Here is a 230,686-nt window from a genome sequence, read left to right as displayed (position 1 = left end):
CACCTTTGGCGACTGAAAACTTTACTCAACCTAAACTGTTGGAGCATAGCGCCGAACTCATTGAGCAATGTATAAAACTTACCCCAGCAGATATCAGCTCTTTGATGGGCGTGAGTGACAAAATAGCAGGATTAAATGCCGCTAGATTTGGCCAATGGGCACGACCTTTTACCCCAGAGAATGCCCGCCAAGCTGTATTGGCATTTAATGGTGATGTATACACTGGTTTAGATGCTAGTACATTTAGTGAGAACGACTTTGACTTCGCTCAACAGCACTTGCGTATTTTGTCAGGTTTATATGGCGTCCTAAAGCCACTAGATCTGATGCAAGCTTACCGACTGGAGATGGGAATTAAATTAGGCAATGAACGTGGCACCAATTTATATCAATTTTGGGGGGAACTCATCACTGATGAAATTAACCAAGCGCTTGCCAATCAAGGCGATGATTTACTCGTAAATTTAGCATCGACAGAGTATTTTAAATCAATTAAGAAAAAGCAACTTAACGCGACCTTAATCACTCCAGCGTTTAAAGATTGGAAAAATGGGCAATATAAAATGATCAGTTTTTTTGCCAAGAAAGCCAGAGGTTTAATGGCGCGCTATATTATTCAAAACCAAGTTTCTACCGTTGAAGAACTCAAAGCATTTAATGTTGCAGGGTACGGATACAATGAGTCGTTAAGCCAAGGAAATGATTTAACGTTTACTCGTAAAGAAACGGTCTAATATTAAGTAAGACACCTAGTCATTATCAGTCATTTTTTAGGTCATTATATGGAGATAACATGCTAACGTTACTGGCAAAGCTGTTACAGGCATTAAATTCAGAAAATTCGACCAGGCAAATTGCTGCTGCCATAGCATTTGCCTTTATCTTCGGCTTGTCGCCGCTGCTATCGATACAGGCGGTCTTGATACTTTTTTTGGTGCTGTTTATTCGTGTCCACATTGCGACGTTTATTCTTGCTGGCGGAGTGTTTTCTGGTTTGAGTTATCTGCTCTCGGGGACGATTGTTGCGCTAGGTGAGCACTTATTAACCTCACCAAGCTTGTCCTTATTGTTTACTTCGTTATATCAATTTGATGTATTTAAGCTCGCTCAATTGCATCACACCTATAACATAGGCAGTTTAGTACTTGGCCTTGTGGGCTTTATACCGTTGTATTTTGCGGCTAAGGTCTTTGTACACAAGTATCGTCAATACATTCAGGCTTACTTTGAAAAATTGAGTATTGTAAAAGCCCTAAAGGCAACCAAGCTATTTCGACTTTATCTCCAACTTACGCCACAAGGTAGTTAATCATGCACCATTATATCCGTTGGCAAGGTTTTGCTTTTTTCACTGCGATCGTTTTTGTCATAGCACTTGTCTTTTATATCTTTGCCGAGCCTCTTGCAAAAATAGCGATAGAAAATGGCGTAAGTGAGTACACAGGGGCTGAAGTTAACGTAGGGCAGGTTGAATTGGCTTTTTCGCCTATGACACTCACCGTGATGCAAATGCAAATGACTGATCCGAAAAAGCCTAGTCATAATATAGCGAGCTTTGACCAAGCAACCGCACGTATATCATTATGGCCTTATCTCTTTGGCAAAACGATTATTGATGATCTGAGCATTGAAGCATTGAAGTTGAGCTCAGCTAGAAAAAGTATCGGCGAAGTTTATGTTGCGCCTAATGCTCAAACTGAAAATGGCGACCCACTAGATGAAAGCTGGCTTGAATCATTGGAGCAAAGCCTGCCAGATCCAAGAGCAGTATTGGAAAATTCAAATCTAAAAACAGTCAAACGGGCACAGGCATTTGAACAAAGTTATCAGGAAGAAAAACTTAAAATTGAACAGCTTAAGCAGCAGCTACCTGAAGCTGAAAAATTGAAAGAGTTTGAACAGCGGGTAAAGGCACTAACAAAGACTAAAGTGAAGAGTCTAGAAGATTTAGAGCGTATTAAATCTGAATTTGACACGTTAAAAAAAGAATTCAAAGTAGAACAGGCTAAAGTTTCTTCTGCTAAAAAAGAGTTACTTGCCAGCAAAGATAACTTAGCTCAGCAATTGGTCGATTTAAAAAATGCTCCTCAAGAAGATTGGCAAGATATCGAGAAAAAGTATCAGCTTGATAAATTAGACGCTCAAGATTTTGCACATATTATTTTCGGAGAGAAAGCGAGAGAGTATTATCAAGTCGCAGAATTGGCGTTCAAATATATAAAACCACTGCTAAGTAAAGACAATGAGAACCCAACGGATGCTCAAAGCCTAGATGGTAGCAAAGGTCGATTTGTTCACTTTGATGAAGACAATCCTATGCCTGAGTTCTTACTTAAAAAAGGAAAGATCTCTATTGTACTGCCACGAGGTGAGTACGTTGTTGAACTATCAGATATTACTCATCAGCACTGGCTACTGAATAAAAAATCACGTGTTCAACTTATCGCCAAAGAACAGTCCACATCAGGTGATATCGCACTAGACAGCCATTTTGCTTTATCTAAAGGACAGGAACTCACCGCTGACGGTAAATGGAATTTTTCTAAGTTCACTCTTCAAGATATTGTGTTAAAAGAGAGTGAACGACTCAATTTGTCGTTGAACAGTAGTTTATTGGCTGGAAGTGGTCAGCTGGCCATCAACAATGGAGAGTTGAATTTAGATAGCCTAGTAACACTCAATGAAAATGATTTTGTCGGCTCTGCAAATTCAAAACTCGGGAACGTGGTTGTTGAAACATTGAAGAATGCTAAAAATCTCGATATTAGCATTGATGCCATCGGTGATATTTTATCGCCTAATTGGTCAATATCATCCCCCTTAGATGATATGTTCACGCAAGCATTTAAGCAGCAAATTGGCGCGAAATTGTCAGGCTATAAAACAGAGCTTCAGTCAGGATTGAATGATAAACTGAAAAATGCACTGGATTTAGGTCACAGCCAAGAGACTGAGTTACTTGATATTGAAGCGCTATTAACTGGCTCTGAAAATACCTTAGACAGCTTAGAAAATAATGACGTGCTTAAGAAAAAGCAAAAAGAATTAGAAGATAAAGCCAAAGATAAGCTCAAGGAAAAATTAGGCAAACTTTTTGGTTAAAACAAGTACAGGCAAATCAACGCCCTAATGATGATGAAAATTGGGCGTTGATGTAAAATTGTACGTGATCTTTCGAAATAACTTCTGTATAATCCCGCGCTCCTTACGTTACAAATGTCTTGTTCTTTCCCAGAACTTGGCAACAGGCTCGATACTCGAAGGGGTAATTGCGTAGTCTTTTAAGCCGATAGTTTGTTGTAAACTATCAAATTAAGTAACAATTTTTATTGGGTTTTTTAAATGAAAACTTTTGTAGCAAAAGCTGAAAGCGTAGAACGCGATTGGTTTGTAGTGGACGCTGAGAACAAAACTCTTGGTCGTATCGCTACTGAGATTGCAAGTCGTTTACGCGGTAAGCATAAGCCAGAATACACTCCTCACTGTGACACAGGCGATTACATCGTTGTTGTTAACGCTGAGAAAGTTAAAGTAACAGGTAACAAAGCGAAGGGTAAAATCTATTACTCTCACACTGAGTTCCCTGGTGGTTTGAAGCAAATTAGCTTCGAAAAGCTTATCGACAAAGCGCCTGAGCGTGTTTTGGAATTCGCGGTAAAAGGTATGCTTCCTAAAGGTCCTTTAGGTCGTCAAATGTTCCGCAAATTAAAAGTGTATGCTGGCCCTGAGCACATGCATGCTGCACAACAACCACAACTTTTGGAGCTGTAAGCAATGGCTGATAATCAATATTACGGTACTGGTCGTCGCAAGAGCTCAACTGCTCGTGTGTTCATGAAAGCTGGTAACGGTACAATCACAATTAACAAGCGTGACATTTCTGTATACTTTGGTCGTGAAACGGCACGTATGGTTGTTCGTCAACCATTAGAATTAGTTGAAATGTTAGAAAAGTTTGACTTCAACATCACTGTTTCTGGCGGTGGTATGTCTGGTCAAGCTGGTGCTATTCGTCACGGCATTACTCGTGCATTGATGAACTTCGACGAAACATTACGCGGTGATTTACGTAAAGCGGGTTATGTTACTCGTGATGCGCGTAAAGTTGAGCGTAAGAAAGTTGGTTTACATAAAGCACGTAAACGTCCTCAATTCTCAAAACGTTAATATTTCGTTTTCAGAATTTCAAAAGCCGGCTTTATCGCCGGTTTTTTTATGCCTTAAATTCGACGCTGAATAAGGATTGAGCAATGTATTTTGCTTTAGATCACATTTTGTAACTAATTTGAACATTCTGCCCAAACAGTGCTTAATTACCTTGTAAAAAAAGGGGCTTTTCTTTATGATCACAAAGATTTTTTTGTCGCTAGATGGCTCATAATAATAAAAATTTATACTCTTAAATGAGAAATAATAATTCTGTGTTGTATGAGCAAAACATAATTGGAGAAATTGAATGAGCAATGCGCCCGTGGATAACGGCCGTCGACGCTTTTTAACAGCAGCAACTTCTGTTGTTGGTGGTGTCGGTGTAGTCGGTGTGGCTGTGCCTTTCATTGGTTCGTGGAACCCTAGTGCCAGAGCGAAAGCTGCTGGTGCTCCGGTTGAAGTCAATGTTAGCAAATTACAGCCTGGTCAATTAATTCGTGCAGAATGGCGTGGTAAACCTGTATACGTTGTTCGTCGCACAGAGAAAGCTCTTGCGGAATTAAGTAATGTTGAAGATCAGTTACGTGATCCTAATTCTGAAGAGCCTCAACAGCCAGAATATGCAACTAACCAACACCGTTCGATCAAACCAGAAATTTTGGTTGCCTTGGGTGTTTGTACACATTTAGGTTGTGCACCTACTTATCATAAAGGTGACTTTGCTGAAAAAGTTGAAGGTTTATCAGATGGCTTCTTCTGTCCATGTCACGGTTCAAAATTTGACATGGCTGGCCGCGTATTTGCAGGCGTTCCAGCACCAACAAATTTAATGGTGCCAGAGCATTCTTTCCCAAGTGATGACACCTTACTCATCGGTGTTGGCCAAGGAGAAGCATAATGTTTGAAAATTTTATGGCTTGGATAGACAAGCGCCTACCAGTTACCGACGCATGGAATAAGCATCTAGCTCAATACCCAGCGCCCAAAAACTTTAACTTCTGGTACTTCTTTGGTTCGTTAGCCATGTTGGTTCTTGTTAACCAAATCCTAACGGGTATTTGGTTGACCATGAACTACGAACCATCAGGCGACGGCGCATTTGCTTCGGTTGAATACATCATGCGCGATGTAGATTACGGTTGGTTATTGCGTTATATGCATTCAACAGGGGCGTCAGCGTTCTTCATTGTTGTTTATTTGCATATGTTCCGTGGCATGATGTACGGCTCATACCAAAAACCACGTGAGTTATTGTGGATCTTCGGTATGTTAATTTTCTTAGTACTGATGGCTGAAGCTTTCATGGGTTACTTATTACCATGGGGGAACATGAGTTACTGGGGGGCACAGGTAATCATATCCTTATTCGGAGCAATTCCGGTGGTTGGTGAAGAGCTTACCATTTGGATAAAAGGTGATTACGTTATCTCTGGCGCTACGTTAAACCGTTTCTTCGCGTTACACGTTGTTGCCTTACCTTTAGTTCTTGTTGTACTCGTATTCTTACACATCTTAGCGCTACATGAAGTTGGCTCTAACAACCCTGAAGGTACAGACATTAAAAAACCTAAAGGCAGTGTCAAAGAAGAAGACAAATCTAAGTTTACTTTCCATAAGCATTACACTGACAAATACGATATTGTTGATGCCGTGCCTTTCCACCCATACTATTCTGTAAAAGATATCATGGGCGTAGCCGGTTTCTTAATCCTGTTCTGTTGGGTGATGTTCTTCTATCCTGAAGGTGGTGGTTATTTCATTGAGGCGCCAAACTTTGAACCTGCCAATGGTTTGAAAACACCAGAGCACATTGTGCCGGTATGGTACTTCGGTCCTTTCTACACCATTTTGCGTGTTATCCCTGATAAGTTAATTGGTATGCTAGGTATGTTTGCTGCCATCGGTATGTTATTCGCTCTGCCATGGTTCGACCGTGGGACGGTTAAAGCGATCCGTTACCGTAGTAAACTTCACTTATTGAACCTTACACAATTTGCTATCTGTTTCATTATCTTAGGTGTTTTGGGTACATTACCTGCATCTGATATGGCTAACTTGATTGGTCGAGTAGCGAGTTTAGGTTACTTTGGCTTCTTCATAGCACTTTGGTTCTACTCGAAGAATGAAAAGACTAAACCAGTTCCAGAAAGGGTGACTAAATAATGAAAAAGTTTATTTTAGTATTAGCCATGCTTGTGCCAGCCTTTGTTTTTGCAGCAGGTCCGGCGGTAGATTTAGATTCGGCCAATAATGATTTATCAGACAAAGAGTCACTTAAACGTGGTTTTAAGTCTTACATTAACTATTGCCTAGGTTGTCACCAACTGCAATACCAACGTTATAACCGCACATTTGCTGATTTAGGTATTAGTGATGAAGAAGGTATGGCTGAATGGATGTATACCGGTGAAAAAGCGGGTGATCACATCACTAACACCATGCCAGCTAAAGAAGCGGCTAAATGGTTTGGTGCGGCTCCACCTGATTTAACATTAGAAACACGTTTTAAGAGCCCTGACTGGGTATACACTTACTTACGTTCTTTCTATGTTGATGAAGCACGTCCATTCAAAGTGAACAATAAAGTCTTTAAAGATGTTGGTATGCCGCATGTTTTACAAAACTTGCAAGGCGTTAGAACGATTGATGAAAACGGTGTGTTGTCTCCAGCTACTGGCGGTAGCATGACGGAGCAAGAATATGACGAATTCGCTCGTGATCTGACTAACTTTTTAGAATACGTATCGGAGCCTAATAAACTTGAGCGTAAGGCTTTAGGCTACTGGGTGATAGGGTTCTTAGTAGTTTTCTTCTTTCTTTCATATTTATTGAAGAAAGAATACTGGAGAGATGTGCACTAAATTCTAGGCATCTAAAAAGGCAACTATGATGGTTGCCTTTTTATTACACATCGGCAGCTGGTCTGACCTGTTTTTCATTTCAACGTAAATAGGTTATCATAGCCGCCATTGTCAACTTTCTGTTGATTCTTATCTTTCCCATTTATGGAGGCACTATGGCCGTAGCTGCAAACAAACGTTCTGTAATGACGTTATATTCACACGCAGATGATATGTACAGTCACCAAACCCGCATCGTTTTAGCTGAAAAAGGTGTTGGCGTAGATATTCACTTAGTGGACTTAGCAAACTTACCAGAAGATCTTATTGATCTTAATCCATACGGTACGGTGCCAACGCTTATCGATCGTGAATTAGCGCTATACGAAGCAAAAATTATCATTGAGTATTTAGATGAGCGTTTTCCTCATCCACCATTGATGCCCGTTTATCCGGTATCTCGTGGTCGTAGTCGCTTGATGATGCACCGCATTGAACAAGACTGGTACAGCCTTGCACAAACAATTCTTACTGGCGATGCTACTTCAGCTGAAAAAGCACGCCAAGAACTCAAAGAAAGCTTATTAAGTGTAGCGCCAGTACTAAACGAGGCGCCGTATTTTATGAGCGAAGAGTTCAGCTTAGTAGATTGTTATTTAGCACCACTATTATGGCGTTTGCCAGTATTTGGTATCGAGCTAGATGGTCAAGGCTCTAAAGAGCTGAAAACTTACATGCTTCAAGTATTTGAACGTGAATCATTCCAAGCTTCATTAACTGAAGCGGAAAGAGAATTACGTTTTGGCTACCCAGCGTAAATGACTTCATCAATTAAAATGACGTCTAACAAGCCCTATATTATTGGGGCTTTTTACGATTGGATATCCGACAACGAGCTTACTCCTTATATTGTTGTGGATGTAAACGTTTACGGTGTTGAAGTCCCGATGTCATACGTTAATGATGGGCAAATCGTTTTAAATATAGCCGCGTCTGCTGTCGGTAGCATAGTGATGGGTGAAACTGCAATCGAGTTTAGTGCCCGTTTTGGCGGTAAACTTGAGCATCTCGTTGCTCCTTATGGAGCTATTGTTGCTATCTATGCAAAAGAAAATGGTGCAGGCACATCTTTGCCGGTTGAATATCCGCCTGAAGATGAGCAAGCGCCGCAAAGTGATAAGAAATCACCATTAGGTGTTGTGAAAGGTGAAAGCAAGCAAAACCCTGCAAGTGAAAGTGGTGATACGCAATCGGATAAGCCGACAAAAGGTCGCCCTAGCTTAAAAGTGATTAAATAACGTTAAGTTATGGAACCAATAGGTGAACAAACCTTTTGCTAAAAAGACAAGCCTAATTCAGATACTGGATTAGGTTTTTTATTTCAAGGAAGAGTGTTTTCTACGATAAAAACTTAAGTTGAGCTATTGGTAATATTCGGCTGGTTTTATAGTAGGCCATTTCATAGAACAAAGAGTAAATACATGTCATCTGGTATTGTTATGGAAATCGATGACCTTTCCCGTTTAGAAGTCATCCAGTTGTTACAAGATCATTTAGAGGACATGAGAAAGACCTCTCCACCTGAAAGTATTCATGCACTTGATTTATCTGGCCTACAAAGTTCTGATATTACATTTTGGTCATGCTGGCTTGATAACCAATTGGTTGGTTGCATTGCCTTAAAGGAGCTTGATCAATACCATGGCGAAATTAAGTCGATGCGGACAACAAGTCATGCGCGAAATCAAGGTGTTGGCACGCAAATGCTGACTTATTTGTTGCGGACTGCGAAAGCTCGGGGTTATCAACAAGTCAGTTTAGAAAAGGGCAGCATGACCTTTTTTGAGCCTGCCCGTAATCTGTACCTTAAACAGGGGTTTGAACTAACAGGACCATTTGCTGACTATGAGATTGATCCTAATAGCCTGTTTATGACCCAGATGATCTAAACTGAGCTACACCGCACTTGAGCTAAAATGGCCATGAAAGCCAAGTGGTAAATGATAGGGTAACCATGCCCTGACAAGTGGTCCATTACTTAAGTGTTCAACATTAAAAATATTGAGGCACGTACGCTTGGTTGGAATATGTAGGGCGGTGCCAATTAGGTAACCCGTACCCTCAACCTGACTAGGGCAGATGTTAACGTGCTCCTCAACCAAAAAATCCGCACCAAAATGATAGCTCTCTTCTGCACCGGTATTGGTATTTAATGCACAAACAGTATCACTCCATATGCTGTCTTTTTTGCTTGCAATGTAATACAAACAGTTATTTCTTTTACCAACCAAGTGATCACAAATTTTCGGAAATTCACTATTTTCATTGACTGTTGACGTGTGTGCAGAACCATTGACGTATAAGGTGAATAGCGCCGTTTTCGCGTCCATATTGGGGGTGTGGGTTAGATCCCCTTGCATGATACTCGATAGCTTATGCAATACGTCAACGTTGGGGTACAGGCTGGCATCAAAATGAATGGTTCCGTTTGGCTCTTCCCATGCGTTGCCATAATGAAAAGCGAAACCCGCAGCTAGCTCATATTCTCGTTTTACTGAAAAGTCGGACTTGGCAACTACTAATACTCGCATTGGTATATTTTCATTAAATGTAGTTCGTGAAAAATAGCCTGAGGCAGATTTATCACTCGATTTTTTTATCGTTAACGATGGCAAGATCAATAACACATGTTTTTCAGTAACTAAGAAATCATGCAGCATACCGCCGCGGTAACGGCTATTAACCAACTTTACGTTTTTTACTTGACCGGTTGGGGACAAATGATACAAGACAATATGACCCGTAGGAGTTAGCCCAAAATTCCAAATATCGCCATTGGCTTCCACTTTCGGATGCGCTGAAAAAGGCAGCCCTTTTAGGCTCTGGCCGTATTCCTGCGTTGAGCCTAAGGTAATATGTTCCTTAAATTCCAGTGAATCAGCGTCAACGCGTGTCGCACTACCACCTTCCCAAAGGGCCCACAAGTCATCTCCCACAGGAATAACGTTGGTATTTGCAGTATTGATCATATTGGCATTAGAGACTGGCAGAGAATTGACTATCTTGGTATCAGGCCCTGAATACAAAAATTGATTGGCTTTGTCTTCCTGCATAAATTTAGGGGTCGTAATAAACTTGCCTTGATGACTAATTTTTCCTTCAGCAATTGTGAATTGTTGAAGCATGCCATCACCTTCAAACAAGTGTTGATACCTTTTAGCTCCACGTTCATGCTTGCCTGGCCCATTTCGAACAAATGTACCGGCAATGTCTTTAGGCATCGTTCCTTCGATGGCTAACTCTTGGCAGTCAAAGTCGTGTTCAACATTTGTAAAGCCAAGTAGATTTGGTTGTAGCTTTAGCGCTTTATTAAACTCGGACTTATAGTCCACTGAGTTTGGTAAAGCGTCAGACATAGATCGTATAGGTGTACCTGCGATGACTTTTAACGGTGAAGTCATCGTTAGAGCGGCTCCGCCCATGGCACCTAGCTTGCCCATTGATTTTAATAACTGACGTCGTTGCATTGATATACTCCTTGATATAACTGTTTTTAGTCTCTGACGTAAATAGTGGACAATCTTGCTAGTAAATAACTTGTGTCTTATTTGTGACTTTTTCATCTGAACGCGTGATGTTGAACTTAATATCTTGATAGCTCACAGGACCGAAATTAGGGATGGCATTATTAGAAAACCCATACCCTTCAACAGGAAACCCCAACAAGTTCGTTGCCATCTTTCCATCGTCATTTTCATCATGAAAAAACCTCAACGCATATTCGCCTTCATTTAAATTATTGAATGAAACGTTATTTACGCCATGTTTTGCGATCACTATGGCGGCGGATTCAGGCTTAGCGTTCTCGTAATTGTCTTCACCTTTAAATAACTGCACGTATAGCTTTCCTTGGTTACTGTTGACCCCTGAAATCTCAAAGTTGATTTCTGCGGCTGAGACGACAGCAGTGGTAAATTTTGCAAATACTGAAGTCACAAGAATGATGGCGAATACCTTAGTTAATCGTTCAATTAAGCGAACGGGAAAAGTGTCTCTTAAATCGTAGTGGGTATTTTTTACAGTAGGCATTGTATTTTCCTTATAAGGGCTAAAGTGTCATTTGATTGCAATTCCTGAGCTAAATAAAGGTCATCATAGGCGATGATATTTACAAACACTCAAGGACGTTGCGTTGGTCTGTAAAGACGATAGAATGTCGTTATTGAAATAAACAGTGGCTTTTCGTGAAGTGAAGAAAACATTTCGCGAATTGTGCAAAAAAGGACATATACCCATTGACGAATCGCGAAAATAACCCCGAAAATAAAGGGGTAGAGCCATTTTTCAGTAAAGATAAAACAATTAAGGACTTAGTGACTGCTTCAGCAGTTGGCATATTTATTGGTTTTTTATCACCGTTTGGTATGGATCAATTACCACGTGTGATATCGATTTCGTTTTGGGTATTCACTTGCCTTGTCGGTTATTTTATTTATTCGCCTATCATTCATTTTGGTAGTTACCTACTTAAGAACAAGCTTGGCAAATACTCTCTAACAACTCAGTGGCATGGTGTGGCAATCATGACAATCTTTGGCAGTATCTTGATGAGTTTTGCTGTGCCGATCATCAGTTGGTTGTTTTTTGGCATTTCCATCAACTATTACCAACAATTCTTTACGATTTTGCCACAAGCATTGGTCATTGGTGGTGTGATTTCATTCATAAGCATGGTGAGAGGACATATTGCTGAGCAACAGGCCCAGCTTAATGAGAAAAAAGAAATCATTGAGAAACAACAGCAAGTTTCCGATGCTGTATACGATAAGCAATTGCAAAAGTTCATGAATCAATTGCCTGTCGATAAAAGGGGAACGCTGCACTGCTTGGAAATGTCAGATCACTATTTAAAAGTCTATACCGATAAAGGCCACCACCTTGTTTTAATGCGCTTTAAAGACGCCTTAGCTGCACTTGCAGATTACCCCGGAATACAGACGCATCGCTCGTGGTGGGTAGCACTTGAGTCAGTTGAATCATATAACAAAGAGGGTAGGAAGGTTTTTTTGACCTTAAAAAATAACCTTGATGTGCCAGTGTCTCGTACCTTTTTAGATGCCGTAAAAGAAGCGAATATTCACTAACACGCCTAATTGAATGTACGTGATTAGCATAAAACTCTTGTCATAATTTTGCCCTATTTGATCGCTACATTGACATTATTTGGCCGACTGTTCGCCTAGATTTACTGCTGTAATGCTCTAAAAGTAAATTAGGTGCATTACGGTGATCAAGTCAAAGCGAAAAGAAAAAAACTCCAGCTACTACGCCTCATTCTATCAGTATAAAAGGCGTCCACCACTGCTCAAATACTGTCTTGTTACCGCGTTATTATTTTTATGTACCTTGATAGCGATAAAAGTAAAAGCGAATGAATCAACACCAAAGTCAAATACACATATTGCGACTCCCACACGAATAACTTTAGGTGAAGTTGGCAGTGGCCAATTGTTGCTGAAACCTACACAGCTCAGTACTCGCCAACTTGCGGGACTGAACAATTCATCACATGATTTTCAAGCGGCGACTATACTTCATTCTGATGTCTCGTTTGATATTAACGGGCTTATCGCAACTGTAACGTTCACACAGTCATTTGTTAATCCTTCCACAGAGCCATTAGATGGTGTATATGCCTTTCCATTGCCTGATAAATCAGCTGTTAACCACTTAAAAATTCAGATAGGCAGTCGCTTAATTGAAGGACAAATCATGGAGAAGGTAAAAGCGAAACAAGCGTTTGTTGTCGCACAAAAATCCGGTAAGCGGGCGAGTTTAGTGCAGCAGCAACGCCCGAATTTATTTACTAATCATATCGCTAACATTGGTGCACATGAACAAGTGACGGTAACGCTGACTTACCTCCAGCATGTTCAATACGATCAAGGGCGATTTTATTTACGATTTCCCATGAGCATTACGCCGCGGTACCAACCAAGACATCGGTCAAGCTCGCAGCTGTCACAGTTGTTGCTCGCGTCGACGCTATCTACATGGCAGCAACCACTTAACGGTAACATTGCCATCAGCGCATCACTTAAGGCTGGAATTCCAATTACCAAAATCGACAGCCGCTCTCACACATTAAGCTATGCGCCAACAACATCGGTTGAGCCTAATGGCCTGAATTCAGCACATTTGGCGACGAGTTATCAAATTACACTAGATAAGGGCACCATGCCCATGGACCGAGACTTTTATTTAAGCTGGTATGCATCGCCATCAACCACCCCTCAAGTCAGTTTATTTACTCAGGAACTGAATAACGAGCAATACGCGTTGGCCATGTTGATTCCACCTACAGTTCGAGAAGAGGGCGATCAGTCAACAGAGCATTTTGCTCGCGACGTAACTTTCGTTATTGATACATCAGGCTCTATGCAAGGGGCATCCATTAAGCAGGCAAAGCAGAGTTTATTATTTGCCTTGAATACCTTAACACCTCAGGACAGATTCAATATTATTTCCTTTGCTTCTCATTACCAAACATTATTTGAAAGCAATGTATTCGCTTCAGCTAAGAACTTAGACACGGCAGATAACTTCATTCAGCGACTTAGCGCCAATGGCGGTACCGAAATGTATCAGCCATTGGCTTTAGCTTTGGCAATGAATGCGAGTGCTGATCACGATCCTGATGTCATTCGGCAAATAATCTTCATTACTGATGGCGCGGTAGGTAATGAATTGGAATTGTTTCAACTCATTCAAAGTAGTCCGGTATTGCCTAGGCTTTTTACGGTTGGCATTGGCGCAGCGCCTAATGGCTATTTCATGCGAAAAGCTGCACAGTTTGGTAAAGGCAGCTACACCTATATCAGTGATTTAGCTGATATTAAGCCGATGATGTCTGAGCTGCTTAAGAAGATCAGCCGACCAGCGTTACGTAATATCGCCATTCAGTTTCAGCCATTGCATCTAGGCACAATTGAGCAATACCCTAAAAAGCTCCCAGATCTATACCATGGTGAGCCTTTGATGGTGGCCTTTAAAACGGCACTGACGCCTACCAGCATACAAGTGTTTGGCGAACAAGCAAACCGAGGTTGGCATCAAGAGTTGATGTTTAACAGACAACAAAAAAGTCAGGGCATAACTTCTATTTGGGCAAGAGAGAAAATTGAAGATTTAATGGACACTCTGGTATTAGGAAAGGCAGAAGATGTGATCAAGAAACAGGTACTAAACACCTCGCTTTTACATCAGGTAATGTCACCCTATTCAAGTTTTATCGCAATTGAAAAAAGTACAATGGAACTGCCACTTAGTGATGACTTGGCGTCCGAGCAAGCAATAAACAAGAAAGACAAACTATTTGCCAGCGCCAATCACCAACTAGCGATAGCAGTTATGCCACAAACAGCCTTGGGTTGGCAGCTGCATTTCATTATTGGATTTTTGATCATCGGTATTGGCGCTATTTTATATCATCATAAACCACGCTCATGTTAGCCAAAAAATACAGCGCTTTACTATTGATGGTATTGGGAATGGTGGTAGCGGTGCACGGTGCATGGCTACCGACTAAAGCTTGGTTGTCTGAGCAACTTATCGCCTATAGCTGGCATCATAGTTCGACGCACAAGGAGTCAATATCCCCTTGGCCGTGGGCAGATACTCAAGCCATAGCCCAAATGCATGTACCGCGTTTGAATAAAAAGCTCGTTCTACTATTAGGCGTAGATGGTACTAGCTTAGCTTTTTCAGCTGGAGTTATGCATCGATATTCAACTTTAAACCAGTCATCCCCCTTTATTGTCGCGGGCCATAATGACAGCCATTTCTCGTTTCTTGAGGATATTCAAATGAAAGACATTATTTCGATGACCGATAAACACGGTACCAACCAGCTTTATCAAGTGGAAGACATCCTCATTATTAATGATGATACGAACGATCTTGTGATCGATGAATCAGAAGCGAGCTTGGTCTTGATAACGTGTTACCCCTTTGATGCGCTTAATGTTGGTGGAAGCTTGCGTTATGTGATCAAGGCGAAATTACTTAATGATTAGTTTCATAATTGTGGTGGCAGGGGGGCTAGTGGCGATAGTGCTGACCCCACGCCTATTGCCCCCTTCCTGAGCAGCTACAAGAACCAACACCTGACAATAACCTTAAAAAAACATTGAAGGTGATATCTTTTATTTCAAATTGAGTAATAGGGGTCTTGATTGCGCAGGGTATGTCGACAACTTTCACGCTAATATTGTTGATGTGCAACAAAACGTTTTGTTACAGAGCACGCTCAGTGTTACCGCCAATGATACAGAACGCACCAAGTAATCACTGAGTGCGTTTAAGTTTTGATGAATAGAAATGGTTTGGCTAACAGCAATTACCGGTGGAGCAAAGATCGTTAGCGTGAACGACACTTTTGTTGCCATTGCCCAAATAGGTTTTGTCTGATAGATAAAATTGAGTAAATTTTTCTTCAAAATCCACCGATACGGATGCTGTAATTAAGTCGGTTTTCATTAATGCAGTTTGCCAAGCCTTAACTCTTGGAAATTTTGCTAAAAAATCATAACAGGTATGTTGTTCAATAATTGCTGCGCGATGCAATAGTGGTAGCCAAGCAATATCAACATTGCTGAGTGTTTCACCTTTCCAATAAGGGCCACGAGTTAACTGTTGCTCAGCTTTGGCAAAGGCTTTAGCTAATTTTTCCGTGCGAATAGCCAAGGTGTCTTGATCGGCGCTGGTCATGGCACTGCACTGGACAAGGTAGTGCTTTGCTGCTTGATAACTCCATGCGCGATCAATCGCTTTTTGCTCTGCTGATCGTTCGGGCTCAAGTTGTGATGAAACTTCATCAATATACTCTACAATCGCATCAGACTCGAATAAGACGGTATCATTTTCCGTGATTAGCAAAGGAACCTGTCCTGTAGGTGAAATGTCTAAAAACCATTGAGGTTTATCTTTTAAGCTGATGTACTCCACTTCGAAAGGGACTTGCTTAGCGGCTAATAACGCGGTGACGCGTTGAACGAATGGGCAAATGGTGAAACTTACAATTTTAATCATGTTATTTTCCTCTTAGGTCATTTACCTATAAGACGAAGCGGAATTTAAAAAGACGAAAATAATTTCAACATTTTTTGCAGTTGTTGTGTTTTTCCTCAAAATCACTGACATTACCAAACTTATCGAGAGATAAGTTACAGCAGCCTTCAAACAATTCTCGCAGCATTGTTCGTGCTTTTTGAACACGAGATTTAAGTGTGGAGTAACTGACACCTAGTTCTTCGGCATACTGTTTTTGACTCTTATTACCCAATTCAATTTCTGTCAGTAATCTTGCCATTTCATCAGGAAGCGCGTTAATAAATGGGATGAGGCATTGGCTTAAATCACGATGAACATCATCGTTTTTTTCGTTATACCATAGCGCTTCTGTTGCGATAGCGTTGACTTTACTTTGCTTACGATAAAAGTCGATGATGGTGCGGTTAGCGATTTGAAAAAGCCAGGACTTAATATTTTTTTGGTCCTTTATGGAAGATAAATTGCTGTAGGTTTTAAGTAAGATCTCTTGAAGTAAATCTTCGACCATTGCAGGATCAGACACTTTAGCATGTAAAAAACGTGCTAATGCATGGTGATATTGGCTCCAAATTTCATCAAGGCTTGTCATTTTGTGCTCTCGGCTTAAGTTATGTTTTTTATGCAAGTGGTTACTTTTTATTGTAGGTTTTATAGAGCACTTTAATGCTTAAAACCTTCAAATGCATTTTAACCTAAGCCCAATTATTACAGCTTTGATGAATTTTGTATTTAGTGTGCTTAAGGTAAAGCTTGGCCACGGGCACAGACATACAATTGATACCAGTGTTCACGCGTTAATTGGATACTATAAGCCTCGGTACAAGCCTTGATTCTTGTCAAATGAGTAGTACCAATTACCGGTTGAATATTGGCGGGATGACGCATTAACCAGGCTAATATGATGGCTTCACCACTGCATTGATATTGCTCAGCCAACTCAGTGACTAATTGCGCGGTTTTGCGATAGTGCTCTGGGTGACCGTCCAAATTGGCACCAGTAAATAATCCTTGGCATAAACTACCCCATGCTTGAATTTGTATATTATTGAGGCGGCAATGCTCTATTGTACCACTGGCAAAGTTAACTTGATTACCGTCAGGGTTTCCCACCAGTACGCCCTCGTCTAACCAAGCTAAGTTTTTTAAACTGATTTCAATTTGATTCGCGATCAGTGGCTGTTCTAAATGGTGCTGTAAAAAATGAATTTGGCTTTGCTGCATATTTGATACACCAAAGTGACTTACCTTACCGGATGCAGCCAGTTGGTTTATTGTTTCAGCGACAACTTCTGGCTCCATTAAGGGATCTGGGCGATGAAGCATTAGTACGTCTAGGCATTCAATGTTTAAACGCGATAATATGCCTTCTACCGATTGTGTGATCCATTCGTTTGAAAAATCATAACGACCTGGGCCCAAGTCGTCATCAAATCGAATGCCGCATTTTGATTGGATAATCAATTGCTCTTTTAGTTCAGGGCGCTGTTTTATTACTTCGCCAAACACCTGTTCAGCTTTACCTCGCGTATAAATATCGGCATGGTCAATATAATTGATGCCTGCCTCTATCACGGTGTCGATCACCTGATGTGCTTGATTGACATTGTCTGCGGTGACTATTGTGTCTTGCCAACCTCCACCAAGTCCCATACATCCGTAGGCAATTTTACTGGCTTGAGGAAATATCGTTTTTATAGCTTGCTTCATGTTTTCATCCACCTCTGATTGCATCATTTCCAGTGCAATAAAAGATATTACTTATACTGCTTGTGATTATAGGATGATAGTTTACTGACTCTGTTGTTATTACACTAAAACAAATAAATGAAATCATTGTTCTTTATATATAACAATGGGATGATTAAAACTTATAATGGTTAAGCTCTGTCAGGTTATGATCAAAGAACATAAGAAACTTGAACGGTTATTCTTATTTAGTGAAGTGGCGAATTGTTTAAGCTTTACTGAAGCGGCAGCTAATTTGGCGATGTCAAAAGGTTACCTTTCCGCTCAAATTAAACAGCTGGAGGCTGATCTTAAAACTCCTCTACTAGTAAGAACCACACGCACTGTACGTTTAACGAGAGCCGGGCATCAAGTGGTAAAAGACTTTAAACAAGTTCATACATCTATGTTAGCCATCGAGCGAAATCTTGCTAGTGAGCAGCAGGCGATTGAAGGATTGATCAGGCTTACGGCGCCTAAACAGTTTGCTGAAAGCCTCCTCGTAAATCTCTGTTTTGAATTTTCTCAACTCTATCCCGACATAAAATTTGAAATTGATAGTAGCTATACTCAATATGATTTAACTGAAAATGATTTTGACTTGGCATTTCGTGCAACGCGAACCCCGCCCGAAAATATGATTGCGAAGCGTTTATTTGAATATGGATATTTATGCTGTGCAGCGCCTAGCTATATAGAAAAATATGGTGAGCTAACATCAGTAGAGCAACTCAATGAACATCGTTGTTTGACTAGTGTTAATGAGCATTACTGGACTTTGAACGATGAAAATATCGAGGTTACGAGTACTATTGCTATTAATGATAATTTTGTCTTGAGGGATCAGGCTATTACTGGAGCTGGTATCGTTAGATTACCTGAATATTTTGTTAGAAAAGCAATACAAAACAAGCAATTGGTACCGCTATTTAACCTTCAAAAAGTTAAAGGCCAAGGGATTTACTTATTGCAGCCACAATTGATTTATCCACCGAAGAAAATTATTAAGTTTATCAAATTCATACAAAAAAATTTAAAATAATGCATCCAAATTGACAAATGATTGCATCTAGATAAGTACAACAGAAAATTAATAAGAGAACATCATGGCTCAACATATTATTCCAATCGTATTATTTATTTCAATTGCTACCGTTTTATTGGGGTTGATCGTAAACAGAACTAAAATGAAGTCTAAGCAGCAGCAAACTTTGCAAAGATTAATTGAATCAGGACAAGCTTTGTCACCTGAGCTCGTTATGTCAATCAGTAAACAAACGCAAAGTGAGCATGCAGACTTTTCTAGGGGCGTGCTACTTATAGGTTTCGCTTGTGCAGTGATTGTTTATGGCTTATATGGGTTAGATGACGAACCTGGGTTTTCATGGTTAGGCATTTTTCCTTTGGCAATTGGTATCGCGTTTTTAGTGATAAATAAAGTCAAACAAAGAGCAGCCCAAGTAGCATAGTCGTGTGCGGAAATTACTCATTTAGTTAACTAAGGAATATTTCTTGACCGTAGTAAATGATGAAGCTCAATTAATTGCAAAGGTACTGCTAACAAAAGACCAGCAGGCCTTTGCTACCTTAGTGATTCATCATCAGCAATCTCTACGGCAATATTGTCGACGACTCTGCACTCCTGATCTTGATCTGGCCGATGATATTGCTCAAGAAACATTGATCCAAGCCTATCGAAAACTGTCTTTGTTTAATGGCTCTGGAAAATTTATTAGCTGGCTATTTCGTATTGCATATTTTCAGTACCTTCAATATTTACGCTCGCATAAATCCTATGAGGAGTTTGACGAAAATAGTGCGGATGAACAAGAGCAAGTAAGTAATCATCAAAGTAGTGCTGCATTTGATGATTTAGAAAAAGCGATGAGCGTGTTGTCAGTTAATGAACGCAACTGTATTACTTTGCACTATAGCTTTGGTTATACACAAGCAGAAATCGCCGACTTGGTCGATATGCCACTAGGTACAATAAAGTCACAAATTAAAAGAGGAAAAGAAAAGTTAATAAGAGTGTTAAATGAATCCTCAAATTCTTCCTGTCAAAATATAAGTGGGGCTGCATAACATGAATGACATTGAACAACTATTATCGAAACCTTTACCGGAGATTGAACCAGAAGACTTTTCTGCACAAGTCATTAAAAAAATACAGCGCATTGAAAGATTTTCAACTTTGTTGGTATTAATGATGTACGCTGTTGTAACTGGGGTACTTTTGTTGATGGTTAACCTGTTACCGATATTTGAATTTACAATTGCCAGTAAACTTGAGTTGTTTAATAAAGTCGACTTTAGTTCATTCTTACCAACCGTTGAGCAGTCGTTATTGATATTGCAAAACCCTATGAGTGCATTAGTTACTTCAACAGTGGTTTTGATCATCACTCTGATTAAATTTGAAATATAGGGCCTATTAACATTAGTATGAGATAATTCTATTACCTTAACGAAGGGCGTCTTATTGGTTATTGATTTCTCCGCACATGGCAGGGCAACCATTTTCGTTGAAGACAACATTGTCATTATAGAGTCTATTGGACCATGGAATCTCGAATACTTTATGGCGCTACATATTAAGCTGGTAAATGCTATTAGACAAATTCAGCACGATAAATATGCAGTACTGCTAAAGCTAAATGGCGAGGCAATTGCCGGGCAAGACTGTTATAACGCCCATTTAAATTTTATCAAACAAGGTAATGCTAAAGCCGTTGCAATCAATTTATCGTCATGTTCAACACCGGTCATTAGCCGTGATTTACTGAGCAAAATTTATCATGAAGCAGGGCTGGAACATCAATTTTTCGCTGACGATCACACAGCAATACACTGGCTAAATTCCAAATTATGCTAAGAAATTTAGTCGGTTAATTTGCACGCTTAACTTTCTTCATCAAATATCTCCAACTTCTTTTCCTTTTTTAGTTAATTTTGAGCCCTGATGGCTCAGTTTTGCTACACTTAAGCTAGCTGGAGTATTAAAATAAATAGCGTAATTCACGCATGATTACGGAGAATAAATGGAATATGAATTCAGACACGACCCGATCACGGGAAGTGCAAAAGCGCAGTTTTCTTATGAGCAGGAAATGATTGGTCCATGGCTGGAAGTAGAAGTGGGCAACAATGCCGAAATGTTATCTGCATTGCTGTTGGCGGTATCTAATATAGAGCAAGGGCAAGATCAAGAAATTACTGTGACAGGTAAAGAATATTCCGTCACCTTATCGTCTCATGATGCGCATATCCAACCTAACATTAATATGAATGGCACTGGGGAAATGCCAAACGAGTTAAACGATGATGATCTTAATTTCGATTCTAACGTAATTAGTAGTTGTGGCTTAGATGATTTTCGTCAGATTTTACTTTCTTGGGCAAAATTTACAGCCTAGCTTCCGTCACTAGCATTGAAAGTATAATCGCTAGCCCGTAACATACTGAAAATATAACTTATCTTAATCTCTTGGAAATAATAATAATGACAGAGCCCGTCACAACCATTGAAGCAAAACCTGCTCGCAGGATGGTGCAATTACGCTATGTGTTAACCCCGATTGCCATCATCTTTACGGCAGTTATTATATTAATCATCATGGGCATATTAGCGCCAAAACCTGCCAAAAAACCAATTGTAGTTAAGGCTCCTTTGGTTGAAGTTATTACATTAAATCAACAAGATGTCGCATTTTCCATTGCTAGCCAAGGTTCTGTTATGCCTAGAACGGAAACTAATTTGATTTCTGAAGTGTCCGGGAATGTTGTTTCTGTTTCAAATAAATTCCAAGTGGGGGGCTTTTTTAGAAAGGGCGAAGAGTTGATGCAAATCGATGACATTACCTATCAAGTAGCCTTACTCAAAGCCGAGTCGCAATTAGAATCTGCGACTGCAGAACTTGAACAAGAACAAGCACGTGGAGCGCAAGCAAAAGAAGAATGGTTGCTAACAGGCAATAAGCTGGAAGAAGCGCCTAAATTAGCATTACGTACTCCTCAATTACATCAAGCCAGAGCAGCGATTAAAGCTGCAAAAGCTGACTTAAAAGAAGCAAAAACAAAACTTGAGCGCACTAAAATCCTAGCACCTTATGATGCCATGCTGAAAGCTAAACACGTAGATATTGGCCAATATGTAACTGTTGGCAGTTCTATTGCTGCAACATTCGCGGTCGATTATGCTGAAATTCGCTTACCAGTAAAACAGCGTGATGTTGCGTTCTTAAATTTACCTAAAATCAACCAATCGGAGGCCTCTGGCTCTTCTGTAGAGTTATTTTATGAAGTTGACGGAGTCAAGCATGGCTGGCAGTCAAAGCTTACGCGTTATGAGGGGGTGGTAGATATGACTAGCCGGGTTCATTACGTTGTTGCACAGTTAGATGATCCTTACGGCATAGTACAAGGCAGTAATAACAGTGAATTACGGATTGGCTCATTTGTTAATGCAGATATCACAGGCAAGCAAGTATCAGATGCTACAGCTATCCCACGCAGTGCTGTACATGGCGCTAATACCGTTTACTTGGTTGATTCGCAAAACAAACTGCATATTAAAGAAGTCAATGTTCTACGAGCTGAGGTGGCCTTTGTTTACACTTTGGATGTTATAGACAGCGATCTTCGACTGATAATGACAAATATCGAAACACCCGTGGAAGGCATGACCGTTCGAGTTAGTGGGGAAGAACAGCAAGCAGAGCAAGTCGCTGGTACGGACGCAGAAGCAGATAAATCTGGAGAAGAGCAAGGCGATAAATCATGAGTGAAACGCCCAAAACAGAAACAGGTATTATCGCTTGGTTTGCTCGAAATAGTGTAGCAGCCAATTTATTAATGGTATTTATTCTAATTGTTGGTTGGTTTTCTTACCAAGGTATGAACAAGAAAATGTTCCCTGAATTCAACCCCAACAGTATTGTTATAGCAGTACCGCATTTAGGTGCGGCGCCTGAAGAAGTGGAAGAAGGCGTTATCCTTAAAGTTGAAGAAGCGATCGAAAATATCGAAGGGATAAAGCGAGTCACATCCAATGCGAGTGAGGGGTTTGGCCGTGTCACGCTAGAGCTACAATCAGGCTATTCTTTATCTGAGAAGCTTGATGAAGTACAAATGCAAGTCGATGCAATTACCACCTTCCCTGAACAAACAGAAAAGCCAATCATCACCAAACAAGAATTCAAAGGTCAAGTGCTTTGGTTATCTGTTAGTGGCTCGATGGATCGCCGCTCACGCCAAGTAATGGCGCAGGACATACGTGATGAGATTATGGCACTACCTAGTGTTAATAGCGCCGAAGTGGTTGGTAGTCGCGACTATGAAATTAGTATCGAAGTTTCAGAAGAAAAATTACAGCAATACGGCATGACCTTTGATGAAATTGCTCGTGCTGTACGCAATTCGTCTATAGACATGCCAGGTGGTACGATTAAAACCACAGGCGGCGATATTTTACTTAGAACTCAAGGACAAGCCTATACAGGCAAAGAGTATGGAAAACTCGTCCTGCGCACGGCTGAAGATGGTACGCGTTTAGTTTTATCTGACATTGCAAATGTAATCGATGGTTTTGTTGAAGAAGAAGATTTTGCTCTTTTCGATGGTGAATTTACTTCCAGTATTATGGTGCAGTCTACAGGCGATCAAAACGATCTATTGATTGCCGAAGAAGTGCGTGCTTATGTTGATCGCAAAAGTGACACCCTACCACATGGAGCAAAACTCACTGTATGGGGAGATTCGTCGTACTACTTGTCTGAACGATTAGACATGATGATCACTAACTTGCTGATGGGTGCGATCCTTGTCTTTTTGGTGCTGACATTGTTCTTAAGAATAAAAGTAGCTTTTTGGGTTATGCTCGGTATCCCTATTAGCTTCTTAGGGGCGTTTATCTTGATGCCGCTCATGGGAGAATGGTCGGTTTCAATCAATTTATTGAGCTTATTTGCCTTTATAATGGTGTTAGGGATTGTGGTTGATGACGCCATTGTTATCGGTGAAAGTGCCTATACCGAAATACAACAAAAAGGCCACTCAACGGAGAACATCATCAATGGCACCATGAAAGTTGCCATGCCTGCGACATTCGGTGTATTAACTACGATTGCGGCCTTTGCTCCTTTGTTAATGATTGATGCTTCTTTTGCCGCCTTCTTCAGGGCGATTGGGTTAGTCGTAATGTTCTGTTTAATTTTCTCTTTGATTGAGTCTAAATGGATATTACCTGCACATTTGGCGCACATGAAGTATGTGCCACTGACGGATGAAAATTCCAACTTCTTAGAGCGATTTCAAATGCGCTTCAAAAAAGGCTTAGATAACTTTATTCAACACAAATATAAGCCGCTATTAAAGAAAGCACTAGTGGCAAGGTACAACACTATGGCAAGTTTTATCGGCGTGTTCTTATTGTCTGTAGGTTTAATTGTCGGTGCTTTTGTTAAGTTGGAAGTGTTCCCAACCATTCCTGGAGATTTTATTCAGGGCAATTTGATCATGGTCGATGGCTCTGCTGTCACTGAGCGAAATAAAGCTGCAGCGATTATCTCGAAAGCGGCGGAAGAAATTGCACAAGAGAATATTTATGAAGGTGTTAATTTCATCAAACATTCGATGGTTTTTACCAATGGCAATACACAAGCAACATTTTTACTTGAATTGGTTAAACCGGATCAACGCGAATTAAGTGCCTATGATATTGAAAAACTTTGGCGCGAGCGTATTGGTGAAATACCAGGTACACAAGAGCTACGCTTTTTTGCTGGTACTAATGCTGGCGGCGGCGCGGCGCTTGAATTTCAGTTAACAGGTAAAAATGATGTTGAATTGGAGCATGCAGCCCAATCCTTGCAGGATAAACTTGGTGAGTACGATGGTGTGTTTGATATCAGAAACTCATTCAGCCGTGGTAGCCAAGAAATTAAGCTCAGCATTCGACCAGAAGCTGAAACGCTAGGACTAACATTAACAAACTTAGCGAAGCAAGTGCGTCAGGCGTTTTATGGTGAAGAAGCACAGCGAATTCAGCGTGGCCGAGATGAACTAAAAGTGATGGTACGTTATCCGAAAGAAGATCGTTTATCGGTTACTGATTTAGAAGACATGTGGATACGTACACCTAACGGTGAGCAAGTGCCTTTTTATCAAGTCGCGGATATCACCATAGGTCAAGGGTTTTCGACCATTACTCGAATTAATCAGCGACGTTCTATTACGGTATCGGCTGACATTGATACCGAAAAAGTCGAATCACGTAAAGTGATCACAGAAATGAATGATGACATCATTCCTGATATTTTGGCTGACTACCCCTCAGTAAAATATGGCATGGAAGGTGCGAGTAAAGAACAAGCTGACTTTATGCGTCAATTAGGCATGGCTGGTCTTGGTGCTTTGTTCTTGATTTACGGTCTTATCGCTATTCCGACCAAGTCATACGTTCAACCGCTTGTGATCATGTCTGTAATTCCATTTGGTATTATCGGCGCGATTGTTGGCCATTGGATCATGGGTAAAACCATCAACATGATGTCTATTTATGGCTTTATCGCATTAACTGGTGTTGTTGTGAATGACAGTTTGATATTGGTTGATTTTATTAACCAAGCTAAAGGTACCGGGCGCCGGATGATGGATATTGTTATCGATGCAGGGACTCAACGTTTTAGAGCCATTTTGTTGACCTCTCTCACTACATTCTTTGGTATTTTTCCACTTTACTTTGAAGGCAGTTTACAAGCCCAATTTATCATTCCGATGGCGATATCCCTAGGTTTTGGTATTGTGTTTGCAACGGTTATTACTTTATTCTTAATACCATCACTGTACTTAATTAAAGAAGATATCCATCATTTATTCAGTCGTCGTAAAGCTCAAGCTGACGCTGCTCAACAACCGGGTTAGTTAGGGTTATGATGAAAAACTTAAACAACAAGATCCTGCCTAGTTATGCGTTATTACTGTCTTCAATTGTCAGTAGTAACGCTTATAGTGCAGATATTGGGTCAAAAAGTGTCAGTGACACATACAACCAAGCATATGTCATCAATACCCTAGTTGAGGGCATTGACGTACCTTGGGCGATGGAGCAATTGCCCAATGGTGATATTTTAGTTTCTGAGCGCGCAGGTCAGTTACGTTTGATTCGTGAAGGTAAATTATTGGAACCGGAAATTTCTGGTTTGCCAAAGATTCATGCTAATGGTCAGGGGGGACTTTTGGATCTGGCGTTACACCCTCAGTTTGAAGAAAACCAATGGTTGTACTTTACATTTGCTAGCTCACAAGGAAAAAGCGCTGGTAGTAATACGGCGTTAATGCGAGCCAAACTCAACCTAGATGAAATGAGCTTAGAGCAAGCTGAATTACTGTATAAAGGTCAAGACAATACGAGTAAAGGCAGGCACTACGGTAGTCGAATTGCTTTTGATGATCATGGTTTTGTTTATTTTTCTATTGGTGATCGCGGGGCAAGGGAGTCTAAGCCACAAAGTAAGATTCTCGATGGTGGGAAAATTTATCGCTTACATGATGACGGTCGTACTCCAAAAGATAATCCATGGCAACATTTGGCTAAAGACAACAATATTAAGTTAGCCACGTTTTCCTATGGTCATCGAAATCCACAAGGACTAGCCAAGCATCCTGTAACAGGTGATATCTGGTCTCATGAACACGGGCCCAAAGGCGGTGATGAGATTAATCTTGTCCGGGCAGGAAAAAATTATGGTTGGCCTGTGGTTAGCTATGGCGTGAATTATAGTGGCTCTAAATTTACAGAGCTAACTCAGAAGCAGGGCATGGAGCAGCCACTGCATTATTGGACGCCTTCTATTGCACCATCTGATATGGTGTTTGTCACCAGTGATAAATATCCAGAATGGCAAGGTAAGCTCATTGTAGGCTCGTTAAAGTTTCATTATGTTGCTTTGCTTGATATTGATGACAAACAAGTATTAGAACAGCACAAAGTGCTTGAAGACATTGGCCGTGTGCGAAGTTTAATGCAAGGCCGAGATGGCTACATTTATGTTGGTGTTGATGGTGGCGGGATCAAACGAATAGAACCACAATGATAGAGACACCCCCATTACAATAATGGCAAAATCAAAAAAGGCAGTTTTCATTTCATGTGAATACTGCCTTTTTTAGTGATGAATAGGGTAAAACTAAATCGTATTTACCAACATGATGGTGCCATTTACGCCGATGATTTCAACGTTTTCACCAACAGCTATTTCCGCACGTTCGGATTCTGGGGATAATCTTGCTTGCCAATTTATGCCTGAATAACGAATGCTGCCAGCGTTGTTACTAATAGTTTCACTTACTGCAACGTGTTTGCCGATCATATCGCTACTGGTATCAATAGCTGCTCCTTTGCCTTGGAGCTTCTTAAGTGGCTTCCATAACAGAGCGGCAAAAGCTATTGATGACAATCCAACAGAAAGTGCTTCATATTCCCATGACGAAAGTCCCACAAAGGTGACTAACAATCCAGTGAAAATACAACCTAAGGCAAAGAACAGTAACGGGCCACTTAACCCCATAATACTTAACTCAATCACTAAAGAGAGTCCGCCAATGGCGTATAAAAGTTTGTCATGGTTTTCTACAAAAAATTCCATATAACCCTCTATTTTTAGGTGTTTGGCGCTTTGTGCAATGTTGTTGATACAGCAATAGCTTGAGCTACGGTATCAGAGATATTGTTACCGGTCTTACCGTCTGTTAACACGACAGTACCTTCTGCGGCGATCGCTTTATGTGCATCGATGGATTGTTGTGCAAGGGTCAATGATATCGCTTGTTGACCTTCAGTTGTCGCCGCTTCTTTGCCGATCGTTCTAAGCGCCAATGCATCGGCTTCTGCAACTAAACGTATGGCTTCTGCTTTACCAATGGCTTCTAAAATTTGCTTTTCTTTTTCAGCTTCGGCTAATAATACTTGTTCTGCTTTATCCGCTTCAGCGGCCAGTACTTTCGCTTGCTTTTCACCTTCCGCGCGAGTGATAGCCGCTGTTTTTACCCCTTTAGCTGTAAGTTCGACCGAGCGTTTTTCTCGCTCAGCTGTCATTTGCTTTTCCATGTCTTCTTTAATCGATTGCGGAGGGTTTATGTCTTTGATCTCATACCGTGTAACTTGAACGCCCCAAGGTGCAGTCGCCTCAGTCATTGCTGAAAGTATAGTGGCGTTGATCATGTCGCGATTTTGAAAACAATCATCGAGCTCCATCGAGCCAATAGAGTTACGCATTGTGGTCATTGCTAGTTGCGTTACTGCGAGTTTGTAATCTGTCACATTATTCGTCGCCGCCGCTGCATCCGTGACTTTCATAAATAAAATACCATCAATTTCCAGTGTAATATTGTCTCGGGTAATTGCTGATTGCGAGCTAATTTCTAATGATTGTTCTTTTAAGTTTCGATCTGCAGCCACGCTTTGCACGTACGGGATGAGAAAATTAATGCCAGCGCGCAGTGTTTTAGTGTATTTCCCTAAGGTGTAGACAACAAAGCCACGATTTTGTGGCACAAAGATAATGCCTTTTTTTAACGTATATAACCCAACAATCGTAATCCATACCAATGGATTCGTAATAATAGGGAGCAATAATTCCATGTTAATTCCTTGTTTTACCTATTGAATAAATGTTCTGTGAGTAAACTTACTATCTGATTCTATTAAACATACTAACACTTACACCAGCAATTACAGCACTTAGATTGTTTTGTATAGTGCGTGCCAATGTGTTGTTCTTGTTGTGACTCTTCATTACACTGAGCAAAATGTCATGCCTACATAGCTGGGCAGTATAATTTACCTTGAGTTTGAGAGATCTATAATGCAAAAATGCGCAATATTAACCATGGACAACCTTGATGATTTTGAGGTCTATGATCACTTAATCGAGCAGCCATTAAACAAGTTAGGTTGGGAAATGGACACAGTTTCGTGGCGAGACAGCACTGCCAACTGGGACGACTATGATGTAGTTATTATTCGTTCTCCATGGGACTATCAAGATGAGCCTGAGGCTTTTATGCAGGTGCTGGAAAATATTGAAGCGTCGAGCGCTCAGTTAGAAAATAACTTGGCTACGGTTCGATGGAATATCGATAAAGAATATTTAAAGTCGCTAGAAAAACAAGGCGTTGATATTGTGCCAACCCTGTGGTGTAAAACTTTTGATGAAAATGAATTAGCTAATTTTTTCGCGCACTTTGCCATTGATCAAATAGTGTTAAAGCCTCGGATTAGCGCCAATGCTGATAATACGTTTTGGCTACGAAAAGAAAACTATCAAGACAACATAGCTGAATTAAAAACCGCGTTTTCTACACGGCCTTTTATGGTACAGCCATTTATGGAAAGTGTGCTTAATGAAGGGGAATTTTCATTGTTTTATTTTGACGGCCAATATTCACACGCGATATTGAAAACGCCAAAAGATAACGATTTTAGAGTGCAAGAAGAATTCGGTGCTCGTCACATATCAATTTCACCAGAAGCGGTACTAGAAGCTCAAGCATTGGCGACTTTACAGGCACTAAAAGCGACTAATGGCATGCCACTGTATGCTCGAGTAGACTTCGTTCGTTACGGAGATAAGTTTGCGCTGATGGAGGCAGAGCTTATTGAACCTTCGCTGTATTTTAATATGGATGAACAGTCTGCAGGACGTTTTGCAAAAGCATTTGCCAATAAAATGAAACTGCCTGCCTAGGTCATATTGAAAGAGTACCTTGAGCGTGCTCTTTTTTGTTCTGCATGGCATTCTAGGTCCCCTCAATATTCTCGCTCTTAGAGAAGCACTTTTCCCTAAACATAATTCATTACAAAGTCTCTAAGGTTGGTTTTAAGTGATCAAAGGTATTGAGTTATTTAAGTTTTTTGATAGTGTGAAGGTAAGCTAATCAATAAGAGGTATGCCATGAACACCCCCGCAACCATTATTTCTACGCTGACTTTAACACTGCTATTGACTGCATGTCAGTCGAGTTCACTGCTAGAAGTTCAAGATATCGTTACGCTCGAATATTACCCGGATTGTGATTTTAAAGTCTTAGGTATGGTTAATTCCGTGGACGGGAAAACTAATCACGAATTTCACTTCAATGAACGTAAGTTGTTTACCCGATCTGCATTAGGGTTACGTGCCGTTGGAAAAAAATCGGTGGCTTTTGATAAGCTCAAAGAGCAGGCGAGAGCGCTTGGTGCAGACGCTATAGCAGTTACTTCATTTAAACATATTTCAGGTGAAGTACAGATTGGCAAAGGCAAATCTGTTGAAACCGCTAAATATTACTACCGCGGTGAAGCGATTAAATTATGTGATGATTTTGATTACGCTAAATTAAATGAAGTGAATGATAAACCGGTTCGTTATAACTCTTCTGGACAATTGAACACGGGGGTTGAATTTAAAACAAAAATTAAAATTGATATGTCGACGGTGAGTGCCAAAAAGCCTTTTGTGCAGCATTTTTTGATTGATAATCAAGTGGTGACAGATGATGGTAATATTTTTGGTGTCGCCATTGGGGAGTCAACGGATGCCTTAATCGCTGAATTAGGCGACCCGTCGGCTATTATCAATATTGCAAAGGATGAGCAAGCCTATTTGTATGGACGTAAACATTTTTTCTATCTAAAAAATAATAAAATCAGCGCCTACAAATTCGCTGATTTTATCCTGCCTCCACATTTAAATAATGAAATCAGCATGCATGCGGTATTTGATGAGTTCTCCCCAACATTATCGAATACGGTCGAAATAGGCGATAACATCAGAATTGTTCGTGAAAAGCTCGGTCTAACACAGAACACCAAGGAATCTGATGGTTTTACCGTTAAACGGGGCAAGTATTATCAACATTATCAATTTGTTGAGCTAAAAGACTTGGCCAGTGATTTTACTAATTTGATACTGAAAAACATCAGCCTATCTGAGCAGCTATATACGTTTGATTGGCAAGCAATAGTCAAAAATGATAGAAAACCTGACGTGATTACAATTGGTTTAGGTATCTCTGGCATCTCATTAGGCTCAAATAAAACAGAGTTACGAGCTGCGCTTGGCCAACCTGAACTGGTCATTAATCGTTCGTCGCGAAAATCGTCTTGGGTATATGGTAATAACTTGGTGTTCGATTTTACGAGAGATACTGTCACTCGCTTTAAATTAATCAGCTCCGGCGATAAGTCCGCTCGAGTGCGTTGTTATGATTGTTTGTATTTGGGGCAATCACTGAGTCAGTTAGATAAATATATGTTGCAAAGAACGGCACAAGGACAATTTGCCTTTGATGCGAGCGGCGCTCAGTATTTACTGTTTTCTCACGATGACAGTAAAAATGGTGTGATTGACGAAATAGAAGTGGTTACTCAAGAGTAGGGGACAACCCCTTTAAAAAAAGCCCACCTTACAAGAAGGTGGGCAAGGGTGCTATACGATGTCTATCGAGTATCACAGTACTAATCAATCCTGAAAAACTCTCAGTCAAAGCAGATTTTTTTGTATAGCGAGATGAACCAAACCATGGGTATAACCTTCAAGCATCCTAAACTTGTTACGTCTTAGGCTGCTCACCAAAGCGTGCTTATCAAGGGCACATTGAGTCAGCACGCCAGGTGAGCGGCTTGAAACATGGTCTGCCTTTTACCTAGAAGAATCAATTATTCACTTAACTTTGGTGAGCACGATGACTATAACGCGTAAACCGGCCGCTAAATTAATTTCTGAATTCTCCTAAGTAGAAGATGTTAAAAAGAATAATTCACGTTAAACGCAAAGCTCCTGCCAGGCTCTGCCAAGTTTTCCAAAGCGCTGTCTTCATCATGACCTGCGGCATTTGAATAACGAACATATTCTTTATCAAGTAAATTAGTCACCGATAGGTTAAAGACCAATCCAGCGTCTAACTCATAATTAAATAACCAATCAACAGAGGCGTAACCGGCAATTTCTTTTTTGCCCTCATTAACCTTATCCATGCGATCGGCCCAGTTTACGATCAATTCAGTTGAGAATTTCTCACCTTCATAGTTTATCCCTGCGGTACCGGATAGTGGCGAAATACTGGTAATATAATCGTCAGTTTCATCGTCCTTACCATTTTGATATGCAGCGTTAGCAAAAATGGCTACGTTATTATCAAGATAGTACGTCATACCAAACTCAAGGCCTTTTATCGTGACGGCATCAAGGTTTTGGTATTGGAATTTGTCGTGCTGATATAAGAAATCTCCGTTTTCATCAACAACGTTATTGCTCTCAATTAGCACGGTCGATAAGAAATTTTCATACTTGCTGTAAAACGCTGCGGTGCTAAACGCCATATTGCCGATGTGACCACGTAAACCAATTTCGTAGCTGTCACTTTCTTCTGGCGATAAATCATCACTTGGGACAATCTCATAAATGTAGGTTGAACTCGCTTGATTATAATGTTCAATGTACGCTAAGTCGTACGCTGGAACCTTAAAGCCTTGTCCATATTGTGCAAATGCTGAAAGCTTGTCGTTGATTTTGTACAAACCAGCGATATTAAATGAGGTGTGGTTCTCATTAAATTTCTTAAAGGCTTCACCATTGGTTTTCAGAGCGCCATTAGGATCCATTTCGTATTTGTCGAATCGAACCCCCGGTGTGACTGTTAACTGACCATTCATCAAGCTAATTTCGTCATTGAAAAATAGCCCCGCGCGGAAGGTTTCGGTTTTAGGGAACTTATCAGTTTCTTGTGGATAGCCAGGCTTTGGCGTGCCTTCAACGGAATAAAGCTTGCTTTCATGTCGTTTAGAATCTGTCGACTCTATATCTAACCCGTAACCTAGAGTGTGCATGCTGTTAAGTTGCAAGCTAGCATTTGAAAGAAAACCAACGGTTTCTTGTTTATAGACTGAGTCTTTATACATATCGCGCATTTCAATCACACCAAACATAGGTGCGTTGATATCAAGAAGGGCATATTCGCCGTCTTTTTGCTCAGACACATTTGAATAAACGTTGATGTTTAAAATGTCATAAAACGCGGTTGATGTTTCACTGTGGTAGCGCAATTTAAACGCGTCACTCGTTTTTTCATTGCTCGAATTCTCGGTATCTATGTGATAGCCGTAGGGCTCTAACCCGCGAAAGTAAGCTAATAAACCATTAGCACTTTCGCCTTCAGCTTCTTGCTTGTAAAGGTCGGCAGTAAAGCTGATGAAGTCAGTATCTGAAATATTGTACTTGCCTTTGTACAGTATGCTGTGCGAGTCAATATCGAACGGACTTTCTGTATCAAAAAAGTTTTGTTGTTCTTCACCGTCGCGGTAAGAACCATTAAGTAAATGTTCTACTTGACCCGTAGTAAACGCTAATGTGCCGCCTATTGTGTATTGTCTGTTGACGTCGTTATAACCTGCTTTAAGTTTACCGGCAAAGGTATCACCTTCGTCTAGGTAGTCACTGGCATCTTTGGTGGTAAACACCACAATGCCGCCTAAAGCATCTGAACCATATAATGAAGAAGCCGCACCTTTAGCAATTTCAACTTGTTTAATGGTGTCTGTGTCAATAAAGCCGCGACCCACAATGTCATTAAGACCATCAGCGCCGTAGCCTTCGTTCATGCGCATGCCATCTTTAATCATCAACACACGATCGCCGCCCATGCCACGAACTATGATGTTTTGTGCGCCGCCCACTTTACCCGTAACTTGTACACTAGGATCATATTTAAACAATTGGCTCATGTCAGACACAACTTGTTTTTCAATGTCTTCCACGGTTATAACAGATATGCTTCCTGCCACATCTTTTAGTGCTTTTTCAGTACGAGTACCGCTAACAACAATAACTTCTAAATCCTGTGCAGTTCCTTCAATGGCTGCATCGTCTAACACATCTGCGTGAGCGATTGGGGTGAGTAATGCTGTTGCTACAGCACAAGCTAGCACCTTAGGTGTCGGCTTAAACATCATTTTATTTTCCTATTACGTTAATACCAATTTACATAAATAAGGATTCTGAATGGACTGTTTTGGCTGGCCAACTATCAAAATGCTCATTTATAAAAATTGATATAAGCGATCCCCATAGGCAATTGAGTTAATTTTGGTTTAGGGGGACCTTATCGACTCAAACAGCTACCTATGGGATCTCGCTGACTTCATTTTCTAATCGCTAATTAGAATACACGCTTTTTTAATAATGTAAACACAAATGAGAATAATTATCGTTTGTGTTCGTAGTAGGGTTGAGTTAAAGTGAGCGGGCTTGGAATAAAGAGGTATCTAAAAAGTGAATATTCAAATAATCGAATCAATGATGGCACAAGTATCAACATTGTTGATGACACCCGTAATTTTAACCATTGTCGCGTTACTTATTTATGCTTTGTTTGCATTAGGGCGTTTTATTTCTCAATGGCTAGTTAGACGCAAAAACTTGATGAGTTATGTAAAGCAAGTGAACAACAAAGAGGCACAATGGTTAAATGGTTACCCCATTCATAACTATTTTGTGCAAAATCCCAACGCCAGTGAAGATGAGTTAGAAGTGTTTGCATTGAAAAAGCTGGAAACATTGCGCGTAGTTACCCGAGTTGCACCGATGCTTGGACTGATTGCCACCATGATCCCAATGGGGCCCGCATTACAAGCACTAGCTGATGGCAATATTCAAGGCATCAGCGAAAACTTAATCATTGCTTTTGCTGCCGTGATTTGGGGCTTAGTTATTTCTTCAATTACCTTTTGGCCCGCGTCAGTGCGCAAGCGCTGGTGTGCCAATGAATTAATCAATATTCGTAAATTTAAGGGCGACTCATAATGCGTTTTTTAGATGAAGATGAAGAGCTAAACCCCATTGTCAGTGCTGTGAATTTAGTCGATGTGTTCTTAGTGATTATCGCAGCGCTATTAATTGCTCTTGCGCAAAACCCGCTAAACGTATTTAACGATGACGATGTCACTGTCGTTAAAAATGCCGGTAAACCGAACATGGAAGTCATTGTGAAAAAAGGCAAAGAAATTAAACAGTATAAGTCAACCGGTGATATTGGCTCTGGCGAGGGGATGCGCGCAGGTGTTGCTTACAAAATGGCAGACGGTAGCTTTGTCTATGTGCCTGAAAATGATGATGCGAAAGATACTGACACAAGTGCAATTAGCGCGGTAGCAGGAAACTAGAACGATGAAAATTTTATTAGATATGTTAGCCAAAGCTAGCTTAGTTATTGTCATTGGGCTTTGTATCATGACCATGCAAATGGCAAATGCTCAAGCTATTGGTGTGCAATCAAGTTCATCACCTAAAGTGATGATCATGATGTCTAACCACGCAGCTAAACCAAAAGGTGAACTACTTAAACTGTTGGCAAAAGATCAACCGTTTGAACTCATTAAGTTTGAAGCAACAGGGAAGAGCGACGAAGAAATTAAAAGTATTTGGGCGTCTGCAAACTTGATCATGATGGACGGCATAAATCCGGCGCTGTCTAAATTTATGTTTGGCAAGTATCAAACTTATCTTGCTGAATTTCCAACTGTGCCAGTGATTTCTTTAGGTGATCTTGAGAATGAGTCAATGAACCAAGGTCTAACGGATGAACAGCGAAATGCAATAGGTTTGTACTATAAAAATGCGGGGCGCATTAACTACTCAAACATGATGGATTATATTGCCAGCGACTTTTTAAAACTGTCTCAAGCGACGGTAGTTGAACCAGTTATTACACCGGACGTGGGTTTGTACCATTATGCCTATCAAGGGCAAGTCACCAGTGATGCGGATCAGTTTTTTAATTATTTGAACATCAAAGAAAATCAGCCGGTTATTGCTATTGGCATGCACCGCAGCGTGATTGATTATGAACAGCAACAAATTGTTGATGCCATGATTAAAGGCCTAGAAGCAAAAGGTGCAAAAGCACTTGGGTATTTTTACGAAGGGAATGATGAGTCCTTAAATTACACTGATTTATTGATGACTAGCTCTAATGAAAATGGCCAAACGGTCAGTAAAGCTAGAGTCGATTTAGTCATTAATTATCGTTCATTGCACTATGTTGAAAAGCGCCGTGGTGAATTTGAAAAGCTAGGCGTGCCAGTACTCCATGCACTTAATTACACAGAAGGAACGCAAACAGATTTTGAACAAGATCATGCCGGCATATCGCCGTCATTAACGCCTTTTTTCTTGGTAATGCCAGAAGATACCGGAAGCGCCGACCCAACTATTATTGCTGCTAATGGTGACGGTGAAAAACAAGTGATTCCCTATCAAATGGACGCGTTTGTTGATCGTGCCTATAACCACGCTAACTTGGCTCATATTGAAAATAGCGACAAAAAAGTCGCAACCTTTATTTGGAATTATCCTCCGGGTGAAAAAAATATCGGCGCGGCATTCTTAGACGTCCCGTCTTCTATTGAGCAAATCGCGATTGCCATGAAAGCGCAAGGTTATAAGGTAGATGTTAAAACTAATGAATTCTTAATCGAATCAGCAGGGCAGTTGTTGCGTCCTTATTATCGTGGCGAAGACGCTGAAGCCTTGATTGAAAAAGACTTAGCGGAATACATGCCGTTATCTACTTATCTTGCTTGGTTTAATCAGTTACCGGAAGAGGTGAGACAGCCGATCATTGAGAAGTGGGGTACGCCAGAAGAAAGCGGCATGCTGCGCACAATTGAACGAAGCGGAAAAACCGAATCAGCGTTTGTTATCCCGAGAATGAACCTAGGCAATATGATTGTCTTGCCACAAGGTGTACGAGGTGAAAATGCCAAAGAACACGCTAACTTGTACCACAGTACAAAAACAGCGATTAATCACGGTTATCTCGCGATTTATCTTTTTGCGAGAGAAACCTTTGGTGCCAATGCCTACATTCATTTAGGCACGCACGGTTCTCAAGAGTGGCTAACCGGTAAAGAGCGTGGCCTTTCTATGTATGATGCGCCAAACCTAGCGATTGGCAACTTGCCGGTATTTTATCCTTATATTATCGACAATGTGGGTGAAGCGATGCAGGCAAAACGTCGCGGGCGCGCCACTATGATCAGCCATTTAACCCCTGGTTTTGCAAAAGCCGGTTTATACACCGAGGTTGCTGAACTGAGTGAAAAAATTAACAACTACATGATGCTAGAGCAGGGGCAAACCAAAGCCAATACCCAAGCTGAAATTACCGCTATGGCAGAAAAGCTCCACATGCTACAAGATTTGTCGCTGGAAAAAGCTGACTTGAATGATAACTTTGATGAGCACATCGCCAAGCTTCAAGACCACTTAAATCAGCTGGCGCAAATGAGTCAGCCACTCGGTGTTCATACGTTTGGTGAACTGCCAGTGACGCCACATCTGTATACGACGATGCTGCAAATGTTAGGTGATGAATTCACCGTTCGAGCGCATACATATGAACAAGCTCATCAGATGACAGCGCCTGTAACTGAGCAATTAGATGAGCGTAATGTCCGCAAGTTAGAAACCTTAGAAGGTTATCAATTACTCAATGCCTATATGTTGGCAAAAGATGCAGGTGAAACACTAACTGGCCTGAGTGAGCAACTTCAACTTGATTTGGATCTAGCGAAAAACTACTGGGATAACTTTCAACAAATTGCTGAAATTAAAAACTTATTGCTAGCATTAAACGCAACCTATATTCCAGTGAGCTACGGTGGCGATCCTATTCGTAACCCCGATGCCGCGCCAACAGGCAGAAACCTGATTGGTTTTAACCCCGCCAAAGTGCCATCGAAAGAGGCTTACGACGCTGGCGTGACTTTAATGGAGCAAACAATTCAAGATTATCATAATAAACATGGGCGTTATCCTGAGAAGCTTGCGTTTTCGCTTTGGTCACTAGAAACCATGCGACACCAAGGTGCGTTAGAAGCACAGATCCTTCATGCCTTAGGACTCAAGCCCAAATGGAACAAGCAAGGGCAGGTCACAGGTACTGAAGTGATCCCTTATAGTGAACTGAAACGCCCTCGTATTGATGTAGTGGTTTCAGCCACAGGTCTTTATCGGGATGCATTTCCAAATGTTATGATTTGGCTAGCAAAAGCGATTGATGAAGTGGCGAAAATGAAAGAAGAAAATAACTTCGTTTATCGTCATGCCAACGCATTGAAACAAGATTTATTGGCGCAAGGTAAAACAGAAGAAGATGCGGACTATTTATCCTCTCTGCGCATATTTTCAAATGAAACAGGTAATTACGGCACTGGTTTAGCAGGCAGCAGCTTAGCATCTGGTACGTGGGATGATGACAGTAAATTAGCCAACTTATACCTTGATCGAATGGGCTACGCCTTTGGTAAAGATGAACAGCGTTGGAGTGAAAACGTTGGCGATGCTTTTGGTGATGGGCAAGGGCTTTATGACAAAGTACTTTCGGGTACTGATGGTGTTATATTTTCGCGCTCAACTAACCTTTATGCCCTGATGACCAATGATGACCCATTCCAATACTTTGGTGGTATTGGGCTAGCGGTGCGCAGCCTAGACGGAAAAACGCCGGAAATGTATGTCTCTAACTTGCGTAAAAAAGACAACATTAAAGCGCAAACTTTAGATCAGTTTGTTAACCAAGAAATGCGCAGTCGCTATTTCCATCCGCGTTGGATTAAAGCCATGCAAGACTCTGGTTATGCGGGCGCAACCGCTATTTTAGATCGTATGAATAACATGTGGGGTTGGGAAGTAATGACCCCAGAAGCGATACGTGACGACCAATGGCAAGAGTTTTTTGAAGTCTACGTGGAAGATAAATACCAAATGGACATGCGTGAATTTTTTGAGCAGCACAACGCCGAAAGCTTAGCACAAATTATTGAACGCATGCTAGAAGCCGTGCGCAAAGGATATTGGAAAACCGATGACGCAACAATAAAGAAAATGGTTGAAACTTACACCGAAATCGCCAGCGAATTTGACGTTGCTACCGACAATGAAAAGTTCAATGAATACATGGATGCAACAGCAGTTGGTTTTGGCTTAACAGCTTTATCACAAGCATTGGCAGAGGCTTTAGCACAAGTGCCGCCGCAAGCCGCACCAGCTCAACCGCAAATGGAAACCGTAAGTGGTCAAAAGCTTGAGGAACAAGCGAAAGCAGAGCCTATTGAAACCGACTACTCGGCGCTTTATTGGTTAGGATTGTTAGTACTGTTAGGCGGCTTAACTCAGTGGTTTGAGCGTAAGCCAGCTCATAGCATTAATAAAAGTAGCGAAGAAAAGGTCGCGTTAAAACAAGCGGCTTAACTAGGAGCAACGGAATAACTGCACATTAGTATAAGCTTATGTGCAGTAGCTTAAACTAAAACAGGCAGTTTTCTGAAAAGTTTAGCTGTTATCTAGCATTTATAAATGAGCGTTCAACGAACGCTTATGCGCAACAATCAATATCACTGAGGATTGGCCTTCCCCCACTTTAGTGGACACCTCCTCGTCACCTTCAGACATACATCAATATGACGGTCAGATTACATCGCAAAATCTAATCTGACCTATCAAGCAAATGCACACTAAACTAATCTGACTTTCTGTCTAAAGTTTTGTCTTCTTAAATTTATAAACAAAGCGATCGGTTTTGCCTCGTGTGCCCGGTGCGAACACATTGGTGCTTAAATTGTCTGCTGAATTTCTCAAATAGAAGGCTTCTTCAACTAAGGTAAATCCGGCTTCTTCCATTTGATATTTAACTATATCAGGGTCAATACGATGGGTGTCGTTTGGCGCGTTAAAACCAGAGCCGGCTAAGCCAACATGGTCGATAATGACAAACTGGCCGTCATCTTTCATCACGCGTTTGATGTTAGCCAGTGCCTTTTTGTGATCTATGGCTTGTTCGCGTACTTTGGTGACTTTGCCGTCACGTACGCTATGGGTAAAAAATAAATCATGGTAGTTAAGGGCGGTAAAGACAAGATCTATCGACTTATCTTTCATGTCCATGTCGATAATTTCAACTTTATCTAAGCGTTCAACATTTGATAAGCGATTGTTTTTGGTGCGCTCGGTGATCCCTTTTTCTGCAAAGCGCCAAATGACACTGTCGTTTTGTGCATAAACTTTACCGTTATCGCTTGTGGCAAGAGAAAACAGCTCGGTATACCAACCACTGCCAGCAAACAAATCAAGTACATGGTCGCCTTTGGCAATATTGGAAAAATGCAAAATGTCAGCAGGCTTTCTCGCGGCATCTCTTGAGGCATCCGCTGTTGGTCTGTGGGAGTGACTTAGTAGTTGTTTTAGCTCTGCCAGTTCAAGGCTCCTATATGCAAATGCAGCGTTAGAAACCGAGCCAATCATAAGTCCTATAAGGGTTAATTTTTTTAGCACGTGATATTCCTTTAAGTGGGTGAATTAGTTTAGCCAATAAGACCCAATCTATAGAAATATTATTCAAACCGTTTTAAAAAAGATAATACAAAATGTTTCATGTTAGATGTCGAGGCTCAACTTTTCTAGAAATCGGCATCAACCTCAAAAACTAATAATTGTTTAGTGATAGGGTGGTTGAGCTCTAGTCGCTGTGCATGGAGATGCAATCGCTCTCCTTTAACACCATACAAATCGTCACCAATAATCGGCATATTAAGCCCCAACTGATGTGCACAATGGACTCGCAATTGATGAGTGCGACCAGTCGTTGGATGTAAGAATACTTTTGTTTGATGCGTGGTTCGTTCAACCACCTGCCACTGAGTTTTTGCTGGTTTTCCTTCATCAAAACACACCATTTGCCGCGGTCTGTCGTAATAATCACCTATTAGTGGAAGATTGATTTCACCTTGATCTTCGGCCAATAACCCGTCAATTAATGCGACATAACGCTTTTTCACTGCTCGTGTGATGAACTGTTGTTGTAATGATTTTTGTGCACGTTTCGTTAAGCTCAGTACCATAAGTCCTGAGGTTGACATATCAAGGCGATGAATAATGTAATTTCCTGTGGCGTCTGGAAACTGCGCTTTAATACGGTGATAGACCGAATCTTTGATATTCTTACCGGGCACAGACAAAAATTCTGCAGGCTTATTTACGACGACGATGTCGTCGTCTTGATACACAATTTCAAGTGTTTTGTTTAAAGCGGGATTATTCAGTAACGGGTTTTCTTCCACCGATAAACCAAGCAGCATATGGGACAATATTGGCTGGCATTTACCCAGACATGCGGGGTAATAATTTTGGTGCTGTCTGATTTCTGATTTAGGCGCTGCGCCCCACCAAAATTCAGCCATCGCAATCGGTGTAAGGCCTTGTTCAAATGCAAAGTGGAGTAATTTGGGGGCTGCACAGTCACCTGCGCCTGCTGGCGGTGGGTGCGGCATGTCCTTAAAAAGTTGTTGTAAGTTTTTATACTCACCTTTCGCATTCAAAAAACGGTATTGTTCGAAGAGCCGCTGTTGCAAGTCGTTAGAGTGCTGCCTTCGGGTATTTTTCAGCTCAGCAATTTCATCGGTTAAATTCATGAGCTTATATTTAGCGGCGCTTATTTGTTCGTCACAATGTTGTTTGAGCGCTTTGAGTTCATTTTTTTCAAAAACACTTTCTTTGCCAAGCTCAGCAAGCAATCCTTCAAAAGCTTGTTCGCTAAGTTGTTTGTCTTTGACAGCCTGTGATGCCTCTTGACGACGAGATTTTCTCGATTTTCTGCCCACAATTATTTTGGCTCGTTGGAGTTCAATTAACTGCTCAGTGCTATTTTCTATATCTGCTAATTTAGCGGCATATTCAGCGATTTTAGGGTTGCTTTCAAGGGCATCTACTTGATCATTGATTTGATTGATCAGTGCTTGTTCGGTGAGAAAAAAGCTGTCTTTTGTGAGCATATCAAAAACAGGGGGGACAAAATGCGGCAGTAGGTTTCTATCTGAAATTTTACCTGAAAATGCTGATAGATAGCCTAGCTCATTGCTTTGGTTTATTACCACCAAAACACCAAACATCTTACCGTTGCCCTCTTTAGATGGCTCGCCGAAACTAAAATCATGCTGCCAAAAGGTTTGGGTTAACAAGTGTTCTTGCAACTCTTTTGCAGCAAGCTGGCTCAACTCATGTGGCTGATAACAAAACGGATAAGTGAACTTGGCTGGTAACTCAATGTCACCGATATCCGATTTAAACGGTGTAAAACATTGATCTTTAAGAGTACTAAGTGCAGACATAAAGTGGTTGTTCCAACGTTAGATGCGTGTTGGTCGATTGCATAAAATGATAGAGAATATTTTAACCTGTTGAACTCCAGATAGCACCAAGAGGATACTGCTACTTTTTTTGCCTCGCTGTCGGTTAGTTTTTTTGATATCAAACATGACGTTTATCAGTGCATTGACTATGCTTTTGAGAATGAAAGTAGTCGCTGAATTGGTGTAAAACGACCCTTAACTTCATAAATACACTTGACTTTAAAATCATTGAAAGAGAATCTATTGCCAATTACACATACAAGTTATCGGGTCGTGGATCAACTTGTAAGAACAGTATGGCCATAGTGCTATCTAATTTGGGTTAGTAATAAGTATGAAATTACGCTCCTTTGTACTTTGTAATGCCGCCGGTGACGAAGTTTGTATTTCTAATTTTGGCGCTAGGTTATTGCAATGGCACACCGATGTTGACGGCATAGAAAGAAATATTATTCTTGGCTATTCTAGCTTGAGTGATTATCAACAAGACCCTTTCTATCTTGGCGCTATGGTAGGTCCATTTGCTAACCGAATTGGCAGTGCCGAGTTTTTCATAGATGACCAGTTGATTACATTGGATGCCAATGAAGGGGTTAATCACCTACATGGCGGACGTAATGCCATTAGCGATATGTTTTGGGAAGTGACAGAGCAATCGGAGCAAATGCTGGTCCTCACTTGTCAGTTAGATGATGGTTTTAATGGTTACCCAGGTCCCATTGCTTTCAAAGTGGTTTATCGACTGAATGATGATAGTGCCTTAATCATTGATATCTACGCAGATAGTGAACAACCTACCGTTATCGGCCCAACGAGTCATCCTTATTTTAACTTAGCAGGAGTTGGCAATGATCATCAGCATCATATTTTACAAGTGTTTGCTGAAAGCTATACTGAAACCTGTAGTAAAGGTATTCCCACGGGAGAAATCATTCCGGTTGAAGCGACTTCGCTGGATTTTAGGCAGCCGAGAATACTTAGCAGTGAAGCAAGTAGGGATAATGTCGATCATAACTTTACTGTTGTTGGAAGCGCTACTGAACCCCAAGCGAAATTAATTAGTCCGGATAAAAAGCTGCAGCTGCATGTAATGAGTGATTACCCTGGGCTTCAGGTTTACACAGGGCATCATTTAGATGGCAAGTTTACTTCGAAAGAAGGTCTTTGCCTTGAACCGCAGTTTTATCCGAATAGCCCCAATATCGATACATTTCCTTTTTATTTAACCACGCCAGAAGAGCCTTTTAGTGCGCAGATAAAGTATCAGTTAGTAAAACCAAAACTGAACACGCCCCCCCTTAAGGCAGATAATATCGAAGAGGAATAGTTATAAGTTGGGCACGGAACAGTTAAAATCATTATCAAGTATTGATATGAATACAGTTCTTTCCTTTGGCTTTGGCCTGATATAACGCTTCGTCTGTATTGGTAAACCACTTTGATTCATTTTCACCTGAAGCGATCTCCGATATGCCAATGCTACAGGTGACTTGTTTATGATTAGGGGATCGCAACGTTGCTAATTTATCTTGAAAACGACTAGCTAAAGCAAGTGCGGCTTCAAGCTCTGTTTCTGGACATAAAATAGCAAACTCTTCTCCGCCCCAACGAGCACAAATATCGGTATTGCGACTCACTTCTTTTAGTACTTGAGCTACTTGCTTTAAAATATCATCACCTACTTTATGGCCATGTTCATCATTGAATTTTTTAAAGTCATCGATATCAATTAGAATCAAACAACAGGGTGAATTATAACGTTCTTTAAGTCGCATGTTGGCTTCTATGTGTTCGTTTAGATGCAGGCGGTTGTAGAGGTCAGTGAGATGATCTTTAATCGTTAATTCTGCCAGTTGTTCATTTTTATGTTCAAGTGCTGCTCGTAATCGTTCAAGTGCTGAGTTCTTGACTGACAAAATTTTACGTTGTTTTAGCGACTCATAATGCTTGATTATTATGATTAGCAAAATTAATAGTGCAACTCCAGTGACTTTCCAGACCAAGGTATAATCGGTTCTAGCAACCACCTCTGTTCTTTGTATTTGGTTAAAGACATGCCGATGATCCCGTGCACTTAGTTGAGCAATGGCCGAATTAATTTGAGGTAGAATATGCTTTATGTCGTGGCTAACACCAATTTTGAGTCTGTCTTGTAACTCAGAAATACCGGCGATTTTTATGTTGGTTAAGGTGAGTTTTTGGATCAATCTGTTTGATGAATAGAAGGAGCCGACAAAGAATTCTACATTATGTTCAGAAAGTTGTTTTAGTCCCATTTCTTCATTGAGCACAGGGATGATGGTCAGGTTTGGGTATTGACTCTCTAAAAAATCATGTAGTCGATACCCTTGAACTACCGCCACTCTATCATTGGTCAAACTGCTAAAACCAGCCAACAATAATTTGTTGGTGGCGGTGTTGGTGTATAGCACATTGGAAGCGTTGAAGTATTCTTGGCTAAAAGCCATTGTTTTCTCTCGTTGCTCCGACTGATTAAGCATGGGAATGACCTTACATTGCCCTTGCTTAAATGCAGTCATGGACTCTTGCCATGACTTGGTGGGAAACAGGGTGAAGTTTAGGCCGCTGTATTGACTAATTAAGGCTAAATAGTGGGATGAAATACCGACATGTTGTCCACTTTCTATTGACTCATAAGGCGCCCAAGAAGGATCAACACAATAAGTGAAGTTATTATCGGCCTGTACCGCCTTACAAAAAATTAACAACAAAGGCAGCCAGAAAAGTCGCTTTATCATAGTAATTATGTGTCCTTGGATTACTGATGTAGATACATTACGGCTTTTTTAGAAAGCACTTAAAGATATACAACTTCATTAACTATATAGATAAATATCGTAAAGTAAAATTCGCAAGATAATGGGAAAAGCAATTAATTCATTAACATGCTTAAGAAAGTAAATAGATCTTCAGGCAATTTCGTGTGACTATGAATTAATATGTCAATAGATTGCATTAGAGTGGAGTATCGTGAATACCATTACATGGGATGACTTTCAGCAAGTCGAAATGCGCATTGGGACAATTGTTGAGGTTAATGACTTTCCTAAGGCACGTAAGCCTGCTTACATATTACATGTCGACTTTGGTGAGCCATTAGGGGTTAAAAAATCTAGCGCCCAAATTACCGATTTATACACTAAAGAAGAATTAATTGGTAAAAAAGTAGTGGCTGTAACTAACTTTCCTGCCAAACAAATAGGCCCGATAATGTCTGAGTGCTTAGTCACGGGTTTTCATCGAGAAGACGGGGCCGTTGTACTTGCGGTTCCCGATAAAGAAATCAAGAATGGTGCACGATTAGCGTAGTTAGTACTCAGCCTTAGCGCCAAATTACCGATTCAAATATGTTCAATAAATTCCAACTAATTTCTCGCAAATTAATTTTCATACCATGGCAAAACTTTGTGATGAATGGTATCTGATAGTGTTCCATATTCGAGTATAGCGCCCCTCTTTAAAAACTGTGCATCCTATTTGCATATTGAGCAATAGCTCCAATCCTTGAATATCATGTGTTGCTGAATATTTCGACAAATGTGTCTGGATATGTACAACAATTGCAAATAATTTCTTCTACGTCATTTATCGTAAATTCATCGTAGTTCAGCGTAATTATTCATTTCATTTTCAAACCTTTTGCTAGCTTTAAGCGACTAATTGATATTAACCAAGTATTGATATCAGCCTTGATCTGGAGAGAATGATGAAATTGACTTCCACGGCACTCAAAAGTCCAGCCGCTGTTATGGTCAGTGTTGCCTTAATTTTACTACTAGGTGTGATAAGCCTGTTTAAGCTACCTGTTCAATTGTTTCCTGACATTGAACGTCCGCGTATTGCGATACAGACTTTTTGGCGAGCCGCCTCGCCGCAAGAAGTAGAGTCTGAAATCATTGAACCTCAAGAACAAGTACTTCGAGGTATCCCAGGGTTGCATTCAATGAATGCCTTTGCCAATAGGGGGGGGGCATTTATTAATTTGGAGTTTGGTGTTGAAACGGACATGCAACAAACGTTGATGGAAGTGATCAGCCGAATGACACGGGTGCAAAATCAGCCACGTGATGCTTTACCACCTCGTGTGATGCTGGGAGGGTTTGGTGGTAATACGCCGGCGCTAACGTGGTTTTTCTTACAAGCGCTACCGGGCAATAGTCAATCCATTGAACACTACATTGATTATGCGGATGATGTTATTAGACCGCGGCTAGAAGCTATTGAAGGGGTTTCAGGGGTCCAAACCTTTCTTGATCAAAATAAAGAAGAACTGCAAATTCGATTTGATCCGATAAAAGCGGCGGAATACGGTATTTCAATCCCAGAATTAATCGCTTTAGTATCAGCGAGTGATGACGTTTCTGGCGGTTTTGTTGATGTTGGGCGACGTCAATACACATTGCGCTTTAATGGTAAATACAAAGTTGATGAGTTAACCAATTTAATTCTTGAGTCACGCAACGGTAGTAATATTCGTTTAGGTGATATTGCCAAGGTTGAAGTTCGCCGCCAAGACAAACAACAAATGGCCGTGCAAAATGGCAACCCAGCTTTTTCAATGAGAGTTGATCGTGCCAACGGTGCCAACGTGCTTGATACCCTCAACCGCGTTAAACAAGAAGTTGAAGTCATCAATCAAGAAGTGTTAGCCAGTAAAGATTTAGTGATGGTGCAGTCATTTGATGCCTCCGTGTTTATTTACCGTGCGATAAATTTAGTCAGAAATAATTTATTTGCAGGAGTGGTATTATCTCTTTCAGTGTTGTGGCTATTTATCCGACGGATCAGAGCAACGCTGATTATTGCTACAGCTATTCCTATTAGCTTGTTTACTACCTTTATTGTCCTTCAAATGACCGGACGGTCGCTAAATGTGATCTCGTTAGCAGGTCTTGCTTTTGCCGTTGGTATGGTGCTTGATGCCGCGATTGTAGTCTTAGAAAATATTATCCGAATGCGTGATAAAGGCCACGATAAACACGAAAGTGCAGAACTTGGCGCCAAACAGGTGTGGGGGGCATTACTGGCATCTACCGCAACCACGGTGGCGATTTTCTTACCTGTATTCTTTTTGAAAGATATAGAAGGACAACTGTTTGGTGACCTCGCATTAACCATTGCTATTGCGGTCTCAGTCTCTTTGTTAGTGGCTGCCGTGCTATTACCTGTTTTAAGTAAGTATTTTTTAAGAGATCAAGGTAATACAGATCCAAATCAAGCGCTTTGGCAAAAAATGAGTAAAGCGGTTATGAGACTAACCGACACGTCAACAAGACGTATATCGGTTGCCACTTTATTATTGTTAGTTCCTATTGGCGTCACGTACCTAGCCATGCCAAAACTTGACTATTTACCACCGGTAAAACGTGATGCAGTTGACGCTAATTTAGCGTATCCACCGGGAGCCAATGTTGAAACAACAGAGCGAGAAGTCGTTGCGCCAATCGTTGAACGATTAAAGCCTTACATGGACGGTACGAAAGAACCAGCATTGAAGAACTATTATATTTTCAGTGGCCCGTTTGGGGGCAGTTTAGGGGTGCGGGCAAAAGATCAATCTAAAGTGGATGAACTGTTAGCTTTAGTACGTAATGAAATACTTGTTGATTTACCTGATACACGAGCATTTGCGGTACAAGGGAACTTGTTTGGCGGCTTTGGCGGCGGTAGACAGGTACAAATTCATTTGCAGTCAAAAGATACGCAAGCTTTACAAAACGTTGCCAAACAAGGTATGGAATGGGTTAAGGAAGCGATTCCTGAGGTCAGTGTTCGAGCAAACCCTGGTGTTGAAATGGCAGAGCCAGAATTAAGACTAACCCCTGATGACCGCAGTATATTAGAGCAAGGTTGGAACCGCCGTAACTTAGGCAGTGTTGTTCGTACCTTAGGCGATGGCTTATATGTAGGGGAATATTTTAATGGCACTAAGCGCTTAAATATGATTTTACGAGCTGATGGTTGGGACGATCCTGATAACCTAGGTGACGTCCCCATTGTTACTGGTAATGGCTCAATTACCCAGCTTTCTGAGTTAGTAGACATTAAACGCACCGTTGGGCCTACACGTTTAACACGCATTGACGGCAACCGTACCATCAGTTTAAATATCAATCCGCCAAAAGGTTGGTCATTAGAAGAAACCATCGAAACGCTTAAAGCTGAAGTGGAGCCGAAGTTGAAAGGTGTAATGCCTGATGACGGTAATATTTTATATGGTGGTAGTGCCGATCAACTAGAAAAAGCCATTGGCATAATGAGTGAAAACTTTGCATTCGCCTTAGTGATCTTATTCTTATTGATGGCTGCACTATTCAAATCAGTCAAAGACAGTGCCCTAGTGGTAATCACTATTCCTTTAGCGACTGTTGGCGGTATTCTTGCACTGCAATTGTTGAACGTGTTTGTCTTCCAACCACTAGATCTCCTGACCATGATTGGCTTTGTCATTTTGCTGGGTTTAGTGGTTAATAATGCGATTCTATTGGTTCATCAAACAAGGCTTGCCGAGCATGAAGGGCTGAGCAGAGCTAAATCTGTACATCAAGCGCTGACCCTAAGATTACGCCCCATCTTTATGAGTACAGCGACAAGCTTTTTCGGCATGTTACCGCTGTTATTAATGCCAGGTACAGGCAGTGTTATTTATCGTGGTCTTGCTGCGGTTATTGTCGGTGGCCTAGCGGTTAGTACTATTTTTACCATTGTCTTATTGCCGTGTTTATTAAGGCTTAATAGATATGACTTTGGTTTAGGAAAATTAAAAACAAGACAACTTATGCCAAGCCAATCCAGTTCAAATCCAAAACCATTGGTTAACTTGGTTTCGTCAAGTGCAACAGATAAATAATAGGAATGAACAATGAAAAACTTTACATCGGTTTCAGTGGCAAAATCATTAACCAAAATTTATTTAATTACAGGTCTGTTCATTGGAGTTGCAGCTTTTAGTGCAATGAGTCATGCAGCAGAAAATAAACCAGATAATGCCCAATTAGTCAGTATTGAATATGCTAAAAGTGAACAAGTGAACCCGACTATGTGGCTGCCTGGGAATGTTATTAGTCGAAAAAATTCACCACTGTCGGCAGAGCAAACTGGTCAGCTATTATGGGTAGAAGAGGTCGGTACCGAGGTTGAAAAAGGGCAGGTATTAGCCAAAATTGACAACAGACATTTGAAATTACAGTTTGCTCGTCAACAAGCACAGCTCAAACAACACCATGCTGATGTGGAATATTTAACGAAACAAAAAGCAAGAATGTCGAAACTAAATCAGATGAACAATACAGCATTGAGTGAGTTAGAGCGGATCACAAAAGACTTGGCCATTGCTGAAAGCGAAGTTGTGGCACTCGAAATGGAAATGAACTTGACGGAATTGGCGATTGAAAAAACACAAATAGTAGCCCCTTTTGCGGGAAGTATAAGCCAACGCTTTGTTAATGAAGGAGAGCTGATCACCGTGGGTCGTCCTCTAGTTAACTTAGTTGATACACATCATCTTGATATTAAAATTTCTGCGCCGCTGAGTATCGCGCCTTATTTAAAAGCAGACAGTAAGGTACTGGTTAAGTGGCAAGATAATTTGGTGGAGTTGCCAATTCGCACATGGAGCCAAGCCGGGGAACAATCTTCACGAACCTTTGATGTGCGACTGTCTGCCGATGGTCTAGCTTTGCTTTCCGGTTCTGCGGTAACAGTTTCTTTACCTAAACAAGAAACAAAAATTTCAACGATGGTGCCACGTGATGCGATAGTACTGCGCGAAAAGGAAACTTTTGTGCTAATTGTTGATGAAAACGATTTGGCACAGAAAGTAAACGTCCTTGTTGGGCAAGGGATAGGTAAATGGGTCGCTATATCTGGTCTGCTCGATGCAGGAGATGAGGTCATTATTCGTGGCGGTGAGCGCTTACAATCAGGTCAAAAAATCCGTCGAGATGAAAAATCGACAGCCGTCGCATTGCTTCAATAATTGGTAATACTAGCCTTCATTAAATAGAGATGTAGGCTCCATTTGTGGTAGCTCATTGTTGGGTTTAATTTTTTAAGAGTGTGCTGTTTTTGCCAGCACGCTCTTTTCACTTTCCTTGATTAACAACGTAACGTTGCTTGATAAATAGTATAAATGCTCACTCGCATTGCAGAATAAATATGTTAAAGTAAAGTTAACTGATCTTAAGTCTCGGTTTTCTGTATTCGATGATTTCGATTTTAAAAGTGTTAGTTATTTCACTTTCTTTGCTATGTAGTGTTGTTTCTGCGAAAGAAGCAGCCATTTCTATCGAGCATTTTAAGTCAATTGAAAATGATATAAACCGAGATCCATACCCTGTTTATTTGCAACTCATAGAGATTGAAAAGCACAAGCGTGCTTTACTTGATGAAGATGCTTTTTTATGGTTACTGTACCGCAAAGCACAAGCTGAAAATTTACTCTACTTATTTGATGATTTTGAACAAACTGTCGCTTACGCCTCCACCCTCATTACAGAATTTACCGATGTAGAGATTGTTAGTGCCTTAGCGGTGTATCAAGGTGTTGTGTCACAACGTAAAGGTTCATACAAAGAATCACTGGCGCATTTGGAACGTTCAATGAGGTTATCCAGACAAGCTTCATTAAACTATTTGTATGTATGGGGTAAGCAAGAAGCAGCATATACCAGCACATTACAAGAGCGTTATGAAGCTTCACTCGCTGATATGCAAGAAGCGTATGTGGAAGCGTACGCACTCAATGATCATTTCTTAATTGCTGTTATCAATGAAGTCTATGGCGCGATTTATGGGTATATGGATGACTATGAGAAGTCGATAGACTATTATCAGAAAGCGCTAGACACCTATGAACGGTTAGGTTATCAGCCCTATATTGCAGAAGCCATTTATGGCTTAGCGACAACGTATCGTTATTGGAAGAAATACGACTTAGCTATTCAAAAATTTACTCAGTACCGTGATAAAATTGCTTACACACCAAATCAAGATATCAGTTTTTTTGGTGAGTATGGGCTAGGCATGACCTACGCCGAACAAGGTGATTGTGAAAGCGCCATACCGGTGATTGATTATGCGCTTACTTTACATGGCCAAGAAGATTACAATGCCGAACTTTTAAAGCGAAAAGCGGAGTGCTTAATTAGTCAGGATAAACTAGTTGAGGCACAAGAGGCACTAGACAAAGCGACGGCAATCTTTGATACCATTCCAGAACTTGACGGCACCACTTGGCAGCTTGCGTTGGTTAAACTAGAGGGAATGTTACTGTATGCCCAAGGAGATAAAGAAGCGGGCTATGAACAACTTAAAAACTTCTATGAGCAATACACAGATTTGCTTATCAAGAACTCCAGTCAAAAAATTATCAAAATCCGTGAAACCATGGATCTGGAACGTTTAGATATCGAAATTACGGCATTAAAAGATCGTGAGAGATTTCAGTTGTTGCAGGTAAAGCAAAAAGAACAAGAAACGCGGCAGCAGTATTTTTTGATTTTGTTTGCGCTTTTTGTGATTGCGTTGATTTTGGTGATCGTATTTATCCAGTATCGAAACAACAAAAAAGTTTTTGCGCTATCTATTACTGACTCTCTTACCGGTGTCTTTAATCGCCGCTATATTTTTGATTATTTAGAGAAAATATTGAAAAATACCTCAGGTACTCGAGGCGAATTGTCCGTGCTTCTATTTGATATTGATGACTTTAAACAAGTTAATGATCAATACGGTCACCCGTTCGGTGATGATGTGCTTCGCCGTACGGTTGAGATCACACAAGCCACCTTGCGCACGGGGGATATTGTCGGCAGAATTGGTGGAGAAGAATTTTTCTGTATTTTACCTCGCACCGATAGTGAGTTGGCCTTACAGGTGGCTGAACGTTTAAAAGAAAATATTCAAAATGAGTTTTATTGTACGGATAAAAACGAGCAAGTAGCGATAACGGTTAGTATTGGCATCACCGCGCTAGGTGAAGCCGCTTCAGACAGAGCTTCACTATATATACAATCAGATAAAGCGCTTTATCAGGCAAAACAACAAGGAAAGAATCGTGTTGTTATTTATACCCCCAGCCCTTAAAACACTATGCTTTCAGCTGATAAATTAGCAAGTCAGGTTATTGTTCTACTGCAAGCCCACATCAAACACTTGGGCTTTTCACCTGTGATTCATTTTGAATTGGAAGGCTGTTGCCAGTTTCCACATCACCTCCCTGATTCGTCTATTAATTTTGATTCAATAAACGCTAAACTCAACCATCATCATATTGAAGCGACATTGGTACCAGAATACTGGCAACACCAATGGGAATATGTTTCCAACTTTGCCGGTCAAACACCTTTGAAGGAAGCACAAAATCTTGCCTTTGCCATAAATAAACTACCGGTATGGTTTGCTGAGCAAGGCGTATATGACACATTGATTAAACCCGTGGTTTGGTCTGGTGATGAGGGCAAATTGGCACTAGGAAGCAAAAACATTTTTACTCCTGAAAGTAGAGCGGTTCATATTCCCAATGCAGTTCAGATCAATGTGAGTGCATTAAACGCAGATGGTGAAAATATCATTAGCGATCAATATTTTGGTGAATATTTGCAACAGTGTTTTATCAATACAAGTTTAGCTTGTTGCTTACTTTATTTACCTGAGCCCGAAGCATACGAGCGCTTGGTGCTAAAGACTAAATATGGTTTGACCGACGAATTGTGCTCCCCGTCTGATATCTCTGGCGGACATCAAGGCAGCATTGCGCTGTACAAAAAGCAGGGCAAACATAATCAGCCTATGGGCGTAGAAGCCTTGATTTTAGACCAGTTTCAACAGACATTAGTAGAACAACAAAATTGGCAAAAAACGGCAAGAATTGAACATCGATTAGGGGCATCAAGTCGTCAGTATAATCCATTTTTCAATGTGATTTTTGCACTAGCTAATGTACTTGATGCACTAGAAATTTATCTTGAAGGTAAGTGTTATCAGCGACTTAACGTAGTTCAAGCCAATGAATCTCTGCCAAGTAAAATGAGTGACGATACATCAGGTTTTGATGCATTAAGTCTATTTGAACAAAGTAATTGGCTAAGTCATAGGGTTAACCGAAGCGCTGCGATAATGTGTGCAGTTGATGAGGAATATATTAACTGCGGTGATTTAGGCAACATATTAAAACATACAATAATTAATACGTTATTACCGAACAATAAACTGCACGAAAAATTGTTATGACTATCATTAAGAATCAAATGAATACTCCAGCACTAACAGGAAAGAGTGTTGAGGAAAAAAAAACCGAACTAAAGCTATATTTACTAAACTCATGGTCCAGTTATGAGTCTTTGTTTGGTTTGATTAATAATGACGACGCATTTTACCAGCGTCCAGAGCCGTTAAGACATCCGTTGATTTTCTATTATGGGCATACCGCCACGTTTTTTGTTAATAAGTTATTATTGGGTAAATATATTGACCAACGTATCAACGAGCGTCTGGAAGCCATCTGTGCTGTAGGTGTTGACGAGATGAGTTGGGATGATCTTGACGCTACTCATTATGACTGGCCTAGTGTTAGTGAAGTTCGCCATTATAGAAACCAAGTCATTCAGTTGGTTTGCAAATTGATTGACAACATGGATCTGACATTACCGATCAGCCAAGACTCACTCGCCTGGGTAATTTTAATGGGGATTGAGCATGAGCGGATTCATTTAGAAACCTCGTCGGTGATCATGCGAATGTTACCGCTTGAACACCTATCTTCCTCAGAGCATTGGCCGACTTGCCCAGACTCGGGAGAAGGACCAGTAAATAAATTGAATAATGTCTCTGGCCGTACTGTAACGTTAGGTAAAAGCAGTGATGATCGGACCTTTGGTTGGGACAATGAGTATGGCCATGCTCAAGTTGATGTCCCCGATTTTAAAGCCAGTCAATATTTAGTCTCTAATCAAGAGTATTTAGGCTTTATTGAGGCTGGTGGATATCAGTCACCACAATATTGGACAGAGGAAGGCCAGCAGTGGCTTTCATACCGACAGGCGTCTATGCCACGCTTTTGGTATAAAAAGAACAACCAATATTATCAACGCAATTTGCTTGAACTTGTTCCACTGCCCCTTAACTGGCCTGTTGAAGTGAATTACTTAGAAGCGAAGGCGTTTTGTAATTGGAAAAGCAGTGTCGAGCAAGGTATCGTCCGTTTACCTTCTGAGCCGGAATGGTATTTATTAAGAGAGACATACGCTGATGCTAAGGCTAGTCAAAGTTCAGTAAAGGCTAATGTTAATTTAGAATGCTATGCCTCTAGTTGTCCAGTGAACGTATTTGAGCAAGGGGATTTCTGCGACATTTCAGGCAATGTATGGCAATGGACAGAATCAGAAATCGACGCATTTAAAGGCTTCAATGTTCATCCGCTTTACGACGATTTTTCAACACCTACCTTTGATGGTAAGCACAATTTAATCAAAGGAGGCTCGTGGATCTCTACTGGTAATGAAGCGATCAACAGTGCACGTTATGCATTTAGGCGTCATTTTTTTCAGCATGCTGGTTTTAGGTATGTAACAAGTAAATCGAGTGAGATCCCTAGGCTCAAAGTCAATCCGTTTGAAACTGACGCTGATGTTTGCCAGCAGTTAGAGTCTCATTACGGTGACCCGGTCATATTGGCACAAAATTATCAAAAGCATTTGGCCAGCAAAGTACGTCATTACATTGAGTTTTATCACTGTAAAACTCAAAAAATGCTGGATTTAGGTTGCAGTGTCGGTCGAACGTCGTTTGAACTTGCATCAATATTTGACGCAATTGATGCGGTCGACTTTTCTGCGCGATTGATACAACATGGGGTCCAATTACAGCAGGATAAAGCGGTACGTTATCAACTCATCGCTGAAGGTGAACTGGTTGATTATAAGGAGGTTCAACTTAATCGTCTTGACTTGCAAACGGCACAACATGTTTTGTTTAGCCAAGGAGATGCAGCCAATCTAAAAGCGATACTTACAGGTTATGATTTGATCTTGGTGCAGCATTTGATTGAATCACATTATGACCCAACACTGTTCTTTAAAGAGGTACACCAAAAAATAAACGTAGGAGGCTTATTGTGCATTGTTACCGATTTTGGCTCTGATAGGCAAAAGCGTACTGAGACAAGGGCATTTAGCGGCGTGAAAATAAACGGGGAAAACGTCACTGGTTTTGATAGCTTAACTCAGCTGTTGGTACCTCATTTCGAGTTGTTAGCTGAAGACGAACTGACCCAAGAGCTTAAAGTTAACCGACGCAATCATATAGTGAGTCAAAAGCAATTGAGTGTTTGGCGAGTCAAGTGAGCGGGCTTAAACGTATAGAGCTTCCTGCTCACATAAATTATACACGTGAGCTCAAAACCCAGATCAAATATAATTTGAGTCACTCCTGTGCGCAGACGATGACATTGAAAGAGTTAATGGCCTTGTCACCTGAACGTGCTCAGACACTTTATCAAGAAGAGCTTGATTACACATCGCTTCAAGGTAGCGAGTCACTCAGAGCGAAAATAGCCAATTTTCATCAAGAGCAAAATCGTCATCAGCGAAAACTCATTCCATCACAGGTAACGACTTTTTCTGGTGCTCAAGAAGCGCTAGCAGCAATTTATCAAAGCCTCTTACAACCTGATGATGAAGTCATAGTTTGCACCCCATGTTATCCATCCTTGATGTCGATGCCATCAATTTATGGTGCTAGGGTAAAACCCATTTTGTTGTCCGATGCCAATCAATGGCGATTCGACATCGAACAGCTAAAAAAAATGGTGAATCAAAAAACGAAACTGATCGTTATTAATGCTCCTCATAACCCAACAGGCATGGTGCTCACACCTGCACAGCAACAACAGGTACTCGCGTTAGCCCAGCAAGTTAATTGCTATGTGCTTAGTGATGATGTCAGTCAAGCTATAACTCATGGTGAATCAGGACAGACCAATATCAACTCTACGCTTGCTCATGATTTCTTAGATTATGAAAAAAGTGTTGTAGTTTCTGTGATGTCTAAGTCTTTTGGATTAGGTGGTGTGCGAATCGGCTGGGCAGTAACACCGTGTAAATTGTTAATCAAATCTATGATCTCTATTAAAGCTCGAGGAAGTATATGTACAAGCCGAGTAGATGAAACTTTGGCTGAAATTGCTTTAGAACATGCTGATCAAATTATTCGACGTAATCAGAAGATCGTATCTGAGAACAAACATTTACTTAAACAGTTTATTGCACAATATCATGATGTTTTTTCATGGCACCCTCCGCAAGCAGGGTTGCTGGCATTGGTGAAAGTCAACCTTGGAACTCCCTTAGAGCCAGTATTAAAATACTTAGCAGAACAAACAGGCATATTGCTTTTACCGGTAAGTTTATTTGGCTTAAATGAATCATATGTTCGTGTTGGTTTAGGCCAGCGGAATCTGCGTCATGGGCTGAAAGCGCTGAATAAACTTATTAACAAGCAATGAATGTTACATAAGTTGTTACATATCTAATTAAACCTTTCTTCATTCTCTTTCGACAATAACCGTACAATAACAATGATTTAGCTAATGTATTGGAAGACATGAAAAAAATAATTATAAGCATAAGTTTGATTCTATCATCGTCAAATGTATATGCAGAAAGACAAACCCACCGACTTGCACATATTCCAAGTGAAATAGTGGTTGATGGCAGTATGGATGAGGCGGTGTGGCAAGAAGCTACCGTTTTAGAGCTTAAATATGAGAACAACCCAGGTGAAGGGGTTGCTGCACCGGTTAAGACGGAGCTTTACTTATATGAAAATGGTACAACGCTTAATGTCGCCTTTAAAGCCTATGATCCAAACCCTGAGAAAATTAGGGCGGCACTGCGCGACAGAGATTCACTTTGGCAAGACGATAATATCGGTATTATTTTAGATACTTTTAATGACGAACGCAGTGCTTATGAGTTTTTTGCCAACCCGTTTGGTGCGCAAGGTGATATGACCATGGACGACACTGATGGTTGGGATGAAGACGACTCTTGGGACGCTATTTGGGACAGCAGTGGTCAAATCACCGACTTTGGTTATGTTGTAGAGATGAGTATTCCCTTTAGCAGCATACGGTTTCCTGAGTCGGATGGCACAAAAACATGGAATGTAGCAGGCTGGCGTAATTATCCGCGTGATGTTCGTCACCAAATGGCAACTCATAAATCTAACAGAAACATTAAATGTAATATTTGCCAGTTTGATCAGCTGATCGGCTTTGAATCGGCACAAACAGGCAATAATTTTCAAATTACACCTACGCTAACGGTTTCACGCAATGATGAGAAACCAGAGGTACCTGGTGATTGGGAAGATGGCTCGGTAGAGACTGAGCCGGGTTTGGACGTGCGCTGGGGCATCACGCAAGATATTGTGTTAAATGCAACTATCAACCCGGATTTTTCTCAAGTTGAGGCTGATGCGGGGCAGTTAGACGTAAACAATACCTTTTCGTTGTTCTTCCCCGAAAAACGTCCATTTTTTCTCGATGGTGCATCTTATTTTGACACTAATAGTTTCAATCTTGTCCATACTCGAAATATTGCGGAGCCCGATTACGGCGTGAAGATCACCGGTAAAAATAGCGATCATACTTATGGGTTGATGATCGCTAATGACAGTAACACAACGCATTTAGTGCCTGGCAATATCGGCTCGGATATTGCCACCTTAGATCAAGAATCTGAGTTGGCCATTGCTAGCTATTCTATGGATGTTGGTGAGCGTAATAATATTGGTTTGTTGATGACTCATCGCAACGCCGATGACTACAACAATACCGTTGTTTCCGTCGATGGTAGTTACTGGTTCAATCAAACTGACAGCTTGAAATTTCAGGTGGCGCGTGCAGAAACGGATAATACCGATTATGTGCAAGAAGAATTTGAGCTTGCTCCCGAACAAAAAGGGAATGCTGCCAGCTTAAGGTTTTCGCGTAATACCCGTGATTATAATTTAAAAGCAAGTTATACCAATGTTGGTACGGACTTTCGAGCCGATTTAGGCTTCATGTCAAAAGTAGATTATGAGCGAGTGGTGCTTGGAGGCCGTAGAACCTATTACGGTGAAAATGATGCTACTTTCACTCGTTGGGGCTATTTTGGTGACTGGGACAAAACTTATGATCAAGACGGCAATTTATTAGAAGAAGAGTTTGAGATTCACGGCAACTTACAAGGAAAAATGCAGTTTTACACCAACTTTGGTGTAGTCAGTCGAGAGCGCTTCTACGATGATGAATACTTTGATGAATTACAGTTTATGATGTATGCCCGTTTTACACCAATTTCAGGTTTACAATTTCACAACTTTATTCGATTTGGCGATCAAATTGATTTTGCCAACACCCGTTTAGGTGATGCATTGGATATTGAGCCTGAAATGAATTGGGACGTTAATGAACATATTCGAATTGAATTATCACACCGCTTTAATGAGTTAGAGGTTGATGAAGGGCGAGTGTTTACAGCCAATTTAACGGATTTACGTCTTAAATATCAATTTGATATGCGCAGTATTTTAAAATTGGTGATTCAATACACAGATATTGACCGTAATGTTGGCTTGTATACTTATGACGATATTGAAGATAAACCTGAGTCGAATGAGAAGTTCTTTTCAACTCAGCTGATTTACTCTTATAAAATTAATCCACAAACACTATTTTTCATAGGTTATTCAGATGGTGGTTATCAAGATGATAGCCTAGACAACTTGGAGCGAGATCAACGAACGATATTCACTAAATTTAGCTACGCATGGCAAATGTAGTGTTAAGCGAACAAAGTTAAAAAAGGCAGCTTATTCACATAAGCTGCCTTTTTTAATGAACAAACAGCAATGAACAATAAGTTAGTTCATTGCCTTAAAGCGAATGGCCACGCCGCCGCTGGTTGCCATGGGCAATGTCAGGATATCTGTACTAGAGACTGATTTTTTTTCAATGATCATCTCATAAGGGTTATCAACCCAGTTGGCTTTATCTCCGTCACGGTATATTTGTGCTTGATATTTCTTGCCCGGTGCTAAGAAATCGAGCTTGACGGTTATAGTACGGGCTTTTTCATCGGTAAGTGCGCCCAAGTACCAATCTTGTCCATTGCGCTCTTGTCGAGCAAAAGCGACGTAGTCTCCAATTTCACCAGCAACAGCGATACTTTCTTGCCAGTCCGTTGGTACATCACGAATAAATTGGAATGCGCCCATCTTAGCTTCGTAATTACGTGGTAAATCCGCCGCCATTTGTATTGGGCTATAAAGTACGACGTACAGTGCAAGCTGTTTTGCTAACGTGGTTTGAGGTCGGTTTGTTGTATCCCCTAGACCGTTAAAGCCCATATCGAAAATGCCCGGTGTAAAGTCCATCGGCCCACCTAATAGCCTTGTAAACGGCAAAATTGTCGTATGCTCTGGCGGGTTAGGAGGATTTCCCCACGCATTGAACTCTTGTCCTCGTGCACCTTCTCTGGCAATCCAATTTGGGTAGGTTCGGCGCAATCCTGTCGCTTTCACAGGCTCATGGGTGTTAATACTGATCTTACGTTTTGCTGCTTCTGTGATGGAGTGTAAATACTCATTGACCATGAATTGGCCGTCGTGCCATTCATAACGGGCAATCCCATGTTCATCAACACGTTTAATATCGCCACCGTCAGCTACGTAACCGGTTTTAATTTGAGTGACGCCATGTTTAGCGTAAAGGTCGTACGCTGCGCTCATTTGATTGCGGTAATTGGTCACACTGCCAGAGGTTTCATGATGACCCACTAATCGCACGCCTTTACTTAAACCGTGTGCAGTCACTTTTGCTAAGTCAAAATCTTCGTAAGCTTGAGTAAAACTAAAAACATCACCATTGTGAAACCAGCTACCATCCCAGCCATGATTCCATCCTTCAACGAGCACACCACTAAAGCCGTATTTCGCGGCGAAGTCCATGTAACGTATGGTTTCACTGGTGGTTGCGCCGTGTTTATCACCGCTGCCCCAAGTGTTTTCATTGATGTGCATGCCCCACCAAATACCAACGTATTTGCCCGGTTCAACCCAAGAAACGTCACCAAGTTTGTTTGGCTCATTCAGGTTTAATATCAAATTTGAATTCAGTAAGCCCGTCGCGTTTTCGCTGATTTGAATGGTACGCCAAGGGGTTTTAAAACCAGCCTTTGTTTTTACTTTTATGCCATCAGACCAAGGCGTTAGATCGGCTTCAAATTCGCCATGCCTACCATGATTAAGGGTCATAGAGGCGTAGTCAGTTAACGCGGCTTCATGGATAGAGACATGGACACCTAAGTCGTTTTTGAAAGTAAATGGTGTATGAACGCGATCAATTTCATTAAAACTAGTCGTGTTGTAAACATATTCATAACGATTCCAGCCACGTGCTGGTATCCACCAAGCAGTTGCTTTTTCTCGTTGAGCGACATTAAATTCAGTGGCTTCATTAGTAATTTCAATCTTACCCGCTAAGCCTTTTTGGCTAGGCACTTCATACCGAAAGCCAATGCCGTCGTTGAAAAGACGAAAACGAATTTTATATTCATTCGCGCTGTCGCGATTGGCAGCAAAAGAGACCAACAATTCATTGTGTTGGTCCCGAACATGCTTGCGCTCACCCCAAGGCAATTGCCAGGTATTATCGACACTATTGCGTTTACTGCTCTTTATTTTAAAGGAGTTATCAAAGGCTGGGGCGTTCTTAAAAGCCATGCCGAGTAATGAATTAGAGATAACGTCGTTGCCATTAAATGATACTTGGTAGCTAGGGGTGTTCTCGTCATCGATGGTCAGGATGATTTTGCCATCTGGCGATTGTAGATGTAGTGATTGTGCGAAAACACTCAGTGGCATTAAACAACACATCGCGGTTATTTTTGTTATCGAAAAATTCATTATTCTTCTCTTGTTTTGGCTGTTGATAAAGCATATAACGAGTGCAGTTCAAATGGTTGAATTTGCATACGTATTCAAATCACTATTGTGTTACAAGCTTTACTTTTTAACGATCGGCTTTGGCTTAATGTTCAGGCTCAATAGATGGTATACTTGTCAAAAGCATGAGACTTTGTAATCTTTAAAGAATGCACACGACTGAAGGAATAGTAATGTTGTCAAAATGGAAGTGGCTGCTATGTTGTTTACTCTTTAGCTTTTCATTATCAGCCAAGCAAATACATGTAGCATTTTTAGGACCAAGCGGTACGGATAATCCATTTTGGAGCAGTATGATTGCGCCGCTATCTACCGTGGCGGAACAGCTTGATGTGCACATTACTTTTCATCATGCGGACTTTGCCGATCGCTTTGATTATTATCTACAAGCTCAAAAATTATTATCCTCAGCTAATAAGCCAGACTATCTCATCTCAGCGTTTCGAGGCGCAAATGCTAAACCATTACTAGATTTAATTGAACAGTTTCAAGTACCAACGATCACCATTTCATCAGGTGTACCCGCTTTTGAAAAGGCGTCAATTGGCGCACCGCAACAAAAATATAAATATTGGCTAGCGCAAGTGCTGGCGGATGATGAATCATCAGGCTTTATGCAGGCGCAACTATTGGTTGAGAAATTTAAGGGAAGTGTGTCACAAGAAGAACAAGGGCAAGCACTACAACGATATCGTATGGTGGCTCTCGGCGGCGGATTAGTACTAGAAACGTCTCATCAAAAAGACGCAGGATTGAGACGCGCCGTGCTTGAGTATGGTGAGCTTGACTTACTGCAACTTGTGCATGCGGACTATAACGTAGAAACAGCATCAAGGATGACGGAGTTATTGTTTAATCGTTATCAAAATATCGATTTGATCTGGACAGCCAACGACGATACAGCTATTGCTGCTTACGAGAAATGTGCTCAGTTATTACCGGCATCAGATTTCCCTCTTATAGCTGGTATCGATTGGACAAAAAGTGGGTTATTGGCGGTAGAAGAAGGTAAGTTGGCGTTTACGCTAGGTGGTAATCATATGCAGGCTGTTTGGGCATTAATTCTTCTGCACGACATTGCTCATGGCTATACCGATACTGGACTGGAAAACAACACCTATCGGATTCAATTTAGTGTTGCTGACGAACGCAATATTAAAGACGTTAAAGAGTACATTCTCAACAATGGTTGGCAACACGCTAATTTCTTACAATTTTCAAAAGTATACAATGCAAAGATCAAGCGCTATCAGTTTGATTTGAATGTGCTGATAGCTACTCGTTAGCAAAAGGTGTTTCAGTTTGTCGCATTTCACAATGCTATGTGATCCTAGTGATTAACCTATGCGTTGGCGTCGATGGTTGGACATGAAATCTAACTTTGGTCCGCTAGGAATGATACCTGTAGGGTTGATATTTTTGTGGCTTTGATAATAATGGGCTTTGACGTTGTCCATATTTACTGTTTCCGCTATCCCCGGTACTTGATACAAGTCACGCAAGTAGCCCCAAATATTTGGATAATCGACAAGGCGACGTATATTACATTTAAAATGCCCTACATAGACAGCGTCAAAGCGAACTAATGTGGTAAACAGGCGCCAATCGGCTTCGGTAATGGAATTTCCAGTGAGATATCGACGTGTCTCAAGACGTTGTTCTATCACGTTCAAAGCGTCAAATAATGCAATGACGGCTTCCTTATAAGCGTCTTGACTTGTGGCAAAACCTGCGCGATAAACACCATTATTTATTGCCGGATAAATAAAGTCATTAAGCTCATCAATTTCCACTAGTAGGTCAGGTGGAGAAAAGTCTATTGGAAGTGCTCCTAGGTGATCAAATGCCGAATTAAACATACGAATGATCTCTGATGATTCGTTACTGACGATAGTTTGTTTTTGCTTATCCCAAAGAATGGGTACTGTCACGCGGCCGGTGAAATTGGAAAGGGCAGCAGTATATAGTTCATGTACATACGTAGCGTTAAAGATAGGATCAGAAATAACGTCTTTGCCAGGGCTAAAGCTCCAACCTTGATCGCCCATAAATGCGTTAACCACCGAGATTGAAATTGAGTCCTCTAAGCCTTTCAATTTTCGATAAATTAGGGTGCGATGTGCCCAAGGGCAGGCGAGTGACACGTATAAATGATAACGATTTTTTTCGGCTTTGAACCCATCATCGCCTGATGGGCCGGCACTACCATCAGCAGTTACCCAGTGGCGAAAACTCGAGGCTTGACGTTTAAATTGGCCTCCGGATGATGAAGTATCGGACCATTGGTCTTGCCATTTACCTTCTACTAATAGGCCCATGTCAGTCTCCTTACTTTAGAAAAAATTTTCTCTTGTACTTCGATTGCTTGCTATAGTTCAATTAAAAAGTAACGTATTTCGAAGTACCTAGCATATCTCTTTATTCATTGAACATTAGCAGGCTGCTAATTTTGATGGGTTGATTGAGCTAGTAATTTCATCGTGACCGGCATAACGATATAAGAAATAATCGGAACAATCACGGCGACGATAATGAGTACATTAACTATTTTGCTTTCAGGTAAGTACGGTTGTAGTAATGCTGGAATAAAATACACTAATGGGACTAGTGCTGCATAATTGATCAGAGCGATCAGGTGTTTGTTGGTCGCTTTCATAGTCGGCTCCAAAGCGTAGCATCACGCATAAATTAGACTTTGCATGATGCATTTGGGTTTAAAGTTCAGTATTGTTTGCTTGTAAAAAGCTATTGTATACCCAGCGATAAGACGTATGCTGCCCCAATACGCTGCCAAGCTCCATACCTTTGTCACTGCGCCAATCGTCCATAACTTCAGCAAGTACAGAGGCCCAAGTGGCTACTTTCACGCCGGCTTGCGTCATGCGGTGGGTAGCTGCTTCAGCAACTGCCTTATTCAATGTGCCAGACGCATCCACAACCGCGTAAACATCGTATCCTTCCGCGACGGCTGAAATAGCTGGGAACATTAAGCAAACGTCAGTGACGATACCCGCCATGATGATTTTCTTACGGCCCGTTGCTTCAATAGCCTCTTTAAACGCTGGACTTTTCCATGCATTGATTTCTCCTGATCGCTCTATTACTTCATCACCTAAAATATCGGTTATTTCAGGCATGATAGGGCCATTGGGACCATCTGGCATGCTGGCAGTTGTTACTGTTGGCATACCAACTGTTTTTGCCATTGAGCATAGACCCTTGATGTTTTCTGTCATCAAGTGTGGGTCTTGGTCTCGACAACTAACCAGTAGCCTTGTTTGATGATCAATCATGGCCAAAACGGCATTGTCAGTGGTTAATGTTTCAGCAAATTTGTTCATATATTCTCTCCGTTAAATGTGATTTTATGCTTGTTGACTGATGACGACGATTTCAACATCTGTGGTGGCGCGTATTTCGGTTTTGTAACTACGGATTAAATCGCCATCTGCAGCACTAAATACCGCGTTCGGATCTGAAAACTCGGCATTTCCTTGACTAAGATATGTTAAAGTTTCCTGCTCAAACGTAGTGCTTTCACCCTGTGGTAGTCGGACAATATCGATTACTGTTCGGCTATCAAATGTTTCATCTTGACCTTTATTACCACCATAAATACGCGTTACGCCCTTATCTTTAAGTGTGTAATGTTTATAACTGGCTTGCTGTCCAGGTTCTTCTGGAGTTACCCAGAGCTGTAACATCCGGTTTTGAGTGTCATCCGGGTTAACTTCATTATGTGAAAAGCCTTCGCCGCCAGCGCGTTGAACTTGTGCCTCTCCAGCATTTAATTTTTGGCCATGCTCTAACGATCCCTCGTGCATTATTCGGCCTTTTATCATGATCGATATAACATCTATCTCTTTATGGGGATGCATATGTGTTTCACCTTTCGGGTTAAACTGAGCATCTGCCAAGTAAACAAAGTTGCCTATACCATCGAAAGTATTGACGGCTTTTCTGTTGCCAAATATACGACGGTCAGTAACTAGCCGGTGTTCGGTTAAGCCAGCAAAGCCGCCTAATGGTAGTGAATTCTTGCTAAGTATTTGCATCTTGCTCTCCGGTAATAACGAGTTGTTCTTGCTTATGTCGTCATACTAGAGGGGATCTACTGTTTGATAAATACGGGTTTATTGTTAACATAATTTCATTTTTGACAACAATGAGTGAGTGTCATGGCACATGATCTAAACGACATGATGGTGTTTTTAGCGGTTGTTGAAACGGGCAGCTTTACTCTTGCTGCTGATAGGTTGGGTATCCCTAAAGCCAACGTCAGTCGAAAAGTCTCCCGTTTAGAACAACAGCTTGATATTACATTACTTGAACGCTCGACTCGTTCGCAGCATATAACTGAAGCAGGAAAACGATATTTAGTCCATTGCAAGCGCGTGCATGAAGAGCTGGATTTAGCAACTGCGTCTGTATCAGAGCTCTTGCATACTTATAAAGGAAACTTGAAAGTGGGCGCATCTGTCGCTACAGGGCAGCAAATCTTAAAACCTGCTTTGGCTAGCTTCATGCACCAATACCCAGAATTGAGTATCCAACTTAATTTAATAAATCGACGAGTTGACTTCATTGAAGAAGGGTTTGATGTAGTTATTCGTGTAGGTGTACTCGATGATTCCTCGTTGGTTGCTAAAAAGTTAGGGACGGTAACACGTAAGTTATTTGCTAGCCCTGCTTACATTGCCCAATTTGCTCAACCAACCACGATTGAGCAGTTACATGAGCATCAACTATTGATCATGAATCCAATCAACAATGGGGTGAAATTAACACTATCTTCAACAGGAGGTGAACATTACAGCATACAATGCAGACCTCGATTGTTCGTGGATGATTTTTCAATACTTAAGCAGTCAATAATTGATGGCTTAGGCATAGCCGTTCTTCCTGAGTATATGGCGAAAGCAGAATTAGCGTCAGGAAAATTAGTCAGAGTGTTAGCTGATTGGGGCATGGAAGATGTTGATATTTATGCTTTGTATCCGAGAAGCCGCGCCAAATTACCAAAAGTAAAAGCATTCTTGGACTTTGTTTCTACTTTATACATCAGTGCATTGAAGGTAAGCCACTAACATTGCTTTTGAGTAGACTAACCAATTATTCACATACAGACGTAGTTGTACTTCATACGTTTCAAACATTTCGGACTATTTAGCTACCAAATAGCGGGGATTTAGCAAATTATTGAGGATCTTGTTGATCCTTATGTGAAAATAACATAAAACTGGTACGTTGAGTTTTAATAAGTATAAATTCTACACTCTGTTTTAAGTAAGCTTGTTAATGATATTAATTTACAGGAACCTCTGATGCACCTAAAAGGATTGCTCACCTTTATCATATTGCTTTATGTGCAACCTATAACAGTCGTTGCGGCAAATTTTATTGAAGGCCAGCACTACCTGACATTAAAGTCGCCAAAATCGAAACAGCCAGAAATTCGCGAGTTCTTTTCATTCTATTGCCCTCATTGTTACAACCAAGAGCCCTTTATGAAGGAGCTTCAGAATAAGTTGCCTAGTCGCGCTAAATTTGTCAAAAACCATGTCGAAGGTATGCCAAATAGAAATAGTGAAGTGGAAAAGTTACTGACAAAGGCATTAATAATTGGCGATAGAATGCGTGTAAAAGACAAGTTGGTTGACGCAATATTCAAGAAGATTCATGTGAACAAAGGTGACTTTAAGTCAGCAGATGATATTAAGCAGTTATTTATGAGCTTTGGTGTTAGTGAGATCATGTATGACAGTACTGCTAGTAGTTTCAGTGTTGATATCAAGTACAATGACATGAAACATAAAGCTAACACGTTAAGGGCCCAAGGACATTCGTCTGTGCCAACACTTATCATAAATGGTAAATACAAACCAATAACCACACAAATCACCAGTATGGGGCAATATAAAGAGCTTATTTATTTCTTATTGAAAAAGTAATTGGGTAATAAGACTAACCGATGTAAACACAGGTATTGCCTTTTTGCTGCTCACTGCATTACATTCTAATTATTCATCAGCACATGTCTGTTATTTGACGCAAAAGAACTTTAACAATGAATTACAGCATTTCAACTAATCCTTCTGATTTCGATTTCGAGACTATCTACAAGTATTTGTCCAATTCGTATTGGGCAAAAGATATTCCTCGTACCACGCTCAAAAAGGCGATTGAGCATTCCTTGTGCTTTGCTGTTTTAGCTGATGACAATAAGCAAGTTGGTTTTGCACGGCTAATTACCGACAAAGCAACATTCGCCTATCTGGCTGACGTTTTCATTATTGAAAAACACAGAGGAAAAGGGCTAAGTAAGCAGTTAATTAAAGCTATTATTGAACACCCGGAGCTACAGGGGCTTAGACGAATGGTACTTGCGACAAAAGATGCGCATGGGCTTTATCAGCAATTTGGCTTTAAAGCGATTGCACAGCCAGAAATATTTATGGAAGTTTGGGACCCAGAGGTTTATCAAAACAGCTAGCAAAGTCCTACAAATAAAAAAGCCTGAACATAACGTCAGGCTTTCTCTTTGACATTACCTAGTATTGAAACGTTATTTTATTTCAAACACATAGGCACTATTAGCAGGAATGTTGATCGGTTTTTCTAAACTAAATGTTTGCTTGGTCAAAATACTCTTTGCTAGCTTATTTTTTGCTAACATTTCAGTATAGTTTTCTTTTCTAAGTAATTGAGCTTTTTCAGATTTATTAATAACCACCATGACTTTTTGATCGTCATTATGTCTAAAGTAAACATAGATGCCATTTTCGGGCGCATAATGATTTAATTTACCGGTATGTATGGCGGATGCCGTTTTACGCCAGTTAAGTAGCTGGTGAATGAATTTTTGCGCATCAAGCTGCTGACGCGAGAGTCCTTTGCCTGTAAATGCATTGACCTTATCGCCTTTCCAACCGCCGGGAAAATCAGTACGGATAACGCCATGATCAGTAGTGCCGGGATTCTTCATCAATATCTCTGTCCCATAAAATACTTGTGGGATGCCACGAGTGGTCAATAGGTAAGTCATGGCGATCTTAAATTTAGCATAGTCTTCATCCAGTTGAGTGAAGATTCTGCTCATGTCGTGATTGTCGGCAAAAACAACTAAATTAGCTGGGTCTGGATAGAGAAAATCGTTGGCTAAGGCGCGGTAAAGCTCATTTAAACCAGAGTTCCAGTCTTCCTTGTTTTTTAGGCTTTTTACGATTGCGTCTTGCAATGGAAAGTCCATCAAGCTCGGTAAATAAGATTGATAGCCATCGTGGGTGTTCTTCCCTTTTTGCCAATATGAAACCAGTGCCGGGTTTGTCGTCCATTCTTCACCAACAATGTTAATGGTCGGATATTCATCAGTGACGCGTTTTGTCCACTCAGTTAAAAAGGTTTTATCAGGATAGGAATAAGTATCAACCCGTAGCCCTGAAAGGTTGGCATATTCAATCCACCAAATAGTGTTTTGGATCAGGTAATTCGCCATATAAGGGTTACGCTGATTCAAATCAGGCATAGTTTTAACAAACCAGCCATCACTGAATGTTTTTGCGTCTGAGGGGATGGCATGAGGATCATGCAAGGCTTCTCGTTTGTGATTAGTGCCTTGGTATTCATTTCCTTGATTATTGTACCAATTGTCCATTGGCAAATCGTTATGCCACCAATGGCCAGAGCCGCCATGATTTAAGACTACATCTTTAATTAAACCAATGTCTCTTTTTTGTGCTTCTTTCGATAATTTTCGATAGAGCTTATTGTTGCCAAAACGTGGATCGATGCTATAAAAATCAGTGGTGGAATAGCCATGATATGAGTATGACGGTTGGCTGTTTTCAATGACAGGATTTAACCAAAGTTGTGTGAAGCCCATATCACTAATGTAGTTTAATCGGTTGATGATGCCTTCAATATCTCCGCCGTGGCGCCCTCCAGGCTTATTACGCGCAACACCTTCAGACAAGCTTTTTACTTGATCGTTTGTCAGATCGCCATTGGCAAAACGATCCGGTGTAATTAAATAGATAACATCGCTAGGACCATAACTACGCACAGCGTTACTATGCTTGTTTCTGTTCAGCAACTTGTAGTCATAGCTAGTCATTACTTTATCGTCTTTTAGAAAGTCAATTTTAACGGTTTGTGACTTTGCTTGATCACGAACGACAAGATCTAAAAACAGGTAGTTGTTGCTTTGTACTTGATTAAAACGCTGCATAATCACATGAGGGTTATCAATGCGTGGTGTTAAGTCGGCTATATCTTTACCGTGCACAAGAATTTGCAATTTATTCTCGTGCATATCAACCCACCAAAATGCAGGTTCTAAATGTTCAATTTTATAAGAGGATGCAGCAATATTGGCGGAAAATATTGCGATTAAGAAAATTGAAAGTTGAACTAAATACGTCTTCATTATTAACCTCTAAACTTTACAAAAACAGCGGTAGTAAATGCCGGTATGCTAAATCCTTGCGATGTTGCTTTACTTTCTTTTGTTTGTGCATCAACACCTTGTTGTTGCACTGGGTGTAGCTGATAGCCATTTGCAAGCTCTGTCGCGAATGTCTGGCTGTTAGGTGATGTGTTAAATAATACCATGATTTCATTAAAGCGCTTATCTGGTGCTGTTTTGCCATTAACTATGCTCATCACAACTAAGCCTTCTTGTTGCGATTTTCCCGTGTTTAAAAAGCTGACTTGCTGTTTAATTTCAGCTCCTGATGCAAGCGTGAACAGCGGGCTAGTGCTACGAATTGTCATAAATTCGGCGAATACTTTTGACGAAAATTGAATATCTGCTGGTGCAACCTGATCACGTCCTTGGTTTTTATCTAGTAGCGCAGAAATAAGCGGCCAATTCGCATGATCTTTTTCCGCTGGCGGTAACCCTATGTTATAAAAGTTAGTTTGCTTGGCAAAGTCGACACGATTAAACCAATCGCTGTAATCGTAGCTGTCGCGCAAATAGGATTTCGATCTCAATAACTCTGAACCCATATGTAAAAACGGAATTCCTTGCGCCATCAACGCAAAACTCAAGCTTTGATTGTGCAGACGAACACGCTCCTCGGTGGTTAAGTCAGTGGCATTGCGGTACTGATTGTTATCCCACAAAGTTTGATTATCGTGCTTAGAGATATAGTTAATTGTGTCAGCTGGGTCTAATGCGTAACCTGTCGGCTGACTGCCATAGGGAATGTCTTTACCGGTGACTTGATGTCCATTTCTATCCTCAATAGGAAAATCAATTAAGTTACCTGCAAGACCAATCCTTAATTGATCCATCAGCAAGTAATAATCTGGCGCATTGCCTTCATTGTGCAGATTTAGTTCATTGGGCTTGGTTCTAAGGCCATTCCCTATACCTTGATTACGACGAATATCATCGCCTTGAACACTGATACCAGGGCCGCGAATCGCGTCGCGTAAGCGATCGGTAAAGGTACCAATTTCAGTGCCGGCGAGCTCTAATTGACTGGCTTGAACAAATTGCCGATTATTGGCGACTTCACCAAAATTCCATCCTTCACCGTAAAAATAGGTATCAGGATCTATGGCGCGTACAGCTTCACGCGCTTGTAACATCGTGTCTTTGGGTTGATGGCCCATTAAATCAAAGCGAAATCCGTCAATGGCGTAATCTCTCGCCCATATCACCAACGAATCGATCATCAGTTTGGCCATCATGTTGCGCTCTGTTGCGGTATTATCACAACAGGTTGATTGCTCGATATCACCACTGATGGGGTGCAATCGTTGGTAGTAATTGGGGACAATTTTATCCAGTACTGCGGTTCTTTCTAATCGTGCTTGATGGGTATGGTTATAAACAACATCCATAACAACGCGAAAGCCCATGTTGTGAATGCTTTGCACCATCTCTCTAAATTCCACAATGCGATTTTTACCTTCAGGGTTTTTAGCGTAACTTCCTTCTGGCACCGTATAATGAAAAGGATCATAACCCCAGTTGTATTTATCAAAGGTTTTTAATTCGGTCACAAGCGCTTGAGCGTCGCCTGTAGTTGCACTAAAGCTTTTTAATACATCGCTTAAAGTTAAATTATCGTCTAATTCGTTAATGCAAACGCTGACTTTAGGCGCCAGTCGACAAACCTCTTTGAGTTGTGTGTTTAAATCAATAGCCTTGCCCTTTTCTTCGTTGACGGTGCCAATATCAAAGGCAGGCAATAGGTGAATGTGGTTCAAGCCCGCATTTCTTAAGTGAGTGATGTGATTAATCGCATCAGAATCTTTTTCAGTAAAAGCGCCATATTTTCCGCGATTTTCTTCATTGCTTAAGCGTTGGTCGCTAGCGGAGAAATCACGAATATGCACTTCATATAGTATTGCATCTTCGGGTTTGGCTAACGCAGGACGTTGCTGCTCGTTCCAGTTTGACGGTTGTGTTGAGTCATGGTCTAGATCGACTATTTGGCTATACAGGCTATTAGTTGAGAGGCTTATTGAATAGGGATCAGTTGTGACTATGTGTTCTATTTTGTTGGTTACAGGGTGATACACGTCTAGTTGATACTGATAAAAAGCGCCATCTAAAGGCTCTGCTTTTTCTGACTCATTGTTTTTACTAAACGGCGCTACGCCATGCCAAATGCCCGTTGTAGAGTCTTCTACTAATTGCAGTTGTGCGGGCGTTAACGGCTGCTTTTCTTGGTTATATAAGTTAACCGATACGTCTTTTGCTGTAGGTGCCCATAAAGCAAAATGAACCCCATCGGCTTTAATGACAGCACCTAATTCCATTGCTTCATTGGCGTCATTGGTAGATGAAGTATAAATATCGTCAAGCACTTCGCCTGTCTGCACGTAGGCGAGGTGCTTACTGGCATTCTGTGTATTTTGTGATTCAATATACAATTCATGCTTTAACCATATTTTTGCTTTATCAATGGGAATATTGATCTCAAATGCTTGAAATGATTGCAAATGAGGGTACTTCTTTATTACCCAATTAGGCGTGTTAATTGCCTTTAATGCAGTTGATGCTTTTTGTCTATCAATAACGGAGGTCAGTTGATATTGATTATTGGACTCTACGTTAGCGAGTAATAGTATGTTTTGGCTGAGCCAATGTGCCGAAAAGTCTTTGCTGGTGGTGGTATCTAATGTTGAGGCAGCTTGTGATTTCGATTCACTAGTCGATGCTGTATTGGCCGTTTCATTGTTACTTGGTCCGCAAGCGCTAAGAAATAGCAGAGGCAATATAAAACTCAGTCGTTTCATTATTTTTCCAATTATTGTTGTTGGATCCGCTACCTCAGTTTATATATTTTGAGGGTGCGATGGGTTTCATTATTATTTGTGCCCATGCTAAATGTTTGATTTTAGCTTGCACATCACTTGCATACGTATTCACGCTCAATGGCCGAGAGTAATTCGAAATTGCACTCGCTTAGCGTAATTGAATATCGTTAGAATAAACTTAGTTTATAAATTTCAAACGGACCGGCCACCTAATGCTTAAAGTGTATATAAAAGTGATGTTGACATTATGTATTATATTGTTGACTAACTCATTGGCCTATGCGGGATATTTGTCTCACCTGGTAAAAGGCTCGGTTGTTACGGTACAAGGTGAATTGGCGGGCAAGCCAAGATCTTTTCAAATTCAAGCACATCATAACAACGCATTCGAAATTGTCTTTGATAATGTATTTCATCAACAACTGCCATCGTACGCCATTGCTCATAGCAAATCGCCATCGCTTAGCGTTAAAGACAGTGATCAAGCGCTAATTATTGATACTAACGCGCTACGTCTTATTATCGATAAGAAAACGCTGCGATTAAGTTATTATCAGGACGATAACTTATTGCTAAAAGAAGAGCAGGGTTTTTTCTCCAACAAAGGTTCTCACGGTTTTCGCTTTAAACTTGCTGACAATGAAAAAATCATGGGCGGTGGAGAGCGCGTTATAGGTATGGACCGCCGTGGTCATAAATTACCACTCTATAATAAAGCACATTATGGCTATACCACCGAATCAAAACAGATGTATTTTGGGCTTCCAGCGATCATGTCAGACAAAAAATATATGATTATTTTTGACAATAGCGCGCGTGGAGAAATGGATATTGGTGCGAGTGAGCATGATATTTTGTCGTTCCAGGCGATTGCCGGCCGCAGCAGTTATATTGTTGTCGCAGGGAAGAGCTATCCTGAGCTGATTAATAATTATGTTGATTTAACCGGTAAGCAACCGATGCCGCCAAGATGGGCATTAGGCAATTTTGCTTCCAGATTTGGTTATCATACTGAGCAAGAAGTCAGAAATACGGTTAAGGCTTTTCAACAAGAAGACATCCCCTTAGATGCCATCGTGCTTGATTTATATTGGTTTGGTAAAGATATTCAAGGACATATGGGGAATTTGGCATGGGATAAGCAGGCCTTTCCTACACCTCAAAAGATGATCAGCGATTTACAAAATGATGGGGTGAACACCATCGTTATTACCGAACCGTTTATATTGACCACGTCAAACAACTGGCAATCAGCACTTAAGGCGGATGCATTAGCCGTCAAGCCACAAAGTAGCAAGAACATATCAAACAATAAAAGGGAAATGAGTGAAGGCAGCGAGCCTTATACTTTTGATTTTTACTTTGGTCATACTGGCTTAGTAGATGTCTTTAATCAAAGAGGGCAGGCATGGTTTAAACAAGCTTATCAAACGCTTTATCAGCAAGGGGTTACGGGCTGGTGGGGCGATTTAGGTGAGCCCGAAGTTCATCCAGACGATATCATTCACCGTTTCGACAATGGCACTGAAGTAACGGGCGCTGCTGTTCACAACGCTTATGGACATCAGTGGGCAAAAATGGTTTATCAGAACCAACAAGAAATAGCCCCTAATAGCCGAGCAATGATCATGATGCGATCTGGCTTTGTTGGCTCACAGCGCTACGGCATGATCCCATGGACGGGGGATGTTAGCAGGTCTTGGGGGGGGTTAAAGCCTCAGGTAGAGTTGTCATTACAAATGGGGCTATTTGGTTTAGCTTATACGCATTCCGATTTAGGCGGTTTTGCTGGTGGTGAAAAGTTTGATGCTCAAATGTATACGCGTTGGTTGCAATATGGTGTATTTCAGCCTGTTTATCGTCCGCATGCTCAAGAAGCAATTGCACCTGAGCCAGTATTTCACGATCAGCAAACGAAAGATATTGTCAGAGAGTTCATCAAGTTGAGGTATCAATTGTTGCCGTATAATTACACCTTGGCGTATGAAAACAGTATTTCAGGTATGCCACTAATGCGCCCGTTGTTTTTCGAAGATGAATTGGATGTAGAGCTCATTGCGGAAAAAGAAACTTACTTATGGGGGGATGCGTTTTTGGTTACGCCAGTAACCGATCCTGATTCTACATCAATAGAAGTGAATGTGCCAAATGGCCAATGGTTTGACTTTTGGACTGATGAACGCATTACTGGCGGCCAGCAATTTGATTATCCAGTGAGTTTATCGACCATACCTGTTTTGGTCAGAGCGGGCAGTTTTATCCCGATGATCAAACCAATCAACACAACACAAGCTTACCGCGGTGATGAACTTTTTTTACATTATTACCATGATAGCAGCGTCCCACGTGCTTATGGTCAAATGTATGACGATGATGGTAAATCTTCAGACGCTATTGCCTCAGAGCGTTTCCAGCGACTAACTTTTGATGCGAGTTATATACCTGAGCGACAGTTATCCGCAAAAAATGATAGCAAGGCAGAGCTAACAATTTCGCTTAAAAAATCAGGCCTAGGTTATCAAGGTATGCCGACATCAAGACGTATGAATCTTGTAATTCATCATTGGGATCAAGCTGCAAATGCTGTCGACATCACCGGTCAATATATACCGATTGTAAACAGTCAACGTGCGCTGAAATTAGCCACTCAAGCAGCTTTTTGGGATCAAAGTAAAAACACATTAACGATTACCTTCGATTGGGGAAAAGCAGCACAACGTATCACGATCAAATAGAACGTACTCGCCCCCATTCGCTGAAAAATAGGCTGTATTGAAGAAAAAGTTAAGACAATACAGCCGCTATCCCCCCAACCTAAAAAAATATTCCAACGTACAATCACTTCGAATAAAATTCGGCAATAATGAGTCGACAGCCCCTATAAACTGAGTATTTACTCAAATTTTAAACGTCGTTTTTCGATTGAATTTTGAGTCAATGAAAAAACGGCATAATTTTGCATACGTATTCAAACTTGACTAAAAAAACCTGCCAAAGGTAGAAGATCCAATTATTATTATCGTTGCCTTACAATGTACAGGTTTGTTCGTAGTAAAGTGTAACCTAACGTTACCCTTTTGTAATTAAGGGGTTGAGCAAGATCACTGCAAAAAAACGCATTGAAACTCCCTTTCTATAATTAAACACAACTATAGTGAAAGGACTGTTTCATCAATGCTTATGTCATTTTTGCCTAGCGGTTGAATACGTATGCAGCATGTATTTTTAGCTGTTTTACCGTCTTATATTAAGTCATCCATCTAATATTGGGTGGTAAAAATAGTTACAAATAAAACAAATTATCGCTTCAGCGGGATTGCTGTTAACAACAAGAATTACAGGGATGAAACGGGGGAGAAACCTACATGTTAAAATTTAAGCCAAGCAAAGTGACACTTGCCATGCTTTCTACCGGTCTAATGGCCGTTAGTGCACCTATGTACGCTTATGCTGCTGAAGAACAAGCGGCAGAAAGCGAAATTGAAGTCATTGAAGTTAAAGGCTTCCGTGGCAGTATTGTTGAATCTATCAACACAAAACGATTTTCATCGGAAGTTGTAGAGTCAATTTCTGCTGAAGACATTGGTAAATTACCTGACTCATCTATTGCTGAATCAATTGCTCGTCTACCAGGCCTTGCTGCACAGCGCTTAGATGGTCGCGCAAGTCGCGTAAGTATTCGTGGTTTTGGTGAGAACGAAAGTGGTACAACATTCAATGGCCGTGAGCAAGTGTCAATCAGTGACAACCGCGGTGTTGAGTTTGACCTTTACCCATCAGAAATTATGGGCGGTGTTACGGTATACAAAACGCCAAGTGCTAGCTTAGAAGCTGAAGGTATTGCCGGTATCATCGACATGCAAACCATTAAACCGCTTAGCCAAGATGAGCGAGTGATACAGTTTAATGGACAATACGAACAAACAAGCTTCGATAAATTAAACCCTGATGGAAACGATGATGGTTTCCGCGGCACGTTTTCATACTTAGATAAATTTGCAGATGACACTGTCGGTGTAGCATTTGCTTATACAACTATGAGCTCTCCAAACCAAGAGAAGCGTTGGAACTCATGGGGTTACCCAACATTTACCTATGAAGATGGCTCAGAAGGGTCAATCTTAGGTGGCGCTAAGCCATTCGTTCGTTCTTCTACATTAGAACGTGATTCAGCGATGTTAGTCATTGAAGCGGCACCAAGCGACAATTTACACATGACATTTGATGCTTTGTACGTAGATTTCACAGATGAGAAAATCTTACGTGGTATCGAAGTACCATTTGCTTGGGGTCAAGGTTCTATCTCTGCAGATACGGCCATCATTGATCCTGAAACAGGTTTTGTTTCTTCAGCAATCACTGAAGGTCAGCGTGTTGTTGTTCGTAATGACTACGAAGAACGTGATGCTGAAATGACTGCGTTAGGTTTCAACTTAAAATACGATGTTGCAGAAACATGGTCATTAGAATTTGATGCAAGTTACTCGCAAGTTGACCGTAAAATTTGGTCAATGGAAAGCTACGCAGGTACTGGCCGCGGTAATGACCGTGGTGTAGCTGATAACATCGGTTATACCTTTGATGGTGGTAACACAGGCGCTACCTTCTCTCATGAACTTGACTATAGCGATTATAATCTAATTCAATTAGGCGGTCCTTTATCATGGGGCTGGTCTTCTGCACTTAACGACAAGTACGGCGTTACTGGCACAGAATACGAAAATCAATTACAAGACGGTTTCTTAAACACGCCTTCTATTGACGATGAACTTACGTCGCTTAAATTAGCGGCAACTAAAGAAATTGAAAGCGATTACGTTACCGAAATTAAATTTGGTGTTTCATACCGTGAACGTGAGAAGCAAAAAAAATCTGACGGTTTCTTCTTAACACTTTCTTCATTCAACTACCCGAACAACCCTGGCATGATGGCTGTACCTGAAGCTTATCGCCAAGGTTCTGTTGATTTAGGCTTTATCGGCATGGGCGATATGATTGCTTATGACTCAAAAGGTCTAGTTGACGATGGTTACTACGATTTATTATCGGAAGCGTTAACAAACACGAGCCATGCAACAAAATCTTGGAAGGTGAAGGAAGAAGTAACTTCCGCCTTTATCCAAGCAAACTTGGACATGGAACTAGGCGGCTTCCCTGTAACGGGTAATGTTGGTTTACGTTATGTACACACAGATCAATCGTCACAAGGTAATGCGTTTAACACGGTTGACGGCGTAGTTGTTACTTCACCGACAAACATTAGCCATGATTACTCGCACGTTTTACCAAGTTTGAACTTGTCACTGAAAGTTGATGATGACCAAACCGTACGTTTCGGCGCGGCGAAGACTATTTCACGTGCACGTTTAGATGAGATGAATGCATCGATTAGCGGTACTTACAATCAAATTCCTGATGACAACGGTAATAACTGGTCAGTTAGTGGCGGTAACCCAGAGCTAGAGCCAAAAGAAGCGTTGGGTCTTGATTTAACATACGAGAACTATTTCTCTGATGAAGGTTACTTCTCAACAGCTATCTTCTGGAAAGACCTAGACGAGTGGATTTTTGACGGTACTTATGAAGTTGATATGGCTGGTGTTGCTGACCCATTAACTGGTGAAATCCCAGCGAACCCAACAGCGACTGGCTCAGGTAAAGTCAATGGCGGTGGCGGCACACTTTGGGGCTATGAAATCTCAATTACTTTCCCATTCAAGATGATTGACGAAAGCCTTGACGGTTTCGGTATCATTGCAAGTCACACAGGTATTGAAGACGATATTGAAGATCAAAATGGTAATGAGTATGAGTTACCCGGTCTATCAGATACGATTCAAAACGTAACCGCTTACTACGAGAAAAACGGTTTCCAAGCGCGTGTTAGCATGCGTAAACGTAGTGATTTTAAAGGTGATGTTTACGGTTTAGGTTTTGATACTCAACAAGTTGATATTGAAGGTGAAACAATCGTTGATGCTCAAATCGGTTATGACTTTGGTGAAGGTGGTCATGAGAGCTTAGAAGGGTTATCGGTATTCTTCCAAGCGCAAAATATCACTGAAGAGCCGTTCACTTCATACCAAGGTGACAGCGATTTACAGGTACGTGATTACCAAGATTACGGTAGTACTTACTTGTTAGGTTTCAGCTACAAGCTTTAATCTAAAAACTAAAGTATGAAGCCCTTGTAAACTTATCAATTGGTAGGCTTGCAGGGGTTTTTTTATTTAAATTACCTAAACAATAAACCTTGTTTAACTGTATCTGTGTAATTAAGTTGGTTATAACGTTAATGATCTAATGGATTTATGGTATCTACGCTAATAAAGGGCATCGAATGAAACAAGATAAAATTCAAAACGTAGTGATTGCCGGTGGCGGAACGGGTGGCTGGATCACCGCGGCACTTATGGTCAAAGTATTGGGTAAAACCGTAAATATTACATTAGTTGAGTCAGATGATATTGGCATTATTGGAGTGGGTGAAGCCACCATTCCTCCGATCATTCCTTTTAATAATGCGTTAGGTATCAGTGAACGTGATTTTTTAAAAGCGACTAAAGGTACTTTAAAGCTCGGTATTGAATTTGAAAACTGGAAGCAACAAGGGGATAAATATATGCACGCCTTTGGTGGCATAGGAAAGAACTTTCCCTTTTGTGATTTCTATCATTTCTGGATTAGAGCGCAGCAAATGGGTGATAGCTCAGAGTTTGGTGAATACTCACTGAATTACCAAGCCGCGAAAAGCGATAAATTTGGCAAAATGAACCACATTGAAGGCACTAATTTGTCTGGTATTGAGTACGCTTATCACTTTGATGCTGGCTTATATGCAAAGTTCTTACGTGAGCATTGTGAAAAACAAGGTGTTAAACGTATTGAAGGCATTATTAATCAGGTACACCTTAATGATGAAAATGGTTATGTTTCCTCACTGAAGTTAGAAAATGGTACTCGTATTGACGGTGATTTATTTGTTGATTGTACCGGATTAAAAGCGCTACTGATTGAAGGTGCGTTAAGCACAGGTTTTGATGATTGGTCACATTGGTTGCCGTGCAATAAAGCGGTTGCCGTGCCGTGTGAGTCGACTGAAACCATACGCCCCTATACACAATCTATTGCTCATGAGTGTGGCTGGCAATGGCGTATTCCATTGCAGCATCGCATTGGTAATGGCCTCGTCTATTCAAGTAAGCACATGAGTGATGAACAAGCGATTGAAAAGCTGTTAAATAACATCGATGGCAAGCCGCTGGCCGATCCACGTGTGATCCCATTTAAAACTGGCCGCCGTCGCAAACAGTGGAATAAAAATGTTATTGCTATTGGGCTATCAAGTGGCTTTTTTGAGCCATTAGAGTCCACCAACATCCACTTAATTCAAAGTGCAGCGACCAGATTAATGAAGTTCTTTCCTCACAATGGCATTAAGGACGTGGAAGTTGAAGAGTTCAATCGCCAGTCACAAATCGAATCAGAGCGAATGCGAGATTTTATCATTTTGCATTATAAACAAAATCAGCGCGATGACACTGAATTTTGGCGAGCTTGTCAACGCATGGACGTGCCAGAGACATTGACAAAGAAAATGGAACTGTTTGAGCAGTCCGGAAAAATTTTCCGAGAGCAAGATGAGCTATTCACGGAAATTGCGTGGCAACAAGTGATGATTGGGCAAGGGCTAGTACCTAAAGATTATCATCCTCTTGTCGACTCATTGTCGAAAGAACAACTGTCAGAGTTGATGGAGAATTTAAAAACGCTGATTAATCGAAGTGTGGATAAGTTGCCGAGTCACAACGAATTTTTAAATAACATTTAAGCTCATGACAATAGCAAAGACGCGGTGCCTGCGCTCTTTGCTTTCCTACTCTTAGAACTCTTCTAATACTCTCGTGCTGAATACGTATGCAGCGCGTTGAGACTGCATTGATAACTGCGTAACGTCAATAATTCAGCAGCGCTCAATCAATAAAATAACAACAGAGCGTTTCAAAATACAATAAAGTAAGTGAGAATTTATGTTATCAATGCAGCAGCGTTTGGCTAAGCGTTTTTATATGCTATTAAGCTTGCCAGCTACCGCAATGGGTTTTGCGTTATCGGTTCAAATATCCGCGTTAAGCTGGATTTTAACCACTCAGTATGGATTGGATATTCATGAAGTGGGACTAGTTTGGGCAGCGGGGCCGATAGCCGGAATTTTAGGGCAATTGATCATCGGTATTGTCAGTGACAACGTCTGGTTTTGGAACGGGCGTCGCCGACCATTTATCCTAATTGGCGGTGTTCTGGCAGGCATGATGTTATTGGCGCTACCCAATATTGATATCGTATCGGCACAGTTAGGTATTACCGGGCTACTAGGTGTTGCCATTGCTGTAGCCTTGACCTTGGATTTATCAATAAATGTTAGCTTTAACCCAACACGCGCCATTATTGCCGATGTAACACCAGAAGGGGAGGAACGCACCAAAGGTTACACTTGGATGCAAACGGTTTCTGGTAGTTTTGGTGTTTTAGCTTATGCGATAGGCGCTGTGTGGGGTAACTATGCGTTAATTTACACGGGGGCCGTGTTGGTCTTTTTTCTTTCGATTATTCCACCTTTTTTTGTTACCGAGCCAAAAACTCTTACAATTAGTGAAAACCACAGCCACAAGAAAATCAATAGCAAAGAAATCCTACAGAACATTAGGCCGCTGTGGGGGTTTTTAATTTACGACATATACGCCATAGGCTTGCAAATTTCTGGGATGAAAACTGATCACTACTGGGCTGAAATTGTTGCTGGTGTGATCACGTTAATACTTGTGGTGCAAACCATGAGCGCAAAAGAGCAGCCGCATTTGGCAACCAACAAAACGGGCTTTGCTAAAGTACTGGCCGCCCATTCGTTTAGTTGGATTGGCGTACAAACCATGTTTGTTTTCATCTTTGCCTTTTTACAAGACAAAATGCCAGCGGTTAATGATGATGAGCTAGGAAAAATAATCGCCACCAGTTTTCTGGTGTTAAGCGCCGTTGCGGCGTTTTTCCCTGCACTAATCTTAGAGCCGTTAGCGAAGAAAGTCGGGCGCATAAAAGTACACACCTACTGTATTGCGTCGATGGCATTTGGTTATGGCTTGGTAGCGCTATATGGCGCGGATAAAACCAACTTGTTACTGTTGATGGCACTACTTGGTATTGGTTGGTCTGCGATCATAAGTTTACCGTTTGCGATCATGTCTGAAAAAGTTGAACAAAGCCGCATGGGCCTTTACATGGGCTTATTTAATTTGTCCGTAGTGTTGCCACAATTGCTGGTTAGTTTAGGTGTTGGTTTGTTCATCAATAAAGTCGCTGATAAAGGACTCGTGTTCCAAGTCAGCGCGATTTCACTGGCCATTTCTGCACTCGTTTGGACTCAAGTTAAAGAAAACCGCTCACCGAAGTGAACATAAATTGAGCACAAATGAACGCTATGGCGTTCATTTGTAACACCATATGTTTAGCTATTGTTTTATAGAAATATTTTTGTAGAATTCGCCGCTCACTTTTATCCATGTTGGGTAATTAGTGCGTTTTCGAATCTTAAAAGGATATTATTATGTTTAAAAAAAGTGCGATAGCAATGCTGGTTCTATCTCTTCCTTTAACTGCTTCTGCAAATTGGTCATTAGGCGGCGGTTACATCAACTTGTCTGATGACAGTGACGGGATTGATATCTCTCTTGGTGGTTTATATGGTTCTGCTGCATACAAGTACCAGTTGGACAATAAAAAATTCTCTATTGTTCCAGAGCTAAGATTAGGTACCGGTGTTTCCGATGATACGGTACACGGCGTTGATGTTGAGCTAGAGCGTTTTATTGCGCTTTCAGTAAAAGGTCAGTATCAAGTGGATGAGAATATCAATGTCTTTTTCATGCCAAGCTATGCCAATGCGAAACTTAAAGCTTCTTACAATGGCCACAGTGAATCAGATGATGATTGGGAATTCGGCGTTGGCGCGGGCTTAGGTTATGCGTTTAATGAAAAAGCAGAAGCTATTGTCTCTTATGAGCAATTTGATGATACAGACGTGTTTTCGGTTGGCTTTTCAGTAAGCTTCTAAATGTCTGGTAACTCATAGCATGAAGTTAAAAGGGAGCTATTGCTCCCTTTTTAGTACGGTAAATTAAGCCAGATTGGTTTAGTTAATTTGATATATCGCGACACTTAATGGGGCAAGTTTAAGTAAAACTGATCCTGCTTGATTCACCAGTGATGAGCTTTGACTTGCATAAAGTTCGTCTGTTTTGGCAATCGCTAGATTCAACTGCTGCTGATGAGCCTTCATGTCCGTGTTAAATGCCACTAACACTTGCTCCCCCGTCGATAGGGTACGAGTCACAGCAAAAATACCCGGCTGTGCAGACGAGAAAATCACGTCCTGCTCGCCATGGCGTAATTCAGGGTAAGTTAAATAAATACTAGCGAAATCAGAAAAAGCTTTATACAAGATATTGCTTTGATCAAAATTATCATCCGCTGTACTTTGCTGCGAGCCGACAAGCACGTCATCATTAAAACTTGCAACATGTGATGGCATCATGTCCTGTCTTGAGTCATGGTTGCCACCGTCGCCAACAAAGCCTTGCTCATCACCATAATATACAACGGGAATGCCACGCAAAAAGTACATCATGGCGTGGGCCAATGTGAATCTTTGTGTTATTTCTGATTCACTGAACTGCTGTTCACTGTTTCTCAACATCCAAGCAAAGCGTCCCATGTCATGATTGCCGACAAAGTTAAGGAGTTGATTGGCATTGCTGTCTTCATCGTTGTACTTATGATCGTTAGCAAATAATTGCGCTAGTTTGTCAGTCCCTTGGTTATCTACTAATACGTCTTTAACGGCGCCTTGAAAGCCAAAATCGAGTACAGATTGCATTTTTCCTGTTGTAGTAAATTTGCTGAGTACATCGCTATTACCGTCGTAAACTTCACCAAACATGAAAAACTCTGGTAAGCCTTGTGCAAGTGCATGAACATGAAGTGCTGGCGCAAATGACTGCCAAAATTCAATGTTGACGTGTTTTACCGTGTCGATTCTAAAACCATCAGGTTTAAATTCATCGATGATATTTTTGAAGATATCAATCATACCGGCTACTACGCGAGGGTCGTCCGTATTAATATCATCTAACCCAAAAAAGTCACCGTAGATTGAGTTTTCACCTTCGAAAGTCGAGTCGCCTTGGTTGTGGTAGTACTGCGTTTCGTTTAACCAAACGGGGGTTTTGACGCCTTCTGAACCTTTTGGTAACACTGTTGTATAGGTATCTCCATTGGCTTGTTGTGCAAGGGTTTTATAAGGACATAACTCGCCACCTTCTGACCAGCCTGCGCCGTCTTCACCATGACATTCGGCGTATTTGATCACATCCGCCGTGTGATTGGTGATGATGTCGAAATATACTTTAATGTTTTGCTCATGTGAGGCATCAATAAAGGATTTTAAGTCGGCATTGGTGCCTAAGTGTGGATCTATTTCGGTGAAGTCGAGTACCCAATAGCCATGATAGCCAGAAATATCTCCTTGTACTGCTTGATTGCGTAAAATCGGTGTTAGCCATATTGCAGTAATACCCATGTCTTTTAAATAAGGTAGCTTCTGTTCAAGCCCTCTAATATCACCACCGTGATAGGCTGCTGCATGGCTTTTGTTAAAGCCACCTTGTGATAATTTGATGGTTTTAGAGCCATTGTCATTTTCGGTATCGCCATTGTGAAAGCGATCTGGCAAGACAAAATAAAACACCTCATCTTGAACATCACGATTGAGGTAGTGAGGCAAGTCGGCCGCTGTTTTTTTAGTAACAGCAGGTGCTGTATTTACTGAAGGTGCTTGTACGGGGTCAGTTGGGTTCGCTGTATTTGATTCTGAGCCACATCCTGATAGAAAAAGAGTGACCCCGATGGCGGCTGAACTCAAAAGTTTTTTGTTAATTATTGTCATAATGCACTTATTGTAATTATTGTAATTATTGTAATTATTGTCTTGTTGTTTGGAAAGTTGCTGCCAGTAATGGCTAATGGCAGCAACACTGTTGTAAATTATGAAAGCTATTGGTTGTCACTGCCTTTAGGGCGGTATTGATTCATCACTTTGCCAAGCGAGACGACAGAATCAGCATGCGTAAATTCTTCTACCGATACTGGTAGCTTTTGACGCCAGTTAGGGTGTTCATCAATAGTGCCTGGAATATTCACTTGTTCTTTAATTTCTAAAGCATCTTCTATTGGAATGAGCTGAATTCTACTTGGCGCCATTGCTAGGTATTTTTGCACGGACAAAGACAGTTCTTGATTCATTGTTGCAGGTGATTGCTCTGGTGCATTCGCCATGTCAATAACGCCAACGTCATCAAGAGCAGCAATAAGATTTTGGCGATCACTGATCCGGGCTTGACGATCGTTTACACCCATTTCTTCATTTGGGTACAAGTTGAGTTGTTGGCGCCATTCAAGGTCTCTTCCTGTCCACCATCCGGCGAGAGTGGGTAAGTCATGCGTTGATACAGTAACCATTGACAGCTCTGGGTACATTTCTGGGCGCATAAATAAACCTGATTCCCACGTTTCAAAGTAAAGAACTTTGTATGAAAGCAAGCCTGCGTTTTGCATGATTTCGCCAAAACCGTCAGGTACCGTGCCTAAATCTTCACCAATTACAACGCATTGATTGCGGCGTGACTCTAACGCGATGATGCGTAAAATATCTTGCAGTGGGAAGGTGATAAACACACCTTGGTCGGCTTTCATACCAGGGGCAACCCAGTATTGGCGCATTAGCCCTAAAATGTGATCAATGCGCAGTGCTCCAGCATATTGCATATTTGACCTTAACGCCTTAACAAGTGGCATATAGCCTTGCTTTTGCAGAGCAACCGGATTGATTGGCGTTAGTCCCCAATCTTGTCCTAAGGTATTTAATAAATCAGGTGGTGCGCCAACAGCTGCTCCAGCAACATACACGTCTTTATCTGACCACACATCTACGCCAGATCCGTCACAACCAACCGCTAAATCTAAGTACAAGCCTACTGGCATACCACTCTCTTTAGTGGTATCACTGGCCGCTTTTAGTTGTCGGTGGGCCAGCCACTGAAGGTAAGCAAAATATTCGATGCGCTCAGCGTTGTCTTGTTGAAATGCTTTTACTTCATTACTTTTTGGGTCTTGATAGGCTTGCGGCCATGTCTTCCAGCCAAAAGCATTATAATCGACCTGCCTAAAGTGCTCGTACAAGGCATCAAAGGTGGCATGCTGTAGCAGGTCATCTCCGTGCGATGCTTTAAAAGCATCAAATTCTTTATGATTATCGTTATTCGACTGTTTAATGAAATGGCTAAACAAGATTTCTAATACTTGATATTTCAGCTCTGCAACACCAACGTAATCAACCAGCTCTGTTGATTTAACGGCAATAACTTTTTCCTTAAACGCTATACTGTTAACCCGTTTTTGTGCCACTTTACATTCATCAAAATTAGGTGCCGCAGTAACGTCAATATAGTGGGTGTTGAGAAAACAACGGCTCATTGGCGAGTAAGGACTGCAGTGCGCTGGGTTATTTTGATAAAGTGGGTGTAGTGGGTTTAACCCAATGGCACTGGCACCTTGCGTCGCTGTGTTTTTGATTAATTGTTTTAGGTCGCCATAATCGCCCATTCCCCAGTTTTTCTCACTGGTTAATGAATATAATTGCGCTGCATAGCCCCACATTTTGAAATCTGCAACTTCTTGTGGGCTGTAACAGGTTTTAGGGGCGAATATTAGCGGACAACTGTCCACAATATCACCTAAGGTCACCGTGATATTATGGTAACCGTCGACTAGCTTAGGCAGTTTTAAATTGAATTTATTAAATTGAGCATCATCAAACTTGGCATATTCAAGGTGATGTAAATCAGCGATTGTTTGATTGCCTGATAGTGATTCACCGTGCTCTGTTTCAATTGTCCATGAGATATAATCGGCGACATCAGATTTGACGCTCAGTGTTAAATAGTGATCGTGTTCTTCACTGTAAGCGATATGCGATGGTGGCAGCATTTTACGCCAAGATTGTTCTTTTAATTCAACAATACTCTGGGTTAGTGCGGCATCATCGTCGATATTGTAGCCCATTGCGGCCAACAGTGCCTGACGTGCATCGTCGCGTGCATAGACTTGATTGCCAAACGCATCGGTATAGCTAGCATGAAAGCCGACTAGCTCTGCTAGTTGTTCAATTAAACTCATGATTGGTTTTCTCTTTGATGTGAACAATAAGGTGAATGGTTGTAACTCAACAACATTAATGAATGCTCAGCGACTTGAATATCAATAAGTTGAGTCTCATGAATGTCCTGTGGTAAATCTTGATTGGCGGTGTTAATCAAAATGTGCCAATCACCATCTAGTGTTGGTAATGTAAACTGAACGCCATGTTGGTGAGCATTAAAAATAACAATAATGGCATCGCTACTAATCGTACTCTGATCGCGACTTTGTTCAGTATTCTCGTGTTCTGTTTCAGCTAATAGCATGGCAAAGCATTTTCCTTCGCCATTGTGCCAATCCTTCTCTGTCATGGGTTTTCCATCGCTGTTAAGCCAGGCGATATCATGTAATCCGGTCTTAGCTGACACGGTTAATCCGTGGGTATAATTTGTCCTGTTAAGTAACGGGTGATCTTTTCGCAATTGTATGAGCGATTTAACGAATGCCAAAAGAGAGCTATCTTTGTTTTGCCAGTCGATCCACGTAATAGGGTTATCTTGGCAATAGGCATTATTGTTGCCATGCTGACTATTTGATAACTCGTCGCCCGCAAGCAGCATTGGCGTGCCTTGTGCAATCATTAAGGTTGCAAGCAAATTTCTTTTTTGTTGAGCCCTTAACTGGTTAACGCTGTTGTTATCGGTTTCACCTTCGGTGCCAAAATTGGCGCTGTAGTTACTGCCATGACCATCGGCGTTGTCTTCACCGTTGGCGTGATTGTGTCGCTGCTCATAGGTGACTAGGTCATGCAGGGTGAAACCATCATGTGAGGTGATGAAGTTAACACTTGAACTTGGGCGGCGACTTTTTTGCTCGAAAAGATCAGACGATCCATGCAGTCGTTGAGCAAATTCAGGAGACATGCCATTGTCGCCTCGCCAAAATCGACGTATGGTATCTCTGAACCTATCATTCCATTCTAGCCATGACTTAGGGAAGCGCCCTAATTGATAGCCGCCTTCACCGATGTCCCAAGGTTCAGCGATAAGCTTGACTCTCGATAACACTGGATCTTGCCTAAGCACACTGAAAAAGTGACTTTTAGTTGAAAAATGGGGGGTTTGACGTCCAAGAATAGGTGCTAAATCGAAACGAAAGCCATCAACTCCCATTATTTCAACCCAATACCTTAAACTGTCGACTACCATTTGCAGCACACGCGGATGTTCAATATTCAAGGTGTTACCGCAGCCTGAATAATTATAATAAAAACGATGATCATCTTCGGTGAGTCGATAATAGCTGGCATTGTCTATGCCGCGGAAACTTAATGTTGGGCCAAGCTCATTGCCTTCTGCTGTATGGTTGAACACTACGTCTAAAATGACTTCGATGTTCGCTTGATGAAATCTCTCGACACAACGTTTAAATTCAGCTACATCACCGCTAGCATTGTAGTTTGCTTGTGGCGTGAAAAAATTAATGCTGTTATAGCCCCAATAGTTACTTAGCCCTTTTTGTTTAACAAACGATTCATCAAAGAAAGTGTGTACTGGGAGCAGTTCAACACAGGTAACGCCTAGCTCTGTGAGGTAACCAATGACACAGTCATCGGTTAACGCGGCAAATGTGCCTTGGATGTTTTCCTTGATGCTTGGATGAGTCTTGGTAAATCCTTTGACATGCATCTCGTAGACTGTAGTATCTCTGCGATGAATAAGCGGGTGAGTTGTGCACTTGTCTAAAGGCTGGCAAACAACGGCTTTTGGAAGGTACGGAGCATTGTCCCTTATATCAAGCGTAAGGTCTTTTTGTTGGCTGCTTTGGTCATAGCTTAAATGCGTATCGGAATGAATAAATTCACCCAAAAGCTTTTTAGCGTATGGGTCCAATAATAATTTGCTGGCATTAAAACGATGTCCTTGGTGGGGTGAGAAAGGTCCATGAACGCGATAACCATATAAGGTACCAACGGGCAACTTTTCTATGTGTCCGTGCCACACGTCGTCGGTAAATTCAGGTAAGGTGATGCGTTGAATTTCAATTTGACCTGATGCATCAAATATACACAGCTCTACTTTTTCTGCATTAGCTGAAAATAACGCAAAGTTTACGCCAGTATCTGTTGGTGTTGAGCCCAACGGAAATGAACGACCTGAAGTTGCTTGATAAGTAGTCTGCATTATAAAAGGCTCTATGACTCCAGAACAAAAATCACAGTACTTAGCGGTGGTACCGTAATGTTGATACTGTTTTCTTGGCCTTGATATGTGACGTTTTGCGTGTGTACGCCACCTAAATTACCTTGATTAGAGCCGCCGTAAACGTCAGCATCGGTGTTAATAATTTCTTTATAAAATCCTGCCTCTGGTGCTCCTACATTAAAGTGATGATGTACTTGCGGAGTGAAGTTACAAATCACAATCGCTGGTGGTTGTTCTTCATTACCATGACGAATAAATGCATAAATGGATTGCTGCGCGTTGTCATGATCTAGCCAGGTAAACCCTGTTGCCTCACAATCTTTTTGATGTAGAGCAGGGGTATTGCTATAAACGTGATTTAAATCTTTAACTAAGGTTTGTACACCTTGATGGTTTGCTTGTTCCAGCTGGTGCCAGTCAAGTGCAGCATCAAAATTCCACTCTTTGCTTTGGCCAAACTCACAGCCCATAAACAATAGTTTCTTACCCGGATGTGCCCACATGAATCCATAATAAGCACGAAGATTGGCAAATTTTTGCCACGTATCTCCTGGCATACGGTCTAGAATGGAGCCTTTTCCATGCACAACTTCATCGTGACTGAGTGGCAGTATGAAATTTTCATCAAATGCATAAACCAGCCCGAAACTGAGTTCATTGTGGTGGTATTGACGATGCACTGACTCACGCTTCATATAACTTAATGAGTCGTTCATCCAGCCCATGTTCCATTTGTAACCAAAACCTAAACCACCCATGTCTGTTGGCTTTGACACACCTGGCCATGAGGTTGACTCTTCAGCTACTGAGAATGTGCCGGGATATTCACGGTATAACTCTTCATTGAATCGTTGTAAAAAAGCGACCGCTTCTAAATTTTCTCGTCCGCCGTCTTTATTTGGGATCCATTCATCGGCTTTGCGGCTGTAATCCAAATAGAGCATGGACGCAACGGCATCAACACGAATACCGTCAACATGAAATTTCTCTAACCAATGCAATGCACTGGCTCGTAGAAAATTGGCAACTTCAACGCGCCCATAGTTGTAGATCAGGGTATTCCAGTCTGGATGAAAACCTTGTCTCGGATCTTCATGTTCAAAAAGGTGCGTACCATCGAAGGTTGATAAGCCGTGTGGATCGACCGGAAAATGTCCCGGTACCCAGTCAATGAGTACGCCAATATGCGCTTGGTGACATTGGTCAATGAAGTACCGAAAATCGTCTGCGTCACCAAAGCGAGCACTTGGTGCAAATAACCCAACTGGTTGATAACCCCATGAGCCATCGAAAGGAAATTCGCTGACTGGCATCAGCTGAATATGGCTAAAGCCCATTTTGGTTACGTATGGTACAAGCTGATTGGCGATATCACGGTAATTTAGAAATTGATCGTTATTGCCTCGGCGCCATGAGCCTAAATGTACTTCATAAATGCTGATCGCACGATCGCGAGCGTTACGGGCTTGGCGTTGACTAAGCCAAGCATTGTCATGCCAATGATAATCTTTTTGGTTGTTAACGATGGAGGCAGTGTTGGGACGGTACTGCGCTTGTGTGGCATATGGATCGGCTTTTAATGGCAATAAATTGTTGGCGGCATCACGAAGCTCAAACTTATACAAATTTCCTGCATCTAATGACGGAATGAAGAGGTTCCAATAACCACTGTTGTTGACGTTAGCCATAACATGCGTTCTGCCATCCCAGTGATTAAAATCGCCAACTACAGAGACTCTAGAAGCATTCGGCGCCCACACGGAAAATGCAACGCCCATTACGCCTTGATGGTTTATCACATGTGCACCAAGGACGTTGTATGGATGCAAGTGATTACCTTCACCTAGTAAGTGAACATCTAAGTCACTGAGTGTCGAATTGAAGGCATAGCAGTCCTCAATTATCAGGGTCTGTTCTTGTGTGCTGACCTTAAGTAAGTAGTCAAAACGCTTCTTACGACGTAGCTTTTTATAGAATATACCCGCGTCATTTGCCTTGGTTAATTTGGACAGTGATTTTTTGGTTTTTTTGTCAATGATCTCAACAGAACGGGCCAGCGGCTCAAACACCGTCATGGTGAGGTAATCTGAGTCATTATCTGGGTGCAAACCCAAAAGTTTCGCAGGATTAGTATGCCTACCAGCAAGTAACTCATTGATGTCGTGTTCTGTTAATCTCATGACTTGTCCTTAAATAGTTTAACCCCTGCGTAACTAGCAGAGGCTAAAGTCATTTATTATTTTTCCGCACAGGGGGCTAAATGCCAGATATTCTCAACGTAGTCTTGAATCGACCTATCTGAGTTGAATTTCCCCATACATGCCGTATTGAGGATAGCCATTCTTGCCCACCTCGATTGGTCACGATAAGCAATATCAAGCGCCTGATGGGCGTCACTGTATGATTGGAAATCGGCTAACACTAAATAAGGGTCACCGCCGTCGAGTAAGCTATGCTTAATCGCCGACAACTGATAAGGCTGACCTGGGGTAAAGAAGTCGCTGTCTAACCAATCGAGGATTTTTTTCAGTTCAGCATTGGTTTCATAGAAATGATATGGGTTGTAGCCTTGGGCTTTAATGGCTTTAACTTCTTCTACGGTGTTGCCAAAGATAAAGATGTTTTCATTACCGACTTCTTCGGCTATTTCAATGTTCGCACCATCCAAAGTCCCTATAGTAACAGCGCCATTTAAGGCAAGCTTCATGTTGCCTGTACCTGATGCTTCTTTACCGGCAGTTGAAATTTGCTCTGAAACGTCAGCGCCAGGAATAATTTTCTCAGCCAAGCTGATACGATAATTAGGTAAAAATACAACTTTCAACTTACCTTGAATACGCTGGTCACTGTTGATCTTTTCCGCCACTTTATTGATCGCGAAAATAATTTCTTTTGCTAAATGGTATCCAGGGGCAGCTTTGGCGCCAAAGATGAAGACGCGCGGCTGCATGACTAAATTCGGATTTTCAAGCAGACGTGAATATAACGCGAGGATATGCAAGAAGTTCAAATGCTGGCGTTTGTACTCGTGCAGTCGCTTGATTTGCACATCAAAAATAGCATCAGGGCTAACAACAACGCCTGTTAGCTGCTCTATTTCTTTGGCAAGCTCAACTTTGTTTTCACGCTTAATGGCCATGAATTCTTTTTGGAATTTAGGGGTGTCAGCTAGCGCTACTAATTGAGATAAGTTGTTTAAATCTTTTGCCCAATCTTCGTTTACGTGCTTATCAAGCAGTTTTGACAGTTTAGGGTTACAGGCTTTTAACCAACGGCGTGGGGTAATACCGTTGGTGACATTGGTGAGTTTTTCCGGCCAAAGGGCATCAAATTCAGGGAACAAATCTTGTTTGACTAATTTTGAGTGAATCTCGGCAACACCGTTCACTTTATGAGCGGAAACTACACACAAATGAGCCATGCGAACCATACGTTCATGGCCTTCTTCTATTAACGAAAGTTTACGGCGCATTTGAAAATCATGTGGCCACTTTTCATTAACCTCATTGTTCAAAAAGTCTTCATTAATGCGGTAGACGATTTCCAGGTGACGTGGTAGCACTTTCTCAAATAATCGAACTGACCACTTTTCTAAGGCTTCCGGTAACAAGGTGTGGTTGGTGTATGAGAATACTTTCTGGCAGATGGCCCACGATTCATCCCAAGCCATGTCATATTCATCAAGCAATATTCGCATCAGTTCAACAATAGCGATAGTTGGGTGCGTGTCATTGAGCTGAATTGCTGTACTGTCGGTAAATGCTGACCAGTCAATGCCTTGACTACGCTCATGACGAGCAATGATGTCCTTTAAAGAACACGCACAGAAAAAGTATTGTTGAATGAATCGTAACTCTTTACCGGCTTCATGCTCATCTTTTGGATAGAGTACTTTAGAAACAGTTTCCGCACGCACATTGTCTTTTAAAGCATGTATGTAATTTCCATCGCTAAAATGGTCCCAATCAAAAGCTTCTGTCGCTGTGCCTTCCCATAAGCGAAGGACGTTGACGGTCGCTGAGTTATAACCAACAATTGGAATATCCCAAGGCACACCTTTACAATGCGTTTTTGGCTCCCAAATTGATTTTACTGTGCCATCTGCCTGTGTTTCGTGCTTAACGTGACCATACAACGCAATGGTTTGGGCGGCGTCAGGGCGACAAACTTCCCAAGGATTACCAAATTCACGCCACATATCTGGCTCTTCTACTTGGCGGCAGTCTTTAAAGCTTTGCTTGAATAAACCATGTTGATAGTGAATACCGTAACCTGTGGCGGCGTAATCTAAGGTGGCAAGTGAGTCTAAGAAACAGGCTGCCAATCGACCTAAACCACCATTACCTAACGCCAAATCTGCGCCTTGTTCACATAAGTCACTTAACTCATGCCCTAAGTCTCGGACCGCGGCTTCAGCTGCTTCATATACCCCAAGGTTATGTAAGTTATTCGACAGCATGCGCCCCATAAGATACTCAAGCGATAAATAGTTAACACTGCGAGCGTTAGCCGATTGTTGTCGCGCTTTAGTTGCTTGCAGTTTTTCAACGACGATATCGTTGATGGCAAGACTGGTCGCTTTCCAATAGGCTTCCTTGTTTTGGTTATCTGTTACATCATCTAATGTAAAATTCAAATGATGCTTAATGCGCTTTGTTAACTCGGCTTTCGTAATTTTGGTCAATGCCATAATGGGCTCTTTTTAGTCAATGTAATTCAGGTTGGCTGTATACAGACGCGCAAATGGTAGAAACTTGCTTAATCGTTATTTGTATTCGCTAACCTACGATCGCTTTTATTTATTGTTTTAGAATTATGCGGCACTGACTAAATTGAGCAATAATCTACATACGTATGCATGCTCAATAGTTCGCTAATTTTCCATGCATACGTATGCAGTTCGTTGCTCATTATTTTGTGGCTACTTATGCTGACTTCACAAATAATTAGAAAGCTGCTTTACCTGTTTGATGTTTATAATTAGGTAAAAGTACAATGGAATATTCATGCAACAACAACCTTGGTGGCGGGGCGCTGTCATATATCAAATTTACCCTCGCAGCTTTATGGACGCTAACAACGATGGCATAGGTGATTTGCAAGGGATCATCAAGAAAATTCCTTACATCAAAAGCTTAGGCGTAGATGCCATATGGGTTTCTCCATTTTTTAAATCGCCGATGCAAGATTTCGGTTATGACATCAGTGATTATCGCGCCATAGATCCGATGTTTGGCACGATGGACGACTTTGATGAGCTAATGACTAAAGCTAAAAAGCAAGATGTAAAAGTAATAATCGACCAAGTGCTAAGTCATACGTCTGATCAACACGAGTGGTTCCTGCAAAGTCGAGAATCGCGTGATAACGACAAAGCGGATTGGTATGTTTGGGCTGATGCAAATGACGACGGTACACCACCAAATAATTGGTTATCAATTTTCGGCGGCGGTGCATGGCAATGGGAGCCAAGGCGTCAACAATATTATTTGCATAACTTTTTAACGTCGCAACCTGACTTAAATTTTCACAATGAAGAAGTGCGTGTTCATGTACTAGATAATGTCGAATATTGGCTTAAAAAAGGTGTCGATGGTTTCAGATTAGACGCTATTAATTTTTGTTTTCATGATAAACAGCTTCGAGACAATCCTGCTAAACCAGCCAATGAGCGTAAAGGTCGTGGCTTTAGTGAAGATAATCCATACGCGTATCAATATCATTATTTTAATAATACCCAACCTGAAAATGTTGCTTTCATGGAAGAAATTCGGGCATTGATGAATAAATACCCTGATGTAGTGACGTTAGGAGAGATATCTTCTGAAGATTCATTGTTAACCATGTCTCAATACACCAAAGGGGATAAGCGCCTGCATATGGCGTATAGTTTTGAATTACTGACGGCAGACTCAAGCCCCGCCTATATAAGACAAACTATTGAAGAATTAGAAGCGAACCTATCAGACGGATGGCCCTGTTGGGCGATTGGCAATCATGATGTGCCACGAGTGGCTACTCGTTGGGGGATCAAAGGCGAACAATTGCCTAATGCTACCCAAGCAAAAATGTTCAATGCGATGTTAGCTTCATTGCGGGGTAGTGTGTGTAGCTATCAAGGAGAAGAACTGGGCTTGGCTGAGGCTGAAATTGAATTTGATCAACTTCAAGATCCTTATGGTATTGCCTTTTGGCCTAAGTTTAAAGGGCGAGACGGTTGTAGAACGCCAATACCTTGGTCAACATCGAATGACAATGGAGGGTTTTCCGATGCTGATTCAACTTGGCTTCCTGTGAGCAAGCAGCATAAGGGACAGGCTGTTACGGCACAGGAGCAACATGCTCATTCAGTGTTAAGCAGCTATCAAACGTTTATGCATTGGCGAAAAGCAGTATCGGCACTTAAATACGGCAATATTGAGTTTATTGATAGCTCCAAGCAAGTATTGGCTTTTACCAGAACCTATCAAGGTGAATCTTTGCTTTGTTGCTTTAATTTTTCTGAACAGAGGCAAAGCTTGCATTTGGCTTGTAATATCAATATTAAACCTATGACAGGGCATGGTTTTGACCAACTGCCGATGAGCGATAACAACATTGTGTTGCCACCATTTGCCGCAGGATTTTATGCACTTAACATTAACGACTAGTGTTACTAATCGTTTCAGTTAAATGCTCGCCAGTAATAAATGCTTACTGTTTATTACTGGCATGATTTTATCTACAACTTCAGTTTCAATTTTCAGAATTTATATCACCGAAGACATCGTGTTAGTTGTTAATGCAATGTTAACTGTCGCTTGTTTTGTGTCAGTCGTCTTAAAAACTTTCCAAAAAGACTACAAATTTATCAATTATTTTCAAAATAATTTAACAATTCAAAATATCAACTTAATTACGAAAATTTTCGCACAACAAAAACAAGCCAATAGCTTATAGATACTAGGGTGTATAGCTTTGTTCATTTGTCAAGTTCATAAATAAACCATTGTTCTCTTTCGTAGAAGGAGCAGCTTTAAGCTTAGAAACACAGTTTGTATACAAAAATACAACTGTAACGTACTTGTAATAAGCGTTTAGCTGATTTATAAATAATTGACCTTAGTCAATTTTTCAATTGTTGAACTAAGTACAAAAAATAAAATAAATATTTATAAAAAATATAATTATAAATTTAGGGAAGGATAACATGTCTAATAAATTCCGTGCCGGCTCACTTGCTTTAGCAGTAAGTGCCGCCTTAGGTACTGCTCCAGTTTTTGCTGCTGAAAGTGATGCTTCAGTAGAAGAAGTAGAAAAAATCGTTGTTGTTGGTTCTCGTGCTGCTCCTCGTTCAATCGCTGACTCTGCTGTTCCAGTAGATATTGTTGGTGGTAATGAATTAGGTAAATCAGCATCTAGCGATATGCTTGACCAACTTGTTGGTGCAATTCCATCGTTTAACGTACGTGCTCAACCTATCTCTGATGCCGCTACACTAATTCGTCCCGTAAACCTTCGCGGTTTGTCTTCTGACTCTACATTAGTGTTAGTTAATGGTAAGCGCCGTCACAGAGCATCTGTTATTGCCTTCCAAGGTGGTGGTGTGAATGATGGTGCTCAAGGTCCTGATATTTCAGTTATCCCAAGCGTTGCTTTAAAGCAAGTAGAAGTACTACGTGACGGTGCTGCGGCGCAGTACGGCTCTGATGCAATCGCGGGTGTAATGAACTTTGTTTTAAAAGATGACGCTGATGGTGGTTCACTTTCTATTAAACAGGGTGAATTCTTTGAAGGTGACGGTTCGACAACGACTATTGATGGCAACATTGGTATGCCATTCACAGATGACGGCTCAATTAACTTAAGCTTCCAGTTAAAACAAGCTGATCCGACAAGCCGAAGCGTACAGCGTCCTGATGCACAAGCATTAATTGACGCTGGTAACACGGCAGTTACTGATCCTGCACAAATCTGGGGTAATCCAGAGATTGAAGATGACATCACATTGTTTGGTAACATCAAACTTGATTTAGGTGATGATAAAGAATTTTACACCTTCGGTAACTATTCAGAGCGCGATGTAACGGGTGGATTCTACTACCGTAATCCACATAACCGTGGCAATGTATTCTCAATTGATGGCGGTGAAACGTTACTAGTGGGTGATATTGCACAATCTGAAGGTGCAGCTCGTACATGTGCTGTGGTACCGGCAAATGTGCCAAACGTATTGGATACGCAAGCTTATCAAGACATGGTGGCAGATCCTAACTGTTTCTCAATGAACCAAATTATGCCAGGTGGTTATACGCCAGCATTTGGCGGTAACATCACAGATACCTCATTAACTATGGGTGTTAAAGGTGATATTAAGTCGGGCATTCTTGCTGAATGGTTCTTTGATTTAAGTGGCTCAGTCGGTCGTAACGAATCTGACTTTAACCTTAAAAATACCTTAAACCCGTCATTAGGTTTAGCGACTCCTACAGAGTTTGATACTGGTAAGTACATTCAACTTGAAAAGACCTTTAACTTCGATATCGTTCGAGCGTTTGATCTTGAAGGCTTAGATGAGCCTGTCAACGTTGCATTAGGTGCTGAATTCCGCGAAGAAAGTTTTGAAATTATCGCCGGTGAAGAAGCGTCTTGGAAAGCGGGTGATTTTGCTGACCAAGGTTTTAACATTGGGTCACATGGTTTTAAAGGCTTTGGTCCTGAAGCACAAGGTCGTAATGACCGCCGTAACTGGGCGCTTTATGCAGATGTTGAAGCGTACTTAACTGAAGACCTAATGGTTGGTACAGCGATACGTTTCGAAGATTTCACCACCTTTGGTGATACAACTAACTACAAGCTAACGTTCCAATACTCGTTATCAGATGAGTTCTCTTTACGTGGCTCAACAAGCACAGGTTTCCGTGCTCCTACAGTTGGTCAAGCAAATGTTGTCAACACGGCTACTTCAATTGTTAATGGCGATCTGATTCAAAGCTTCACGGCTCCACCAACTGATCCATTATCAGCGTTCTACGGCGGTGAAGAGCTACAGCCTGAAGAATCAAGAAGTTATGCTGGTGGTATCGTTTATCAAGAAGGTGATTTATTCATCACAGTTGATTACTACAACATTGAAGTAACGGATCGTATTGCTCAATCTAGCCAAATTACGGTGAGAGAAGAAGATCATGAAGCTCTTCGTGAAATTGGTGTTCAAAATCCAGAGTTAATTTCAAAAGTAACTTACTTTGCAAATGACTTCGATACAACGACACAAGGTCTTGATATTGTTGGTAACTACTCAATGGAATTGTTTGGTGGCGACACTGAATTAAGTCTTGCTTATAACTGGAATGAAACAACAGTTGATAAGTTTGACCCAACAACAACTGACGAAGGTAAAGTGCGTCGTTTAGAAGAAGGTATGCCAGATCATCGTGCTACATTTACCGTAGCTCAAAGCTGGGATGACATTAGCATGTTTATCCGTGCAAACTACTTTGGTGAGTACTACGCAACTCACGCAGATGATACATCTGATTGGGGTTCTGAAACGGCTGATGCTGCAGTAACATTTGATGCAGAAATGAGCTACTTCATGAATGACTCATTCACGTTCTCAGTAGGTGCAACTAACTTGTTCGACCAAGAAGCTGAAAAGCTTAAAGATGGTACGTACGGTGCGTTAGGTGCGAAATTCTACGAAAGTGGTCCATTTGACTACAATGGTGGATTCTACTATGCGAAGGTTCAATATAACTTTTAATAGTTAATTAAACCTTAGAATAAAGCCTAGCTTCGCTAGGCTTTTTTTTGTCAAAAAATAAGTGCTGAAAATGCCATAAACACTATTTAACAAAAGGTCAAATGACACAACCTATAGATACAGGTTATAGGATTATTTTAATTAGGAATGATAGTTTTGAATTCAAATAGATATACTTGATATCAATACCAGTTTTTGAGTACTTTTATGTCTTACTTTACAACGTTGTTAATCTCGGTTTTAGCCATTACAGCTTATGGCGCTCAGGCCAATAACACATATGATTTTTCAGGCAAAATTATTGATGAACAAGGAGCTGCACTTGATAATGTTCAAATCACATTAAATGATGCATCATTTGAAAGTAGTGATTCTGGCGCATTTCACTTTAACTTACCCGCTCAAAAAATGTTGCAGTTTACATTTAAAAAACAAGGTTATTACCCAAGTGTTCAATCGTTTAGTCGCTATGAACTAACGACTAACAAGTTTGAGAATGTATTTGATAACATTACTTTAGTTAAGAAGAAAACAGGACGTGTCATGCTGGCTTTTGGTGGTGATGTCATGATGGGACGTCGCTTCTATAAACCATATTTTGGTGATGAAGTGTTGATCAATTACGAGACTAATCTTACTGATAGTAAGTCAATTCTAGCGGCCGTTAAACCGTACATGAGCATTGCTGATTATGCCGCAGTGAATTTAGAAACACAGATAGCAGAACAGGCCCCAAAAGAGCGCGCTAAAAAATCAGTGACGTTTTATTCGCAGCCTGAGCTACTTGCTGCGCTGACTTGGGCTGGAGTTGATTACGTTTCACTAGGTAATAATCACACCTATGACTACTTGGAAGAAGGGCTAGTTTCAACACTCAAACACCTTGAGCAAAGTGAGTTGGATTATTCAGGCGCAGGGCTTGATGAACAAGACGCATTAAAGGCGCATCGCCAACGCATCAATGATCAAGCGTTTTCAATGTTAGGTTATGTCGGCTGGGAAGGTAGCACCACACCGACACAGTCAGCAACTGCTAAGCACGGTGGCGCAGCCTATGGTTCCATGGAAAATATCGTTGCATCAGTAAGTAAGGAAGTAGAAAAAAATCAAACGACTATTGTACAATATCATGGTAGTCAGGAATATTCTGATGGGCCAACCGGTGTGACTGAACAGCGCCTTAAAAGCTCGATTGACTCAGGAGCTGCGTTAGCCATTGCCCACCATCCCCATGTTGCGCAAGGGTTAGAGTTATATAACGGCAACTTGATTGCCTACTCCATGGGCAACTTTACCTTTGATCAAAATTTTAGTTCCACCCAACACAGCTTTATTCTTTATGTTTGGCTCGATGAAGGTGCGTTTACTCGTGCTGAAATAGTACCAATTTACTTAAAAGGTTATCAACCTACGCCTGCGACAGGTATGCACCGTTATTCAACAATGAAACGATTGAAGGAGCTGTCAGCATTGCGTTACACTAATATTACCCAATCTGGTGGGCATGGCGTGATCACTGCCGATAATCAAGCGAAAAAGTCAGATAAGCTAGCTCAACAAGTCTCATTCCCTGTAGGGACCACGGTTGCTAGCTTGCATCACTTACCTTGGCACAAATCGTTAGCTCAGGTGGGCCTTCCGAATGAACAAATTGCCTACCGTCTTGGTACCAACTTGATCAATGGCAGTGACTTTGAGAGCTTTGATAATTTTTCAAATGCAGAGCGAGGTTGGTTATTCGACCGAGAAAAAATAGCTGTCAATGATTTCGGTGCAAGCGGTACAACTAGCTTATCGTTAACGCTAGATAAAACACCTAGTATCTTTGGCATGCAAAGTTTTAGGCGAGTATATAAAGCCAGTAGTCCAATGACGATTAAGGCAAAATTCAAGGTGGACAAGGGGGTAAAGGTTAATTTTTACTGGCAAGGTCGTAAAACTAGGCAAAAACTTTTCGATGCCTTTAAAAACGGAAAGAAGAATTTAATTCAGTCAGTAACATTGGGCAACAGTAAACAATGGCAATCCGTTGAAATCGACTTTAATTCACCTCGAATTGGTTATCGTAGTTATCGTGTGTTGGCGGAATTTATCGCAGCAGACGGCACTCAAACTCAAATCGATATTGATGATTTTGCGTTAATTGAATGGCAAACGGCATATAGTAAAAGCGAACAGCCAAATTTCTTTAACCTCAATGCCAAACAAGCGTCTTTTATCGGACTTGATCGCCCCGTTAATTCACCGATTAAGTTAACACTGCACTAATAATATTAAAAATGAAAATACGCCCGGAGCGGTAATCATCGCGCTCTGGGCCTGCTTTAAATTTCTTGCAACAGACTCGCTAAGTTAAACAAAAACTATTAAAATTTAGTCCTGACTAAATTTTAATAGTGGTTTTATATGTCTTTTCCTCCCTGCCCAAGTTGCCAATCTGAATTTGTTTACCCAGATCAAAACCATTTAATTTGTCCTGAGTGCGGTTATGAGTGGGATCCCAAAGAAGTTGCAGAGGATGAACTGGTTAACGTTAAAGACGCTAATGGGGCATTACTTACAGATGGTGATAAAGTCACTGTCATTAAAGATTTAAAAATCAAAGGCAGCTCGCAAGTTATTAAAATTGGTACTAAAGCGTTAGTAAGGCGAGTGATGGATAAAAAAGATCACGAACTTGACTGCAAGGTCGATGGCGTAGGCGAAATGATGGTGACTGCTAAGTTTGTCAAAAAGGCTTAAAGTTAAATTTTAATACAAAAAAAGCCCAGTAAGCTGGGCTAACATCATCTGATGTAAAAAGGTTGGAGCTAATTGCTGATAGCTAGTTTTACAAGCTCTCTTGGTTGAGTTACGCCTCCCCAAAGTGCTGTATTTAAAGGCATCATGGTGCCACCTTCGAATCTAAATCCGTGCTCACGGTCGTCGCTGATTAGTAACGGGCCATCCAAATCTACATATTGGGCAAAATCAGATAGCAAAGACGCGGGTGCCATCGCTAGTGAGCTACCCACCATACAGCCGAGCATAATTTCAAAACCCATTTCTTTAGCTTCTTTCGCCAGTAATAGGGCTTCAGACAAACCGCCGGTTTTATCTAACTTGATGTTAACGACTTCATATTTGTCCTTAAGATAATCAAGCTCTGCACGCGTATGACAGGATTCATCTGCGCACAGTGGCACCGGTGATGAATAGTCTGACAATGCTTGATCTTGTCCCGCGGGTAATGGTTGCTCGATTAAAATAACATTCAGTTTAGCTAATTGCTCACCACACTGTGTTAAGTCTTCGATTGACCAGCCTTCATTGGCATCGACAATAAACTTGGCATCTGGTGCGGCTGCTTGAATAGCTGTCATTTTCTCAATGATATCCTGGTTGTCGAGTTTGACTTTAACAAGAGGCGGGTTATTGAGCGCTATTACCGCTTTTGCCATCGCTTCTGGCGTATCTATGCTTAGGGTTTGTGCTGTCGTGCAAGGTGTAACTTCATCCAAAGAGAGTAGTTGGCTGACTTCCTTACCTTGTTGCTTTGCCTGCAAGTCCCAGAAAGCACAATCCAGTGCGTTACGGGCAGCACCTGCGGGCATTTGCGCGATGATTGCCGCAAAAGCGTTAGTTGATACTTCATCTGTTTCAATTGACTCAACTTGCTTGCGCACGCTGGCTAATGACTCTTGATATCTAGCATAAGGAACCGACTCAGCCCAACCGGTATTTTTTCCATCACTGATAGTAACAACAATTACATCAGCACTTGTTTTTGCGCCACGAGCAATACGAAAGACCGCTTTAAGAGGTAGCTGTTGTTGATAAACATTGATACGTAAGGAAGCGTTATCGTCTGCTCTTTTCTGACTCATCTTCATGATAAATTTTCTACTATGCTGTCAGTGCCGTCACGCAATGGATCAACACAAGGTAAGTCAAACTCTTCACTTAATTGCTGACATATGGCTCGACCTTGCTCAACGCTCACCATGGAGGTATTCACCGTAATGCCGACAATTTTTGCGTTTGGATTGGTCAATTTAGCAGCTTGTAGGTTTAATTCAATGGTATTGGCGATACTCGGAAATTTACTGTCCGGAAGTCCTCGCATATGAGTTCGCTCAAGAGCATGACAAATCACGATCGCATCAGGCTGTGAACCATGTAACAATCCCAAACTGACTCCTGCAAAAGCGGGATGAGAAAGCGAACCTTGGCCTTCAATAATATCCCAATGGTCATTCGCTGCATCAGGTGATAGACCTTCTGTAGCACCTGAAAGAAAATCTGAAATGACACAATCAATTGCTACACCTGAGCCAGCAATTAAAATTCCACATTGGCCTGTGGCCCTGAAATCGACATTATAACCTTTGCTTTTCATCGCTTTCTCAAGGCTTAATGAAGTATACATTTTTCCTACTGAGCAATCTGTGCCTACGGTTAACAAACGTTTACCTGTGCGCTTAACGCCGGTGCCAGTTTTAAATTCAGCTTTTGGGTGGCGGATATCGAGTAACTGTTGCCCCGTTGCTTTTGCTTTGGCCCTGATGTCATCAAAGTCAGTCATTTTGTCGTGCAAACCACTGACAACGTCCATGCCATTTTCTAGTGCTTCATGGATGTAGGGCAACCATTTTTGTTCAAGTACGCCGCCACTGTTGGCAAAGCCTAATACGAAAGATTTTGCGCCTTTTGCAGCCGCTTGCTTAATATCTAATTGCTCGAGTCCTGTAGTGACGGTACAGCCATCAATGGAATATTCACCGACACATAACTCTGGACGCCAATCGGCTGCGCCACGTGCCATCTTTATCGATAAGTGATCTGTGGCATCGCCGATGAATAATAAGTATGGAGGAGCGATTTGCATAATGAAATTCCTAAATATAAGCACATGGAAAAATATTCTTAGTCCTGAGCTTAACTTAGTGGATTTTCATTAAAAGTGAGAAGGCTTTAATGAGTCATAACCTAGGGTTATGTTGCAGTCTAAGTGTCTGATAAATTTCGATTTAAATACGGTATGAATTCATCAATTATTTTGGGTAAACTACGATTTTCAAGGTGCAATGCGCTGACATTAAAGATCAGTGGTGGATCAAACGAGGCGATGGCGACATTGTCACTTAAATTACCTTCTGCTGTATATTTATCAACAACACAAACACCTAAACCATGGGCAACCAATCTCGCGGCAATAAAGTAGGTTTGTACTTTGATTGATGAGTTGAATTTGATGTCTTCTTCCATCACTCTTGTCCACAGCATATCGGCCAATGGGCCACTATCACTGATATCGATAAACTTGTGATCGCATACTTCACTTAGAGTCAGTTTATCCGGACAATGAGGCATACTTTCTTTGGGATAAACAATAACTAACTCTGACTCTGCAATAGGAATAGAATGGGTGCCAGGTAAAGCATTGGGAGAAAATAATATGGCCAAGTCGCATTTATGCTCTAACAATGCTTGCATGACATTGTTGTTGTGTAAGGTTTGAATATCAAAGGTGATATTGGGGTAATCTTGCTGGTGCTCTGCGATCACAGCCGGTATAGCATCGAAGCCTAATGCGGGTGTAATACCAATACTGATACTACCAAATTCAGATTTTTTAATGTTCTCTGCGGTGTTTTTTATTGAGCGCATTTGTTGATAAATCTTATCAACTTCGTCAAACAACATTTCTGCTTCGTCAGTGGGGATCAATCTGCCTTTGACGCGCTCAAACAAATTAAATCCAAGTTGCAATTCAGCGTGAGAGAGTACTTTACTGACTGATGGTTGTGAAACATGCAAAATTTTTGCGGCATTGGTAATAGACCCCGTCGTGTAGATTGCATGAAATATTTCTATATGTCGCAAACGCATCGTAATTTCTCATTCTTTGTTATTAGGCAGTATTATACCAATTCGTCTAGTGTCTCTTTAACCCGTGACAAATGGAAAACTCAGATACAACTGTATTATTAAAGCGTTGGTGATATCAATAAAAAATGCACCGACTAAAGGCACTACCAAAAATGCTTGAGGAGAAGGACCGTGCCGTGATACCAACGACTCCATGTTTGCTACCGCAGTTGGCGTGGCGCCTAAGCCAAACCCGCAATGCCCTCCCGCCATAATGGCAGCATTATAGTTTTTGCCCATAATGCGAAAGGTAATAAAGTACGCGAACAGCATAAGTACGATTGCTTGTATTAAAATTATCATTACCATCGGGCCTGCTAAGCTGGCAAGCTCCCACACTTTCAGTGACATCAATGCCATGGCCAAGAATATAGAGAGTGCCATGGTGCCCCAAAGATCAATACAAGCTCGACTGATGCGATAAACCTTTGTATATTCGGTAAGATTTGTCAGTACAACACCAAACAGTAGTGGGATCAGAAACGCCGGTAGGACAATATCAATGGCTCGTAAGGCTTCATAACCGATACGCCCCAAATACATGCAAATCAATATTACAAATAGTGTTTCCATCATCTTTTTGGGCGTCACTAGATCATGATCTTCAGGGTCAAAGGTTACGGTGTTATCTAGGGATTCATCATATTTGTCGGCTCTTAAATCATATTTCTTAATCAACCGCTTACTGACAGGACCGCCCACAAGTCCGCCCAGGATGAGTCCAAGAGTCGCTGCTGCCATGGCAAGTTCAAAAACGCTATCGGCCATACCATATTCATTAATAAATAAATCTGAATAGGTTGCACCATTACCGTGTCCACCGGAGAGTGTCACGGAGCCGCCTATCAAGCCCATCAAAGGATCAAGACCCGCTAACGAGGCAATAGAAACACCGACCGCGTTTTGTACTAACAAGTAGACACTGGCAATGAACAAGAACAGTGCGACTTTAGGCCCTCCTTTTAATAACAAGCTATAACTTGCTCCTAAGCCTACCGTGGTAAAAAAAATGGTCATTAATGGCGCTTTAAAGGCCATATCAAAGTTGAAATTAATATTAAAGAACGTATGAGCTATTGCGGAGAGTAACGAGAAGGCAATTCCGCCAACCACAGGCTCAGGAATATTGTTATTACTCAAAAAAGAAATTCTGGCGTTTAAAAAGTAACCAGAAAACAGAATGATTAGGGAGATCAAAAGTGTTTCTGTTGTGGAGATATTAAGTGTCATACGCGTCGTAAACCTTCTTGTTTCGCTCACTTGTCATCATAAACAAGGAACATATTATGCGGTTTTGATGATTTTATTGATTGTAAAGAGAGCGAGTAAAAATAAGCAGTTCCAATACTTGATAATGCCATAACCTAAGGTTGTATCTTGTTTAGTTACAAATGCATAACAATAAAGCTGCTGCTGCTAAGTTCATGAAACTGTCGTTGGCGTATACACTAAGTGTTATTTAACGTGATGAACTGTTAAAAAATGTATAACTTTAGGTTATGGGGTGTTAATTAACTGTCAATAGTATTTAGCAACAGAATTCGGCAAGGTGAGATTAACAAAAGAAAAAGGCTGAATATACGGCCTATCAATTATAAGAAACCAGCTTAGGGTGAGGATTATGAAAACAAAGACAACAAGTAAGCACAGAGTAAAACATCTCAGCTTATGTGTAGCTGCAGCATTAACTGCGAACATAACTGTTATTAATCAAGCCAATGCCGAAGAACAGACCGAGTCAATTGAAGAAATAGAGCGCATTAGTATCATCGGATCGAATATCAAGCGTGCAACAGATATTGGTACATTGCCAGTAACGGCGTTGACAGAAAAAGATATTGAAAATACCGGTGCGGTCACAGGAGATGAGTTGCTACGTTCAATTCCACAAATTGGCGCAGTAAATTTTGGCGCGGCTACTGGTAACGGTGGTGTCAATGATGCTCGAGGTGATGTCTCATCGATTAACCTTCGCGGTGTCGGCTCAGGTAATACATTAACACTACTCAATGGTCGTAGACTGGTGACTCACCCAGGCACACAATCTGAAAATTTTGTCCCTGTCTCAACAGTTAACTCCAATACCTTACCTATTTCTGGATTGCGTTCTCTTGAAGTCTTACGTGACGGAGCTGCTGCTATTTATGGCTCAGATGCAGTTGCAGGTGTGGTGAATTATCGACTAAAAGATGATTATGAAGGTCATAAATTAAGCTTGTCTTACGGTGGCTCTGAAGGAACACCACTTGATGAAACAACGTTTAGTTATTTAACGGGCTTTGATTTAAACGACGGTAAGTCTCATTTGACGGCTTCGTTTAGCTATTACACCCGCGACGGCATGATGGCCAAAGAACGTCCTTACTCAGCTAGCCATGATTTACGTGAATACCCAGGATTACCAGAAGAATTTATTGGCGATACTCAGTTAGACAATCGTTCTACGGCAACGCCTTGGGGGGACTTCACGTCAGACTCACTAGGACGCTTTCATTTACAGCCTGACACGAGCTCGGGTTGTGTCGTAAATTTAGCTGGTGGTATATGTGCCGATAGCGGTAGTTTTCCTCGTGATCAACGTTTTGATCGCGGTACCACACGCTCTTTAGTGTCTGATGTCGACCGACTAAATTTCTACACCTATTTTACTCATGAAATTAATGATGATTTAGAGTTTTTCTCCGAAGCAATTTTCTATCGTGCAGAAGCTGAACGTACACGTGAACAAACACATAACTTAACTGCACAGCGTTTTATGATTTCAGCCGATGCGGCGCATAACCCTTTTGGGGAAGATGTCCAGCTACGTAGCTACCGTGCGATTGATACCGGCCCTAGAAACGTTGAAGTTGACGATACGAGCTACCGTATTCTTGGTGGGCTTCGTGGTACTTGGAATGATTGGGATTGGGAAACGGCTGCATTTTACACAGCAGCTGAAACCAATGATGAAGCAAACCGCATTCAAGCTAGCGCATTTCAAGCGTCGATAAACAGCACAGATCCTGCGCTTGCTTATAATATCTTTACCGGCGGTGACATTAATAACCCAAATCAAGGTGATAGCACTTTAAACCCGCAAAGTGTGATTGATCAATTCATGACAAAAGTGTCGCGCGATTCAAAAACTAGCCTTGCTTCAATAGACTTTAAAGTCAGTAACGGCGCTATCTTTGAATTACCTGCTGGTGATGTTGGTGTAGCTATAGGAGTAGAGTTCCGCCGTGAAACCTTTGAAGATGATCGTGATCCGTTACTTGATGGCAGCAACCCGTTTGTTGACGCCATCACAGGCAACGTATTGTCCGGCAGCGATGTGTTAGGCAGTAGCCCAACACCTGATTCCGACGCTGATCGTAATGTCACCTCTGCATTTGCAGAGTTTATTGTGCCGTTAGTCGACTCCGGCTCTCACTATGTTGAAATGCAAGTGGCAGCGCGGTATGAAGACTTTTCAGATGTCGGTGACGCGTTAAAACCTAAAGTGGCGTTATTCTGGGAGCCTGCTGATTGGATTAGCTTCCGCGCATCTTATGCAGGCGGCTTTAGAGCACCTGGTCTTCCGCAAGTCTCTGCTGAAGGGGTACCTCGTTCAAATACCCTATTTGACCCAGTCCTTGACTCAAGCTACGCCGTGGTTGACATCCGCAGCGGTACTACAGACTTAAAGCCAGAAGATGATGAAAATACATCAATAGGTTTAGTGTTCCAGCCAGTTGAAAATTTCACTTTCACAATGGATGCTTGGAAAATTGAGCAAAAAGATCTTGTTGGTATTTTACCTGGCTCATCGCATTTACTTTATGATTCATTATTACGTAGTCAGGGCTCTAGTAATGAAGCGGTTATACGTGATACAGCTACCAATGAAGTGGTTCAAATAAACAATGATTACATGAACCTTGGTATTCGTAACATTGAAGGAATAGACTTCAGTTTAGTGTACGATATTGAGACAGAGTTTGGTGATTTCGAATTTACTGCGAATGCGGCTAAATTGAATAAATTTGAACAAGAAGCGGACCCTATTTCTGCGCAATTAATTGCAGCACAAGAAGCGGGTGACCCCTCAGTGCCGACAGACAGAACCGTTGCTGGTGCAGGTGATTTAGTTAAGCAAAATGGGCGTCCAGAATGGCGTTCACGTGTTGCGCTAGATTGGGACTATAATCAATGGGGCGCTGGCATTAGTGCTAACTACGTCAGTGAAGTGGTTGACACAAGTACCACGGCTACCGTTGATGGCGAAGTAGTTCAGCTTCCTGTTGATAGTTTTACTCGCGTCAATGTTTATGCGGACTACCGATTTAAAGGTAATGATTTGTTTGCAAGCGGTAAGATTCGTCTAGGGGTACGCAATATTGGTGATGAAGAGCCGCCATTAGCAGATGAACTTGCTCACGGCTATTTTGGTTCATTACATTCAAATAGAGGTCGTTACTTCTACATGAACTTAAGCACATCATTTTAATACAACATGAATAAATGTTGTCGATATTGCTAAAGGATAATGGCTCGACTTTCGAGCCATTTTTATTTAAGACCCATTCGAACAAGTATTTAGTAAATTTGAACTAACTGAGAGTATTCACTATGTTTCGTTTTATTTTGTTGAGCCTCCTCATTGGCTTTGGCCACATTAGCTACGCTTGTGATTTTGAAAACATTAGCTTCGATAAAAATTTTCCAGGTGGCCGTTTTACTTCGTGCGAGCAGCTGGCTCCCAGTAAATTTTTACTGAATTTAACACCAGAAAACACCCCCATTAATGACAGTCCTTGGTATGCGTTTAAGGTCAATAGCATTAAGCAGCAAACCATTGAAATTGTATTAAAAGTTGTTGATGGCAATCATAGATATCCGCCGAAAAAGAGCCTAGATGGCAAGGCGTGGCTTTTAGAAGAATATAATGTAGCTGGTGATCATCTGTCGTTCTCTCTCTCTGTAGGTAAAACACCTGTTTGGGTTTCAGCTCAAGAAATTCTTTCAGGTAAAGATTACTATAACTGGGGCGCAGAGCTGGCACTAAAACCCAATGTTGTGCATGATGTCATCGGTTGGTCAGTGCAAAATAGGCCGTTGTATAAAGTTGAATATCAAGGCGTGGGTAACGAATGGCTTGTGGTGTTGGGGCGTTTACACCCACCTGAGGTAACAGGAGCACTTGCGTTGTTGCCTTTTGCTGAAGCCGTGCTTGCTGACACCCCGTTAGCGATTAAGTTTCGTAAACGATTTAATATACTAGTGCTTCCAAATTTAAACCCAGACGGCGTGTTCATGGGTAATTGGCGGCATAATGCCAATGGTTTTGATTTAAACCGTGATTGGAAAACCTTCAGTCAAAATGAAGTAGCCACGGTACATAAATACCTGCAACAGATTGTAAAACAGGGTGAAAATATAGCAATGGGGGTTGATTTCCATTCTACACACAAAGATATTTTCTATACCATGCCAAAAGATTATGACGTTAAAAATCCAATGCTAGTGACAAAATGGCTAGATGCATTAGACCAACAATATCCGGATTTTAGCGTAATACAACAGCCCGGTAATAATCCTGATAAAGGCGTGTCTAAGCAATATTTTTCTGATGTATATAAAGCTCCTGCAATTACCTATGAAATGGGTGATAAAACCGAACGTGGCTTCATCAAGGAGCTAGCCAATAGTGCGGCGAATCAACTGATGAAAACCATGCTAGCCTCTCCAAAGCTCTAATAAAATAGAAGTAAACAGTTATGAAAAAACGAATTCCTTTGTCTCTCTCCCTAGTCACGACAATTGCAGCGCTAGCGGTAAGTGCTTGTACACCGAGTGCTGATAACGCTACAAAAATGACTGTTGAAAATAAGACCGATAAGAAGGTTGATATATTGATCACCGGTGGACGTGTTTTTACTGAGCTTGAAAATAGACTCGAATCGATAGATGTCGCCATTTGCGGTGAGAAAATTTGTGATATTTTTCCAACCGGTAGTAAAACCCTCAATGCAAAGCAAACGATAGATGCCAAAGGGAATATTGTCAGTCCAGGGTTTATTGATCCTCATACCCACACAATGGAAGAGTTATTAAGCTCAGACAAAAACCATAACCTCAATTATTTGACCCAAGGGGTAACTACTGTGGTTAATGGTAATGATGGTGAAGGGCCTGTTGATATTGGCCATACGGCTAGAGTGTTAGAAAGTAATGGCATTGGAACAAATGTGGCTTTGCTGACGGGACACGGTAGTATACGTGAGCAGGTGATGGGCAGAGAGCAGCGTCACGCTAGTCAAGATGAGCTATTGCAAATGGAAGCGCTGGTTAAAAAGGCGATGGAGCAAGGGGCACTTGGGTTATCAAGTGGTCTGTATTATGTACCAGGAAGTTATGCGACCACCGAAGAAGTGATCCGCTTAGCAAAGGTTGCAAGCCAGTATAAAGGCATTTACGACACCCATTTGCGCGATGAAAGCACCTTTAATATTGGCTTTATTTCCGCCCTCAAAGAGGCAATTAATATTGCGAAAAATGCCGATATTCACTTGCACCTTGCACACATCAAAGCGCTAGGAGTTGATGTGTGGGGACAAAGCAAACAAGCCATTGAGTTGATTAATAATGAAAAAAAATCAGGCATGAGCATCTCTGCAGATCAGTACCCCTGGTTAGCTTCGGGCACTAAATTGCACAGTGCTATCATGCCTAAGTGGGCGATGGCGGATTCAAAGCAAGCGTTCTATGAACGATTGAATGATCCGGCGCTTAGTGATCAATTACAGCAAGAAATTGCGGAGAATATTCGTCGACGTGGTGGGCCTACGTCATTGGTGATCACTGCTTTTAAAGATACAACTTTGATCGGTAAGAACTTACAAGACTTGGCAGAAGAGATGAATATGTCGCCTGTAGATACTGCCAAAGTGTTAGTGCAACAAGGTGATGTGCGCATTGCATCGTTTAATATGAATGGCGAAGATGTTGAACGGTTTATGGTGCAGCCTTGGGTCGTAACGTCTTCAGACGGCACCAACGGTCATCCAAGAAAATACGCTAGTTTTCCACAAAAATTCAAAAAATATGTTGTTGATAAAAAATTACTGTCGATAAATCAATTTATTTATAATAGTGCGACAAAAACCGCTGATATTTTAGGGCTAAAAGCACGGGGTAAAATCGCCGTAGATTACCAAGCAGATATCACTATTTTCGATCCACAGAGTTTTGTGGCTAATGCAAATTTTTCAAAGTGGGATAACTATTCTACGGGTGTAAGTCATGTGGTGGTTAACGGAATTGTGGTGATTGAACATGGAAAATATCAAGACAAATTAGTTGGGAAATTTGTGCACTAAAGCTTATGAGCTAACGGGGACTTGAACTTTGTGCAGAACTACATTGAATATCGGTATATTTCAAAAGCGCTAATGTTTTATCATCACCGCTTTATCAATTGGCTAAGACACAATAAAAAATTACCAATACACTCTAGCTTATCACTTTAGGTAAATGATTCGACTCGATAACGTAATTTGTAGCAAGGTTACTCATTCCATATACAAATATGCTTTGGTGTTTAGTTATAACCTAGCACGTAGTTTGGCGTTACCGTATCGACTAACTTAAAAAGCTGCTTACTGATGTTTTTGTTCTTGCTAACGGTGAATGCTTGGCGATTATTAGTCGCGTTAACATCATGGATGATTTCGCTTTCATGTTCGCTTTCTTGTGCCGCAACACCTGTTTTTTCGTGTGTGATGTTCATATCGCAATCCCTAAAGTGATTAAAGTAAATCTGAATTAGGTTAATCATCGCTCGATATTTGCACATTTAACAGTAACAAAATGTCACTAGATCATAAAATTAGGTTATGAGCTGGATTTAGCCTCTACTTAGGTGATTAATGTTACTGATAACAGTTGAGGGAGCTGCATTTACTGTATGATTTTTATCGTGTTTATTTTCTATCTTCGAGTTCCTCTTTTAGCTCAACAATCTTAGCTAGTCGTGCCTGCTCTATTTGTAATTTTATGTCTTTCCCTTTAAATCCTTGTTCGACAAAAGGACGTGCTTGGATTTTACGGCAAGCACCTGATATTTCAGATAAAAATTCTCGCTGAGGATAAGGCGCTTTCTCATTGCCTAACCGTCCATTAAAGTCAGCATGACAAACAACAAGAAAGTCTTCAAATTCATCAACTTTGCGCCAAACATCCAGTTGATTAAACATGCGTAATATCGTTGTGGCCTTTAGTTCAAAAGCTTTATGGCAATGCAGATGATATTCACACGCTTTTAATGCTAAGGATTTATATTGATTGGGGACTTTTAATTGGTTACAGATTTGCTCCACCAAATCCAATCCCGCTTTTTCATGGCCTGGGTGTGAAGGTAACCTCTCTTGAGGGGTGAGCCCTTTGCCTAAGTCGTGACAAAGCGCCGCGAAACGAATCGTTGTCGCACCGCTTTTTTCTACTGCAGATTTTAGCACCATCATGGTATGAACACCGGTGCAAATTTCAGGGTGCCATTTGGCTGGATTTGGTACATCCCAGAGCGCGTCAAGCGATGGCCAAATTTTTTCTAGCGCTTGACACTGTCTTAGTACCTCAAAAAATACTTCAGGGTTGGGCTCAGTCAAACTGCGCTGCATTTCTTTCCAAATGCGCTCAGCTGATATCGTTGCCAACTCACCAGAGTTTGAAATTTTGCTCATCAACTCAAGCGTTTCAGACGCGATGCTAAAACCGTATTGATAGTAGCGAGCAGCGAATCGAGCAACGCGCAATACGCGCAGAGGATCTTCTTCAAATGCATCAGAGACGTGGCGTAAAATACGATCGCTTAGATCTTGTTGGCCGTTGTAGGGGTCTATGATATTACCGTCTTTATCTTGTGCCATGGCATTGACGGTTAAGTCACGGCGTAATAGATCTTGCTCTATGGTGACATCAGGCTCAGCATAGCAAACAAACCCTGTGTACCCTTGACCTTGCTTTCGCTCTGTTCGAGCAAGTGCATATTCGTCTTTTGTTTTCGGATGTAAAAAGACTGGGAAGTCTTTACCTACAGGAGTAAAACCTAGTGACAGCATTTGCGCTGCGGTAGCGCCGATGACGAGGAAATCTTGTTCGGTTACTTCGCGGTTAAGTAACTTGTCTCGTACGGCGCCACCCACTAAATAAGTATCTAAATCGTTTATTGAAATTGTCGTTTGCATTGAATGTTACATCTTGAGTTAAGTGCATAGCTTACCATAGCTTTGATTAACTTTGACTTCTTTCACGTATCCTAGTAGTTTCAATCGAGCTATTTTCATTGATTAAAATTACCCATGTATACCAATTTTTTTGGCTTAAGCGACATTCCATTTTCCATAGCCCCTAATCCTGAATATTTGTTCATGAGCGATCGCCATCGTGAGGCGTTAGCACATTTAACCCATGGTTTAGGTGACACCGGCGGTTTCGTTTTGTTGACCGGAGAAGTCGGTACAGGTAAAACCACGATCAGTCGCTGTTTGTTGGAACAACTACCTGAAAACACACAGGTAGCATTCATCTTAAACCCAACGTTATCTTGTTTGGAGTTACTTGCTACTATTTGTGATGAGCTTAAGGTCAGGTACAAGAAAACAGGGGCAACGCTGAAGTACTTAACCGATAAAATCCAAGATAAGCTTCTGAAAAATCAGTCGGACAATATCAATACCATTCTTATCATTGATGAAGCACAGCATCTGCAACCGGAAGTGTTAGAGCAATTAAGGTTATTGACCAACTTAGAAACCAACACCAAAAAATTGTTGCAGGTGATATTAATTGGGCAACCTGAGCTTCAGCAGCTATTACAGCGACGTGATTTACGTCAACTGGCTCAGCGGATCACCGCCCGTTATCATTTACTTCCATTAACAAAAGAGGAAGCAAAACATTACATCAAACACCGAATAGGAGTGGCCGATTGTCATCGGTCTTTGTTTAGTGAAAAAGCCATTGGTGTGATCCATCAAATATCACAAGGTATCCCGAGGATCATCAACTTGTTGTGTGATCGCGCACTATCGATCGCCTACGGTGAAAATCAATCAAAAGTAAACAAAAAAATCATTGTTCAAGCGGCAGCGCAGGCGTTAGGCCCTGAGTTTCAATATCAGCCGTGGTGGGCTCATCGGAATATTCAAATGACAATCTTGTTAGCTTTTATGGTTGGCGTTGCAGGAACAAGTTATTGGTTAGGGCAGGATAGCAGTACTCATCCAGCCCATAGCGCTAATCAAAATAATGTTGAACAGTCTGTCATTGAAAGAACGAAACAAGAGAACAGCACAAATGAGACTCAATTGCTGAGTAGTCAAGTTTCGACATCAAGTTTAGAAAACGCTGCTACCTCATCAGGGCCAATTATTGAAAATCAAGAGTCTGAATCAATTCAGATTGTTCAGCTAAATCAACAAGCAGCTGAAACCATAATTTCTCCTGAGAGCATTGAATCGAAAAAAATTAGTGAGCCGTTGTTAACAACAGAGCGGATGGAAGAGCCTGCGCAGCATGTTCTTTCTGGTGAGCCTAAGACGCCAGTGCAATTTGACTTGAGTAAAGTAGAAGGAGCACCAGAGTCATTGTTAGCGAAGTTTCAGTCAGCGGTTGATGCCTCTAATGAAGAGGTCGCGAGCACAACGCCACAATCAAAACAGAATGAAGTCTTTGACACCAGTGAAGTGAGGACGTTAACGGACATGCCAAATAGCTTTCAAGGTGCTGTTCCGAATTTACAATTTGATATGCATATTTATGCCAGCGATGGCGGTGGTTTTGTTAAAGTGAATGGCCGTGAACGTTACGAAGGCGATATTGTTGGTGATGGTGTAAAGTTGGTTAAAATTTTACCACAAAAAGTTATCTTGGTTTTCCAAGGAGAACAATTTAGTTTACCGGCGCTCGCTTCGTGGTAATCCAAAGCAATATAATCAGTTAAGAAAAGCTGCGTTGAAGAAAGCCTTAAGGTTCAGTTTAAAATCTTCAGGTTTAATACAACAGTCAATCTGATCTTTGTATTTCGATTCTTTTAAATTGATTTCTTCGATAGGGATCGCCTGATTGAGCCGTGTGTTATAAAACACTTTCACATAAGGGTGCAGTGGGCGGCTTTTATTCAGTTGGCTTATTAAACCAAGTTTACCACTATTGAGTTTAACTAAGGTTCCAATAGGGTACACACCGAGACATTGAATGAATTTATCAACTAATTCTTCGTCATAACTATTAGGTGCATCTTTGACCAAAATCTTGAATGCCTTAATTGGTGACATGCCGGCTTTATACACTCGCTCTGCAGTCATCGCATCATAACTGTCAACAATGGCAATCATTCGTCCATATTGAGAAATTTGCTCGCTGTTTAATTGCGCGGGGTAACCTTTGCCATCTAAGCGCTCGTGATGTTCTTTGACCGTGCTTTTGGTTATCGATGAAATATTCGGTAAATCATTCAATACCCCTACGCCCGAATTCACGTGTTCCTTCATCACATCATATTCATCAGCCGTCAGTTTTCCCGGTTTGTTGAGTATTTCTGATGGCACTAATATTTTGCCAATGTCATGTAAAAACGCTCCTAGAGCAAGTTGCTCAATGATTTCTCGGTCAACTGCTAAATGTTTAGCAAATATGGTCATTAAAATGGAAACATTGAGTGAATGCTCAATTAAATACTCGTCTTTCATTCTCAATCGAGACATACATGACAAGGCGTCTTGGTTATTAAATATAGACTCAACAATTGCGTCTGAGCTGTTTTTAACTTCATCAATATCAATGGAGATTCCTTTTGAAATATCTTTTAACAGCTTACTTTGAAGGACTTTAGCGTCATTATATAACTTGTTCGCTTTTTTCATCTCGACGTCTAAAGGTACTTTTTTAGGTTTTGATGACTTTTCTTTTCTCACTGGAGAGGGGGTAATGTCAGGCATAACACGATCAATTTTATCTTTTTTCTTTTCTCGGGTAGGATCGACAACGACTTCCTTTATACCTATATCCTTAAGTTTATCTATGGCGGCCGTATTTATGATGTAGCCTTCTGATTTTATCGATACGTCTTTATTTTTTTTAAACACTGCTAAGACGTACATGCCTGGGCGTAATTTTGAGAGAGAAATTTTTTCTGATTTTGAAGCGTTTGCGTTAGAAGCCATTTAAGTTGTTGAACCATTAGATGTTATGGGACTCTTGTTAATAATAGTCTAGTGAATAGCATTTAAAAAATGAGGATCAAATTTCTTGAAAAGTTTTATATAAAATCGGAAAAGGAAAAAGTGCAACACATTGACGTATTGCACTTAGCTAGAAAAACTAACTCCAACTGGGCAGTGTGCTTTCAAATGCTTTAATTGTGTCTATTTTGTTCAAGGTCCAGCCCACGCTATCAACGCCATTTTCTAGACAATATTGATGAAAGGCATCTAAACAGAAACGATAGCTCTTGTTACCAACGGTTAGCGTATTGTTAGGCAGATCAACCATTGGCTCAATTTGTTCAGACTGTGTTTGGATGAACAGTGCATTAATCTCTTCTTCTGAAAGTTTAATTGGAACAATGCCGATATTAATACAATTAGCATAAAAGATATCAGCAAAACTTGGCGCGATAATGACTTTGAAGCCATATTCTTGTAATGCCCATGGAGCATGCTCTCGGCTCGAACCACAACCAAAGTTTTCACGGGCAAGTAAAATGCTTGCTCCTTGGTATTTTAGTGCATTTAAGATGAACTCTGGGTTGTCTTCTTTCCCCGCAGCATCTAAATAACGCCAATCGTGAAACAGATGTTGACCAAAACCAACGCGTTCAGTTTTCTGTAAAAATTGCTTTGGGATAATTTGATCAGTATCGACATTAGCAAAATCTAATGGGACGACTAAACCTTGGTGTGTTGAAAATTTTTCCATTAGAAATTCCTTACGCGTTTAAATCGACAAAATGGCCGGCGATAGCGGCAGCAGCAGCCATTTCAGGACTGACTAAATGAGTCCTACTACCTCGTCCTTGACGACCTTCAAAGTTACGGTTTGAGGTTGATGCACAACGATCACCTTCAGCTAATTTGTCATCATTCATGCCTAAGCACATCGAGCAACCCGGTAAGCGCCACTCAAATCCAGCTTCAACAAATATTTTTGCTAACCCTTCTTGTTCAGCTTGTGCACGTACGCGATATGAACCCGGTACTACAATAGCATCGACGCCATCTGATACTTTCTTTCCTTTCGCAATACTCGCCGCAGCGCGCAAATCTTCAATACGTGAGTTGGTACATGAGCCGATAAAGACTTTATTGACCTCAATGTCAGTAATTTTTTGACCAGCTGTTAACCCCATATAGGCCAATGCTTTTGCGCAAGACTCTTGCTCGACAGCCGATTCAAAATCACTGGGAGAAGGAACAATGGCATCAATGGACGTGACTTGGCCAGGTGTTGTGCCCCATGTTACTTGTGCTTTGATCTCTTTTGCATCGAGAGTAAGCACTTCGTCAAAGGTCGCATTATCATCAGTTTTAAGCTCGCTCCACGAGCTAACTGCTCTATTCCAGTCATCACCTTGAGGCGCGTATTCTTTACCTTCAAGGTAGTCAAAAGTCGTTGCGTCGGGGGCGATTAAACCGGCTTTTGCACCAAACTCAATGCTCATGTTACATACCGTCATTCGCTCTTCCATTGATAAAGCCGTAATTGCTTCGCCACAATATTCAACAACAAACCCCGTTGCGCCAGCACTGCCTGTTTTACCAATGATCGCCAAGATTATATCTTTAGCACTAATGCCAACACCTACATGGCCTTTAACTTCAATCTTCATGGTTTTCGCTTTGGTTTGGCGTAGGGTCTGCGTAGCTAATACGTGCTCTACTTCAGAAGTACCAATGCCAAATGCCAGAGCGCCAAATGCACCGTGTGTAGCGGTATGGGAGTCGCCACATACAATGACTTGGCCTGGTTGTGTAATACCTAATTCAGGCCCCATAACATGAACAATACCTTGGTTTTCATGACCCATACCAAATAGTTTTACGCCAAACTCTTTACAGTTTTTTTCCAAGGTACGTAACTGATTGGCAGCGCCTTCACCAGCAGCATCTATTTCAATGGAGCGTGTTGAAATATTGTGATCCATCGTCGCAATCGTTTTTTCAGGTTTGCGTACAGGACGGTTATGAAACTTTAAATTGGCGAAAGCCTGTGGGGATGTCACTTCATGGATCAAATGACGATCAACATAAATCAGCGGTGTTTCGCCTTCTTTTTCTTCAACTAAATGACGCTGCCATAATTTTTCATATAAAGTAGATGCCATGTTAGTGTTCCTCTGAGTTGTCATTTTGGTTTACTGTCATTGCGCGGATATTGTCGCAAATGATGTCACCCATTTCGCTGGTACTTTTGGCTGATTGTGCCGACTCAGTTGTTAGTAAGTCACGAGTAAAGTGTCCGTCATCCAGCGCTTTTGCTACTGCTTTTTCAATGGCTGAAGCGGCTTCATTTTGGTTTAAGCTATATCTTAATAATAATGCGGCAGACAGGATTTGTGCGATGGGGTTAGCAATGCCTTTACCTGCGATATCTGGCGCGGTTCCCCCGGCAGGTTCATACATGCCAAAACCATTTTCATTTAAACTTGCCGACGGTAGTAAGCCCATTGAGCCTGTGATCATCGCACAAATATCTGACAAAATGTCGCCAAATAGATTTGAACATAACATGACATCAAACTGATCAGGGTAGCGAACTAATTGCATCGCAGCGTTATCAACGTACATATGTTCAAGTGTTACATCTGGAAATTCTTGGGCAATTTCATTGACCACTTCACGCCACAAAACCGAGCTTTGTAGCACATTGGCTTTATCAACTGAAATCACTTTGTTGTTACGTTTTTGCGCTGCCTCAAATGCAAGTCGTGCAATACGGGTGATTTCTGCACGTGAATAAATCATGGTATCAAAGCCAGCTTCTTCAGGTGTTCCTGCATTGTGTCGCCCTTTAGGCTCACCAAAATAGATTCCGCCAGTAAGCTCGCGCATCACAAGGATATCAAAGCCTTGCTCTGATATATCAGCGCGCAAAGGCGAAAGCGAAGACATAGCTGCTTGTAAACTTGCCGGACGCATATTACAAAACAAGCCAAAATGCCCGCGTAGACCTAATAAAGAGGCGCGTTCAGGCTGTTCTGTTGGTGGCAAATTAGCCCATTTAGGACCGCCGACTGAGCCAAAAAGAATCGCGTCACTTTGCTCACAGCCTTGTATCGTTGATTGAGGCAACGCTTGACCATGATTATCAATAGCGCAACCACCAACATCGTAGTCGGTCATGGTGATTGGGAAATTGAATTTATCGGCAACGGTGGCTAGTACTTTTTTGGCCTGAGCCATGACCTCGGGGCCAATACCGTCACCGGCTAAAATTGCTATGTTTGACATGAGTTTACTTATCCTATGGAGTTTTAAATTTTTATCGTAATGTCTTTCGTTTATGCCATTAACGCCTATTTACGCGTTATATTACAGATGACTTTGGCGGCTGCTGTTGGCGTTGTTCACGTAAGCTTGCTATCTGTTTCGCCCGCTGAATGGCGTTTAATGCTGATACTAAGGCTTGCCCCGACGCTTCAATGATGTCAGTGGCGATGCCATAGCCGTGGAAGTTTCTGCCATTGAACTTAACCACCAAGTCGGCAACACCTAAGCCATCTTCGCCGGCGCCTTTATTTGAAATTTTGTAGTCACTGACTTCAAATTCCTCATCAACGGCTTTTTTAATTGCTTGATAAAGTGCATCAACGGGACCGTTACCTGTGGCGGATTGAATTTCAACTTGCTCACCGATGGCCAACTTCACGCCAGCAGTAGCAAAATGCCCTGCGCCTGACTGCACGCTTAAGTCTTCAATGCGGTAATGTACTTGCTTTTCCTGTTGCTGAATGTTGTACAATAAGGCTTCTAAATCATCGTCGAATACTTGACCCTTTTTATCTGCTAGCTTTAAAAAATCTTGGTATAAGGTATCTAAATCGTAGTCATCCGTTTGATAACCTAAGCTTTCCATACGGTGCTTAATGACATGGCGGCCACTTCGTGAAGTTAGGTTTAATTTCGTCTTACTGATACCGACGCTTTCAGGCGTCATGATTTCATAGGTGTTGCTCGCCTTTAACATACCGTCTTGGTGAATTCCTGAAGAGTGACTAAAAGCATTTGCACCAACAATCGCTTTGTTTGGCTGAACCGGCATATTACATAAATGTGAAACTAACTTTGAGGTACGGGCAATCTCTTGGTGTTTGATATTGCTATGAACACCCAACAAGTCTTGTCTTGTTTTCATGATCATCGCCACTTCTTCTAATGAGCAGTTACCGGCACGTTCGCCAATACCATTAATAGTACATTCGATTTGGCGGGCTCCTGCTTGAATAGCAGCCATCGAATTGGCTACGGCCAACCCTAAATCGTTATGGCAATGCACCGAAATAATCGCTTTGTCAATATTAGGTACGCGGTTGTATAACGTTTCAATGATTCCACCAAATTCATTAGGTAAGGTGTAACCGACAGTATCGGGGATATTAATGGTACTTGCCCCTGCTTTAATGGCTTGTTCAACCATGCGGCATAAATTATCAATTGGCGTGCGGCCTGCATCTTCACAAGAAAACTCGACATCGTCGGTAAAGCGGCGCGCATATTTAACCGCATGAATAGCCATTGCTTCGACATCGCTAAAATCTTTTTTTAGTTTTTGTTGTACGTGTACGTCAGAGGTTGAAATAAAAGTGTGGATTCGGAATTGGTCAGCAACACTTAAGGCATCTGCACACGCTTTAATGTCACCCTCAACAGCTCGTGATAACCCACACACTATCGAGTTTTTTACCGTTTTCGCTATTTGTTGAACAGAGTTAAAATCACCCGGTGAAGATACAGGAAAGCCAGCTTCGATGATATCAACGCCTAAGCGTTCAATTGCCTGTGCTATTTGAAGCTTTTCGGTGACGGACAAGCTTGCTGTTAGTGCCTGTTCACCATCTCTTAATGTGGTATCAAAAATAATGACACGGTCTTTGTCGCTGGTGCCATTTAAGTTGGTGATAATATCTGTGTTGTTGCCCATGTTATTTCCTCTAACAATTCCATTCGCTTATATCTTTACTGATAAAACACGGGCATAAAAAAACCCGCTAAGATGTTGCGGGTTTTAGGTTATTCTTTATTTTCTTTTAAATAATAACAAGCTACCCGCGCTGCATAATGAGTGCGAGGAGGTTAATTAATTTAGCTTGTTTAGCGTTCAACATTTGCTGATCTATTATTTCTTAAAAGAGTATGTGCTCTATTAATAGCGCATCTGAATTCGGTTTGTCAATTGAATTTATCAAAATAGCGTATATTAATGAAAGCATGTTAGTCTTTCTGTGATATTTAACGAATACATCAGTTGTGAATTTTTAAACGGATGAAAGTGCAGTATAGTAACGAACATTAAAAAGCATGTTGATAACCCTTTGTTGCTGTGCACTTTTGGATATTAACCAAAGACCATTAATTTTTTGCAATCACAATACATTATGTCCACTAGAAAATACCTGTTTTATGTCTCTCAGAATTACTCCTTTGCAATTTTACGTCCTTTGCAGACGGCTATTAGGGCGAGGGGGGAACAGGTTAAGTGGTTTTTAAGCGGCAATGAAGTCAACCTTGATTACCTAAAAGTAGATGAAGACAGGCTAATGTCGATTAAGGATGTGATGAGTTACTCCCCTGACGCGACCTTTGTGCCAGGAAACAATGTACCTCATTTTATTCCTGGCTTTAAAGTTGCTGTTTTTCATGGCTTTAACGTTGAAAAGCGTTCAAATACTCGAGGGCACTTTAACATTAGAGGACACTTTGATCTTTACTGTACCCAGGGGCCAAACACCACTGAAACATTTGCCAAGCTTTCCAAAAAATTGCAGCATTTCAGTGTCAAAGAAACTGGCTGGCCAGCCATTGATCCACTTTATGATTTTTCTGAGCAGCAAGCAGGTGTAAGACCAACTGTACTCTTATGTTCAACCTTCTCCAAGCAGTTAAGCTGCGCTGAAACTGTGTTCGAAACGGTAAAGAAACTCAGTGCAACACAGCGTTGGCGCTGGATAGTGCAGTTTCATCCGAAAATGGCTGCCTCAACGGTTGATAAGTATAAAGCAATCCAAGGTGAACATTTGACTTTTGTCGAAACAGATAACGTTATACCGTTACTGCAACAAGCTGATGTCATGGTGTGTGATACCTCCTCTGTACTTAGTATGTTTTTATTGCTTAGTAAACCTGTGGTGACTTTTAAAAATTCAAACCCTAAAACACACTTGATTGATATTGATGACGTTGAAAAGTTAGAAAAAAGCATTGAATTTGCCTTGAGCAAACCTAATCCTTTAATGGCATCAATTGAGCACTTTGTTAGTGAAACTCACCCGTATAAAGACGGTCAGTCGTCACAGCGGGTATTGGCTGCTGTCGATGAGCTGATGCAAGGTAAAAACCTGCCAGCGAAACGAAAGCCTCTGAATTTATTGCGTAATTTTAAAGTACGTAAAAAACTAAACTATTGGCGTTGGTAAGACATCGTTAGGCAGAAGCTAACTTATAAGTTAACTTCTACATTAGCGTAGATGTTAAAATTGGTGTCATCATCAAGATCGTTGTCATAACTTGATTGGCTAATGTCAGAGCCGAGAGTAAATCGCCAGTTTCGGTAGCTATGTTGTACTTTACCACTGACCATCAATAGGTTTTCAGCAATGGACGTTAATGTGTTGCCGATATTATCTGTTTCTGGCGCTTTGTCATGGTTGTCTTTATTAAGTTGGAGCCAACGAAACTTAAGTTCAACTTGTGTGTTGCTGTTAGATTGTGAAATTGCACCGGCGACTAAAGAAGTGGCGTCGTTTTCATATAAATTACCAACACTTCTACCGTTATAGCGCATACCTGTTTGATAGATATGATGTTCGTAGTAACAATCACCAACGGTACTATCCCCAGGGCCATTTCGTCCGTCTCGACAAGTAGCATAGGTGTCTGCGCCTTCTATGTATACTTTCCATGCTTGGTTAAAAACATGCAGTTGTGATTCAAGCCCAATTTGGTAGCGCTCTTCACCTAAAATACTCAAACCACCCTTACTGTCGCCATCTTCAGCAAAAGACGTGAATGAAACTGCAAATGGATGATCGAAAATAGCCATTGAATAACGAATGTCATAACCCGCTAGTTGGTTGCCCGGCTCTTGTCCTGCGGCACATTCTTCCTCACTTGGGCCAGTACCTCCACAGTTGTCTAAACCTTTGAGTACGTCAATAAAGGTACTTAAATCGCTAGGTCTGCCATCTCCTGCCCATTGCGCAAGACGAGTTACACCAACTTCAAGTTGCTCTGTAGGTTTAAAATTTAAGCGAAAGCCCCAAAGTAAAGTGTCGTTAACAACTCGATTATCATCCATTTGCCCCATAAAAGTGGTGACTGTCCATGGAATATCAATTTCTGTAAATGGAACCGTAAGTGGAATCGCTGATTTACGTGATAATGTTAATGCTGGGATAGGGCGCGCATTGTTGGTTAAACTTAAACTGCTGTCCCATGTCGGCCCCCACCACCTGTCTTGCATGCCTGCGGTAAAAACCCAGTTACCGATGAAGAAGGCGCCGTAGCTACCGTCAAGCTGTATTTCGTCACCGTCACTAGGTGAGTTGGTGTAGTTAGTAGAGATTTTAAACGCAAAACGATCGGTCAAGAATGAGGTATTCACTTGAATATTGTTTTTATCACGAAACTCTTCGCCGAAGCTAGTGAAGCGTTTATCTTGATTGGCTAAATTGGCTTTGACTGATTTTCTGTTTTTCTTTGCTAATTTTAGCTGGTGCCTGACGTAGTGATAGGCAGGAGAAAGGTCGTCAGGGAGCGACATTATTGATGATGTTGTTAGATCTTTGGCAATATCATTCCACATCAGTGGAAAGGTGGTTACAGGTGTTTTAATGATACCTGCATCAGCCAGTTGCTGAATGTTCGCTCTTAAAAAGATATTTGAGGTATCAACCCAAGGGCTCGCATGCGCCACCGGGCATAGCGAAATAATTGCCGTAGTAATAGCAAGACGAAACTGAACTGACTTTGTTTTTCTTATCTTTTTAAACATCAACTGGTTATCTGCTACTTATATTTTTTTCAAAACGTCACGTAATATCGTACTTGAAGTGTGAGAAGTGTAGGGGAAGTACATAATTTCAACGCCAAATTGGGCGAAGTCTTTTTCTATTTCTATCCATTTGTCGGTACCTTTCCAGTCGTCGCCTACGAACATCATGTCGAACTTAAGGTTGTTCCATGCTTCCATTTTGTCGTAATTGACTTGCGGCACAACTTCGTCAACAAACTTAATTGCTTCGACGATTTCCATGCGTTCTTGGAAGGGGATCACGGGCTTTTTATTTTTCACTGAAATAGAGAGCTCGTCACTTGTCACACCGACAATTAAGTAATCACATTCAAGCTTGGCACGCTTTAGCACGTTGAGGTGGCCAATATGAAACAGATCAAAAACCCCAGTGGTATAACCAATTTTCTTCATAAGAAACCTTAAATACGTTTTTCAAATACGCTTATCTTTTGGCTGCGCATTCTACACAATAGCACGGCTATTGAACATAAATGCAAAGATAAAAACCTAGCTCTTGTGTTCGATTAAGTAATTGACGATTCGTTCACTGGCTTTACCGTCTATTTTACCTGCTAACTTATCGGCAAGAGATAAACGGGTGGCTTGTAATTGTTCAGGATTGGCAATTTGCTGTTCAATCAATGATTTTAGCGCATTGTATTTAGGGGCATGAACGGCGATTTCCGCATATTCACCATAATCTTGATCCATACGTTTTTTAAATCGATATGAAAATATGCCGCGATAACTCCAACGTAATTTCAAAAAGTCACACCAAATCACCGGTTTGTTGAGGGCGGCAAATTCAAACAATGCTGACGACGCGTCACTGATCAATAAATCTGCACAGGCCATAAATGGGATCAATGAGTAATCTTCTACTTTTGCCAGGTACACGTTTGGAAAAGTCGCCCAGTGGTTTAGTAGCTTCCGTTGATTAACATACTTGTCTTTACTGAGTGAGAAGTAATGCGGCTTGATCAGAATATTGTATTGTGAAAATTGCTCAGGGAAATTTTTTGGAAAACACTCAATACTACTGGGATAGAAAGTAGGAGCATACAACAGGGTTTTATTTGCTGGATTTAGTCCTAAAGTCGTTAAATCAAATCCTTGATTTTCATCATTTAAAATAGGATCTAGTTTGCAGAATCCGACATTAACAAAAGTATCGTCAGGATACATTTGCTCAAACCTATCTGTGCGGTACTGGCCTTCAACAAATCGTACCGTTGTTGCTTTATCTGATTTGTTGTAATAGCTCGCCTTAGGACCAATGCCATGGCCTAACTGCACTGACTTACTGACTTGATGAACTTGGTCAATAAATTCATAACCGTTGGCAAAAAATACCCAGTCCGCTGCTTCTTTTAGGTAATATTCTAAGGCTTCTTCTTTAGAAGCAACCCAAATATGATCTAACTGTTCTTGTTCGACGATTTGTGCAATAACATCATCATGGATACTACGATAAATAACGAAAGTTGCCTGACCTGCATTGGTTTTTAGTAATTGATGATAAACCGGTAAATATTGCGGCAAGTAGTATAAATGGAGAACATCGAAAATTATTTTCATGGTGGTGTACAAGGCTATATCCGTGGCAAAGTATGATTTACTTTACCACGAATCAATGAGTTGAAGTGAAACTAATACTTATATATCGCTCTATGTCCAAGAATCTACTTTACGTTTTCTAGAAGCAATATATGGTAAAATTATGCCAAGTAACAAGCCGATCACTAAAACGATCGCACCGTTATAAAACCATTCTTTTTGTATATCGATATCTTGTGATTTTAGAGCAAGTTTTGTGGTTGATAATTCGTTAGTGAGCTGTGTTAACTGATCAGTTAACTCATTGTTTTTATTTCTTAGTTCAGCAAGTGATTGTTGTGCGTTAGTTAAATTACTTTTCAGCGTTGTTTCCGTATCAGACCCTGCTACGATTTGGCTATTTAGCTCAGCAACGACAAATCGAAGGCCTGGCTTTAATGAAACATATTTAGATTCAACCCATGTCTTACGGCCTTTCTCATCTATGATCTCTGAATAATCATTGAGCGACTCACCGGTCACTTTTATAGGCGTTCCAGCGATGATGGTTCCTAGTATACGATAGTTTGTGCCGGCGCCAGCGTGCATGTAAATAAATAAATCGTCAGAAATATAACCGTCAGCGAAGTCGCTCTCTTGCTCTTGAGCGACAGAAAACAATGAAAAACTGAAACAAAATAAGGCGAGTAATTGCCCAAACTTCTTCATAACAAAACCAATTTATAATAATGTGTTTATGGTATTGGATATTAGGGCTTTGTGAGGGGGATAGCAAGCAGGAAATAGTAGGTAAATGTGAACAAAACTATTGACCTAACATAAAATTACTTGCGAGTTAATTAGCCCTTTTGTAGTCTGTAACTCACAAACATATTCTTTTTTAATTAAACCTTGTAATAAGGCTTAAAACTGTAGGCGGTATGGAAACGGAAATAGAACTTAAATATCTGGTTGATGCAGATGATGTTGAACAGCGAATTAGCAAGTTATTCGTACAAGAGAATATTAAATTTTCTCAGCAGTCTAAGCAGCTTAATAACAGTTACTTTGATACCGATTCATTGGAGCTGAGACGCCTAGACATGGGTCTTAGAGTTAGAACAAATCCAGAGTACCGTGAGCAAACTATCAAAACAGCTGGCCAGGTTATTGGAGGTTTGCATAAACGTCCCGAATACAATATTACAATTAACACCTCGCAGCCAGATTTAAGCTTGTTTCCTGAAGAAATTTGGCCTGAGAATTATTCACTCACCGCATTACAAAATGCCATTGTTCCTTTGTTTTCTACCAACTTTAAACGTGAAATTTGGCATGTTAGCCATGATTTTGGCCAAGTCGAAGTAGCCTTTGATCAAGGCAGTATCGAATCGGGAAGTGAAAGTGAAATTATCAGTGAAATTGAACTGGAGCTGATGTCGGGTGATATTAAAGCGTTGTTTTCTATTGCCTCGTTATTGTTTACTGTTCTAAACATGAGGCCTGGCAGAAAAAGCAAAGCGGCCCGTGGTTATGCCATTTGGCATCAACTCAAAGTACCAAGTATTAAACCAGACAGTGAAATGGTGGATGATGAAGAACGGCATGAACAACGTCACCTTATTGCACCTGTTAGCACTGCACAATCACCTGTTGCTGCTTTTTATTGTGGCATTGAATTTGGTCTTGCTCAAATTCAAGAAAGCATTAATGCTTATATCCTTCAGCCCAACCTCAAGCATTTGTTTAACTTGCGTGACAGTTTGCAAATGTTAAGTCATGGCATGTCAATATTTAGCACTGTGGTTGATACTCATAAGCTTTCTAATATTACCCATTTATTAGATGATTTGATTAGTGAATTGAGTTGGTTAGACAAAGCACAGCATGTTGCTGATTTAACAACAAAGACAGGAAGTTACCGAAAAAAACTAGAATATAGCAAGCAGTTGATTGAAATATTAAAGCTTAAACGAGAGAGTTTTCCGCAGAATGCTGCAATTATTAGCTTGTTAGAAGGTGAACGCTTTAATCAACTTCAGTTGTCACTATTAGTTTTGTTGTTAGAGCGTCAAGATGACAATGAATCAGGTGCTCTTAAGTCGTTTGCACATCAAGCCCTTGAGCAAAGCCTTATTGAGCTTGTCAAAGCGACACCACAGTGTGATGACATGTCACCTGCGCAGTATCTAGAGCTTAAGCAACAGCTTACCACAAGCCTAATCACTGGTTGCTGGTTTGGAGAGCTTTTTTCATCAGAGTTGCGTAGGGATTACCGTAGCCCATGGTTAGATATTCTTTATGGTATTGATGAGCTGGCGATTTATGCGCTTTTACAAAAACAATTGCAACAATTGGAACAACAGCCAGAAAAGCTAATTCGTTGGTTAGATACAAAAATTGAAAACTTGGTGGATGCACTAGAATATTCAAGAAAATCCGCTTTGGCTGTCACGCCGTATTGGCACACCAACTAAGCGCTTTAATGTTACAAGCTGGTGCTACCTTTTAATTTTGGTTATTTGATGCGATCGCCATTTGCTATACCTTATTATATGGGTATGTTATTTTACTGGTATTATGAACAATGAATGCTTAGTTTTATTCATTTAGCTTAGACACGGACTAACAGTGCCAGACAACATTTGTATTGCTATTTTTGGCTCTAAAGTTCACCGAGATGGGCGCCCTAGTGGTAGCTTATTGAGGCGAATTAAAGGCGCGTTAGAGCACGAAAAAATCTCGCCAGGGCATCGCTTTTTCGTTACAGGTGGTACCCAAGATAGTGCAGTGCCAACCGAGGCAGGCGTGATGACAAAATTATTAATGCAAGGTGGCATAACGCGCGAAAATATCATAGAAGATCATGACAGCACAGATACACTAGACTCCGTACTTAATGGGGTAAAGATGCTCCCAAAAAATATGAAAGTGGTAGTGTGCAGTGATAACTACCATGTGTTAAGAATAACGATACTCTTTAGAATGCTAGGAATAGAAGCTGTACCACTATGCATTGAGTCAGGAAGACCGGCGACAGGCACAATAAATTGGTTGTACATGTGGTTTAGAGATATTTGCGCCACTGTTTATGATTGTATGTTGCTTATTGGTATAAAACTAAAAGGTAACAAATATGACCAAAACAACACAAGTAAGTGATGAGGCAGTCAAAAAATCACCTTCGCATAAAACTCTTCTCATCTACGTATTGTTGTCTATATTTTTTCTTGTTTTTGCCGCATTAAGCTTTAAGTTTGAATTGTTTCCCTATCCTATCGTTTGTGCATTAATTGCCTTAGCGATATCAATTGTATTGTTTGGTATTCTCGACTCCACGGCCAAAGTTACCATCGAAGAATCCAAAATAGGGAAAAGTGTCAGTTTAGGTGGTTCTATTGCAGGGTATTTCGTAATTTATAAGTTGCTTGTAGGTGCTCAAGAGCCCGTCCCAGAGCAAGTGCGAGCTGAGGAAGTTGCGCAAGTCAGCCAGTTTGACTTGCAATTTAAAGCGCCAACTTTTTCCGATGTCGACAATATTGACAGTGAACGGTTAAGCTATTCACAAACCGAGCCGTCATCGAGTTATTCCGATCATCCCATTGTTCCAGTTAATATCATAGCGAAGTGGCGTAAATACCTTATTGTTGAACGAAAATTTGATAATGAAGGATTATTTAAGGGCATCCTTAAGCGCGTGGTATTGGATGAGTATATGGGCAGCCTAGCGGATGTGCCAACATACAATATTTGTATGTCAAAAAAGGAAGATAAAACCTTTAATACAATAAATTTATTATGTGAAGTTGGTCATTGCTTACCAACGGATGGCTCGGAAGATCATGTTAACAGTTGTAACAATGCATCGGTAATTAATCAGACTAACGATCGCTTCTCACTATTTTCAAAAGCGTACGCGTCGGCGAAACATGATTTAGGGTGGATCGCACCTTCACTTAAAACCTTAAAAGAGCGCCACCAAACCGAGAAAATTACCTATATGAGCTTTAAAGTAAAAAGTGATGCCTTAAATTTACCAGAAACAGTAGATAGTTATACTTATCAAATTAAGGTCAATGGTGTTCCTCTTTATATTAATGGTTGGCAACAGCATGAACGAACTTTCCAATTCGACAACAGTCAACCGTTCGAGTTGGAGTTCGGTCTACAAAATTTAGATTTCTCTGGTGTTCATGATGGAGAAGAAAAAATCTCGCTTGATATAAACTTCATCGACAGTAAATCGAAACTTGTTTCTAGAACGGATCAAATCGAGCGAATGTTAGTTGCACTGAGAAGGGTTAATACAGAAAACGTCAGCAGCAACTCGGCAATTTATGAATGGTCTGGCACTCAACATTTTGGAAAAAGTGATGGCGTTGAAGTCTTTATATGGTCAACGCCTGACATAAACGAAATGTCGAGACGCAAACGGTTTTTCGATGAAGAAAATATCTCCTTCGAAGATTACAGGGTAATGGCTGTCGCTCGTCCGCCATTAGGCAGCAATACCGACTATGGCTTAGTTGTTGGACTACAGGATCAATATGGGCGCGTTAGCTTTACTTTTGATGAAGTTAAAGCTGATGAATTAATGACGTGGCTGAATATTCAAATATTACCTCGGAAAAAAAGGGTAGATGGAACAGATTTTTATCACTCATTGATCAAAGAACCTTATAAATACGTGATCAAAGGCTATTAGGGAATTATTCAAGCAATGTATTCTATAAATTGAGGTGAATGTGCGTGCTAGTGTTTACTTAGCTGCAATGTGCGTTGTGCTATCTTTGACACAGGTACAAGCCATTGAGTATGAATTACCTAGGTCGGGTAAACGGCTATTGGGTGAACCTGTGCAACATACAGTTGTGAAAGGTGATTATTTTCAAGCGATTGCAGAGTTATATGATATTGGCTTTTTAGCGTTAATGGCAGCCAACAAAGGGATCGATCCATTTTTGCCGCCAATAGGGCATAAACTCAATATCCCGACCCAACTATTATTGCCTTTTGTTGCTCGCGTAGGGTTAGTAATCAACTTACCAGAGTTAAGAATGTATTATTTCTTGCCGAATGAACAACGAGTTCACGTATTTCCTGTAGGTATTGGTCGCTTAGGATTAGAGACCCCCATAACGACTAGCTACATTGGTGAAAAACGTATCAATCCTGTTTGGCGTCCAACAGAAGCGCTAAAACAACGCTATCAACAGCAAAATGGTGTTGCGCTTGCTGATGAAGTACCTGCGGGTGCTAATAACCCCTTTGGAAAGTACGCAATGCGAATAGGAACCAGTGAATACTTAATTCATGGTACAAATAAACGTTTTGGTATTGGTATGAGGGTTAGTTCTGGTTGTATAAGAATGTACGACGACGACATTAAGTGGCTCTTTGAAAATGTACCAATTAATACACCTATCAAGATCATCGACCAGCCGATCAAAATGTCTTATGAGCAAGAGAATTTAAAGCTTATTGAAATGCATCAACCTTTATCGATAGAACATAATACAAGAAACTATATTGAGCAAAATAATGTTCTCCACAGGTTTATTGAGGGTCATGAACTGGACCGAGAAATGCTTGCTACTGAATTTCATGCGCCCAGTGGGTTAGTAAAAACGTTAGCTCAAAAATAAAGGCTTATAAAAAGCCTTTATTGATAAATCATTGATTGTGATGTTTATTTTCGAAAGCTATCCACCATATTATTGACTCGCTCATTGGCTTGCTCTGCTGCCAATTTAGCTTCCTTTGCCGCTTTATTGGCTGCTTCAGTGGTGCGCTGTGTTTTTGCTTGTTGTTCTTTCAATTGCGAAACGTCGTTCGTCAACTGAGTGACCCTTGCTGATAGATTATCAATTTTGCTTGAAAGCTGTTCTAATTGTTCAGTGTTCGCGCAGCCTGTCAATGCCAACACTGCAATAGCGATGGAGACTCTTTTAACTAACATAATGATTTCCTTTTGTATTATTTTAATAATCAACGTTTGATAATTAAAATAATAATAGCGCAAAAATCGTATATTTGGATGTTCGTTAGTGCTACTCTGCCTTTTTATGAATGAGCTGCTCTATTTTACTCACTAAATCGTCTACTTTTTTCTCAAGCTGCTTATTGTGATCCAAAATCTCTTTATTCTGTCGGCGGAGCTCACGGTTTTTCACATTAGTATCTGAAAAACCAACAAATTTATTAACGAATTGAGCACCTATAAAACCTACCATACCAACACCTATGTAGAACATGGCTGATACAATGATTCTGCCCTCTAAAGTTACCGGGTAAAAGTCACCAAATCCTATAGTACTGGCACTCATTTGTAGTGTCCAAAAGGCATCTTTGTAAGTTGTGATGTTGGCGTCAGGCGAAACAGTCTCGACCGAAACTAACACTAATGATAATAAGGCGATGATGGCATAAAGCACAGACAGGGTGATAATCGCGAGATAAAGCGAGTTGTAGTTTCTAACGCCGTAATTGTCGACGGTATAAACTTTAAGGTTATTATTCATGGGAAATTTACACTTATTATTGTTGAACGTGTTTAACTAAATCTTCCATTAATTTTTTCTTAATGTCCAATTGTTGAGCAGGGTCCAAACCGTATTTTTCGCCGAGGAGTAAGTAGTCCTCAGCCGATAAACTTACCGTTAGACGTGGACGTTTTGGCCTTTTATTTACAGGTAAACCCAAAATATCTCTGATCTGCTCTGAAGGACTAAGGCCTGCTTCAAGTGCCTCGCGGCGAATCGCCAGCTGAAATGTTTCATCCATGTCAAAAGCAACTTGCACTGCTTTCATGGCTTTGACCGAGGATTGCCATTTCTCAGGTACTTTTTTGTTCATATTTAGCTTCCCGGATACATATCAACAATATCAGTGAGCGGGCGATAGAGGATTAAAAATACATCAGTATCTCCATCATTCCAAACCTCGATATCTACACCATGGCTTTGGTGTTCATTGTACAAAGTATAAAGTTCGAATTGCTCGCCAGCGCCATTTCCTTCGTATTTAGATAAACTTTCACTGCGATGATCTTTGCGATGGAAATAACCCACTTTAGCAAAAACATGCTGACGATAATGGTTGTCAGTCCAACCTTGAGTTTTTGGCGTGTCAGACTGAAACACCAATTCCGCATGGCCTGGCTCATTAAATACAGTAGAAAATTGGTCTAGGTCAAAAAGGTTTTCAACATCTTCATGTTCAACTTTTAATGAAATTTTCAATTCGGTGGTATCGTCCACTTCAAGCGACAAAAATAGTTCTATATTACTTGGGCCAGTTAATACCCACTCAAGTTGATTTTTGTGCTCGAACTCATAAGTATTGATGGATGTGACTTGAAATTGCTGATTCCGCAAATTTTCCGGTAAGGCAAAACTATCCGTTAACACAATCATGTCATTAACACGTAAGTCACTGACAGATTTCACAGCGCGCTGGGGCTTTTCTTTTGAAAATATACTTTTTAGAAAACTCATAGGCATAAAACTCAAAAAGCTCAGAGCAAGTAAGTACTATGTACTTAATGCACTGAGCAAGGTTGGAAAAGTTATTAAGCGTTGTTTTGCTTAGCTTTAATTCGGTCAAGTACTGAGCTTGCGCTCGTGTCTGTACCACCAATACCTGCGGCCTTAAGTTGCGCTTCTAGTGCGCTATCGCCGCTTTCAGCTTCTAACACTTCAGCCGCTTTCATTTGGTCATCAAACTTTTGCTGCTTCGCTTTAATGCGTTCTAATGAATCTTTCGCACTCAGTAATTTTGAATTACTTGAAGAGAAGTTATCCGTGATTGCCGATGTTGCCTTTTGAACACTTTCAGTAGTCTTAACCATTGAAAGTTGTCTTTTGTGCTCAGAAATCTGACGTTCGCTTTTACGTACCAGTTCTTTTAGACGTGTAGCATTGTTTTCAAAGCTGGTTAAAGCTTGCTGTTGTTCACTTAGCTCAACCTCAAGGTTAGCTATTTTTTCAGCTACAGCTAAGGCTAATGTTTCATCGCCTTTTTCTAACGCTTGTCCCGCATAACCTTCATGCTCTGTGATTTCACGTGTAATACGCTCCACTTCCCGGCTTGCGGCCATTTGTTGAGCCATAACGCCTGTTAAATCGCGTTTGGCTTTCGTTAAGTGATTTTCTGCATCACGAATCTCTTGCTCAAAAATTCGAGTAGCGTTGGCGTCAACGATAGCTTCACCAACCTCTGATGCGCCACCACGGAATGCGGTCATAATTTTCTTAAAAATGCTCATATAAAATGCTCCTAAGTGATGGTCTTTTAAACTAAGTAGTCGCCCATATCGTCGATAATCTCGATGGCGTTATTACTTAATACGGCTAATTCATGCTCGATATCATCAAATGTTGAATTAATGGATAGTGCGCCAAAAATAACGTACTTATCACCGATTTTTGAAAATGAAGAAAGTGGCATTGGAATACTCATTTCCAACATTGCTGTGTGCATGTCCTCTACTCGATCAGCTTTAACTTCTTCTTTTCCCCAAAGGTAAGTGATACAAAGAACCTGATCGTCAGTAACTGAAACAAAAATAGGTAATTCTTCACGGCCAATTACAGTGATTTGAAGTACATCTACTTCACCTGAAATTGGCTGGCAGTCAAAAATCATCCCTGTTTCTGAGTTGTCAGCTAGTGCGTTTAAGTGATTCGCTATTTTATGAATGTTCATGTTTTTCCTCATGCTAATTAATACTCAATAGCTGTCATGATTGTTTAAAACACTTATTGAGTAATTTCGCGAAATGACATTTAGTGTCAATTCACAAACCGACATATTATGTCAGCGAAGTTAAATTTAGCACTCTGACATAATATGTCAAGTACGTTTTAAATATTTATACCATTTAATTGTTTAAGCCTTGTTGATCTCGCCATGCACTTTGGTGAAGCTGGTATATGGTATGGCTACCTAAATAGTTTACCCCAATCTCATCTTGCTGCTCAAAAAAGTGGTTAGGAAATATAAATGCCGCTTTAATCATATCTAAGGTTAGCCACTGGTGTTCGACCGGAAGCTTTGTAATTCGTTCCAAACGAGTTTTTGGACTTGCGCCCATTTTAGAGGCAATAGTCCAACCCCATTCGCCGAAACTAGGCACGTTATCATGATATTGTTGACTATGATTAAAGCCCGCCGCTTTCACCGTTTTGCCTATGGAAATAAAGGTCTCTTTTGCGTGATATGGACTGGTTGACTGAATACCCATTAAGCCATCACCGGCAAGTAATTGTTTTAATCTCGCATAAAAGTTGACTGAGTAAAGCTTATTAAGGTCTGGGTGGCTAGGATCTGGTAAGTCGACAATTATCGCGTCAAAGTTTTGTCCTGATGAGAGCAACTTGTCTATTTCTAAAAAGGCATCGCCCTTGATGATGTTGACTCGTTCATCATTTAGGCTTTGCTCATTCAATGCTTGGAGCTCTTTGGTTAATCGATCCGGCAATAAACCAGCAGGGTGAGTAAAAATATCCAAGAGTTCGCCGTCTAGATCAATCAAAGTGACGTGTTTTGGTTGCCATTTGAGAATATCCCTGAGAGCCAGACCATCACCACCGCCGATAATTAGAATATTTTCATGTCGAGCAGAAGCGGCAAGTACGGGGGTAACCAAATAGCTGTGATAAATTTCTTCATCAGCAGAAGAAAACTGGAGTCGACCATTTAAATAAAAATTAACGACATTGCCTTGTTCAAGGCCCATTTTCCTTTCGGTAAAAGTTAACTGCTGATAACGTGTTTTAGCACTATAAACGACTTTATCCATATAAAGTAGGTTGTTCATTTGATTAAGCCACTGGTTTCCTACATGGAATATCACGACCATGGCAAGTCCCAATACAATATGCAGTGATACCAATGTCTTTCGCCATTTGAGATATTGCCAATAACGTGCAATAAAAAAGCTACCAGCGGCTAAATTTAATCCGGCAGTAATGGCACTGGCTTTACTGATATCAATCGAAAGTAATAGTAATACCCAGAAGGCAGCGCCAATGCCTGCACCGACATAATCTGCCCCATAAATAGTGCCCAAATTATGCTGTAAGTGCTTTTGGTGAATGATTTCTCGAATACGGGCAATAAGTGGTATTTCCATACCAATAAAAAAGCCAAGTAAAAAGCCAAAAAAGTAGGGGCTCTTAAATGCGATGTAGCTAAGTTGCTTGAAAATGCCACCTTTAGGCGTGGCGTCTGGAGGTAGCGCAAATAAGTCGGCGATCAATTGCGGCATCAATTGAGTAATGGCGATCAGGCCGCCAATTATTAGAATTGCTGTACTGCCGAGTAAAGCAATAGTCACTTCTAACCACACAAAGCCATTAAATGCGCACTTTATATTACGTGCAGCAAATGCACCTAATCCCATCGATACAATCATTAAGCCAATCATTGTGTAGATGGTACTTTCCATTACGCCGAGCACTCGCCCAGCATAGTGTGAAAGTAAGTATTCGTAGATTAAACCACAGCCAGCAAGTACGGCCATGGTAAGTATCAGTAAAGCGTCATCCCAAAATAACTGGTGACGATTGGGTGATTGAGCCAATGAGTTACGCCATTAATGCAGTAAGAATAAGTGCAATTGAAATACTTATCGCCATCTCAATACTGGCAACGCCGATATTATGTTGTTGATCAACCTCTTCGACTAGATTGATGCCCCATAAAATCAATTTTTTAGCGATAAAGGTCAATAAGGCAACAAGCAATGTCATGACAAGTCCAAATAATAACCAACCCAATAAGTTGATAACTAATGTTTCTGGACTGTAACTGAAGAAGTAGCTTGCTGCTGTGACGGCAAGTGCAGTACTGATCACTTGGCCTGCGTAACGGATAGCTAAAGCCACCTGCCCATTTGAAAACGCTTCTTGTAAACAATCGTCTTGATTGTGCTTCGCGTATTGTTTTTCTTTAATACGTGTGACTAGCACTAACATGGCTTGTGAAACAACAAAACCACTTAATATAGCGATGAAGGTGTTTACATCAATACCATAAACCCATAACAGCACAGCGCGTATGATGATTGCTGTTGCAATGGCTCCAGCAGCATCAACGATACCCACGGTAATGTTACCGGCTTTTATTAGTTCGGTTTTATTGAGCTGGTTTAAGGCAAATCTATCATGAATGATACGACCCACTTTAATCAAAACTAAACCCAACACGCCATAAGTGAGCATGCCTATTGCTTCTAATAGAAAGCTTTCGGCTGATTCCCCAGTAATTGCGCCTGTTAGCACAATACCTAAAGCAGCAATGCTACCCGCAACGCTTATACCAAAAGCAAAGTTGTCTTGTTTTGATAACTCATCAGTGGTGTTTACATTGGCTGAAATGCCAGAAATAAATCGCATGGCACTTAGTAATGCGATAGCGATAACTAAATCAATGGCAAGAAATGTTAATAATTGCGAATTAACGGCAGTAATTTCGATAAGTGTGTTTAACATAATTATTATTCTCCTAGTTGCTACTTACCGCGGCGTGATGAACGCGAGGTACTACTGCTACTGTTTCTGAAACTGGCACTTTTTGAATAAGTGGATTTACTTTTTGACGACTTGGCGTATTTACTTTTGCTCGCTGTGTCATTTCTAAAACGGTTTGCGCTCGCTTGAGCGGTCTTGCTTTTATTTGACACTCCAGATGCACCTGTTCGGTTTTTGCTGTACGCGCTGTTAAATTTTTGCCCACGGCTTTCAAACGATTTACGTGTTCTATTTTCAACTGCATTCTGCTTTTGTAACTGGCTTGGCGAGCTATATCGAGTGCGACCATAGTCATTGTAATAACTGTAATTGCGCGATGAACCCCACCGAGAATAATAAACTCTGCCGCGCTTTTTACGACCAAAATCTACAACATCATCAAAAATTCGATATAGCCCATACCACATCCAAAACGAGGTACCGTTGGATTGAGTTTGCCAGTTTCCGTAGGCCGGATTTCCAATGAGTTGTTCGCCGACACCAAAATCTTCCGCGCCATTGGCTGCCATACTTTGTGCTTTTGACAATGCATTAACACGGTCTAGTTTGCCATTTGAAATATCTGCTAGCACATTTAATGGGTCGCTTAGTGCGTCAGAAAACAAAGTAGGATCGGCGGCTTGCTGAATATTAAGCAATTCATCAAACCTCTCTTGTGGGTTGGTAAATAAGTGTGCTTGATTTTTTGCCGTTTCAAAACGACTAACAAGTGCCAAATAAAGCGGGCCTTCTTGTGTGCCGTCTTTTCTTAATTCATTAACCAAGGGAGCAAATTGTGGATTTTGTTCAGCTAAGGTATCAGCGTAAGTTTTGATTCGCTGCGCATTGGGAATTTCTTCGGCAAGTAGTTTTTGACCTAACGCCATTACTTGTCGCTCAGTTACAGGTATTTGGGCGTTGATTTGATCTTCGACAGGATCCCCACAGCCTGTGAGTAATAATATAACTGTCAAAAAAACGATAGATATTTTATGCATTTCTGCCATCTCATCCTTAAAAATGCTATGGTATTTTGTCATTAATAACACTAATGACATAATATGTCCAACGCTAAGTTGTAATAGATTTAATCATACGATATTAACACCCTTGCATAATTTGGTAATAAAAAGATGACAATACAAGGCGTTCATTTCTCTCTTCCGTTGCTCAATCTCCAAAAAGAAAAGTCACTATCAGCATTTTTAGAACATCATCGGACTTTGTTTGAGCAGCTCGATAATTCGCAACAGCAAAACTTTATTAACGCCATCACGCTGAGTGACTTTGTTCACCGCAGTGCTATGCAGGCGCCGAATACGGTAATTAGTATATTCCAACATCAGCATTACAACGAAACTTTTGTTCCCGACTATTTAGCAGAGTTAAAACAACGACTAGCTAATACAGAAACTGAAGAAGCACTCCATAAATCCTTGAGAATATTCCGATTGGAAATGATGGTACAGGTTGCCATTGGCGATTTAGTGTTAGATCACCCCCTTGAAATTTCATTGCTACGTTTATCCAATTTAGCAGATGCATTAATTATTGCTGCTTTAGACTGGCTCAGTGAATTTTGCGCTCAACGTTGGGGAACGCCTATTTCACGTGATGGAGAAACGCAGTCTTTGCTCGTCTATGGCATGGGGAAGTTGGGTGGACAGGAGTTGAACTTTTCATCAGATATTGATCTTATTTTTGCCTATCCAGAGACTGGAGAAACGATAGGTGCGAGAAGAACTTTAGATAATCAACAATTCTTTACCCGTTTAGGGCAAAAGCTCATCACTGCTTTGCATAATAAAACGGCCGATGGTTTTGTCTATCGGGTTGATATGCGTTTACGCCCGTTTGGGGAAAGCGGTCCTTTGGTGATGAGTTTTAATGCACTTGAAGATTATTACCAAGAGCAAGGGCGTGATTGGGAGCGCTATGCGATGCTAAAAGCGCGCTTGATTGGACAGGGAAAACATCACCAGCAACTCAATGATATGTTGAGGCCTTTTGTTTATCGGCGCTACATCGACTTTAGTGTGATCGACAGCCTGCGTAAAATGAAAATGATGATTGCCCAAGAAGTCAGGAGGCGACAGTTAGTCCACAATATTAAATTAGGGGCAGGGGGAATTCGTGAGATTGAGTTTATCGTGCAAGTCTTTCAATTAATTCGCGGTGGGCGCTTAAAAGAGCTGCAGCGGCGGAATTTACTGTCCGTAGTTCCATTACTTGTTGAGCATGACGTGATTGATGAAAGCAGTGCAAAAGTGCTGACTGATGCATACGTGCTGTTAAGAAGAGTAGAAAATATCATTCAAGCAGTGGGCGACCAACAAACACAAACGTTGCCAGATACCGAGTTAGACCAGGCGCGACTTTTACACGTGCTGAAAATCGACAGTTGGTCAGAACTTCTAACGCTTATTCAAGTACACATGCAAGGTGTTCATCAGGCATTTATTGGATTAATAGGTGAAGACAGTCCAAATCATCAAAACCTAGACGAACAATGGAGCACGCTATGGTTGAGTGAGTGGACAGATGAAGAAACATGTGACTGGTTAAAGCAATTGGCGCCGGCATGGAACTGCACTGATATTTGGTCTGTTTTGTCTCAGTTTAGACAAGAGTCGACTAAGCGACGCATCGGAGTGAGGGGGCGTCAGGTGCTTGATAAATTGATGCCAATGTTAATACAGCATGTCTATCAAGCGCGTTTTAATGAACAGGTATTATCGCGAGTGCTTGTTGTCATCGATAAAATCCTCACCAGAACAGCGTATTTGGAGCTATTGTTCGAAAATGAAGGTGCATTAGTTCACTTAATCAAGTTGTGCGAAATGAGTGAATGGCTTGCCGTTCATATTGCCAAATATCCACTATTGCTTGATGAGCTTATCGACCCTAAATTACTTCATAACCCACCAGCACTGTCATCGTATCAAGACGAGCTACAACAAGTCATGCTGCGGGTACCTGAAAATGATGTTGAAGTCCAAATGGAGACGCTGAGGCAGTTTAAACAAGCGCAGCAACTAAGGATTGCCGCCGCCGATATTGTTGAAGTACTCCCTGTGATGCAAGTAAGTGATCACCTAACCTCATTGGCACAAGCGATCGTAGACGAAGTGGTACAGCAAGCGTGGCATCAAGTCACTGCACGATTCGGTCAGCCTAAGTCTACCGTGTCTGCTGGCCATAAAGGATTTGCTGTGATTGGCTATGGAAAAATGGGTGGCGTGGAACTCAGCTATGGCTCAGATCTTGATTTAGTCTTTATTCATGATTGTCCGACTGATGATGTAACCAACGGCGAGCGAGAAGTTCCAGTAAGCCAGTTTTACCTTAAATTAGCACAGAAAATCATGCACTTATTTAATACACGAATGTCGAGTGGGATTTTATATGAATTGGATATGCGACTACGACCCTCTGGTAATTCAGGCGTGCTAACTATTCATATTGATGCCTTTGATCAATACCAAAAAAATGAAGCATGGACATGGGAACATCAAGCGTTAGTGCGTGCTCGAGCTATATATGGTCATGCCAGTCTAATCAACGCGTTTGAGCGTAGCCGAACGTCCACATTATCTGCTGCAAGGGAGGTGGCAAAGCTTAAAGCAGATGTGATTGAGATGAGAGACAAGATGCGAAAACACCTCGATAAATCAAAAGACTGTTTTGTAGATATCAAACAAGCAAAGGGCGGCTTAGTTGATATTGAATTCATTGTTCAATTTTTAGTATTAAAACATGCGCAAAAACACAATGAGCTGTGCCGATATTCTGATAACTTTCGACTGATAACATTGTTAGCCGACTTGCAAGTGCTAACGTCAAAACAGCAAAAATCGTTAATTGAAAGTTATCAGCAACTTAGGGCCCTAGGGCATCGTTTAAGCCTGCAAAACAAGCCATCATTAGTAGCTGATGCAGACTTTAAAAAGTACAGTGATGCAGTGCATCAAACATGGAAAGAGCTGCTACAGTAGCTCTTAGTTGATTTACAGGATGGCAATTATTGACTAGTAACGTCTGCGACCACCTTTAAGTGATTCAGTGTTTAGTACCATACACTCTTCTTGTAAATACTCTAAGTCTTTGTCAATCAATACGATGCTACGTTGCTTATAACAAAAGTAGGTGGTGACTCCTTCAGGAAAGTGTCCTTCTACGGCATTGCCTATCAAATAGGCCGTTTTGAGCATTTCTTTTTCTATGCGAAATGGGTCTTTTATCACTAAATCTCGATTAAGCCACCATATAACTTCTAGTCCATCTCTCTCTGCATATTCCGAGAGCTTTTGAAAAAGCGTTTCCCCTTTTCTAAATGGCCGAGACTCCTTTAGCCCGCGCCAATTTTCTTTGAGTGGTCTAGTTAATAAAGCTTTTGCTTGTAGGATTTCTTTTAGGTTACCGGTTGGATCAGGTAAATAAACCACGTTATTTCTAATTTTTGCTTCTTCACCAAATTCACCGTGTAAGTTCGCGTAAAAACGAGATAAACCTTTCGACGCAGCATTGTCTGTTTTCAAAGACTTTTTAACGTGTTGTGTAGGATCAATCACAGCTCGTTCACTGGTTACGCTTGAAATTTGTGATGTTGACGTTTGTTGCTCAGGTGACTCACTGTCTAATATTGCATTAAGTTCATCTATGTTTGGCAATAGCAAATAGGTCAATGACAACAAAATCACCACAAATAATATGTTTTTAATCCAAAAACTCATGACAAATGCTTAAATAACCTCAATTTACTCATATTTATACCATACGTAAAATCTATGATTTATACAAATCTGGGTCAGCCTTATTCGGACGTGTTTTGAAGCGACGATGCAGCCACATGTATTGTTCAGGCTTTCTTAAAATTGCCTGTTCAAGTTCTTGATTGATGCGTAGTAAGTCAACTTCATCATTTTTATCTTCAGATGGGAATGCTTCTAACTTGGGCTTTATTTCTATTGTATAGCCACTGTCGTCGTCGTTGCGAGTCGGTATGACCATATGAGTTTGGATATTTTTTTGACGAGCAAATATTAGTGTACCTGTTGTGGTAGCAGCTGGCACGCCAAAAAAAGGAATAAACAAACTACGATTTCTACCATAATCTTGATCGGGCAAGTAAACACAGGTTTCACCATCGTGTAGTGCTTTGATTAACCCTTTCACATCGCGTTTTCCTAACATAAAGCGATTAGAGCGTCCTCGCCCTCTAAATTGAAAATACTCCATCAGATGATTATTATGTGGGCGATAAAAAACCACCATTGGGTGAGAATAGCCAACGCCCCTGCAATTTATTTCTATGCTTAGATAATGCATAGCAAGTAATAGCACCCCTTTACCGTTTGCGTGGGCAGCGTCAAGGTGCTCTTTGCCAACGACTTTAACTTTGCGTTTAATTCTCCAATTGGGCCACCACCAACCCATACCTGTTTCAAAAAGAGCAACGCCAGCATTCTCAAAGTTCTTTTTAACAATGCGGTCAATCTCTTGGGCTGACTTTTCAGGAAAACAAAGCTCTAAATTACGTCGAGCGACTTTTACACGGCTAGTCCCTGTCTTTGCTAGTAACCTACCTACCAATCTGCCAAGCCCAAGTTGAAGTTTATAAGGTAGCCAGGAAATAGAGTAGAGTACAAACACTCCAATCCATGTAGGCCAATATTGAGGCAGCAGAAATGATAATTTAAAATCAGGTTGTAAAACTCTATTTTTACTCACGTGGTAAATTCAACTCATGTTAGACTTATTGACATTATATCGTTTATGGAACTTCGGATGAAAGTAGATATTCCCACTTTTAATCAAGCACGGGTCATCGTAGCCGGTGATATTATGTTAGATCGGTATTGGCAAGGACCCACACAGCGCATTTCTCCAGAAGCACCAGTACCTGTGGTAAAAATAGAACAGCATGAAGATAGACCTGGTGGCGCGGCAAACGTTGCTTTAAATATTGCTTCTTTGGGAGGACAGGTCACGTTATCAGGTATTACTGGTACTGATGAAGCAGCAGCAACCTTGAAAACACATTTACGGGCCATGGATATCGCGTGTAATTTTACCGAAGAAAAGCAAATTCCCACTATCACTAAATTACGAGTCATCAGTCGGAACCAGCAATTGATGCGCCTTGATTTTGAACAATCTTTAGCAGAGGTGGATAAATCTGCTTACGTAAAAAATGTCGAATCACTGCTAGACGAACACAATTTGTTACTGTTGTCTGATTATGACAAAGGCACATTATCAGATGTACAAACCTTAATTGCGGCAGCAAAGAAAAGGAATATTCCGGTATTGGTCGACCCTAAAGGTAGTGACTTTAGCAAATACCGTGGTGCTACCTTATTGACGCCAAATTTATCAGAATTTGAAGGAGTAGTTGGTCCTTGTGAAAATGAAGCAGAAATTGTCAGAAAAGGACAAGCGTTGTTGGATGAGCTGTCATTAGATGCATTACTGATCACTCGTAGTGAACATGGTATGACGTTACTGCGTAAGGGCCATGAGGAATTTCATTTACCCACCAAAGCACGAGAGGTTTACGATGTCACCGGTGCTGGTGATACCGTTATTGCGACCTTGGCGCTCGCTATCGCAGCAGACGCTCAATTTACACAAGCAAGTGCGTTAGCCAACATTGCTGCAGGCATTGTTGTAGGAAAACTTGGCACCTCTACGGTCAGTGAAGCCGAATTATTGGCAGAAATAAGTACCGGCCAAGAAAGTGGTTACGGTGTTGTTAGTGAAGAACAATTAAAGATTGCAGTCAGTGCAGCACAAACACGCGGAGAACATATTGTAATGACTAATGGTTGTTTTGATATTTTACACGCCGGTCATGTTTCGTACTTAACGCATGCCAAAGAACTGGGTGCACGTCTGATAGTCGCAGTTAATGATGATGCTTCTGTGACTCGCTTAAAAGGTGCGGGCCGCCCAGTTAATCCCGCTGACAGACGAATGGCTGTGCTCGCTGGTTTGGGCGCTGTTGATTGGGTGGTTAATTTCTCTGAGGATACGCCGCAACGCTTAATTAGTCATATATTACCTGATACGCTAGTTAAAGGTGGCGACTATAAAGTTGAGGATATAGCCGGTGGTCGCGAAGTGATAGATAACGGCGGTAGCGTTAAAGTGCTCAATTTTGAGGAAGGAATTTCGACAACAGAAATCATCAATACCATTCGGTTAGAAGATTAAAGTCCCCTTGTTTATTGAACCAATAAAAAAGGCAGTCAATGACTGCCTTTTTTGATCTTTTGAACACTCAGAATCAGCGTAAACTAGATTGCTGGTGATAAACCTTGATTTATGTCTTGAATATCTTTTTCTGATAATGTTCCACCAGCACGTTTAAGCGCTAGTACAGAATTGATATAAACATAACGAGTAGACGACAAGTTACGCTTTGCATTGTACAAGTTACGTGTACTGTTTAACACGTCAACGATAGTACGTGTACCTACTTCAAATCCGGCTTCTGTTGCTTCAAGTGCTTTTTCCGCACTCAATACAGACTGTTCTAACGCTTTTATGGCTGATACACCAGCAATTACTGTGTTATATGAGCTTCGAGTGTCTTGAACAACACTACGATAAGCAAGCGCCATGTCTTGACTCGCTGCAACATAGTCATGTTGTGATTGACGAACTCGACTTGAAATTGCACCACCCGTATAAATAGGCACATTGACTTGTAGGCCAATAGAGTGACTGTCTAGGCTTGGTTGATTCACTTCAGGTAAAGTGCCCAATTCAATATCGTCTTCTGAAACAGAGTAGCTACCCGATAAATCAATGGTCGGTAAATGACCAGCTTTAGCAATATTGATGTTTTCTTTAGCAATGTCGACAGAGATTTTAGTCGCGATTAAATCTAAGCTTTTTGCTTCAGCAGTTTGCTGCCATTCATCGGCGCTATCTGGTGTTGGGCGAGAAGCACTAAAACGTTTAGTATTCAAGATACTCACGTCACGAGGGTAAACGTTTGTTATAACACGAAGCCCTTCTTCAGCATTATAGATAGAATTTTGTGCAATGATAACTTGAGTTACTGAGTCGTCATATTCTGCTTGTGCTTCATGAACATCAGTAATTGCGGTTAAGCCTACTGAAAAACGTTGTTTCGTTTGTTCAAGCTGGCGCTCAATGGCAACTTTTTGTGCTTCGGCGAATTCTAAATCATCTTTTGCACTGAGTAGTGCAAAGTATGCGCTAGTGACACGAACGATGAGATCTTGTTTTGAAATTTGATACGCAATGTCCGCTTGATGCGCAGTTTTCTTAGCATTGTCTAAATTCAACCAAGTATCGTGATGATAAACTTGCATTGAGAAATTAGCGCCATAGCTAACGCCAGAAACATCACGGTCGAAAACTGAACCTGAATCGTAAACTTCACTGGAAGATTCCGTAATCGAGCCAAAAGCACTGATTTGTGGAAGTAAAGCTGAACGAGCTTGTTCAATAACTTCTTGTGAAGATAAATATTGAGCAGATGCCTTTAAAACAACAGGGTCGTTTGACAAGGCTTGCTGATACATTTGTAATAAATCTTCAGCTTTTGCGTATGTGCTAGTGGCTACACAAGCTATTCCTACAAAAACTGAGGCAATGGTCTTTTTCATGAGCACGCAGATCCTTAAATATGCACTTAGGCTTCGATATAAATTAAAATTTTGCTACCGGTGATCTTAAAATATCTAAATAAAAATAACTGTCTTTCAGTGGTATACTTATGTAACAAAATATAATCAACACGATGATGATAGGACATTTAGCGTGAAAATCAAAAGCTTAATCGCTGGTTTTACGAGAAATAATGTAAATATTCATAAGGTTTTAACAAAATATGACGGTTTTTTTAAGATCAATGAATATCAACTTTCTCATGCCTTATTTCAAGGAGGGGAAAGCCATCTATTGTCCAGAGAGATCTTTGAACGTGGTGATGCGGTTGTGCTTATGCCCTATGACCCCAAAAGGGATTCATTAGTCTTTAACGAGCAATTTCGACCAGGAGCGCTAAGAACTACTGAAAACCCATGGCTGTTAGAGTTTGTTGCAGGCATGTTTGGTGAAAATGAATCGCCTCAAGATGTTGCTATTCGTGAAGCGAAAGAAGAAGCAAATTTAGATATCTACATTAATGACATTGAACCTATAATGGAATACTTATCTAGTCCCGGCGGTACCAGTGAAAAAATCCATTTATATGTGGCCAAAGTGGATGCGCGCAATGTAAGTGGTGTATTTGGGTTAAAGACAGAAGGGGAAGATATTCGAGTCAGCGAGATAAAAAGGGCTGATGCGCTAATGCTGTTGGCTGAAGGAAAAATTTGTAATGCAGCGACTATAATTGGGTTACAATGGCTGGCTTTAAATTCAGAAGCGCTGCGTGCAAAATGGCAAGATAATGACAACTAAAATGACAAGGAATATTGGTTTTAGTGCCAACAAATATCGGCCGAGTTTGCCCGATTTAATGAATTTATGTGCAACCAATTATGCTTTGTCACTTCAGTTACTTGCCGATAAAGAGGACGTTGGAGAACGACGCCATTTCTTTATTTCAACCCAATTAGCCTTTGTATTATCAGTAAAAGAAGTAACCAAATACACATCGCTCATTTATATCGTACAAGAGCAAGTGCTCCCTAACAGCGTCAAGGTTGATTATATTAAGCCACAAATGCAGATACGTTTATACCATGATGCTCGCGCTGCCGAAGTGATTTCAAGCCAAGGTGTTCGTCATGTTAAACCGAGATATGATTACCCAAATAAACAGATGCATCAGCCCGATGAAAAGCTGCAAACCAACCAATTTCTAAAAGAGTGGTTGCAAATGTGTTTGGAGTTTGGCCAAGTTCAAGTTTCGTTATAGAAAAACAGATTATTACTTACTCGCATTTACTTACATTTTCTTAGTACTTAAATTTTATGTCTTTTATCATTGCTCAAATCTCAGATAGTCATTTATATGCAGATCGTCACGCATTACATCACGGTGTTAATGTCTACGACAATTTAGCGAATATACTAGCGGAACTATCAAATAACGGTGAATTTGATGCCGTCGTGTTTACCGGAGATTTAACACAAGACCACAGTGAGCGATCATATCAACACTTTGCAGAGCTTATCTTACAAACGAACTTAGAGCATCCTGTTTACTTCGTCGCAGGAAACCATGACTGCCCAACATTGTTAGCAAAGCACCTCAAGGGTGAGCCATTTAGTTCAAACAAGAACATCACAACGGCCCACTGGGAAATTAACTTAGTTGCTTCGAAATCAGAGTCACCAGCTGGGTATATAGTTCCTAGCGAGATATCAACATTGGTAAACCAGGCACTGCCAGATAAATATCAATGGATATTTATGCATCATCACCCTATTGATGTCGGGTACTTTATCGATCGTCATCACCTGACAAACCAAGACTTTTTATGGCAGAGTTTACAACAACTACCTTTACTAAAGGGAATTGCCTGCGGACATGTGCATCGAGGAATGACTTTGACTAAGCAGCAAACAGGCAAATACTGCGACCTATTAACATGTCCTGCAACCTCAATACAATTTGATACACAAGCGCCAACAGTAAAAGCCTTGGCTATGGGACCAGGCTATCGAATAATCGAGTTACATGATAATGGCAGTTACCGCACACATGTGCATTATTTACCAGATACAAATTACAGTTGCGCAGTTAAGGGCGATTAGGACGTGAAATCTCGAATTCTATACATACACGGATTTAATTCATCACCAGGGTCAATGAAAGCGAAACTGACGGAAAATTACATCAAAACCCATCACGAAAACGTTGCGTTTCATTGCCCGCAAATCGCCAACTCTCCAAAGCAAGCGATTAAGCAATTAGAAGAGATTATTGCGACTTACCCGAAAGATAAGTGGCATTTGATAGGTTCTTCATTAGGTGGGTATTTTTCCACGTATTTTTCAGAAAAGTATCAACTCCCAGCAGTATTGGTAAACCCTGCGGTTATGCCATATTCGTTATTGGCCGATTATATTGGTGAGCAAACAAACCCATACACTGGTGAGGTTTACCAAGTGTCATCAGAGCACATGAGTGACTTAAAAAGATTAGAACAACAAGAAATAGATCAAAAAAATTATCAAGTCATGGTACAAACAGGTGATGAAGTGTTAGATTACCGTCAAGCGGTACAAAAATACGCGCAAAGCCAGTTGATTGTACAAGAAGGCGGCGATCATAGTTTTCTCAACTTCGAAAAAATGCTGCCAAATATTGTGAATTTTTTACAATTAACGTAAAACTACATCCTATACAGAATAAGAATATAATACTCTATGAGCGATCAATATAATTCCGAATCCATTGAAGTTTTAAGCGGTTTAGAGCCAGTACGTCGTCGTCCTGGTATGTATACCGACACTGACCGACCGAACCATCTCGGTCAAGAAGTTATTGATAACTCTGTTGATGAAGCGTTAGCAGGATTTGCTCAAAATATTAGTGTTATTCTAGACATAGATCAGTCGTTAGAAATTATTGATGATGGTCGAGGTATGCCGACCGACATCCACCCAGAGCAAGGGGTTTCAGGTGTTGAGTTAATTTTCTGCAAATTGCATGCTGGTGGTAAGTTTTCCAATAAGAACTACCAATTTTCCGGTGGTTTGCACGGCGTAGGTATTTCAGTTGTAAACGCCTTATCAAAACGTGTTGAAGTGATCGTAAGACGCAATAGTAAAGTATTTGAAATGGCGTTCGAGCACGGTGAAAAAGTACAAGAGTTAACTGAAACAGGCACAGTTGGAAAGCGAAATACTGGCTCAAGAGTAAAATTTTGGCCTGATGAAAAATACTTTGATTCAGCTAAGTTTTCAGTCTCAAAACTAAAACGCTTACTGAAAGCTAAAGCCGTACTTTGTCCAGGATTAACCATCAAGTTTCATGATAAAAATGATGGAGCAAAAGAAGAGTGGTGTTATGCCGACGGGCTTCGTGATTACATTAAAGAATCTTTAAAAGACAATATTTGCTTACCGGATGAGCCGTTCATAGGCAAGTTTACCTCACAAAATGAAGTGGCTGACTGGGCTGTAACTTGGTTGCCTGAAGGCGGCGAGTCAGTAGGTGAGAGTTATGTTAACTTGATCCCAACCATTCAAGGCGGTACTCATGTTAACGGTTTGCGCCAAGGCTTATTGGAATCGATGCGTGAGTTTTGTGAATTCAGAAACCTTATTCCGCGCGGCGTTAAAATTACCCCTGATGATATTTGGGACAAATGTAGTTATATTTTGTCTGTCAAAATGCAAGATCCACAATTTGCTGGTCAAACTAAAGAGCGCTTAAGTTCTCGCCAATGCGCTGCTTTTGTCACTGGTGTTGTCAAAGATGCCTTCAGCTTATGGCTTAATGAGCACACTGAAATTGCAGAAGCTTTAGCTGACTTTTGTATCTCAAACGCCCAAAGGCGATTGCGTGCGGCGAAAAAGATTGTTCGTAAAAAAATTACCCAAGGCCCAGCATTACCAGGAAAACTAACCGATTGCGGTAGCCAAGAAACCGACAGAACGGAATTGTTTTTAGTGGAAGGTGACTCTGCGGGCGGTAGTGCTAAACAAGCACGAGATCGTGAGATTCAGGCAGTAATGCCGCTACGAGGAAAAATACTTAATACGTGGGAAGTGGACTCTGGCCAAATCTTAGCGTCGCAAGAAGTGCATGATATATCGGTTGCTTTAGGGATAGATCCAGACAGTGAAGATTTATCGGCATTGCGTTACGGAAAGGTGTGTATATTAGCGGATGCTGACTCGGATGGATTGCATATTGCTACGTTATTATGTGCACTGTTTACACAGCACTTTTTACCACTTGTTCAAGCTGGGCATGTTTATGTTGCCATGCCGCCTCTTTACCGAATTGATGTCGGTAAGGAAGTATTTTATGCCTTAGATGAAGGTGAAAAAGACGGTATTTTAGATCGTATAGAAGCCGAAAAAAAACGTGGTAAAGTTAATGTTCAGCGCTTCAAAGGGCTGGGGGAGATGAACCCTTTACAATTACGTGAAACGACCATGGATCCTAATACTCGCCGCTTAGTACAATTGACTGTTGATGAGCACTCACAAACCATGGAGACTATGGATATGTTGTTATCTAAAAAGCGTAGTGGTGACAGAAAAGAATGGTTACAAACGAAGGGCGACATGGCTGAAGTGTAATAATAAACTAACTCAATCAAAAAAGCCCGCTATATATAGCGGGCTTTTTTGATTGGTTCAGGTGGAATCAGAGCGTCGTCGATAAGGGTATTGCATCAATCTAGATGACAGACAGCTAATGAATGTCCTATAACGACTTAAAAGCCAGTTGAAATCGCTCTACCAAAGCATCAGACGTTTGCGGTGAAAAAGCGAGATAGAGCCCACTTTTTTTCGCATTCACAGGTAATACTGGTGTGATTAATGTCGGATCTAAGCCCAGCTGGCTGATTCGATTTTTTAAATATATTTCTGATCCCAAAATATAATCGACTCTACCCGCATATAGCATCTTAATAGCTTGCGACTTATTAGTGACTGCGGTCAGCGGGATTTCACGATCAAAGCCATTGGCCAGCAAATAATCATGTAAATGATCATATCGTTGAGTCACTATTTTAAAGTGTTTAAGTTCATCGTATGTTGAAACGTTCACCGTTTCAGGATTAGACTTTAAGGTCCAAAAAAAGCTTTTGCTGTTGCTGATTTCTCCAACCCATTTAAACTTCTTTTCTCGTGCTTGATTTCTAGCAACAGAAATCAACAACACATTTTTTTTTGTTTGCGCCATATGAAATGCCCGCGCCCAAGGATAAAGCTCTATTTCACCTTGCACACCCGTTTGAGCCAATAATTTTTTTACGATATCTATTGATTGACCTACAAAATCGCTGCCTTCTTTAAATTGAAGTGGTGGGAAAGGCTCTCCTACAATGGTTATACTATCGTCTGCGGCGGCATGTCTGGAAACAACCTGCGCCAAAATCAAAGTCAGCAGAAGCACTATTTTTACGCAAGATAATAGGCGTAAATATGATAGAAAACTCATCTTATTTCTAATGTTCGATATTTGACTGTGCTAGCACTAGTAATACCATTGCTTATTTTTCTTACGCTGCCACTTTTTAACATACGGCACACAAAACAAGTACAAACCAGTGAGCCATAACAATAATAAAGCGATGCCTACAGGCAACATCAACCATAAGTTGGCAGAATCCTGAAAATATGTAGCGTCATGTAAGCTTTCTATCCATTCAGAGCGTCGATAGGCTACTTGTAACACTTGCGCGTTTTGGCCATCTATTTGGATTTCCCAGCTATTGTTAGCACGAATTTTGATAATGCCTTTACTGGGCCTAACATCTAATCTATCGACATCTTCCCAGCTATGTACTTCGGCTTCTTTTACACTTTTAGCGGCCGATAATATTTGCTCAAAACCAATGGAAGGTATGGTTGCTATGCCTTTTTGCGAAGGGGGTTGTAGCGCGGCAAATTCTTTTCTGACTAACAGCAATATCCCCGTGATAATCACGAGCAACAAAGGTAAGGCAATAATGATACTTGCCCATTTATGTGTGGTTCTATTGAAAGAGGAAAACTTCATTTATACCTGCGAGACATTGGGAGAAAGGGTGCAAGCATGAAGTTTAGCAAAAACAAACGACTTAGCTCAATTGATCTTGCGTAAGGTCATCGCAGTAATCTGCTTATTGGTCTTATTTTGTTAATATCATGGGTTACAAGTTAGTTAGTAACGTTGTAGAGGCTAGGTTAATTCGGATACTTCCTTTGTTTAAAAGAGTCATATTAATTAAAGCCGTGATAAGATTAACATCGATAAATCAGCTTTGGAGCGTAGAAAATTTATGGATAGTAACCATCAACGCAGTATTTGCCATATGTCCCTTGGAACCAATGATTTAGTGAGAGCAAAACAGTTCTATCAACCGTTGTTGGCTACCTTAGATATTGAACTAGTCTCTCAATATGAGCATGCGCTGGCATTTGGCAAAGGTTATCCGGAATTTTGGGTACAAATCCCTTTCGACAAAGCCCCTGCGAGTGCGGGCAATGGAACACATGTTGGTTTCGTTGCTAAAAATAAGCAACAGGTGAAGAACTTTTATCAACAAGCCATTTCTTTAGGCGGTAAGTGCAACGGTAAACCCGGATCTAGACCTGAATATGGTGAGCCTTATTATGGTTGTTTTATTATTGAGCCGGACGGTAATAAGATTGAAGCTAGTTTTTGGGATTTTGAACTAGCAAAAATTATTTATGCAAAATAGCACTGGGTGCTGTTATATGTATCGCTGGCTCTTATTTGGTATTGAGCGAAAGTCACAAGGTATATGTAGCCGAAAATGAACCTGATATAACTCCTCTCATTTTGCTCTATTTCCACATTTATACACTCAATTAGCTATTATTATTGACGTTTTCAATAATCACTCAGGTTACTCTAAAGATTCGTCAGGTTTTTTTAACTTTCCGTAAGCATTGCTTGATCTCCATCAATATAGTGAATTGAGCAATATAAAAATCGCTAAGCATAAAATAAAAATAAATTGGTAAATCTACGTTGCGTTCAAGCAAAGTTGATTAGGGGGAGAGAAGAATGAGTGAACAGGGTAAGCATGAAACACAGCGTAAAGTGCATTCGTACAATATTATCAGCCAAGCGATTATCTCAGCGCTAGCCATTACACCATTATGGTTATCTGCAGAAGAAAATACACCAGATTCAGACATTGAAATAGTTACGGTTACTGCTCAAAAGCGCGTTCAAAATATTCTTAAAGTGCCTGTTACAGTCTCGAGCATTAGCGCGGATACAATCGAAGAAAGCAGCTCTGTATTACTCAGCGATATTGATAAATTTGTTTCGGGCTTTGACTTTGATGATGGCAACATGACCCAAGCTGGCATCACTATGCGTGGTATTTCTAGCCCCAATATCAGTGTCGGTGGAGACCCTTCGTCGGCAACGTTTTATGATGATGTTTATATGCCAAGGGCAGCGCAAAATGTTATCTTTTCAGACATGGCGCGAGTGGAAGTATTAAAAGGTCCACAAGGAACACTGTTCGGCAGAAACGCTGCAATGGGCGTCGTCAACATGGTGCCCAATTCTCCTCAACAAGAGTTTGAAGGTTTTGTTAAAGCGACCTTAGGCAGTGACAATTTACAGCGTATTGAAGGCATGATTAACGTGCCCATAAGTGACAATGTATTTGTTCGTGCAAATGCGTTGACCAATTCACAAGACGGTATTGTTGACAATATTGCTCGTCCAAACTGGAACGATAATAATAAAGTATGGGATTTGGGAGAGCGCTCTCATGATGCGGGGCGTGTCTCGGTGTTGTGGAATATATCAAGTAGTACAAACTTCCAAATAGCTTACGATTTTGACGACTTAGAACAAGGTCCCCCTATGGCGATAGGCTTTAGCGAATTTGCCTACAATCAAGGTACTAAACCGTTCGCGTCAAAGGCTGAGAATGATGTTAGAAAAGGTGTTGAGAAAAGGGATATGTATGGCATCACCGCTAAGTTAACTCATGAGTTTGATCAGCACTTGTCAATGAAATATATCGCCTCTTATCGTGATTGGGACACGGTGAATCGTCAAGATGAAGACGGTACTGCTGACATTACCCGTTATTTTGATACTTCGAATAATGAAGATTCAGACATATTTTATACAGAACTACAGCTTAATTATGTTAGTGATAAAATTAATGCCGTGGCAGGCTTTTCTTATTCAAAAGAAGATGTTAAGCAAACAACTGAGTTAAACCTTACCGCTGATACCGCGGCTAGGTTAATTACTGGTGAGCTGAATCAGTTCATCCGAGGTGGTATTGCAGAACAAGTTGCAGGCATGATTGGCGGCAATGCTGATGCCAATGCTGAAGCCGCATTTGGCCCAGGCGCAACATTTGAGGCTGTTGTTGATAATTTTTATAGTGCTAGCGGCTTTCCTATGGATCATATGTGGAATGCGCCAGAATGGGCGGGTGCGTTAAATGCATTGGGTTTTGCTGATGATATTATGGCTGCAATTGGTATGCCTGGTGTACCACTAACTTCAGACATTGTTCAAGCAACGGGTGATGTCACCTATGATGTCGTCGCTGCTCAATTAGGGCTCGCTGAAGTAATGGGGCCAAGTTATGGCGGACAATGGTGGCAAGAAACGGTAAACAATACTGGAGACTTTACCAACTGGGGTATTTTTGCAGACATTGACTATAAACTGACCGAACAATGGAACATTATTGCAGGGCTTCGTTATTCTAAAGACGAAAAAGACTTCACTTGGTTAATACCTGACAACTCGTTCACGCAGCTACGTGCCGGAGTAAACAATTTATTGTTTCAGCCAGCAGATCTAAAAGCGTCTGATGATTGGGACAAAGTCACTGGTAGATTAGTGGCAAGTTATCAAATTAATGATGACCATATGCTGTTTGGTTCATATTCTACAGGCTATAAATCAGGTGGCTTTGATTCATTAGCGCCAAGTACACAAGCTTTCGAACCCGAAGATACCACTAACTATGAATTGGGCTATAAAGGTATTTTGTGGGATCAAGTCATCGCTAATGTCAGTGCCTATTATTTAGAACTTGATAATTTACAACGCTCGATTCAGTCTAAAACACCGGGCTCGCCGCAAGCGGTACCAACTATTATTAATGAAGATAGAGAAATTACAGGTTTTGAATTTGATCTCAAATGGTTAGCAACCGATAGCTTGACGCTGGGGGTGATCTCAGAAATTCGCAGCACTGATAATTTCTCACCAGATTTTTATAACGGTGAAGGAGAGTTAGTTCCAGCTCAAACGACAGATTCTGATGCTGATTTAAACTACACATTGACGTTAGATTGGGCACCCAACTTTGATGTCGGCACAGTAAATTTCCATGTCGATTATGTTTTTTTGGAAAATACCAACGCTGATGAGCCAGGGTTAGAGGATTACAAAAAAGAAGTCAGCGCTTATTTTGATGATACCTCATTACTTAATGCCCGTGTGTCTTGGGAAAATGATGACGATACCATTGAGGTTGGCCTTTGGGGGAAAAATTTGTTGGATGAACGTTACGTTTTGTCTATCGGTGGTTTAACGGCTGATGTCTTAGGTACACCTATTGGTCGGATTAACCGCGGTCTAGAAGCGGGTGTTGACTTTAAGTACTCATTCTAAATGTCTAATCTAACTGAATAAAAAGCCTAGCTGTTGCTAGGCTTTTTGCTTTGAGCACTACTGAAGATTCCCGTCATGCTATTTAACTTTGTGCGTTAAATGATTAGTATGATTTTATACCAATAAGAAATAATACAGACATGCTAGCTACTTTTTTCTCTCATTTTGCGTTCGCACAAATTTTCTTGTGTGTATTGATATTATTGAAACACTACAAAAATAACCAACCCATTCAGTTGTTTATCTTATTAATGCTATCAGGCGCGGGTTATATTATTGGTGAGTTATATACTTATGTTTCAACGCCAATCTTTTATATCGGTTTTATTGCGGGCAACGCTTTGCCAGGGGTATTTTGGTTAACTGCGCAAAGTGTATTTGCGGATAATACGCAAATTAAGAAATGGCAATATTGGCTGGCGGCATCGACCTTACTATTACCTTTAACAGTGAAGCTCATCCAGTTGGGTTTTGACGTAGAGTTGCGCAATTACGTTTCTTTAGCCTTGGTGTATTTTTATTTACAACTAATTTTGGAATTATCACTTATCGCTCACGCTTTTTATGTTGCTATCTTGAGTTGGCGTGACGATTTAATCCAGGAGCGTCGTTATATTCGTGGCGGTGTTATTTCAGTATCAGCAATTTATATTTTTCTGATCATTATCGTTGAACAGATTTTAAAGTTGAATTGGAGTGGCATTGATATTCTCAAAAGCCTGTTAATGGCAGGGCTTGTTACTACAATCAATTACTTTTTGTTTGAAAGTAAGCTCAATGTATTATTTGTTACGCAAAGCAATAGACAGTCTGATACTGATGCAATAAAAACATCTTCGAAAGAGCTTGAGCGAATTGTTGCAGCGATGGAAAACGAAAAGCTATACCAACAAGACGGTATTACCATTGCTAGTTTTGCTAAACACCTTGCGATTCATGAATATAAATTACGGCATCTCATTAATGGAGAGATGAATTATCGTAATTTTAATGACTTTCTAAATTTCTATCGCATCAGTGAAGTATCTGAAAAGCTAGTTCAACCCGAATTTATTCAAATGCCGGTGTTAACGCTTGCTCTTGATAGTGGTTTCCGTAGTTTAAGTTCATTTAACAAAGCATTTAAAAATACCCATGGGATCACACCCACTGAATACCGTAAAAAGCATAGCCATTCTTGATTTTATTGAGTTATTTTAAAATTCGTCAGACTTTTCCCATAATCCGTCAGCATTAGCGGCGGCGCAATCATATAGTGACACTACCTTTGGATAAAAGAGAGTGTCATGAACAGCAAATTTTTCTTAACGTTGGCGCTAGTCGTCGGTCAAATGTCTTTGCCATTAATTGCTGGTGCGCAAGAAGTTGCAATTGCGCAAAAAGGGCAGGAATTGTTCTCATCTTGTACCGCATGTCATGGTGAACAAGGGCAAGGAAATCTGCAATTAAGTGCGCCAAGTATTGCTGGGCAATCAGCTTGGTACATTTCACGTCAGCTCAATAATTTCGTCAGTGGTATTCGAGGTGCCCACCCACAAGACACTGGTGGCCAACAGATGCGAGCGAGTGTTAGTCATTTAAAAGATCCAAAAGATATCACAGTGCTGGCACAGTATATTCACTCATTGCCGGTTTCCTTGCACAAAGAAGAGCTCAAAGGTGACTTCATGAATGGATCTCGTTATTACCAAGCTAAATGTGGTGCTTGCCATGGTGGTAAGGCACAAGGAAACAAGTCATTCAATGCTCCCAAATTGAGTGGACATCGCGTTAAATATCTATCACAGCAAATGAAGAACTTTGTTTCCGGTATTAGAGGCGTACATGTTGAGGATAAACTCGGTAAGCAAATGGCAATGATGGCCCGCGTCGTCTCTGAAAAAGAACTTAACGATATACTCTATTTTATTTCTAAGCAGCGTGAATAGTTATGATGATTCGAGTTGTCGTTATTTACATCAGTATTTTATTTTTCGCAAAGCCCGTGCACGCAAAGTCAACGACACAATTTGCTTTAGCAGAGCAGTGTCCGCCAAGTTTTGAATTGATCAATGGACGTTGTCATTTGGTTAATCGTTATCAAATTTACGACTCTGTGCAAAATAGGGGCGTTGGTGGAACACAAACGTCACTGCCCAAGCATCGTGACGGCTTCACCCCCGCGCAAATAGATTTAGGACGTTTTTTATTTTTTGACCCTGCGTTGTCGCAAGACGGTTCTATCTCTTGTGCCAGTTGCCATCAACCGGAAAAAGGGTTTAGCGATGATTTAGATCGCAGTATTGGTGTCACAGGGGAAAAGGTTGCACGCTCTGCACCTTCGCTATGGAATGTCGCATTTTTGGATAAGTTTTTCTGGGATGCCAGAGCAAATACATTGGAGCAGCAAGCGTCAGGGCCTCTTTTTGATAAAAAAGAAATGGGTAATACGCCAAAGCAGTTGTTAGCGACTTTACGCAGTAATCCCCATTATCCGCGTATGTTTGCCCAAGCATTCCCAGAGCTTTCCTTAATTGAACTAAACCATATTTATACAGCGTTAACCGCCTTTCAAAGCTCATTGATTTCACTAAATAGTCGTTACGATCAATACGCGCATGGTTACCATGATGCGCTGACTCAAAATGAAATTAAAGGTCATAACATTTTTCGATCTTTTGTTGCACGCTGTGCTGAATGCCACCAACCGCCTTTATTTACCAACAATCAAATTGCGGTGATTGGGGTTGCAGAAGGACAAAATCGTATGTTTGATGTTGGCGCAGAGAAAACCTACAAGGCGAAAAAGCTACGTGGTGGATTTAAAGTGCCAACGCTTAGAAATATTGTCAAAACTGCGCCATACATGCATGCCGGAAACTTTAGTGAGCTTAGAGATACGGTAGAATTTTATAATAAAGGGCGTGGTCACGCGGTGCCTGAAAATGAAAAATTACAGTTACATTGGCATATTTGGGAGCCAAAGCTGACCGACAAAGAGCTTGATCTCATTGTAGAGTTCTTAGGGGCATTAACTGATGAAAGCTTAACACCCCAAGTGCCCATGGCTGTGCCTTCAGGACTGCCGCCACTCGATGGCCAATATCAGATATCTAACAATAACAAAAAATTCACTTCAACAGAAAAAGTGCTCGGAGAATAATATGAATAAGAAATTAGGTCTCGCCCTAATACTCGTCGCCTTTGGTGTAGGACTCTTTATAGGAAAAGATAATCAATCACCTGTGATCACTTCGAGTAACGGTGGCGCTAGTTATAGCGGCGGTTTTGACAAAAAAGCTAGCGGGAGCTCTGCATCAAAATCTGCTGTTATTCAACGTGAAAGTGTGGGCCAAACCCATGTCGTTGACGACGGTGAGTCGATTATGGCAGCGGTTAAAAAAGCCAGCCCAGGCGATACCATTCAAGTGATGCCTGGCACTTATCATGAAACCGTGTATATCGATAAAGATGATATTCGTATCATCGGCGTTATTCGTGAAGGAAAACGCGCGATACTTGATGGAAAAGGCACCTTAAATGACGCCATTTTGTATTCAGGCAATAACATTGTCGTGCAAAACCTAACCATCACAAAATACAAAGGCAATGGCATCATGGGGCAAGCGGGTAACAACTTTGAAATCCGTGATAATGTCATTGTTGATACCGGTGTATACGGTATTTTCCCACAACTAGGTAAAAACGGTATTGTTGAAGGCAACATCATTTCGGGCATTGAAGACGCCGCTATTTATGTAGGTATGAGTGATAACATTCATGTTTCAAGAAATGAAGTGTTTGACTCTGTTGCAGGCATTGAAATTGAAAACTCTCGTCATGCCATTGTAGAAAACAATTATGTACACAATAACACGGGTGGGGTATTGGCCTTTATTACCCCAGGGCTACCAATTAAAACGACTTTTGATGTCATCATCAGAGATAACTTTATTGTCGATAACAACACGGCGAATTTTGGTGCACCGGGTTCTACCGTAGCCGGTATTCCTGCAGGCACTGGTATTTTGATCATGGCAGCAGATGAAGTCATAGTTGAAGATAATATTATTACGGGCAATAAAACTGCCGGTATTATCATCACAGATCATGAAAATGCGCCCAATACCACGATTGACCCAGGAGCAGACTCTAAACCTGATAGAATTATGATCCTCAACAACCTAATGATGAACAATGGTTTTGATACCATTGACGAAGCAAAAGCGTTAATGCTGACCGAATTCAAACAAGGTAACCCCGATATTCTGCGTGTCGGTACAAGCAGAGACAGTTGTATTATTAATCGTCATCGTTATGTCACGGTAGGCGTGAATGATTGGAATGAATGTGAATTTTCAAACACAGATGCCATTGATACCTATATTCTTGATGAGCCAGTTGCACCGCGCGTTATTAAAAGTGAAGAAAGAGGAAAAATTGCCTATCTGGGCATTTGCACAGGCTGTCATACCTATACAGGCAGAATGATTGGTCCACCAGTACAAATTATTCAAGCGTTGTACATGGATAATGCCAAAGGGCTCGCTGACTATATTGCGAAACCAGTGAAAAAACGGGATGACTACCCTGAAATGCCGCCGCAAAACTATCTTGATGAAGAAACTAGATTAGCGGTTGCTAACTATATGTTATCAAGGGAAAATTGATCATAGTGGATAATAAAAAGCTAGCGATATCGCCGGTTTTTTTATCTTTGTGTATTGAAGTTAGTAAATAAAGATAAGTTTAAAGTGACAAGCCCAACTAATTATCGAATAAATCACTAATTGTTTGAGTATGTGTTTTAATTTAATAATTATTCGTTTTATACTGTTTTTCTTATAAAAATAATTGGTTTGTTTATTGTTAACTTTTGGTCGGCGATTAATTAAGCGTCAAGTCGTTGCTTGGTTGCTCATGATATGTGGTTCTTTACTAAGTTTTGTTACGACAGCTTATGAAGAGAGCTTTAGCGATCGTGTGACTTTTATTGATAATTTAACCAAATCTGAACCAAAAGAAGCGCTTGCGCTGCTGAATGAATTATCACCACAGTTAATGCAAACAAGCATTAACGATAAAATTCACTTCTATCATGTAAAATCAGAGATCTACCTTGAGCTAGGTGAATATCCCAAAAGCAAGGAGGCGGCTGAGCAAGGCCTTAATCTAGCTCGTGACATTAATAGTCCAAGCACATTAACTTCTGAGTTATTTTATAACTTAGGCTTTTCCAATGAGAGTTTAGGCGACTTGTCTTTGGCTAAGCGCCATTACCTAGAAGGTTTTGAAATTGCCAAATCTTTAGAGCAGCAAGAGCAAATTGCAAAGGGCTTGATTAATTTAGGGGCTATTTATTATCAAACTAATCAAGAAGAGCTATCTATTGTTGCCTTGCAAGATGCGTTAAAAATCTCGTTTCAAGTTAATGATGACGAGCTTAGTGGCTCTATTTATTCTGAGCTAGGTATTTTATATGGTCAGTTAGGTGAAGCTGAACAGGCAATTAGATTCTATGAAAAATCTTATCAGCATTACATCAAAATTAAGAGCTATGGTAACGCCTATAACAATATGCGAAACCTTGGTATCAACTATGCCAATATTGAAAATTATGAAAAAGCGATAGAGTCATATCAGCAGATTGCAGACAACCAAGATAAAATTAAAAACACCGAAATAATTATCAGCGCTTATCTTGGTCTAGCATTTGCCAAAGCGAGAAAAGAAGGAGATGAGGCTGATGAACAAGCTTATCAAGACCTATTACAAGCGAGTGCCTTTATTGATCAAATAGAAGGTAAATACACTAAACTTCGTTTCTTAATTGATAAGGCATGGGCGCTTGATGCAATTAAACATTATGATGAAGCGTTAGACACTTTACATGAAGCTGAAGAGCTCATTAACGAAGGCGGCTTTTCACATAACATTTCCAGTGCATTAAGAATTAAGGTGTTACAAGCGCTTATACATTATGACCTGGGATTGTTTGAACAGGCATATCACTTGTTAGATCATTATTCTGAATTAGAGATGATTTACCTAGCCGGTAAACAAGATCAGGTAGTCGCTGAACTTAGGCTAGGCTTTGACAGTGAGCAGGCCGATCTAGAAAATCAGTTACTCGAAAACCAAGCTGATATCGAAAATATCAAACTTTCTGAAGCCAATCGACAAGCCACAGATAAAGAAAAGTACATAACCGTATTAGCCGTTGTGTCACTGATTTTTGGCTGGATTTTACATCGCATTTACCGAGGGCAAAAAAAGCTCGTTCAAGCGACACGCACAGATCCCTTGACTGGACTTGCAAATCGTCGTTTTTTGATTGAGCAAGGAAACCAGCTTCTAACAAAATCTAACAGCACGGATAACCCATTGTCGGTCTTATTAATCGATTGCGATCACTTCAAAAAAATTAATGACCAATACGGACATAATATTGGAGACTCTGCCCTAATAACATTAGCGCGTGTCGGATCAAATATTATTCACTCACCAAATATATATGGTCGACTTGGCGGTGAAGAATTTATGGTTTTGTTGCCTTCAACCAATTTCGACCAAGCAATGAAAATTGCTGAAGAGTTACGGCGAGAAATTTATCAACAAATCTGGCAAATGCAAGAGCATATGCTGAGCGTTAGTATTGGTGTGGTTCAACATTGCAAAGATGAACACCAAGACTTTAGTGATTTAATGAAAGTCGCGGATAAGCAGCTATATAAAGCTAAGCACGCTGGGAGAAATACAGTATGCGGCTAAGCACATGGCTTTTATCATCGTTTTTATATCTCTGTGCAACGGTCTCTTTAACTGTGTTGGCACAAGAAGTCGCAGAGGAAGAAGCTTCACCAGTAAAAGTAAACCTTTTGATTGACGATGCAGCCAAGCGCTTTATTCAGATGTTAAAGCAACAAGAGTCAATGATCATTGATTCCAGTTTTTCAATAGATAACCTTAAAGACGTTGCTAATAATGACGCTGAGCAATACTTAATCAATTTTATCGAAGGCGCGCTACTGTTTAATGAGCAGAAATACAATTTAGTCATCGAAAAGCTAGAGAGCACTAAAGCATTGGCAAAAAATTTGCCGGAGTCTCAGGTTAATTCATCAACTTTTAGAGAACTGCACGCGCTCTTAGCGCGCAGCTATATCCAGATAAACGATTACGATCATGCATTCGTAGAAAAGAAAAAATACTTAACTCGAAAATTTGATGATAACGAATCCATCAATGAAAAGATGAATGAAACGCTTGAAAAGAAATTTAAGATTGAGCAAAAAAATAAAGCAAAAATATTGCTTGAAGAACAAAGTAGGCTTAAAAAATTAAAAATAATAGAAGCTCAACAACAAAAATCAGATAATGAACGTGACACAGCAATCTTAATTTGTATCACCATTGTGTTTATTTTGTTGATGTTAAGACAATTGAATATTCGCCGTAAGCTATTGTGGTTGGCTCAAATAGATAGCCTAACCTCGTTGAAAAATAGGGCGAGTTTATTTGAAGATGGCTTTGTGATGTTTGAACAAGCAAAACAAGGGCAGCAGTCTTTATCTATTATTTATTTAGATATTGACCATTTCAAAAACGTGAATGATCAATACGGGCATGATACTGGTGATAAGGCGCTTATCCAAGTGGCTCAACTGGGTTTAGAAGTTATGCGTTCTCGCGATGTATTTGCACGTATCGGTGGTGAAGAGTTTATTGCTCTCTTACCTGGTGCTACTCTTGACGATGCCAAATCCATTGCGGTTCGGCTTAAAGATAAAATAGCTCAAGCTGAGTTTCATATAGCCGTATCGCCGTCAACAAATCAACAAACTGAACGCCGGTCTTTCAATCTGACAGCAAGTATTGGCCTTGTTCAGTATCAACAAGAAATCACAGATTTCGATCAATTAATCCAGCGCGCTGATGATGCAATGTATTTGGCGAAGTCCAAAGGGCGTAATCAAGTGGTTACGGCAAATGAACTTTGTGAGAGTTATTTGAACAAGTCGATAGATAAATAACAAAAATCAGGAATATTGCCTTTTTATCTATTTTGTCGAGCACAATTATCAAGTAAGCTACAACTAACGATAAATGATCCTCATTGATCTTGGCATCATTTATCGAGTGATAATAATAAAACCAATCCCCATGTTTTAAAGCAGTGTGTACTGTTTAGTTAGGAAAGCCAATTCATGTCTGACGCGCTAGATTTCAGCCTAGAAGGTATCGAACAAGTCCCTTTAAGACGCTTTACAGAAGAAGCGTATTTAAATTATTCCATGTACGTCATTATGGACCGTGCATTGCCACATATTGGTGATGGGTTAAAACCTGTTCAGCGTCGCATTGTTTATGCCATGTCTGAACTTGGCCTTTCTGCGTCAGCAAAATACAAAAAATCCGCACGTACTGTAGGTGATGTTTTAGGTAAATTTCATCCCCACGGTGATTCCGCATGTTATGAAGCTATGGTATTGATGGCACAACCATTCTCATATCGTTACCCGTTAGTAGATGGTCAAGGTAACTGGGGTGCTCCGGATGATCCGAAATCATTTGCTGCGATGCGTTATACAGAAGCAAAACTTTCTCGTTTTAGTGAAGTACTGCTTTCTGAGCTAGGGCAAGGCACCGTTGATTGGACGCCCAATTTTGATGGCACCATGAAAGAGCCAAAAACGCTGCCAGCAAGATTACCTCATATCTTGCTAAACGGCATAACGGGTATTGCTGTCGGTATGGCAACAGATATTCCACCTCATAATGTGAGGGAAGTTGCCAATGCGTGTGTGCATCTAATTGAACAACCTAAGGCTGAACTTGAGGACGTTTTAGAGCATGTACAAGGACCTGATTACCCAACTGATGCCGAAATCATAACGCCTAAATCTGATATTGAAAAAATATATAAGACAGGCCGTGGCAGCATTAAGATGCGTGCTGTTTATGATATTGAGCAAGGTGAAATAGTCATTACTGCACTGCCACACCAAGCTTCAGGTGGCAAAGTCTTAGAACAAATTGCCAGTCAAATGCAGGCAAAGAAATTACCGATGGTGGTCGACTTACGTGATGAATCGGATCATGAAAACCCGATTCGATTAGTCGTTGTTCCTCGATCAAACCGTGTAGACATAGAACAGTTGATGCAGCATTTGTTCGCTACTACCGACCTTGAAAAAAGTTATCGCGTTAACTTGAACATGATTGGTTTGGATAACCGTCCAGCAGTTAAAAATCTGCGCGATATCTTGTCTGAATGGTTAGAGTTTCGACGTGAAACCACACGCAGACGTTTACAGTATCGCTTAGATAAAGTGCTAGCAAGGTTACACCTATTAGACGGTTTACTAGTTGCTTACTTAAATATTGATGAAGTCATCGAAATTATACGAAATTTCGATAACCCTAAAGCTGAGTTGATCAGTCGCTTTGATTTGTCAGAGCGTCAGGCTGAAGCAATATTAGAAATAAAGCTAAGACAACTTGCCAAACTTGAAGAAATTAAGATTCGTGCAGAGCAAGATGAGCTAAATGCTGAACGTGAAAAACTAGAAAAAACACTTGGTTCAAAAGCGCGAATGAGCACCTTGTTGAAAAAAGAAATTCTTGAAGCCGCTGAAAAGTATGGTGACGAAAGACGTTCGAAATTGGTTGAGCGAGATGAATCTAAAGCGTTATCTGAAAAAGATTTAGTACCAAGCGAGCCAGTAACTGTAGTGGTGTCAGAAAAAGGCTGGGCACGCTGTGCCAAAGGGCATGACATTGAGCCAGAATCGATGAGTTATAAGGCAGGCGATGGCTTTTTATGTGCAGCCAAAGGGCGAAGTAATGCGCCTGTCGTCTTTATTGACTCGAGTGGTCGAGCATATACCACCGATGCCCATAGCTTGCCGACTGCACGCTCTCAAGGTGAGCCGTTGACTGGACGCTTTAATATTTCAGCAGGGGAAACGTTTACGCAAATTGTAATGGCCTCTGATGAAGACAGTTACTTGTTAAGCTCTGATGCTGGCTATGGTTTTATTGGTCGTTTCAGTGACATGATTAGCCGGAATAAAAACGGTAAGGCAATGCTTAGTTTACCGAATGCTGCCAAAGTTATGTCACCTTGTTTCATTAATGATATGGATAATCAGCTCTGCTTGTCTATCACTAGTGAAGGTCGAATGTTGGTATTTCCGGTGCAAGACTTACCTGTGTTAAGCAAAGGTAAAGGTAACAAAATTATTAATATTGCTTCAGCAAGAGCTAAAGCGCGTGAAGAGTATGTCACTCTATTGCATGTTATTAACCCAACCGATGGAGTAACCCTTCATGCTGGCCGAAGAAAATTGACGCTTAAAGCGTCTGATATAGAACATTATCGAGGAGAACGTGGGCGTCGTGGTAACAAACTACCAAGAGGCTTACAGCGTGTTGATCGCGTTGAAATAGAATCGAAAGTTGTTGATGCAGAAGTAGAGGCTAATCCTGATTCAAAGGACATTAGTGAATAGATGAGGACATTAGATTTTCGACACCCATGTTGAATACGTATGCAAGTGATTGAGCGAATACAGAGCAGCAAGTAACATCGAAGGTGATGATATAGCATGCTGTTTGAGGTTGATATTAATACTCCCTTTTTAATATCAACCGTAGTGCTTTATAAATTCACACGTTTTTGAGCACACAGGCGTTTGTTTGTGTGCTTTTTTTATACGTGTTACTACACCAAGAAAAATAACAACAATACTGGTATGTCGACTTTGCTACGTTCAAATGTCTATGCAATTAAAACAACAACGAATCTAGGCGCAGGGATCTAAGAATGAATACTACTAAACCGCAATTAAGTTTTTGGCAGATTTGGAATGTCAGTTTTGGCTTTCTCGGCGTACAAATAGGTTTTGCCTTACAAAACGGTAATGTGAGTCGGATATTGTCAGATTTGGGCGCGGACTTATCGTCTTTGTCTTTATTTTGGCTTGCTGCACCAATTATGGGGCTTATTGTTCAGCCTATTGTTGGCGCAGCTTCTGATAAAACTTGGAATAAAATGGGCCGCAGACTACCGTTTATAGTCGGTGGAGCTTTGGTCGCAGCAGTCGCAATGGCACTACTGCCCAATGCTGCGATGGTGGTTGCTTTTATACCTCCGATGATTTTTGGCTTGTTGATTTTTGCCATCAAAGATGCGGCATTTAATGTAACCTTTCAACCATTTCGCTCGCTTGTGTCGGATATGGTACCAGATAAGCAGCGCAACTTAGGCTATTCAATTCAAACTTTACTGATCAATATTGGTGCTGTGGTTGGTTCAATTTTACCGTTCTTCTTAACCAATGTTATTGGGCTAGATAATTTATCAAGCCAAGGCGAAGTGGCACCATCAGTGATTTGGTCGTTTTATATAGGTGCTACGGTTTTACTTGGCTCGGTATTATGGACAGTGTTTCGAACCAAAGAATACCCACCAGAACAATATTATGCATTCAAAGGTATGGACGCAGAAGTAGTTGCTAAAGACCAGCAAGCATCGAAATCACTGGTTGAGCGATTATCAGGTTTTTGGGGCTTGTTTAAAGATATGCCTGTGATCATGAAGCAATTGGCTTTGGTGCAGTTTTTCTCTTGGTTTGCTTTATTTATTATGTGGACATACACCCCTGCTGCTATCACGCAACATGCTTGGGGCGTTGCCATAGACTGGTTTGACCCAGCATACATTAAAGCCGCAGGTGGTTTGCCAGCAGATATTGCGGCGGCAAAAGGTGCGGCTGGTGACTGGGTCGGTATTTTATATGCAGCACAAGCACTGTTTTCCGTTATTTTTGCAATGCTAATGACTCGAATTGCCAACACTTTTGGCCGAAAACTTACCTATGGTTTAAGTTTAGTGGCAGGAGGCCTTGGTTATATGAGCTTTATTCTTTTTCAAGATCCGACACTTACCCATGTTGATTTATTAATTACTCAAGTTGAAATACCACAGGGGGCACTTGGTCTCGTATGGTCGATGGTAGGGATTGGCATTGCTTGGGCTGCGATTTTGGCTATGCCTTATGCCATCTTAGCTGGCGCATTACCAGCTGATAAAACAGGGGTGTACATGGGGATATTTAACTTTACTATCGCTGCGCCACAAATTATTTCAGGTCTTGCATCAGGTTGGATTTTAAGTAACGTGTTTGCCAATCAAGCGGTGTATATCATTATGTTAGCAGGTGGCTCGATGTTTTTAGCAGCACTTTCAGTATTTTTTGTTAAAGATGATGCTTAACTTAAACTACTTATAAAAATAAAGGCGCTTAATGCGCCTTTATTTTTGTCAGCTAAATAAGCTGCTATTATATTGGGAGTTAACTGCCGCATGATTTTCGTACGATTAAGCTCGTCGGCATCAAAGTAGTGCTTACTTCTTCCCCATTGATTAACTTAAGCAGGCTATCAACCAATAACTCACCGGCCAACTTTGTGTTCTGTTTTGCGGTAGTTAAAGGTGGAAAGGTAAAGCTTGCCATTGGGATATCATCAAAGCCAATAACAGCAACATCGTCGGGGACATTATAGCCATGACTTTGTAATGCACGCATCGCACCGATTGCGATAAGATCACTGGCACCAAATAACGCATCAAAAGGCTGACCGCTGGTAATGAGTTTTTCTGCCGCTAAATAGCCTGATTCTTCAGTTGAGATTGCATCAAATTGCAATGACTCATCAACTAACAAATTATTATCCTTTAATGCTTTAGAATGCCCCAGATAACGATCGAAAAATTCAGGTGCATGGCTCGATGCTTCGCCAATAAAAGCGAAGGATTTACGGTCTTTTCTGATTAAATGCTCAGTTACCTGATAGCCGCCATGAAAGTTATCACAACCTACTGAAACAATAGGAAGTTGCTTCACCTCTGCACCCCACCTAACAAAGCGAGTATCTTGCTCAATTAGTTGCTGCAGCTTTTCTTCATAGTCAACAAAGTCACCATAACCGAGCAATATTATACCGTCGGCTTTATTGGTGTCTTCAAATTCAGCATGCCAATCATTGTTCATTTGTTGGAATGAAACGAGTAAATCATACCCTTTATCAGAACACGCTCTGGTGATGCTACCGAGCATAGACAAGAAAAAGGGGTTTATTAAAGAGTCATCGTTGGTAGGATCTTCAAACAGCAGTAACGCCAATGTGCCACTTTGTTGAGAGCGCAAATTACTCGCGTTTTTATCAACTTTGTAGTTTAATTCTTTTGCAATTGCTTGAACTTTTAAACGAGTTTCTTCATTAACCAACGGGCTGTTGCGTAATGCTCTAGAAACGGTTGATTGAGATACGCCTGCTCGATAAGCAATATCAAATGAAGTGGGTTTTGATTTCACGGTGAGTAACTTCCAATCCAATGAATTGTCAAAATACTACCTTTTAGAACGAACTAAGTACATATAAATGGGGTAATTAATTTGCTTTTGTTTTATTTGAACGATAGAAAAAAGAAGCACTAACACAGCGCATGCTTATCCCATGAAATTCATGGTTCATAAATGGAGTTTGTCAAATTATTGGTCCGTTATAACGCTTTATTTAATGTACATTTTAATGTCGTATCCAGATTCTTATTTAATGATTAATCGAAGAGATTTTTTTTCGGATTGACTTATAATACTCCCAACGTGATTAATAGAGTTTTATTGAATGAATAATAAGCGCAGCATAAAAGCTGAAGGTGCTCATAAAATATTGCTTGGTGTAATCGTTGTCTCACTTTGTTTGATTGTTTACAGCCTATGGCAAAGTGTTGCATCTAGCAATATTTCTCCGTTATCCCAGTCTCACCCAAAAATAAGCCAAGATTACCGGTATTTAATCGACGATTCGTCAAAATATGTTAGTGCTGATTTACTGCATCAACTTGACTCTTTTGTTCACTCAAAGCCAGAAGAAATTCCTTATGATCTAAGTGGTAAAACGTATTGGGTTTTATTGAATTTAACAAACGCTGAGCAGAGCGATCTTTCCATTGTCCTTCATGTGGATAATGCGATGTTAGCTGAACAAGCTTATTATTTATTGAGCAATGACAACCAGACTCTTAAGCCCATTGAAACAGAGCAAAGTGTATTATCTCGCACTTTTCCTCAGGTTGTTTTTAAGTTAAGTCGAGAATCACAAGTCTCAGTGCTGTTAAAGTTGCGCGCGGGAGGTCCATCAAATATCCCTTTAATCGCCTATGAGCAATCACAATTTTCTAAGAAAGTGCTTTTCACGTTAGCGTTTTATGGGACATTTGTCGGGATAATGTTGGTGATGGCATTGTATAACCTGGTGTTATTTACGGCGATAAAGGACAAAGTTTACCTTTTCTATGTTGGGTATTTATTATCGACATTTGTTGTTATCGGTAGTGTTACCGGGTTTGGTTACTTGATTTTCCCAGATAATATCCAACATATTTTAAATCGCTACTCGCTATTTTTTCATTACACCTTAGTGTTGTTCTTATTACTATTTAGCTTATTTTTCTTACGGTATGACAAAACGCGAGGACGCCTATACTGGCTAGGAATTTGCTTTGCGGGCTTATTGATCGCTTTAAGTCTTATAAGCCAAATACTTTCGCATGAATACCAAGCGAAACTTTTCTTTAGTCTACAGCCTTTTCTTATTGCAATTACACTAGCTATCGTCTTGTTGCGACTTAAACGGTCTTATGGCTGGGCAAGATTTTACTTTTTGTCATGGATTCCGTTGCTATTAGGGGCAACCATTCAGCCCTTAGTGTTGCTAAACCAATTAGACTATTCATTCTTGACGCGTAACGCTTTTATGTTCGCCGTGCTGATTGAAATCATATTTATGGCACTGGCGTTGGCAGAGCGAATGAAGCGCTTTGAAATTGAGCGATTACGGGAAATTAGTTATCACCCGGGTACGCACATGCCGAGAAAAGTGTTGATAGAAAAAGCCATTGCTGAATTGGTCGTCACCAAGAATAAACGTTTTAGTGTCTTGGTGATTGAACCGGAACAAATTGAGCGGGTTGTTTTGTATGTTACTGATTTTAAAAACACAGAGTTGTTCAAACGAATTTATGATCGGCTAACCCCCTTATTTGCCTACAATGATGCAATCGTAACTTTAGGAGACAATGGTGAAAAAATAAGTTTTCTAAACGGTAATCGATTAGCCATTATTGTAGATCATCAGTACAGCCAGCAGTCTCTGAACGTGCTGATAAGTTCTGTTCAACAGCTTGTACAGGAAGCTTATCAGCTTGATGATTTGAAAATACCTTTATCAGCACTCATTGGTGTGTCAACTTACCCTGAACACGGTGACAGTGGAATTAAATTGTTAAGCAGGGCTCAGCTAGCGTTAACTAATGCCGAATTTACTCATCATAAATGGTCCGAGTTTGAGCCTGAAAGTGAAGATCTGTCAGCTTATAACTTGGCGCTTGCCAGTGATTTAAAACAGGCAGTTGAACAAAACAAGTTAAAACTTTATCACCAACCACAAATTGATTTAAAAACCATGAATGTGTGCGGAAGCGAAGTATTATTACGATGGGAACATCCTGAGCAGGGCTTTATTCCACCTGACGTGTTTATTCCTATTGCTGAAGACATGGGTATCATCAATCGGCTAACTCACTGGGTGCTTAATCAGGCAATATCGCAGCAACAAGAGCTTATTGAGCATGGCTATAACCACATGATATCTATAAATATTAGTGGTAAAGATGTGCTTGCTGACGACTTTTACAATTTTGTAGTCGAGTTAATTGAACGCAGTGAGCTACCGGCCAGTAAAATAGCACTAGAATTGACTGAATCAGCCACGATTTCAAACAGCTCGGTGGCGGTTTCTGTGATCGGAAAACTAAGCGAATTAGGTATTACAATCTCTATTGATGATTTTGGTACAGGCTATTCGTCTATGGCATATATCAGTGAATTACCGTTTCGAGAGCTCAAGATTGATCGCCAGTTTGTTGAAAATGTGTGTGATGATAACAAGCGAAAAATTATAGCGGAAACTACTGTGAAAATGGCTAAAGGGCTGGGATTGGAGGTCGTTGCTGAGGGAGTCAATAGTCCATTAGATGAAAATACTTTACGCGATTTCGGTTCTGATATTGGCCAAGGTTTTTATTACGCTAAACCAATGCCAATTGAAGACTATATACAATGGCTTGGACAGGAAGTGAACGGACGAGTTGCCCATTTTAAGTCTGTTCAAGTAGAGAACTCAGCTGTTGAAGGGGAATTTATACCTAAAGTCATCTAATGCATTTGCGCTACAATTTGTCGAAATTAGGAAATAAAAAAGCAGCGTTAAGCTGCTTTTTTATTTCTTGTACTTATTGGTTAAGCGCTTGGTAATTCAGCGTTATGATAAACCTCTTGAACATCTTCACAATCTTCTAACATAGCGATGAATTTATCAAAATTTGCGATGTCTTCTTCAGCGGTGATTTCTGTATATGTTTGTGGCACCCACGTAATTTCTTCCACTTCTAAGTTATATTCAGACATGCTGTTTGCAAACTCTGTTTTTATTTTATAAAACTCCGTATGCGGTGCATATACGGTAATAATCCCGTCTTCTAATTCAACATCAGTCACATCAATATCAGCCATCATCAGGTTTTCTAATACAGCTTCATCGTCTTCACCTTTAAAAGCAAATACAGCTTGATGGTTAAACATGTGAGAAACCGTACCGGTTGAGCCGATTTTAGAATGTGTTTTAGTGAAACACTGACGGACGTCTTTAATGGTGCGGTTGCCATTGTCTGTTAAACAGTCAATGATCACCATACAGTTACCTGGGCCAAAACCTTCATAACGCGCTTCAGCATAATCTTCTCCGCCCGTACCTTTAGCTTTTTCAATTGCCTTTTCGATAACATGAGTAGGTACTTGATCTTTTTTAGCTTTTTCAATGGTACGACGCAGTGACAAGTTGCTGTCAGGGTCTACACCACCATTTTTGGCGATAACGTAAATTTCTTTACCGTACTTTGAGTACACTTTGGTTTTTTGGCCCGCAGTTTTAGCCATTGATAATTTGCGGTTTTGGTAAGCTCTGCCCATCTGAAACGCTTCTCGTGTTAAATCTAGAAATTTGCACGATTCTAACAGCCAGACAAGTTAATTTCGAGAGGGTAAATTGATCCAAGTAGTAAAAAATTAAGAAATTCTGAAGAGGCGGGTAAATTCAAAAGAAGGTGCGACCAGCTTTAGCACATGGTCGCATGTCAGTATATTAACTGCATCTCGTTATCTTTTCTGTCGTAAAGAGTTAATTTGTGGTGTAAATGCCTGTGAATCGACTTCCCATTGGCTAATGTTAAGGCTTCGTAATTGATGATAAAAGTCTGTAAGTTCAGTCATTTTAGCAATTATTCGGTTAAGCATGAATTATACTCCTTGTAGGTGTGTACTATTCTGTTTCTACAAAAGCAGGCTCTGTATTGGATGTATTCAAAAGTTCACTTATATTTTGTTTTAAAATTAATAAGTTATCTTTTACCACTTTATTTCGGCTGGTCAATATAGCTGAGCTCATGTCGTCGAGTGCACCGTAATGATCTTTGGCTAGGTATTTGACAACAGCACGATTTGAATACGCCATAGAAGCTAAATATTTGGCTCGACCACTTTTACCTAGTATTGAGGACAAAGCTTTCGAACAGGCATTATTTGCTTTATTTAGTTTGGTCATTTTAAGATACGTTACGCAAAGTCCCATTGATTGATCAAATTGACTTGTCGTTAATTTACTTGATGTTGTCAGTTTACGCTCGGCCAGAGGATAATTTCCGGTTAATACTTCATTTGTACCAACTGCATCTTTGATAATTGCGACCTTTAACCCGTCTATGTCAATAGTATTCGGTGTGGCATAGGCTGATGAACATAATAGAGTGGTAAGTGCTACCACTTTACTTAATCCTGATTTTTTATTCATTTTGTTGCTCCTTTGTCAACTGCATTTGCCTAAGAGGCGCAATAACTTTATAAAGACGCGGCCTCTTCGACAAACGATAAAAAAGCACTTGATAGGTGAATTTAATTCACCTTTATATTCTCAGTAGCCTAAAAACATTGCTTTACCCAGTCCGCGAAGGTGACTAACTCAGGAGAGGATTGAATATCTTGGTGCTGTATTAAGTAGTAGCGATCGTTAGTGATCAGCTCTTGTTCGAATATTTTTATCAAAAACTGTTCACTAAACCATGTTCGACTTATTGGTAAAGGAACTAGCGCTATGCCCATCCCCTGTTGCGCAGCTCTTGCTACACCGAACATGCTATCAAATTGAATAATTTGCTTAGGATCAAAATTATTCACACCAGCCTTATCTGCCCATTGATGCCAAGACCATGGGCGAGATTGATGCAAAATCAGCGGCACAGAATTAAGGGCACCGACACCATGAATAGCCCATTTTTTATAGATCTTTTTATTACAGGCGGGTACATAGCTGATCGGAAAAAGCTCATGGACAATACTACCATTAGGTTTGCCATTAGCTAGTACGACGGATAAATCTGTATTCGTTGCTTTTTGATCGGATGCTTTAACGGTTTCAAGTTGTAAATTAATGTCGGGGTTTAATGCTGTCCACTCACTTAATTTAGGAACAAAGAGTTCACTGGCAAAAAATTCAGGTAGGCTAATGGTAATCGTTTTATTTTGTTGGTTATCCGTAAAATCAGCAATTGTATTTTCTAAGTTAGAAATAATTGGCTGTACTTGGTCATAAAACCGCTTACCCGCTTGGGTCAATTCAATTGCGCGGGTTTGGCGCTTGAACAGCTGGACATCTAGTTGTTCTTCCAGTTGCTTTATTTGATGGCTAACTGCGGACGGTGTTAAATAAAGTTGTGATGCTGCATGTTTGAAACTTAAGCACTTTGCTGCAATGCAAAACGAGCGAAGGCCGCGAATAGGTGTTTGTATAGTCATGATGTTAATTAGAAACAGTGATGGCACTAGATAGCTAAGAGCAAATTACAAACCAATATGTAATGCACTGATTTTAAAGGAGTATTTTTATTGTTTTTAGTGTATGGGTATAATCGTGCGCACCAGTTTGGTTGTTTTGCAACAAGTTAGTGCGTGATGAATTTGTATGCCGTATCGATAAAGAAAAAAAGGCACTTATAAAGTGCCCTATCAAAATTGTACAAGTGATTAATATAAGTGATGAAATCGGGGGAGATTTCAAAAACAAATTCAGCATAATCAGTTGTGAATCATTTAACAAACGAGAAGAAGTCATCTAATAAGTTAAAAAAATTCACCTGTTCTAATCGTCATTTCGTGCTTAGAATTTATAGACATAAACATGGGTTTTCGTCTGCTGAAATTTTAAATACACAAAATCCAAGAGTAGTGTTATTTAATGAATTATATAACTTTTATTCACTAAGTTAGTTTAAAAAACAATGAAGCATAACTAACGAATAGATATATTGGGCGACGTATCAATCTCGCCTTGCATGTCCACCACGGCTAAATTTTCCCCATTCATTAGCACAGCAAAACTGTCCTGATTTTTGCTGCGAATGAACTCTATTTCATAGCCAAATTGATTGAGACTCTTTACCGCAAACTTTTGAGACACCGATAAGCGACTCATTAACGCTCTCCTGTCAACGTCGGCGTGTCGTCGTTCAACAAGTCCTTTGTTTAAAGAGGTAGCTTCCATTTTTACCTTCCTATCTAAATTGTGAGTGGTTAACTTTAACAATAAGTCCTTATTGAACAATAAACAAGCAATGCGCCTTGGTTTTTAATGATTTCTTACAGAAATCAGTTTGTGTGGTTAATCATTTATTTAGATCAGAAAAACTTCAGTGTATAAATATTTACTGAAAACATGATATGAGTGTATAGGGATAATCAATAAAGCTAGCCGTGCTAGTTTTGGCATGTGATAAGTGAAACAATAATGAATGACGCAATAACTGTTAATGAAATAGCAGAAAAAAATTACCAATGGGTTGAAGAAATGGGTTGGCACAACAAAACTGTGTTAGAAGCTTTGGCATTGGTAGCCTCAGAGGTTGGTGAAGCGATAAACGAATGTCGCCATGAGCAGCCAACAGCGGAATTTGGCGAAGAGCTAGCAGACGTTATTTTGCGAGTTCTGGACATTGCTCATTGGCAAGGGATAGACATGGAAAAAGAAATTTTACTTAAAATGGCGAAGAACAAGCAGCGCGGATCTCGAGGCCGCGCTAAATAATTGACTAGCTTGGAGCTAGAAGGCTTGTTAATGCAGAAATAAATTCATCAATATCACTTTTGCTGATGTTTAGATGAGTCACTAAACGCAAATTTTCGCCAGCTGTGATTAACATTCCGTTGTTTTTTAATTGCTCCGCAAGCACTGATATTTTTATCTTTGGGTCAACTTTAGCAAAAACCATATTGGTTGATACATTGCTGACATTTACGGTAAAACCTGGTATTTCATTGAGCTTGGCGGCGAGGTATGCCGCATTGTCATGATCAATTGCTAGCTTTTCAACATTATCTGTTAGCGCAACTTTAGCTGCCGCTGCCAAAATCCCAGCTTGACGCATACCGCCGCCGAGCACTTTACGCCATCGCCTTGCTTTGTTAACGAGTGTTCGACTGCCAAACAATAATGAGCCTATAGGTGCACCTAGTCCTTTGGATAAACAGACCGTCATGCTATCAAAATGTTGAGATATTTCGGTAATATCGACATTAAGCGACGTGGCCGCGTTATAGACTCTCGCGCCGTCTAAATGCAGGTTTAAGTTATGCTTATCGACAAAGTGTCTTAGCTCAGCCAAATAACTCAAAGGCAGCACTTTGCCGTTGATGGTATTTTCAATGCTGATGAGTTTTGTGCGGGCAAAGTGACTATCATCAGGTTTTATTGCTGCCTGAAGTTTACTCAGCGCAAGGGTGCCATCTTTTTCATTTTCAATCGGCTGTGGTTGAATAGAGCCAAGTACTGCCGCGCCGCCGCCTTCAAACTTATAGTTGTGTGCTTGCTGTCCGCATAAATATTCATCCCCACGTTCACAGTGCGCCATTAATGCAAGTAAATTGGCTTGTGTACCTGAGCTGCAAAAAACAGCCGCTTCAAAACCGTGACGCTGCGCCGACCATTGTTCTAATTCATTTACCGTAGGGTCGTCGCCATAAACATCATCACCAACCAATGCTGATGACATTGCCTCGCGCATTTTATTGCAGGGTTGCGTAACGGTGTCGGAACGAAAATCAATCATATAAAGTCCTTATGAAAAGTTTGTAAAAAAAGCCGGTTAAAACACTCAGATTTGACTTAGAAAATAGATAAACCAAGCTCTTCTGCTAGTTTTGAAATCAATTGCATGCCAACGACTGAATTGCCAAAGTTGTTTAGCGGAGGACTCCATGCGCATATCACACCATAATTAGGGACAATAGCTACAATGCCCCCACCTACACCACTTTTGGCGGGCAGCCCCACAGAAAAAGCAAATTCCCCAGATTGGTCGTACATACCACTAGTGGATAAAATCGCATTAACCCGATGCGCGTCCTTTCGACTTAAAATCACTCTGTTATCGCTTGGAGAAATCCCTTTATTGGCCAAAAAAAGTAAGCTTTGGGTCAGTTGCTGACAGGTCATTTCCACTGAACATTGGGTAAAGTAATGGCTAAGCACTTCGGGAATGTCAGCGTCAATGTTATCAAAGCATTTCATCAAATAGGCAAGCGCCGCATTTCGATTACCATGAGCTAGCTCTGATTGATAAACGTCCATGTTCACATGAATATTTTCATCGCCGGCCAAGGAGCGAACAAAGTTCAAAAAAGCCAACTTACTCGAAGAATAGTGACTTGCTAATACGTCAGACACTAATAACGCACCTGCATTAATCACAGGATTTCTTGGAATACCTTTTTCCCACTCCAATTGAATTATTGAATTGAAGGGTTGACCCGAAGGCTCCATATTTACCCGTTTCCACAATGAGTCACCGACGCGGTTCATTGCCATAACCAGGCCAAATATTTTCGATATACTTTGAATTGAAAAGCGCTGCTGGTAATTGCCTGCGCCCACCACATTACCATCTAACGTGGAAATGCAAACTCCCATTGAACTAGGCAGTACCTTTGCCAATGCTGGAATATAGTCTGCCACTGCGCCTTGTAGATAATGTTGACTTTGTTCAATCAACAATTCGTTCATTCTTGCTTGTAAATTTGACTGATTGTATTTCAATGTTAACGTGTCTCTGTCAGTGATATTGCTCTTGTCAAAAGAGTCCTGATTATGCACTAACTAAATAAAATAGCTAACCCGTCAGCTTAAGAGATATTGCTGATGATGAAATCGTTTGGACAAATTGCTTCTCGTTTGTTTTTTATGTATCGAGCATGCCTAGCACCTTATCTTCCAGTTCTCTATTTTCAGAGAATATTGAATTGGCGGCTTCTTCCAAATTTAAGCCTTTTTCTATCAACTCGCTCATTAATGCCAAGAACTCTTGCTCGGAATCTGTCGGCGATGGATTAACCGAATTAAACAGTGCCATAAAAATGTCTCACTATTGTTTTTCCATTTTATTACGCAGTTTATGTGCCAACTACTGAAATTCCATAAGCAATGCACTTGGGTTCGTAGTGCCCCGTTGAAACGATATGTTTAGAGTGGGTTAAGGTTAGCCGCCTTGCGAGACGACATAGAAATACCAACAACTTTAACACTTGTAATAACTTAACCTTCTAAATCTAAATCAAAATAAGAATAATTATCATTTGCATGAATGGTTTTGAGTGATACTATGTCTCGGTTATTTTGACTATCAATCGGAAAGGAAATGAATACATTAAAGCTATCAACACTTGCTATGGCAATTTCACTTACAACTGTCGTACAAGCAGAAATGAATGATGCGCCGGATAACTTAGAAGTTATTGAAGTTAAAGGGCATTACCTTCGAGGGTATAATGCTCATAGTGCCAGTGGTGCTTCGAGATTAGAGCTTGATATTATTGATATTCCGCAATCTGTGTCTGTTATTACTGACAGCCAAATGAGTGACTTTAGGTTAAACGATATAGATGCGGTATTAGATACTGCGACCGGTATAAATGTTGAGCGGATAGAAACGGATCGTACCTATTACACCGCACGTGGTTTTGATGTGACTAATTTCCAAGTCGATGGTGTTGGTTTACCTTTAACATCAGGTAATAATCATGCGGATGAAGATACAGCCATTTATGATCGTATTGAAGTTATTCGAGGTGCTAACGGCTTAATGACCGGTGTTGGTAATCCTTCTGCAACCATTAACTTTATTCGTAAGCGTCCTACGACTGAAAATAGCTTTTCAATTAATGGCACTATGGGCAGTTGGAATAGCGCACGCGTTGAGCTTGACGGTAGTTATCATATCAACGATGACACAGCAGTTCGTGGTGTTTTAGTTACCGAGGACGCAGAGTCTTATTTAGACCGATACGAAAAAGAAAAGAATATTTTCTACGTATTCATTTCTCATCAGCTTTTTGAAAATACGGAAGTTTCATTGAGCCATTCAATTAACGACAGCAAGGCGTCAGGTAACAATTGGGGCGCAAACCCTTTATTTTATAGCGATGGGAGTCCAACAGATTACCATGAGTCAACTAATACCTCTGCTGACTGGTCTAACTGGGACATTAAGAAAGAAAATACTGTCGTAGAGTTAAGTCACATCTTTGAGAATAGCTGGCAACTGCGTGGTACGTATTCTCACAAATCAACAGATGAAGATACTGAGTTATTTTATGTTTATGGTACGCCCGATAAAGAAACCGAACTGGGCTTATACGGCTATGCCAGTGAATACGATAATGACGACAAGCATGACTTAGTCGATATCTATCTTTCTGGTGATTTTGACTTGTTCGAACGTACCCATGAGTTTGTTATTGGCGTGAATCATTCATCGATGGAAGGTAAAGAAGTTTCTTTATACGATTACACTACAGGTAACGGTTTCCCTGCGTTACCACCGCTTGATGAGTGGGATGGGAACACACCTAAACCAACATTTAATGATGGTGAAGTCGGCTCAGACATTGAGCGAACACAAAAAGCACTTTATTTCACAGGTCGTTTTAGCATAAATGATGATTTTCACTTCCTAGCAGGTGGTCGTTTTAATGATTGGAAAATAGAAGGAGATTCTTACGGCGTTTTGCAAGATGCAGATGATAAAGAATTTATTCCATACATTGGTGGTGTTTATCAGCTAACAGATAACACCGTACTATATGCCAGTTATACTGAAACTTTTGTGTCTCAGACAGAGCTAGACATTAACAATAAAGTACTTGACCCCATTACAGGTGAAAGCCAAGAAGTGGGCTTTAAAACCAGTCTTTATGATGACAATTTACTCGCAACAGTTACCTACTTTGAAACAGTACAGGAAAACGTTGCCAAGCTAGATCCCGCTACCGCCCACCTTTCACCTGAGCAACAAAGGTATATTGGTGTTACAGGTATTGAAACGGACGGCTATGAAATTGATGTCGCGGGTGAAGTATTGCCTGGTTTACAAACCAGCATAGGTTTTACCAGTTTTAATATTGACGGTGATGATGTTGTTGCCGACTACACACCAGAAACATTATTCAAATTTGCAGCGGTTTATAGTTTTCCTCAATTGGAAGGTCTATCTGCTGGGGTAAATGTGCGCTGGCAAGACGATATTTCTCGTGATCAAGGTGTTGTTGCTGAGGGCTACGATAATGCAGGCGATATTATTGTGACAGCGCAAGACAGCTACGCCATTGTTGATTTGATGGTGCGTTATGAAATTACTTCTGATGTTTCTGTTAGCTTTAATGCTAAAAACGTCACTGATGAGAAATATCTAACGAGTTTATATTGGGCGCAGGGTTTTTATGGCACGCCAGCGAATTACTCTGCCACGATAAGTTGGGCACTGTAATTTTATATCCAATTAGTTGGAGCAAAGCGCTGTTAACACGGTGCTTTGTTCAAACTGGTATATAGAGAAAAACATGCGAAAAAAATTGTTTAGATGGCACTCTATCAGTGCCCTAATTGCGCTTATTCCTATCATGGTGATTGCCGTTACTGGCAGCATTTTGGTGTTCAAAGTTGAACTTGATACTTGGCTTATGCCTGAGCATATGACAGTGGCGGCAACTGAGTATCAAGAAAGAGCAAACTTAAATACGTTAATTTTAAAAGTAGCCAATACGCACCCCAATTATCTCATGGGGAGTTGGGAACTATTTGACGACAAAGCCCGTGCAGATACAGCTTATATAATCCATAAAGGCACAGGTCAATGGTATAAACTTTATGTCGATCAATATCAAGGCAACCTGCTATCGACTCCAGTATCTGTTACCCACGATATTACTGATTGGTTATTGTCATTGCATTATACGTTTTTGCTCGACTTTACAGGCACGGTACTTGGCTCCGTATTCGCTGTCATCTTATTGTTTTTGGGTGTCAGCGGTATCATCTTACACCGCAACTTTTGGTCAAAATTATTCACTCTCAGGTTTTCTGCTGCAAGACGAGTGTTTTTCAGTGATGTTCATAAATTCATCGGCATCATGTCGTCACCGATACTGCTGATCTTAGCCATTACAGGCGGGTATTATAATATTGCCGCAGTAGTTCACGAAGTCAGTGAACATATTGAGGCACATCCGTTACTCATTGAGCCTTTGTATAGCGACTCTCTGGATTTTCAGCAGTTGTTGGACAACACCCGCACCGACATCTCTGATTACAGGGCCACGTACATGACGTTTCCTTTTGAGCCGGATTTACACATTACATTTTATGGTGAAGTGCCGACCGGAAATCCACTAACTAGTGAATACGCTAGTATGATCACCTACCACAGGGAATCAGGGGAAAATATACTCAATTATGATATACGCAGCGCGAACACCATTAATGTCATAGTTGATACGTTCAGAAAGCTACATTTTGGCTATTTTGCTGGCCTACCAAGTAAAGTGATCTGGTGTATTTTAGGTTTATCACCTTTTTGGTTATCACTCACTGGGCTCTATTTCTACTGGTTTAGAAATAGGCGTAAAACTAGCTTAAGAGAACGTGTGATAACACCCGCGTAGTTTGTGCCATTAGTTATGTTTTAATGTGTGAGTTGCCATAGCGATAGTTTTGTCGATAGGCTGATGGTAGCTCACCAAAAAATAGCCGAAACTGTTTACTGAAATAGCTATGGCCGTTAAAGCCCGTATCATCACCTATCTGCGCAATTGGAATATTGGTCTCAACTAATAATTTACGGGCATTTTCTAGTCGTATTTCATTAATAAACTGTTTTGGTGTTTTCGCTAAATGGCGTTTAAATCGTCTTTCCAATGCACTGATGGACAAATGCGTAACTTCGGCTAAATCTTCAATGGTGATTTGTTGATGATAGTTTTTTCGAATGTACTCGACGGGTACTTTCACCGCTTCAACGTTGGACAATACTTTAGCTTGTTTTTCTAGGTGCCGTGTAATGCCATAGGTGCCGACGTTAACACCTTGCTCATTTGCTATCGCTCGTTTAGACGTGGCAAACCAAGCGGTATCGCCTGAATGTGTCATATTCACTTCTAGCCTATCTGTTACAGTTATACCTGCAAGGACCTTTTCATCATCACGAATAAATTGTTTTGCTAGATGATCTGGAGAAAAGTCATGATCACTTTTACCAATGATTTTAGTGATGTCTTCAACCCCCTTATGATCAATAAATGCTTGATTAGCGTGGATGAAATTATGATTTATGTCCTTTATCCAAAAAAGAACGTCGGGCAATAAGTCAAACATGCTGATCAACTGTCTTACTCCAACTTGGTGGATAAAGTTGTTAGGCTCACTCAAAATCATGCCATTTATTCCTGATAGCTAAAATAAGGTTTGAAAATGCAAACGCCGAATTTGTTGTATTTTAAACCGAATTATTAATAACATATTTTCCCGCTAAGCTCCTATAGTAATTAGTAGAATAATTCTGACGATGACGTGAATTGATGAAAAAAATTCGAATGGGGATGGTTGGCGGTGGACAAGGGGCATTTATTGGCGCTGTCCATCGCATCGCGGCATTTATGGACGGTGACATCGAGTTGGTCTGTGGCGCCTTTAGTGCTGATAAACAGCGTAGCCTATCTTCTGGACAAGCGCTTTATTTGCCCGAAGAGCGCTGTTATGCCAGTTATGATGAAATGTTCAAACGTGAAGCGCTATTACCTGAAACTGAGCGAATGGAGTTTGTCGTTATTGTTACGCCAAATCATCTGCATTTTCCTGTTGCTATGTCTGCCATAGAACATGGATTTCACGTGTTATCTGATAAACCTGCAACATTAAATTTACCTCAAGCTTTATCGTTAAAGTCGGCCCTTGCACAGCGTCATGTCCTTTATGGTTTAACCCATACCTACAGTGGCTACCCCTTAGTCAAACAAGCTAAACATTTGGTTGCCCAAGGTGAGTTAGGTAATGTTGTTAAAGTGGTGGTGGAATACAGCCAAGGCTGGCTGGCATCAAAAGATGACGAGGTAAGTAAACAAGCAAGCTGGCGCTTAGACCCTGAAACAGCTGGTGCCAGTTGTTGTATGGGGGATATTGGCGTGCACGCCGCAAACTTGGCTGAATATGTTTCAGGGCTAGAAATTACTCAGTTGTGTGCCGATTTAACATCAACTGTGTCGGGGCGTGTGTTAGATGATGATGGCACTGTGATGCTCAAATTTTCAAATAGTGCGAAAGGCGTATTATTAGCCAGTCAAATATCTTTGGGTGATGAGAACAATATCAGGTTGCGAATTTATGGTGATAAGAAGAGCATAGAGTGGTCGCAGCTTGAGCCGAATACTCTATGGCTCAAATCACATAATGAACCCACGCAGCAAATTCGTACAGGCGTTGGTGATATGTGTGAGGCAGCACAGCAAGCCATGCGAACTCCAGCAGGACATCCCGAAGGGTACTTAGAGGCATTTGCCAATATTTATCAAAACTTCGCTCGCCAAATTAAAGCTCATCGTAATGGCGAGGTGGCTGATAATAAGACCTTTGATGTGCCGGGTATTGATGAGGCAATTCGCGGTATGGCGTTTATCGAAAACGTCGTCGGTGCCAGTCAATCCGCATTGAAATGGCATAACATGATCATCGAATCAGAAGGGGGTCATTATGACGCAAATTAAGGGGCCGGGGATTTTTTTAGCCCAATTTGTCCAAGACCATGCACCGTTTAATAGCTTAAACAACATATGCCATTGGGCAGCAAGCTTGGGCTATAAAGCCGTTCAAATTCCAACATGGGATAAACGACTATTTGATTTATCTCTTGCTTACCAAAGCCAAGCTTATTGCGATGAAATTAAAGGGATAGTCTCTGCAGCAGGTTTACAGATCAGTGAATTATCCACCCACCTACAAGGACAATTGGTTGCCGTACACCCCGCCTACGACAAGCAGTTTGATGCCTTCGCTGAAGACGCGGTTAGAAACAACCCAAAGGCGCGAACGGAGTGGGCGATTGAGCAAGTCTCGATGGCGGCAAAAGTCAGTGCCCGTTTAGGACTTAATGCGCACGCCTCCTTTTCTGGCGCATTACTTTGGCAGACTGCATATCCTTGGCCGCAACGTCCAGCAGGTTTAGTTGATGAAGGGTTTAAAGAATTAGGCAAACGTTGGCTTCCTATTTTGAATAAATTTGAGGATGCTGGCGTAGATGTGTGTTTTGAACTTCACCCCGGTGAAGACTTACATGATGGCGTTACCTTTGAGCGTTTTCTTGAGGTAACAGGCAATCATACCCGTGCGAATATATTGTACGACCCAAGTCATTTTGTCTTACAGCAACTCGATTATCTAGCGTTTATTGATATTTATCATGAACGGATCAAAGCCTTTCATGTCAAGGATGCAGAATTTAGACCCAATGGCCGCAGTGGTGTCTATGGTGGTTACCAAGATTGGCAAAATAGGCCGGGTCGATTTCGATCACTAGGTGATGGTCAAATCGACTTCAAACAGATATTTAGTAAGTTAACACAATATGGTTTTGATGGCTGGGCGGTTCTTGAATGGGAATGTTGCTTGAAACACCCAGAAGATGGTGCAAGAGAAGGAGCGCCGTTTATTTCGCAGCAGTTAATAAGAACGCCAGAGCATGCATTTGATGATTTTGCTACCAGTGGCGAAGATGAATCACTTAATCGTGATATTTTGGGCTTGTAATGATGATAGGGAAAGCTATGACGAAGAATATTGATAACAACAAACTCTTTATCGCCTGTTGTTTAGCGCTCACCGTCACTTCTATGACATTTGCGATCAGAGCAGGAATTTTAGGGCAACTAAGTCAAGACTTTGCGCTATCTGATATGCAGCTAGGTTGGGTCAATGCCATGGCATTTTTGGGCTTCCCTATCGCAACAATGTTTGGCGGCCTACTTTATAATTTCATTGGCGCTAAAAAGTTAGTCATTATCGCCTTTGTGGGGCATATATTGGGCTTATTCTTAACCATGTCCGCCGATGGATTTTGGACATTACTTATTTCGAGCTTTTGTATAGGCTTTGCCAATGGTGCGGTTGAAGCAGGTTGTAATCCGTTGATAGCTGAAATGTATCATAAGAATAAAACCACGATGTTAAATCGGTTTCATGTTTGGTTTCCAGGCGGCATCGTTATTGGTGCGCTGATTTCAAAAGCGATGACTGATGTCGGTTTTGGCTGGCAGGCACAAATAGCCGTTATGCTATTGCCCACAATTGCTTATGGTTACTTAGTATTGAGCCAGAAATTCCCTGACAATAAAAACGTGGATACTTCAACAGCTCACAATGTCAAAGCGCTATTCTCGCCTTTATTTATGTTCATGGCCTTTTGCATGACATTAACTGCGACTAGTGAATTAGGTACACAGCAGTGGATTGAACGTATTCTCGGCGCATCGGGCGCATCGCCAATGTTAATTATGGCGATGATTACAGGAGTTATGGCGGTAGGTCGCTTTTTTGCAGGCCCTGTTGTCCGTAAGTTTAACCCTGCTGGTGTCTTACTATATTCTGCTATTGTCACCACCATTGGTATTTATTCAATGAGCTTAGCAACCGGCAGTATGGTATATGTCTCGGCATTGTTATTTGCCCTCGGTGTTACTTACTTCTGGCCGACCATGATAGGTTTTATTGCTGAAAATATTCCACAATCTGGCGCATTAGGTATGTCCATGTTAGGCGGTGCAGGTATGTTTGCAGTCAGTATGTGGAACCCTGTTATTGGTAGCTGGATTGATCAAGCCCGCCAGCAAGCGTTGACGGTAAACAACTCGCCTGAGCTCGCTGAACTAGCTGCAGGTCAAGCAACGCTCGCCAATTTAAGCCTTTTTCCTCTAGTTTTGGTGTTTGCATTTGCAGGACTTGTAATATACATGCGTAAAACGCAACAGTTACGAGAGGCTGCTCTTGAATCATAGTGCTGAGCATTCGTCTATGCGCCTAACCAAGCGCCAATTGCTTAAAACCCTTGCTGGCGCTCTCGGTGCGGGGGTTGCATCTCAATTAATTTCGGGCAAGGCTTTTGCAACAGCGATAAATTATGAAACACAAAAAGTTCGTACCAAAAAATCACGAAAGGTTTTTACGTATGAGCAAATGCAAGTATTAGCCAATATATGTGCCGTCGTACTACCTGAAACAGATACACCTAGTGCGGCTGAATTAGGTGTTCATGGTTTTATCGACCATCAACTCTTTACTTGTTATGACATCGAGCAACAACAACAAACTAAGGCTGTGATTAACACCATTGAGCAGCAAAGCATGACACATTATTCCAGCTCGTTCAATCAAATGAAATCTGAGCAGCAAACCGAATTATTGGTTGCATTAGAGGGAGTTGAATTAGGCTTTACAAGCGCTGATAAAACTCAGTTTGCTTTTTTAAAATCTTTGCTTGTCTTTGGTTACTTTACTACCGAAGTTGGTGCCACACAGGCACTGAATTATCAAGCCGTACCGGGTGAGTTTAAAGGATCGATTCCTTATGATTCTATCGGCAAATCGTATGGCGCTTTGGCGTACTACTAAACAACGGCAATAAATTTGAGAGAGTACTAATGGATCAAGACTTATACATCAATGATACAAGTGAGGTGTACGACGCGCTTGTTATTGGCTCAGGTATCTCAGGTGGCTGGGCAGCAAAAGAGTTTTGTGAACGAGGTTTTAAGACGTTAATGCTTGAACGTGGTCGCATTGTAGAGCACCAAAAGGACTATATTGGTGAGGGTAAACCGGTGTGGCAATATCCAAATCGTATGAAAGTCGACAACCTTTTGGTAGAAGAGCAATATGAAGTTCAAAAGAAATGTTATGCCTTTCATGATGGTACGAAGCACTTTTTTGGCAACGACAAAGATTACCCATACTCGACAGAGAAGGGCACTGATTTTACTTGGATCCGAGCGAATCAGTTAGGCGGTAAATCGTTACTTTGGCACCGACAATCGTACCGGTTCAATAAGCATGATTTTAAGGCAAATAAGCTTGATGGTCACGGCAATGACTGGCCGATACGTTATGAAGAACTTGCGAATTGGTATTCGTATGTAGAAAAACATGTCGGTATTAGCGGTCATGATGACAACTTACCGCAGCTACCTAGTAGTGAATTTTTACCACCATTTGAATGGACAAAGCCAGAGCTTGAATTAAAAACTAAATTTGCAGCACTTTATCCTGAGCGTCCAATGGTCATGGGGCGTGCAGCTCATCTGACTAAACCAAGTCAACTGCACTTGTCACAAGGGCGGGTGCAATGTCAGGCGCGCAATGAATGTCAAAAAGGTTGTTCATTCGGCGCCTATTTTTCCACGCAAAGCTCAACATTGCCTGCTGCTGCTAAAACCGGAAACTTACATATTGCGCCTAATAGCGTGGTACACAGCTTGATTTATGATGAAAAGTCCAATCGAGTCAAAGGTGTTAGAGTCATTGATAACGAGACCTTAGCTACTCGAGAGTATTTCGCTAAAGTAGTGTTTTTGTGCGCCTCTACTTTGGGTTCGACCCAAATTATGCTCAATTCAACGTCAATTAGCTTTCCAAACGGTATTGCCAATAGCTCAGGTGTATTGGGCCATTACCTGATGGACCATGTTTACAACGCAGGTGCCAGTGGTCGAATTGAAGGATATCACGACGAGTTTTATTCGGGTCGACGCCCTACAGGGCCTTACATTCCAAACTTTCAATTTGAACCGTCTAGATATAGACAAGGCTACAAACGTGGTTATGCACTATCTGGCGGTACTGTTCGTGCTAACTGGCAAGGGTTAAGCAATAGTGATGGCATAGGTGCAGGTTTCAAACAGCAACTTACGCAAGCTGGGGATTGGTATTTTGGCTTGCATGCCCAAGGCGAAATGCTTCCTCGGTTTGAAAACCAAGTGTCACTGCATCCGACGAAAAAAGACAAGTGGGGTATGCCACAGCTGCATATCAATTGTCAGTGGTCAGACAATGAAAAAATGATGATGTTAGATGCTGAACAAACCGCCAAGGAAATGCTCACCAAAGCGGGCTTAAAAGATGTCAAAAGTTATAACTCTATTGATAATAATGCACCAGGATTGGCTATTCATGAAGTGGGGACGGCGCGAATGGGAGCGGATTCTAGAAACTCTGTGTTAAATGCCTATAACCAAACTCACGACATTCCCAACTTGTTTGTGACTGATGGCGCAAGCTTTTGCTCATCTGCAGTGGTTAATCCGTCCCTAACCTTTATGGCGTTAACGGTGAGAGCGGTTGACTTTGCTGCAAAAGAAATGAAAGCAAAAAGAATTTAATTCAAATAACGATAAGAAAGACTAACGTGAGAATCACTATGAAATTAGCCAGATTGATGATCTTAGGAGCCATTTTGCTATCAATGACAACTGTGGCCAATGCAAAGCAAGAGTACACGGCTATGCCGCAAATCAGTGTTCAATTATGGTCAGTTAAAGAAGACGTGAAAGCTGACTTCACCGGAACATTAAGTGCTTTGGCAAATATGGGCTTTACAGGTGTTGAATTTGCTAACGAGTTTGGCGAATTTTCAGGGGACGCAGCGGCGGTTAAACGAGTGCTTGACCAGTTAGGGCTAAAAGGAAGTGGCGCGCATATCTCCTTTGAACAACTTAACGACAAAAACTTTGATGAAACCATCGCTTTTTATCAAACGCTAGGTGTTGATATGTTAATTGTTGGCTGGGACGAGCGAGCGTGGCACCCCGAAGGGATTAAAGAAGTCGTATTTTTACTCAATAAGCTAGCAAAAAAGCTTGAGCCCTTTGGCATAAAAACAGGCTTTCATAATCACGATCATGAATTCAATGCATACAATAACTCAACTTATTGGGACTATTTGGCGCAGCACACCTCCCACAATGTTGTGCTGCAACAAGATGTTGGTTGGACAACGTATGCCGGAAAAGACCCTATAGATTATGTTAAACGCTACCCTGGGCGCACGATTACAACTCACTACAAAGTTAAATTGCCTAAAGGTGTAACGGGAAAATTACCGTTTATTGGGCAAGATACCATCGACTGGGTGGGATTATCTAAAACCAATATTGCCGTAGGTGGCACAAGATGGTTTGTCGTTGAACAGGAAGAGTATCCTAATGGTATTTCGCCGCTAGAAGCAGTCAAAATTTCCAAACAAGGATTAGACAAAATCCTCAATAAACTTTAACGCTTTATCCATACTTTTTAGAACCAAAATTTTCGGTTGAACATACAGAGAAGTTACATGAATAGATTAAATCATTACTTACGCTCATCAATAGGCGCTATCAAAGGTGGCGCCGTGTCTTTGTTTATGGTCTTGCAGCCATTGGCATTTGCTCATGACAATGTCTTAACAGAGAAGGAAGAAAAACAAGGTTGGCAATTGCTGTTTAATGGTAAAGACATGTCGGCATGGCGCAATTTCAAACAATCAGGTTTAAGCGATAAGTGGCAAGTGATTGAGGGGGAAATTCGTCTTACTGAAAAAGGCGGCGGCGATATACTGACAAAAGATAAGTACCAAAACTTTGATTTGAAACTGGAGTGGAAAATCTCAAAAGCGGGCAACAGTGGTATTTTTGTTATGGCTGATGAGCTTGGTAAGCAAATATATTCTCATGCGATTGAAGTGCAAATACTTGATAATCAGCGCCATAGTGATAACAAAATAGACTCGCATTTATCAGGCTCATTATATGATTTAATCGCATCACCCAAAACATCACATAAACCAGCAGGACAGTGGAATCAGGTACGTATTTTATTAAATAAAAATGCACTAAAAGTATGGCAAAACCAAGTACAAACTGTCGATATTAGCATTGGCAGCGAGCAATGGAATAAATTAGTCACCAAAAGTAAATTCAGTGACTGGCAAGGTTTTGCTGGCGCAGAGATAGGCCATATTGGCTTGCAGGATCACAGTGATCCGGTTGCCTTTAAAAACATTAAAATAAAAGCATTATAACGTGGTAAATATGATGAAAGATTTTGACTATCAGGTTGTCGTTGTTGGCTCTGGAGCTGGTGGAGCTATGGCTGCATATACGTTGGCGAAAGCGGGTCATAAAGTATTAATGCTAGAAGCCGGGCGGGATTACGATCCAAAAACTGAAACGCCGATGTTTAAAACCAATGGCCAAGCGCCATTGATGGGTGCGGGTAATGTGGATAAGGATTTTGGTTTTTACGATGCAACCGTAGATGGCGGTTGGACCGTGCCGAATGAGCCTTACACGACCGGTAAAGATTCTGACTTTCTTTGGTGGCGAGCACGTATGCTTGGCGGTAGAACCAACCACTGGGGCAGGTATTCATTACGCTTTAGTGAACATGATTTTAAGGGTAAGTCGCGCGATGGTTTAGGTGCTGATTGGCCTTTTGAATATCAGGAGCTCGCGCCTTGGTATGATAAAACAGAAGCATTAGTTGGCATATGTGGCACTAATACAGGGCTGGACGATATGCCTGATTCAGCTGAAGGTGTGTTACAACCGCCCCCTAAACCTAGAGTACCTGAATTGCTTGTAGCTGCTGCGGCTAAGAAATTGGGTATTCCTGCCGTTCCTATGCATCGCGCAGTGTTAACACGTCCTAAAGATGACAGACAAGCCTGTTTTTACGCAACCCCGTGTGGTCATGGCTGCTCGATTGGTGCCGCTTTTCAAACCACCACATCTCTAATTCCTATGGCGTTAGCGACGGGCAATTTGAAAATTATCACCGATGCTATGGTGCGTAAGGTTGATGTCGATAGTAAAGGAAAAGTAAATGGTTTGACTTATGTTGATAAGAAAACCAGCCAAGATATTAAGATCCCAGCTAAGGTTGTTATTCTTGCCGCTAGTGCTTGTGAATCAGCAAGACTGTTATTAAATTCAAAAAGTGAACATCACCCTAATGGTTTAGCGAATTCAAGTATGCAAGTTGGCCGAAATATTATGGACTCAACTGGTACTGGACTTGGCGCACATATTCCCGCTTTAGAAGGGCGACCAATATACAATGAAGATGGACATACTGCTAACCACTTATTTATTCCATGGTGGGGACATAAGAGTCAGACAAAAGGAGAACTTGATTTTCCACGAGGCTATCACTTTGAGTTAGGCACAGGCTTTAGAGCGCCAGGTGCAGGTGTTAGCGGTGACTTGCAGGGCTATGGTAAATCGCTAAAGGAGCAAGCTAAAAAACACTATGGCGCTGGTGTTTACTTGGCATTGCGTGGTGAGATGTTACCGAATGAACATTGTTATATGGAAATTGACGAAGCGGTTAGGGATAAGTGGGGTATACCCGTGGCCAAGTTTCATTGGAAATGGTCAGAGCATGAATTAAAACAAGTGGAGCATGGTTTAAAAACAGCGAAAGCAATTTTAGAAACTATGGGGGCCACTTTCACAGAGCCACTGCCAAGTGCAGAGCAAGCGATTTTAAAAGGTGGTCAAATCATCCATGAGGTAGGCAGTACCCGTATGGGAGAATCGCCAAAAGAGTCAGTTACCAATCAATATGGCCAAACTTGGGACTGTGACAACGTATTTGTTATGGATGCTGGGGTTTTTGCCTCAAATCCACATAAAAACTGTACTTTAACGATCATGACATTAGCAATGCGTAATGCCACTTGGTTGGCAGAGCAGTTAACAAACGGGGAGCTTTAATCATGGCCAAAGTCATTAAAAATGATAAAGGTGCGCTATATCAATCAACAATCAGCCGTCGAGAGTCTTTAAAGTGGCTAGGAGTATTGTCTGCAAGTGCCTTATTGCCTTCCCTTGTGGGTTGTGACGTCAATGATAAGGCTGTAGATGTCGCCAAAGAAGCGATCAAAGGGCATTGGCCTGATTTATCTTTACCGCCCATTTCGGTGAAAGGTTACGGTAAAGATCCGGATATGATCATTCCGCCATCATCACCTTGGCCAAAAACGTTGTCAGCTGAACATTTAACGCTAGTTGCCATACTTGCTGATATTCTCGTGCCTCGAGACGGCGATGTGCCGTCGGCAACGGAAGTGAATGTTCCTGATGTTATTGATGAGTGGGTCAGCGCGCCATATAAAAGACAACAGGACGATCGTTTAACGATTCTTTCGATGTTGGTATGGATAGATGATGAGTCTACGTTAAGGTTTGCTAAAGGATTTGCCGGCCTTTCGTCGGTAGAGCAGCTAATGATTATGGATGATGTCGCTTATCACACAGATGAAACGCCCGCACAATATAAGCGAGTAGCCGCTGCGTTTAGCCGATTTAGAAAACTGGCATTAGCCGCATTCTTTTGTAGTCCCGAGGGCACCAAAGATTTGGGCTATGTTGGTAACGTCCCTATTGCAGGGGACTACCCAGGACCTACCGATGAAGCTATGGAACATTTAAATAAGGCCCTTGCTAATTTGGGCTTAGCCCTTTAATAAATGAGAAAGACAAGCCATAAAGCACACAGCGCTTTATGGCTTGCCTCGTTGTGATAACTGATGAGGAAATGTCAGCCTTGGTCCAGACGATCGCTTAATAACTGCCTAATGTGCTCTGTGGGAGCCGCTGTAATTGCAAGTTCGGTGTGTTTTTGTCCTAGCACGAATTCGCCACTGCGAAAAAGCAAGTCTGCTTGTACTGCATGCCAATGATAAGATTGTTCAAGCCAATGAGGGATGTTGGCAGACTTCAATACTGCTAATCCTGCTTGTGGGCCTTGGCACTCTGCTGTTGCTATGGCTCGATTGAGAAAATGCAGTGGTGATGGAGCAATGCGTTCTAGTAACTGATATGACGCGATAATTTTATCCCATCGTGTTTGGCTAAATGAGGGCGACAAGGCATGCTCAGCAGCAATCCCTGCCTCGATATGATAGCGTGAAATATTATCGCCAGAGGCTGAATATGCGAGTAACTCCATAGCTATTTTTGTTAGTTGGGGATCCCACATCTTACGGTCTTGGTGTTCTAATAATAACAAGGTTCCGTTGTCTTTTTGCCGTGCTTTAATTCTGGCAAGATGAAAATACATTAATGCCAACAAAGCATAACTATTAGGTAAATCGCCCAATTGATGTTCAACTAACAGCCCCGCCAGTCGGATTGCTTCTTCACATAAATCGTGTCGAATGGCGATATCAGGGTGTGAAGATAAATAGCCTTCAGTAAACATTAAGTATAAAATTTGATGTATTGATGATAGTCGAGCAACTACCTCATTATTCGTTAGATTATCCAATGTTAACACCTGTTTTTTAAGGTGCTGCTTGGCTCGACTATAGCGTTTGTAAGCATTTGCTTCTGTCATGAATAGTCTAAGAGCAATCTCCCTAATGCTAAAACCACATAAACTTTTTAAGGTGAATACTAACTTAGATTCAGCAGGGATAGCATCGTTACAAACAGCAAACAACATGCATAACATTGAATCGTTTATCTCGCTGGAAAAACTAATGTCTTGATGTTCATTGAAGTCATCTTTTTTTATGGCATGATGCTCAGCCAGCAAATCGTTATGATGCTTGCTTGTTTTAAACTCTGATAAAAGACGATTATAGGCGACTCGATAAAGCCAAGCTGATGGGTTTTCTGGAATGTTTTCATTGCCCCAAAATTCTAATGCTTGCGCTAACGCCCATTGGACACAATCCTCAATAGTGTCAATGTACTGCATATTTGTTCGGCGCGATAAAATCGCCACAAGTTTACCGTACTCATGGCGAAATAATTGCTCTACTTGTGTTTTTTTATGACTCAAGGCGTGCAAATTTCTCGTATCTCAATACTGGTTCCTGCATTTGAAACCATGGGGCTAGCTTTGATTACAGCAATTGCTTGTTCTAAGGTGTGTGCAGTTAGCATCATATAACCGCCAACCACTTCTTTAAGCTCAATGAAAGGGCCATCGGTAACTTGGTCGTGTCTCACTACACTAGCTACTGAGCCGAGCTTGTTGCCCATGTCTAGTATGTTGTCAGCGAACTCTTGTTGCCAAGCTTGGTATTTGGCATACATTATTTCCATTTCGGAAGGAGAAGGTTTTTCACACGTTCCCGTAGCACTACGTAAAATGCACATATAGGTGTTATTTTTCATTTCATACTCCGTTATAAATTCATCTTTTTTTGTCATTAACGTAATTCAATGACAATGTAATAACATCTCAACCTTTGCTTTTTGGACACTCAATGAACTTTTTTCTAAAACTTTTAATAAAATTTGAGCTTAGACTAATGTCAGCATAGCGAACAGTTTTCTTACAACATTGTTGTAATCATTAAGTGGCATCGCATTTAGCCGATTCGATTCAATACTTAAAACTCAATACAGAATTCAAACACTACTTCCAATGTTTAGTTTTACCGATAGAGAATAAATGAATAACATTGTATCAACTGATAAAGGTGGCCAATATGAAAAAAGAAGTTGGTTAAATACATGCTGGCTCAAGGGGCTGATTTAAACTTAGCGGTAATGTCAGAAACCGATAGAATCCATAAACTTAGCAGTCTACTTAACGGTGCTTAGATAAAAGATGTCCGCAATTACTTTACTATCTATGGTGACCCTATTAAGTTGCAAGGTGTTTATCCTAGTAGGGTTTATCGCCAAAATGCTGAACCAAGTGTTCAATTAAAAAGCGCACTTTTTGTGACAAGTATGAACTATTAGAAAACAGAGCATATGCATCCATAGTGGTTAATTCATATTGAGGCAGCAAAGGTACTAATTGCCCCAACTGAATTTCTTGCCAAGTTAAAAAGGTTGAGAGCATAGTAATCCTGCGACTAGAAACTGCCATAAAGTATATCCCCTAATTATCACAACATCACTAAAACTGAGGAGTAGGAAATACCCAATCAATTCCAAGTTACGGCTTAAATCCTTTTTATCCCGTAAGAATCATCTGAAAAACAAATGTATCTTGATGAATTTACCCTAATACCCACTTCCCCCTAATGGTGTTTGTTCAAATTAGATTGGATATTGTGCCTATCAACAATACGAAATAAATAACAAACTGACGTATACGCCACAGGCAGTGCAGGGTAGATAAAATATTGGTGTAAGTGAAAATTGATTAAGAATTTAATCAATCGATAGATACAAAAAAGCCCAGCTGATGCTGGGCTTATCTGATGAATGGCGCCGACTGCCGGAGTCGAACTGGCGACCTACTGATTACAAGTCAGTTGCTGATTGTAGCTAATCTCACTACTTATACAACTTAATAGCTAGATCAATTGAGGGCAATTAAACAATTCCCCATGACTTTATCCTGTTTCAATTATTTATTTTGCTCTACTAGTGAGGAAGCGTTAATGTTGATTTGTGATAACTCTCTTGTCGCTTTATGCCATGTAGTGCCTTTAAACCAAGGAGTAGATGGTGGGGTTGTTGCTGCAAACTCTCTATGCAGTTTGGTCATCCAAACGATTTCAGCATTTGTGTGCGGTCTATCACTAATGTTTAATACACCCATGGTGATATTGTGAGGTTGATAAAAACTTGGTGCTGACCATTCGCCAAATTTAGCTATAAAATCTGATACGGTAAACTCAATCACTTGCTCCGCTTCAACAATATTGTTGGTGCACACTAAATGCTGCTCTTCAGATATGCAGTCCGTTAGGCTAGGGTTAACCAGCTTATAATAAGTCTTAGTGACTTCTGTCGCATCTAGTAGGCCCATAATATAAAGTAAGATGTCATCCCACGTTCTAAAGTCGTCATCTAATGGTTTAATTTTAAATTGTCCGTCTGCATCTTTAATAAGGTACGTTTCAAATCGCTCTCCTTGCTCGTTTTCCAACACGACTGAATGTGGCCAACCTCTGTCAGGATCCCAAAATGGGCCTGATAGCTCTCCGTTCACGGTAATGTCAGCGTCATGATGCATGCCGTCACCTGAATTCCATGCCGCTTCACCCTCAGCAGGAAAATTACTGGAAGCTACACCGATTAAACCATGACCTAACTCATGATTTAATGCGTCTAATTCTGGCGTTCCGTTCCAAATAATCCCTGTAAGTCGTTGATGGGCTTTTCCATCAATAATGTTGTAGCAATAAGAGTTATTCTCGCAGGGCGGGGCAAAACCTGTCCCTTTAATGTTATCATGCACGCGCACATACCCGGCTCCATGTATGAACTCTCTTGGGGTAACCGAGAAAAAGTCAAATACATCGCCAGCAAGTTGCCATGCAGTATTGCAGGCTTTACAAGTTTCTGGTGAGTGTAACGCCCACGGATTTTTGTATCTTAAGTTGTATTCGTCACCAAGACTGATAAAAAGTCCGGTTTCATTCACCCTAATGTTTTGGGTCAATGTTTCAACTGACTCAGAACCTCGGTATTTCTTGTTTACTACAATAAGATTGGACTGCCCAAGGTAATCTCTTTCAGGAAAAAGGTACTCTGGTACATACAGGCAGGCTCTTGTATAAATCCCGTCGCCTGCTATTAAATCACCATGAGTACCATCATCGAATATGAGAGATTTGTCTTCACCGTCTACTGCTTCAAAATAACCACCTTCAATAAGGTATATTTTTGAGATGAAAGGTTGTTCTGAATCTTCTCGGCTGAAAAAAGTAAAAGTTTGATCTGAGAATATAATTGAGGGTTCATGCATTTGATGACCGACTTCCGTCAAAGTATCAGGGACATATACCGCAACGGGGGAAATGTTCTCGTTTTTGTTGCAACTTGATATGGGAGAAGGTTCCCACGAAGTTGATGTAAAAGGAGTGACATTAACAATGACACTACTGCTATGAGATGCACCTTGGTTATCTGTTACCGTTAATTGCATAGTTATTGCAATCGACTCTGTCGTAGGCGGTGCAATAAAATTGGCGACTGCTTGATCACTATCGTTAATTGATATATCGACACCATCTATTTGTTGCCATAGATACGCGGTAATACTACCATCACTGTCTGAACCGCTGCCAGATAAAACAACTTTGCTGTTCTCTACTACGGTTTGGTCATCACCTGCAAAAGCTTCTGGCGCAAAATTTTGGCTAGGAGTGGGAGCTTCTTTTTGTTTTTTATCACTTCCTCCACATGCAGAAATAGTGAGTGAAAATAACAAAATAATAATGAATCTAACGCATTTTTTTATGATGAAAAAGTGCTGAATAAGTAAAAGGTAGAGGTTCACGACTCTTCCATTCCATTTACGGAGATTTTACTAGATATTAGTTCAATACTTAATATGCAGCCAAATAGGTTGGTGATTTTGTTTGAAGATCTTTAGTTTCTTATGACTTTTGTTACCAAGACACTTTATTTCACACTATGGTATTTTCTCACATAAGGATAATCATGATTAAAGGTGATAAGTTCCAAAGATATATCCATTCTACTAATTTCACTGCTGCCAATACCCAGCTCGGAGTTTTTACATCAGTAGGCAACTTATTCCATTAATTCAAATCAACGACTTAAATTCTTTTTACCCCATACAAAACACCTAAAAATCATTATCAAAAGTTAGATTTAGCCTAATACGCAATTCGGCTTAGTTGGGGTTATTTAAAATAGTTAGGATATTGTGCCTATTAGTACGCAACTCAATTAACGAAACTGACGAATACACCACGAATAGTGCAGGGGAGATAAAAGATTGGTGTAAGTGAAAATTAGGAAAGAAATTAACCGAGTAACAAATACAAAAAAGCCCTAACCGAAGTTAGGGCTTGATGCTTCCTACGAAGGAATGGTGCCGACTGCCGGAGTCGAACTGGCGACCTACTGATTACAAGTCAGTTGCTCTACCAACTGAGCTAAGTCGGCACACAAAACTGTGTGCGATAAACCTAAGTTTATCTTGGCACCGAAATAATGAAGGTCATTCACTATCTCAAAATAATGGTGCCCAGACGCGGAATCGAACCACGGACACGGGGATTTTCAATCCCCTGCTCTACCGACTGAGCTATCTGGGCTTCTTGCAAGACTTCGGGCTTTCACCGCGTTGTCCTGAAGACGGGGCGTATTAAACTGTTTTTCGTTTTCCCCGTCAACACTTTTTTTCAAAAAAGTTTTTGTTTGCTGGTTTTTTCTACGCTTTGGCGTAAACAACATCAAAGTGGCTGAACTTTAAGCGTGGTAAATAGTATAAAAGCCAATAATGATGAAACCACCACCAGCGATATAAGCTAAATACTTTTCGTTAATATACTCAGATAAGAAAGTTCCAGCTAAAACACCAACGGCAGAAGCGACAATTAAGGCTGCTGATGCGGCAAAAAATACCAGCCATTTGCTGATGTCTCTGTCTGCAGCAAATAACATTGTCGCTAATTGAGTTTTGTCACCAAGCTCTGCAATAAACACCGAGGCGAAAATAGTGAAGAACACTCGCCAATCAAACCCTAATTCCATCATTGCTTTTTAACCGGTACATAGCCTTCAATTTCAGGTTCTTTACCGTCGAATAAGTAGGCGATCATTGCAGTTTCTAAAAATGCTCTGTCATCAGGGTTCATCATGTTCATTTTTTTCTCGTTGATCAGCATTGTTTGCTTTTTCTGCCAATTCCCCCATGCTTCTTTACAGATATTGTCGAAAATTCGTTTGCCAATGTCTCCAGGGTATAATTGAAAATCTAATCCTTCAGCTTCTTTTTGAAGGTTCTGGCAAAAAACTGTTCTGCTCATGTTTATATCTCTTTAACGTTGTTCAAGATGTTTGATTAATTTTAAAGTTGATGCAGCTAAACCTACTTCAACCTTGTGATGTAAATTATACCATTGTTGTTCAGCGTGATCGTTGATTTCTTTCGACACTATCTGTTCTACATCAATCACAATTGGGCTGATGTCCAAATGAAAATGGCTAAAGGTATGTCTAAATGTTGATAATTCCTCGCGTTGATACTCTTTCAAGTTCAATTTAGTCAATAAGGCGTTAATTTGCTCTGTTTGGTTAACTTCATAGAAACACCATAAGCCTCCCCAAATTCCAGCAGGAGCGCGCTTCTCCATTAATACCCGTTGCTTTAAACGAGGAATAACCATAATAGTTGACTTTTCTGGAATGATTTTCTTAGGTTTTTTCTGGGGATAGTTAGTTTGTTCATTCGTTGCATACGCAATGCAGTGCGATTGAACTGGGCAGATGTCACATTTAGGTGATGATCGAGTGCAAATACTTGCGCCTATGTCCATCATGGCTTGGTTATAAAATTGCACGCCTTTTTTAGGCGTCAGTTTTTCCGCTATAGGCCATAACGATTTTTCATAAATTGCTTGTCCGTTGTGCCCTTGTACAAGGTAGCAGCGTGCCAATACACGTTTGACATTGCCATCCAAAATAGCGTGATGTTCTTTTCGTGACAAACTTAAAATAGCACCTGCGGTTGAACGGCCGATACCGGGCAGGGCAATAACACCTTCAATGTCTTGTGGGAATTCACCTTGGTACTGCTCAGCAATAATTTGCGCCGTTTTATGCAGGTTTCTTGCTCTCGCATAATAGCCAAGTCCGGTCCAATGGTGGAGTACTTCATCTTGCTCAGCATTTGCTAAATCAATTACGGTTGGAAAGCTCTTCATAAATTTTTGATAGTAGCCAATTACTGTGGCTACTTGCGTTTGTTGCAACATAATTTCCGAAACCCAAACGCGGTATGGGGTTTTATTGTCCTGCCATGGCAGGTGCTTGCGGCCATGCTCGTGATACCACGCCAATATTTGTTGGCTGAATTTCGTTGCTGACGCTGTTGTTATTTTTGATGTGTTTTTCATAGCGAGCACAGTGTAGTCAATCGAAAAAACGAATGCTATGTATGAAGGTAAAATCAATGATACTTTTTAGAAGGAGTAACCTTAGAACAAATCAACATTTATGAGCAAAAATGCTATAGCCTCTGGCTATTATTGATAGGCTAGTTCAAAATACCGCTGTAAATTTTACTCTAACTAGGAATAGCCATGAAAATTGATGCTAAAAATCGTAACCGTCGTCTTCGTAAAAAGTTGCGTGTAGATGAATTCCAAGAACTAGGATTTGATGTCGCTTGGAAATTAGCTGACGATATTGATAGCGAAGGTGTAGATAACTTTATTAGTAAGTTTTTCAATGATGTTATTGAGCCTAATGGTTTAGGGTTCGGCGGCGAAGGGGATGTGCTTTGGCATGGGCTTATTTGCACACAGAAAATAGGGAAATGTACAGACGAGCATAGAGCCGCTGTTGAAAAATGGTTAACTGATAATGGTGCTACGGCCGTTGCAGTAAGCGATTTATATGACGTTTGGTGGGCGTAAAATTTAATTAATACTCTATGCTAATATCCGCGATATTTAGTGCTTATTGCTAGCTTTTAGTAACTGGTTTATTTGCTCGATTAAATCAGGGTGTTTTATTGTAGAAAGGTAATATTCCCCCTTAATAAATGGCAGCTTTTTACATAAAACAATATCATAATTGTTTTGATTTAAATGGCTGCCAATATAATCTTCATTAACATAAATAGCGTCAATCCTTTTAGCTAAAAGAGAGTTTACTAACTGCTCCATATAATCAAATTCAATCAAACTTATCTGTTTACTTTTTATTGCCTCTAAATAAGGCTCTGCAGTAAAACCTCGCAATGTTCCTAATTTATTTATGTGAGCATTGGAAAAATCACTACAAGTTTGTTTTTGTGTAAAGGTGCCGTCTGTATATTGTCTGATGGCATCACTGTAATAGATTGCCTTATTGCGCTTTAAGTTTGATTTCCAATTAGGATTGTCGGGGTATTTGAAATCCAGTGAACTGCCATTAATGAAACTCGCATACAAACGTCTAATAGGAAACTCTTTGTAAGAAAACTCTAGTGAAAGAGTTTGTTTGATTTTATTTAATATCACAATGTCTTTGCGCGAGTTAACTTGGCAAGGTCGTCTATTGATGCAGTTAATATTAGCGATCATTGGCTCTATGCCAATAATATATTGTGCTGCGGTAACAGGCTTTAAGGCCAATATAAACGTTAAAAGAAGTGCGATAATTCCGTGTGTCATATTGACCAATGCTGTCGTTACTTACGACTACGTCTTAGAAATGATATTTAACTAACAGATTTACATTATTCTCATCCACATCGTCAATACCAAATTTGTTTTGCCAATGAACGTATTCAATACCTAAATAAAGTGGGGTGGTAATATTAATATGGGGTGACAAATTATATTTTAATTGTGACGTCATATTCATACTTGTTTCGTTGTCATTATTAGAAGGAACAAAATCGATAAAACCATCGTAATTTAATGGCCCTATCGGTACCGCCCATGCTACGGTGACTTGCTCTCCATTATCACCAAGTTCATTGTTTCTGTGGTATAGGTTTAATTTTAGAAAGGTAAAGTGGGGCATTTTTATATCAGTGCCGACACCCACTAAGTAGTGAGTGAAACCGTCACCAATTTCAGCTGTTGTCGCGACATAAATATTCTTTAAGAAACTGTTTTCATATTGAGAAATTTTTATTCTTGGTGACCATTCAGCGTAAGTTTCGGTTGAGCCATTATCAGACTCTAGTCGGTCTACAAACAAAAAACTGTCTCCCCAGCTCAAGCCTGCGACATGTTCAAAGGTGACCACTTGTCGGTCAGGATCGCCTACTTCATAATCACTTCCGTTTAAATAGGTGACACTAAAATCAGACCATAGAGTTTCAGCCCAAGCTGCATAAGGAAATGATGCTACAACGATTAAAATAATTAGTTTGTTCATATTAAACCTACTGGGTTTTAAATTGAGAGACTAAGTTTGACAACTGTTCTTTTTGGCTATTTAAATCATCGATAATGCTGCTCGTGTTATCGGAAAGCTCAGAAATTTTTAAAGCCATATCTGCAATACGAGTAACATTCCCGTTTAACTCGTTAATGACATTAGATTGCTCTTGGGTTGCTGTGGCTACTTGCGTGTTCATGGCAGTGATTTCGCTTATTTCATTCACCACGAGGCTAAGCGCAGTTTGTGCTTGTGTAGTTTGTTCTAAACCTTGTGTGGCCAATTCACTGTTTTGACTCATGGCGGTTACGGTTTCTTGTGCTTGGCTTTGTAGGCGGCTTATTACATCATTAATCTCTTGTGTTGACTGTTGAGTTCGTGCAGCTAGTGTGCGTACTTCGTCTGCCACAACGGCAAAGCCTCTACCTTGTTCACCAGCTCTAGCCGCTTCTATGGCTGCATTTAATGCGAGTAAATTGGTTTGTTCAGAAATACTGCTTATAGTATCCACCACAGAGCTGATCATATTGGTTTGCTCCGCTAAGGCGGATATCTTTTCTTGTGTGTGTTGATTGCTTTCTTGCAGTGAGGACATGACCTCGCTGGTTGTATCGACTTGTTGGTTAGTTGCTGAAATGGTTTGCTCGGCAGACTCAGTTTTACTTGCAGTCGAGCTGGCCAAATTGCTAACTTCTTGAATGCTATGGCTCATTTCATTGGTGGCGGTTGCAACTGAGCCTGATTCATTTTGTTGTTCGCCAACATAATCCACAACTTGCCCTGATAGGTTTCGTAACTCATCAAATAGGCCTGCCATCATATGTTCCGTCTGTTTTATTTCTTCAATCATGTTACTTATTTTAAGTAAGATAGCATTAAACCCCGTTGCCAAGTTACCCAGCTCATCACCTCTGTCATCATCTAATTTTTGGGTTAAGTCTCCCCCTTGCTCGGCCATTTCAATTAATCGATCGCCAATGTTTACGATTGGCTGTGCAATACGTTTGGCAAATCCAATCATCATTAAAATAAAGCAGCCGGCAATAATGATATTGAATATCGCGGTCTTAACTTGAGCTGATTGAATTTGTGACATTGGCTCAGATTTGGGCAACATGGCAATAATTTTCCAGTTAAGCTCAGGCAGTCCTACACTTGCAACATAGAACTCTTCGCCATCTTTTGTGATTTGGTCAAAAACATAAGTAGAAGTATTTTTTAATAAGGTTGAAGAAGCATTGGCAAAACCGTCTAGCTCCTTAAGTTGCCTTTTTTTAAGCTCTGATAATTGCGGATGAATGATGACATTACCTTGATAGTCCGTAACAAACACGTAGCCATTTGTGCCTATTTTATTGGTCAAAATTTCTTCGCTGATGGCATCAACTGAATATCCGAGACCTGCTACCGCTAATACTTGTCCTTGGTGGCTGGCTTTATAGTTTACAAAGGCCGTTAATTTAGACGAGCCTTCTTCATAATCAAAAGCAATTTCAAAAGGGATGTCTTTCTCGATAAATTGATAAAACCATGCGTCTTTTTCACGGCTTATTTGTTTGAGCACGCCGCTTTGATTCAGATAGTTTTGGGAGACATTTGATACCCAAAAAACAACAAAAGCGTTGTTTTTGACTTGCATGCCTTTCAAGTAGTTAATTGCTTGGGGCTGCCCTTGTTCCGGTTCTCCAGCGCTTGCCCAATCAATTAAGTAGCTATTTTGAGTAATAGATTTAGACAGCTCTAATGGAGTACTTAGTTGCTGGCGAATTCTGGCTTCAACCTTAGCTAATTGGTTGGGTAGTAGATCTTGTTCTATGTTTTTTTCAAAAACTTCTTTGAAAATAATGTTGTTTAATACAATAGAACTAAGGGAAAGGACAACTAGAGATATCGCCGTTATAGCAATGAGCCCGCGCTTTATTGTGATTTTCTTCAGCCAATCATTCATAACTATCTTATACACTAGGGTAAATTATTGTTTATTAAGTAATAGTCAAAAACTCTGACTTTTGCTATTTTCGGTTTGAGTTTAACGGTGTAAAAAAGGATAATACGCCTCCAAAATTTACAAGGTGATTATTTATGACCGAAAGAACCCATAAATCAATTGAACAAGCAGAGCAAGAAGGTAAGTACATTCGTAAAGTACGCAGCTTTGTTAAACGTGAAGGGCGGTTGACTAAAGGCCAAGCACACGCACTTGAGGCCTTTTGGGATGATATGGGGTTGAATCATGAAAATGGTGTTTTGAACTTTGAAACCATATTTGGCAATAATAACCCTGTTGTTTTAGAAATTGGCTTTGGCATGGGTAAATCATTAGTTGAAATGGCTAAGAATGCACCAGAGCTCAACTTTGTCGGTGTAGAGGTGCATCGACCAGGTGTTGGAGCATGTATCGCGCTGGCAAAAGCTGAAGGCGTAAGTAACTTAAAAGTGTATGAACACGATGCCATTGAAGTGCTTGCGGATTGCCTTGAAGATCAGAGTTTATCGACAGTGCAACTTTTCTTCCCTGATCCGTGGCACAAGAAAAAGCATCATAAACGCCGTATTGTAAAGCCTGAGTTTGTCGAAGCTATCCGCCAAAAATTAAAAATAGGTGGTGTGTTTCATATGGCAACTGACTGGGAAAACTACGCAGAATGTATGTTAGAAGATATGCAGTCAGCTCCGGGCTACAAAAATTTATCAGAAAATAATGATTATGTTCCTAGACCAGACTCAAGGCCTTTAACCAAGTTTGAGAACCGTGGTCAACGACTGGGTCATGGTGTTTGGGATTTGCAGTTCGAACGTAAAGATTAATTCATTTATTCTATGCGTTGAAACTAATGAGAATGCAAGTCAGCAGGTGCTGACTTACGGTTGCTCTGATTCTATATCTGGCTCTTTGGCAAAATGAGCCAGCTTATCTCGTTCGATGAAAAACAAATGTTGGCAATGCCGTGTATTCCCTGTTTTCTCAAGCCAATCTTCTGTTACAACTCCCCAAGCAATAGCAGCCTGCAATACTCTGCTAGGATACTGACTCCAGTAATAAATGCTCGCTCGAATATGCGTATCATTATTAGGAAATGTCTCACTTCTTTGGCGCTCTAATCTGTGCTGTAATTCTTTGATCACTAATGACTTTAGCTCTGAATTTATCCTAGCTTTAAAGTTATTAAATTGTCTGGCACGGTATACTTGCCATAACATCCATAAAATAATCGCGACAGCTATTCCTGCGATAATTTCCAAAATATTGCCTTTTTATTTCATCTAAAACCATGTTGCAATAATTAAAATAACGATATGCAACCAAATGTAATTTATTGTTAACTGGATTAGGGTAAACTAGCAATCATTTTATGTTACCGGACAAACTAATGAAACGAATTGTTGTATCTTTTCTTGCACTAATCTACGCCTCTTACTCTTTTGCAGACAATAAAATTCAGAAACTCTACGATTCAGTAAATAACAGTGTCGTCGAATTGCATGTTGAGGCGATTGCTAATCCAAAACCGGGGCAAGTTAATTACAAAGTGAGCAAGGCTAATTCTTTAGGCTCAGGTGCTTTAGTGTCAAAAAAGGGACGTATATTAACCGCCGCACACGTTGTAGAGCGAGCAACCAAAATTGAAGTAACATTTAATGACGGTAGTAAAACATCTGGCCACGTAGTTTGGGTAGATAATCTTATTGACCTTGCCATGATCCAAGCCGCCGAAGTGCCTGATAACATTAAGCCACTAAAGCTCGCTAAAGCTGAAGATTATCGAGTTGGTGAACAAGTGATGGTGATCGGCGCACCTTATGGCGTAAGTCATAGTTTATCGGTTGGTTATCTAAGTGGCATTCGCGACAAAGATCCAATCCCAGGCACCGGTCTCGTGCCGCGTTTTTTACAAACTGATGCATCGATAAATAAAGGTAATTCAGGCGGCCCAATGTTTAACCTTGATGGTGAAATCTTAGGTATTGTAAGTCATATTTTGTCTAAAACTGGTGACAGTATTGGGCTAGGGTTTGTTATCTCAACAGACACGATTCAAAAGATAATGGCGACAGACCCAACAATATTTTCAGGCTTAATTCCCCATTTGTTGACCAAAAAAGAAGCTAAGGCGATCAATAACCCTTATGGTTATGGGCTACTGATACAACAAGTCGTTCCGGGAACTATTGCCGACAGACTTGGCTTTAGAGGTGGAGATCTCAATGTGCTTATTGGCAACACACCCGTTTTACTCGGTGGTGATATTTTGCTAGAAATTTCAGGGCGACCGATCAAAGATTTAGCTTCAGCATTGAAGTTACGCGGACGTCTAACTGAGTATGCAAAAGGTGATAAAATCATTGTGAAATATTTGCGAGCTGGCGAAGTGAAACAAACATTTTGGATTATTGAGTAAGACGAGTCTTCCAAACAACACAAGCAAAGCCGTAATTATGTTACGGCTTTTTTGCGTTTTGCCTTGTCAATTTTTCCACGGTGATTGTAGTTAAATCAAATTGGCTGAAAAATGAGTAATATAAAGTTGTTATTGCTGAACAATCTCATAGAATATTACTTATCTTCACTTTGACAACTTATTATGAACGAAATAAAGCAGCGAGCTGCTAATCCTGAGCAAAAAAAACAAAGAGTGGAGCAGATATTAGACGCTGCTGAGCATCGTTTTTTAGATTTATCATATGCTGAGGTACGTTTAGTTGATGTTGCCGAAGATGTCGGCATTACCAAAGCAGCCTTTTATCGTTATTTTAGAAACAAAGAATTGTTATTCTTATCATTATTTTTAAGAAATATGGACGCTTTGTTTGATGATGTTCAGCAAAACTTAATTATACATGATGCAGTCAAAGCGTTTAGCTTATCTTGCGATAACAACCGTGTCTTTTGCAAGTTAAGCGGGATCTTATATACCATTTTAGAGCACAATATTACCGAGGAAGAAGCGAGGGAGTTCAAACTCGCTATACGCACTAAAATGTTGATGGCGACTAACAAAGTTAGTCCGCTTTTTGCCATTGAACAAGAACAAGCGTTTGAGTTATTGATGATGGCTTATGATGTGATTATTGGTGTCTGGGTCACGTGTAATCACAGCAAAGTAGCAAAAGCTGTTATCGAGGCAACGCCTGAGTTAAGCATTCTAGACCGCCAGTTTGAACCTACGTTATACAAGCATTTTAAGATTTTAATGTCGACTTATATAAAATAGTCAGCTTGATTATCACACTTTAAAGTCAGCACCTTCATGCATCAGTAGTTTTGCTTTCAAAGCAAGCCCTCCGGCATAACCTGTGAGTTTTTGGTTGCTCCCAATGACGCGATGGCATGGGACAATGAGTGCAATTGGGTTAGCGCCATTGGCCGTACCTACCGCTCTGACTGCTTTTTCATTGCCAATCTTTTTTGCTATCCAACCGTAACTGACTGTTTTTCCGCATGGGATCTGACAAAGCGCTTGCCATACCTTCTTTTGAAAAGGCGTACCTTGTGGTGCTAGCGTCAGCTCAAAAGAGGTTCGTTGACCGTTAAAATATTCGTTGAGTTGTGTGACGACATCAGCAAACTTATCAGGCATTTCTTCATCATTTTCGTTAAATGCAATTGGGCTAGCGCCTTGTTGAAATGCAAGTGCCGTTAAACCTTGTTCACTTGCTGTTATCGCTATTTCACCCAAGGGGGAGTCATAAATTGTGTAGTACATGTTTCTCTCTGAGTTCTTCCTGTAAGTATTGTTACTGAGCGCCTGTTAGTGCCAGCTATTCTTGCGCGGCTAAAGATAGCCATAAATAGATCGTTGCGTATGCCCTCCATGGTTGCCACTTATCGGCTCTTGCAATAATATCTCTTGTTTTAGGTTTGAATCTTTCGTTCTGTTTGTCGACCGGGGCGGCGTTTTTCAGCTCCTCATAAAGCGACTTTATAATCCCCAAGTCAGCGGCAGGAAACGCATTAGGATCACTGAGTCCGCGCATGGCAATATAATTTACCGTCCATGGTCCAATGCCTTTCAAAGCGGTCAAGGTATCCTCAAGTTGTTCAAGGTTTTTATATTGCTCAAAAACCTGAGGGTACTGTTGATAAAAATCAAGCCAGGTATGTAGTGTTTGAATTCTCGATTGGGTTAAACCAATATTACTAAAGTCTGCTTGAGTCATTTCTTCTAATGTCGGAAAACAGTAGCTCAATTGCTCATGCACAACGGTCAATGGGCTACCATATTTTTCTGCGATGCGGCCAGCCAGTGTTGTTGCCGCTTTCACGGAAACTTGCTGTCCTAAAATGGCGCGAATTGAAAACTCGAAAATATCCCAACAACCAGGTAGTCGAATACCTTGAAATTTTTCGACTAGTGGTGCTAGTGTTTCGTCTTGAGATAAGTGCTTATGGATGACACTCATGTCCGCGTCTAGGTCAAACATGCGTCGTACTTTCACAATGATCTTATTAAGTAAACTGTAATCTTCAATCATCACCCTTAGGTTTAACGCAAATTGGTTGGGCAATTGAGTGATTTCAATCCACCCAGTTTTACCGTCAAAGGTAATGCTGCGTTGATAGCTATGCTCAGTAACTTTTTCGATACCAGGTAATTGTCGTAGATGGAAAAATTTAAGCATACCTTGCCAATCGAAAGGCGGACGGTACTGCAATTTGATGTTGACGAAATTGTCGTCAGTTGCTCTTGATTGTTGCTGGCGAAGTTGGCTTGGGGTGAGTTTGTAAACGGATTTAACTTGTTCGTTAAAACGTCTTAAGCTTGTAAAACCTGAAGCAAAACAGATGTCAGCTATCGACAATGTCGTTGTCAGCAATAATTTTCTAGCGAGTAATAAACTATGATGTTGTCGATATTGCTTAGGGGCAAGGCCATAATGATTTGAAAATATGCGTCTGAATTGTCGTTCACTTAGATCAAATTGCTTGGCTATGGTTTCAATTGATTGATGCGTGGTCAGCAGCGATTCTGACATTCGCTTAGCTTGTAAAGGCATTGCCTGTTCAGGTGCTTGTTCAGGTAAACATCGTTTGCATGGGGTAAATCCTGCTTCTTGTGCGCTTGCTGCATTTTTAAAATAGCGGACGTTCTCTTCTTTAGCCGCCCTTGCCGGACAAATTGGCCGACAAAATATGCCTGTACTCATGACTGCAGTATAGAATTTACCGTCAAATCTATTGTCTCTACTCATGCGAGCTTTAAAACAAATGGTTGGATCTAGCATATTTTGTTCTTCAATGATGTTCTTATTCGCCATGATAGCCGATCCGAAATTTGTGTACTCGCGAAATTCGGACATTAATTCTGTAAAAGCCAACTAATAGTAATTGAGTGAGTCGACCCTGAACAAAATTGAAGCTATTTTTAATTATATATGTATATAAGTTGTTAACAGCGCGCATTGGGCTTGGTCAAGTGTTGACAATAACGTTAAAGCCGCTATAAATGAATGATTATACTTGTAACAAGGATAGTTTAGCTATCTCGCTTAACTGAGAAGAATGTTTATGGGTAAATTTGTGTATCACAACAATAAATTAAGTCAGCGTGTATTGATTTATTTATTAATAGTGAGTGTGTTTCTATCTCTGGCAAGTACAGCCCTTCAAGTTTATAGTGACTACAAGGATGATATTGCTAGTCTGCAACAAAGATTTAACAATATTCGCACCAGTTATATTCCTTCTATGGCCACTAGTTTATGGGATTTCAACAAACCCTTAATGGAACAACAAATCAAAGGTATAGTTGATTTACCTGATATCAGTTATGTCAAAATTATTACTGATTTAGGCAACGAACATGAATTTGGCGATAGCAGTGTTGTTGAGCAAAAAATTTTTGTTGAGTACAAAATTGTTTATGGTGATAACGAAATAGGTCAATTGCAGGTTTATGCTGATTATGAAGACATTTACGAACGTTTGAAGGATAAAGCAGGATTTATTTTAACGTCCGAATTTATTCAAACGTTTATCGTTGCGTTTTGTATTCTATTCGTTGTCCATTGGCTTATTACTCGGCATTTATATCAAATTACTGAATATGCTCAGGAGTTAGCCAGTCACAATTTAGATCAAGCACTCGTCCTAGATAACAGGCCAGAATCCAAGGATGAGTTGGATTTTTTAGTCGACGCTATCAATGAAATGCGTGAGAAAATTAAAACCGATATCATAAAACTCGAAGATGCGGAAAATGCGCTGATAAAGCTCAATGGTGAGCTTGAAATAAAAGTGTTTGATCGAACGGCCAAGCTTGAAGAAAGTAATGTTCAGCTAAAAAAAACAATAGATGATTTAACTTTGGCTCAAGACCAATTGGTGCAATCGGAAAAAATGGCGTCGCTTGGGCAGTTAGTGGCCGGTGTAGCTCATGAAGTTAATACTCCTTTGGGGATTTGTGTTACCTCTATCACCGCCCAACGTGAAAAAGTTGAATCGTTGAAAAAGGCCGTAGAAAATCAAGAGTTAACCAAAAGCCAGCTCTCAGATACATTAGATATGCTGTCAGAATATCAGCAAATTATTGAACGAAGCTTAAATAAATCAGTAGAGTTGATCCGTGGCTTTAAATCAGTAGCGGTTGAACAACATACAGATCCTGAGTTGAAAATAAATCTTGCCCAACACGTCAATGACGTTGTGAATACGGTGAGTACCATGTTTAAACGCAAAAAATACAAAATAACTGTCAATGTGGATGAAAACTTTGATTTTGTAACATTCCCGAGTGCATGGAATCAAATTTTAACTAATTTCTTGATGAACTCTCATATTCATGGGTTTGAAAATCAGGACCAGGGGGAAATAGCTATTTCTTTTGTCGAGAATAATGGCTTTTTAACGTTAACCTACACAGACAACGGTAACGGTATAAGCAGTGACGTTAAAAAGCGTATTTTTGATCCCTTTGTTACCACGAAACGAGGGCAAGGTGGCTCGGGCTTAGGGTTAAATATTGTTTTTAATTTGGTCCATTCGAAGTTGGGAGGGAGCATTACATGCCCTGAAAGAGATATCGGTTGCTGCTTTGTAGTTAAAGTTCCAGTAGATTACGTTGCTATCCAACAAACAAAAAGGCTGGAAGACTCGAAAACCCAATTAAAAGATAAGTTGGCTACTAAGTCGTCTTGAAACAATTGTCTGTTAATAGTGTTGTAATGTGGAATAATACCCAAGCGATCATAGGAAGCTCCGCAGTTTAATAGAGCTTCCTTAAATTTGTATAAAGATTCGCGTTGTAGACGTCTTACTAAAACTTTTCAATTAGCAATTCTATTTCATATTAATTAAATCGGCTAATAGCAAACGGTGAAATATCTATGTCTGTTTCTTGTTTTGTTATGCATTGATGGATTAATTTAGCTGTGATAGTACCTTGCGTTAACCCCAGGTGTTGATGGCCAAGCGCCAAATAAATATTATCGTGCTTTGGCGCTTTACCTATAACGGGAAGTGAGTCAGGCAGAGATGGCCTTGCACCTTGCCATTGATATAGCTCTTGATCGCCAGGTAACTCATTTGGCATTTGCTTTAATAAATATTTTGCATGATTAAACAACGCCATTGCTCTTCGATAGTTTGGCTTTGCATTTAGTCCAGAGAATTCAACCGTTCCAGCCAATCTTAGACCATCAGACATTGGCGTTATGATGAACTTTCTTTCAGCTGAAGCAACAGGGCGATTAAGGTGAACACCTTGTCCCAATTGGTAGTGATATCCTCGTTCGGCTTCTATGGGTAATTTGTAACCTATACTGCCAAGTAAGGGTTTTGACCATGCACCTGTCGCAATAACTAGCTGATCAAAGTGCATTGTTTTTTGGTCACTTGTGAGTATTATCCTATTTTTAATTTGTTCTATTTTAGTTACGTTTGCTTGAATGAAATTTGCACCAAACTCTGTTGCCGCCTTGGCTATTTCATTACAAAGTAAATAAGGATCTACTGTGTGGGCTACGTCGGTAAAATAAATCGCATAGTTGACATGTTTTGAAAGGTTAGGCTCAAGTGCAAGACATTGTTGGCGATCGAGTATCTCTAATGGGATATTTTGCTCTCGATATTGCGCGGCAATTCGTTCGACTTTTGTCAATGGTGTATCTTCAAATACAAGCAGGCTTCCCAAGCAAGTCATTAAATGCTTGGCGTCAATCTCATCAACGAGTTCTTTGTATTGTTCAATCGCGTTACTGTTAAGTGCCTTTAAGGCTTTCGTATTTTCACTACGCTTGGCGTGTCTCATGTTAGCAATAAAGCGGGTAAACCAAGGTAGTACTTTATGCAGGTATTTAGCAGACAAAGCGATAGGGCCATTGGGGTCGACCAACATTCGCGGTATTTGTAGGAGTAATGCTGGGTCTGCTAAAGGGAATACCTGTTCAGTGGCAAAATGGCCAGCATTACCTTTCGAGCAACCTTCACCAATGCCCGTTTTGTCAATTAAGGTGACGTCAAATCCGTGTTTCTGCAGTTCGAAAGCGCAATTAACGCCTATTATCCCTGCGCCTAATACTGCTACGGTTTGTTTTTTTGTGCTCATTGTTTTGTTTGTCCGCCTTAGTCAAAAAGTTTAAAAACAATAGTTAATATAATCATAGTGTTGAATTAATAAGTTTTACTTTTTTATATTTCATACACTTTTATTACTTGTCCTTTTGATATGATTGTATACAATATATCTTATTGAATCTAGTGCTAGCGATTAGCAAACAATTAAAATGAATAGAGAGAGTATTATGACTGTCACTTGGCAAGGGGTTTACCCAGCAGTAACAACCCAATTTAACGATGACTTATCCATCAATTTTGAAACAACCAAAGTTATGGTTGATACTTTGATCAAAGAAGGTGTTGATGGAATTATCGCTTTAGGCACAGTAGGTGAAAATGCTTCGCATACTCGTGAAGAAAAAATCGCTATCTTAAAAGCAGTACAAGAAGTTGTAGCAGGCCGTGTTCCTGTTTTATCAGGTGTTGCTGAAACTTCTACTCAGTTCGCTGTTGAGTTTTCACAAGAGTGTGAAAAAATTGGTATTGATGGCTTAATGGTCCTTCCAGGTATGATCTACAAATCATGTGAAGCTGAAGCAATTCACCATTACCAACAAGTTGCTCGTAACTGTTCTTTGCCTATCATGGTCTACAATAACCCTGTAACTTACGGTGTTGACGTTGGTATTGAAGGTATGAAAGTATTGGCTGAAGAGCCAAATATTGTGTCTATTAAAGAAGCCACTGAGGATACTCGTCGTATCTCTGAACTTTACTCTGCTTTTGGTGACCGTTTTATTGTTTTCGGTGGTGTTGATGACATTGCACTTGAGTCACTCATGCTAGGATGTACGGGATGGATTTCAGGCTTAACAAACGTATTCCCGCAAGAGTCTGTAGCTATTTGGAAATTAGCACAACAAGGCCGCTATACAGATGCTCTTGAAATTTGGCGTTGGTTCTTACCATTACTGCGTCTAGACACCGTGCCTAAGCTTGTGCAGTGTATTAAGTTATGTGAACAGCTTGCTGGTCGAGGCTCTGAGCTGACACGTGCTCCTCGTATGCCATTAACGGGGGAGGAGCGTGCGAATGTAGAACGTATCTACAACGAAGCAGTTGCAACACGCATTGATTTAAGCAAATTTAACTTAGATTAAATCTCATGATTAAAGGCGAATACACTTGTATTGATGCTCATACTTGTGGCAATCCGGTTCGGGTTGTCACAACGGGTCATCCCAATTTAGTTGGTGATACTATGAGCGAAAAAAGACAACACTTTCTGAATGAGTTTGATTGGATCCGAACAGGGTTAATGTTTGAGCCGCGGGGGCATGACATGATGTCTGGAGCATTTATTTACCCCCCATGTCATGAGCACAGTGACGCGGCTATTTTATTTATTGAGACTTCAGGCTGTTTACCCATGTGTGGGCATGGCACGATTGGGACGGTAACTTCGGCAATTGAACAGGGCCTAATCACACCTAAAGTGCCAGGAAAGTTATTGTTAGATGTACCAGCAGGGCAAATAGAAGTTCACTACGATCAAGATAAACAGAACTCGAAAGTGAACTCGGTCAAAATTTTTAATGTCGCTTCATATTTAGCTCATCAGGACGTTAAACTTGATATCCCTGGGCTAGGTACGCTAACGGTGGACGTATCATACGGCGGAAATTATTACGTAATTGTTGAGCCTCAACGTCTTTTTCCTGGTATTGAGCATTGGAGCGCAGATGACATCTTAAAATGGAGCCCATTGGTTCGTAAAGTAGCCGATGAACAACTCAGTTGTATTCACCCTGAAGATGATACGGTCCGAGGTGTTAGCCATGTATTGTGGACAGGGACCCCAAAATCAGATGGCTCAGATAGCGCCAACGCGGTTTTTTACGGTGATAAAGCTATTGACCGCTCACCTTGCGGTACTGGCACTAGTGCTCGATTGGCACAACTTTTTGCTAAAGGCCTCCTAAAGGTGGGTGATAGCTTTGTTCATGAAAGTTTTATCGGTAGTCAGTTTGTGGGCAAGATAGAGTCAAGCATTGATATACAATCACCTGCGGGCCTAATCAAAGCGATCAAACCCAGTATTCAAGGTTGGGCTCATGTTTTTGGACGTAATACTATCACTCTAGATGATGCCGACCCCTATGTTGCAGGGTTTAGTGTTAAGTAAGCTAGATTGATTAAATAATAAGTAACCATTCCATTCTGATGAAGTGGTTATCAACTAATTGGAAAATAAAATGACGATATCAGGTAAAAGTTTAATCGCAGGGAAATGGCTCGGTAATCCAGAAAACGGATTTAATTCGCTCAATGTATCGACCAACCAAAATATGTCGAACTGTTTTGCAGAAGCATCTCTAAATGACCTAGATATTGCTGTTGCACGTGCTCATGATGCATTTGAATCATACAGTCAAATAGCAGCGACAAAACGTGCTGAATTTTTAACTGCTATTGGTGAACAAATCGTAGAACTAGGTGATGAGTTAATCAAAACCGCTTGTGCAGAAACAGGTTTACCTGAAGCGCGAATTATAGGAGAAAGAGGAAGAACAGTTGGGCAGTTGAATCTATTTGCTAATTTGCTTCGTGAACAAGAATACCCAAGCGTTATTGAACATGCTGATAAAAACAGACTACCTATGCCTAAGCCAGATACTCGTTTAGGGTATTTACCATTGGGTGTGGTTGGCGTTTTCGGTGCAAGTAATTTTCCTTTGGCATTTTCCACAGCTGGTGGTGATACTGCCTCTGCGCTTGCAGCAGGTTGTCCTGTGGTGATGAAAGCTCATGTCGCACACCCTGGCACGGCAGAGCTAGTTGCTCAAGCCATTTTACGTGCAATTGAACTGTGCGAACTAGATCCTGGCGTATTTTCATTAATACAAGGTGAAAGCTATGAACTTGCCACTAAATTAGTTCAACACCCTTTTGTTAAGGCAGTAGGCTTTACAGGCTCTGAACGTGTCGGCATGATCTTACAGGCGCATATCAATAATCGCGCAGAGCCAATACCTTTTTACGGTGAGTTAGGTAGTGTCAATCCACAGTTTATTTTGCCTGAAAAAATGAAAACTAAAGCGAGTGAACTTGCCAGCACATTTGTTGCGTCGTTAATGATGGGCCAAGGGCAATTTTGTACCAGCCCTGGGCTTTGGGTTGCAGTTGAAGATGAACATTACGCAGCTTTTGAAAAATCAGCCATCAAAGTGCTCAGTGAGCAAGCAGCAGGAGTGATGTTAACTCGCGACATCAAAGCGAGTTTTCAAGCAACCATGGCAAAGTGGCAAGATATCAAAGGCGTAAGTATGATTGCTCGAGGCCTACCCGGAGAGTCATTTCATTGTCAAGCGGCTTTGTTTACCTGTGATCTAGAGACTTTCGTTGCAAATGTAGAGTTACAAAATGAAGTGTTTGGCGCCAGTGCGCTAATCATTAAGTGTAAAGACAAGGCACAAATGCTTCAATTAGTCAGTCTATTGAAAGGGAACCTAACAGCAAGTATTCACGCTGATGAAGATGAGCTAGGTTTTGCTCAGCAACTTTCAATTCCTTTAGCTCATAAAGTGGGGCGTTTAATTTTTAACGAAATGCCTACTGGCGTTGAAGTGTGTGCGTCAATGATCCATGGCGGACCATTTCCTGCTGCAACAGATGTAAGAACAACATCCGTTGGTAGCAAAGCAATTGAGCGATTTAGGCGTCCAATTTGTTACCAAAATATACCTCAAGCATTGTTGCCTGACGTGTTGAAAGACTAACATATTGATTTTTATAGCGTGTGCTACTCAAAGGGCGAAATAATTATTTCGCCCTTTTTTCGTGATAATAGCTGTGAATTATTACCTGTTTCCTTATAATATGTGGCAACTTTGCTAGGAATTTGTATATGAGTATTGTTTATAAAACACGAACTCAACTTGTTGTAGAAACACTGAGGGAAAAAATTCTCAGTGGTGAGATCACTGCGGGTCAGCCACTTCGTCAAGCAGCTTTGGCACAAGAGCTAAATGTCAGTCGAATACCTGTGCGAGAAGCACTATTACAACTGGAAGCAGAAGGGCTTGTGTCTTTTGAACCGCACAAGGGGGCTACAGCAACCGAGTTAAATGTTGACCAAGTTGATGAATTATTCGAATTGCGGGCAATGCTTGAAGCTGATTTACTGGCTGCTTCTATCCCTAACTTAACGGATGAACAACTAGACAAAGCCTCTGAATTACTCGGTCGTTTGGATAAAGCACTGGGTAAGGAAAATGCGGCGAATACATGGAGTGAGCTAAACTCTGATTATCATAACTGTTTATACTCATCAGCTAATCGTCCGCAAACACAAGACTTAGTCAATACTTTAAATAAAAATGCAGATCGATATATTCGAATGCATTTACTATGGGCTGGCGGAATTTCCAAGGCTGAGTCAGAGCATAACGATATATTATCGCTGTGCAAAGCCCGAGACATTGACGGTGCAGTTGCAGTGCTTAAGCAGCATATTTTAGGCTCGCGCGATGAAATTAAAGAATTTCTATTAAAGCGGGAAAGCGTAAAAACCTAGTTTATCAACAAGATAGCTGCTTTCTTTTGTTGTTTGTAAAGTGAGCAGTTATTGACATTTCTTGTTACTTTCTATACTATTCACGCCCTTTATTTTGTCTCATTGGCACACCTAGACGTTCTTGTCTAAGCTTTTGAATGACAATAACTATTCTTTCAATTACTTAATTTTAAAAAGTAATCTTAATAAACGTGAGAAAATAATGTTTGAGTTACATGCGAGTAAGGCTGCAAGCCTGAAAAATGATGTGCTGTCAGGCCTAACTGTTGCACTTGCTTTAGTGCCAGAAGCGGTTGCTTTCGCATTCGTTGCAGGTGTTGAGCCGTTGGTCGGTCTGTACGCTGCTTTTATGGTTGGCTTAATCACTGCTGCATTTGGTGGTCGACCGGGAATGATTTCTGGTGCGACAGGTGCGATGGCAGTAGTAATGGTTTCTTTAGTCGCTATTCACGGTGTTGAATACCTCTTTGCAACAGTGGTGTTAACCGGTGTCATTCAGATTCTCGCAGGTATATTTAAATTAGGTAAGTTTATACGACTTGTCCCTCACCCCGTTATGCTCGGCTTTGTTAATGGCTTAGCAATAGTCATTTTCCTCGCGCAGCTTGGGCAATTTAAAGTTACCAACGACACCGGTGATTTGGTATGGATGCAAGGCAGTCAAATGTTTACCATGTTAGGGTTAATAGCGTTGACTATGGCAATTATTTACTTCCTGCCAAAACTGACAAAAGCAGTGCCATCGTCCTTAGTGGCGATAGTCGTGGTCACAATTTTAGTACAAAGCTTAGGCTTAGATGCACGTACCGTTGTGGATTTTGTTCGTGACATGACCAATGATCCGACCGCTTCTATTGCTGGTGGATTACCTCAGTTTGCGATACCGCAAGTACCATTTTCATTTGAAACTTTCAGAATTATACTACCATTTGCGTTGGTTTTGGCTGCCATTGGTTTGATTGAGTCATTGCTAACATTAACCCTTATTGATGAGCTAACAGGTACGCGTGGACGCGGAAATAAAGAATGTATTGCCCAAGGTGTTGCAAATACAACAACGGGGTTCTTTGGCGGTATGGGTGGTTGTGCAATGATCGGTCAGTCTATGATCAATGTTAATTCTGGTGGTCGTGGTAGAGCGTCAGGCATCACCGCTGCATTAGCATTGCTTGGCTTCATTTTATTTGCTTCTGGCCTGATTGAGCAAATACCATTAGCTGCACTTGTGGGTGTAATGTTTATTGTTGTTATTGGTACGTTTGAATGGTCTAGCTTTCGTATCATGAGTAAAGTACCTAAAGCAGACGCTTTTGTTATTATTTTAGTATCAGGCGTTACGGTTGCAACTGACTTAGCTATTGCGGTTGTGGTTGGTGTTATTGTTTCTGCCCTTGTATTTGCTTGGGAACATGCAAAACACGTAATTGTGAATCGCAGCACCAATGACAAAGGTTCAACAGTATATGATGTCAATGGCCCATTGTTTTTTGGTTCTGTGTCTAGTTTTTTAGAGCAATTTGATATCGAAAATGATAGTGATGATGTCGTGATTGAGTTCAAAAATTCACGCGTAGCAGATCACTCTGCCATTGAAGCGATTGATACTTTAGCTGAGCGTTACATTGCAAAAAATAAAACCATACACCTTATGCATTTAAGTAATGAGTGTAAGTTGTTGCTTGAAAAGGCGGGGGATTTAGTTGAAGTTAACGTTATTGAAGACCCTGATTATCATATAGCAACGGATAAGTTGGCGTAGTGGATTTACTGAAATAGTTAAAATCACCTGCTGATAGCGTATACTAAAGCTATTACAGGTGATTTTTTATTTCTGTTAAGGAAAAAAGACTAACCCAAGTTATTTATACTGAGACATAGTTTTAATGCAATTAGAGTTTTTTGATGTTCCAAGCCCATGCGTTGGCGTATGCCAGTCTGATGAGAAGGGCCTTTGTAAAGGATGTTATCGTTCACGCGATGAACGCCAGAACTGGATCCATCTAAACTCTGATGATAAGCAAAAAGTGATTAAGCGTTGTATTCAGCGTCGTAAACGAAAAAACGGTAAAATTAAACCTAAAGCCATAGAGCAAGTGATCGAAGTCTCACAACCTTCTCTACTCGACCCGCCAAGTAAAACTGTTGTTACGAAATCTGATGATATGGACTTCGGTGATTTTGAGCTATAACGTGTAATTAATTAGTTATGTAGTAAGGTTGGCAACACATTATTTATTTTGTGTATTTGAAAATTCACATATTTAACGTTATTGCAGGTGACTAGAGCCACTAACTAAATAGTGGCTTTGCATATGCAATCTATTTTCTAACACCTTCGATATGCAGATCAAAGAGGATATCGCCGAAATTCATTTTATAGCCAAAATCTTTCATGCTGATTTTTGCAGTACCGCTAAAGCCAGCGCGGTAACCGCCCCAAGGATCATCCCCTTCACCAACTTTGTATGCGTCGATCACTAAACTTTTTGTAATGCCTTGCAGTGTAAAGTCACCAGTAATTTTTAGTTTGTTATTACCTAGGTCTTCTACTTTTGTACTGGTAAATGTTGCATTATCAAACTTTTTAACATCCAAAAAGTCATCACTTTTTAGATGCTTATCGCGCTCTGCATGATTTGAATCAACACTCGCTGTTTCTATGACTATGTTGATCTTTGAGGCTGAAATGTTTTTCTCATCGTAACTAAAATCACCTGAAAAAGTATTAAAGCGCCCGGTTAACCAACTGTAACCTAAATGTTTCACCTTAAAATTAACTGATGCATGTGCACCTTTATGGTCGATGACGTATTCGGCAGCAACAACAGGTAATGCAAGTGTGCTGGCAAATAATGCCGCTAGTAGTGTTTTTTTCATTTATCTCTCCAGTAGATATTTTTATAACATGCGTTTTAATGTGTCGTCTTTATCAATGACGTGGTGTTTTATCGCGGCCAAAGCGTGTAACGCTGTAAGGCCAATTAAACAATAAGCAGTATATTCATGTATAAGCCCCGCTACATCTTCTTGATCAGTAATCAATTCGCCAAGAGAAGCTAGCTCAAACCAGTTAAAAACTTCGATAGATCGGCCATCTGCGGTTGATATCAAATAGCCGCTTAACATCAACAGCATCATCAGTAAGTACAGCAAGTAGTGCACCATTGCAGAGCTACGTTGTACTTTCGGACTATGAGCTTCAATGGTCTGCGGTGATACGGAGAACATTTTCCATGTAAACCGTATAACTGTGGCAATAAGTAGTAGAACTCCAATGCTTTTATGCCAATGTGGTGCAGTTTTGTACCACTCGCTATAGTAAGTGAGTTCTACCATCCAAAGGCCCACACCGAAAAGTACAAATACAACCAAAGCACTTAACCAATGTATAGATTTGGATATTAAACCGTACTTATTATGAGAATCTTTCAACATAGTTAACCTGTTACTTTGTACTAAAGTATGTAAGTGTGAATGATATTCATTTCGAATAAAAGTGGATAATTTAAATAGATTTGTTCTAATTTTTAGAACGAATCGTGTAACAACATTTGAACCGTACGTATTAATTGAGCAACTCTTTTATTTTTTTCAAAAGGGCTTGCTAGGACTTAAAATACTCTTTATGATACGCCCTCTTTCGTTGAAGACCTTTGACGATTGTAGATATGTCCAGATAGCTCAGTCGGTAGAGCCATTTGGAGTTGTATTGAAAATCCTTCTTGGGTTTTAAAATGAATACCGAAATATGCCCAGATAGCTCAGTCGGTAGAGCCATTTGGAGTTGTATTGAAAATCCTTCTTGGGTTTTAAAATGAATACCGAAATATGCCCAGATAGCTCAGTCGGTAGAGCCATTTGGAGTTGTATTGAAAATCCTTCTTGGGTTTTAAAATGAATACCGAAATATGCCCAGATAGCTCAGTCGGTAGAGCAGGGGATTGAAAATCCCCGTGTCCGTGGTTCGATTCCGCGTCTGGGCACCACTTTTCTAACAACATCATTGCTCCTACCTTGTCTAATTAAGCGTCTAAAATACTCGTTTTAATCTATTTTTTGTACCCTAATAAATCTGTTTAACATTGTTGAAATTACGGCATTTTCTGATGGTTTTACTATGCTGTAATTAATATATGCTAAATAAGGTTTACTTTGGACAGAGTTTCCCGCTTAGAATTAATTTTGCAGGTATTTATAGATTTAGATAAATACTTTACAAAAGCTAACTCACTAGAAGAATACATGGGGTATGTGCATCAGTTACTCTCTAAGCTGATGTATGCCCAAAATTTCTATTTGGCGAGCTATAACCATGCGGACAACAGCATCCAATTTCTTTATAACGTGGATGTAAAGGATGAGTCGATACCGACTGCGCGTAAATTTACCTTAGCGAGTGAAGCGCAATCACCAACCGCTTGGGTTATTGCAAACCAAAAAGAGCTTGAAATGAAGATTGGTGATAATCCTCGGACTCAAAGTGACGGCCAATATTGGGGACGAGGGACACGTGCAGAACATTGGTTTGGTGTACCTTTAATTTCTCAGCGCGATAATTGTCTGGGGGCGCTAGTCATTCAAAGTTATGATGCAAAAATATATTTCTCGGATGAAGACAAGTCGTTATTTAGGCTCTTTACCTCAAAAGTCACAAGCGCCCTTGAAAAACATAAAAAAGACTTACGCTTACAGTCATCTTTATCGGACAAAACCATAGCACTAGAAAAAGAGTTAACGGCCAAGAAGCACGCTGAAAAATTACAGCGAGCTTTGTACTTAATTGCAGCAAAAGCGAATGAAACTAGTACACTACAAGATTTATACCGAGAGGTGCATCGGATAATTGATGAGCTGCTATATGCGAAAAATTTTTTTATAGCCCTGCTTGACGAAGACTCGAATGAGATTAGTTTTCCTTATTATGTCGATGAAAAAGAGTCCGAGCTGAAACCGGGAAGTGTGATTGAGGTTGGGGATGGTGTAAGTTCGTACGTCATTCGAACGCAAAAACCACAGCTACTTTCCAAAGAGCGAGTTAATGAGTTAATTACTCAAGGGGAAATTAAGCGCATAAGGGGCGCTTTGGACTTCACTTGTTGGCTCGGAGTGCCAATGATTTCATCAGATATACTACATGGCATTATTGTTGTGCAAAGCTATGATGAGAAAATACTCTTTACTGAAAGTGATCAACAACTTCTATTTTATGTGGCTAACCATGTTGCCACAGCGATTGAATCTGCTATCAATCGACAAGAGCGCACAGATGCTCAACTGAAATTGGCTAAACAACATCGAATTTTAGAGCAGCAACATCAAGAAGTTCAAGATACGATCCGGCAATTAAAACGAACACAACGGAAGTTAGTTGAGCAGGAGAAAATGGCTTCGTTAGGTGGACTGGTTGCAGGCATTGCGCATGAGATAAATACACCTTTAGGAATTTGTGTCACAGGCGTGAGCCATTTAGTCGAGGAGCTAAAATATATTAAAAAAGCAGTGAATGAAGAAACATTGACTGAAGATCAGTTAATGGATTTTTTTGATGAAGTCGATAAAGCAGGGCAAATACTAACCACAAATACGCGTCGTGCAGCGGATCTTGTTCAAAGCTTTAAGCAAGTTGCAGTAGACCAATCATCTAATAGCATTAGAGAACTTGATTTGGGTTTATATATTCAGGAAGTGTTGCTATCACTTCAGCCTAGGTTAAAAAAAGTGAAACATAAAATAGAGGTGCAGTGCCCAGAACAAGTCCATATCACAGCCAATGCAGGTGTTATTTCACAGGTACTAAGTAATTTGATTATGAATTCAATAATGCATGGTTTTGATGGTATTGAACGAGGCAATATTGCCATCAACGTTGAGTTAAAAAATGACTACGTGATCTTACGTTATGCAGATGATGGAGTAGGACTCGATGAGCAAGCGATGGCACAATTGTTTGAGCCTTTTTATACGACTAAAAGGGGAGACGGTGGCAGCGGTCTTGGTACACATTTAGTATATAACTTGGTGACATCGGCGTTAAAAGGGCGCGTTGAAGCGAAAAGTAAGCTCAATAAGGGACTTGCCTACCTCATTAAGTTTCCTGTACATGCCTCTGGTGAGTAACATTTATAGAATGTACTACTTAGGAGAAAAGCAAACCCAATTAACGATATAATTGGTTGATTTCTATTGCACTATCAATATTGCTTAGCATTTTTTGCACAACGATTGGATCTAAGTGCTTTCCTGATTCTTCTTTTAGAAAATCTATAACTTTATCTACCGGCCATGCTTCTTTATAACAGCGTTTATGAGTTAAGGCATCAAACACATCTGCGACAGCGACAATGCGCGCATATATATGAATATCTTCACCGCTAAGGCCATTAGGGTACCCACTACCGTCGAATTTTTCGTGATGTTGCTGTGCAATAATTGCGGCAGATTTTAAAATAGGTCGATCGGATCCTTCCAAAATACTGTAACCAATATTGGGATGTTCTTTCATAATGGTCATTTCTTGATCGTCAAGCCGCCCCGGTTTCAACAGTACGGAGTCAGGTGTGGCAATTTTTCCTATGTCATGCATAGGAGCTGCTTGTTTTAAAAGCTCAGCCTCTTCTATAGAAAGCCCCATTTTGATGGCTAACATATAGCTGACTTCTGACATACGTTTAATGTGGTTACCCGCCTCTTTTGAACGAGACTCCACGGCATCACCTAAGCGGTAAATAAGCTCTTCTTGAGTTTCAATAATTTCGCGGTTGAGTAACAGATTATCAAAAGCAAGACTGACGTTTCCTGAAAAAACTTCCAATAGGGCTGAATCAATGTCATGTATCTGATCAATCCCCTTTAAAAAAAGTAAACTGACTTTATCTGAATTACTAGGAAAGTAGCCAACGAGAATATCATCAACGAAAATGCTCTTTTTTTGGTCCCTAGCCATATTTAAATATTTAAGGGTTTCATCATTAATTTCATTTGCTTGTGTACATTCACTACAATTGATTGAAGCCAATATTTTGTAGTCATTTTCAGAGTAAACTGCGCTAATACCCTTAACTTGAACCAATAGGCTTTGCTCATCAATATGCAACAAAGACATAACTTGCTGCAGAATACCACTAAAAAAATGTTGTAAGGTTCTTTTTTCTAGTACGTTGCTAGTTGAGTCAATGACCCGCTCGAGTCCTTCACGATAAAGCTGTTGGTATTTTCTGGCTTCATCTACTGCCATGATATCTCGGTATGCTCTAAGCGCTGAAAAAACAGTGGTGAATAATTTTTTTCTATCAAGCTCGGTTTTTTCTTTGTAATCATTGATGTCATATTCCATGATGACTTTTTCTTCGGGCGCCTGACCTGGCTGCCCTGTGCGAAGTACAATACGAGTAAAGTGGTTTTCTAGGTCTTGTCGCATCCATCGAGCAAATTCTAATCCTGCATCATCTGTTTCCATGACAACGTCTAGAAACACGATCGCGACCTCTGCTTCGTTGCGTAATAGCTCTTTACCCTCTTTAGCGGAATAAGCGTGAACAAAGGTTAGTCCACGGTTATCAAGGTTGAATCGCTTTAAGGCCATTTTTGTGATCGTATGGATGTCTTCTTCATCGTCAATTATGGCAATCTTCCAAGGTGGAGGAGTTGGTTTGCTTGATTCTTTAATGAACGAAAGTGGCATGATGATAAACGTTGAAAGCTGATACTTAATATATAGCTAAAAGTGTGAAATTTAACAAAAAAATGAGACAAATATTTTATCAATAATTTGTAAAAATCAAGTGCACCTATTTCTTTGGGCAGGCGTCAAAACGGGTAAAATTACCTGTTGGAAGCAGATTTTTTTTGATGTACAAACTCTGTACTGCTTAAGCATAGCCATACATTTTTTAGTGGTGTTAGAACAAACATAATGTATCGAAAAGGCTCACGATATGAGCTTTAAGGGGACTTAGGACTCAGATACGGAGTAAGCGTAGGTTACAGGAAAAGAAAGTTAGCCCTGTTAAAGGGCTAATTCGATCACCATTTCTCTTAATTCTTCTTTCGATATAGAGTTATCGTGATTTTTGTCGAATCGTTTGAAAATAGTTTCGCACATGCGGATACCTTTATCCTGTAGTAGGCAATCAATCAATTCGACAAATTCACTACGATTGATTACTCCATCTTTGTCTTCATCGAATACTTCAAATAATTCGTCTACCCATTGGTTAATTTCCATTAGGCTTCCTTAGTGCTAGGTAATTGATAGATAGACTTTATCTTGAATTCGAGAGATTTGAAATAATTTATTTAAAAAACCGGTAAGTTTTTCGTCAAGCAAATGAAGTGAAATTGGCCTCTATCCGTTATTAAACGTGCTGTTAACTGATTTTTAACAAGTGCTTCAGCTTTGTTACGAGGTTGCTCAATTCAGCAGCGGATGCATCACTTATTGCCGTTACCTGATAACTATTTTCATGAGTGAGCACTTGAACACAACCGAGTGTCATTGCTAAGCCGTTAGCCGTGTTTTGGGCAACGGTAAATATTTCGTTAAATGGTACTGTAAGCGCCCTTTTTCCTGTAATGGAGTAGTTTGTTTGCAACATCTCACGATTGTTAAAATCAAAAATGGTTAATTTGAAGTCGAATATGAACAGAATTAACGTTGGAATCGTTACCCCAAGCAAAATGGGGACTTGGTCAACTAATTGTATGGCGCCGGCAAATATACTAAGAAATATGCTAAGCAAACAGATCCAAGCAAATTTCAACGGATAGCTGGTTATTATCAGATAATTCCCTTTTTCTGTTACCTTCACGTTCGCTCCTTGCATCGCTTTGGGGTTCTTGGTTTTCTTATTTATATATTTGTAATTAATCTAATATAGATTAGATTATAATAATTAATCGTGCTCAAAAAATAAACACTTCCAACCGCTTTTGCTCAAACAGTTTATGGCTTAGTAAAGCTATTTTCGGTCTTTTTTATGTTTTAAATCAACGAAGTCTTTGCAGTAATTTTATACGCTGACTGTGACGGATCCTTAAACGAAATTACTTTAGTTGTTGTATCTAGTTAGCTTTATAACTATTCTTTTTGGATTGATATTTTTGTAAAACATTAAGTAACAAGGGGACATTTGCTATGAATAAATTACTCGTTATCGCCGACTTTGCCGAACAAGATCCCACAGCAATAGAGCGTGCCATTGAGCTAGCACCAACATATAGTGCAAGTTTGCATATTGTCTATTTTTGTTATGAAAACCTTCGGGCAGTAAGCAATGATATTGTGTCCATAAAGAATAAAGTGATTGAAACCCTGAAGTTAAATGCAACAGCACAATTGTCAAAGATTGATTTTAAAGGTGTAAATTACGACGTTGAAGTTGTTTGGGAAAAGCGTATTCCTGCATGGGTAGAAGATTATTCAAAAAAATCTAACCCGTCGTTGGTTATCAAAACAGGACATCGCTCAGAAACACTTTTTTACACCCCAACAGATTGGCATTTATTACGTGAGTGTCCAAGTCCCTTGTTAATTGTGTCAGAGCAAAAGTGGCGTAAGGCAAGGAATGTCTTAGCTGCTATCGATTTAGGTGCGACCAAAGAAACAAAACAAGCATTGAATAAAAAAATATTGGCTGAAGCAAAATCTCTTGCTGCACATTCGAACTCCCAAGTGCATGTGTGTTACACCATTCCTCTTTCTCCACTATTAAGGGATTTAGGGCTGCTTTATAAAGATGAGCTCGAAAACAACGCAATGCGTGAATACCGCAGTGAAATTACAAGATTAGCTCAGCAATTTGATATTCCGGCTGAAAATTTTCATATTAATGCTGGTCATCCTGGCAAGGTGATATTAAGTACTGCGGCACAAGTTAAATCAGGTACTGTTGTTATTGGTGTTATAGGGCGAACAGGTATAACTGGTCGATTGATCGGAAATACTTCTGAGCAAATTCTTGAGTTGCTTAAATCAGACGTCTTGGCGTTAAAGCCGTAGTTATTGGTCTGCGAATATTTTAAAACGCAAGGGGGAAGCATATGACGTTTCTCCCTTTGTTTATGTTATGTCTTTAGGTGTTTTACTTTCTTGCAATTTACCTTATGAGGCATGCTTCTATTCTGTGTAACGCCTCTTAATAATACATTCAGTCTTTTGAGGAGAATGCTCGATTTTTGTGGTTTAACCTTTGAACCAGCTTGTATGGATTTTCATAACACTAAGCGCAATATAAAAACACCTAGCTCTGAACAAGTACGCCAGCCTATCTACAAAACAGCGACACAGCAATGGCAAAACTATGAACAATATTTAACACCTTTAAAAAGCGTGTTAAATAAGATGCCAAATTGAATGCCAGTACATACTCTTATTTAATGTCAGCCGCATTTTCTAATACCTCAAAATAGCATGAGCGTTCAATAACCTTTATTGGTTTTAGTACTGCTTTATTTTTATGCTAATCAATTGGTTTTCTTAATGAAACTTCATTTAGTGCTGCTAATTACACAATAATTACAGTTTCAGACATATTTAAAACTGCATAATTTTTTGACGCCAGCATTATTTTCTATGGACTGATGACTTTGCGTTATTCTTATCCAATATTGTTAGCTCCATTCTTACCAGAATTTTCGTCTGTGTTATTAGTTGTTGAATTTAAAGGGGAATAATAAATCACCTTTGAGTCAAGTGAAGCCACTATTTACATTACCTAAGGGACTCATTAACAGAAATGCAGTCGATCATTGAAAAGATCTTAACTGTTGATCTTCTTCATACTTATCATTATTGTATACAATATATTGGATCCGGTATATTTATGTAAATATATTGAATTCAATTATTTGATGCTGTCGCTTCTACCGATGCATTTAAATCAGGCGTGTTGAGCTTAGCGGTCGCAGCATAAAAACCATGAAAGATCGATTCGTCCTGTTAATAAAAAGATCAATAACCAGTTAATAATAAAAAGAGGAAAGTATGGAACACAAAGAACAGGAAGGGAGTATGCTACGCAAAAATGCGCTAGCTTTGGCTATTAGCGCCGTGGTTGGCTCAATTAGCCTAAATGCTCACGCAGACGAGTTAGCTAAGAATACTGTGGCAGATGAAGAAGCCGTAGAGCAAATAATGGTAACGGGCTCAAGAATCTCACGGACAACATTTGACGCGCCGACGCCAACAGTTGTTATCTCTGCTGAAGACATCAAGATATCGGGTTTAACTAATGTAAATGACATTTTGACCTCAATGCCACAATTTGGTGAAGGTTTAGATTCTACATCAGGTAACTATTCATTTGGTAACTCAGGACTTAATGTATTGAACCTACGCGGTATCGGTGCAACACGTACGTTAGTGCTAGTTAACGGCAAGCGCCCAACCCCTATTACTGATGATGCTCAGACCATGTACGCTGATATTGGTATGATCCCATCAGAGTTACTTGAACGCGTTGAAGTGATGACTGGTGGAGCTTCTGCTGTTTATGGCTCAGACGCGGTTGCCGGTGTGGTGAACTTTATCCTGAAGAAAGATTACGAAGGCACGTCTTTACGTGGTCAGATTGGTGGTACCAATGATGGTGGGCATGACACACGAAATTTTACCTTAACCCACGGTTTCAATTTTGATGATAATCGCGGTAACCTTTCAATTTCAGTTGATTACTTAGATGAGTCAGCCCTTCGTCAAAGCGATCGCAAAGGCTCAGGCCCTCAACAGCGCTCTGTAGCAAACCCAAGAAATACAGGAGCTGAAGACGGTATTCCTGATAAAGTGTGGCTACGAGATTTAACCACAACAGAGTGGGGCGGTGAAGCCACCATTTTTGGTATCTGGAATAATGACTATAATACCCTTGATTGGTATGACGTTAATGAATCTACAGGCGGCTATTCACTTAGAACGCCAGCAAGCAATGTTTACGATGGTTGGTTAACGAATGACGGCAGTGGATTTCCTCTTGACCGTTGGGGCATGATTGAAGACCCATTTGAACGCGTAAACGCTTATGCTGCGTTGAATTATGAGTTCGATAGTTTTGATCTATCAGCAGATATTACCTATTCACGTGCCAAGTCTAAAGACGAAATTGATCCTCCGTTTTTGAATAAATGGATTCAATTAGGAAATGACTTTACCTTTGATGTACCTACAGGCATTGAAGAAAAAGCACTGACTGATGATGGTGGCTGGACGAAGCTGCATTATACTTTTTATGAAGCAGGACCAAGACGTCATGACAACGAGCGTGATTACCTGTCAGCCAATGTCACATTGTCAGGTTTAGCATTCGAAGATTGGGCATGGGATGTCAACTTTTCTAGTGGTAAGAGTAAAACGGAATTATCTAACCGTAACGCTTTAAGAACCGATAGAATCGATAGCCAATTTGCTATTATTGGTCCGTGCCAAGAAAGCAACTCTTGTCCCTCATTTAGTCCATTTGAACGCCCATCACAAGAAGTTCTGGACTACGTTTTAGATGAGCACACCAGTGTAACTGACGTGGTTTCACATGCGTTTTCTGCCAATATTGCAGGTGATCTTATGGAGCTTCCAGCAGGTGCACTGCAAATGAGTGCTGGCTTAGAAGTACGATATGAAAGTTTAGAGTACGCGCCATCTGAATTGTGGCAATCGGGTAATTTGACCAGTATGCAAACGCCTATGGATGCCAGCAGAAACATCCAAGAAATATACGCTGAAGTGCTCGCGCCTATTGTTTCGGATTTACCTGGCATAAAGGCACTAGATGTTGAAGCCGCGCTGAGAAAAGCAGAGTACTCGACTGAGTCATCATCATTTACTAGTGCAAAATTTGGTGTTAACTGGACAGTAAATGATTCAATTCGTTTTCGTTCAACGTACTCTAGTGCCGTTCGTGCACCGCAGTTAAACGAACTATTCTCTGGACAGTCAATTGGTTACACCACTATGACAGATCCATGTCATTACACTGAGATTGATGGAGGTCCAAAAGACGGTCGTCGTGTCGCTAACTGTGCCAAGTTTGGCATTGAGCCCGGCTGGAGTTCAAACATCAGTACTCAAAGAGGACAGTCAATCACAGAAGGTAACTCTGACTTACGGGAAGAAGAAGCTAAAACGTTAACGGTAGGTTTTATTTATCAACCAACATTTGTTAATAACTTACGCATTTCACTAGATTTTTGGGATATCAAACTAGAAGATATGATCACAAGCTATAGTGCTAGCGGTATGATGAGTAACTGTGTTGATTTATTACC

Annotated in this window: 184 protein-coding genes and 3 tRNA genes (2 of these 187 only partly in view); 104 read left to right on the top strand and 83 right to left on the bottom strand. The window is 40.7% G+C overall.

Annotation, left to right across the window (positions count from 1 at the left end; genetic code table 11):
• The 11 genes from yaaA to QUE03_RS15730 all read left to right on the top strand — a co-directional run.
• On the top strand, window positions 1-734 hold the 3' portion of the coding sequence (yaaA, locus tag QUE03_RS15780) for a peroxide stress protein YaaA (protein ID WP_286262910.1). The gene continues 43 nt to the left of window position 1, outside the view; only the last 734 of its 777 coding nucleotides appear in the window; its start codon lies off the left edge, out of view; its stop codon occupies window positions 732-734.
• Between the two features lie 59 nt (window positions 735-793).
• The gene (locus tag QUE03_RS15775; RefSeq protein WP_286262909.1) at window positions 794-1,309 is read left to right on the top strand and encodes a TIGR03546 family protein; all 516 of its coding nucleotides are present in this window, start codon (window positions 794-796) and stop codon (window positions 1,307-1,309) included.
• Between the two features lie 2 nt (window positions 1,310-1,311).
• On the top strand, window positions 1,312-3,102 hold the full coding sequence (locus QUE03_RS15770) for a TIGR03545 family protein (protein WP_286262908.1): 1,791 nt from the start codon (window positions 1,312-1,314) through the stop codon (window positions 3,100-3,102).
• A gap of 240 nt (window positions 3,103-3,342) precedes the next feature.
• Window positions 3,343-3,771, top strand: coding sequence for a 50S ribosomal protein L13 (rplM, locus tag QUE03_RS15765; protein WP_286262907.1), 429 nt, complete (start codon window positions 3,343-3,345; stop codon window positions 3,769-3,771).
• A gap of 3 nt (window positions 3,772-3,774) precedes the next feature.
• On the top strand, window positions 3,775-4,167 hold the full coding sequence (rpsI, locus tag QUE03_RS15760; protein WP_286262906.1) for a 30S ribosomal protein S9: 393 nt from the start codon (window positions 3,775-3,777) through the stop codon (window positions 4,165-4,167).
• A 289-nt stretch (window positions 4,168-4,456) separates the two neighbouring features.
• Window positions 4,457-5,047 carry a ubiquinol-cytochrome c reductase iron-sulfur subunit gene (petA, locus tag QUE03_RS15755; RefSeq protein ID WP_286262905.1) on the top strand — a complete coding sequence of 197 codons (591 nt, stop codon included), beginning with the start codon at window positions 4,457-4,459 and terminating at the stop codon, window positions 5,045-5,047.
• Entirely contained in the window at window positions 5,047-6,312 is a 1,266-nt protein-coding gene (locus QUE03_RS15750; protein WP_286262904.1) for a cytochrome b, read from the top strand. Before petA ends, QUE03_RS15750 begins: the two co-directional genes overlap by 1 nt.
• A complete protein-coding gene (locus tag QUE03_RS15745) occupies window positions 6,312-7,010 on the top strand; it encodes a cytochrome c1 (RefSeq protein ID WP_286262903.1) in 699 nt (232 codons plus the stop codon). Before QUE03_RS15750 ends, QUE03_RS15745 begins: the two co-directional genes overlap by 1 nt.
• A 155-nt stretch (window positions 7,011-7,165) precedes the next feature.
• Window positions 7,166-7,807, top strand: coding sequence for a stringent starvation protein SspA (gene sspA, locus QUE03_RS15740; RefSeq protein ID WP_286262902.1), 642 nt, complete (start codon window positions 7,166-7,168; stop codon window positions 7,805-7,807).
• Complete coding sequence (locus QUE03_RS15735; RefSeq protein ID WP_286262901.1) at window positions 7,808-8,287, top strand: ClpXP protease specificity-enhancing factor; 480 nt, start codon at window positions 7,808-7,810, stop codon at window positions 8,285-8,287.
• A gap of 183 nt (window positions 8,288-8,470) precedes the next feature.
• Window positions 8,471-8,938 (top strand): GNAT family N-acetyltransferase, encoded by a 468-nt coding sequence (locus QUE03_RS15730; protein WP_286262899.1) that lies wholly within the window; start codon window positions 8,471-8,473, stop codon window positions 8,936-8,938.
• A 6-nt stretch (window positions 8,939-8,944) separates the two neighbouring features.
• Here the strand turns inward: QUE03_RS15730 and QUE03_RS15725 are convergent, their stop codons facing one another.
• Window positions 8,945-10,516 (bottom strand): carotenoid oxygenase family protein, encoded by a 1,572-nt coding sequence (locus tag QUE03_RS15725; protein ID WP_286262898.1) that lies wholly within the window; start codon window positions 10,514-10,516, stop codon window positions 8,945-8,947.
• A gap of 58 nt (window positions 10,517-10,574) precedes the next feature.
• The gene (locus tag QUE03_RS15720) at window positions 10,575-11,078 is read right to left on the bottom strand and encodes a DUF2141 domain-containing protein (RefSeq protein WP_286262897.1); all 504 of its coding nucleotides are present in this window, start codon (window positions 11,076-11,078) and stop codon (window positions 10,575-10,577) included.
• A 206-nt stretch (window positions 11,079-11,284) separates the two neighbouring features.
• Here QUE03_RS15720 and QUE03_RS15715 point away from each other — a divergent pair, with 206 nt between their 5' ends.
• From QUE03_RS15715 to QUE03_RS15705, 3 genes are all read left to right on the top strand, one after another.
• Window positions 11,285-12,133 (top strand): LytTR family DNA-binding domain-containing protein, encoded by an 849-nt coding sequence (locus QUE03_RS15715; RefSeq protein WP_286262896.1) that lies wholly within the window; start codon window positions 11,285-11,287, stop codon window positions 12,131-12,133.
• 142 nt (window positions 12,134-12,275) lie between these two features.
• A complete protein-coding gene (locus tag QUE03_RS15710; RefSeq protein ID WP_286262895.1) occupies window positions 12,276-14,501 on the top strand; it encodes a marine proteobacterial sortase target protein in 2,226 nt (741 codons plus the stop codon).
• Complete coding sequence (locus QUE03_RS15705; protein ID WP_286262894.1) at window positions 14,495-15,064, top strand: class GN sortase; 570 nt, start codon at window positions 14,495-14,497, stop codon at window positions 15,062-15,064. Before QUE03_RS15710 ends, QUE03_RS15705 begins: the two co-directional genes overlap by 7 nt.
• 313 nt (window positions 15,065-15,377) lie before the next feature.
• Here the strand turns inward: QUE03_RS15705 and QUE03_RS15700 are convergent, their stop codons facing one another.
• The 3 genes from QUE03_RS15700 to QUE03_RS15690 all read right to left on the bottom strand — a co-directional run bounded on the left by QUE03_RS15700 (window position 15,378) and on the right by QUE03_RS15690 (window position 17,807).
• Window positions 15,378-16,079 (bottom strand): glutathione S-transferase family protein, encoded by a 702-nt coding sequence (locus tag QUE03_RS15700; protein ID WP_286262893.1) that lies wholly within the window; start codon window positions 16,077-16,079, stop codon window positions 15,378-15,380.
• A 64-nt stretch (window positions 16,080-16,143) separates the two neighbouring features.
• Entirely contained in the window at window positions 16,144-16,689 is a 546-nt protein-coding gene (gene sigZ, locus QUE03_RS15695; protein ID WP_286262892.1) for an RNA polymerase sigma factor SigZ, read from the bottom strand.
• Between the two features lie 149 nt (window positions 16,690-16,838).
• The gene (locus QUE03_RS15690) at window positions 16,839-17,807 is read right to left on the bottom strand and encodes an aldo/keto reductase (protein WP_286262891.1); all 969 of its coding nucleotides are present in this window, start codon (window positions 17,805-17,807) and stop codon (window positions 16,839-16,841) included.
• Between the two features lie 187 nt (window positions 17,808-17,994).
• On the opposite strand from QUE03_RS15690, the gene QUE03_RS15685 reads away from it, so the two are divergent.
• From QUE03_RS15685 to QUE03_RS15645, 9 genes are all read left to right on the top strand, one after another.
• Entirely contained in the window at window positions 17,995-18,867 is an 873-nt protein-coding gene (locus QUE03_RS15685; protein ID WP_286262890.1) for a LysR family transcriptional regulator, read from the top strand.
• A 64-nt stretch (window positions 18,868-18,931) separates the two neighbouring features.
• The gene (locus tag QUE03_RS15680) at window positions 18,932-19,294 is read left to right on the top strand and encodes a DUF6249 domain-containing protein (protein WP_286262889.1); all 363 of its coding nucleotides are present in this window, start codon (window positions 18,932-18,934) and stop codon (window positions 19,292-19,294) included.
• Between the two features lie 43 nt (window positions 19,295-19,337).
• Window positions 19,338-19,910, top strand: a complete 573-nt coding sequence (locus tag QUE03_RS15675; protein WP_286262888.1) for an RNA polymerase sigma factor — start codon at window positions 19,338-19,340, stop codon at window positions 19,908-19,910.
• 1 nt (window position 19,911) lies between these two features.
• Window positions 19,912-20,253 carry a hypothetical protein gene (locus QUE03_RS15670; protein WP_286262887.1) on the top strand — a complete coding sequence of 114 codons (342 nt, stop codon included), beginning with the start codon at window positions 19,912-19,914 and terminating at the stop codon, window positions 20,251-20,253.
• A gap of 54 nt (window positions 20,254-20,307) precedes the next feature.
• On the top strand, window positions 20,308-20,700 hold the full coding sequence (locus QUE03_RS15665) for a hypothetical protein (protein ID WP_286262886.1): 393 nt from the start codon (window positions 20,308-20,310) through the stop codon (window positions 20,698-20,700).
• A gap of 166 nt (window positions 20,701-20,866) precedes the next feature.
• On the top strand, window positions 20,867-21,241 hold the full coding sequence (locus QUE03_RS15660; protein WP_286262885.1) for a YacL family protein: 375 nt from the start codon (window positions 20,867-20,869) through the stop codon (window positions 21,239-21,241).
• Between the two features lie 86 nt (window positions 21,242-21,327).
• The gene (locus tag QUE03_RS15655; RefSeq protein ID WP_286262884.1) at window positions 21,328-22,608 is read left to right on the top strand and encodes an efflux RND transporter periplasmic adaptor subunit; all 1,281 of its coding nucleotides are present in this window, start codon (window positions 21,328-21,330) and stop codon (window positions 22,606-22,608) included.
• Window positions 22,605-25,748: an efflux RND transporter permease subunit gene (locus QUE03_RS15650; RefSeq protein WP_286262883.1), complete on the top strand. Its 3,144-nt coding sequence runs from the start codon at window positions 22,605-22,607 to the stop codon at window positions 25,746-25,748. Before QUE03_RS15655 ends, QUE03_RS15650 begins: the two co-directional genes overlap by 4 nt.
• Before the next feature lie 8 nt (window positions 25,749-25,756).
• On the top strand, window positions 25,757-26,920 hold the full coding sequence (locus QUE03_RS15645) for a PQQ-dependent sugar dehydrogenase (RefSeq protein ID WP_286262882.1): 1,164 nt from the start codon (window positions 25,757-25,759) through the stop codon (window positions 26,918-26,920).
• 93 nt (window positions 26,921-27,013) lie between these two features.
• Here the strand turns inward: QUE03_RS15645 and QUE03_RS15640 are convergent, their stop codons facing one another.
• Both QUE03_RS15640 and QUE03_RS15635 read right to left on the bottom strand, forming a co-directional pair.
• Window positions 27,014-27,472 carry an NfeD family protein gene (locus QUE03_RS15640; protein ID WP_286262880.1) on the bottom strand — a complete coding sequence of 153 codons (459 nt, stop codon included), beginning with the start codon at window positions 27,470-27,472 and terminating at the stop codon, window positions 27,014-27,016.
• A gap of 14 nt (window positions 27,473-27,486) precedes the next feature.
• Window positions 27,487-28,467: an SPFH domain-containing protein gene (locus QUE03_RS15635; protein ID WP_286262879.1), complete on the bottom strand. Its 981-nt coding sequence runs from the start codon at window positions 28,465-28,467 to the stop codon at window positions 27,487-27,489.
• A gap of 223 nt (window positions 28,468-28,690) precedes the next feature.
• Here QUE03_RS15635 and QUE03_RS15630 point away from each other — a divergent pair, with 223 nt between their 5' ends.
• Window positions 28,691-29,572 carry an ATP-grasp domain-containing protein gene (locus tag QUE03_RS15630; RefSeq protein ID WP_286262878.1) on the top strand — a complete coding sequence of 294 codons (882 nt, stop codon included), beginning with the start codon at window positions 28,691-28,693 and terminating at the stop codon, window positions 29,570-29,572.
• Window positions 29,573-29,779: 207 nt separating this feature from the next.
• Window positions 29,780-31,243 carry a hypothetical protein gene (locus QUE03_RS15625; RefSeq protein ID WP_286262877.1) on the top strand — a complete coding sequence of 488 codons (1,464 nt, stop codon included), beginning with the start codon at window positions 29,780-29,782 and terminating at the stop codon, window positions 31,241-31,243.
• Between the two features lie 368 nt (window positions 31,244-31,611).
• On the opposite strand, the gene QUE03_RS15620 is transcribed toward QUE03_RS15625, so the two are convergent.
• Window positions 31,612-33,816, bottom strand: a complete 2,205-nt coding sequence (locus tag QUE03_RS15620; protein WP_286262876.1) for a TonB-dependent hemoglobin/transferrin/lactoferrin family receptor — start codon at window positions 33,814-33,816, stop codon at window positions 31,612-31,614.
• Between the two features lie 319 nt (window positions 33,817-34,135).
• On the opposite strand from QUE03_RS15620, the gene QUE03_RS15615 reads away from it, so the two are divergent.
• The 3 genes from QUE03_RS15615 to QUE03_RS15605 are packed head-to-tail and all read left to right on the top strand — an operon-like array spanning window position 34,136 to window position 39,115.
• On the top strand, window positions 34,136-34,666 hold the full coding sequence (locus tag QUE03_RS15615; RefSeq protein WP_286262875.1) for a MotA/TolQ/ExbB proton channel family protein: 531 nt from the start codon (window positions 34,136-34,138) through the stop codon (window positions 34,664-34,666).
• A complete protein-coding gene (locus QUE03_RS15610; RefSeq protein WP_286262874.1) occupies window positions 34,666-35,025 on the top strand; it encodes a DUF2149 domain-containing protein in 360 nt (119 codons plus the stop codon). The genes QUE03_RS15615 and QUE03_RS15610 overlap by 1 nt, the downstream gene beginning before the upstream one ends.
• A gap of 4 nt (window positions 35,026-35,029) precedes the next feature.
• Window positions 35,030-39,115, top strand: a complete 4,086-nt coding sequence (locus QUE03_RS15605; protein ID WP_286262873.1) for a cobaltochelatase subunit CobN — start codon at window positions 35,030-35,032, stop codon at window positions 39,113-39,115.
• A 285-nt stretch (window positions 39,116-39,400) separates the two neighbouring features.
• Here QUE03_RS15605 and QUE03_RS15600 read toward each other — a convergent pair whose 3' ends face one another.
• Window positions 39,401-40,195, bottom strand: coding sequence for a class I SAM-dependent methyltransferase (locus QUE03_RS15600; protein ID WP_286262872.1), 795 nt, complete (start codon window positions 40,193-40,195; stop codon window positions 39,401-39,403).
• A gap of 125 nt (window positions 40,196-40,320) precedes the next feature.
• Entirely contained in the window at window positions 40,321-42,027 is a 1,707-nt protein-coding gene (locus QUE03_RS15595; RefSeq protein WP_286262871.1) for an RluA family pseudouridine synthase, read from the bottom strand.
• Between the two features lie 355 nt (window positions 42,028-42,382).
• On the opposite strand from QUE03_RS15595, the gene QUE03_RS15590 reads away from it, so the two are divergent.
• The gene (locus tag QUE03_RS15590) at window positions 42,383-43,375 is read left to right on the top strand and encodes an aldose epimerase family protein (RefSeq protein ID WP_286262870.1); all 993 of its coding nucleotides are present in this window, start codon (window positions 42,383-42,385) and stop codon (window positions 43,373-43,375) included.
• 34 nt (window positions 43,376-43,409) lie between these two features.
• Here the strand turns inward: QUE03_RS15590 and QUE03_RS15585 are convergent, their stop codons facing one another.
• On the bottom strand, window positions 43,410-44,807 hold the full coding sequence (locus tag QUE03_RS15585) for a transporter substrate-binding domain-containing diguanylate cyclase (RefSeq protein WP_286262869.1): 1,398 nt from the start codon (window positions 44,805-44,807) through the stop codon (window positions 43,410-43,412).
• Window positions 44,808-45,039: 232 nt separating this feature from the next.
• Here QUE03_RS15585 and QUE03_RS15580 point away from each other — a divergent pair, with 232 nt between their 5' ends.
• The 8 genes from QUE03_RS15580 (at window position 45,040) to QUE03_RS15545 (ending at window position 58,896) form a co-directional block, all read left to right on the top strand.
• The gene (locus tag QUE03_RS15580) at window positions 45,040-45,378 is read left to right on the top strand and encodes a tRNA-binding protein (protein WP_286262868.1); all 339 of its coding nucleotides are present in this window, start codon (window positions 45,040-45,042) and stop codon (window positions 45,376-45,378) included.
• Between the two features lie 394 nt (window positions 45,379-45,772).
• Entirely contained in the window at window positions 45,773-48,919 is a 3,147-nt protein-coding gene (locus QUE03_RS15575; RefSeq protein ID WP_350227391.1) for an efflux RND transporter permease subunit, read from the top strand.
• 12 nt (window positions 48,920-48,931) lie between these two features.
• A complete protein-coding gene (locus QUE03_RS15570) occupies window positions 48,932-50,047 on the top strand; it encodes an efflux RND transporter periplasmic adaptor subunit (protein ID WP_286262867.1) in 1,116 nt (371 codons plus the stop codon).
• Window positions 50,048-50,274: 227 nt separating this feature from the next.
• Window positions 50,275-52,155 carry a tetratricopeptide repeat-containing diguanylate cyclase gene (locus tag QUE03_RS15565; protein WP_286262866.1) on the top strand — a complete coding sequence of 627 codons (1,881 nt, stop codon included), beginning with the start codon at window positions 50,275-50,277 and terminating at the stop codon, window positions 52,153-52,155.
• Window positions 52,156-52,161: 6 nt separating this feature from the next.
• Entirely contained in the window at window positions 52,162-53,301 is a 1,140-nt protein-coding gene (locus QUE03_RS15560; protein ID WP_286262865.1) for a hypothetical protein, read from the top strand.
• Window positions 53,302-53,318: 17 nt separating this feature from the next.
• On the top strand, window positions 53,319-55,412 hold the full coding sequence (ovoA, locus tag QUE03_RS15555; RefSeq protein ID WP_286262864.1) for a 5-histidylcysteine sulfoxide synthase: 2,094 nt from the start codon (window positions 53,319-53,321) through the stop codon (window positions 55,410-55,412).
• A 98-nt stretch (window positions 55,413-55,510) separates the two neighbouring features.
• Window positions 55,511-56,572: an aminotransferase class I/II-fold pyridoxal phosphate-dependent enzyme gene (locus tag QUE03_RS15550; RefSeq protein WP_286262863.1), complete on the top strand. Its 1,062-nt coding sequence runs from the start codon at window positions 55,511-55,513 to the stop codon at window positions 56,570-56,572.
• A gap of 98 nt (window positions 56,573-56,670) precedes the next feature.
• Window positions 56,671-58,896 carry a carbohydrate binding family 9 domain-containing protein gene (locus tag QUE03_RS15545; protein WP_286262862.1) on the top strand — a complete coding sequence of 742 codons (2,226 nt, stop codon included), beginning with the start codon at window positions 56,671-56,673 and terminating at the stop codon, window positions 58,894-58,896.
• A gap of 81 nt (window positions 58,897-58,977) precedes the next feature.
• Here QUE03_RS15545 and QUE03_RS15540 read toward each other — a convergent pair whose 3' ends face one another.
• Window positions 58,978-61,020: a glycoside hydrolase family 97 protein gene (locus QUE03_RS15540; RefSeq protein ID WP_286262861.1), complete on the bottom strand. Its 2,043-nt coding sequence runs from the start codon at window positions 61,018-61,020 to the stop codon at window positions 58,978-58,980.
• Window positions 61,021-61,232: 212 nt separating this feature from the next.
• Here QUE03_RS15540 and QUE03_RS15535 point away from each other — a divergent pair, with 212 nt between their 5' ends.
• Complete coding sequence (locus tag QUE03_RS15535) at window positions 61,233-62,345, top strand: ABC transporter substrate-binding protein (RefSeq protein ID WP_286262860.1); 1,113 nt, start codon at window positions 61,233-61,235, stop codon at window positions 62,343-62,345.
• Between the two features lie 51 nt (window positions 62,346-62,396).
• Here the strand turns inward: QUE03_RS15535 and QUE03_RS15530 are convergent, their stop codons facing one another.
• The 4 genes from QUE03_RS15530 to QUE03_RS15515 form a co-directional block, all read right to left on the bottom strand.
• Window positions 62,397-63,377: a glutathione S-transferase family protein gene (locus tag QUE03_RS15530; protein ID WP_286262859.1), complete on the bottom strand. Its 981-nt coding sequence runs from the start codon at window positions 63,375-63,377 to the stop codon at window positions 62,397-62,399.
• 125 nt (window positions 63,378-63,502) lie between these two features.
• The gene (locus QUE03_RS15525) at window positions 63,503-63,715 is read right to left on the bottom strand and encodes a hypothetical protein (RefSeq protein ID WP_286262858.1); all 213 of its coding nucleotides are present in this window, start codon (window positions 63,713-63,715) and stop codon (window positions 63,503-63,505) included.
• Between the two features lie 58 nt (window positions 63,716-63,773).
• Window positions 63,774-64,400 carry an isochorismatase family protein gene (locus QUE03_RS15520; protein ID WP_286262857.1) on the bottom strand — a complete coding sequence of 209 codons (627 nt, stop codon included), beginning with the start codon at window positions 64,398-64,400 and terminating at the stop codon, window positions 63,774-63,776.
• Between the two features lie 24 nt (window positions 64,401-64,424).
• Complete coding sequence (locus tag QUE03_RS15515) at window positions 64,425-65,114, bottom strand: pirin family protein (RefSeq protein ID WP_286262856.1); 690 nt, start codon at window positions 65,112-65,114, stop codon at window positions 64,425-64,427.
• Between the two features lie 123 nt (window positions 65,115-65,237).
• Here QUE03_RS15515 and QUE03_RS15510 point away from each other — a divergent pair, with 123 nt between their 5' ends.
• From QUE03_RS15510 to QUE03_RS15500, 3 genes are all read left to right on the top strand, one after another.
• Window positions 65,238-66,146, top strand: coding sequence for a LysR family transcriptional regulator (locus tag QUE03_RS15510; RefSeq protein ID WP_286262855.1), 909 nt, complete (start codon window positions 65,238-65,240; stop codon window positions 66,144-66,146).
• Window positions 66,147-66,383: 237 nt separating this feature from the next.
• Window positions 66,384-67,010: a thiol:disulfide interchange protein DsbA/DsbL gene (locus tag QUE03_RS15505; protein WP_286262854.1), complete on the top strand. Its 627-nt coding sequence runs from the start codon at window positions 66,384-66,386 to the stop codon at window positions 67,008-67,010.
• A gap of 116 nt (window positions 67,011-67,126) precedes the next feature.
• Window positions 67,127-67,552, top strand: a complete 426-nt coding sequence (locus tag QUE03_RS15500) for a GNAT family N-acetyltransferase (RefSeq protein WP_286262853.1) — start codon at window positions 67,127-67,129, stop codon at window positions 67,550-67,552.
• A gap of 72 nt (window positions 67,553-67,624) precedes the next feature.
• Here the strand turns inward: QUE03_RS15500 and QUE03_RS15495 are convergent, their stop codons facing one another.
• Entirely contained in the window at window positions 67,625-69,484 is a 1,860-nt protein-coding gene (locus QUE03_RS15495) for a glycoside hydrolase family 13 protein (protein ID WP_286262852.1), read from the bottom strand.
• 2 nt (window positions 69,485-69,486) lie between these two features.
• Window positions 69,487-72,315 (bottom strand): pullulanase-type alpha-1,6-glucosidase, encoded by a 2,829-nt coding sequence (gene pulA, locus QUE03_RS15490; RefSeq protein WP_286262851.1) that lies wholly within the window; start codon window positions 72,313-72,315, stop codon window positions 69,487-69,489.
• A gap of 233 nt (window positions 72,316-72,548) precedes the next feature.
• Between pulA and QUE03_RS15485 the strand changes: the two genes are divergently transcribed.
• From QUE03_RS15485 to QUE03_RS15465, 5 genes are all read left to right on the top strand, one after another.
• Window positions 72,549-75,071, top strand: coding sequence for a glycoside hydrolase family 31 protein (locus tag QUE03_RS15485; RefSeq protein WP_286262850.1), 2,523 nt, complete (start codon window positions 72,549-72,551; stop codon window positions 75,069-75,071).
• A 684-nt stretch (window positions 75,072-75,755) separates the two neighbouring features.
• Window positions 75,756-78,500, top strand: a complete 2,745-nt coding sequence (locus tag QUE03_RS15480) for a TonB-dependent receptor (RefSeq protein WP_434020211.1) — start codon at window positions 75,756-75,758, stop codon at window positions 78,498-78,500.
• Window positions 78,501-78,676: 176 nt separating this feature from the next.
• Window positions 78,677-80,167, top strand: coding sequence for a tryptophan halogenase family protein (locus tag QUE03_RS15475; protein WP_286262848.1), 1,491 nt, complete (start codon window positions 78,677-78,679; stop codon window positions 80,165-80,167).
• Between the two features lie 199 nt (window positions 80,168-80,366).
• Window positions 80,367-81,785, top strand: a complete 1,419-nt coding sequence (locus tag QUE03_RS15470) for an MFS transporter (protein WP_286262847.1) — start codon at window positions 80,367-80,369, stop codon at window positions 81,783-81,785.
• Window positions 81,786-81,937: 152 nt separating this feature from the next.
• Window positions 81,938-82,444: a porin family protein gene (locus QUE03_RS15465; protein WP_286262846.1), complete on the top strand. Its 507-nt coding sequence runs from the start codon at window positions 81,938-81,940 to the stop codon at window positions 82,442-82,444.
• A 78-nt stretch (window positions 82,445-82,522) separates the two neighbouring features.
• On the opposite strand, the gene QUE03_RS15460 is transcribed toward QUE03_RS15465, so the two are convergent.
• The 5 genes from QUE03_RS15460 to QUE03_RS15440 all read right to left on the bottom strand — a co-directional run bounded on the left by QUE03_RS15460 (window position 82,523) and on the right by QUE03_RS15440 (window position 93,477).
• Window positions 82,523-84,334 (bottom strand): alpha-amylase family glycosyl hydrolase, encoded by a 1,812-nt coding sequence (locus QUE03_RS15460; protein ID WP_286262845.1) that lies wholly within the window; start codon window positions 84,332-84,334, stop codon window positions 82,523-82,525.
• Window positions 84,335-84,441: 107 nt separating this feature from the next.
• A complete protein-coding gene (gene malQ / locus QUE03_RS15455) occupies window positions 84,442-86,622 on the bottom strand; it encodes a 4-alpha-glucanotransferase (protein WP_286262844.1) in 2,181 nt (726 codons plus the stop codon).
• Window positions 86,619-88,766 carry a glycogen debranching protein GlgX gene (gene glgX / locus QUE03_RS15450; RefSeq protein ID WP_286262843.1) on the bottom strand — a complete coding sequence of 716 codons (2,148 nt, stop codon included), beginning with the start codon at window positions 88,764-88,766 and terminating at the stop codon, window positions 86,619-86,621. The genes malQ and glgX overlap by 4 nt, the downstream gene beginning before the upstream one ends.
• Before the next feature lie 11 nt (window positions 88,767-88,777).
• Window positions 88,778-90,967 (bottom strand): 1,4-alpha-glucan branching protein GlgB, encoded by a 2,190-nt coding sequence (gene glgB / locus QUE03_RS15445; protein ID WP_286262842.1) that lies wholly within the window; start codon window positions 90,965-90,967, stop codon window positions 88,778-88,780.
• 56 nt (window positions 90,968-91,023) lie between these two features.
• On the bottom strand, window positions 91,024-93,477 hold the full coding sequence (locus QUE03_RS15440) for a glycogen/starch/alpha-glucan phosphorylase (protein ID WP_286262841.1): 2,454 nt from the start codon (window positions 93,475-93,477) through the stop codon (window positions 91,024-91,026).
• 316 nt (window positions 93,478-93,793) lie between these two features.
• Between QUE03_RS15440 and QUE03_RS15435 the strand changes: the two genes are divergently transcribed.
• The 4 genes from QUE03_RS15435 to QUE03_RS15420 all read left to right on the top strand — a co-directional run bounded on the left by QUE03_RS15435 (window position 93,794) and on the right by QUE03_RS15420 (window position 101,274).
• Entirely contained in the window at window positions 93,794-95,437 is a 1,644-nt protein-coding gene (locus QUE03_RS15435; protein ID WP_286262840.1) for an alpha-glucosidase family protein, read from the top strand.
• Window positions 95,438-95,976: 539 nt separating this feature from the next.
• Window positions 95,977-98,532: a TonB-dependent receptor plug domain-containing protein gene (locus tag QUE03_RS15430; protein WP_286262839.1), complete on the top strand. Its 2,556-nt coding sequence runs from the start codon at window positions 95,977-95,979 to the stop codon at window positions 98,530-98,532.
• A 207-nt stretch (window positions 98,533-98,739) separates the two neighbouring features.
• Window positions 98,740-100,800, top strand: a complete 2,061-nt coding sequence (locus QUE03_RS15425; protein ID WP_286262837.1) for a CapA family protein — start codon at window positions 98,740-98,742, stop codon at window positions 100,798-100,800.
• 138 nt (window positions 100,801-100,938) lie between these two features.
• Window positions 100,939-101,274: a zinc ribbon domain-containing protein YjdM gene (locus QUE03_RS15420; protein ID WP_286262836.1), complete on the top strand. Its 336-nt coding sequence runs from the start codon at window positions 100,939-100,941 to the stop codon at window positions 101,272-101,274.
• Window positions 101,275-101,342: 68 nt separating this feature from the next.
• Here QUE03_RS15420 and dgcA read toward each other — a convergent pair whose 3' ends face one another.
• From dgcA to gltS, 4 genes are all read right to left on the bottom strand, one after another.
• Complete coding sequence (dgcA, locus tag QUE03_RS15415) at window positions 101,343-102,398, bottom strand: N-acetyl-D-Glu racemase DgcA (RefSeq protein WP_286262835.1); 1,056 nt, start codon at window positions 102,396-102,398, stop codon at window positions 101,343-101,345.
• Window positions 102,399-102,400: 2 nt separating this feature from the next.
• Entirely contained in the window at window positions 102,401-103,399 is a 999-nt protein-coding gene (gene dgcN / locus QUE03_RS15410) for an N-acetyltransferase DgcN (protein WP_286262834.1), read from the bottom strand.
• A 119-nt stretch (window positions 103,400-103,518) separates the two neighbouring features.
• Window positions 103,519-104,403, bottom strand: a complete 885-nt coding sequence (locus QUE03_RS15405) for a LysR family transcriptional regulator (protein ID WP_286262833.1) — start codon at window positions 104,401-104,403, stop codon at window positions 103,519-103,521.
• A 57-nt stretch (window positions 104,404-104,460) separates the two neighbouring features.
• Window positions 104,461-105,672, bottom strand: coding sequence for a sodium/glutamate symporter (gene gltS, locus QUE03_RS15400; protein ID WP_286262832.1), 1,212 nt, complete (start codon window positions 105,670-105,672; stop codon window positions 104,461-104,463).
• 391 nt (window positions 105,673-106,063) lie between these two features.
• Between gltS and QUE03_RS15395 the strand changes: the two genes are divergently transcribed.
• The 3 genes from QUE03_RS15395 to QUE03_RS15385 all read left to right on the top strand — a co-directional run bounded on the left by QUE03_RS15395 (window position 106,064) and on the right by QUE03_RS15385 (window position 111,785).
• Window positions 106,064-108,913, top strand: coding sequence for a TonB-dependent receptor domain-containing protein (locus tag QUE03_RS15395; protein ID WP_286262831.1), 2,850 nt, complete (start codon window positions 106,064-106,066; stop codon window positions 108,911-108,913).
• A 122-nt stretch (window positions 108,914-109,035) separates the two neighbouring features.
• Entirely contained in the window at window positions 109,036-110,163 is a 1,128-nt protein-coding gene (locus QUE03_RS15390; protein ID WP_286262830.1) for a M14 family metallopeptidase, read from the top strand.
• A gap of 20 nt (window positions 110,164-110,183) precedes the next feature.
• Entirely contained in the window at window positions 110,184-111,785 is a 1,602-nt protein-coding gene (locus QUE03_RS15385) for an N-acyl-D-amino-acid deacylase family protein (protein WP_286262829.1), read from the top strand.
• 221 nt (window positions 111,786-112,006) lie between these two features.
• Here QUE03_RS15385 and QUE03_RS15380 read toward each other — a convergent pair whose 3' ends face one another.
• Window positions 112,007-112,195, bottom strand: a complete 189-nt coding sequence (locus QUE03_RS15380; protein WP_286262828.1) for a hypothetical protein — start codon at window positions 112,193-112,195, stop codon at window positions 112,007-112,009.
• Between the two features lie 193 nt (window positions 112,196-112,388).
• Window positions 112,389-113,651: a multifunctional CCA addition/repair protein gene (locus tag QUE03_RS15375; protein ID WP_286262827.1), complete on the bottom strand. Its 1,263-nt coding sequence runs from the start codon at window positions 113,649-113,651 to the stop codon at window positions 112,389-112,391.
• Window positions 113,652-113,765: 114 nt separating this feature from the next.
• On the opposite strand from QUE03_RS15375, the gene QUE03_RS15370 reads away from it, so the two are divergent.
• Window positions 113,766-115,385, top strand: a complete 1,620-nt coding sequence (locus QUE03_RS15370; RefSeq protein WP_286262826.1) for an AAA family ATPase — start codon at window positions 113,766-113,768, stop codon at window positions 115,383-115,385.
• Between the two features lie 15 nt (window positions 115,386-115,400).
• Here the strand turns inward: QUE03_RS15370 and QUE03_RS15365 are convergent, their stop codons facing one another.
• The 5 genes from QUE03_RS15365 to leuA form a co-directional block, all read right to left on the bottom strand.
• Window positions 115,401-116,630 (bottom strand): cyclic di-GMP phosphodiesterase, encoded by a 1,230-nt coding sequence (locus tag QUE03_RS15365; RefSeq protein ID WP_286262825.1) that lies wholly within the window; start codon window positions 116,628-116,630, stop codon window positions 115,401-115,403.
• A 157-nt stretch (window positions 116,631-116,787) separates the two neighbouring features.
• On the bottom strand, window positions 116,788-117,384 hold the full coding sequence (gene leuD, locus QUE03_RS15360) for a 3-isopropylmalate dehydratase small subunit (protein ID WP_286262824.1): 597 nt from the start codon (window positions 117,382-117,384) through the stop codon (window positions 116,788-116,790).
• Window positions 117,385-117,394: 10 nt separating this feature from the next.
• Entirely contained in the window at window positions 117,395-118,789 is a 1,395-nt protein-coding gene (gene leuC, locus QUE03_RS15355; RefSeq protein WP_286262823.1) for a 3-isopropylmalate dehydratase large subunit, read from the bottom strand.
• A 1-nt stretch (window position 118,790) separates the two neighbouring features.
• Window positions 118,791-119,915, bottom strand: a complete 1,125-nt coding sequence (gene leuB, locus QUE03_RS15350) for a 3-isopropylmalate dehydrogenase (protein WP_286262822.1) — start codon at window positions 119,913-119,915, stop codon at window positions 118,791-118,793.
• Between the two features lie 76 nt (window positions 119,916-119,991).
• On the bottom strand, window positions 119,992-121,605 hold the full coding sequence (leuA, locus tag QUE03_RS15345) for a 2-isopropylmalate synthase (protein ID WP_286262821.1): 1,614 nt from the start codon (window positions 121,603-121,605) through the stop codon (window positions 119,992-119,994).
• Between the two features lie 454 nt (window positions 121,606-122,059).
• On the opposite strand from leuA, the gene QUE03_RS15340 reads away from it, so the two are divergent.
• Window positions 122,060-123,097, top strand: coding sequence for a CDP-glycerol glycerophosphotransferase family protein (locus QUE03_RS15340; RefSeq protein WP_286262820.1), 1,038 nt, complete (start codon window positions 122,060-122,062; stop codon window positions 123,095-123,097).
• Between the two features lie 23 nt (window positions 123,098-123,120).
• On the opposite strand, the gene QUE03_RS15335 is transcribed toward QUE03_RS15340, so the two are convergent.
• The 4 genes from QUE03_RS15335 to QUE03_RS15320 form a co-directional block, all read right to left on the bottom strand.
• Entirely contained in the window at window positions 123,121-124,674 is a 1,554-nt protein-coding gene (locus QUE03_RS15335; RefSeq protein ID WP_286262819.1) for a capsule assembly Wzi family protein, read from the bottom strand.
• Window positions 124,675-124,692: 18 nt separating this feature from the next.
• Window positions 124,693-125,106 (bottom strand): FAD synthase family protein, encoded by a 414-nt coding sequence (locus QUE03_RS15330; RefSeq protein ID WP_286262818.1) that lies wholly within the window; start codon window positions 125,104-125,106, stop codon window positions 124,693-124,695.
• Between the two features lie 96 nt (window positions 125,107-125,202).
• On the bottom strand, window positions 125,203-126,273 hold the full coding sequence (locus tag QUE03_RS15325) for a CDP-glycerol glycerophosphotransferase family protein (RefSeq protein ID WP_286262817.1): 1,071 nt from the start codon (window positions 126,271-126,273) through the stop codon (window positions 125,203-125,205).
• Between the two features lie 90 nt (window positions 126,274-126,363).
• Window positions 126,364-126,960, bottom strand: a complete 597-nt coding sequence (locus QUE03_RS15320) for a TIGR04211 family SH3 domain-containing protein (RefSeq protein WP_286262816.1) — start codon at window positions 126,958-126,960, stop codon at window positions 126,364-126,366.
• 212 nt (window positions 126,961-127,172) lie between these two features.
• Between QUE03_RS15320 and QUE03_RS15315 the strand changes: the two genes are divergently transcribed.
• From QUE03_RS15315 to QUE03_RS15300, 4 genes are all read left to right on the top strand, one after another.
• Window positions 127,173-128,708: a CYTH domain-containing protein gene (locus QUE03_RS15315; RefSeq protein WP_286262815.1), complete on the top strand. Its 1,536-nt coding sequence runs from the start codon at window positions 127,173-127,175 to the stop codon at window positions 128,706-128,708.
• 154 nt (window positions 128,709-128,862) lie between these two features.
• Window positions 128,863-129,393 (top strand): YdcF family protein, encoded by a 531-nt coding sequence (locus tag QUE03_RS15310; protein WP_286262814.1) that lies wholly within the window; start codon window positions 128,863-128,865, stop codon window positions 129,391-129,393.
• On the top strand, window positions 129,368-130,936 hold the full coding sequence (locus QUE03_RS15305; RefSeq protein ID WP_286262813.1) for a hypothetical protein: 1,569 nt from the start codon (window positions 129,368-129,370) through the stop codon (window positions 130,934-130,936). Before QUE03_RS15310 ends, QUE03_RS15305 begins: the two co-directional genes overlap by 26 nt.
• Before the next feature lie 40 nt (window positions 130,937-130,976).
• On the top strand, window positions 130,977-131,876 hold the full coding sequence (locus tag QUE03_RS15300) for a L,D-transpeptidase family protein (RefSeq protein ID WP_286262812.1): 900 nt from the start codon (window positions 130,977-130,979) through the stop codon (window positions 131,874-131,876).
• A gap of 44 nt (window positions 131,877-131,920) precedes the next feature.
• On the opposite strand, the gene QUE03_RS15295 is transcribed toward QUE03_RS15300, so the two are convergent.
• The 9 genes from QUE03_RS15295 to QUE03_RS15255 form a co-directional block, all read right to left on the bottom strand.
• Window positions 131,921-132,190: an Lpp/OprI family alanine-zipper lipoprotein gene (locus tag QUE03_RS15295; RefSeq protein ID WP_286262811.1), complete on the bottom strand. Its 270-nt coding sequence runs from the start codon at window positions 132,188-132,190 to the stop codon at window positions 131,921-131,923.
• 91 nt (window positions 132,191-132,281) lie between these two features.
• Window positions 132,282-132,752 (bottom strand): ion channel, encoded by a 471-nt coding sequence (locus QUE03_RS15290; protein WP_286262810.1) that lies wholly within the window; start codon window positions 132,750-132,752, stop codon window positions 132,282-132,284.
• Window positions 132,753-132,768: 16 nt separating this feature from the next.
• Window positions 132,769-133,086, bottom strand: coding sequence for a hypothetical protein (locus QUE03_RS15285; RefSeq protein ID WP_286262809.1), 318 nt, complete (start codon window positions 133,084-133,086; stop codon window positions 132,769-132,771).
• A 2-nt stretch (window positions 133,087-133,088) separates the two neighbouring features.
• Complete coding sequence (locus QUE03_RS15280) at window positions 133,089-133,727, bottom strand: hypothetical protein (protein WP_286262808.1); 639 nt, start codon at window positions 133,725-133,727, stop codon at window positions 133,089-133,091.
• A gap of 74 nt (window positions 133,728-133,801) precedes the next feature.
• A complete protein-coding gene (locus QUE03_RS15275) occupies window positions 133,802-134,497 on the bottom strand; it encodes a PspA/IM30 family protein (RefSeq protein ID WP_286262807.1) in 696 nt (231 codons plus the stop codon).
• Between the two features lie 26 nt (window positions 134,498-134,523).
• Window positions 134,524-134,937 (bottom strand): YjfI family protein, encoded by a 414-nt coding sequence (locus QUE03_RS15270; RefSeq protein ID WP_286262806.1) that lies wholly within the window; start codon window positions 134,935-134,937, stop codon window positions 134,524-134,526.
• A gap of 175 nt (window positions 134,938-135,112) precedes the next feature.
• The gene (locus QUE03_RS15265) at window positions 135,113-136,816 is read right to left on the bottom strand and encodes a polyamine aminopropyltransferase (RefSeq protein ID WP_286262805.1); all 1,704 of its coding nucleotides are present in this window, start codon (window positions 136,814-136,816) and stop codon (window positions 135,113-135,115) included.
• 4 nt (window positions 136,817-136,820) lie between these two features.
• A complete protein-coding gene (locus QUE03_RS15260) occupies window positions 136,821-137,726 on the bottom strand; it encodes a DUF350 domain-containing protein (protein ID WP_286262804.1) in 906 nt (301 codons plus the stop codon).
• A gap of 20 nt (window positions 137,727-137,746) precedes the next feature.
• Window positions 137,747-138,802, bottom strand: a complete 1,056-nt coding sequence (locus tag QUE03_RS15255) for a hypothetical protein (protein ID WP_286262803.1) — start codon at window positions 138,800-138,802, stop codon at window positions 137,747-137,749.
• 75 nt (window positions 138,803-138,877) lie between these two features.
• Between QUE03_RS15255 and glnE the strand changes: the two genes are divergently transcribed.
• Entirely contained in the window at window positions 138,878-141,739 is a 2,862-nt protein-coding gene (gene glnE, locus QUE03_RS15250; protein ID WP_286262802.1) for a bifunctional [glutamate--ammonia ligase]-adenylyl-L-tyrosine phosphorylase/[glutamate--ammonia-ligase] adenylyltransferase, read from the top strand.
• A gap of 33 nt (window positions 141,740-141,772) precedes the next feature.
• On the opposite strand, the gene QUE03_RS15245 is transcribed toward glnE, so the two are convergent.
• Together QUE03_RS15245 and lpxL are read right to left on the bottom strand one after the other, a co-directional pair.
• Entirely contained in the window at window positions 141,773-142,477 is a 705-nt protein-coding gene (locus QUE03_RS15245) for a TcpQ domain-containing protein (protein WP_286262801.1), read from the bottom strand.
• A gap of 52 nt (window positions 142,478-142,529) precedes the next feature.
• On the bottom strand, window positions 142,530-143,474 hold the full coding sequence (lpxL, locus tag QUE03_RS15240) for an LpxL/LpxP family Kdo(2)-lipid IV(A) lauroyl/palmitoleoyl acyltransferase (RefSeq protein WP_286262800.1): 945 nt from the start codon (window positions 143,472-143,474) through the stop codon (window positions 142,530-142,532).
• A gap of 57 nt (window positions 143,475-143,531) precedes the next feature.
• Between lpxL and hldE the strand changes: the two genes are divergently transcribed.
• Window positions 143,532-144,959, top strand: a complete 1,428-nt coding sequence (hldE, locus tag QUE03_RS15235; RefSeq protein ID WP_286262799.1) for a bifunctional D-glycero-beta-D-manno-heptose-7-phosphate kinase/D-glycero-beta-D-manno-heptose 1-phosphate adenylyltransferase HldE — start codon at window positions 143,532-143,534, stop codon at window positions 144,957-144,959.
• Window positions 144,960-145,042: 83 nt separating this feature from the next.
• Here hldE and tolC read toward each other — a convergent pair whose 3' ends face one another.
• Window positions 145,043-146,386: an outer membrane channel protein TolC gene (gene tolC, locus QUE03_RS15230; protein ID WP_286262798.1), complete on the bottom strand. Its 1,344-nt coding sequence runs from the start codon at window positions 146,384-146,386 to the stop codon at window positions 145,043-145,045.
• Between the two features lie 154 nt (window positions 146,387-146,540).
• Here tolC and QUE03_RS15225 point away from each other — a divergent pair, with 154 nt between their 5' ends.
• The 5 genes from QUE03_RS15225 to parE are packed head-to-tail and all read left to right on the top strand — an operon-like array spanning window position 146,541 to window position 150,989.
• Window positions 146,541-147,185, top strand: a complete 645-nt coding sequence (locus QUE03_RS15225) for an NUDIX domain-containing protein (RefSeq protein WP_286262797.1) — start codon at window positions 146,541-146,543, stop codon at window positions 147,183-147,185.
• Window positions 147,175-147,645, top strand: a complete 471-nt coding sequence (locus QUE03_RS15220; protein WP_286262796.1) for a DUF1249 domain-containing protein — start codon at window positions 147,175-147,177, stop codon at window positions 147,643-147,645. Before QUE03_RS15225 ends, QUE03_RS15220 begins: the two co-directional genes overlap by 11 nt.
• A 56-nt stretch (window positions 147,646-147,701) precedes the next feature.
• Window positions 147,702-148,487 carry a metallophosphoesterase gene (locus QUE03_RS15215; protein ID WP_286262795.1) on the top strand — a complete coding sequence of 262 codons (786 nt, stop codon included), beginning with the start codon at window positions 147,702-147,704 and terminating at the stop codon, window positions 148,485-148,487.
• Between the two features lie 3 nt (window positions 148,488-148,490).
• Window positions 148,491-149,066 carry a YqiA/YcfP family alpha/beta fold hydrolase gene (locus QUE03_RS15210; protein ID WP_286262794.1) on the top strand — a complete coding sequence of 192 codons (576 nt, stop codon included), beginning with the start codon at window positions 148,491-148,493 and terminating at the stop codon, window positions 149,064-149,066.
• A 36-nt stretch (window positions 149,067-149,102) separates the two neighbouring features.
• Window positions 149,103-150,989 (top strand): DNA topoisomerase IV subunit B, encoded by a 1,887-nt coding sequence (gene parE, locus QUE03_RS15205; protein WP_286262793.1) that lies wholly within the window; start codon window positions 149,103-149,105, stop codon window positions 150,987-150,989.
• Between the two features lie 127 nt (window positions 150,990-151,116).
• Here the strand turns inward: parE and QUE03_RS15200 are convergent, their stop codons facing one another.
• Complete coding sequence (locus tag QUE03_RS15200) at window positions 151,117-151,857, bottom strand: substrate-binding periplasmic protein (RefSeq protein ID WP_286262791.1); 741 nt, start codon at window positions 151,855-151,857, stop codon at window positions 151,117-151,119.
• Between the two features lie 36 nt (window positions 151,858-151,893).
• Window positions 151,894-152,418 (bottom strand): PepSY-associated TM helix domain-containing protein, encoded by a 525-nt coding sequence (locus QUE03_RS15195; protein ID WP_286262790.1) that lies wholly within the window; start codon window positions 152,416-152,418, stop codon window positions 151,894-151,896.
• 262 nt (window positions 152,419-152,680) lie between these two features.
• Here QUE03_RS15195 and QUE03_RS15190 point away from each other — a divergent pair, with 262 nt between their 5' ends.
• The 10 genes from QUE03_RS15190 (at window position 152,681) to QUE03_RS15145 (ending at window position 168,292) form a co-directional block, all read left to right on the top strand.
• Window positions 152,681-153,103, top strand: a complete 423-nt coding sequence (locus QUE03_RS15190) for a VOC family protein (RefSeq protein WP_286262789.1) — start codon at window positions 152,681-152,683, stop codon at window positions 153,101-153,103.
• 329 nt (window positions 153,104-153,432) lie between these two features.
• Window positions 153,433-156,033, top strand: a complete 2,601-nt coding sequence (locus QUE03_RS15185) for a TonB-dependent receptor (protein WP_286262788.1) — start codon at window positions 153,433-153,435, stop codon at window positions 156,031-156,033.
• A gap of 140 nt (window positions 156,034-156,173) precedes the next feature.
• Window positions 156,174-157,214: a helix-turn-helix domain-containing protein gene (locus QUE03_RS15180; RefSeq protein WP_286262787.1), complete on the top strand. Its 1,041-nt coding sequence runs from the start codon at window positions 156,174-156,176 to the stop codon at window positions 157,212-157,214.
• 105 nt (window positions 157,215-157,319) lie between these two features.
• Window positions 157,320-157,961, top strand: a complete 642-nt coding sequence (locus tag QUE03_RS15175; protein ID WP_286262786.1) for a c-type cytochrome — start codon at window positions 157,320-157,322, stop codon at window positions 157,959-157,961.
• Window positions 157,962-157,963: 2 nt separating this feature from the next.
• Entirely contained in the window at window positions 157,964-159,175 is a 1,212-nt protein-coding gene (locus QUE03_RS15170; RefSeq protein ID WP_286262785.1) for a cytochrome-c peroxidase, read from the top strand.
• 1 nt (window position 159,176) lies between these two features.
• A complete protein-coding gene (locus QUE03_RS15165) occupies window positions 159,177-160,682 on the top strand; it encodes a parallel beta-helix domain-containing protein (RefSeq protein WP_286262784.1) in 1,506 nt (501 codons plus the stop codon).
• Between the two features lie 196 nt (window positions 160,683-160,878).
• Window positions 160,879-162,783 carry a tetratricopeptide repeat-containing diguanylate cyclase gene (locus QUE03_RS15160; protein ID WP_286262783.1) on the top strand — a complete coding sequence of 635 codons (1,905 nt, stop codon included), beginning with the start codon at window positions 160,879-160,881 and terminating at the stop codon, window positions 162,781-162,783.
• Window positions 162,774-164,045, top strand: coding sequence for a GGDEF domain-containing protein (locus tag QUE03_RS15155; RefSeq protein WP_286262782.1), 1,272 nt, complete (start codon window positions 162,774-162,776; stop codon window positions 164,043-164,045). Before QUE03_RS15160 ends, QUE03_RS15155 begins: the two co-directional genes overlap by 10 nt.
• Window positions 164,046-164,219: 174 nt before the next feature.
• The gene (gene parC, locus QUE03_RS15150) at window positions 164,220-166,526 is read left to right on the top strand and encodes a DNA topoisomerase IV subunit A (RefSeq protein ID WP_286262781.1); all 2,307 of its coding nucleotides are present in this window, start codon (window positions 164,220-164,222) and stop codon (window positions 166,524-166,526) included.
• Window positions 166,527-166,840: 314 nt separating this feature from the next.
• A complete protein-coding gene (locus tag QUE03_RS15145) occupies window positions 166,841-168,292 on the top strand; it encodes an MFS transporter (RefSeq protein ID WP_286262780.1) in 1,452 nt (483 codons plus the stop codon).
• Between the two features lie 79 nt (window positions 168,293-168,371).
• Here QUE03_RS15145 and QUE03_RS15140 read toward each other — a convergent pair whose 3' ends face one another.
• Window positions 168,372-169,394, bottom strand: coding sequence for a LacI family DNA-binding transcriptional regulator (locus tag QUE03_RS15140; RefSeq protein ID WP_286262779.1), 1,023 nt, complete (start codon window positions 169,392-169,394; stop codon window positions 168,372-168,374).
• Window positions 169,395-169,707: 313 nt separating this feature from the next.
• Here QUE03_RS15140 and QUE03_RS15135 point away from each other — a divergent pair, with 313 nt between their 5' ends.
• The gene (locus tag QUE03_RS15135; protein WP_286262778.1) at window positions 169,708-172,302 is read left to right on the top strand and encodes an EAL domain-containing protein; all 2,595 of its coding nucleotides are present in this window, start codon (window positions 169,708-169,710) and stop codon (window positions 172,300-172,302) included.
• Window positions 172,303-172,382: 80 nt separating this feature from the next.
• On the opposite strand, the gene QUE03_RS15130 is transcribed toward QUE03_RS15135, so the two are convergent.
• The 5 genes from QUE03_RS15130 to QUE03_RS15110 form a co-directional block, all read right to left on the bottom strand.
• The gene (locus QUE03_RS15130; RefSeq protein ID WP_286262777.1) at window positions 172,383-173,111 is read right to left on the bottom strand and encodes a YebC/PmpR family DNA-binding transcriptional regulator; all 729 of its coding nucleotides are present in this window, start codon (window positions 173,109-173,111) and stop codon (window positions 172,383-172,385) included.
• A 186-nt stretch (window positions 173,112-173,297) separates the two neighbouring features.
• Window positions 173,298-173,435, bottom strand: coding sequence for a hypothetical protein (locus QUE03_RS15125; RefSeq protein WP_286262776.1), 138 nt, complete (start codon window positions 173,433-173,435; stop codon window positions 173,298-173,300).
• A 25-nt stretch (window positions 173,436-173,460) separates the two neighbouring features.
• Complete coding sequence (locus QUE03_RS15120) at window positions 173,461-173,988, bottom strand: hypothetical protein (protein WP_286262775.1); 528 nt, start codon at window positions 173,986-173,988, stop codon at window positions 173,461-173,463.
• A gap of 128 nt (window positions 173,989-174,116) precedes the next feature.
• Complete coding sequence (locus QUE03_RS15115) at window positions 174,117-174,983, bottom strand: LysR family transcriptional regulator (RefSeq protein ID WP_286267877.1); 867 nt, start codon at window positions 174,981-174,983, stop codon at window positions 174,117-174,119.
• 499 nt (window positions 174,984-175,482) lie between these two features.
• Window positions 175,483-175,734, bottom strand: a complete 252-nt coding sequence (locus QUE03_RS15110) for a hypothetical protein (protein WP_286262774.1) — start codon at window positions 175,732-175,734, stop codon at window positions 175,483-175,485.
• Between the two features lie 243 nt (window positions 175,735-175,977).
• Here QUE03_RS15110 and QUE03_RS15105 point away from each other — a divergent pair, with 243 nt between their 5' ends.
• Entirely contained in the window at window positions 175,978-176,274 is a 297-nt protein-coding gene (locus tag QUE03_RS15105; protein WP_286262773.1) for a MazG nucleotide pyrophosphohydrolase domain-containing protein, read from the top strand.
• Window positions 176,275-176,278: 4 nt separating this feature from the next.
• Here QUE03_RS15105 and ltaE read toward each other — a convergent pair whose 3' ends face one another.
• From ltaE to QUE03_RS15090, 3 genes are all read right to left on the bottom strand, one after another.
• A complete protein-coding gene (gene ltaE / locus QUE03_RS15100; protein ID WP_286262772.1) occupies window positions 176,279-177,295 on the bottom strand; it encodes a low-specificity L-threonine aldolase in 1,017 nt (338 codons plus the stop codon).
• A gap of 56 nt (window positions 177,296-177,351) precedes the next feature.
• Window positions 177,352-178,281 carry a glutaminase gene (locus QUE03_RS15095; protein ID WP_434019782.1) on the bottom strand — a complete coding sequence of 310 codons (930 nt, stop codon included), beginning with the start codon at window positions 178,279-178,281 and terminating at the stop codon, window positions 177,352-177,354.
• Window positions 178,282-178,423: 142 nt separating this feature from the next.
• Window positions 178,424-178,594, bottom strand: a complete 171-nt coding sequence (locus QUE03_RS15090) for a hypothetical protein (protein WP_286262771.1) — start codon at window positions 178,592-178,594, stop codon at window positions 178,424-178,426.
• A 285-nt stretch (window positions 178,595-178,879) separates the two neighbouring features.
• Between QUE03_RS15090 and QUE03_RS15085 the strand changes: the two genes are divergently transcribed.
• A complete protein-coding gene (locus tag QUE03_RS15085; protein ID WP_286262770.1) occupies window positions 178,880-181,006 on the top strand; it encodes a TonB-dependent siderophore receptor in 2,127 nt (708 codons plus the stop codon).
• Window positions 181,007-181,079: 73 nt separating this feature from the next.
• A complete protein-coding gene (locus QUE03_RS15080) occupies window positions 181,080-182,180 on the top strand; it encodes a PepSY-associated TM helix domain-containing protein (RefSeq protein ID WP_286262769.1) in 1,101 nt (366 codons plus the stop codon).
• Window positions 182,181-182,193: 13 nt separating this feature from the next.
• Here QUE03_RS15080 and QUE03_RS15075 read toward each other — a convergent pair whose 3' ends face one another.
• Window positions 182,194-182,949: an AraC family transcriptional regulator gene (locus QUE03_RS15075; protein ID WP_286262768.1), complete on the bottom strand. Its 756-nt coding sequence runs from the start codon at window positions 182,947-182,949 to the stop codon at window positions 182,194-182,196.
• 143 nt (window positions 182,950-183,092) lie between these two features.
• On the opposite strand from QUE03_RS15075, the gene QUE03_RS15070 reads away from it, so the two are divergent.
• From QUE03_RS15070 to QUE03_RS15030, 9 genes are read left to right on the top strand one after another with little or no spacing between them, the layout of a single operon-like run.
• Window positions 183,093-184,274, top strand: a complete 1,182-nt coding sequence (locus tag QUE03_RS15070) for a Gfo/Idh/MocA family protein (protein WP_286262767.1) — start codon at window positions 183,093-183,095, stop codon at window positions 184,272-184,274.
• Window positions 184,261-185,313, top strand: coding sequence for a sugar phosphate isomerase/epimerase family protein (locus QUE03_RS15065; RefSeq protein ID WP_286262766.1), 1,053 nt, complete (start codon window positions 184,261-184,263; stop codon window positions 185,311-185,313). The genes QUE03_RS15070 and QUE03_RS15065 overlap by 14 nt, the downstream gene beginning before the upstream one ends.
• A 17-nt stretch (window positions 185,314-185,330) precedes the next feature.
• Window positions 185,331-186,557, top strand: a complete 1,227-nt coding sequence (locus tag QUE03_RS15060; RefSeq protein WP_286262765.1) for an MFS transporter — start codon at window positions 185,331-185,333, stop codon at window positions 186,555-186,557.
• A complete protein-coding gene (locus tag QUE03_RS15055) occupies window positions 186,547-187,170 on the top strand; it encodes a gluconate 2-dehydrogenase subunit 3 family protein (protein ID WP_286262764.1) in 624 nt (207 codons plus the stop codon). Before QUE03_RS15060 ends, QUE03_RS15055 begins: the two co-directional genes overlap by 11 nt.
• A 29-nt stretch (window positions 187,171-187,199) precedes the next feature.
• Window positions 187,200-188,933: a GMC oxidoreductase gene (locus QUE03_RS15050; RefSeq protein ID WP_286262763.1), complete on the top strand. Its 1,734-nt coding sequence runs from the start codon at window positions 187,200-187,202 to the stop codon at window positions 188,931-188,933.
• Between the two features lie 38 nt (window positions 188,934-188,971).
• Window positions 188,972-189,826: a sugar phosphate isomerase/epimerase family protein gene (locus QUE03_RS15045; protein ID WP_286262760.1), complete on the top strand. Its 855-nt coding sequence runs from the start codon at window positions 188,972-188,974 to the stop codon at window positions 189,824-189,826.
• A gap of 57 nt (window positions 189,827-189,883) precedes the next feature.
• Window positions 189,884-190,609: a 3-keto-disaccharide hydrolase gene (locus QUE03_RS15040; RefSeq protein ID WP_286262759.1), complete on the top strand. Its 726-nt coding sequence runs from the start codon at window positions 189,884-189,886 to the stop codon at window positions 190,607-190,609.
• Window positions 190,610-190,619: 10 nt separating this feature from the next.
• Entirely contained in the window at window positions 190,620-192,305 is a 1,686-nt protein-coding gene (locus tag QUE03_RS15035; protein WP_286262758.1) for a GMC family oxidoreductase, read from the top strand.
• A gap of 2 nt (window positions 192,306-192,307) precedes the next feature.
• Entirely contained in the window at window positions 192,308-193,057 is a 750-nt protein-coding gene (locus QUE03_RS15030; RefSeq protein ID WP_286262757.1) for a gluconate 2-dehydrogenase subunit 3 family protein, read from the top strand.
• Between the two features lie 74 nt (window positions 193,058-193,131).
• Here the strand turns inward: QUE03_RS15030 and QUE03_RS15025 are convergent, their stop codons facing one another.
• The 9 genes from QUE03_RS15025 to mutY all read right to left on the bottom strand — a co-directional run bounded on the left by QUE03_RS15025 (window position 193,132) and on the right by mutY (window position 200,380).
• Complete coding sequence (locus tag QUE03_RS15025) at window positions 193,132-194,379, bottom strand: RNA polymerase sigma factor (protein WP_286262756.1); 1,248 nt, start codon at window positions 194,377-194,379, stop codon at window positions 193,132-193,134.
• Window positions 194,376-194,717, bottom strand: coding sequence for a YciI family protein (locus QUE03_RS15020; protein WP_286262755.1), 342 nt, complete (start codon window positions 194,715-194,717; stop codon window positions 194,376-194,378). Before QUE03_RS15020 ends, QUE03_RS15025 begins: the two co-directional genes overlap by 4 nt.
• Window positions 194,718-195,213: 496 nt before the next feature.
• On the bottom strand, window positions 195,214-195,423 hold the full coding sequence (locus tag QUE03_RS15015; RefSeq protein WP_286262754.1) for a type 2 periplasmic-binding domain-containing protein: 210 nt from the start codon (window positions 195,421-195,423) through the stop codon (window positions 195,214-195,216).
• Window positions 195,424-195,909: 486 nt separating this feature from the next.
• Window positions 195,910-197,790, bottom strand: a complete 1,881-nt coding sequence (locus QUE03_RS15010; protein ID WP_286262753.1) for a PKD domain-containing protein — start codon at window positions 197,788-197,790, stop codon at window positions 195,910-195,912.
• Between the two features lie 559 nt (window positions 197,791-198,349).
• Window positions 198,350-198,425 (bottom strand) — tRNA-Thr (locus QUE03_RS15005).
• 76 nt (window positions 198,426-198,501) lie between these two features.
• Window positions 198,502-198,577: transfer RNA gene (locus tag QUE03_RS15000), tRNA-Phe, on the bottom strand.
• 154 nt (window positions 198,578-198,731) lie between these two features.
• Window positions 198,732-199,019 (bottom strand): TMEM165/GDT1 family protein, encoded by a 288-nt coding sequence (locus QUE03_RS14995; protein ID WP_286262752.1) that lies wholly within the window; start codon window positions 199,017-199,019, stop codon window positions 198,732-198,734.
• Window positions 199,016-199,291 carry an oxidative damage protection protein gene (locus QUE03_RS14990; protein ID WP_286262751.1) on the bottom strand — a complete coding sequence of 92 codons (276 nt, stop codon included), beginning with the start codon at window positions 199,289-199,291 and terminating at the stop codon, window positions 199,016-199,018. Before QUE03_RS14990 ends, QUE03_RS14995 begins: the two co-directional genes overlap by 4 nt.
• A 12-nt stretch (window positions 199,292-199,303) precedes the next feature.
• A complete protein-coding gene (mutY, locus tag QUE03_RS14985; protein ID WP_286262750.1) occupies window positions 199,304-200,380 on the bottom strand; it encodes an A/G-specific adenine glycosylase in 1,077 nt (358 codons plus the stop codon).
• 186 nt (window positions 200,381-200,566) lie between these two features.
• On the opposite strand from mutY, the gene QUE03_RS14980 reads away from it, so the two are divergent.
• Window positions 200,567-200,902 carry a 50S ribosome-binding protein YggL gene (locus QUE03_RS14980; protein ID WP_286262749.1) on the top strand — a complete coding sequence of 112 codons (336 nt, stop codon included), beginning with the start codon at window positions 200,567-200,569 and terminating at the stop codon, window positions 200,900-200,902.
• Window positions 200,903-200,938: 36 nt separating this feature from the next.
• Here QUE03_RS14980 and QUE03_RS14975 read toward each other — a convergent pair whose 3' ends face one another.
• From QUE03_RS14975 to QUE03_RS14965, 3 genes are read right to left on the bottom strand one after another with little or no spacing between them, the layout of a single operon-like run.
• Window positions 200,939-201,643, bottom strand: a complete 705-nt coding sequence (locus QUE03_RS14975) for a type 2 periplasmic-binding domain-containing protein (RefSeq protein ID WP_286262748.1) — start codon at window positions 201,641-201,643, stop codon at window positions 200,939-200,941.
• A gap of 34 nt (window positions 201,644-201,677) precedes the next feature.
• Window positions 201,678-202,358: an outer membrane protein OmpK gene (locus QUE03_RS14970; protein ID WP_286262747.1), complete on the bottom strand. Its 681-nt coding sequence runs from the start codon at window positions 202,356-202,358 to the stop codon at window positions 201,678-201,680.
• 7 nt (window positions 202,359-202,365) lie between these two features.
• Window positions 202,366-204,309, bottom strand: a complete 1,944-nt coding sequence (locus QUE03_RS14965) for a methyl-accepting chemotaxis protein (RefSeq protein ID WP_286262746.1) — start codon at window positions 204,307-204,309, stop codon at window positions 202,366-202,368.
• Between the two features lie 134 nt (window positions 204,310-204,443).
• Between QUE03_RS14965 and trmB the strand changes: the two genes are divergently transcribed.
• Complete coding sequence (gene trmB / locus QUE03_RS14960; RefSeq protein ID WP_286262745.1) at window positions 204,444-205,169, top strand: tRNA (guanosine(46)-N7)-methyltransferase TrmB; 726 nt, start codon at window positions 204,444-204,446, stop codon at window positions 205,167-205,169.
• Between the two features lie 54 nt (window positions 205,170-205,223).
• Here trmB and QUE03_RS14955 read toward each other — a convergent pair whose 3' ends face one another.
• Complete coding sequence (locus QUE03_RS14955) at window positions 205,224-205,604, bottom strand: hypothetical protein (RefSeq protein ID WP_286262744.1); 381 nt, start codon at window positions 205,602-205,604, stop codon at window positions 205,224-205,226.
• A 128-nt stretch (window positions 205,605-205,732) separates the two neighbouring features.
• Here QUE03_RS14955 and QUE03_RS14950 point away from each other — a divergent pair, with 128 nt between their 5' ends.
• Together QUE03_RS14950 and QUE03_RS14945 are read left to right on the top strand one after the other, a co-directional pair.
• Window positions 205,733-206,761 (top strand): S1C family serine protease, encoded by a 1,029-nt coding sequence (locus tag QUE03_RS14950; protein WP_286262743.1) that lies wholly within the window; start codon window positions 205,733-205,735, stop codon window positions 206,759-206,761.
• 183 nt (window positions 206,762-206,944) lie between these two features.
• Window positions 206,945-207,574: a TetR/AcrR family transcriptional regulator gene (locus QUE03_RS14945; RefSeq protein ID WP_286262742.1), complete on the top strand. Its 630-nt coding sequence runs from the start codon at window positions 206,945-206,947 to the stop codon at window positions 207,572-207,574.
• A gap of 12 nt (window positions 207,575-207,586) precedes the next feature.
• Here the strand turns inward: QUE03_RS14945 and QUE03_RS14940 are convergent, their stop codons facing one another.
• Together QUE03_RS14940 and QUE03_RS14935 are read right to left on the bottom strand one after the other, a co-directional pair.
• Window positions 207,587-208,066 carry a methylated-DNA--[protein]-cysteine S-methyltransferase gene (locus QUE03_RS14940; RefSeq protein WP_286262741.1) on the bottom strand — a complete coding sequence of 160 codons (480 nt, stop codon included), beginning with the start codon at window positions 208,064-208,066 and terminating at the stop codon, window positions 207,587-207,589.
• A 55-nt stretch (window positions 208,067-208,121) separates the two neighbouring features.
• Window positions 208,122-209,618 (bottom strand): DNA-3-methyladenine glycosylase 2 family protein, encoded by a 1,497-nt coding sequence (locus QUE03_RS14935; protein ID WP_286262740.1) that lies wholly within the window; start codon window positions 209,616-209,618, stop codon window positions 208,122-208,124.
• Window positions 209,619-209,868: 250 nt separating this feature from the next.
• Here QUE03_RS14935 and QUE03_RS14930 point away from each other — a divergent pair, with 250 nt between their 5' ends.
• A complete protein-coding gene (locus QUE03_RS14930) occupies window positions 209,869-211,497 on the top strand; it encodes a sensor histidine kinase (protein WP_286262739.1) in 1,629 nt (542 codons plus the stop codon).
• A 151-nt stretch (window positions 211,498-211,648) separates the two neighbouring features.
• Here the strand turns inward: QUE03_RS14930 and QUE03_RS14925 are convergent, their stop codons facing one another.
• On the bottom strand, window positions 211,649-212,905 hold the full coding sequence (locus tag QUE03_RS14925) for an NAD(P)/FAD-dependent oxidoreductase (protein ID WP_286262738.1): 1,257 nt from the start codon (window positions 212,903-212,905) through the stop codon (window positions 211,649-211,651).
• A gap of 196 nt (window positions 212,906-213,101) precedes the next feature.
• Between QUE03_RS14925 and QUE03_RS14920 the strand changes: the two genes are divergently transcribed.
• The 6 genes from QUE03_RS14920 (at window position 213,102) to QUE03_RS14895 (ending at window position 219,621) form a co-directional block, all read left to right on the top strand.
• A complete protein-coding gene (locus tag QUE03_RS14920) occupies window positions 213,102-214,016 on the top strand; it encodes a dihydrodipicolinate synthase family protein (RefSeq protein ID WP_286262737.1) in 915 nt (304 codons plus the stop codon).
• Between the two features lie 5 nt (window positions 214,017-214,021).
• Window positions 214,022-215,041, top strand: a complete 1,020-nt coding sequence (locus QUE03_RS14915; RefSeq protein WP_286262736.1) for a 4-hydroxyproline epimerase — start codon at window positions 214,022-214,024, stop codon at window positions 215,039-215,041.
• 70 nt (window positions 215,042-215,111) lie between these two features.
• Complete coding sequence (locus QUE03_RS14910; RefSeq protein ID WP_286262735.1) at window positions 215,112-216,635, top strand: aldehyde dehydrogenase (NADP(+)); 1,524 nt, start codon at window positions 215,112-215,114, stop codon at window positions 216,633-216,635.
• A 128-nt stretch (window positions 216,636-216,763) separates the two neighbouring features.
• Window positions 216,764-217,432, top strand: coding sequence for a GntR family transcriptional regulator (locus QUE03_RS14905; RefSeq protein WP_286262734.1), 669 nt, complete (start codon window positions 216,764-216,766; stop codon window positions 217,430-217,432).
• 202 nt (window positions 217,433-217,634) lie between these two features.
• On the top strand, window positions 217,635-219,191 hold the full coding sequence (locus QUE03_RS14900) for a SulP family inorganic anion transporter (protein WP_286262733.1): 1,557 nt from the start codon (window positions 217,635-217,637) through the stop codon (window positions 219,189-219,191).
• Between the two features lie 124 nt (window positions 219,192-219,315).
• On the top strand, window positions 219,316-219,621 hold the full coding sequence (locus QUE03_RS14895; protein ID WP_286262732.1) for a DUF1289 domain-containing protein: 306 nt from the start codon (window positions 219,316-219,318) through the stop codon (window positions 219,619-219,621).
• Window positions 219,622-219,751: 130 nt separating this feature from the next.
• Here QUE03_RS14895 and QUE03_RS14890 read toward each other — a convergent pair whose 3' ends face one another.
• Entirely contained in the window at window positions 219,752-220,309 is a 558-nt protein-coding gene (locus QUE03_RS14890) for a YceI family protein (RefSeq protein WP_286262731.1), read from the bottom strand.
• Between the two features lie 21 nt (window positions 220,310-220,330).
• A complete protein-coding gene (locus QUE03_RS14885; RefSeq protein ID WP_286262730.1) occupies window positions 220,331-220,867 on the bottom strand; it encodes a cytochrome b in 537 nt (178 codons plus the stop codon).
• A gap of 475 nt (window positions 220,868-221,342) precedes the next feature.
• Between QUE03_RS14885 and QUE03_RS14880 the strand changes: the two genes are divergently transcribed.
• Both QUE03_RS14880 and QUE03_RS14875 read left to right on the top strand, forming a co-directional pair.
• Window positions 221,343-221,418, top strand: a tRNA-Phe gene (locus tag QUE03_RS14880).
• Between the two features lie 196 nt (window positions 221,419-221,614).
• Window positions 221,615-223,549, top strand: coding sequence for a sensor histidine kinase (locus QUE03_RS14875; RefSeq protein WP_286262729.1), 1,935 nt, complete (start codon window positions 221,615-221,617; stop codon window positions 223,547-223,549).
• A 40-nt stretch (window positions 223,550-223,589) separates the two neighbouring features.
• Here QUE03_RS14875 and QUE03_RS14870 read toward each other — a convergent pair whose 3' ends face one another.
• The 3 genes from QUE03_RS14870 to QUE03_RS14860 form a co-directional block, all read right to left on the bottom strand.
• Entirely contained in the window at window positions 223,590-225,113 is a 1,524-nt protein-coding gene (locus QUE03_RS14870; protein WP_286262728.1) for a DUF3369 domain-containing protein, read from the bottom strand.
• A 324-nt stretch (window positions 225,114-225,437) separates the two neighbouring features.
• Window positions 225,438-225,656 (bottom strand): EF-hand domain-containing protein, encoded by a 219-nt coding sequence (locus QUE03_RS14865; RefSeq protein ID WP_286262727.1) that lies wholly within the window; start codon window positions 225,654-225,656, stop codon window positions 225,438-225,440.
• A 142-nt stretch (window positions 225,657-225,798) separates the two neighbouring features.
• On the bottom strand, window positions 225,799-226,239 hold the full coding sequence (locus QUE03_RS14860; protein ID WP_286262726.1) for a hypothetical protein: 441 nt from the start codon (window positions 226,237-226,239) through the stop codon (window positions 225,799-225,801).
• 326 nt (window positions 226,240-226,565) lie between these two features.
• Between QUE03_RS14860 and QUE03_RS14855 the strand changes: the two genes are divergently transcribed.
• Window positions 226,566-227,429, top strand: coding sequence for a universal stress protein (locus QUE03_RS14855; RefSeq protein ID WP_286262725.1), 864 nt, complete (start codon window positions 226,566-226,568; stop codon window positions 227,427-227,429).
• A 984-nt stretch (window positions 227,430-228,413) separates the two neighbouring features.
• Window positions 228,414-230,686, top strand: the 5' portion of a protein-coding gene (locus tag QUE03_RS14845) for a TonB-dependent receptor plug domain-containing protein (RefSeq protein ID WP_286262723.1). 568 nt of this gene lie beyond the right edge of the window; 2,273 of the gene's 2,841 nt are visible here — the first part of the coding sequence; it begins with the start codon at window positions 228,414-228,416; the stop codon falls past the right edge of the window.

The sequence above is a fragment of the Thalassotalea atypica genome, from assembly GCF_030295975.1.
GTDB classification, from domain to species: Bacteria; Pseudomonadota; Gammaproteobacteria; order Enterobacterales; family Alteromonadaceae; genus Thalassotalea_F; species Thalassotalea_F atypica.
Note: the sequence above shows the minus strand (reverse complement) of the source record. Positions and strands in the feature narration are given on the sequence as shown.

Excerpts from the sequence above, each read along its gene's own strand:
- QUE03_RS15775 (WP_286262909.1), top strand. The coding sequence starts at position 794 with ATGCTAACGTTACTGGCAAAGCTGTTACAGGCATTAAATTCAGAAAAT.
- QUE03_RS15770 (WP_286262908.1), top strand. The coding sequence starts at position 1,312 with ATGCACCATTATATCCGTTGGCAAGGTTTTGCTTTTTTCACTGCGATC.
- rplM (WP_286262907.1), top strand. The coding sequence starts at position 3,343 with ATGAAAACTTTTGTAGCAAAAGCTGAAAGCGTAGAACGCGATTGGTTT.
- rpsI (WP_286262906.1), top strand. The coding sequence starts at position 3,775 with ATGGCTGATAATCAATATTACGGTACTGGTCGTCGCAAGAGCTCAACT.
- petA (WP_286262905.1), top strand. The coding sequence starts at position 4,457 with ATGAGCAATGCGCCCGTGGATAACGGCCGTCGACGCTTTTTAACAGCA.
- QUE03_RS15750 (WP_286262904.1), top strand. The coding sequence starts at position 5,047 with ATGTTTGAAAATTTTATGGCTTGGATAGACAAGCGCCTACCAGTTACC.
- QUE03_RS15745 (WP_286262903.1), top strand. The coding sequence starts at position 6,312 with ATGAAAAAGTTTATTTTAGTATTAGCCATGCTTGTGCCAGCCTTTGTT.
- sspA (WP_286262902.1), top strand. The coding sequence starts at position 7,166 with ATGGCCGTAGCTGCAAACAAACGTTCTGTAATGACGTTATATTCACAC.
- QUE03_RS15735 (WP_286262901.1), top strand. The coding sequence starts at position 7,808 with ATGACTTCATCAATTAAAATGACGTCTAACAAGCCCTATATTATTGGG.
- QUE03_RS15730 (WP_286262899.1), top strand. The coding sequence starts at position 8,471 with ATGTCATCTGGTATTGTTATGGAAATCGATGACCTTTCCCGTTTAGAA.
- QUE03_RS15725 (WP_286262898.1), bottom strand. The coding sequence starts at position 10,516 with ATGCAACGACGTCAGTTATTAAAATCAATGGGCAAGCTAGGTGCCATG.
- QUE03_RS15720 (WP_286262897.1), bottom strand. The coding sequence starts at position 11,078 with ATGCCTACTGTAAAAAATACCCACTACGATTTAAGAGACACTTTTCCC.
- QUE03_RS15705 (WP_286262894.1), top strand. The coding sequence starts at position 14,495 with ATGTTAGCCAAAAAATACAGCGCTTTACTATTGATGGTATTGGGAATG.
- QUE03_RS15700 (WP_286262893.1), bottom strand. The coding sequence starts at position 16,079 with ATGATTAAAATTGTAAGTTTCACCATTTGCCCATTCGTTCAACGCGTC.
- sigZ (WP_286262892.1), bottom strand. The coding sequence starts at position 16,689 with ATGACAAGCCTTGATGAAATTTGGAGCCAATATCACCATGCATTAGCA.
- QUE03_RS15690 (WP_286262891.1), bottom strand. The coding sequence starts at position 17,807 with ATGAAGCAAGCTATAAAAACGATATTTCCTCAAGCCAGTAAAATTGCC.
- QUE03_RS15685 (WP_286262890.1), top strand. The coding sequence starts at position 17,995 with ATGATCAAAGAACATAAGAAACTTGAACGGTTATTCTTATTTAGTGAA.
- QUE03_RS15680 (WP_286262889.1), top strand. The coding sequence starts at position 18,932 with ATGGCTCAACATATTATTCCAATCGTATTATTTATTTCAATTGCTACC.
- QUE03_RS15670 (WP_286262887.1), top strand. The coding sequence starts at position 19,912 with ATGAATGACATTGAACAACTATTATCGAAACCTTTACCGGAGATTGAA.
- QUE03_RS15660 (WP_286262885.1), top strand. The coding sequence starts at position 20,867 with ATGGAATATGAATTCAGACACGACCCGATCACGGGAAGTGCAAAAGCG.
- QUE03_RS15655 (WP_286262884.1), top strand. The coding sequence starts at position 21,328 with ATGACAGAGCCCGTCACAACCATTGAAGCAAAACCTGCTCGCAGGATG.
- QUE03_RS15650 (WP_286262883.1), top strand. The coding sequence starts at position 22,605 with ATGAGTGAAACGCCCAAAACAGAAACAGGTATTATCGCTTGGTTTGCT.
- QUE03_RS15645 (WP_286262882.1), top strand. The coding sequence starts at position 25,757 with ATGATGAAAAACTTAAACAACAAGATCCTGCCTAGTTATGCGTTATTA.
- QUE03_RS15640 (WP_286262880.1), bottom strand. The coding sequence starts at position 27,472 with ATGGAATTTTTTGTAGAAAACCATGACAAACTTTTATACGCCATTGGC.
- QUE03_RS15635 (WP_286262879.1), bottom strand. The coding sequence starts at position 28,467 with ATGGAATTATTGCTCCCTATTATTACGAATCCATTGGTATGGATTACG.
- QUE03_RS15630 (WP_286262878.1), top strand. The coding sequence starts at position 28,691 with ATGCAAAAATGCGCAATATTAACCATGGACAACCTTGATGATTTTGAG.
- QUE03_RS15625 (WP_286262877.1), top strand. The coding sequence starts at position 29,780 with ATGAACACCCCCGCAACCATTATTTCTACGCTGACTTTAACACTGCTA.
- QUE03_RS15620 (WP_286262876.1), bottom strand. The coding sequence starts at position 33,816 with ATGATGTTTAAGCCGACACCTAAGGTGCTAGCTTGTGCTGTAGCAACA.
- QUE03_RS15610 (WP_286262874.1), top strand. The coding sequence starts at position 34,666 with ATGCGTTTTTTAGATGAAGATGAAGAGCTAAACCCCATTGTCAGTGCT.
- QUE03_RS15605 (WP_286262873.1), top strand. The coding sequence starts at position 35,030 with ATGAAAATTTTATTAGATATGTTAGCCAAAGCTAGCTTAGTTATTGTC.
- QUE03_RS15595 (WP_286262871.1), bottom strand. The coding sequence starts at position 42,027 with ATGTCTGCACTTAGTACTCTTAAAGATCAATGTTTTACACCGTTTAAA.
- QUE03_RS15590 (WP_286262870.1), top strand. The coding sequence starts at position 42,383 with ATGAAATTACGCTCCTTTGTACTTTGTAATGCCGCCGGTGACGAAGTT.
- QUE03_RS15585 (WP_286262869.1), bottom strand. The coding sequence starts at position 44,807 with ATGATAAAGCGACTTTTCTGGCTGCCTTTGTTGTTAATTTTTTGTAAG.
- QUE03_RS15575 (WP_350227391.1), top strand. The coding sequence starts at position 45,773 with ATGATGAAATTGACTTCCACGGCACTCAAAAGTCCAGCCGCTGTTATG.
- QUE03_RS15570 (WP_286262867.1), top strand. The coding sequence starts at position 48,932 with ATGAAAAACTTTACATCGGTTTCAGTGGCAAAATCATTAACCAAAATT.
- QUE03_RS15565 (WP_286262866.1), top strand. The coding sequence starts at position 50,275 with ATGATTTCGATTTTAAAAGTGTTAGTTATTTCACTTTCTTTGCTATGT.
- QUE03_RS15560 (WP_286262865.1), top strand. The coding sequence starts at position 52,162 with ATGCTTTCAGCTGATAAATTAGCAAGTCAGGTTATTGTTCTACTGCAA.
- ovoA (WP_286262864.1), top strand. The coding sequence starts at position 53,319 with ATGAATACTCCAGCACTAACAGGAAAGAGTGTTGAGGAAAAAAAAACC.
- QUE03_RS15550 (WP_286262863.1), top strand. The coding sequence starts at position 55,511 with ATGACATTGAAAGAGTTAATGGCCTTGTCACCTGAACGTGCTCAGACA.
- QUE03_RS15545 (WP_286262862.1), top strand. The coding sequence starts at position 56,671 with ATGAAAAAAATAATTATAAGCATAAGTTTGATTCTATCATCGTCAAAT.
- QUE03_RS15540 (WP_286262861.1), bottom strand. The coding sequence starts at position 61,020 with ATGAATTTTTCGATAACAAAAATAACCGCGATGTGTTGTTTAATGCCA.
- QUE03_RS15535 (WP_286262860.1), top strand. The coding sequence starts at position 61,233 with ATGTTGTCAAAATGGAAGTGGCTGCTATGTTGTTTACTCTTTAGCTTT.
- QUE03_RS15530 (WP_286262859.1), bottom strand. The coding sequence starts at position 63,377 with ATGGGCCTATTAGTAGAAGGTAAATGGCAAGACCAATGGTCCGATACT.
- QUE03_RS15525 (WP_286262858.1), bottom strand. The coding sequence starts at position 63,715 with ATGAAAGCGACCAACAAACACCTGATCGCTCTGATCAATTATGCAGCA.
- QUE03_RS15520 (WP_286262857.1), bottom strand. The coding sequence starts at position 64,400 with ATGAACAAATTTGCTGAAACATTAACCACTGACAATGCCGTTTTGGCC.
- QUE03_RS15515 (WP_286262856.1), bottom strand. The coding sequence starts at position 65,114 with ATGCAAATACTTAGCAAGAATTCACTACCATTAGGCGGCTTTGCTGGC.
- QUE03_RS15510 (WP_286262855.1), top strand. The coding sequence starts at position 65,238 with ATGGCACATGATCTAAACGACATGATGGTGTTTTTAGCGGTTGTTGAA.
- QUE03_RS15505 (WP_286262854.1), top strand. The coding sequence starts at position 66,384 with ATGCACCTAAAAGGATTGCTCACCTTTATCATATTGCTTTATGTGCAA.
- QUE03_RS15500 (WP_286262853.1), top strand. The coding sequence starts at position 67,127 with ATGAATTACAGCATTTCAACTAATCCTTCTGATTTCGATTTCGAGACT.
- QUE03_RS15495 (WP_286262852.1), bottom strand. The coding sequence starts at position 69,484 with ATGAAGACGTATTTAGTTCAACTTTCAATTTTCTTAATCGCAATATTT.
- pulA (WP_286262851.1), bottom strand. The coding sequence starts at position 72,315 with ATGAAACGACTGAGTTTTATATTGCCTCTGCTATTTCTTAGCGCTTGC.
- QUE03_RS15485 (WP_286262850.1), top strand. The coding sequence starts at position 72,549 with ATGCTTAAAGTGTATATAAAAGTGATGTTGACATTATGTATTATATTG.
- QUE03_RS15480 (WP_434020211.1), top strand. The coding sequence starts at position 75,756 with ATGGCCGTTAGTGCACCTATGTACGCTTATGCTGCTGAAGAACAAGCG.
- QUE03_RS15475 (WP_286262848.1), top strand. The coding sequence starts at position 78,677 with ATGAAACAAGATAAAATTCAAAACGTAGTGATTGCCGGTGGCGGAACG.
- QUE03_RS15470 (WP_286262847.1), top strand. The coding sequence starts at position 80,367 with ATGTTATCAATGCAGCAGCGTTTGGCTAAGCGTTTTTATATGCTATTA.
- QUE03_RS15465 (WP_286262846.1), top strand. The coding sequence starts at position 81,938 with ATGTTTAAAAAAAGTGCGATAGCAATGCTGGTTCTATCTCTTCCTTTA.
- QUE03_RS15460 (WP_286262845.1), bottom strand. The coding sequence starts at position 84,334 with ATGACAATAATTAACAAAAAACTTTTGAGTTCAGCCGCCATCGGGGTC.
- malQ (WP_286262844.1), bottom strand. The coding sequence starts at position 86,622 with ATGAGTTTAATTGAACAACTAGCAGAGCTAGTCGGCTTTCATGCTAGC.
- glgX (WP_286262843.1), bottom strand. The coding sequence starts at position 88,766 with ATGCAGACTACTTATCAAGCAACTTCAGGTCGTTCATTTCCGTTGGGC.
- glgB (WP_286262842.1), bottom strand. The coding sequence starts at position 90,967 with ATGAGATTAACAGAACACGACATCAATGAGTTACTTGCTGGTAGGCAT.
- QUE03_RS15440 (WP_286262841.1), bottom strand. The coding sequence starts at position 93,477 with ATGGCATTGACCAAAATTACGAAAGCCGAGTTAACAAAGCGCATTAAG.
- QUE03_RS15435 (WP_286262840.1), top strand. The coding sequence starts at position 93,794 with ATGCAACAACAACCTTGGTGGCGGGGCGCTGTCATATATCAAATTTAC.
- QUE03_RS15430 (WP_286262839.1), top strand. The coding sequence starts at position 95,977 with ATGTCTAATAAATTCCGTGCCGGCTCACTTGCTTTAGCAGTAAGTGCC.
- QUE03_RS15425 (WP_286262837.1), top strand. The coding sequence starts at position 98,740 with ATGTCTTACTTTACAACGTTGTTAATCTCGGTTTTAGCCATTACAGCT.
- QUE03_RS15420 (WP_286262836.1), top strand. The coding sequence starts at position 100,939 with ATGTCTTTTCCTCCCTGCCCAAGTTGCCAATCTGAATTTGTTTACCCA.
- dgcA (WP_286262835.1), bottom strand. The coding sequence starts at position 102,398 with ATGAGTCAGAAAAGAGCAGACGATAACGCTTCCTTACGTATCAATGTT.
- dgcN (WP_286262834.1), bottom strand. The coding sequence starts at position 103,399 with ATGCAAATCGCTCCTCCATACTTATTATTCATCGGCGATGCCACAGAT.
- QUE03_RS15405 (WP_286262833.1), bottom strand. The coding sequence starts at position 104,403 with ATGCGTTTGCGACATATAGAAATATTTCATGCAATCTACACGACGGGG.
- gltS (WP_286262832.1), bottom strand. The coding sequence starts at position 105,672 with ATGACACTTAATATCTCCACAACAGAAACACTTTTGATCTCCCTAATC.
- QUE03_RS15395 (WP_286262831.1), top strand. The coding sequence starts at position 106,064 with ATGAAAACAAAGACAACAAGTAAGCACAGAGTAAAACATCTCAGCTTA.
- QUE03_RS15390 (WP_286262830.1), top strand. The coding sequence starts at position 109,036 with ATGTTTCGTTTTATTTTGTTGAGCCTCCTCATTGGCTTTGGCCACATT.
- QUE03_RS15385 (WP_286262829.1), top strand. The coding sequence starts at position 110,184 with ATGAAAAAACGAATTCCTTTGTCTCTCTCCCTAGTCACGACAATTGCA.
- QUE03_RS15380 (WP_286262828.1), bottom strand. The coding sequence starts at position 112,195 with ATGAACATCACACACGAAAAAACAGGTGTTGCGGCACAAGAAAGCGAA.
- QUE03_RS15375 (WP_286262827.1), bottom strand. The coding sequence starts at position 113,651 with ATGCAAACGACAATTTCAATAAACGATTTAGATACTTATTTAGTGGGT.
- QUE03_RS15370 (WP_286262826.1), top strand. The coding sequence starts at position 113,766 with ATGTATACCAATTTTTTTGGCTTAAGCGACATTCCATTTTCCATAGCC.
- QUE03_RS15365 (WP_286262825.1), bottom strand. The coding sequence starts at position 116,630 with ATGGCTTCTAACGCAAACGCTTCAAAATCAGAAAAAATTTCTCTCTCA.
- leuD (WP_286262824.1), bottom strand. The coding sequence starts at position 117,384 with ATGGAAAAATTTTCAACACACCAAGGTTTAGTCGTCCCATTAGATTTT.
- leuC (WP_286262823.1), bottom strand. The coding sequence starts at position 118,789 with ATGGCATCTACTTTATATGAAAAATTATGGCAGCGTCATTTAGTTGAA.
- leuB (WP_286262822.1), bottom strand. The coding sequence starts at position 119,915 with ATGTCAAACATAGCAATTTTAGCCGGTGACGGTATTGGCCCCGAGGTC.
- leuA (WP_286262821.1), bottom strand. The coding sequence starts at position 121,605 with ATGGGCAACAACACAGATATTATCACCAACTTAAATGGCACCAGCGAC.
- QUE03_RS15340 (WP_286262820.1), top strand. The coding sequence starts at position 122,060 with ATGTCCACTAGAAAATACCTGTTTTATGTCTCTCAGAATTACTCCTTT.
- QUE03_RS15335 (WP_286262819.1), bottom strand. The coding sequence starts at position 124,674 with ATGTTTAAAAAGATAAGAAAAACAAAGTCAGTTCAGTTTCGTCTTGCT.
- QUE03_RS15330 (WP_286262818.1), bottom strand. The coding sequence starts at position 125,106 with ATGAAGAAAATTGGTTATACCACTGGGGTTTTTGATCTGTTTCATATT.
- QUE03_RS15325 (WP_286262817.1), bottom strand. The coding sequence starts at position 126,273 with ATGAAAATAATTTTCGATGTTCTCCATTTATACTACTTGCCGCAATAT.
- QUE03_RS15320 (WP_286262816.1), bottom strand. The coding sequence starts at position 126,960 with ATGAAGAAGTTTGGGCAATTACTCGCCTTATTTTGTTTCAGTTTTTCA.
- QUE03_RS15315 (WP_286262815.1), top strand. The coding sequence starts at position 127,173 with ATGGAAACGGAAATAGAACTTAAATATCTGGTTGATGCAGATGATGTT.
- QUE03_RS15305 (WP_286262813.1), top strand. The coding sequence starts at position 129,368 with ATGACCAAAACAACACAAGTAAGTGATGAGGCAGTCAAAAAATCACCT.
- QUE03_RS15295 (WP_286262811.1), bottom strand. The coding sequence starts at position 132,190 with ATGTTAGTTAAAAGAGTCTCCATCGCTATTGCAGTGTTGGCATTGACA.
- QUE03_RS15290 (WP_286262810.1), bottom strand. The coding sequence starts at position 132,752 with ATGAATAATAACCTTAAAGTTTATACCGTCGACAATTACGGCGTTAGA.
- QUE03_RS15285 (WP_286262809.1), bottom strand. The coding sequence starts at position 133,086 with ATGAACAAAAAAGTACCTGAGAAATGGCAATCCTCGGTCAAAGCCATG.
- QUE03_RS15280 (WP_286262808.1), bottom strand. The coding sequence starts at position 133,727 with ATGAGTTTTCTAAAAAGTATATTTTCAAAAGAAAAGCCCCAGCGCGCT.
- QUE03_RS15275 (WP_286262807.1), bottom strand. The coding sequence starts at position 134,497 with ATGAGCATTTTTAAGAAAATTATGACCGCATTCCGTGGTGGCGCATCA.
- QUE03_RS15270 (WP_286262806.1), bottom strand. The coding sequence starts at position 134,937 with ATGAACATTCATAAAATAGCGAATCACTTAAACGCACTAGCTGACAAC.
- QUE03_RS15260 (WP_286262804.1), bottom strand. The coding sequence starts at position 137,726 with ATGTTAAACACACTTATCGAAATTACTGCCGTTAATTCGCAATTATTA.
- QUE03_RS15255 (WP_286262803.1), bottom strand. The coding sequence starts at position 138,802 with ATGTCATTAGTGTTATTAATGACAAAATACCATAGCATTTTTAAGGAT.
- glnE (WP_286262802.1), top strand. The coding sequence starts at position 138,878 with ATGACAATACAAGGCGTTCATTTCTCTCTTCCGTTGCTCAATCTCCAA.
- QUE03_RS15245 (WP_286262801.1), bottom strand. The coding sequence starts at position 142,477 with ATGAGTTTTTGGATTAAAAACATATTATTTGTGGTGATTTTGTTGTCA.
- hldE (WP_286262799.1), top strand. The coding sequence starts at position 143,532 with ATGAAAGTAGATATTCCCACTTTTAATCAAGCACGGGTCATCGTAGCC.
- tolC (WP_286262798.1), bottom strand. The coding sequence starts at position 146,386 with ATGAAAAAGACCATTGCCTCAGTTTTTGTAGGAATAGCTTGTGTAGCC.
- QUE03_RS15220 (WP_286262796.1), top strand. The coding sequence starts at position 147,175 with ATGACAACTAAAATGACAAGGAATATTGGTTTTAGTGCCAACAAATAT.
- QUE03_RS15215 (WP_286262795.1), top strand. The coding sequence starts at position 147,702 with ATGTCTTTTATCATTGCTCAAATCTCAGATAGTCATTTATATGCAGAT.
- parE (WP_286262793.1), top strand. The coding sequence starts at position 149,103 with ATGAGCGATCAATATAATTCCGAATCCATTGAAGTTTTAAGCGGTTTA.
- QUE03_RS15200 (WP_286262791.1), bottom strand. The coding sequence starts at position 151,857 with ATGAGTTTTCTATCATATTTACGCCTATTATCTTGCGTAAAAATAGTG.
- QUE03_RS15195 (WP_286262790.1), bottom strand. The coding sequence starts at position 152,418 with ATGAAGTTTTCCTCTTTCAATAGAACCACACATAAATGGGCAAGTATC.
- QUE03_RS15190 (WP_286262789.1), top strand. The coding sequence starts at position 152,681 with ATGGATAGTAACCATCAACGCAGTATTTGCCATATGTCCCTTGGAACC.
- QUE03_RS15185 (WP_286262788.1), top strand. The coding sequence starts at position 153,433 with ATGAGTGAACAGGGTAAGCATGAAACACAGCGTAAAGTGCATTCGTAC.
- QUE03_RS15180 (WP_286262787.1), top strand. The coding sequence starts at position 156,174 with ATGCTAGCTACTTTTTTCTCTCATTTTGCGTTCGCACAAATTTTCTTG.
- QUE03_RS15175 (WP_286262786.1), top strand. The coding sequence starts at position 157,320 with ATGAACAGCAAATTTTTCTTAACGTTGGCGCTAGTCGTCGGTCAAATG.
- QUE03_RS15170 (WP_286262785.1), top strand. The coding sequence starts at position 157,964 with ATGATGATTCGAGTTGTCGTTATTTACATCAGTATTTTATTTTTCGCA.
- QUE03_RS15165 (WP_286262784.1), top strand. The coding sequence starts at position 159,177 with ATGAATAAGAAATTAGGTCTCGCCCTAATACTCGTCGCCTTTGGTGTA.
- QUE03_RS15155 (WP_286262782.1), top strand. The coding sequence starts at position 162,774 with ATGCGGCTAAGCACATGGCTTTTATCATCGTTTTTATATCTCTGTGCA.
- parC (WP_286262781.1), top strand. The coding sequence starts at position 164,220 with ATGTCTGACGCGCTAGATTTCAGCCTAGAAGGTATCGAACAAGTCCCT.
- QUE03_RS15145 (WP_286262780.1), top strand. The coding sequence starts at position 166,841 with ATGAATACTACTAAACCGCAATTAAGTTTTTGGCAGATTTGGAATGTC.
- QUE03_RS15135 (WP_286262778.1), top strand. The coding sequence starts at position 169,708 with ATGAATAATAAGCGCAGCATAAAAGCTGAAGGTGCTCATAAAATATTG.
- QUE03_RS15130 (WP_286262777.1), bottom strand. The coding sequence starts at position 173,111 with ATGGGCAGAGCTTACCAAAACCGCAAATTATCAATGGCTAAAACTGCG.
- QUE03_RS15125 (WP_286262776.1), bottom strand. The coding sequence starts at position 173,435 with ATGCTTAACCGAATAATTGCTAAAATGACTGAACTTACAGACTTTTAT.
- QUE03_RS15120 (WP_286262775.1), bottom strand. The coding sequence starts at position 173,988 with ATGAATAAAAAATCAGGATTAAGTAAAGTGGTAGCACTTACCACTCTA.
- QUE03_RS15110 (WP_286262774.1), bottom strand. The coding sequence starts at position 175,734 with ATGGAAGCTACCTCTTTAAACAAAGGACTTGTTGAACGACGACACGCC.
- QUE03_RS15105 (WP_286262773.1), top strand. The coding sequence starts at position 175,978 with ATGAATGACGCAATAACTGTTAATGAAATAGCAGAAAAAAATTACCAA.
- ltaE (WP_286262772.1), bottom strand. The coding sequence starts at position 177,295 with ATGATTGATTTTCGTTCCGACACCGTTACGCAACCCTGCAATAAAATG.
- QUE03_RS15090 (WP_286262771.1), bottom strand. The coding sequence starts at position 178,594 with ATGGCACTGTTTAATTCGGTTAATCCATCGCCGACAGATTCCGAGCAA.
- QUE03_RS15085 (WP_286262770.1), top strand. The coding sequence starts at position 178,880 with ATGAATACATTAAAGCTATCAACACTTGCTATGGCAATTTCACTTACA.
- QUE03_RS15080 (WP_286262769.1), top strand. The coding sequence starts at position 181,080 with ATGCGAAAAAAATTGTTTAGATGGCACTCTATCAGTGCCCTAATTGCG.
- QUE03_RS15075 (WP_286262768.1), bottom strand. The coding sequence starts at position 182,949 with ATGATTTTGAGTGAGCCTAACAACTTTATCCACCAAGTTGGAGTAAGA.
- QUE03_RS15070 (WP_286262767.1), top strand. The coding sequence starts at position 183,093 with ATGAAAAAAATTCGAATGGGGATGGTTGGCGGTGGACAAGGGGCATTT.
- QUE03_RS15065 (WP_286262766.1), top strand. The coding sequence starts at position 184,261 with ATGACGCAAATTAAGGGGCCGGGGATTTTTTTAGCCCAATTTGTCCAA.
- QUE03_RS15060 (WP_286262765.1), top strand. The coding sequence starts at position 185,331 with ATGACGAAGAATATTGATAACAACAAACTCTTTATCGCCTGTTGTTTA.
- QUE03_RS15050 (WP_286262763.1), top strand. The coding sequence starts at position 187,200 with ATGGATCAAGACTTATACATCAATGATACAAGTGAGGTGTACGACGCG.
- QUE03_RS15045 (WP_286262760.1), top strand. The coding sequence starts at position 188,972 with ATGAAATTAGCCAGATTGATGATCTTAGGAGCCATTTTGCTATCAATG.
- QUE03_RS15040 (WP_286262759.1), top strand. The coding sequence starts at position 189,884 with ATGAATAGATTAAATCATTACTTACGCTCATCAATAGGCGCTATCAAA.
- QUE03_RS15035 (WP_286262758.1), top strand. The coding sequence starts at position 190,620 with ATGATGAAAGATTTTGACTATCAGGTTGTCGTTGTTGGCTCTGGAGCT.
- QUE03_RS15030 (WP_286262757.1), top strand. The coding sequence starts at position 192,308 with ATGGCCAAAGTCATTAAAAATGATAAAGGTGCGCTATATCAATCAACA.
- QUE03_RS15020 (WP_286262755.1), bottom strand. The coding sequence starts at position 194,717 with ATGAAAAATAACACCTATATGTGCATTTTACGTAGTGCTACGGGAACG.
- QUE03_RS15015 (WP_286262754.1), bottom strand. The coding sequence starts at position 195,423 with ATGGCAGTTTCTAGTCGCAGGATTACTATGCTCTCAACCTTTTTAACT.
- QUE03_RS14995 (WP_286262752.1), bottom strand. The coding sequence starts at position 199,019 with ATGATGGAATTAGGGTTTGATTGGCGAGTGTTCTTCACTATTTTCGCC.
- QUE03_RS14990 (WP_286262751.1), bottom strand. The coding sequence starts at position 199,291 with ATGAGCAGAACAGTTTTTTGCCAGAACCTTCAAAAAGAAGCTGAAGGA.
- mutY (WP_286262750.1), bottom strand. The coding sequence starts at position 200,380 with ATGAAAAACACATCAAAAATAACAACAGCGTCAGCAACGAAATTCAGC.
- QUE03_RS14980 (WP_286262749.1), top strand. The coding sequence starts at position 200,567 with ATGAAAATTGATGCTAAAAATCGTAACCGTCGTCTTCGTAAAAAGTTG.
- QUE03_RS14975 (WP_286262748.1), bottom strand. The coding sequence starts at position 201,643 with ATGACACACGGAATTATCGCACTTCTTTTAACGTTTATATTGGCCTTA.
- QUE03_RS14970 (WP_286262747.1), bottom strand. The coding sequence starts at position 202,358 with ATGAACAAACTAATTATTTTAATCGTTGTAGCATCATTTCCTTATGCA.
- QUE03_RS14965 (WP_286262746.1), bottom strand. The coding sequence starts at position 204,309 with ATGAATGATTGGCTGAAGAAAATCACAATAAAGCGCGGGCTCATTGCT.
- trmB (WP_286262745.1), top strand. The coding sequence starts at position 204,444 with ATGACCGAAAGAACCCATAAATCAATTGAACAAGCAGAGCAAGAAGGT.
- QUE03_RS14950 (WP_286262743.1), top strand. The coding sequence starts at position 205,733 with ATGAAACGAATTGTTGTATCTTTTCTTGCACTAATCTACGCCTCTTAC.
- QUE03_RS14945 (WP_286262742.1), top strand. The coding sequence starts at position 206,945 with ATGAACGAAATAAAGCAGCGAGCTGCTAATCCTGAGCAAAAAAAACAA.
- QUE03_RS14940 (WP_286262741.1), bottom strand. The coding sequence starts at position 208,066 with ATGTACTACACAATTTATGACTCCCCCTTGGGTGAAATAGCGATAACA.
- QUE03_RS14935 (WP_286262740.1), bottom strand. The coding sequence starts at position 209,618 with ATGGCGAATAAGAACATCATTGAAGAACAAAATATGCTAGATCCAACC.
- QUE03_RS14930 (WP_286262739.1), top strand. The coding sequence starts at position 209,869 with ATGGGTAAATTTGTGTATCACAACAATAAATTAAGTCAGCGTGTATTG.
- QUE03_RS14925 (WP_286262738.1), bottom strand. The coding sequence starts at position 212,905 with ATGAGCACAAAAAAACAAACCGTAGCAGTATTAGGCGCAGGGATAATA.
- QUE03_RS14920 (WP_286262737.1), top strand. The coding sequence starts at position 213,102 with ATGACTGTCACTTGGCAAGGGGTTTACCCAGCAGTAACAACCCAATTT.
- QUE03_RS14915 (WP_286262736.1), top strand. The coding sequence starts at position 214,022 with ATGATTAAAGGCGAATACACTTGTATTGATGCTCATACTTGTGGCAAT.
- QUE03_RS14910 (WP_286262735.1), top strand. The coding sequence starts at position 215,112 with ATGACGATATCAGGTAAAAGTTTAATCGCAGGGAAATGGCTCGGTAAT.
- QUE03_RS14905 (WP_286262734.1), top strand. The coding sequence starts at position 216,764 with ATGAGTATTGTTTATAAAACACGAACTCAACTTGTTGTAGAAACACTG.
- QUE03_RS14900 (WP_286262733.1), top strand. The coding sequence starts at position 217,635 with ATGTTTGAGTTACATGCGAGTAAGGCTGCAAGCCTGAAAAATGATGTG.
- QUE03_RS14895 (WP_286262732.1), top strand. The coding sequence starts at position 219,316 with ATGCAATTAGAGTTTTTTGATGTTCCAAGCCCATGCGTTGGCGTATGC.
- QUE03_RS14890 (WP_286262731.1), bottom strand. The coding sequence starts at position 220,309 with ATGAAAAAAACACTACTAGCGGCATTATTTGCCAGCACACTTGCATTA.
- QUE03_RS14885 (WP_286262730.1), bottom strand. The coding sequence starts at position 220,867 with ATGTTGAAAGATTCTCATAATAAGTACGGTTTAATATCCAAATCTATA.
- QUE03_RS14870 (WP_286262728.1), bottom strand. The coding sequence starts at position 225,113 with ATGCCACTTTCGTTCATTAAAGAATCAAGCAAACCAACTCCTCCACCT.
- QUE03_RS14865 (WP_286262727.1), bottom strand. The coding sequence starts at position 225,656 with ATGGAAATTAACCAATGGGTAGACGAATTATTTGAAGTATTCGATGAA.
- QUE03_RS14855 (WP_286262725.1), top strand. The coding sequence starts at position 226,566 with ATGAATAAATTACTCGTTATCGCCGACTTTGCCGAACAAGATCCCACA.